At 48.5% G+C, this 230686-nt stretch carries 200 protein-coding genes and 2 pseudogenes (1 of these 202 cut by a window edge); 54 read left to right on the top strand and 148 right to left on the bottom strand.

The annotated features are described in order from the left end of the window. Positions 1-19: 19 nt before the first annotated feature. From glpK to HNR77_RS04225, 3 genes are all read right to left on the bottom strand, one after another. A complete protein-coding gene (gene glpK / locus HNR77_RS04235; RefSeq protein ID WP_184181045.1) occupies positions 20-1507 on the bottom strand; it encodes a glycerol kinase GlpK in 1488 nt (495 codons plus the stop codon). A 26-nt stretch (positions 1508-1533) separates the two neighbouring features. Next, positions 1534-2100, bottom strand: coding sequence for a glycerol-3-phosphate responsive antiterminator (locus HNR77_RS04230; protein ID WP_184181030.1), 567 nt, complete (start codon positions 2098-2100; stop codon positions 1534-1536). Between the two features lie 221 nt (positions 2101-2321). Then, a complete protein-coding gene (locus tag HNR77_RS04225; RefSeq protein ID WP_184181028.1) occupies positions 2322-3089 on the bottom strand; it encodes a GTP cyclohydrolase II in 768 nt (255 codons plus the stop codon). Between the two features lie 443 nt (positions 3090-3532). On the opposite strand from HNR77_RS04225, the gene HNR77_RS04220 reads away from it, so the two are divergent. The 3 genes from HNR77_RS04220 (at position 3533) to HNR77_RS04210 (ending at position 6842) form a co-directional block, all read left to right on the top strand. Further along, entirely contained in the window at positions 3533-4807 is a 1275-nt protein-coding gene (locus tag HNR77_RS04220; RefSeq protein ID WP_184181026.1) for an ABC transporter substrate-binding protein, read from the top strand. Positions 4808-5042: 235 nt separating this feature from the next. After that, on the top strand, positions 5043-5993 hold the full coding sequence (locus HNR77_RS04215) for a carbohydrate ABC transporter permease (RefSeq protein ID WP_397366087.1): 951 nt from the start codon (positions 5043-5045) through the stop codon (positions 5991-5993). Positions 5994-6014: 21 nt separating this feature from the next. Continuing rightward, a complete protein-coding gene (locus HNR77_RS04210) occupies positions 6015-6842 on the top strand; it encodes a carbohydrate ABC transporter permease (protein ID WP_184181024.1) in 828 nt (275 codons plus the stop codon). Between the two features lie 715 nt (positions 6843-7557). On the opposite strand, the gene HNR77_RS04205 is transcribed toward HNR77_RS04210, so the two are convergent. After that, entirely contained in the window at positions 7558-8094 is a 537-nt protein-coding gene (locus tag HNR77_RS04205; protein ID WP_260410286.1) for a hypothetical protein, read from the bottom strand. Between the two features lie 202 nt (positions 8095-8296). On the opposite strand from HNR77_RS04205, the gene HNR77_RS04200 reads away from it, so the two are divergent. The 3 genes from HNR77_RS04200 (at position 8297) to HNR77_RS04190 (ending at position 10520) form a co-directional block, all read left to right on the top strand. Further along, entirely contained in the window at positions 8297-8608 is a 312-nt protein-coding gene (locus tag HNR77_RS04200) for an ArsR/SmtB family transcription factor (protein ID WP_184181022.1), read from the top strand. Beyond that, complete coding sequence (locus HNR77_RS04195; RefSeq protein ID WP_184181020.1) at positions 8608-9444, top strand: hypothetical protein; 837 nt, start codon at positions 8608-8610, stop codon at positions 9442-9444. Before HNR77_RS04200 ends, HNR77_RS04195 begins: the two co-directional genes overlap by 1 nt. 116 nt (positions 9445-9560) lie before the next feature. Continuing rightward, positions 9561-10520, top strand: a complete 960-nt coding sequence (locus HNR77_RS04190) for an MraY family glycosyltransferase (RefSeq protein ID WP_111270670.1) — start codon at positions 9561-9563, stop codon at positions 10518-10520. Positions 10521-10686: 166 nt separating this feature from the next. Here HNR77_RS04190 and HNR77_RS04185 read toward each other — a convergent pair whose 3' ends face one another. The 3 genes from HNR77_RS04185 to HNR77_RS04175 form a co-directional block, all read right to left on the bottom strand. Next, positions 10687-11505 (bottom strand): carbohydrate ABC transporter permease, encoded by an 819-nt coding sequence (locus HNR77_RS04185; protein ID WP_184181018.1) that lies wholly within the window; start codon positions 11503-11505, stop codon positions 10687-10689. Beyond that, on the bottom strand, positions 11505-12398 hold the full coding sequence (locus HNR77_RS04180; protein ID WP_184181303.1) for a carbohydrate ABC transporter permease: 894 nt from the start codon (positions 12396-12398) through the stop codon (positions 11505-11507). Before HNR77_RS04180 ends, HNR77_RS04185 begins: the two co-directional genes overlap by 1 nt. Positions 12399-12634: 236 nt before the next feature. Next, a complete protein-coding gene (locus tag HNR77_RS04175) occupies positions 12635-13978 on the bottom strand; it encodes an ABC transporter substrate-binding protein (protein ID WP_184181016.1) in 1344 nt (447 codons plus the stop codon). Positions 13979-14482: 504 nt separating this feature from the next. Here HNR77_RS04175 and HNR77_RS04170 point away from each other — a divergent pair. Then, a complete protein-coding gene (locus HNR77_RS04170) occupies positions 14483-15505 on the top strand; it encodes a LacI family DNA-binding transcriptional regulator (protein ID WP_184181014.1) in 1023 nt (340 codons plus the stop codon). 553 nt (positions 15506-16058) lie between these two features. On the opposite strand, the gene HNR77_RS04165 is transcribed toward HNR77_RS04170, so the two are convergent. The 5 genes from HNR77_RS04165 to HNR77_RS04145 form a co-directional block, all read right to left on the bottom strand. Continuing rightward, positions 16059-16403: a hypothetical protein gene (locus tag HNR77_RS04165; protein ID WP_184181012.1), complete on the bottom strand. Its 345-nt coding sequence runs from the start codon at positions 16401-16403 to the stop codon at positions 16059-16061. 162 nt (positions 16404-16565) lie between these two features. Further along, the gene (locus HNR77_RS04160; RefSeq protein WP_184181011.1) at positions 16566-18584 is read right to left on the bottom strand and encodes an amino acid ABC transporter ATP-binding/permease protein; all 2019 of its coding nucleotides are present in this window, start codon (positions 18582-18584) and stop codon (positions 16566-16568) included. A gap of 1 nt (position 18585) precedes the next feature. Continuing rightward, complete coding sequence (locus HNR77_RS04155) at positions 18586-20640, bottom strand: ABC transporter ATP-binding protein/permease (protein WP_184181009.1); 2055 nt, start codon at positions 20638-20640, stop codon at positions 18586-18588. Position 20641: 1 nt separating this feature from the next. Beyond that, positions 20642-21697, bottom strand: a complete 1056-nt coding sequence (gene cydB, locus HNR77_RS04150) for a cytochrome d ubiquinol oxidase subunit II (RefSeq protein WP_260410285.1) — start codon at positions 21695-21697, stop codon at positions 20642-20644. After that, the gene (locus HNR77_RS04145) at positions 21642-23057 is read right to left on the bottom strand and encodes a cytochrome ubiquinol oxidase subunit I (protein ID WP_184181007.1); all 1416 of its coding nucleotides are present in this window, start codon (positions 23055-23057) and stop codon (positions 21642-21644) included. Before HNR77_RS04145 ends, cydB begins: the two co-directional genes overlap by 56 nt. 530 nt (positions 23058-23587) lie before the next feature. Between HNR77_RS04145 and HNR77_RS04140 the strand changes: the two genes are divergently transcribed. From HNR77_RS04140 to HNR77_RS04125, 4 genes are read left to right on the top strand one after another with little or no spacing between them, the layout of a single operon-like run. Next, positions 23588-24919 carry a hypothetical protein gene (locus HNR77_RS04140; protein ID WP_184181005.1) on the top strand — a complete coding sequence of 444 codons (1332 nt, stop codon included), beginning with the start codon at positions 23588-23590 and terminating at the stop codon, positions 24917-24919. A 2-nt stretch (positions 24920-24921) separates the two neighbouring features. Beyond that, positions 24922-25845 carry a glycosyltransferase gene (locus HNR77_RS04135; RefSeq protein ID WP_260410284.1) on the top strand — a complete coding sequence of 308 codons (924 nt, stop codon included), beginning with the start codon at positions 24922-24924 and terminating at the stop codon, positions 25843-25845. Between the two features lies 1 nt (position 25846). Next, positions 25847-27262, top strand: coding sequence for a glycosyltransferase family 4 protein (locus HNR77_RS04130; RefSeq protein WP_184181003.1), 1416 nt, complete (start codon positions 25847-25849; stop codon positions 27260-27262). Beyond that, positions 27259-27939 (top strand): class I SAM-dependent methyltransferase, encoded by a 681-nt coding sequence (locus tag HNR77_RS04125; RefSeq protein ID WP_184181001.1) that lies wholly within the window; start codon positions 27259-27261, stop codon positions 27937-27939. Before HNR77_RS04130 ends, HNR77_RS04125 begins: the two co-directional genes overlap by 4 nt. 171 nt (positions 27940-28110) lie before the next feature. Here the strand turns inward: HNR77_RS04125 and HNR77_RS04120 are convergent, their stop codons facing one another. The 6 genes from HNR77_RS04120 to HNR77_RS04095 form a co-directional block, all read right to left on the bottom strand. Further along, on the bottom strand, positions 28111-30183 hold the full coding sequence (locus HNR77_RS04120; RefSeq protein ID WP_184180999.1) for a glycosyltransferase: 2073 nt from the start codon (positions 30181-30183) through the stop codon (positions 28111-28113). A gap of 196 nt (positions 30184-30379) precedes the next feature. Then, positions 30380-32605, bottom strand: a complete 2226-nt coding sequence (locus HNR77_RS04115) for a tetratricopeptide repeat-containing glycosyltransferase family 2 protein (protein ID WP_184180997.1) — start codon at positions 32603-32605, stop codon at positions 30380-30382. After that, entirely contained in the window at positions 32532-34928 is a 2397-nt protein-coding gene (locus tag HNR77_RS04110; RefSeq protein ID WP_184180995.1) for a glycosyltransferase, read from the bottom strand. Before HNR77_RS04110 ends, HNR77_RS04115 begins: the two co-directional genes overlap by 74 nt. An 80-nt stretch (positions 34929-35008) precedes the next feature. Continuing rightward, positions 35009-36172 carry a DUF6385 domain-containing protein gene (locus HNR77_RS30145; protein ID WP_184180993.1) on the bottom strand — a complete coding sequence of 388 codons (1164 nt, stop codon included), beginning with the start codon at positions 36170-36172 and terminating at the stop codon, positions 35009-35011. A gap of 44 nt (positions 36173-36216) precedes the next feature. Continuing rightward, entirely contained in the window at positions 36217-36714 is a 498-nt protein-coding gene (locus tag HNR77_RS04100; protein ID WP_184180991.1) for a DUF6385 domain-containing protein, read from the bottom strand. Positions 36715-36757: 43 nt separating this feature from the next. Next, the gene (locus HNR77_RS04095) at positions 36758-36940 is read right to left on the bottom strand and encodes a hypothetical protein (RefSeq protein ID WP_184180989.1); all 183 of its coding nucleotides are present in this window, start codon (positions 36938-36940) and stop codon (positions 36758-36760) included. Between the two features lie 119 nt (positions 36941-37059). On the opposite strand from HNR77_RS04095, the gene HNR77_RS04090 reads away from it, so the two are divergent. Beyond that, entirely contained in the window at positions 37060-37641 is a 582-nt protein-coding gene (locus tag HNR77_RS04090) for a hypothetical protein (protein ID WP_184180986.1), read from the top strand. A 102-nt stretch (positions 37642-37743) separates the two neighbouring features. Here HNR77_RS04090 and HNR77_RS04085 read toward each other — a convergent pair whose 3' ends face one another. The 21 genes from HNR77_RS04085 to HNR77_RS03985 all read right to left on the bottom strand — a co-directional run bounded on the left by HNR77_RS04085 (position 37744) and on the right by HNR77_RS03985 (position 61869). Next, a complete protein-coding gene (locus HNR77_RS04085) occupies positions 37744-39102 on the bottom strand; it encodes an MFS transporter (protein ID WP_184180985.1) in 1359 nt (452 codons plus the stop codon). Between the two features lie 69 nt (positions 39103-39171). Further along, positions 39172-39336: a hypothetical protein gene (locus HNR77_RS04080; protein WP_184180983.1), complete on the bottom strand. Its 165-nt coding sequence runs from the start codon at positions 39334-39336 to the stop codon at positions 39172-39174. 16 nt (positions 39337-39352) lie between these two features. Further along, on the bottom strand, positions 39353-40351 hold the full coding sequence (locus HNR77_RS04075) for a winged helix-turn-helix domain-containing protein (RefSeq protein WP_184180981.1): 999 nt from the start codon (positions 40349-40351) through the stop codon (positions 39353-39355). A 107-nt stretch (positions 40352-40458) separates the two neighbouring features. Further along, positions 40459-41253 carry an ABC transporter ATP-binding protein gene (locus tag HNR77_RS04070; RefSeq protein ID WP_184180979.1) on the bottom strand — a complete coding sequence of 265 codons (795 nt, stop codon included), beginning with the start codon at positions 41251-41253 and terminating at the stop codon, positions 40459-40461. Position 41254: 1 nt separating this feature from the next. Continuing rightward, a complete protein-coding gene (locus HNR77_RS04065; protein ID WP_397366140.1) occupies positions 41255-42115 on the bottom strand; it encodes an ABC transporter permease in 861 nt (286 codons plus the stop codon). A 194-nt stretch (positions 42116-42309) separates the two neighbouring features. After that, positions 42310-43359: an ABC transporter substrate-binding protein gene (locus HNR77_RS04060; RefSeq protein WP_184180974.1), complete on the bottom strand. Its 1050-nt coding sequence runs from the start codon at positions 43357-43359 to the stop codon at positions 42310-42312. Positions 43360-43716: 357 nt separating this feature from the next. Beyond that, entirely contained in the window at positions 43717-44619 is a 903-nt protein-coding gene (locus HNR77_RS04055; RefSeq protein WP_184180972.1) for an Rpn family recombination-promoting nuclease/putative transposase, read from the bottom strand. A 230-nt stretch (positions 44620-44849) separates the two neighbouring features. Further along, entirely contained in the window at positions 44850-45497 is a 648-nt protein-coding gene (locus HNR77_RS04050; RefSeq protein WP_184180970.1) for a helix-turn-helix transcriptional regulator, read from the bottom strand. A gap of 12 nt (positions 45498-45509) precedes the next feature. Further along, positions 45510-46397, bottom strand: coding sequence for an oxygen-dependent tRNA uridine(34) hydroxylase TrhO (trhO, locus tag HNR77_RS04045; protein WP_111270371.1), 888 nt, complete (start codon positions 46395-46397; stop codon positions 45510-45512). A gap of 254 nt (positions 46398-46651) precedes the next feature. Continuing rightward, entirely contained in the window at positions 46652-47761 is a 1110-nt protein-coding gene (locus HNR77_RS04040; RefSeq protein WP_184180968.1) for a TolB-like translocation protein, read from the bottom strand. 104 nt (positions 47762-47865) lie between these two features. Then, the gene (locus tag HNR77_RS04035; protein ID WP_184180966.1) at positions 47866-49341 is read right to left on the bottom strand and encodes a sensor histidine kinase; all 1476 of its coding nucleotides are present in this window, start codon (positions 49339-49341) and stop codon (positions 47866-47868) included. After that, a complete protein-coding gene (locus HNR77_RS04030; RefSeq protein ID WP_184180964.1) occupies positions 49338-50051 on the bottom strand; it encodes a response regulator transcription factor in 714 nt (237 codons plus the stop codon). The genes HNR77_RS04035 and HNR77_RS04030 overlap by 4 nt, the downstream gene beginning before the upstream one ends. A gap of 373 nt (positions 50052-50424) precedes the next feature. Then, on the bottom strand, positions 50425-51282 hold the full coding sequence (locus HNR77_RS04025) for an Rpn family recombination-promoting nuclease/putative transposase (protein ID WP_184180961.1): 858 nt from the start codon (positions 51280-51282) through the stop codon (positions 50425-50427). A gap of 88 nt (positions 51283-51370) precedes the next feature. Further along, entirely contained in the window at positions 51371-52288 is a 918-nt protein-coding gene (locus tag HNR77_RS04020) for a helix-turn-helix transcriptional regulator (protein WP_184180959.1), read from the bottom strand. A gap of 167 nt (positions 52289-52455) precedes the next feature. Further along, complete coding sequence (locus HNR77_RS04015; protein ID WP_184180957.1) at positions 52456-53865, bottom strand: MATE family efflux transporter; 1410 nt, start codon at positions 53863-53865, stop codon at positions 52456-52458. A 275-nt stretch (positions 53866-54140) separates the two neighbouring features. After that, positions 54141-55028 (bottom strand): carbohydrate ABC transporter permease, encoded by an 888-nt coding sequence (locus HNR77_RS04010; RefSeq protein ID WP_397366073.1) that lies wholly within the window; start codon positions 55026-55028, stop codon positions 54141-54143. Positions 55029-55059: 31 nt separating this feature from the next. After that, positions 55060-55941, bottom strand: a complete 882-nt coding sequence (locus tag HNR77_RS04005; RefSeq protein WP_111270353.1) for a carbohydrate ABC transporter permease — start codon at positions 55939-55941, stop codon at positions 55060-55062. A gap of 85 nt (positions 55942-56026) precedes the next feature. After that, positions 56027-57364: an extracellular solute-binding protein gene (locus HNR77_RS04000; RefSeq protein ID WP_145404668.1), complete on the bottom strand. Its 1338-nt coding sequence runs from the start codon at positions 57362-57364 to the stop codon at positions 56027-56029. A 147-nt stretch (positions 57365-57511) separates the two neighbouring features. Further along, positions 57512-58300, bottom strand: a complete 789-nt coding sequence (locus tag HNR77_RS03995; RefSeq protein WP_184180955.1) for a response regulator — start codon at positions 58298-58300, stop codon at positions 57512-57514. Then, positions 58290-60059: a cache domain-containing sensor histidine kinase gene (locus HNR77_RS03990; RefSeq protein ID WP_311768568.1), complete on the bottom strand. Its 1770-nt coding sequence runs from the start codon at positions 60057-60059 to the stop codon at positions 58290-58292. The genes HNR77_RS03995 and HNR77_RS03990 overlap by 11 nt, the downstream gene beginning before the upstream one ends. A gap of 418 nt (positions 60060-60477) precedes the next feature. Then, entirely contained in the window at positions 60478-61869 is a 1392-nt protein-coding gene (locus HNR77_RS03985; RefSeq protein ID WP_184180951.1) for a hypothetical protein, read from the bottom strand. A 151-nt stretch (positions 61870-62020) separates the two neighbouring features. Between HNR77_RS03985 and HNR77_RS03980 the strand changes: the two genes are divergently transcribed. Then, positions 62021-62686 carry a hypothetical protein gene (locus HNR77_RS03980; protein ID WP_184180949.1) on the top strand — a complete coding sequence of 222 codons (666 nt, stop codon included), beginning with the start codon at positions 62021-62023 and terminating at the stop codon, positions 62684-62686. Between the two features lie 129 nt (positions 62687-62815). Here the strand turns inward: HNR77_RS03980 and lspA are convergent, their stop codons facing one another. After that, positions 62816-63298 carry a signal peptidase II gene (gene lspA, locus HNR77_RS03975; RefSeq protein ID WP_184180947.1) on the bottom strand — a complete coding sequence of 161 codons (483 nt, stop codon included), beginning with the start codon at positions 63296-63298 and terminating at the stop codon, positions 62816-62818. Positions 63299-63457: 159 nt separating this feature from the next. On the opposite strand from lspA, the gene HNR77_RS30140 reads away from it, so the two are divergent. Both HNR77_RS30140 and HNR77_RS30135 read left to right on the top strand, forming a co-directional pair. Further along, positions 63458-63589: a hypothetical protein gene (locus HNR77_RS30140; RefSeq protein ID WP_260410280.1), complete on the top strand. Its 132-nt coding sequence runs from the start codon at positions 63458-63460 to the stop codon at positions 63587-63589. Next, the gene (locus HNR77_RS30135) at positions 63579-63851 is read left to right on the top strand and encodes a heme-binding protein (protein WP_311768567.1); all 273 of its coding nucleotides are present in this window, start codon (positions 63579-63581) and stop codon (positions 63849-63851) included. The genes HNR77_RS30140 and HNR77_RS30135 overlap by 11 nt, the downstream gene beginning before the upstream one ends. A 119-nt stretch (positions 63852-63970) precedes the next feature. Here HNR77_RS30135 and HNR77_RS03965 read toward each other — a convergent pair whose 3' ends face one another. From HNR77_RS03965 to HNR77_RS03915, 11 genes are all read right to left on the bottom strand, one after another. Further along, a complete protein-coding gene (locus tag HNR77_RS03965; protein WP_184180945.1) occupies positions 63971-64918 on the bottom strand; it encodes a nucleoside hydrolase in 948 nt (315 codons plus the stop codon). A gap of 113 nt (positions 64919-65031) precedes the next feature. Further along, on the bottom strand, positions 65032-65436 hold the full coding sequence (locus HNR77_RS03960; RefSeq protein ID WP_184180943.1) for a DUF350 domain-containing protein: 405 nt from the start codon (positions 65434-65436) through the stop codon (positions 65032-65034). Beyond that, positions 65418-66812, bottom strand: a complete 1395-nt coding sequence (locus HNR77_RS03955) for a glutathionylspermidine synthase family protein (protein ID WP_184180941.1) — start codon at positions 66810-66812, stop codon at positions 65418-65420. Before HNR77_RS03955 ends, HNR77_RS03960 begins: the two co-directional genes overlap by 19 nt. 20 nt (positions 66813-66832) lie before the next feature. Next, positions 66833-67225 (bottom strand): hypothetical protein, encoded by a 393-nt coding sequence (locus HNR77_RS30575; protein WP_311768566.1) that lies wholly within the window; start codon positions 67223-67225, stop codon positions 66833-66835. Then, entirely contained in the window at positions 67225-67773 is a 549-nt protein-coding gene (locus tag HNR77_RS03945; RefSeq protein ID WP_260410279.1) for a hypothetical protein, read from the bottom strand. Before HNR77_RS03945 ends, HNR77_RS30575 begins: the two co-directional genes overlap by 1 nt. Positions 67774-68089: 316 nt before the next feature. Beyond that, positions 68090-70204 (bottom strand): ribosomal protection-like ABC-F family protein, encoded by a 2115-nt coding sequence (gene abc-f, locus HNR77_RS03940; RefSeq protein WP_184180939.1) that lies wholly within the window; start codon positions 70202-70204, stop codon positions 68090-68092. A 101-nt stretch (positions 70205-70305) separates the two neighbouring features. Next, on the bottom strand, positions 70306-70467 hold the full coding sequence (locus HNR77_RS03935) for a hypothetical protein (protein ID WP_167433997.1): 162 nt from the start codon (positions 70465-70467) through the stop codon (positions 70306-70308). A 173-nt stretch (positions 70468-70640) separates the two neighbouring features. Then, positions 70641-71108 (bottom strand): hypothetical protein, encoded by a 468-nt coding sequence (locus HNR77_RS03930; RefSeq protein WP_184180937.1) that lies wholly within the window; start codon positions 71106-71108, stop codon positions 70641-70643. A 92-nt stretch (positions 71109-71200) separates the two neighbouring features. After that, on the bottom strand, positions 71201-71485 hold the full coding sequence (locus HNR77_RS03925; protein ID WP_184180935.1) for a hypothetical protein: 285 nt from the start codon (positions 71483-71485) through the stop codon (positions 71201-71203). A gap of 112 nt (positions 71486-71597) precedes the next feature. Further along, the gene (locus HNR77_RS03920) at positions 71598-72596 is read right to left on the bottom strand and encodes a glycosyltransferase (protein ID WP_184180933.1); all 999 of its coding nucleotides are present in this window, start codon (positions 72594-72596) and stop codon (positions 71598-71600) included. A gap of 44 nt (positions 72597-72640) precedes the next feature. After that, positions 72641-73612 carry a phosphotransferase family protein gene (locus HNR77_RS03915; RefSeq protein WP_184180931.1) on the bottom strand — a complete coding sequence of 324 codons (972 nt, stop codon included), beginning with the start codon at positions 73610-73612 and terminating at the stop codon, positions 72641-72643. Positions 73613-73878: 266 nt separating this feature from the next. On the opposite strand from HNR77_RS03915, the gene HNR77_RS03910 reads away from it, so the two are divergent. After that, a complete protein-coding gene (locus tag HNR77_RS03910; protein ID WP_184180929.1) occupies positions 73879-74316 on the top strand; it encodes a hypothetical protein in 438 nt (145 codons plus the stop codon). Positions 74317-74539: 223 nt separating this feature from the next. Here the strand turns inward: HNR77_RS03910 and HNR77_RS03905 are convergent, their stop codons facing one another. The 9 genes from HNR77_RS03905 to HNR77_RS03865 all read right to left on the bottom strand — a co-directional run bounded on the left by HNR77_RS03905 (position 74540) and on the right by HNR77_RS03865 (position 83192). After that, positions 74540-75277, bottom strand: coding sequence for a hypothetical protein (locus HNR77_RS03905; RefSeq protein ID WP_184180927.1), 738 nt, complete (start codon positions 75275-75277; stop codon positions 74540-74542). Then, positions 75274-76470, bottom strand: coding sequence for a WXG100 family type VII secretion target (locus tag HNR77_RS03900; protein WP_184180925.1), 1197 nt, complete (start codon positions 76468-76470; stop codon positions 75274-75276). Before HNR77_RS03900 ends, HNR77_RS03905 begins: the two co-directional genes overlap by 4 nt. A gap of 126 nt (positions 76471-76596) precedes the next feature. Beyond that, a complete protein-coding gene (locus HNR77_RS03895; RefSeq protein ID WP_311768565.1) occupies positions 76597-79380 on the bottom strand; it encodes a DUF5704 domain-containing protein in 2784 nt (927 codons plus the stop codon). A gap of 586 nt (positions 79381-79966) precedes the next feature. Then, positions 79967-81172 (bottom strand): S-layer homology domain-containing protein, encoded by a 1206-nt coding sequence (locus HNR77_RS03890; RefSeq protein WP_184180924.1) that lies wholly within the window; start codon positions 81170-81172, stop codon positions 79967-79969. Between the two features lie 84 nt (positions 81173-81256). Beyond that, positions 81257-81460, bottom strand: coding sequence for a hypothetical protein (locus tag HNR77_RS03885; RefSeq protein WP_244214030.1), 204 nt, complete (start codon positions 81458-81460; stop codon positions 81257-81259). A gap of 118 nt (positions 81461-81578) precedes the next feature. Beyond that, positions 81579-81980 (bottom strand): hypothetical protein, encoded by a 402-nt coding sequence (locus HNR77_RS03880; RefSeq protein WP_184180922.1) that lies wholly within the window; start codon positions 81978-81980, stop codon positions 81579-81581. A gap of 118 nt (positions 81981-82098) precedes the next feature. Then, the gene (locus tag HNR77_RS03875) at positions 82099-82422 is read right to left on the bottom strand and encodes a hypothetical protein (protein WP_184180920.1); all 324 of its coding nucleotides are present in this window, start codon (positions 82420-82422) and stop codon (positions 82099-82101) included. Between the two features lie 118 nt (positions 82423-82540). Next, entirely contained in the window at positions 82541-82783 is a 243-nt protein-coding gene (locus HNR77_RS03870; protein ID WP_184180918.1) for a hypothetical protein, read from the bottom strand. A 109-nt stretch (positions 82784-82892) separates the two neighbouring features. After that, a complete protein-coding gene (locus HNR77_RS03865; RefSeq protein WP_110899743.1) occupies positions 82893-83192 on the bottom strand; it encodes a hypothetical protein in 300 nt (99 codons plus the stop codon). A 58-nt stretch (positions 83193-83250) separates the two neighbouring features. Between HNR77_RS03865 and HNR77_RS03860 the strand changes: the two genes are divergently transcribed. Both HNR77_RS03860 and HNR77_RS03855 read left to right on the top strand, forming a co-directional pair. Next, positions 83251-84660: a Tle-like phospholipase domain-containing protein gene (locus HNR77_RS03860; protein WP_221443678.1), complete on the top strand. Its 1410-nt coding sequence runs from the start codon at positions 83251-83253 to the stop codon at positions 84658-84660. Between the two features lie 17 nt (positions 84661-84677). After that, positions 84678-84950, top strand: a complete 273-nt coding sequence (locus tag HNR77_RS03855; RefSeq protein ID WP_110899741.1) for a hypothetical protein — start codon at positions 84678-84680, stop codon at positions 84948-84950. A gap of 134 nt (positions 84951-85084) precedes the next feature. On the opposite strand, the gene nikE is transcribed toward HNR77_RS03855, so the two are convergent. The 9 genes from nikE to HNR77_RS03810 all read right to left on the bottom strand — a co-directional run bounded on the left by nikE (position 85085) and on the right by HNR77_RS03810 (position 95042). Beyond that, entirely contained in the window at positions 85085-85885 is an 801-nt protein-coding gene (gene nikE, locus HNR77_RS03850) for a nickel import ATP-binding protein NikE (RefSeq protein ID WP_184180914.1), read from the bottom strand. 93 nt (positions 85886-85978) lie between these two features. After that, the gene (locus tag HNR77_RS03845) at positions 85979-86785 is read right to left on the bottom strand and encodes an ABC transporter ATP-binding protein (RefSeq protein ID WP_184180912.1); all 807 of its coding nucleotides are present in this window, start codon (positions 86783-86785) and stop codon (positions 85979-85981) included. Between the two features lie 101 nt (positions 86786-86886). After that, positions 86887-87714, bottom strand: a complete 828-nt coding sequence (gene nikC / locus HNR77_RS03840; RefSeq protein ID WP_397366137.1) for a nickel ABC transporter permease subunit NikC — start codon at positions 87712-87714, stop codon at positions 86887-86889. After that, positions 87714-88658 carry a nickel ABC transporter permease subunit NikB gene (nikB, locus tag HNR77_RS03835; RefSeq protein WP_184180908.1) on the bottom strand — a complete coding sequence of 315 codons (945 nt, stop codon included), beginning with the start codon at positions 88656-88658 and terminating at the stop codon, positions 87714-87716. Before nikB ends, nikC begins: the two co-directional genes overlap by 1 nt. Positions 88659-88743: 85 nt before the next feature. Next, complete coding sequence (gene nikA, locus HNR77_RS03830; RefSeq protein ID WP_184180907.1) at positions 88744-90384, bottom strand: nickel ABC transporter substrate-binding protein; 1641 nt, start codon at positions 90382-90384, stop codon at positions 88744-88746. A gap of 265 nt (positions 90385-90649) precedes the next feature. Next, the gene (locus HNR77_RS03825; protein WP_184180905.1) at positions 90650-91687 is read right to left on the bottom strand and encodes a glycoside hydrolase family 130 protein; all 1038 of its coding nucleotides are present in this window, start codon (positions 91685-91687) and stop codon (positions 90650-90652) included. A gap of 65 nt (positions 91688-91752) precedes the next feature. Then, complete coding sequence (locus HNR77_RS03820) at positions 91753-92592, bottom strand: carbohydrate ABC transporter permease (protein ID WP_184180903.1); 840 nt, start codon at positions 92590-92592, stop codon at positions 91753-91755. Then, positions 92589-93476, bottom strand: a complete 888-nt coding sequence (locus HNR77_RS03815; RefSeq protein WP_184180901.1) for a carbohydrate ABC transporter permease — start codon at positions 93474-93476, stop codon at positions 92589-92591. The genes HNR77_RS03820 and HNR77_RS03815 overlap by 4 nt, the downstream gene beginning before the upstream one ends. A gap of 252 nt (positions 93477-93728) precedes the next feature. After that, the gene (locus HNR77_RS03810) at positions 93729-95042 is read right to left on the bottom strand and encodes an ABC transporter substrate-binding protein (protein ID WP_184180900.1); all 1314 of its coding nucleotides are present in this window, start codon (positions 95040-95042) and stop codon (positions 93729-93731) included. A gap of 248 nt (positions 95043-95290) precedes the next feature. On the opposite strand from HNR77_RS03810, the gene HNR77_RS03805 reads away from it, so the two are divergent. From HNR77_RS03805 to HNR77_RS03795, 3 genes and pseudogenes are all read left to right on the top strand, one after another. Continuing rightward, positions 95291-96463, top strand: coding sequence for an AGE family epimerase/isomerase (locus HNR77_RS03805; protein WP_184181290.1), 1173 nt, complete (start codon positions 95291-95293; stop codon positions 96461-96463). A gap of 2 nt (positions 96464-96465) precedes the next feature. After that, positions 96466-96693, top strand: a pseudogene (locus tag HNR77_RS03800) (glycosidase); the annotation flags it as partial. A 219-nt stretch (positions 96694-96912) separates the two neighbouring features. Beyond that, the gene (locus tag HNR77_RS03795) at positions 96913-97926 is read left to right on the top strand and encodes a LacI family DNA-binding transcriptional regulator (RefSeq protein WP_145404725.1); all 1014 of its coding nucleotides are present in this window, start codon (positions 96913-96915) and stop codon (positions 97924-97926) included. 179 nt (positions 97927-98105) lie between these two features. Here HNR77_RS03795 and HNR77_RS03790 read toward each other — a convergent pair whose 3' ends face one another. Then, the gene (locus HNR77_RS03790; RefSeq protein WP_184180898.1) at positions 98106-99533 is read right to left on the bottom strand and encodes a pectate lyase family protein; all 1428 of its coding nucleotides are present in this window, start codon (positions 99531-99533) and stop codon (positions 98106-98108) included. A 447-nt stretch (positions 99534-99980) separates the two neighbouring features. Here HNR77_RS03790 and HNR77_RS03785 point away from each other — a divergent pair, with 447 nt between their 5' ends. Continuing rightward, entirely contained in the window at positions 99981-101204 is a 1224-nt protein-coding gene (locus HNR77_RS03785) for a Fic family protein (protein ID WP_184180896.1), read from the top strand. Between the two features lie 50 nt (positions 101205-101254). Here HNR77_RS03785 and HNR77_RS03780 read toward each other — a convergent pair whose 3' ends face one another. After that, on the bottom strand, positions 101255-101770 hold the full coding sequence (locus HNR77_RS03780) for a DUF2179 domain-containing protein (RefSeq protein WP_184180894.1): 516 nt from the start codon (positions 101768-101770) through the stop codon (positions 101255-101257). 487 nt (positions 101771-102257) lie between these two features. Between HNR77_RS03780 and HNR77_RS30570 the strand changes: the two genes are divergently transcribed. After that, complete coding sequence (locus tag HNR77_RS30570; RefSeq protein ID WP_397366134.1) at positions 102258-103472, top strand: Leu/Phe/Val dehydrogenase; 1215 nt, start codon at positions 102258-102260, stop codon at positions 103470-103472. Positions 103473-103994: 522 nt separating this feature from the next. Here HNR77_RS30570 and HNR77_RS03770 read toward each other — a convergent pair. The 9 genes and pseudogenes from HNR77_RS03770 to HNR77_RS03730 form a co-directional block, all read right to left on the bottom strand. Next, positions 103995-104378 (bottom strand): annotated as a pseudogene (locus tag HNR77_RS03770) (ATP-binding cassette domain-containing protein); the annotation flags it as partial. Positions 104379-104771: 393 nt separating this feature from the next. After that, the gene (locus tag HNR77_RS03765; protein WP_221443676.1) at positions 104772-106277 is read right to left on the bottom strand and encodes an RICIN domain-containing protein; all 1506 of its coding nucleotides are present in this window, start codon (positions 106275-106277) and stop codon (positions 104772-104774) included. 287 nt (positions 106278-106564) lie between these two features. After that, entirely contained in the window at positions 106565-107212 is a 648-nt protein-coding gene (locus tag HNR77_RS03760; RefSeq protein WP_221443675.1) for a PepSY domain-containing protein, read from the bottom strand. 131 nt (positions 107213-107343) lie between these two features. Continuing rightward, positions 107344-108183: a PepSY domain-containing protein gene (locus tag HNR77_RS03755; RefSeq protein WP_184180888.1), complete on the bottom strand. Its 840-nt coding sequence runs from the start codon at positions 108181-108183 to the stop codon at positions 107344-107346. Between the two features lie 79 nt (positions 108184-108262). Further along, entirely contained in the window at positions 108263-109654 is a 1392-nt protein-coding gene (locus tag HNR77_RS03750; RefSeq protein ID WP_184180886.1) for a sensor histidine kinase, read from the bottom strand. Next, on the bottom strand, positions 109651-110403 hold the full coding sequence (locus HNR77_RS03745; protein ID WP_184180884.1) for a response regulator transcription factor: 753 nt from the start codon (positions 110401-110403) through the stop codon (positions 109651-109653). Before HNR77_RS03745 ends, HNR77_RS03750 begins: the two co-directional genes overlap by 4 nt. Before the next feature lie 54 nt (positions 110404-110457). Further along, positions 110458-111102, bottom strand: a complete 645-nt coding sequence (locus tag HNR77_RS03740) for an SDR family oxidoreductase (protein WP_184180882.1) — start codon at positions 111100-111102, stop codon at positions 110458-110460. Between the two features lie 259 nt (positions 111103-111361). Further along, positions 111362-112543, bottom strand: a complete 1182-nt coding sequence (locus HNR77_RS03735; protein ID WP_111268467.1) for an NAD(P)/FAD-dependent oxidoreductase — start codon at positions 112541-112543, stop codon at positions 111362-111364. A 23-nt stretch (positions 112544-112566) separates the two neighbouring features. Continuing rightward, the gene (locus tag HNR77_RS03730; protein WP_111268468.1) at positions 112567-113013 is read right to left on the bottom strand and encodes a DUF1641 domain-containing protein; all 447 of its coding nucleotides are present in this window, start codon (positions 113011-113013) and stop codon (positions 112567-112569) included. Between the two features lie 750 nt (positions 113014-113763). Between HNR77_RS03730 and HNR77_RS03725 the strand changes: the two genes are divergently transcribed. After that, positions 113764-113940: a CsbD family protein gene (locus HNR77_RS03725; protein ID WP_184180880.1), complete on the top strand. Its 177-nt coding sequence runs from the start codon at positions 113764-113766 to the stop codon at positions 113938-113940. Positions 113941-114131: 191 nt separating this feature from the next. On the opposite strand, the gene HNR77_RS03720 is transcribed toward HNR77_RS03725, so the two are convergent. Continuing rightward, on the bottom strand, positions 114132-115133 hold the full coding sequence (locus HNR77_RS03720) for an NAD-dependent epimerase/dehydratase family protein (protein ID WP_184180877.1): 1002 nt from the start codon (positions 115131-115133) through the stop codon (positions 114132-114134). Positions 115134-115289: 156 nt separating this feature from the next. Between HNR77_RS03720 and HNR77_RS03715 the strand changes: the two genes are divergently transcribed. Then, positions 115290-115820, top strand: coding sequence for a cupin domain-containing protein (locus HNR77_RS03715; RefSeq protein WP_260410270.1), 531 nt, complete (start codon positions 115290-115292; stop codon positions 115818-115820). A gap of 108 nt (positions 115821-115928) precedes the next feature. Here HNR77_RS03715 and HNR77_RS03710 read toward each other — a convergent pair whose 3' ends face one another. From HNR77_RS03710 to HNR77_RS03665, 10 genes are all read right to left on the bottom strand, one after another. Continuing rightward, positions 115929-116588 carry a TVP38/TMEM64 family protein gene (locus tag HNR77_RS03710; RefSeq protein WP_184180875.1) on the bottom strand — a complete coding sequence of 220 codons (660 nt, stop codon included), beginning with the start codon at positions 116586-116588 and terminating at the stop codon, positions 115929-115931. A gap of 287 nt (positions 116589-116875) precedes the next feature. Further along, positions 116876-118036, bottom strand: coding sequence for an HNH endonuclease (locus HNR77_RS30730; RefSeq protein ID WP_397366051.1), 1161 nt, complete (start codon positions 118034-118036; stop codon positions 116876-116878). 44 nt (positions 118037-118080) lie between these two features. Next, positions 118081-118230, bottom strand: a complete 150-nt coding sequence (locus HNR77_RS03700; RefSeq protein WP_184180873.1) for a hypothetical protein — start codon at positions 118228-118230, stop codon at positions 118081-118083. Between the two features lie 39 nt (positions 118231-118269). Next, positions 118270-118428, bottom strand: a complete 159-nt coding sequence (locus HNR77_RS03695) for a hypothetical protein (RefSeq protein ID WP_184180871.1) — start codon at positions 118426-118428, stop codon at positions 118270-118272. Positions 118429-118439: 11 nt separating this feature from the next. After that, on the bottom strand, positions 118440-119615 hold the full coding sequence (locus HNR77_RS03690) for an acyltransferase (protein WP_184180870.1): 1176 nt from the start codon (positions 119613-119615) through the stop codon (positions 118440-118442). 215 nt (positions 119616-119830) lie between these two features. Beyond that, positions 119831-120325 carry a GyrI-like domain-containing protein gene (locus tag HNR77_RS03685; protein WP_184180868.1) on the bottom strand — a complete coding sequence of 165 codons (495 nt, stop codon included), beginning with the start codon at positions 120323-120325 and terminating at the stop codon, positions 119831-119833. A 269-nt stretch (positions 120326-120594) separates the two neighbouring features. Continuing rightward, on the bottom strand, positions 120595-121947 hold the full coding sequence (locus HNR77_RS30565) for a cryptochrome/photolyase family protein (protein WP_184180866.1): 1353 nt from the start codon (positions 121945-121947) through the stop codon (positions 120595-120597). 25 nt (positions 121948-121972) lie between these two features. After that, positions 121973-123136, bottom strand: a complete 1164-nt coding sequence (locus HNR77_RS30560) for a response regulator (RefSeq protein WP_184180864.1) — start codon at positions 123134-123136, stop codon at positions 121973-121975. Positions 123137-123247: 111 nt separating this feature from the next. After that, positions 123248-126364, bottom strand: a complete 3117-nt coding sequence (locus HNR77_RS03670) for an ATP-binding protein (RefSeq protein ID WP_184180862.1) — start codon at positions 126362-126364, stop codon at positions 123248-123250. A gap of 481 nt (positions 126365-126845) precedes the next feature. After that, positions 126846-127262, bottom strand: a complete 417-nt coding sequence (locus HNR77_RS03665; RefSeq protein ID WP_111268476.1) for an SRPBCC family protein — start codon at positions 127260-127262, stop codon at positions 126846-126848. Positions 127263-127607: 345 nt separating this feature from the next. On the opposite strand from HNR77_RS03665, the gene HNR77_RS03660 reads away from it, so the two are divergent. Further along, positions 127608-128375, top strand: a complete 768-nt coding sequence (locus HNR77_RS03660) for a class I SAM-dependent methyltransferase (RefSeq protein WP_260410269.1) — start codon at positions 127608-127610, stop codon at positions 128373-128375. Between the two features lie 724 nt (positions 128376-129099). Here HNR77_RS03660 and HNR77_RS03655 read toward each other — a convergent pair. The 3 genes from HNR77_RS03655 to HNR77_RS03645 all read right to left on the bottom strand — a co-directional run bounded on the left by HNR77_RS03655 (position 129100) and on the right by HNR77_RS03645 (position 131282). After that, the gene (locus HNR77_RS03655; protein WP_184180860.1) at positions 129100-129252 is read right to left on the bottom strand and encodes a hypothetical protein; all 153 of its coding nucleotides are present in this window, start codon (positions 129250-129252) and stop codon (positions 129100-129102) included. Between the two features lie 416 nt (positions 129253-129668). After that, a complete protein-coding gene (locus HNR77_RS03650; RefSeq protein WP_184180858.1) occupies positions 129669-130703 on the bottom strand; it encodes an NADH:flavin oxidoreductase/NADH oxidase in 1035 nt (344 codons plus the stop codon). A gap of 384 nt (positions 130704-131087) precedes the next feature. Continuing rightward, complete coding sequence (locus HNR77_RS03645) at positions 131088-131282, bottom strand: 2-hydroxymuconate tautomerase (protein WP_110899102.1); 195 nt, start codon at positions 131280-131282, stop codon at positions 131088-131090. Positions 131283-131564: 282 nt separating this feature from the next. Between HNR77_RS03645 and pepT the strand changes: the two genes are divergently transcribed. Continuing rightward, the gene (pepT, locus tag HNR77_RS03640) at positions 131565-132803 is read left to right on the top strand and encodes a peptidase T (protein WP_184180856.1); all 1239 of its coding nucleotides are present in this window, start codon (positions 131565-131567) and stop codon (positions 132801-132803) included. 189 nt (positions 132804-132992) lie between these two features. Here pepT and HNR77_RS03635 read toward each other — a convergent pair whose 3' ends face one another. Beyond that, positions 132993-133685, bottom strand: a complete 693-nt coding sequence (locus HNR77_RS03635) for a Crp/Fnr family transcriptional regulator (protein ID WP_184180854.1) — start codon at positions 133683-133685, stop codon at positions 132993-132995. A gap of 289 nt (positions 133686-133974) precedes the next feature. Here HNR77_RS03635 and HNR77_RS30555 point away from each other — a divergent pair, with 289 nt between their 5' ends. Further along, positions 133975-134814, top strand: a complete 840-nt coding sequence (locus HNR77_RS30555; RefSeq protein WP_184181281.1) for a methyl-accepting chemotaxis protein — start codon at positions 133975-133977, stop codon at positions 134812-134814. A gap of 140 nt (positions 134815-134954) precedes the next feature. On the opposite strand, the gene HNR77_RS03625 is transcribed toward HNR77_RS30555, so the two are convergent. Continuing rightward, the gene (locus tag HNR77_RS03625) at positions 134955-136391 is read right to left on the bottom strand and encodes an alanine/glycine:cation symporter family protein (protein WP_184180852.1); all 1437 of its coding nucleotides are present in this window, start codon (positions 136389-136391) and stop codon (positions 134955-134957) included. Positions 136392-136790: 399 nt separating this feature from the next. On the opposite strand from HNR77_RS03625, the gene HNR77_RS03620 reads away from it, so the two are divergent. Then, entirely contained in the window at positions 136791-137720 is a 930-nt protein-coding gene (locus HNR77_RS03620; RefSeq protein ID WP_184181279.1) for a response regulator, read from the top strand. A 252-nt stretch (positions 137721-137972) separates the two neighbouring features. Here HNR77_RS03620 and HNR77_RS03615 read toward each other — a convergent pair whose 3' ends face one another. Further along, positions 137973-138149, bottom strand: a complete 177-nt coding sequence (locus tag HNR77_RS03615; RefSeq protein WP_184180850.1) for an aspartyl-phosphate phosphatase Spo0E family protein — start codon at positions 138147-138149, stop codon at positions 137973-137975. A gap of 363 nt (positions 138150-138512) precedes the next feature. Then, complete coding sequence (locus HNR77_RS30550) at positions 138513-143711, bottom strand: rhamnogalacturonan lyase family protein (RefSeq protein WP_311768564.1); 5199 nt, start codon at positions 143709-143711, stop codon at positions 138513-138515. A gap of 488 nt (positions 143712-144199) precedes the next feature. Here HNR77_RS30550 and HNR77_RS03605 point away from each other — a divergent pair, with 488 nt between their 5' ends. Continuing rightward, complete coding sequence (locus tag HNR77_RS03605; protein ID WP_111273656.1) at positions 144200-144823, top strand: acetate uptake transporter; 624 nt, start codon at positions 144200-144202, stop codon at positions 144821-144823. 249 nt (positions 144824-145072) lie between these two features. Next, on the top strand, positions 145073-145585 hold the full coding sequence (locus tag HNR77_RS03600) for an acyl-CoA thioesterase (protein WP_184181275.1): 513 nt from the start codon (positions 145073-145075) through the stop codon (positions 145583-145585). Positions 145586-145613: 28 nt separating this feature from the next. Here HNR77_RS03600 and HNR77_RS03595 read toward each other — a convergent pair whose 3' ends face one another. After that, positions 145614-146690: an anthranilate phosphoribosyltransferase gene (locus HNR77_RS03595; protein WP_184180848.1), complete on the bottom strand. Its 1077-nt coding sequence runs from the start codon at positions 146688-146690 to the stop codon at positions 145614-145616. Between the two features lie 19 nt (positions 146691-146709). Continuing rightward, a complete protein-coding gene (locus tag HNR77_RS03590) occupies positions 146710-147303 on the bottom strand; it encodes an ANTAR domain-containing response regulator (RefSeq protein WP_184180847.1) in 594 nt (197 codons plus the stop codon). Between the two features lie 601 nt (positions 147304-147904). Between HNR77_RS03590 and nirB the strand changes: the two genes are divergently transcribed. The 3 genes from nirB to cobA all read left to right on the top strand — a co-directional run bounded on the left by nirB (position 147905) and on the right by cobA (position 151542). Beyond that, on the top strand, positions 147905-150346 hold the full coding sequence (gene nirB / locus HNR77_RS03585; protein WP_184180845.1) for a nitrite reductase large subunit NirB: 2442 nt from the start codon (positions 147905-147907) through the stop codon (positions 150344-150346). Between the two features lie 16 nt (positions 150347-150362). After that, positions 150363-150680 carry a nitrite reductase small subunit NirD gene (nirD, locus tag HNR77_RS03580; RefSeq protein ID WP_111273660.1) on the top strand — a complete coding sequence of 106 codons (318 nt, stop codon included), beginning with the start codon at positions 150363-150365 and terminating at the stop codon, positions 150678-150680. Positions 150681-150741: 61 nt separating this feature from the next. Then, positions 150742-151542, top strand: a complete 801-nt coding sequence (gene cobA / locus HNR77_RS03575) for a uroporphyrinogen-III C-methyltransferase (protein ID WP_260410267.1) — start codon at positions 150742-150744, stop codon at positions 151540-151542. Between the two features lie 83 nt (positions 151543-151625). Here the strand turns inward: cobA and HNR77_RS03570 are convergent, their stop codons facing one another. Beyond that, positions 151626-152261: a TetR/AcrR family transcriptional regulator gene (locus HNR77_RS03570; protein ID WP_184180843.1), complete on the bottom strand. Its 636-nt coding sequence runs from the start codon at positions 152259-152261 to the stop codon at positions 151626-151628. A gap of 200 nt (positions 152262-152461) precedes the next feature. On the opposite strand from HNR77_RS03570, the gene HNR77_RS03565 reads away from it, so the two are divergent. Beyond that, positions 152462-153229 carry an SDR family NAD(P)-dependent oxidoreductase gene (locus HNR77_RS03565; RefSeq protein WP_184180841.1) on the top strand — a complete coding sequence of 256 codons (768 nt, stop codon included), beginning with the start codon at positions 152462-152464 and terminating at the stop codon, positions 153227-153229. A 34-nt stretch (positions 153230-153263) separates the two neighbouring features. Next, the gene (locus HNR77_RS03560; RefSeq protein ID WP_184180839.1) at positions 153264-153503 is read left to right on the top strand and encodes a hypothetical protein; all 240 of its coding nucleotides are present in this window, start codon (positions 153264-153266) and stop codon (positions 153501-153503) included. Positions 153504-153959: 456 nt separating this feature from the next. Here HNR77_RS03560 and HNR77_RS03555 read toward each other — a convergent pair whose 3' ends face one another. The 3 genes from HNR77_RS03555 to HNR77_RS03545 all read right to left on the bottom strand — a co-directional run bounded on the left by HNR77_RS03555 (position 153960) and on the right by HNR77_RS03545 (position 156639). After that, positions 153960-154256, bottom strand: coding sequence for a hypothetical protein (locus HNR77_RS03555; RefSeq protein WP_184180837.1), 297 nt, complete (start codon positions 154254-154256; stop codon positions 153960-153962). Positions 154257-154426: 170 nt separating this feature from the next. After that, positions 154427-155962, bottom strand: coding sequence for a sensor histidine kinase (locus tag HNR77_RS03550; protein WP_184180835.1), 1536 nt, complete (start codon positions 155960-155962; stop codon positions 154427-154429). Beyond that, on the bottom strand, positions 155962-156639 hold the full coding sequence (locus tag HNR77_RS03545) for a response regulator transcription factor (RefSeq protein WP_184180833.1): 678 nt from the start codon (positions 156637-156639) through the stop codon (positions 155962-155964). Before HNR77_RS03545 ends, HNR77_RS03550 begins: the two co-directional genes overlap by 1 nt. Before the next feature lie 317 nt (positions 156640-156956). Between HNR77_RS03545 and HNR77_RS03540 the strand changes: the two genes are divergently transcribed. From HNR77_RS03540 to HNR77_RS03525, 4 genes are all read left to right on the top strand, one after another. After that, positions 156957-157790 (top strand): polyphosphate polymerase domain-containing protein, encoded by an 834-nt coding sequence (locus HNR77_RS03540; protein ID WP_184180831.1) that lies wholly within the window; start codon positions 156957-156959, stop codon positions 157788-157790. Next, positions 157783-158463 (top strand): DUF4956 domain-containing protein, encoded by a 681-nt coding sequence (locus tag HNR77_RS03535; protein ID WP_184180829.1) that lies wholly within the window; start codon positions 157783-157785, stop codon positions 158461-158463. Before HNR77_RS03540 ends, HNR77_RS03535 begins: the two co-directional genes overlap by 8 nt. 114 nt (positions 158464-158577) lie before the next feature. Further along, positions 158578-160959, top strand: a complete 2382-nt coding sequence (locus tag HNR77_RS03530) for a carbohydrate-binding domain-containing protein (RefSeq protein WP_260410266.1) — start codon at positions 158578-158580, stop codon at positions 160957-160959. A 614-nt stretch (positions 160960-161573) separates the two neighbouring features. Further along, on the top strand, positions 161574-161828 hold the full coding sequence (locus HNR77_RS03525; RefSeq protein ID WP_184180827.1) for a hypothetical protein: 255 nt from the start codon (positions 161574-161576) through the stop codon (positions 161826-161828). Positions 161829-161925: 97 nt separating this feature from the next. Here HNR77_RS03525 and HNR77_RS03520 read toward each other — a convergent pair whose 3' ends face one another. Further along, a complete protein-coding gene (locus HNR77_RS03520; protein WP_311768563.1) occupies positions 161926-162525 on the bottom strand; it encodes a class I SAM-dependent methyltransferase in 600 nt (199 codons plus the stop codon). A gap of 138 nt (positions 162526-162663) precedes the next feature. Further along, positions 162664-163344 (bottom strand): FHA domain-containing protein, encoded by a 681-nt coding sequence (locus HNR77_RS03515; RefSeq protein WP_184180823.1) that lies wholly within the window; start codon positions 163342-163344, stop codon positions 162664-162666. A 229-nt stretch (positions 163345-163573) separates the two neighbouring features. Here HNR77_RS03515 and HNR77_RS03510 point away from each other — a divergent pair, with 229 nt between their 5' ends. Continuing rightward, positions 163574-163729 (top strand): hypothetical protein, encoded by a 156-nt coding sequence (locus HNR77_RS03510; RefSeq protein WP_184180821.1) that lies wholly within the window; start codon positions 163574-163576, stop codon positions 163727-163729. A gap of 115 nt (positions 163730-163844) precedes the next feature. Beyond that, positions 163845-164276, top strand: coding sequence for a hypothetical protein (locus tag HNR77_RS03505; protein ID WP_184180819.1), 432 nt, complete (start codon positions 163845-163847; stop codon positions 164274-164276). A gap of 155 nt (positions 164277-164431) precedes the next feature. On the opposite strand, the gene HNR77_RS03500 is transcribed toward HNR77_RS03505, so the two are convergent. The 4 genes from HNR77_RS03500 to HNR77_RS03485 form a co-directional block, all read right to left on the bottom strand. Then, complete coding sequence (locus HNR77_RS03500) at positions 164432-167050, bottom strand: DUF2339 domain-containing protein (RefSeq protein WP_184180817.1); 2619 nt, start codon at positions 167048-167050, stop codon at positions 164432-164434. A gap of 286 nt (positions 167051-167336) precedes the next feature. Then, complete coding sequence (locus HNR77_RS03495) at positions 167337-168653, bottom strand: MFS transporter (protein ID WP_184180815.1); 1317 nt, start codon at positions 168651-168653, stop codon at positions 167337-167339. A 292-nt stretch (positions 168654-168945) separates the two neighbouring features. Further along, complete coding sequence (locus HNR77_RS03490) at positions 168946-169590, bottom strand: bifunctional 2-keto-4-hydroxyglutarate aldolase/2-keto-3-deoxy-6-phosphogluconate aldolase (protein WP_184180813.1); 645 nt, start codon at positions 169588-169590, stop codon at positions 168946-168948. Positions 169591-169836: 246 nt separating this feature from the next. After that, the gene (locus tag HNR77_RS03485; RefSeq protein ID WP_184180811.1) at positions 169837-170634 is read right to left on the bottom strand and encodes an IclR family transcriptional regulator; all 798 of its coding nucleotides are present in this window, start codon (positions 170632-170634) and stop codon (positions 169837-169839) included. A 291-nt stretch (positions 170635-170925) separates the two neighbouring features. Here HNR77_RS03485 and HNR77_RS03480 point away from each other — a divergent pair, with 291 nt between their 5' ends. Beyond that, entirely contained in the window at positions 170926-171516 is a 591-nt protein-coding gene (locus tag HNR77_RS03480) for a P-loop nucleotide/nucleoside kinase family protein (protein WP_184180809.1), read from the top strand. Between the two features lie 196 nt (positions 171517-171712). Here the strand turns inward: HNR77_RS03480 and HNR77_RS03475 are convergent, their stop codons facing one another. Continuing rightward, entirely contained in the window at positions 171713-172771 is a 1059-nt protein-coding gene (locus HNR77_RS03475; protein ID WP_184180807.1) for an LCP family protein, read from the bottom strand. A 117-nt stretch (positions 172772-172888) separates the two neighbouring features. Between HNR77_RS03475 and HNR77_RS03470 the strand changes: the two genes are divergently transcribed. Beyond that, complete coding sequence (locus HNR77_RS03470) at positions 172889-173863, top strand: aldo/keto reductase (protein WP_184180805.1); 975 nt, start codon at positions 172889-172891, stop codon at positions 173861-173863. Positions 173864-174027: 164 nt separating this feature from the next. Here the strand turns inward: HNR77_RS03470 and HNR77_RS03465 are convergent, their stop codons facing one another. From HNR77_RS03465 to HNR77_RS03455, 3 genes are all read right to left on the bottom strand, one after another. Beyond that, complete coding sequence (locus HNR77_RS03465; RefSeq protein ID WP_111271249.1) at positions 174028-174489, bottom strand: MarR family winged helix-turn-helix transcriptional regulator; 462 nt, start codon at positions 174487-174489, stop codon at positions 174028-174030. 136 nt (positions 174490-174625) lie between these two features. Next, positions 174626-175303: a TIGR00266 family protein gene (locus HNR77_RS03460; protein WP_184180803.1), complete on the bottom strand. Its 678-nt coding sequence runs from the start codon at positions 175301-175303 to the stop codon at positions 174626-174628. Next, the gene (locus HNR77_RS03455; RefSeq protein WP_184180801.1) at positions 175300-175698 is read right to left on the bottom strand and encodes a winged helix-turn-helix transcriptional regulator; all 399 of its coding nucleotides are present in this window, start codon (positions 175696-175698) and stop codon (positions 175300-175302) included. Before HNR77_RS03455 ends, HNR77_RS03460 begins: the two co-directional genes overlap by 4 nt. Positions 175699-175867: 169 nt before the next feature. Between HNR77_RS03455 and HNR77_RS03450 the strand changes: the two genes are divergently transcribed. Together HNR77_RS03450 and HNR77_RS03445 are read left to right on the top strand one after the other, a co-directional pair. After that, positions 175868-177073, top strand: a complete 1206-nt coding sequence (locus HNR77_RS03450) for an MFS transporter (protein WP_184180799.1) — start codon at positions 175868-175870, stop codon at positions 177071-177073. A 223-nt stretch (positions 177074-177296) separates the two neighbouring features. Continuing rightward, positions 177297-178145: an aldo/keto reductase gene (locus HNR77_RS03445; RefSeq protein WP_184180797.1), complete on the top strand. Its 849-nt coding sequence runs from the start codon at positions 177297-177299 to the stop codon at positions 178143-178145. Between the two features lie 72 nt (positions 178146-178217). Here the strand turns inward: HNR77_RS03445 and HNR77_RS03440 are convergent, their stop codons facing one another. The 9 genes from HNR77_RS03440 to HNR77_RS03400 all read right to left on the bottom strand — a co-directional run bounded on the left by HNR77_RS03440 (position 178218) and on the right by HNR77_RS03400 (position 188877). Continuing rightward, complete coding sequence (locus tag HNR77_RS03440) at positions 178218-178424, bottom strand: aspartyl-phosphate phosphatase Spo0E family protein (protein ID WP_184180795.1); 207 nt, start codon at positions 178422-178424, stop codon at positions 178218-178220. 138 nt (positions 178425-178562) lie between these two features. After that, positions 178563-179888, bottom strand: coding sequence for a helix-turn-helix domain-containing protein (locus tag HNR77_RS03435; RefSeq protein WP_184180793.1), 1326 nt, complete (start codon positions 179886-179888; stop codon positions 178563-178565). A gap of 818 nt (positions 179889-180706) precedes the next feature. Then, entirely contained in the window at positions 180707-181795 is a 1089-nt protein-coding gene (locus HNR77_RS03430; protein WP_184180791.1) for a pectinesterase family protein, read from the bottom strand. Next, complete coding sequence (locus HNR77_RS03425; protein WP_184180789.1) at positions 181792-182904, bottom strand: glycoside hydrolase family 88/105 protein; 1113 nt, start codon at positions 182902-182904, stop codon at positions 181792-181794. The genes HNR77_RS03430 and HNR77_RS03425 overlap by 4 nt, the downstream gene beginning before the upstream one ends. A gap of 224 nt (positions 182905-183128) precedes the next feature. Further along, positions 183129-184097, bottom strand: coding sequence for a LacI family DNA-binding transcriptional regulator (locus HNR77_RS03420; RefSeq protein WP_184180787.1), 969 nt, complete (start codon positions 184095-184097; stop codon positions 183129-183131). A 38-nt stretch (positions 184098-184135) separates the two neighbouring features. Then, entirely contained in the window at positions 184136-185731 is a 1596-nt protein-coding gene (locus tag HNR77_RS03415; RefSeq protein WP_184180786.1) for an extracellular solute-binding protein, read from the bottom strand. A 132-nt stretch (positions 185732-185863) separates the two neighbouring features. Beyond that, the gene (locus HNR77_RS03410) at positions 185864-186745 is read right to left on the bottom strand and encodes a carbohydrate ABC transporter permease (protein WP_184180784.1); all 882 of its coding nucleotides are present in this window, start codon (positions 186743-186745) and stop codon (positions 185864-185866) included. A gap of 28 nt (positions 186746-186773) precedes the next feature. After that, entirely contained in the window at positions 186774-187679 is a 906-nt protein-coding gene (locus HNR77_RS03405; protein ID WP_184181269.1) for an ABC transporter permease, read from the bottom strand. Between the two features lie 508 nt (positions 187680-188187). Beyond that, positions 188188-188877 (bottom strand): hypothetical protein, encoded by a 690-nt coding sequence (locus HNR77_RS03400; RefSeq protein WP_184180782.1) that lies wholly within the window; start codon positions 188875-188877, stop codon positions 188188-188190. 1233 nt (positions 188878-190110) lie between these two features. Between HNR77_RS03400 and HNR77_RS03395 the strand changes: the two genes are divergently transcribed. Then, on the top strand, positions 190111-190902 hold the full coding sequence (locus HNR77_RS03395) for an ABC transporter ATP-binding protein (protein ID WP_184180780.1): 792 nt from the start codon (positions 190111-190113) through the stop codon (positions 190900-190902). Between the two features lie 786 nt (positions 190903-191688). Here the strand turns inward: HNR77_RS03395 and HNR77_RS03390 are convergent. The 6 genes from HNR77_RS03390 to HNR77_RS03365 all read right to left on the bottom strand — a co-directional run bounded on the left by HNR77_RS03390 (position 191689) and on the right by HNR77_RS03365 (position 196647). Continuing rightward, a complete protein-coding gene (locus HNR77_RS03390) occupies positions 191689-192423 on the bottom strand; it encodes a class I SAM-dependent DNA methyltransferase (RefSeq protein WP_184180778.1) in 735 nt (244 codons plus the stop codon). 254 nt (positions 192424-192677) lie between these two features. Beyond that, positions 192678-193973 (bottom strand): glycosyltransferase family 2 protein, encoded by a 1296-nt coding sequence (locus HNR77_RS03385; RefSeq protein ID WP_184180776.1) that lies wholly within the window; start codon positions 193971-193973, stop codon positions 192678-192680. Continuing rightward, complete coding sequence (locus HNR77_RS03380; protein ID WP_184180774.1) at positions 193966-194109, bottom strand: hypothetical protein; 144 nt, start codon at positions 194107-194109, stop codon at positions 193966-193968. Before HNR77_RS03380 ends, HNR77_RS03385 begins: the two co-directional genes overlap by 8 nt. Positions 194110-194128: 19 nt before the next feature. Then, complete coding sequence (locus tag HNR77_RS03375) at positions 194129-195004, bottom strand: diguanylate cyclase domain-containing protein (RefSeq protein ID WP_184180773.1); 876 nt, start codon at positions 195002-195004, stop codon at positions 194129-194131. Between the two features lie 7 nt (positions 195005-195011). Next, positions 195012-196124 (bottom strand): glycosyl hydrolase family 8, encoded by a 1113-nt coding sequence (locus HNR77_RS03370; protein ID WP_184180771.1) that lies wholly within the window; start codon positions 196122-196124, stop codon positions 195012-195014. An 82-nt stretch (positions 196125-196206) separates the two neighbouring features. Next, a complete protein-coding gene (locus HNR77_RS03365) occupies positions 196207-196647 on the bottom strand; it encodes a MarR family winged helix-turn-helix transcriptional regulator (protein WP_184181267.1) in 441 nt (146 codons plus the stop codon). 182 nt (positions 196648-196829) lie between these two features. Here HNR77_RS03365 and HNR77_RS03360 point away from each other — a divergent pair, with 182 nt between their 5' ends. After that, the gene (locus tag HNR77_RS03360) at positions 196830-197270 is read left to right on the top strand and encodes a GNAT family N-acetyltransferase (protein WP_184180769.1); all 441 of its coding nucleotides are present in this window, start codon (positions 196830-196832) and stop codon (positions 197268-197270) included. A gap of 107 nt (positions 197271-197377) precedes the next feature. On the opposite strand, the gene rlmN is transcribed toward HNR77_RS03360, so the two are convergent. The 3 genes from rlmN to greA all read right to left on the bottom strand — a co-directional run bounded on the left by rlmN (position 197378) and on the right by greA (position 200784). Continuing rightward, positions 197378-198502 (bottom strand): dual-specificity RNA methyltransferase RlmN, encoded by a 1125-nt coding sequence (gene rlmN, locus HNR77_RS03355; protein WP_184180767.1) that lies wholly within the window; start codon positions 198500-198502, stop codon positions 197378-197380. A gap of 173 nt (positions 198503-198675) precedes the next feature. After that, positions 198676-200031, bottom strand: coding sequence for a sodium-dependent transporter (locus HNR77_RS03350; RefSeq protein ID WP_184180765.1), 1356 nt, complete (start codon positions 200029-200031; stop codon positions 198676-198678). A gap of 276 nt (positions 200032-200307) precedes the next feature. Continuing rightward, on the bottom strand, positions 200308-200784 hold the full coding sequence (greA, locus tag HNR77_RS03345) for a transcription elongation factor GreA (protein ID WP_184180763.1): 477 nt from the start codon (positions 200782-200784) through the stop codon (positions 200308-200310). 291 nt (positions 200785-201075) lie between these two features. Between greA and HNR77_RS03340 the strand changes: the two genes are divergently transcribed. Beyond that, the gene (locus HNR77_RS03340; protein ID WP_184180761.1) at positions 201076-201948 is read left to right on the top strand and encodes an arylamine N-acetyltransferase family protein; all 873 of its coding nucleotides are present in this window, start codon (positions 201076-201078) and stop codon (positions 201946-201948) included. Positions 201949-202030: 82 nt separating this feature from the next. After that, positions 202031-202735, top strand: coding sequence for a 4'-phosphopantetheinyl transferase family protein (locus HNR77_RS03335; RefSeq protein ID WP_184180759.1), 705 nt, complete (start codon positions 202031-202033; stop codon positions 202733-202735). 153 nt (positions 202736-202888) lie between these two features. On the opposite strand, the gene HNR77_RS03330 is transcribed toward HNR77_RS03335, so the two are convergent. The 11 genes from HNR77_RS03330 to HNR77_RS03280 form a co-directional block, all read right to left on the bottom strand. After that, on the bottom strand, positions 202889-204379 hold the full coding sequence (locus HNR77_RS03330) for an MDR family MFS transporter (protein WP_184180757.1): 1491 nt from the start codon (positions 204377-204379) through the stop codon (positions 202889-202891). After that, positions 204376-204612, bottom strand: coding sequence for an MbtH family protein (locus HNR77_RS03325; protein ID WP_184180755.1), 237 nt, complete (start codon positions 204610-204612; stop codon positions 204376-204378). The genes HNR77_RS03330 and HNR77_RS03325 overlap by 4 nt, the downstream gene beginning before the upstream one ends. Positions 204613-204624: 12 nt before the next feature. Then, complete coding sequence (locus HNR77_RS03320; protein WP_184180753.1) at positions 204625-211863, bottom strand: amino acid adenylation domain-containing protein; 7239 nt, start codon at positions 211861-211863, stop codon at positions 204625-204627. A gap of 14 nt (positions 211864-211877) precedes the next feature. Next, positions 211878-212894: an isochorismatase family protein gene (locus HNR77_RS03315; RefSeq protein ID WP_184180751.1), complete on the bottom strand. Its 1017-nt coding sequence runs from the start codon at positions 212892-212894 to the stop codon at positions 211878-211880. A 93-nt stretch (positions 212895-212987) separates the two neighbouring features. Continuing rightward, positions 212988-214604 carry a (2,3-dihydroxybenzoyl)adenylate synthase gene (locus HNR77_RS03310; RefSeq protein ID WP_184180749.1) on the bottom strand — a complete coding sequence of 539 codons (1617 nt, stop codon included), beginning with the start codon at positions 214602-214604 and terminating at the stop codon, positions 212988-212990. A gap of 3 nt (positions 214605-214607) precedes the next feature. Next, positions 214608-215948: an isochorismate synthase DhbC gene (dhbC, locus tag HNR77_RS03305; RefSeq protein ID WP_184180747.1), complete on the bottom strand. Its 1341-nt coding sequence runs from the start codon at positions 215946-215948 to the stop codon at positions 214608-214610. A gap of 24 nt (positions 215949-215972) precedes the next feature. Further along, positions 215973-216758: a 2,3-dihydro-2,3-dihydroxybenzoate dehydrogenase gene (locus HNR77_RS03300; protein WP_184180745.1), complete on the bottom strand. Its 786-nt coding sequence runs from the start codon at positions 216756-216758 to the stop codon at positions 215973-215975. Between the two features lie 56 nt (positions 216759-216814). Continuing rightward, a complete protein-coding gene (locus tag HNR77_RS03295; RefSeq protein WP_184180743.1) occupies positions 216815-217675 on the bottom strand; it encodes an alpha/beta hydrolase in 861 nt (286 codons plus the stop codon). Between the two features lie 261 nt (positions 217676-217936). Beyond that, positions 217937-218989 carry an ABC transporter substrate-binding protein gene (locus HNR77_RS03290; protein WP_184180741.1) on the bottom strand — a complete coding sequence of 351 codons (1053 nt, stop codon included), beginning with the start codon at positions 218987-218989 and terminating at the stop codon, positions 217937-217939. A 49-nt stretch (positions 218990-219038) separates the two neighbouring features. Beyond that, entirely contained in the window at positions 219039-220253 is a 1215-nt protein-coding gene (locus HNR77_RS03285) for an AraC family transcriptional regulator (RefSeq protein ID WP_184180739.1), read from the bottom strand. 306 nt (positions 220254-220559) lie between these two features. Next, on the bottom strand, positions 220560-221306 hold the full coding sequence (locus tag HNR77_RS03280) for a Bax inhibitor-1/YccA family protein (RefSeq protein WP_184181265.1): 747 nt from the start codon (positions 221304-221306) through the stop codon (positions 220560-220562). 1378 nt (positions 221307-222684) lie between these two features. Here HNR77_RS03280 and pdxR point away from each other — a divergent pair. The 3 genes from pdxR to HNR77_RS03265 all read left to right on the top strand — a co-directional run bounded on the left by pdxR (position 222685) and on the right by HNR77_RS03265 (position 225578). Further along, on the top strand, positions 222685-224136 hold the full coding sequence (pdxR, locus tag HNR77_RS03275; RefSeq protein WP_184180737.1) for a MocR-like pyridoxine biosynthesis transcription factor PdxR: 1452 nt from the start codon (positions 222685-222687) through the stop codon (positions 224134-224136). Positions 224137-224202: 66 nt separating this feature from the next. Next, positions 224203-225123 (top strand): D-alanine--D-alanine ligase, encoded by a 921-nt coding sequence (locus tag HNR77_RS03270; RefSeq protein ID WP_184180735.1) that lies wholly within the window; start codon positions 224203-224205, stop codon positions 225121-225123. Continuing rightward, positions 225120-225578 (top strand): GNAT family N-acetyltransferase, encoded by a 459-nt coding sequence (locus HNR77_RS03265; protein ID WP_184180733.1) that lies wholly within the window; start codon positions 225120-225122, stop codon positions 225576-225578. Before HNR77_RS03270 ends, HNR77_RS03265 begins: the two co-directional genes overlap by 4 nt. 187 nt (positions 225579-225765) lie before the next feature. Here the strand turns inward: HNR77_RS03265 and HNR77_RS03260 are convergent, their stop codons facing one another. The 4 genes from HNR77_RS03260 to HNR77_RS03250 form a co-directional block, all read right to left on the bottom strand. After that, positions 225766-226317 (bottom strand): GNAT family N-acetyltransferase, encoded by a 552-nt coding sequence (locus tag HNR77_RS03260; protein ID WP_184180731.1) that lies wholly within the window; start codon positions 226315-226317, stop codon positions 225766-225768. Between the two features lie 256 nt (positions 226318-226573). Beyond that, the gene (locus HNR77_RS03255) at positions 226574-228058 is read right to left on the bottom strand and encodes a stalk domain-containing protein (RefSeq protein ID WP_184180729.1); all 1485 of its coding nucleotides are present in this window, start codon (positions 228056-228058) and stop codon (positions 226574-226576) included. Between the two features lie 235 nt (positions 228059-228293). Further along, a complete protein-coding gene (locus HNR77_RS30075) occupies positions 228294-228422 on the bottom strand; it encodes a hypothetical protein (RefSeq protein ID WP_260410263.1) in 129 nt (42 codons plus the stop codon). 102 nt (positions 228423-228524) lie between these two features. Then, positions 228525-228992 carry a DUF1877 family protein gene (locus HNR77_RS03250; RefSeq protein WP_184180727.1) on the bottom strand — a complete coding sequence of 156 codons (468 nt, stop codon included), beginning with the start codon at positions 228990-228992 and terminating at the stop codon, positions 228525-228527. A 157-nt stretch (positions 228993-229149) separates the two neighbouring features. Between HNR77_RS03250 and HNR77_RS03245 the strand changes: the two genes are divergently transcribed. Next, positions 229150-229617, top strand: coding sequence for a DUF4385 domain-containing protein (locus tag HNR77_RS03245; protein ID WP_184180725.1), 468 nt, complete (start codon positions 229150-229152; stop codon positions 229615-229617). A gap of 339 nt (positions 229618-229956) precedes the next feature. On the opposite strand, the gene HNR77_RS03240 is transcribed toward HNR77_RS03245, so the two are convergent. Beyond that, positions 229957-230686: the 3' portion of a hypothetical protein gene (locus HNR77_RS03240; RefSeq protein ID WP_184180723.1), read on the bottom strand. The gene runs 461 nt beyond the window's last position; only the last 730 of its 1191 coding nucleotides appear in the window; its start codon lies off the right edge, out of view — the gene reads right to left on this strand; its stop codon occupies positions 229957-229959.

Here is a 230686-nt window from a genome sequence, read left to right as displayed (position 1 = left end):
CCCAACCGTATAACGGGCTTTATTTGAAAGCCATCGCAGCCTTCACCGCTCGCTGCCAGCCGGAATACAACTGCTGCCGCTCATCGTCCCCCATCACCGCTTCGAAGACACGCTCCGTATGATCATGATTGTTCAGTTCATCTGCCCCGGACCAGAAGCCGACCGCCAGACCTGCCAGATACGCTGCCCCAAGTGCTGTCGTTTCGTTCACCGACGGACGCTCCACCGGAATGCCCAGAATGTCGCTTTGGAACTGCATCAGAAAATCATTTGCTGCCGCACCACCGTCCACCCGTAAAGTATGAACCGGATAACCCGAATCCGTCACCATCGCTCCCAGTACATCCTTGGTCTGATAAGCCAGCGCCTCCAGTGCTGCACGGATAAAATGTTCCTTCGTTGTGCCGCGGGTAAGACCAAACACCGCTCCCTTCACATCGCTGTCCCAATACGGACTTCCGAGCCCGACAAAGGCTGGCACCATATAGACTCCATCCGTTGTCGGTACCCGCTTGGCATAGTCTTCGCTATCCTTGGAGGAACGAAGCATGCGCAGACCGTCCCGCAGCCACTGCAAAGCAGACCCTGCCACGAAAATGCTGCCCTCCAGTGCATATTGCACCTTGCCGTCAACCCCCCAGGCAATCGTTGTAATCAGCCCATGGTCGGACTGCACTGGCACTTCTCCCGTGTTCATGAGCATGAAGCACCCGGTGCCATATGTATTTTTCATACTGCCCTTGGTATAACATCTTTGGCCAAAGAGCGCAGCCTGCTGATCCCCTGCCGCCCCTGCAATCGGAACCCGGTGACCGAAAAAGTGGTAATCTATCGTATGTGCATATACTTCCGAGGAGCCACGCACTTCTGGCAGCATCGCTTTAGGGATATCCAGAATCCCCAGCAATTCATCATCCCACTGCAGATCGTAAATGTTGTACATCAGGGTACGCGAGGCGTTGGATACGTCCGTCACATGTGTTCCGCCGCTCAGTTTCCAGATGAGCCAGCTGTCAATCGTGCCAAACAGCAGCTCTCCCCTTTCGGCCCGTTCGCGGGCACCAGGCACATGATCCAGAATCCATTTCACTTTCGTGCCCGAAAAGTATGGATCGATCAGTAGACCTGTTTTCTGATGAAACAGGTGATCAAGCCCTTGCGTTTTCAACTCATCACAGATGGATGCTGTCTGTCTGGACTGCCATACCACCGCATTATAGATTGGTCTGCCCGTTTGCTTATCCCAGACGACCGCTGTTTCCCGTTGATTGGTGATGCCAATCCCTGCAATCTGTGCGGGCTTGATGCCGCTCTCAGCCAGACATGATGCCATGACCGCCAGAATAGAGCTCCAGATTTCGTTGGCGTTCTGCTCCACCCAGCCCGGCTTGGGAAAATACTGCGGAAACTCCTGCTGTGCGATGTGTACAATCTCTCCGCTGTGGTTAAAAAGTATTGCTCGGGAGCTTGTTGTGCCCTGATCCAGGGCCAGAATAAATTTTTCCATACGAAACCCTCCTGTATATACCATAATCATGTAAGCGATTTCTTGAAATGTTTGATCAAATCAGCATTGGATGTTGTTACTGCCGCTGCCCCAACCCCAAGAGCAAGCTCCACCTCTTCCGGTGTACGAATCAAACCGCCTGCAATAATGGGAATGCCCGTTCGCTCGGATACCTCCGCGATAATATGCGGGATCACCCCGGGTAATACCTCGATGTAGTCAGGCTGTGTTTTGGCAAGCAGCTGGTAACTTTTCTCGAGTGCATGTGTGTCCAGCAGAAATACCCGCTGAATGGCCGTAATGCCTTTTTGCTTTGCTTTCTGGATGATGCTGGCCCGTGTAGAGATCAGTCCTGCCGGACGGATATGCTGGCACAGATATTCTGCGGCGTATTCATCATTTTTCAGCCCCTGTACCAGATCGGCATGCAGCAGAATATTTTTCTCGTACCGTCGCGCCTGCTCCATCATGCTCTGAAGCTGTGCAATATGCGTCTCCAACATGACCCCGTAGGTATAAGGGCCTTCGATTATCGCTTCAAACTGCTTCATGCTCTTCGCAGCTGGCAAAATACGCTGTCCCTCAAATGGCACCTTCGTTCCTCCTGCACTTATCAGATTGCCTATATTGTATAATCCGTCACACATCAACGGCAAGCCACTTCGAACACAAATCGGGTAATGACAAAAAGACTGCTAATGCTCCTTTTCATGTGAAAAAGTGCAGTAGCAGCCCACTTATGTCAGGCCTGAGGCCCCTTATTTCGTTTTTCATTTCTCGTTTCATTTCTTTTCATATCAGCTCGTTGATTACATCACGCCTGCGCATGCGGAAGCAGCGTCTCTTCCCCAGCCAAACCGGCACTGTCTGCCAGGTGACCGGAACGGCTTACTTTGGTTTGCAGATATTTCTCGTTGTACGCAGAGCGATCTCCCCACAGCGGAACACGTCCACCGACATTTAGCCCTGCTTCCTGCAAAGCAGCCAGTTTACGAGGGTTGTTCGTGATCAACGTCACCGGAGCCGGGCGAAGCGCACGCAGTACAGCAATCGCATCGTCATAATTACGAGCATCATCGGTGAAGCCGAGCTGCAGGTTCGCATCTACCGTATCCAGACCTTCCTCTTGCAAAATATAAGCCATCGCTTTGCTGAACAGGCCAATGCCACGTCCTTCATGATTCGCAAGATAGAACAGCGCACCTGCGCCATGTGCAGCAATCATCTTCATGGACTGCTCCAGCTGGAAGCCGCAGTCACAGCGCTTGCTGCCGAAAATATCGCCCGTGTGACAGATGCTGTGCATACGGATGAGCGCATCCTGTGCTTCAGCGAAGTCACCATACACCAGCACGCTGGATTGCTGGCGTTCGGCCAGCTCGGCATCTGCGAGGGAAGCGATCAGTTCGCCGCTCTCCATCGCTTTGTCCGATTTCAGCCAGCTGTACCACTGGAATGTGCGTGTCTCTCCATCCAGGTTAACCGGGAGTTTAATCGGTCCCACCAGATATATGAATTCTTTTCCACTCGGAAAAGTCTGAATTTTAGGGGCAAGCAGTTGAATAATATGTGAATTGATCATCGTTCGTTCCTCCTGTTAAGCCATGTTCTTCTCATAATATAGTGCATTCGCAGCCAATGTGATCTTGGATCACTGTTACAGCTGGCTCAGATATAGCAACCTCAAAGCAAACCTTGTATGCCACCCTTTGCATAGCAATGGAACATATCTATATTTTTCTCACCATCATTAGTTACTTAATGTAAGTTAGTTTAGAATAAAAATTATATTGTGTCAAGTAACTTTTATTTTTTTAGTAACTACTGAAATTATGTTACGCAATGGACACATATTTGTGTTTCGTTCTCGGAATATTGGGTATGAGTTTAGAAACTGTTCATACACTATTGTTGTAGTCCAGACAGTCGAGATTCGTGTAGTCCAGACAGTCGAGCTGCCATTGCTGCCTTAAACTTTTCTTGAACACTTCTTGCCTCAAACCTAATGATGAGGGGGTTATGCACATGATCCGCCGAAAAAGAACCTACTGGACAGCCATTATCATGGTCTGTGTCCTGCTGATCAGCGGATGCTCTATCTGGCCGGGACAGGATAATTCAGCGTCCAACAAAAAGGTAACGCTTACATTATGGTATTGGAACCGCTCCATTGATGATAAGCTCATTGCCAAGGCCAAGGAAAAGTTCCCGAATATTGAACTGACTGCGCAGAAGATTGGTGGAGATTTCAAAGCCAAGCTCAAAACCACTCTCGCCGCACGCTCAGGTGAGCCGGACATTGTTGCCCTTAACGACTGGATTATGGAGTTATTCCCAAGTGAAGATCGTTTCTATAATTTGTATGATCTTGGCGCGGGGGAGATCGAGGATCAGTATCTGCCTTGGAAATGGAAGCAGGGTGTGACACCAAGCGGACAGATGATTGGTTTTCCGATGGACACGGGACCGACAGCCCTTTTCTATCGCGCTGATCTTTTCAAACAAGCAGGTCTGCCATCCGAACCGGAGGAGGTTGCGCGTCAGATCAATAACTGGGATGCCTATGCTGCTGCCGGGGAACAGATCAAGGAGAAGCTAGGTGGGAAGGTTTTTCTGACCGACAACATTGGAAGCGTTTACAACCAAGTGCTCTCCCAAGCTGCCGAGCGTTATTTCCGTCCCGATGGCACGTTCATCGGCATGGACTCCCCTGCTGTACGCAAAAGCTGGGATACAGCCGTTGCCTTCAAAGAAAAGGGACTGCTGGCTAATACCGACGGCTGGACACCGGCCTGGAATGCGGCGATGAATAATGGAGAGATCGCCTCCTTCGTTGGCGCGGTCTGGATGAAGCAGGTGCTTCAGGAGGCGGCACCGGATACTTCTGGCCAGTGGCGTGTCACTCGCGCTCCTGGTGGAGACGGAAATAATGGCGGCTCCTTTATCTCCATTTTGAAATCCAGCAAACATCCCAAGGAGGCCTTCGAGCTCATTCGCTGGCTGCAGAGTCCAGAGAATCAGCTGGAGCAATATAAGACGACGAATCTGTTTCCGTCCGCTCCAGGTGTGTTCGATGCACCGGTCATGAAAGAGAAGGAGCCTTTCTTCGGCGGGCAGGCAACGGGACCCGTATTTGCCGAATCGGCACAGCATGTGCCGGATGCCTTTTTTGGCGAACGATATCCATCGGTACACAACATCATTACGCGGCGGCTGAACGATATTGCCAAACAAAATGCCGACCCGCAGCAGGTCTGGCCGGATACCGTGCACCGCGTTGAGCGGGAATTGCAGCGGTAAGGCAGGCGTTATGGTTTTATATGAGGCTGTTGGCAAGTCGTTTCCATGAGGGTCGTTTGGTCTTGATTGGATTTCGCAGCTTCTACTGGTTCGACTGGTTTGGCTGGTTTACTGAATTTCGTGCTTTCACAGGGTTTCGCTGGTTCTACCGGGTTTTGTCGGTTCTACCAGCTTTCGTTTCGCTCCGTTTCGTTTCGTTTGATGTGCTTTCGTTATCCGCAAAGGAGGAATTGATATGGCTGTCACCGAACCTCGCATGTCGCCGGATTCCGGCCCATTCCAGCCCGATCTGGATCGGCAAAAATCACTCTGGGCCCGCATATGGGAGCATCGTGCGCTTTATGCCGCTATCTCGCCTTTTTATATTCTGTTCGCTGTGTTCGGACTGTTTCCCATTGCTTTCTCGCTGTATCTGGCCTTCCACAAATGGGATGGCATCGGCGTAATGACCTATAACGGCTTGAACAATTTCAAATACATGCTCACAGACGCCGAATTCTGGCAAGCGGTGGGCAACACTTTTATGATCTGGATTTATTCGACCATTCCGATGCTCTTTTTTGCACTCATTATTGCATTCTTGCTGCATGCGCCTTTCATCAAGTTTCGCACATTATTCCGGGTCGGTTACTTTCTACCGAACGTCACATCTATTGTGGCGGTGGCAATCATCTTTGGTGCGCTTTTCGCTAGCAATTACGGCTTTCTGAACTATCTGCTGCAATCGGTCGGCCTTCCGGTGGTCGAGTGGCTGAATGCACCATGGGGTATAAAGGTGGCCATATCTTCTATGGTCGTGTGGCGCTGGACGGGATATAACGCCATCATCTATCTGGCCGGATTGCAGAGCATCCCGCAAACTTTGTATGAAGCGGCCCGTATCGACGGCGCATCTGCGGTGCAGTCCTTCTTTCGTATTACGATTCCTATGCTGCGTCCGGTCATCCTGTTCACGGTCATCACCTCCACGATTGGCGGCATGCAGCTGTTCACTGAACCGCAGGTGCTGGTGGGCAATGACGGCGGAGCCGGAGCGGCAGGTATGACGATTGTGCTGTACTTGTACCGCGAATCCTTCATTAACAATTACTTTGGCTACGGTGCTGCTGTTGGATGGGGCATGTTCCTGATCATTGCCCTGTTCTCGATCGTGAACTGGAAGCTTGTTCAAGGCAAATCATCCTGATGTGACAAGGGGGGAGCGCTCATGGCGTCCAAACATCTCAAGTCGCTGGTGCTGTATACCGGCCTGATCGGTGGCATGCTCATATCCATGTTCCCGTTCTACTGGCTGATTGTTATGTCTACGCGGACCACATCCGATATCTACAAGTTTCCGCCCCAGCTCTGGTTCGGTGGTGAACTGTGGAACAATATTACACGGGTGCTGCAGCAGATTGATTTCTGGGGAGCCTTTCTGAATACGTTGTTTGTGTCAGGTGTCGTGACCCTTCTGGTGTTGTTTTTCGATTCACTGGCGGGGTTTGCATTTGCGAAGTTCGATTTTCCGGGTAAAAAATGGCTCTTCGTCCTGCTGCTCGCCACCATGATGGTGCCTTCCCAGCTGTCGCTGGTGCCTTCCTTCGTGCTGATGGCCACGTTCGGGTGGGTGGGTTCCTTCAAAGCCCTTATCATTCCGGGCATGGTTAACGCCTTCGGCATCTTCTGGATTCGCCAGTATGCGACGGAATCCATTCCGAGCGACCTGCTGGATGCCGGGCGAATCGACGGATGTAATTTCTTCCGATTGTATTGGAATGTAGCCTTGCCGATTCTGCGGCCTGCCTTTGCTTTTCTCGGCGCATTCACCTTCATTGGAGTATGGAACGACTACCTGTGGCCGCTGATCGTACTGACAGATGCACGCAAGTATACGCTCCAGATTGCGTTGTCTCAATTAAACGGGCTCTATAACACAGACTATGCCATGGTTATTGCAGGCACATTGCTCGCTGTCATTCCACTCATTATTATGTTCCTGTTCATCAGCCGCCAGTTCATCTCGGACATTGCTGCTGGAGCGGTGAAGGATTAAGTGAGCTGAAGAAGTTAGTGCCGACATGGTGTTGCAGTTTTATCAACGCTATCGACACGCTAACGAATCCCACAAACCTTATTTGAGGGATTTAGCACAACTTTGAAATCTAACGATCACCAGAAGCCTTATTTGTGACTTTTCAGGCTAAAAGCAGCATAAAAAGAGGCTTTTCAGGTAAATAGCGTCTCCTGAGATCGTTAGAATCTGCAAGCTTGCTTTTTTCGCTAAATAGCGTCGCTGGGGATCGTTAGAGTTTGGGTATCATCTGCCGCATCCACTCCGGACTACGCGGATTTACCAACTCATGCCGTTTTACCCATCGAAGTTACAGACAGCAGGCAGTGCAGGTAGGTAGGTAGGTAGGTAGGTGAGCATCCGTAAACAACGCAACTGAAGCAGCGGGCGGCAGCAATGGCCTGCGGAACGGTAATGCCCAGTAAGGGGCAATCCACAGCACAGCAGTAACTACCCAGCATGGCCTGAATGCACAGCGCAACAGGAACTATCAGCCATAGCCGGAACATCTAGCACAGCGCGGCGGTACTACCTAGCACTGGTTATACCCAGTGCTTCGGGAAGTTCCGCAGCAGCAGTGCTGATCCGGCACGGCGCTGAATCTTGCTCTATTAATGAAGGCCCTTCCCATATCAGAGATGGGAAGGGCCTGTTTCATTCGGGCATTTTTTTCACAAAACCCCCATTCAGTGTGCCTCTAGCGCTCGTTCTTATATTTGCTGAATGCGTTCTCGTCTGCCTGTACGTTCTCCAGATACACGATCTGTCCTTCCTCGTTCACACGTGCGATATCGATGCCCGCCTTCGCATACACTGTGCCATCTGCCGCTTGTCCGCATACCGCCCAGTTGGTCTGATAGCTGCCGTCTGGCTGAAGCACCCAGGCATCCCACATATGTTTGATATCCTTGTTGTACTCATAGAAAGCCTTCATAAATCCCTCGAATCCGTTGCGGCTGCTGCCATTCAGTACAATCTCGGCATCCGGCGTAAACAGGGACAGCAGGTCCTGCATCGCCCGTTCGTCTGTGCGGGAAGCATCAAATAAACGGAAATAGTTGTTTAACATCGTAATTGCTGCTGTTTCTAAGGGTGTGTTGGTGGCGGCGTTCGCAGCACGATTTGTGATGTTCGCTTCCGAGCTTTCAGCGTTTGTAGTGTTTGTAGTATTGGTGTTGCTCCGAACGTTGGTATGATTGCGGTTTCCTGTTGTTGCTGTAGCTGTATCTTTCATTGTATTGCCTCCTGTTATTTCATGCTGTCTGTCTTACAACGGCACATCTCATCGTGTAAAAATATACCGCGCTTCATTTTGAATAATTTCGAACTAAATATCACGAAAAGAACTGTATCACACCTTTACACCGAATCGCAATATACAATTCGAAATTATTCGAACATTGAAAGACAATGCCGAATGTGCTACCGTCTATAATATGAGAACTTTAAAAATACCTACTGCTTCGGAGATGAGTCTGACCAAGGTCTGCAATGCACTGGGTGACCCGGTACGTATGAAGATTGCGCATTGTCTGGCGAGCTCGGGCGAGAAAAACTGCTCGGCTTTTGAAGTCGATCATATCTCCAAATCAACGTTGTCCCATCACATCAAACTGCTACGTGAAGCTGGCATTATCCAGCCGCGAATTGAAGGCAAACACCATTTTTATTCACTCAGAAAGGATGAACTCAACACACGTTTTCCAGGTCTGATCGATATGATTCTGCAAACAGGAGGTTTGGACTAATGGACAAAAAAGCAGTCAAAATTTTAATGAACACCTTCTGGAAAAGCGGCTGGAAGTCACCCTGCGGCCCTTTCTCTGGCGAGGAATTTGAATATGCCAAAAGCAAAGGTGTTATGTTCGATCCGATTACCATCACTCATGACGAGATTGTGCAGCGCCTGCACAGCATGCATCAGGAACCTGCACTCAAGGAACAAGTGATCACCGCGTTTCTCCACAGTCTGTCCACCAAAAAAGTTCACTTGCGCAGCGCATTAAGCAGCTGGGCTTTGACCAGAAATATGCCTTTACATACCTTCGGCGAACGTCCGGCTCTACATGCCAACACAAGCGCCTGCGGAGACTGCAACTTTCTCCGTATCCAATCAGATGAAAATTATGTTGATGCCTACCTGAATGTGCTGAATTTTGAACGCTTCAAATGGGGCGGTGTGCGTCACGGCTGGCTGCTTTACTGCCTGATGGATCTCGAACTACTGCTTCAGGAGCGCAGCGACAGTAATAGCTATAACGTTTCCCCATTCGAAGTGACTGCGGAAGATCAAGCGATACTTGCACAGCTGCTGGAGGCTGCACAGACGGGAGACCCGAAAGATAGTGCCCGCTCTCTGGAGAAAAAGTGGAAGGATTGTCTGCCCTCCAGTAAACAGGAGCGCGATGCTCTGCTGGAAATCTGGGCTGCCGCCGGCATTCTGGTTCCAGGAGATACACCGAGGAATCGCAAAGGTGGTTCGCATGACTTTGTTTTCGCGGCAATCTGGCAAGGGGATGATGGTTATCATGCCAGAAACGTGCTTGAATATTTTGGTCCCTATCTGCCACAAACTAGTGACTGAACACCGACCGGAGCCTGCTCCTCAACAGTTTGGTTACAATACTGACATCGACAGATTTCGAGGTAAACTCGTATAATAGGAGGAAATGGGATGATGGGAGTGAACCAAGCGAGTTTATGATATACATACTGGCTTTCATATTGTCTTTTGCTGTCGTGGTTCTGCTGATTCCGCCGCTGGGCCGACTGGCGCACAGGTTGGATTTTGTAGACAAGCCCCGGGAAGATGTGGAGCGCAAGCTGCACAGGCAGCCGATACCACTGACCGCTAGCTACGCGATATTTACCGGATTTTTCCTGACATACATTGCTCTGACAAAAGAACTGACTTGGGAAACGGCTGCACTGGTCGCAGGCGGCATGCTTCTTCTGACGATCGGTACGATTGATGACTGGTACAAAACCAAAGGTAAAGATTTTCCCGCTCTTCCTAAAATGATTATTCAGGTCTCTGCTGCAGTGCTCGTATTCGCTTCTGGCATTGCGTTTACCGGCTTCGTAAATCCATTCAATGCGGAATATGTACTGCTGCCGATCTGGTTGCAATTCATTCTGACGATCCTGTGGATATTCGGTGTAACGACCGTAATTAACTTCTCGGACGGCATGGATGGACTGGCTGGTGGCTTATCTGCAATCTCGGCAATTACGCTGTTTATTGTAGCCATAACGAAGGGACAGACTGATTCTGCACTCATGTCCATCACACTGGTCGGGGTAACACTGGGTTATCTAAAATACAACAAGGCTCCTGCCAAAGTATTTATGGGCGACGCAGGTGCTACGTTCCTTGGCTTTATCCTGGCGGTGATCGCACTTGACGGTGCATTCAAGCAAGCGACGATGCTGTCCATTTTCATTCCGATTCTGGCGCTCGGCGTACCGATCTTCGATAATATTTTCGTTGTGATCAAACGTTTCCTGCAAGGCAAAGCGATCTACCAGGCCGATGCAAGTCAGGCTCATTATCGCCTGCTACGTGCCGGTTTGAACCACAAACAGGTCGTAGCCGTGCTTTATCTGGTCAGCACCTGTCTGTGCCTGTCCTCCATTATTTTGTTGTTAGTGGATATGTAAAAAAAAGCTTGTTCCACCAAGCGGTAAATACTTGCTCGTATGAAACAAATAGAAATACCAAAAGCCACCTTCATGTCCAATGAGGGTGGCTTTCTTGCTTAATACCTGCTCTACCTTTGCTATGGGTATGTGTAATTTTTTCGAACCGTTTAACTTTTGCCAGAACCTACGATTTAACTGCACCAGCCATTGCCCCGCCAACGATGAAGCGCTGCAATGCAACGTACAGCACCACCAGCGGCAGCGTAACAATAAGGATGCCGCACGCCAGCAGCGGCCAGTTATTCATATACTGCCCATAGAAAGTGAACAGCCCTTTCGTTACTGGCTGGTAATTCGGATCAGACAAATAGATCGTCGGCCCGATAATATCGTTCCATACCCCGATCGCTGTCAAAATAATTCCCGTAGCCAGAATCGGCTTCATCAACGGAACGAGGATGGTGAACAGATACCTTGTGTACCCGCATCCGTCCATAGCAGCCGCTTCATCCAGCTCGCGTGATACCGATTTGATATATCCGACAAACATCAGAAACGCAATGCCCGTACCGGTTGTTTTCAGCAAAATATATCCCGTTTGGGTATTATACAGACCCAGTTGATTGATCAATGAGAACTGCGGAATCAGCGGATTCGGCAAATACATCGAGATCAGAAAGAAAATATAGATCAGTGTACTGAACTTCACATATCTGCGCGCAAGCGGAAATGCTGCAAATACGGATAAAATCAACGTCAACAGTGTAGACATGCCTGTATAGAGCACACTGTTCCACATATACTGCGAGAAGCTGCCCTTCGTCCACGCTTCAGCAAAGTTCTCCAGCCGAATGCCTTCCGTAAGTGCTACGGGATTCAGCAAATACTCTGTCTGTGTTTTCATCGACACATTAAACAGATAGAACAGAGGGAAGACGTATAACGCAAGCATCAGCAGCACAATGATGTAGCTGATTGTTCTCGACATTCTGCTCTGCTTCATTACACCTCCACCTCTCTTTTGCGAAGATAGAACAAGGCAACCATAGAGATGGTAAACACAAACAGGAACTGTATCATCGCTACCGCAGAAGCCAGACCATAATCCGCTGTGCCCGTGCCAAACGCTGTTGCATAAACATCAAACGCCAGTGTTGTTGTATTAAACTTGCCGCCTGTGAGGACGTAGATAATGTCAAAGGTTTGTAGTGCGCCGATAATGGACAACAGCATATTCACGGTAAAAGAAGGAGCAATCATCGGGAACGTAATGTTGGTGAAGGCCTTCCATCCCGATGCACCGTCCATATATCCCGCCTCGTACAGATCAGTCGGGATCGTTTGCAGACCCGCAAGAAAGATCGTCATGGAATAGCCCATGTACATCCAGATTTGTACGAAAATAATCAGCTCAAAGGCAATGTTGTAATCTCCGAAAAAGTTGGAGCTGGTGCCAAAGAAATTCAGAATCGACTGCGCCGGCCCGCCGAGCGGATTCGCTACGAGCTGCCAGATCAGTCCAGACACTGTTACTCCCAGCACGACAGGCAAAAAGAATACTGCACGATACAGCTTGTCGCCTCGCAGCTTTTTGTTAATCAGGATTGCCATAAACAGACCTACTGCGTTCTGGATGATGACTACCGCAAACGCAAAATATAAGGATCGCCCGATGGCATCAAGACGATCTCCTGCATTAGAGGCACCAAAGAAGGTTTTATAATTTTCCAAGCCAACAAAGCTCCATGCCTGCCCCCGCACACCTGTCGCATCCGTAAACGAAAACAGCACGGTTACGAGAGAAGGGCCAAAGCCGAATACGACATAAAGCAGCAGTGGAATGCTCAGATACAGATAAGGAATCAGCCTTGCCTTCCCTTTTCCAAACGGATACATCTTCCTCACACCTTTCATCGGGTAAAACTAAAAAACCGGAATAACAGCTTTGCTTGATCGAGGCTGGCCTGAAGGCTCTTACCCCAAGCGCTATTCCGGTTTATGTTATAGCTTGCATCAAGGAAGCAGGACTTCATGTTATTTAAGAAAGACTGAATTTTTGATCATCGTAAGCTGTATGAACAGCTAGATAGATCGCCTGGCTAAATCTTCAAAGGCTGATCACAGATTTGCTATTATTTCGGAGCTGCTGCATCCCAATCCGCTTGTGATTTGCTTGCCAGTTCCTCTGGTGTTGCGATTGGGCCAGCTGGTTTGAGCATCTCTGCATGCACACTGGACTCCGCGATATACTGCCCTACGTTCTGACGGTTAATAAACAGCTGATCCCATGAAAGTTTGAAGTTTTCGAGATATGGCTGGATATCTTTAATAAATTCGCTCGTAATCTGCACATCAGGCTGTGTCGGAAGGAATCCGGCAGCATTGACAAAGTCCGTATAATTATCTTTCTCCGACAACATTTCAAGCCATTTCAATGCATAATCCTTGTTCGGTGATTTATCTACAACCATCCAGGTCATATCGTATTTACCAGCCAAGTCTTTGTTCTTTGCCGCATCGTTGCTGCCCGGAATCGGGAAATAACCAAACTTCAAATCCGGGTTAGCTGCTTGAATCGTCGTTGCATCCCATGTACCATCCGCAATCATCGCCACCTTGCCTGTCGCAAACAAACTTGGCAAGGTACCATAGTCAATCCCCATGAAACCAGGCATTGCACTGTTCATCAACGTTTGAGCCTTCTGCAGCACTTCGATCTGTACCGGATCAGTCAGCTTGGTTTGACCCGTCCACAGACCTTTGATGTAGCTGAGCTGGTCGTCATGTATGGAGGCTTGAAGTCCTTGCACCGCAAGACCAATCGGCCAAACATCTTTACCTGCAAAGCCCAGCGCTTCTACGCCATTATCCTTGAACACTTTGATGACGTTTTGCAGTTCATCCCACGTTGTTGGCACCTGCAGATTGTATTTTGCAAAAAGGTCTTTATTGTAGAACAATCCCGTAAATGCCACTTTACCCATGTTGACACCGTACACTTTGTCGTTGTACGTCATCGCATTTTGCACATCGACCTCATTATAATTTTTGATAAATGCCTGATCCGACAAGTCACTAATCAGCCCAGCATCAATCCATTGCTTCCACATCGGATCAGCCGCACCCTTGGACCAGTCTTGCGGAGCACCCACAAAGCTGGATTTCAGCGGAATGATATCTACATCGCCTGTACTACCTGCGTTCATCCGCGTTTGCATCAGCTGATCATACGTAGCATCCGCCGGAACAGTTGTATACTCCACCTTCACATCGGGGTATTTCTCTTCGAATTTGGCATTGAACTGTTTGATGTAATTGTTGATATTTTCTTGCTGCCAGTGAATGATTTTTAACGTCACTTTTTTGCCGCTATCTGTAGACGCCTTCCCATCCGAATCCGTAGAATTGCTGTTGCATGCAGCAAGCACAAGCAATAAAACGGTTACAAGTGAAATCATTAACATTTTTCTTTTCATACCACTTTCCCCCAACCATTCAAGATTGAATTACAAATTCATGAATACAATAATTTTCCGAATTTACGAAATCAGTTTCGTTAAACACACCCTCATTATGACTTCGCCAGATAAATTTGTAAATAGTTTATTTACTTTTTTTCAATATATTAGAGTAAAACCGCGCCAAATCAAGGGTTTCAGGACTTAAAATCCGATGTTGACAAAACCATTTTTACGAAATACATAAATATCCAAGGGAATTCATGATGCAATTCTCTCTCTTTCTTATCTGAAAAAGAATGCTAGAGATCTCAACAGAGATTATGGATTTACTAAAACACCGCTTTATTTTCGCAGTTTTGAGAATTGAATGTATAAAACAGCTCTATACAGAGCATAATTCATCTCCGTCAACCCTTTACTTTATTGACTCTCTGTTGGTTGTGACATAGAATGTTGGCAGGAATGCGTATGGAGACACAGCCACAATCTACGAAACTAGTTTAGAATTTGAGGGATGATATGAATATTAAAACGATAGCTCGTTTAGCCGGCGTGTCTGTTGCAACGGTATCCAAAATCATTAACAACTACCCTGATATTGGCGATGAGACACGCCAGCGTGTGCTCAAAATTATGGAAGAAACCGGCTACCGCCCCTCCTCTTCCGCCAAAACACTTGCGACCAAGAAATCTCATCTGGTAGGTGTGGTGTTTGCAGGGAAACTGAATGTGGATTTCAGTCACCCGTTCTTTGTAGAGGTCATTAATGCCTTCAAAAAGCAGATCGGGCTGTTAGGATACGATCTGCTCTTCTTTTCCAATGAAAAGTTTCTCGAGCAGGGTGAGGACTATTTGGCAAGATCCAAATATTTTCAAGTGGATGGCTGCATTATTATTGCGGGGGACGAGGTGGAGAGCAGTGTATCCGACCTTGATGCCAGCCCGATTCCATGTATCGGGATTGATATTGAGCTGACTGGACAAAACTCCTGTTACATCATGTCCGATAACGAAAAAATATCGACCAAAGTGGTGGAGCAGTTCTATATGAACGGGTATCGGGATCTTGGATTTATCGGACTCCAGCGTGCCTCCATTGTGATGCAGCAGCGGGAACAAGCCTTTAAACAATCACTAAAGCAGTTTAGTCTCGAAGAGCGGCCCGAATGGCTTGTGTACAGCAAGGATTATGCCGCTACAGATGGTTACGAGGCAGCTAAACAGCTATTATCGGCTGAGGTATTGCCACGTGCTGTATTCGCAGCCACTGACCTGCTTGCCTTCGGTGCTATTCGCGCCTTTAAGGAGGCGGGACTGCGTATACCAGAGGACATCGCGGTTGCTGGATGTGACGACATTGAAGCTTGCCGTTACAGTGATCCGCCGCTAACCACTGTAAAACAGGACACAGACAAAATCGGACGGCTGGCTGCCATGATCCTGTTCGATCTGATGAACAAGCAGATGGATAATCGCTGCATTAAAGTAGAACCCGAGCTTGTGCTACGCCGCTCTTGCGGCACCTTGCCCACGGGTCAGTAAATGCTTGTATGCAGGGCGTGCTGTGCCTGAGGTTGCTCGGTGAGTGTGTTAGGGAGTGGGTGAATGAGTTAGTGAGCGGTTGGCTACAAGCCCCCATGTGCACATTAACGGTGAGTTGGAGGAGAACCTTGGGTTACGCGAGAACAGATGATTAGATGGAGGACATTGAATAAAACACCGAGATTTGATAAATAAATGGATGGCTCAATATAGCAAAAGTTGAACCAGTGCGTGGTCCTAACGATCCCCAGAAAGCTTATTTGCCCGATTTAGGCATCACGAAAATTCTAACGATTCCCAGCGACGCTATTTCCCCCAAAATGCATAATTCAGGGTGATTTTCGGGCAAAAAGACGATAATAGCGTTTCTCAGAATCGTTAGCTTTTGAAATGACCTGAAATGAGCCGAATAGCGTCACCTGAGATCGTTAGCAATATTTTACGCCACATTTTTCTGCAGCTTTGAGACCCAGCAACGGTAGAGCAATCGGGCAGCCAAAAAGCGAACCTACTACACCACAGTTAGTAACGGAATCAGCGGTAGTAACAGCAGTTACGGATCAGAGACAGCAGCAACTACGGCGATGGCTGCGATGACAGCGGCGGCGGCGGTAGCAGTAGCACCACCGAAACCCGAAATCGCAACAAATATAGTTACAGTTATGATTACAGCTATAGTTGCACTCTCTTCAACAACTACACCACGAACAATGCCGCGAACAACCACATCTACACTTACACTTACAACTACAATGACACCATGAACAGCTACTTCTACTTCTACAGCCACAACAGTAACAAATAACAGCACACCAAAAAGCCCAAAGAGGCGAAGCAGGATTGTCCCGCTTCGTCTTTTTGGATTATAGCCTTCTGCTCTATTGATACTTATGGACATGTGCCCACAAAGAGCCAGGGTACATCCTCAAACATACAATGAGGTCAGATGGAATCACATGAATTTCCCGAGAATCAATTCCAGAGAATAACCCCGCAACTTCAACTGTACCTCCCCTGCCCTTCATCCTGCATCCAATGCCGAACGTCTCCGGCAGGCCGACTATTTGGAAGCCGCAGGTGGCAGCGGTGTCTCATGCTGCCGCTCTAGCCAACCGGGGCGGTCCAGCTCAATGAGCCGACGGTAACGCTCTTCCCGAGCCAGCAGCTGTTCGTGAGAACCCTGCATGACGATCTTTCCATTTTCCATAAATACAATTTCGTCCATCTTCTCTGCCCCAATCAGGTGGTGGGTGACCCAGATCAACGTTTTGCCTTGCAGGCTGTCCAGCATCGTGCGCATCAGTTCACGTTCTGTCACAGGGTCCAGCCCCACGGTCGGCTCGTCAAAAATAACAACCGGTGTCTTCCGCAGCAGCACCCGGGCCAGTGCAATCCGCTGACGCTCTCCGCCGGAGAAGCGCAGTCCTGTCTCCAGCATCGGGGTATGATAAGACTGCGGTAACGATTCAATCAGACCAGCCAGGCCGACCTGTGCAGCCACCTGCCGAATCTCCTCATCCGTTGCATCCGGCCTTCCAATCCGCAGATTGTTCGCAACAGTGGTGTCGAAGAGATGCGGACTTTGATTCAGCACCGCTACAACCTCGGTTACACTCTCGCCCAGCATCTCGACAGGCAGATCATTAATCAATACTTGTCCTGATGACGGCGACAGCGCACCCTGGATCAGCTTCAGCAGGGTTGATTTGCCGCCACCGCTGCGACCAAGGATTGCGAGCCGTTTGCCCTGAGGCAAATGCAAGGAAATGTCCTGAAGAGCATATTCCCCTTCTGGGGCATACCGATAGCTCACCTGCTCAATGGCAATATCCGCACGAAGCTTGGGCGGGATTCGCAGCCGAATTCGTCCGTCCGCAGCAGCATTGCTGTCATTCCCGTACCCACGGATCGAACTGGAATGCTGCCCCGTATTCAAACTGGGTTCCCGAGAATCTTGCTGCAGCTCCTTATCCTGCTCGTTATAACCTCCACTATCCTTGCTTCGATCCTGGTTTCTATTTTTGTCTGTATCCTTGTTTCTATTATCTATATCTTTTTTTCCAACCGTATCCGTACCCGTTCCCTCTTGTCCTTCCAGCCTGTTTAACCGCTCCAGTGATTCACGGTAATCCGGCATATGCCCGAGCGCGTCGCCTACAGGCAGCAGTGATTCCGTTAGCGGAAACAGCACCAGTACGAAGGCAGCAATCATGACCGCAGGCAGCTGGGCAGCAGAGGCCGCCTGTCCTGCCCACAAGGTTACCGAAACCACCATTAGCCCGATGACAAACTGTGCAATAAAATCACGCCACCGATTCCAGCGCCGCAATCTGCGGCGAATCTGGTCCGCATGCTCCTCATCCTCTTCCTGCCACTGTACAAACACTGCCGCTCTGCCACTGGCAATCCAGTCTCCAAGCCCAAGCACACCATCGGTGAGACGTGTGTACAGCTTGCTGTTTTCTCTCTTCAGCTGCACACGCCATCTCCAGGTTAATTTCAGGGATATTGCAGGCAGTACCGCCGCGATAAATAACATATATAGCGCCATGCATACGGCAAACATCGGATCAACACTGCCAAAAGCAAGCACAGCCGCACCATAGATTACAAGCGCAGTCACCGCCGGAAATACGGTGCGCAGATAAATATCCTGCAGACGCTCCACGTCATCGGCGAGTGCGCCAAGCACATCACCGGTCTGCATGCGTGAGCGCAAGAACAAGGCCTGCGGCTCCAAAATGCGGTACAGCTTCACCCGCTGATCCGCAAGTACACGCAGGACCGCATCATGTCCCGCCAGCCGTTCGACATAGCGGAACACTGCCCGGAAAATCCCAAAGGCACGTACGCCTACAATAGGAACGTACACCATCAGTATGTTTTCAGGACGCAGCGCAGACTTCGAGATCAGATATCCAGAGGTGAACAGCAGCATCACCGCACAGAGTGCCGCGCATGTGCCCAGTGCAATTGCACCTATAAATCTCCAGCGGTACTGCGCTGTGTACGGAGCGATCCAGCTGTTCGTTGGTTGCTCACTCTGTTCTGTCTCCACTCTTGAATATCCGGATTTCATCTCATATCGCCTCCATCTGCGCCTGAATCATGTGATAATATGCCCCGCGTCTTGCCAGCAGTTCCTGATGTGTGCCCATCTCCGCCACTGTGCCGCCCTCCATGACGATAATGCGATCCATATGCGGCATCCAGTGCAGACGATGTGTCGCCAGAAAAACAAGCTTTCCTTCAAACAGCGGCAGCATGGTCTGCTTCAGCTCATATTCGGTCTCCACGTCCAGATGCGCTGTAGGTTCGTCAAGCAGGAGCACACTGCGTTCACTGAGCAAAGCTCTTGCCAGCGCAACACGCTGCTCCTGGCCGCCGCTGAGCTGTCTGCCCCCCGCCCCAATCTCTTCATGCAGACCGCCTGGCAGCGATGATAACAGCTTCGTCAGTCCTGCTGCCTGAGCAGCCTGGGCTACCTCGGCATCGGATGCCTCCGGCAAGTAGAAACGAATGTTATCTGCAATGGAGCCGCTGAATATATAAGGATGCTGCGGAATAGCCGCCGTCTGGCTTCGCCAGGCATTGAGCAGTTCCGGGGTAAGGTGCCGACCATTAACCAGCACTTGCCCGGCTGTTGGAATCTGGAAACCTGCGAGTACATCAATCAATGTTGATTTTCCGGCTCCGCTGGCGCCAATGATCCCGATTTTGCCTAGGCCCGTCAGTTGAAATGTCACATCCCGAAGAGAATAAGGTCCCTCGGCTTCATGTTGAACCTGAATATCTGTCAGCGCTAATCGGCTGCACTCTCCCCACGAGGACATCGATACCGAAGAATCGGCAGAACACAAGGAGGCTGGAGATGCACCATGCACACCATGATCGGAAGAAGTGGCAGACAGCTTCATCTCATGTTTATCCCGATTAAAGACAACACGCAGTCGTGAAGCAGCAGGAGCCTTTGTCTCTGGCGTATCTGGTGTGCTTGCGGTGTTTGGTTTATCTGATGTATCTGACTTTTCTGTTGTTGTTTCTGATTTATCCAATGTACGTGTTGTGGAGGGGGTATGAAGTATGGCGGACGATAGATGATCAGACACTCTATCACCTGCCCCACCTCTCTCCAGTTCATCCCCATGATGCACTACACCTGCATAGGCTTCCATCTGACGCTGCTCTGCAGCCTTGCCCCGCTCTATCACTTTATTGATTGCTTCCCCGGCTTCCTTGCCATCCAGTGTCGCATGATAATCCGCACCCAGCATACGTACAGGCAGGAAATATTCCGGCGCCAGAATCAGCACCGTCAGGGCGGGGCCAAGCAGCATATTCCCTTCCGTCAGACGCAGCCCGAGACCCACAGCTACCGAAGCAACGGACAGCATGGTGAAGAAATCGAGCGCAAATGAGGACAAAAACGCCATCCGAAGGGTAGACATCGTTGCTTTGCGATACCGCTGACTCACCCGCATAATGGAGCTTTCATGCGTCTTGCTTTGTCCGAGTGTCTTGAGCGTTTCCAGCCCGCGAAGCGTATCTACAAAATGATTTGCCAACGCTTTGTAGGATTTGAACTGTCCGTCTATTTTGCGCTGGGTCGCAAGCCCAATTAGAATCATAAACACAATCAGAATCGGCAGCGTCAGCATCAAAATGATACCGGACATAGTGTCCAGTTTGAACACGTATAACAGGATGATTACAGGTGTAAATCCCGTGCCCAGCATACGCGGTATGAACAGCTCCAGATACGTTTTGTACTGAGCAATCCCCTCACGCGCCAGCGTCACCAGATGTCCTGTGCCTTCGGTTTTGGCGTAACGCGGACCGAACCGAAACCACTGTTCCGTCATCTGTCTGCGCAGGTCCGTTCCCGTTCTCTCCGCATATCGTGTGGTGACAAGCTGCAGCCAGAATGACAGGGCGTAGCGGGCGGCAAAAGCAGCCAGGAACAGCAGCAGCACAGGAACCTGCGATGAGACAGGAGCACCTTCAAACAATGCCGTAATGGCCTGTGCCAGCCATTTGGCCTGCATAATAATGGTCATCGCCTGCAGCAGCACCAGCGCAGAGGCCAGCGCGAGTACCGGCCGGATGCCCGGCAGCTTCATCAGCCCGCGTCCCATGTCAGTACTCCAGGTGGTGCTGTTCGTTCAGACGTTTGCGGAAAATATAATAGCTCCAGATCTGATATCCAAGCACAAACGGCAGCAGGGTGCAGGCAACAATGGTCATTACTTTCAACGAATAAGCACCGGATGCCGCATTATATACGGTCAGGTCAAAAGCCGAACCAAGCGAGCTCACGATGACTCTCGGAAACAGTCCGATAAATACTGATGCAAAGGCAATCGCAATGACTGCACCTGTCATACCGAAAGCCAGGCCTTCACGCTTCTGGCGAATGAAGTACGCAGCAAGAGCGAACGCAACCGCACCAAGCACCACCATAATCCAGAGCGCCCAGCCGCGAACAGCGAACACATCGGTCATCACATAGGTTAATACCGCATACAGGACCAGAACTACAGCCAGCGGAATCATTAACTTCTGTGCGAGATGCAGCGCCCGTTCTCTAAGCTCGCCGACAGTACGCAGGGAAGCAAATAACAGCCCGTGAACCAGGCACAGCAGCGTTACACTCAAGCCGCCTATGACGCTGTAAGGATTGACAATGTCCAGGAATCCGGCATGCATCTGCATCTGCTCGTCAATTGGCAGACCTTTCATCATGGTTGCAAAAACCACTCCGAACAGGAATGGCAGCAGCGCGCTGGCCACCAGAATGATGATGTCCCATGTTTTGCGCCAGCGCTGCTGTTTCATTTTACTGCGGAACTCGAAGGCAACCCCGCGCCCGATGAGCAACAGCAGTACAACAACAAGCGGCAGATAGAACCCGCTGAACAGCGTTGCGTACCAATGCGGGAAAGCCGCAAACATCGCCCCGCCCGCGGTAAGCAACCAAACCTCATTGCCGTCCCAGAATGGACCAATGGAGTTGATCAGCGTACGGCGTTCACGATCGGTTTTGGCAATCAGTCCGGTAGACATGCCTACGCCGAAGTCGAAACCTTCAAGAAAGAAAAATCCGATAAACAACACGGCAATCAGTACAAACCACAGCTCACTTAGTAACAACGGAATACCCCCCATCCATGCCAAACGGATCGGCAGACTCATCATGCTCTTCCGACTTATCAACGGCATACGGTCCTGCTTTGATTTTGCGTACAAACAGATACACCATCACGGCCCCAAGAACGCTATACGCCGCTGTGAAGGCAATCGTAGAGAATAAAATCATTCCTGCGGATACGTTAGGTGATACGCCAGCTTCGGTCGTCATAAATCCAAATACCGTCCATGGCTGTCTGCCGACCTCCGTCATAATCCAGCCTGCTGTATTGGCGATAAACGGCAATGAGATAGCAAATACCATTAAACGCATAAACCATGGTTTGGCTACTTCCAGCTTTTTGCGCCAAGCCAGGTACGTTCCATACACCGCCAGCAGAATCATCAATCCACCCGCAGCGATCATGACACGGAAGCTCCAGAACGTTGTACGTACAGGTGGAATATAATCTCCCGGTCCATACGTCTGCTGATACTCGGCATTCAGTTCCTTCATGCCTTTGACACTGCCCGAGAATTTGCTGTAGGACAGGTAGCTGAGCAGTCCAGGGATTTTGATCTCCCCTGAATTCTCTTGATTCTTCGTATCAATGGAGGCAATAACCGTCCATGGTGCCGGGTCCTCCGTTGTTGTCCATGTGCCTTCACTTGCAGCCATCTTCATCGGCTGTGTTTCCACCAGATACTGCGCCTGGAAGTGCCCTGAGAAAGCCACACCCAGCGAGGAAACGAGACCGATAATAATCGCAATATTGAAGGATCTGCGGAACACTTCCACATCTTGTTTTTTCATCAGCTTGTAGGCACTGATGCCCGTTACCACAAAGGCTCCTGTCATGAGAGCACCGAAGATCGTGTGCGGGAATTCGACGAGAAGCTGACCATTCATAATTAATGCAAAGAAGTCATTCATCTCAGCCCGTCCATTATTCAGCGTGAAGCCGACGGGATGCTGCATAAACGAGTTGGCTGCGAGAATCCACAGCGCCGACAGGAATGTACCGGTGAATACAAGCCAGATACAAGCCAGATGGACTTTTTTGGACAAACGGTCCCAGCCGAATATCCATAAACCGATAAATGTAGATTCCATAAAAAACGCAAGCAACGCTTCAATCGCCAGTGGCGCACCGAAGACGTCGCCGACAAACCGGGAATACTCCGACCAGTTCATGCCAAACTGAAATTCTTGTAAAATACCGGTGACTACGCCGACGGCAAAGTTGATCAGGAACAGCTTGCCCCAGAACTTGGCCATCGTTTTGTAGATTTCCTTCCCCTTGGCAACATACAACGTCTCCATAATCGCAACCAGCAGCACAAGGCCGATGGACAGCGGTACGAAGAAAAAGTGGAAAATCGTTGTAAGTGCGTACTGGATACGCGATAGCATAATCGGATCCATACCTTTACCCCTTCTTTCTGTTCGCTTTAGCAAGATACGTAAGTGGCGTTGAAGCGTTCATCTTCGCTGTCTGTTCTCCAAATACGTTGATGAACGTATTGTGCCAGATTACGCATAACTCACATGTGAGAATTATCACAATACCCACCTCCCCTGCGAAAAAAAGTGACCTTGGTCACACAATAGATAAAATTAAGCCTATTGTTTGGCGGTTCCTGTCGCTTGTTCTGCTGTGTCAGCTGCATCCTTGGTTTGTCTATCACATGCCTTAATGGTTGTAAATCGTCACTTTAATCGTTGTATGTTGCCAATTTAATCGTTGTATATCGTCACCTTAATGGTTGTATGCCGCCACTTTGTTAGTTTGTGTATCCCACATTAAAGGCTGTACGACGCGAGTATTATTGGAAGATGTTCATGTTTGGAGCGGAATCCCCATATGTTAGTGTCAGGCAGTTCACACACATGCGGTATGCTAAAGCACTTTACATAGAAAGTAAGCCTTCTAAATAAAGCGAGGTGAATGAAAGTTGGAACGTTCAGAACCGTTAACAACTACAGATTGCTCGTCCAAACCCGGCTCTACTGCTGCACGGAAGCAGGCTGAACAGGAACTGGCAGCAGAGACGGCCCAGCCAGTCCAATATGTGCTTTTTCCACGCAAAGGGGGCTGGTCATCATTTCCTTATCCTGACATTGCTGCTTTATTTGCAGCCGAACAGGGAACGCTCGCCTACGTCAGCAGCCGCAGCGCCGAGCAAGAGCAGCTTCCTGCATCCATTCAGGTCATTCCCCTGTCAGAAGCCGAGAAGCGCTTGCAGGAGCCAAGGACAGTTGCAGTTGTTGCCCATCCTTATTGGCTGATGGCTGTCGCAGCCATGCGGCCAGAAGTATGTATTGCACTCTTGCCAGAGCCGGTTGGAGATGAAGCTGTATCTCCGCTCTGGGAGAGCAGCATTTCGCGACTGGTCGGTATAGCCGATCTGGTTGGCACCTCTTCGGAAACCCGGTACATGAAGCTGCTCTTTCAAGGCATTCGAGCGGTCTGGCTTGGAGGGGAAGACCCTTCACCTGCAGGTTACATCAATCAAGACAGCCAGAGCATTCCGCTGCGTGATTATGAGCTGTTTTTCTTACATGCACTGAGGCAGGTTCTGGGTGGCATACCAGACAGCATCACATCGCTTCAATGCCGGGTGCGAGCCGACTACTACAGAGAGCTTCGGTCCAAGGCTGGTGCACATGAGACGATCTCCTTCCTCCTGGCGGCTTACGAATATTTACTGGAGGACAATCATGCAGCCGATTCACTGAAAGAAGCCTTCTCTCATGCAGTGATCAATGGGCGGCAGGACTGCATTCAGTCCCACTACCGTTTCCTCTCGGCGATCTATACAAAATCGGGTCAAACCGAGCAGGCTTTGCAGGTGTATGGCATCAGTGCCGGGAACGAGCAGGAACGCCACCATTACGAGCAGTTATGCCGCTGGCTTGAAGCGGGAGAAGAGAAGCTGGTTCAAGCGGAGCTGCTCCGCATCAACGATGACTACGGCAGTGCCATGCGTATTCTTGATGAGCTTGGCGGGGAAACAGCAAGACACTGGAAGTTTCGCATCTATCAGGAAACAGAGCGTGTGGAGCACGCCCTGGCATTGGTTCATGCCAGCGACATTCAGGACGGAGCCAGTCTTCGCGAATATCGGCAATTATCAGGGACAGCAATGGCCCTTCGGGGTGAACGTCACGGGGCGGTGAGGCTGTTTCTGGAAACAGCTGTAGAAAATGAAGATGCTTTGGCTCGAATCCTGGAACTGGAGCTGCTGGATCAAGCCGTGCAGCAGCTGCTTGGGGAGGTGCCTTAATGATGGACCCGAAAAAACGCAGAACCCTTGGGAACAGGCCGCAGGTCGAGCCTCCTGATTCAGAAGTCCAGGACTCGTCAAGTCAGGTCACCTGCCAGATTCATCAGGTTCATCGCGTTGTGAACTCACGGATCGAAGAAGAACCGTATTCTCTGTCATTACAGGACAGGGAGACGGATGCTTTTACACAATCGTATGCTGTTCGAAGGGTACGTAAGAGTCAAAACAACAAGCTGACGGCTATGCTGCAGGTCCGCAACGAACAGGGCCGTTATCTGGAGGAAGTGCTGCATGACCTGAGCGAATTTGTGGATGAGATTGTCATTGTTGATGATGCCAGCACAGACGGAACGCCGGATATATGCAGGTCCTTTCCCAAGGTGGTAAGGCTGGAGGTTCTGGAGAAGCCGCTCTTTGCGGAGGAATGGCGTCTGCGTAATGCGCTGTGGCAAGCAGCCGTCAGTACAGACCCGGACTGGCTGCTCTCGGTTGACGCCGATGAACTGTACAGCAGTGAAGCCAAAAGAGCTATACGAAAGCTTATTAATCAGGACTACGCAGACTGGTTTGCCTTCCGCTTCTACGATATGTGGGGCGGTCGAACCCACTATCGCGAGGATGAGCTCTGGTCCATGCACAAACGCCATACAGCTACCCTTGTCCGTTACATGTCCGGTTATTCCTACTTTTACCCGCAGCAGAACCACCACGTCCCCAGACTGCCCTTATCCTGTACGGTGCTCCCGGGCGTCCATACCGAGCTGAAGGTACAGCATCTCGGCTGGGCTGGAAATCTGGAGGACAGGGTTCGCAAATATTTGCGCTACAAACGTATTGATCCACACGGGGAGTGGGGAAATCTGGCGCAGTACGAGTCCATTCTGGACCCTGAACCAAGGCTTCTCCCATGGAAGGAGGAACCGTAATATGGGCATAGTCAGCATTCTCACCCACAGCTTCACCGATGGGTATAACCGGGAGTTCAGCAGGGTATTCGGAGGCAGGCTGGAGCGTTACATTCTTGATCTGTGCCGCGTCATCCGGGGACTGGGTCACATTCCCGAGGTGCATCAGTTGTCCTATTTCGAAGCGTTCCAGACGAGAACCGAGCAGATTGATGTCTATGGCTACGATTATGACATGAACAATGTGCCTGAAGCCTTTGACCGGATGGCCGCTGCAGCTCGCGGACCGATTATCTACGCAAGCTGTCTTTGGCAGCCCATCCACTACAAACCGGGCAGCCTCGGGATATGTCACGGTATTAATTGGGATCGCCCCGGGCTGCCACTGGATACGAAACGTCAGGTTGCCGAGCATATTCAGCTGGCACTGGATGGACTGGTGCGCATCGTATCCGTAGATTCCCATTTTCAAACCTTCTGCCGGGCAGCCTGTACTTACGTGGATTCAGAACAAATTGTGCTGATTCCCAATGCGGTTGATACCTCTTACTTCATCCCCGCTCCGCCCAGGAGGACACTTGCACAGCAGCATAAGCAAGCATGGCTGGAGATCTGGAAGCAAGACACCACTCTGCAAACCGAAAGTGCGGACTTGATCATTACAGCATCCGAAGATGCAGCTGGAGACAGTCATGCTGAAACTGAGAGCAGTAATTTGCAGGAGAACGGGCCTGTTAATGATCAGCATACGAATCGGATCGGCGATTCCAATGCTCACTTTTCCTATAAAGAAGAAGCTGCCAGGTTAACCGTCCACCCGGAAGTTGAATGCACAGAGGATGAGCCCGCTGCTTCTCGTGCCATCCGTGTTTTGTATCCACGCCGCATCAGCAGCGAGCGCGGTATCATTCCGATGATGCTGGCAGCAGATAAGCTGCTGGGGACCTTTCCCAACGTGGAGATTGAATTTGCCGGAGAGCTGGTGGAGGGCAGCACCGTGGGCAGAGCCTTCCGCTACTGGCAGCGCACACATCCGCATACAGCGCGAATCCTTCAGCATACGTATGATTTCAGAGACATCCGCGACGCGTATCATCAGGCAGATATCGCTGTGATTCCTACGTTATTCTCGGAGGGAACCTCCTACGCTTGTCTGGAAGCAATGAGCTGCGGGCTGCCGGTAATCGCTTCCAATGTAGGCGGGCTTAATGATCTGATTCAGGACGGATTCAACGGACTGCTCGTACCCCCAGGCGAACAGGCACTGACCGCTGCGCTCGTTCGGCTCGTTCAGGATCGCGCTGAGCGAGAACGGCTCGGCATCTATGCACGTGAAACGGCGCTCTCCTATGATCTGTCCATATGGCAGAGCCGATGGAACAGGGTGCTGGAAGCTTTTTTAACGGAAACAGGAATCAAGGAGGGGATTCGGACATGATGGACATACCGCTCACAACGGAAATGATGGAATCAAGGTACATTCGGCAAAGCGACCCGAAGACGGATACGCTGATTTTCCCGCTTCATCCCGCATGGTGGAGCCGCCCTTACGAGTATGAATGGGCACGACAGTTTGCAAGGCCAAACGATGTGGTGCTGGATGCAGCCTGCGGCATATCCCACCCGTTCAAATTCTGGCTCTCCGACCACTGCCGTGAGGTTCACGCGTGTGACTGGGATGAGCGCATTCTGTCAGAAGAGGCGATTCTGCTGGATATTACGGCTGATTTTGGAGAGGAGGCGGCCCGGAGCCTGCCGGATACCTATCTCTCCAGGCTTCATCGCGCTCAGGCCAATCTGGCTCAGCTTCCGTATGCCGCGGGGCAGTTCGACCGTATATTCTGCATCTCTGTGCTGGAGCATCTGGATACGGGCACGATGCTGCGGGCTTTTCGTGAATTCGCACGGGTGCTCAAGCCGGACGGGCAATTAATTGCGACCTTCGATGTGCCTGAGATGCGTCCCGATCTGCTGGAGACCATTATGGCTGTCACCGGACTGACCATTGAGGATAAGCTGAATGTGGAAGAACCGGACGATGCCATCTCCTCCGATATGTATGGTGCGCCTATCCGTTGCTTCCGGGCTGTGATCTGCAAAACGAACAACATATAGCTGGTAGGGAATAACACGAAAAAAGGGAGGCAGGACTGACGGCGTATTTTATAAAACTCAGGCTGAATGGGCAGGGGGAATATCAGTAGCGATAAAAGGACTGCCGGGATGCCCCCGGCATTTTTTCTGCTGTATGGAGGGCAGGTGTCCGGCGGGATGGATACGCCGGAACTACAGGTATACCAGCAGCAAGTTACACTGCTGCCGGTAAGTCGGGGCTTGGGCTGTGCCGGGAGCCGTCAGGCGCAGCAGGGTCTGCAGGCCCGGTGACAGGGACTTCACCGGGCGGCCTTGGGCGGCAGCAGGCCGCGCTGTGATTTGGGCCGCGTACTCGGCCCAATCACGTGCCAGGCTTTGCCGCCCGGCGAGCAGCGCGAGCGTGCCCGCCAGAAGCGCATGCGCCGCAGGCGCGAGGGCGGGCACTTCGTCCGCGAGGGGCTGTTGCGCGCTGCCCGGCGGGCCGCATAGCGCAAGCAGCCCTTCGCGGACGTGCGCGGGCGCGCGCAGCAGCCCGCAGCGGGCCGCAGGCGGGAGCGCTGCGAGCAGCGCCAGCGCGACGCCCGGCGGCTGGGCCTGCAGCAGGCGCAGCCATGCGGGCCAGGCGCCCACGGCGGCAAGCGCCTGCGCAGGCGCAAGCAGCGCGCCCATGCGCGGCGTGGCGCCGGGCTGCTGCAGCCGCGGCAGCTCCTGCCCGCGGGCCGAGGCCGCTGGGCCGCGCATAGCGGTCCTTGCCGTGCCCGCACGCTGCCCCGCGGCCAGCCTCGCGCCCTGCAGCAGCACATCCGCCGCCCGTGCCGCCTCGGGCACCGCTGCCCCCTGGCTTGCCCCCGCAGCGCGCATCGCTCTGCCCGGCCGCTTGTTGCCGAGCGCCCACAGCGCCAGTGCTGCCTCTGGCCCGTGCTGCGCATGTGCGGCCCAAGGCCGCAGGGCTACGCATGCAGCAGCGTCCTCGCCCAGCTGCGCCAGTGCAAGCCCGCGGGCAAGCGGCTGAGCCTGCAGCGCCGGGGCAAGCGCCGCTGCATGGCGCAGCAGCCACTCCGGCCGATGCGCAGCCAGCGCGGCCGTGACCAACGCTTGCCATGCTGCCGGCGGCAAGCACACCCTCTCGGCTGCGCGGGCAATGGCCTGCGGTCGTCCCGTCGCTGCACCGAGCAGTAGCAGCCGCTGCCATGCAGCCACATTGTCCGGCTGCAGGCCTAGCGCCGCTGTATAAGCTGCTTCCGCTTCATTCCAGCGACCGGTCTGCTCATAGGCCATGCCCTCCAGCGTTAACGCACGATAGGTTCCCGCACCCGACACCGAGGTATATCGACCCGCTGTCGATGCGGCCGATTTCGCTTGCTTTAACCAGCCCAGAGCGTTGTCTGCCCGCGCATGATCCAGTTCCAGCACAGCGCCAAGCTCAAGTAGATCAGGAAAATCTCCGTACAAGGGTGCCCATGTCTCCACGACAGCCAGCGCTCTGCCATAGTACCCCAGCTCTCTCCAGGCGTACGCCGTTTTCAACACCACATCCGAATGATATCCACACTCCGGCAGAAGCTGTGCCAGCAGCGGCAGCAAAAGACGAATCGCTTCCTCATACCTGGCCTGCTGAAACCATTCCGCTGCCAGAGCATACAGCAGCTCCTCCCGATCCGGTGTCTGCTGTAAAGCCAGTCGGATCAGCTGCATATTGCGCGCGTTTTTGCCCTTGGCAGCGATAACATCATCCAGATAACCATAATGAACAATCTCTATGTCCGAGTGACCTATCCCGCCCGGTATAAATGCCTGAATCGAAGAAGCTGCTTCCTCATGGATGCGTCCGTGAAAAGCAATCCGGGGATCGTTGCGGAACAAACGACATACCTCATCAGTCACACGCTCTTCACCCAACGTACCCAACAGACTTGTTACCTTTATCCAGTAGCCCCAGACCTCCTGGCTCCCGGCCTCCAGCCATTCGAGCAGTTCAGATTTCGTGCACTCCATCTGTGTCCACACTTCATCTGCATCCAGCACCAGAATCCACGAATAACTCGCAGCTGCAAGTGAGAGATTGCGAGCTTCGCTGAAATCGCCGTTCCATTCCATGTCTATGATTTCTGCACGATATTGTCTGGCAATTGCCCGCGAATCATCTGTCGAGCCTGTATCTACGACAACAATTTCATCTACCTTATCACTTATCGAGCGCAGACAACGGTCCAGACACTTGCCCTCATCCTTTACAATCATGCACAAGCTGATGCCGTTCTTCACCCGCACTCTGCCCTCCCTCCAGCCGCAATCCCGTGCTGCATTTAGACTGATACTGTATTCGGCATCATTCTATTTACCGCTCTCTTGCCACGCCCCTTGGAGTACACACCTTGCATCATGCTTTTTCATCCATCAAAACCGCTAGGACCTGCTCAGTCCTCATCCTCCGTCTGCTCAGTACTTCTGTGCTTCTCTCTTATCCCTCGAACCCGTCTGCTCCCGGCAGCTCCAGGCGAATATGCTGAACGACAGGCCAATACGGATGACGCTGCCTTTTCTCTGCTCCCGCCTGTGCCGTGTCGGACATGAGCTGCGCCAGATGATAATCCGCTGCACTGATCAGCCCTTTCAAGATACAATTCGTGCCAAGCAAGGTATCCGATGCTACCGGAAAAGGCAAACGCACCCCCTCATGCTTCACATTTGCCTTCTCATCCACCTCACCATTCCCTTGGCACTCTTCTTCAACCCCGGCATCCCGTTCCTGAGCCAAAGCTTCTCCCGATCCAGTTCTCATTGTATGATCTGCTTCATTCAGCACCTGCCGTCCCCGCTGAATCAGCTCATGCAGCTCCTGCCGTCTTCCAGACCTTGCGCACCCTTCCAGCAAAAGCCCAAACGCTTGCCAGCCCTCGTACATCCCGGCATGTTCTGTCTGAGACGTGATATGTTCAGGTGCATTCTCTTTATGTGCCTCGTTTCCTTTTGCTGCCGACTTCCACCAGCCTGCCAGCCCTGACTCTTCTTCGGGTAAAACGTTGTGATACCGGCCTGCCTGTGAGCCTTGCCTTAGCCAAAGTGTAAAGGAATCCTGTCCCTCATTCGGCTGCCCCTTCTTATGTTCCTGCCCCTTCTTATGTTCCTGCCCCTCCCTTCCTTGCCTCTCTTTCTGATCTCTCTTACCTCCCTTGCCTTTCTGATCTTTCTGATCTCTCCTACCTTCCTTATCCTCTCTCCCGCCACTTCCTTCTTCTTCCAGCCACTGCAGCCGTTCGAGCCAGCGGGAAGCCAGGGAGGCAAATAAACCTTTTTTTCGTTTCACCGTTTCGAGCTTCAAACGCGCTTTTCTCCAGTCTCCTCCCTGCACATGCAGGAAAGCCTCGGCTACAGACCGCCTCTCTCGCGGCTCTCCAGAAGATACAGGAGGCATCCCCCCAAGCAGCTCGACTGCCGCAGCGTAACAGCCGCTTTGCTCCAGAATGCCCAGCACCTTTGTCAAAGCCTCCTCCGAGTTCATCGCAAAACGTGATGCAATCAGTGCCGGAATCTGTTGCTCCTGTCCGGATACCCGCATGATTCGAAATATGCGATACAGCGGCGGCAGCAGACTCGCTTTTGCACGTACCGCTTCCACATAAGCATCCACGGCTCCCTCAAGATCGGCCTTTCCTTCCAGCAAACGACCCAACGTGTACCATGTCTGATAGGTGCCCATGCCTTCTTCTGTGTGAAAAATAGATGGAGGCGGTCCCTGCCGGACTGCTTCACGAAGCGAAAGCTCAGCCGTATCTGTATCCCCCAAAGCATCCGCACAGATCGCACGATGATGCATCAGGTCCGTGTATTCCGGAAACAGCCGCAACGCCTCATCCACCCGCGCCAGCGCCTCCGACCAGCGGTGCAGATACTCCAGACAGCGAACCTCATATTTGAACAGCAGATGCGCATAGCTGGTTACTGTCGGATCAATCATGTCCCGAGCTTTGCCAAACGATTCGAGCGCCTGCTCCGCTTGACCTGTACGCAAATACTCCACACCGAGATTATAGTGTTGAAACGGTTGATTGGGCTCCTCCATGACCGCCTGCTGCAGCAAACGAACATTGCGGTTCACCTTGTCTTTACGCTCTACAATCACCGTCTGATACCCGTAATGGTGAATCACCATGTCCGTAACATGAAATGCAGCCTCAGGATTCCGCTCACAGATCGCCGCCGCAATCTGCTCATGAATCCGGCCCGTGAACCGATGCTCAGGGGCGTTGCGAAACAGACGCAGCACCGGATTAACCGTCGCTCCCTGCTGGCCCGAACCCGTATAATTGTGGATGTTTAAAAACAATCCGTCGCATCCGCTGACTGCCGTCCAGCTTCTGATCTGCTCCCGCGCTGCTGTATCCAGCGCCTCGTCCGCATCAAGAAACAGAATCCAGTCGCCAGAGGCCCGCTCCAGGCCAGCATTGCGTGCTGCGGCAAAATCATCGCCCCACGCAAATTCAACCACCATCGCGCCATGCTTGTGCGCTATTGCCGCGCTGCGGTCTGACGAGCCAGTGTCTACTACAATGATCTCGTCAACCGCTCCGCGTACACTCTCAAGACAGCGCGGCAGCAGCTCCTCCTCATCCTTAACGATCATACACAGCGATATCCGCTGCGCCTTCTGATGCTGCTGTGTCTGGTGCCGCCGCTCTCCCTGCATGGTGGTTCCTCCTTTCCCTGGCACGATATATCGTCCGCCAAGGCATACCCTCCGCTGTTCGCAGCTGCTGAACCAGGTTCCTCTGCCGGGTCTCGAGCACCGCAGCTTCCGGGGAACGTTCCCGTTCCTGACCAATTAATTCAAGAGCAAGCTTCAAATAACAGACTGCCGCCCCGGCCCGTGCCTGAGTGAAGGCCGAATCATCCTCCAATGCCTGTTCGAACAGCGATAAAGCCTGCTCAATATATCCCTTGGCATACAGCGTTTCCCCCAGCCAAAAAAGTCCCTCTGCATCCAGCTCTCCTTCCGTCATACATTGAATCAGCATATCGGCAGCCAGCATCGTATATCCGTGCCGCACCAGCAAACCAGCATAATCCCTAAGAGTAGTCATCTCTGTTCGCTCTTTGGTGGACATCATACCTGCCAGCCGTTCATGCAGCTGCCGGGCAATAACCAGTTGACCGTTTTGCACGGCACGGGTTACAACCTGATTTGCCGCCAACTCCGCAGCTTCACTCCAATGCAGCAACTGCTCATCTGCTGTTTCCGATCCAGAACTACAGGCAGATGGACTAGGCCTGTACTCCAACAACAAACGATCTGCTACCCTCCACATATCTATTTCCAGTGGAGATGTTCGTGCGAGAAAGGACGCCGATAAACGCTGTCCGCTCGCCCAACAAGCCAGCGCCCAGTCACTTCTTTCATCAGGTCGCAGTGTTATCTGACGGTCCTTTTGAATTTCTGATCCGCTACCCGATAAGTCCGGCATCTGTTCACTGTCACGCTGATTTCGCGCCCCCCAGCTCTCTTCAGCGAGATGCCATGCATCTGTGATACGGTCAGCGCACAGCAACCATTGAATAAGATCACCTGCAGGAATACGAATATGGCAAGCCTGATCATCGACCAAGAGTAGTGCCTGCTTGTATGCTCCACAAGCGGCGAGAGCATAGACAATCGGAAGAGGACTCGCTTCCTCATCGCAAGCATTCGAAGAACTGTTGATATCTCCAGATTGATTAGACTGCTGCTGCTTCTGGCTTAAACGTTTGAACTGCTCCAGCAGTCTTTCTGCAATTTGTTCATCTGAGTGCCCCTGCTGCTGCAGCGTTTCCGCCAGCCCCGTCCATGCTGGTTGATAATTGAACAGGTGCTCCAGTGCCAAAGTGTATAGACGAATCGCCTCTTCCCCAAACCCCCGCTTTTCGGCAAGCTTTGCCATGGATGTATAGGCCCGGTAACTGCCAGATCCCGCTTCGCTGACGTAGACGGGCTCAAACTCACCGTTGTGATCTTTCATCTGATCATATGGTTTGACACTGCAGGTACTTGCCCGTGCATAGCATTGATACGCTCGCTCCTCCAGACCTTGCCGTTCCAAAATCTCGCCATATAACAGATGCAAGTCCGGATATTCAGGATAACGCTGACGTTCAAGGGCGAGCAGTGTATGTGCTTCTTCATAATGCTCCAGCGAACCAAGCACTTTAGCCAGATCCTTCACAAGTGTCGGGCGATAAGGGGCCTGCAAATGCGCAAGCCTTAGTGATTCATGGAATGCATTGACCGCCTGCTCCAGCTCACCCAGCTGGCAGCGTGCTACACCCAGATTGTACAGATGAAACGGCTGACCCGGATGATCTTCCAATTCCTTCTGAATAAGGCGTAAGTTCCGTTTCGGTTTCTCTCCAGAGGCAATCACAGATGCCAGATAACCATCATGTCCCAGACGCAGAGGTGCAAGCGGCTCTATATCACCGAATGTCTCTTCTTCGTTTACATTAGATGAAGCTACAGCCTCGTTAACATCACTTGTATTGCTCCTCGGCATCACAGTACAGTTCTGCTCATGATCATGTGCACGAATCAACTGTTCATGGATACGTCCGGTGAATCGATACCCATGATGTGCACGAAAAAGTCTTACTGGATAGGACATGACTTTGTCCCCCGGCCCTTCACCGAACTGATTTTCTATCGTTATACGCAATCTGGTTATGCTCTTATGGACGTCAGGCAAAAACTTCATTAATTCTTCCAAACCTTCAATCACATACTCGTCAGCATCCAGACAGAGAATCCATTCTGTCGTTGCCAAGGGAAGGCTGATATTTCTGGCTTGAGCAAAATGATCCTCCCAGTGAGCGTGCAGCACCATTGCACCGTAAGCTCTGGCCAGAGCTGGTGTCCGATCGGACGAGCCTGTATCCGTAATAAAGCATTCCAGCTTTTTATGCCTCAAGCTGTTCAGACAGCGCGGCAGGTGTTTCTCTTCATTTTGCACAATCATATGAATGCCAAGTAAACGGTTCTGCATCCACAGTCACCTCCAATACAAAAAAAGGTACATGAGTCCCGTCAAGTGGGCTCCATGTACCTATATGACAGCAAAGCTGGTTATGTGCCTTGTCCATTGAAGAACACGTCAATTGTGCTAGGTGCTCCAATGAGGCTTGAACGATAAGAGAGACGGGTATATTTTAAGAACCGCTGCGGCACCAGAACGTCTACCGAACCGGATAAAATACCGGTTACCGTAGCCACATCCGTATACCAGTTGGTTCCGTTAGCACTGATCTCCACCTGAGCATCTACCCTGTTTATGCCTGGTCCCCTGTTATATACAAAGAAGGAGTAAGTACCGAAGACACTGGTTGTCACAGCAGGGAGCGGTGTAAACGTGTTAGCTGTCGGCGTTGCAATGAGCTGGTTTTCCTGAAAGCTTTTCTGCGAGATGGATGTTACGCTGCTGAGTGTTCCGGCAGTAATGGTTGCTCCTAGCACACTTGTGATCGTTCCGTTCAGTAAATTTGTTAATGTCCCGGCTGTGATGGTAGCCCCAAGTACACTTGTAATGGTTCCGTTCAACAGATTGGTCAGTGTTCCAGCGGTCACCGTGGCACCCAGGACGCTGGTGATCGTTCCATTCAGTAAATTCGTTAAGGTTCCCGCTGTGATGGTCGCTCCGAGCACATTGGTAATCGTACCATTCAATAGATTCGTAAGCGTCCCGGCCGTTACGGTTGCGCCCAGCACACTCGTGATCGTTCCCGCTGTAATCGTGGCTCCGAGTACACTTGTGATCGTTCCGTTCAGCAAGTTTGTTAATGTACCTGCCGTGATGGTCGCTCCGAGCACACTTGTAATCGTACCAGCTGTAATCGTCGCTCCAAGTACACTTGTGATGGTTCCGTCCAGCAAGTTCGTTAATGTTCCCGCTGTAATGGTCGCTCCTAACACATTGGTAATCGTACCATTCAACAGGTTCGTTAATGTCCCTGCAGTCACCGTGGCACCTAACACACTTGTGATCGTTCCCGCTGTAATCGTGGCTCCAAGTACGCTGGTAATTGTACCGTTCAGAATGTTGGTAATTGTGCCCGCATTAATGGTGACTGTAGTCAAACCAGATATGTTGCTGATCGTCCCGTCCAGAATGATGCCTACAACATTTCCACTTGTATCCGTTCTGACGGGTTGGGCAGTGCCCGTACTATCCTGACCAAAAATAAGTGTTCTCAAGTTATCCGGATTCGTATTAAACGTTGTAAAGTTAGGCATGAGCCTCTTCCTCCTCCCTGGACAATCTGGGTAATAAAGCTACCTTACGGCATACGCTGGGCCTGAAAATAAACATCTAGCCGTGTTGGCTCACCGGGCTTCACCGGCAGAATCACAAGCCGGGTATAATGCAAAAAACGCAATGGGACAAGCGCCTTGGTCTGACCTCCCTCGACCACCTCTTGACTATCCACTGCGTAATCTACAGCATTCGGGCTGATCTGAATCTGTACAAGCGCCGGATGTTTCCCCCGATTTACCACACCATAGCTGTACATGCTTAATGTTGAGGTATCCTGCGGCGGAAGTGCAACCTCGCCTCGGGCCGTCTCCGCTCCAGGATAGGTATGCTCTGTAAAACAGGAAGTAGCACCAGGGAGTTTCGTGCGTGAGAAAGCACCCTGCTTGAACCGGGGACGGGTGATCCGGGAGCAGGGGGGCTTCAGCAGTTTCGCGCGGCGAGAACAACGGGATGGGCGGCGACTGACATATTTGGTTGTCTGCTTTGTTTTTTTCTTGCTTTGCTTTGCTGTTCGACTCATCTCGATTTCCCCTTAAACAATGTGCTTAGGCAACCCTTGTTATCTACTCCGGCGGTACCGTTACCGTTGGCACAACGCCAACACCAAGCAATACCTTGCTTGGCAGCTCGAATGCCAGCCTCGTCACAACAAGACAAAATACAGGCACGCTTGGCGGTACCTTTACCAGCCTCATCAGCATTCCGCTAACTGCAGGCATATACTCACTGGATTTAAACGGCTCCATCGTTGTTCCTCCAGGCCAGTCCTTGTCCATCAGCTTGGGTACGGGAAGTCAGGTCGGCTCGATTAATCTGCTATGGTGGGAATTTTAAGGCGAAATTTGTTGAAAAGGGGGTACATATCGTGCCAAACAATAATGTATTTAACCCATTGAATCAACCCGTCTATACATCGAGCACCAACTCGTATACTTCTCCCGGCATCGTTGCCCCGCCTGAAAATAGTGCCGGCAGCACAGGTAATCTGTACACTGCAGGTTCCACCAACTCTACCACCCTCGGGATACTTGGGGGGAGTGTGACAGCAACGCTACAGCTCGCCAATCCAGCAGGCAGTGGAAAGACCATTTATGTTTCACGATTGTCTGGCGGAATTACAGTGGCGCTCAACCTGTTATCCTCATTCAGCGGCACCATGACCCTGAGTGCCAACGGTACCCTTTCCTCCCCCAGCACACTCACTGCAGTCAACAGTAATCTATCCAGCAGCAACACAAGTATTGCTGTAGTTCGCTTCTCAACATCCGCCCCCTCGGGAGTTGCAACCCTTATTGCCATGCCGCTTCAGGCAGGTCCCTTTCAATCCGATGAGTCGGGCAGGTATGTGATCTCTCCAGGGCAGACGATTAATCTGTCCGTTACCGGATCGCTGTCTATAGCTGGACTATTAGCCTGCACAACCTATTTCACCTGGTGGGAAAATTGACTTCTTAATCATCAAGGTTGAACACGCTTGAGATGTACCCAAACCAAAAGCCACCTTCGGATGAGCACCGAAAGTGGCTATTATAATTGTCTCAGGCATACATCACATGCGCTGTGAAACGGCCGATGCCTTGTCTGTTGATGTGCATGTTCTCCCCACATTCCACAGCATGCGCTGAAACATCATTCCGCCAAGACCAATCGCAAGCGTGGCCAAACCGATCATTTGAAAGGTCGAGCTGGGCCCGGCAAAACGAATGATTGCACCCCCTGTCAGCGGCGCAACAACCAACACAACGCTGAATAACGAGTTTTGAATACCAAATACACGTCCTATATAGTCAGGAGAGGTCTCTTTTTGCAGCAAATAATTCATTGTGACCATAAACAGTCCATTCCCGAGACCGGTACACAGGCCCACGACAATGACCCACGCTGTCGATGTATCCGGACCGATCAATCCCAGTGATGCAATTCCGGCGCCAATGAGGAAATATCCCCCGCCAAGGCCCCATCCGTATCCTATTCTTGGCAATCGGTTTAACAGCAGAATGATAACAACAGCTCCTGCCCCAACCGATGAACCGAGCCAGCCAAGCATGGATTCATTCCCTGGCTTGATCTCCCGAAATAAGGTCGCAAATTGATATTCGATCATCAAAATAGACATCAGGCCTAAACAACCAAACACGATGGTATTCCTCACCGTACGGTTGTGGCGTAAATACTTCCAGCCCTGCTGCCACTGCGTGAAGAAGGTCTCCGCTCCCTTCTGATTTTGCTCATCATGCTCAACGGCTACCCCGGCTTCTTTCTTCTCTGAAAAGCGTCGTAAAGGCCAAAGGAATGCACCTGACAGCAAGCGAGCAAACGCATTGATCAGAATGCAGATTTGTGGAGAAAAAAAGGTCAATACAACCGCCCCCAGAAGCGGTCCTGCTATCTTGGCACACTGATTCACAAACCCGTTCAGTGATGAGGCCTGAAACAGCTGCTCCTCGGTTACGATCTGGCGCGTCAACGCCTGCTGGGCAGGAACATGAAATACACTCATCATCGCACGCAGTGCCAGAAGTGGAAGCAGCCATGCCGGACTTGGTGCCAATAAAATACCAACTGTGAGTGCTACGGTGATTCCATCACAAAGCAGCATAATTTTCACCTTATACAGCCTGTCTGCCAGAGCACCAGCCACTGAGCCAAAAAGAATACCCGGTACAGCCATGAAGACCGGGATTAGTGCGATGATCAACGGATCAGCACCCCAGCGGTAAGCCACCATGACCTGCACAGCCAACGTATCGAACCAATCGCCAAAGGTTGCGAGCGCGTAAGCGATAAACAGACGTACAAACCGTAGATTCATCCACAGGCTTTTGGGGGCTTTTGCAGCAGATTCACCAGATGAATCACCTGGTTTAGACGAATCGGATAAGTCGTTTCTTGATGAATTACCTGTCATACATTTACTTCCTCCCTTGATTACAGCGGTTTTGCGAACATGATGTCCTTGACTGTAATCTTAGGAGGCTTATGTCAGAGGAAGATCAGAGGATGTAGATTCAGCAGATAAAAAACGTTGAATTGTATCCACGATCTGCTGCCCATAGATGGAAGCGCCGTATGATTTACGAATCTCCTCATAGATTTGTTGATATTTACTGCGGAGTCTGCCTTCAACTCGATGGTGATCCATATACAGAAGAATTTGATTAGGCTGAATTCAGATAAAGCGGTGCATTGAGTGACATTTTCAATACTTCCAGACCGTCATCCATTCGCAGCTCCGCTTCTCGCACCCGTCCCTGCCGCAGCAGCCAGCAGCCCTCCAGCACCTGAAAACGGCCGATTTCTCGCAGATATGGAGCGTCTTTTAATTGGGTACGCAGAACGGCAATCTGTTCCTCAACAGCCTCACCGCTCCCACCCCACAGTTCAACAGACAATGCGGCAATACTCACCGGTAACTTGAAATAGATTAACTGTTTTGTTTCTATCACCCGATACGTTTCTTCCAGCTGCTTTCTGGCTTCCTGATACTGACCCGTTTCGGCATAGATATCGATGATATTCAGAATCCTCAGTTCCTGGCGATGCTGTGCAGGCAGAACAGATGAATGAATCGCTTGTTTGTATAACACCAGACTTTCCGCAGGTTCAACGAGAGCATGTACATAAATCAGCAGCCAGTACAGACGCTCCTCCATAGGAAACTCCGCTGTGTTCATCAGCCACTCCAGATCTCCCTGTATAAAATGCAGATACAGCTGGTAGTACGGTTCTATTCGTACGCCGAGCGCCTCCTGTTGACGAACCAGCATCTGGATGGAGTTTCCTTGGCCGAACAGATGATATTTGCGAAGCAGTCCATGCACAACCTCCTGCATCTCGGGATCATGGATAGATGGATTTGGGGGCAGCACGGCCCTGTTTTCCCTTAGAGCAAGCCGATAACCATAACCACGGACCGTATCCAGACTGATTTCTTCCCAGCGCTTCAGCTTCTTGCGCAGACGATAGATGTGATCATCTACGGTGCGCTCCACCGGATATTCCAATGGCCATACCCGATCCAGCAGTTGACTGCGTGTAAAGGCCTTGTCTTTGTTTTCATATAGAAAATGCAAAAGCGCAAACTCCTTCGCCAGCAGGCGGATGGAATCCATTCGCTGAGATACCGTATAGCTCCCTTCATCAAATTGCAGAGACATCCTCGTTCCTCCCTTGTGGACCTCTTTCAACATACCATAAAAAAGCCCTTTGCAATAAAGCAAAGAGCCCTGGTTTTCAACAATATATATCGCTCTGACCTCGGTGCTTATCCCAGCACAACACGGTCATCTGCCATCTTCTTACCGCTAATCCGCTCAAATTCCCCAAGCAGTTCAGGTACCGTAAGTGTGCGTTTGCGTTCCTCACTGACATCGAGAATGATGCGTCCCTTATCCATCATGATCAGACGATTGCCGAGACGAATGGCCTGCTCCATATTGTGCGTAACCATGAGTGTGGTAAGTCTCATCTCACGGACAAGTGTCTCTGTCAGCTCGGTGATCAGCTCTGCACGGGCTGGATCAAGTGCCGCGGTGTGCTCATCCAGCAGCAGAATCTGTGGCTGGGTAAAGGTTGCCATCAGCAGACTGAGCGCCTGACGCTCTCCACCAGACAAGAGACCGACCTTGGCATTGGGACGTTTCTCCAGCCCAATCCCAAGCTTCTCCAGCTGTGCATTGAAAATTTCACGTCTGGCGCGTGTCACACCAAAGCCAAGTCCGCGTCCCTTGCCACGTTTGTACGCCATCGCCATGTTCTCTTCGATGGACATATGCGGTGCCGTTCCGGCCATCGGGTCCTGAAAGACCCGGCCAATCCAGCTGCTGCGTTTATGCTCTGGCAAGTTTTTAATCGAACGGTCGTTGATCAGCACATCACCCATATCCGGTTTCATCACACCTGAGATAATGTTCATCAATGTGGATTTTCCGGCTCCGTTACTGCCAATGACCGTCACAAAATCGCCCGGATGCATGGTCAGATTCACACCAACCAGAGCCGTCTTCTCATCGGTTGTGCCCGGATTGAACAGTTTGGTAACTTGTGTAATCTCCAGCATACTACATGCCCCCCTTCGCCTGTTGACCACCCGAGCGCATCAGCTCTTCGGTTCGTTTGCGAGCGAGACTGCGCTGTTTCATGGAACGCTGCATTGTCGGGAATACGAGTGCGATAATAACGATTACGGCGGTGATCAGCTTCAGATCGGATGTATCAAACCACTTCACCTGCAAGGCCAGTGCCACTACAATCCGGTAAATGATTGAACCAACAACTGCCGCCAGCGTCGCCCAGAATACCGTTCTGGCGCCAAGGATTGCTTCACCAATAATGACGGAGGCCAGACCAATGACGATCATACCAATGCCCATGGTAATATCAGCAAACCCGGATTGCTGGGCAATAAATGCCCCCGACAAGGCTACCAGTCCGTTGGACAGACTGACACCAATAATCGTCGATACATCCGTATTCGCGCCAAAGCTGCGAATCATTCGTTTGTTATCCCCTGTGGCACGAAGTGCCAGACCGATATCTGTTTTCATAAACAGATCCAGCATGATTTTAAATACCAGTACCACAATAATAATAATGATCATGACATGCTCGCCCGAGAAAGGTGTTTCTGCACCCATAATCGATTTATTCGGTGCGCCAAGAATACGCATGTTGATCGAATACAAGGCAATCATCATCAGAATACCGGACAATAGTCCGTTAATTTTGCCCTTGGTATGCAGCAGACCCGTGAGGGCTCCAGCGATCATGCCGCCAGCCATTGCTGCCAAGCAGGCCAGCCAAGGAGAGTAATCATTGGAGATCATGACCGCCGCAATAGCGCCCCCTGTGGTAAAACTTCCGTCTACGGTAAGATCGGGAAAATCAAGAATGCGGAACGTAATATACACACCCAGTGCCATCAGTGCATATAGCAGTCCAAGCTCGATTGCCCCTTCAATGGAATTCCAACTTATACTCACACTGCTTCCTCCCTGTCTTTCTCTACCCGAAAAGAATGAGGCGAACCCGCCTGCACGTTCGCCTCGCATCTATCGGAATATTGTCATTCGTTAGATTACCCATCTCTATTACTGAAACAAGTTACCTATCTCTATTATTGAATAATGTTGTTAGCCTGATCTTTTACTTCAGCCTTCATTTCATCTGTAACCGTAATACCTTGAGCTTCAGCTGCTTTCAGGTTCAGGATCAGATCCAGCTTGTCCGGAACGGTAACCTTCATGTCGCCAGGTTTTGTTCCATTTTTCAGGATGTCCGCAGCCATCTCTCCTACTTGGTAGCCATGATCATAATATTTGAAGCCTACTGTTGCAAAAGCTCCCTTCTCAACCGTATCACGGTCACTGGAGAAGAATGGAATCTTGTTGCTGTTCGCCGTCTGAATGATCGTATCTACCGCACTTACAACGGAGTTGTCGAGTGTAATGTAGAACGCATCAACTTTGCCAACCAGCGAGTCGGTTGCTTGTTTAACTTCCGATGTATTGGTCACTGGTGCTTTGACCAGTTTGATGTTGTGTGTTGCCAGAGCATTCTCGGCATTGTTAGCCATAACAACTGCATTCGGTTCACCTTCGTTAATGACCAGTCCTACTGTCTTCACATCCGGCATATATTTGGCGATAAAGTCAGCCAACTGCACGATAGCCTCTGGATTGGTATCTGATGCACCCGTAACATTGCCACCTGGCTTGTCCATGTCACTCACCAGTTTGGCTCCGAGAGGGTCCGTTACAGCTGCAAATAGAAGTGGCTTGTCCTTGACTTGCTGTGCAAGAGCGAGTGCAGATGGAGTCGCAATGCCGAGTACGAGGTCATTCGTGGAATCACCCGCGATTTTCTGGGCAATGGACAGGTTGTTCGTGGAATCCCCCTGTGCATTGTTGTAGTCAATCTTGAGGTTTTTATTCTCTTCAATGCCCGCATCCTTCAGGGCTGCGATGAAACCTTCACGTGTAGCATCCAGCGATGGATGTTCAACAATCTGGGAGATGGCGATCTGATAGGATTTTTCTGCGCTGCCTCCGCCTGTTGTGCTGTCTGCCCCTTTTGACTCCGAGCCTGAACCGCTGTTATTTCCGCAACCTGCCGCTACGATCATCAAAGCAGCCATCATCAGTGACATCCAAAACTTCTTTTTCATCTGTAAAACCCCTCTCCATCTTTTAAAATTTGACCTTCCCCATGCGCTCTAATACGCGTCCCCTCAGGTACAACAGAGCCCCACAAAAACGAACGCTTCAACGCATTGTTGCTTTGATCGACAAAAGCAGACAAATCTAGACTTTGGGCATGCGACTGAAGTCCACGCCTTGTTGCTGTTCTATTGTTTTCCTAATATTAAAGTGCATCCCGGCTTCCGTCAATGGTTGGAACGCTTCCAATTTCAATCGAAAGTAATAATATGATAGATTACTTTACACAGCATCAAAAAAGGCAACTCGTAGAATGTACGAATTGCCTTTCCATTGAATCATGAAGGTGAACTAACCTACTGAGATTATTTATTTTGTTGGATGTTTTTCAGTTCAGAAGAACTCAGACCTGTCGCTTTCATAATAATCTCTTCATCAAGGCCCAGAGCCAGCATATTTTGCGCAATTTTGCGTTTACTCTCAGCTTCACCTTCTTTAATACCTTCTTTAATTCCCTCTTTAAGCCCTTCCTCAAGGCCTTTTTTTAGACCCTCTTCTCGAGCCCCCTCAATCATCGAGGCCTCGTCTCGTAGAAACTTTTGCCGTGCCTCGTATTCCTGACGCGCCTGTTCATCCTGACTTAGAAACTCAAGCACACTCATGGCTTTTTTCAAAGCAGGTTCCAACTCATGCATCATAAACGCCTCCCAGCTAGATTTGGTGATCCCCCTCAAAAATAATAACCAGCGCACTAATCCGTCATCCATCTTGATGTTGTTATCGTTTAATTTAGGGATTTCCATAAAATGAATTTCTAAATCATCTGTTAGCGGTATATTGGTATGATCTTCTTTTAGATGAAAAATGTTGTGATACTGATCGTTAGGAAGCATACTGAAATTTATAATATTGATGGTTACACATTTCTTAAGCTCATTATAACGCTGTCCTTCAAGTAATTGTCCAGAGAATTGCTTACTCCAATAAAACAATGTTCTTTTCTCTAAATCATACTGGTTAAACAACTGCATTTCCACATTAATGAGTTTACCCTTATCTGTTTTTGCATGAATATCCAGTATGGACTGTTTCTCTCTCGGAGTATTCTTGTCCGTATATGGATTCAGTAAAACGATCTCTGTTAAAAGAGATTCTCCTGCATTCTTGAAAGTTTGATTAAGAAAAGCTAAAAGTACATCCTTGTTATCTTCACTTCCGAAGATTCGCTTGAACACATAATCATTTTTGGGATCAAGAAGTTCGTTCATTATTGTTCGCTCCTATGCGCAAATTTAACAATATATATCTGCTAGATGTGGGACAGATATAAAGATGCGATGCACTGGATGTTAAATTAATTATAGCAGGTTTAGTCTAAAATAAATACGTAAATGCGCTTTTAAATTCGTAATTAAGTCATTATAAACACAAAAAAAGACAGTCTCCACAAATAGAGACCATCTCTTTATGTTATATATCAAACGTCCACCCGTCTTATTCAGTTCCCAGATACCTCACGAATCTGATACTTGCACTTCTTGCCGCCATCGGCGTAGCATTCGGTCCGCTCTACATCTGCCTGAAGCAGCGTGCGAAATAGCTCCAGCTCACAGCGGCAAGCCTGTTTATATACACTCGCAACTTGTACGATCGGACAGTTCAGCTCAGTGATGACATAGGTGCCATCCTCTTCTCTGGACGCATCTGCCATATAACCATTGGCATTCTGGATACGTGCCAGTTCCTCCACACGTCCGGCAAGGTCATGGCCTTCCATCTGCGGCAAGCCGCTGCGAAGCAGCTTGTCACGGCGACCCTCGAAGAGAGCATCCACGACACCACTGCCTGCCGTATCAGACAATTCTTCCAGCAGCTCCAGTGTCAGAGAGGAGTACGACTTCGGGAAATAACTGTCCCCGCGATCGGTCAGATGATATACCGAGGATGGGCGGCCTGCGGTTGCCCGGGCTTCTCGCACCTCAATCCAGCCATCCTGCTCCAGCGCTGTCAGATGGCGACGAATCGCCATACCCGTCAGCCCCAGCTCCGCCGTGATCTCGCGGGCCGTCATCGTTCCTTGCTGCTTCAGCATGAACAGAATTCGTTCACGCGTTGTACGTTCTTCTTCACGCTTCACATTCAGCACCTGCTCTCCTGCTTATGCGTGTACGGGCGCTGCCTCCCGGCAAGCATCCGAGCAAAAGCGGTTATGCGTCTCTTCACAAGCCTCGCAGCATACATGCTGCAGGTTGCAGGTCGGACAGTTAATATATCGGTCATGTGTCGTGCCACAGTGATAACAGCTGGCGATGACAATATCCTCATCCGTACGGTTGATCGGCACCGAGATGCGCTCGTCAAATACATAACATTTGCCGTCAAACAGACGTCCCTGCACCTCCGGGTCCTTCCCGTAAGTCACAATTCCACCCTCAAGCTGAGCTACATCCTGGAACCCTTCCTTGATCATAAACCCGGTCAGTTTCTCGCAGCGAATACCGCCCGTGCAGTACGTAATGATCTTTTTGTCCTTCATGTCGCCGAGATTCTCGCGAATCCATTCTGGAAACTCACGGAATGATTCTACATCTGGACGAATGGCTCCACGGAAATGACCAATCTCGTATTCATAGTCGTTGCGACCATCAATGACGATGACATCATCACGCTGTAGATGCTCGTGGAACTCCTTCGGCGAAAGGCGCTTCCCGCTGATCTCGTTCGGATCAAGCTCTTCGTCTACGCGGAACGTCACCAGTTCTGCTTTGTGACGTACAAAGATTTTTTTGAACGCATGCTCTTCCACATCATCAATCTTGAACACCATGTCCTTAAACAGCGGGTTGGCATGCATGTCCTTCATATACTGCTCCGTCTGTTCAGGTGTTCCTGAAACCGTACCGTTGATGCCCTCAGAAGCGATCAGAATACGGCCCTTCACCCCCAGGTCCTTACAGTATTGCAGATGCTCCTGCGTAAACGTCTCGGGGTCTTCAATCTTCACGAACTTATAATATAAAAGCACGCGATACGCGCTGTTACACATGTATATCACCTGTTCCTCTTCCATGTTGTTGGCCGGTTCCTCCGGCGAGCCTCCTACGTTGCGCCCTGGCTTGCAAAAAAAGAAAAGAAACAGCCGCTCGAAACACCGTCTCGAACTGCTGTCCACCATTCGACTATATATTCCTGCATACTAGTTTATCGGAAGCGCAAGGACTTAGTCAATATAAATGTATAGAAAGGCATGAAAGATATGGAACACACCTTCTATGCCGCCACTATCCCTTTATTCGGTCCCTATTCCGAAATTGTAATGATTGAGGTTACAAAGTGCACCTTTTCATTTTCCATCACGGATTGGGATAGCAAAATTTTGTTCCCCTGCGGGCTCCAGGCTAATGCATCAGCCACTTCATCCATATCTGCGGAGAGCTGGAATTGCTCTGCAGATTCCGTGTTGGATACGAACAATCCCTTTTCGTTGCTCTTATCGGATTGAATCGTATAAGCAATCTTGGAGTCGTCGCCTGACCAGCTTGTGCCAAAAATCTGCGTGCCTCTGGCAAGTGTGGCCTTTTCATTGCCTTCCAGATCGGTGAGCACCAGCGCCCGTTTGGTATCCGCTGTTCTTTTTACAATCGCAAGCCTTGTTCCGTCGTTCGAAGGAATGACCCACTCCACGCTTTTGAGCACCTGTCTCACTTCACCTGTCTTTGTGTCATAGGCATTCAGTTGTCCGTCTTCTCCTGTAATGTAATAAATCACGTTGTTTGACACCTTGATGCTGCGCACATTAAAGTTGCCCGTCTCTACCAATACTTTTGTTGTGCCGTCCAGTGCAGCCGAGACCAGCTCTCCTTTCATATTCGAAAAAACGACATGTTCATTGTCCAGCCATGCCCCCTCCTGAATGAATCCATCCTGTTTGCCAGCCGCTATCGCTTCTCCACTTTGCAAGTTCAGTATGAAAGGCCAGCCTGTCGTTTCCTCTGTCTCCCAGTAGAAAAGGTGCTGCCCATCCGGCGAAATCTGCGGCGCTCCCAGATTGACCTCACTCTCTTTGAGCAGTGTATCTGTGCCTTTCGTCAGATCATACATGTACAGGTTATGTGGATACCGTTCCTCCCCTTCGACACTGACGGGTTTCATGGACGTATTTTCTTTATCAGTAACGATGGAGTCCCCGTTTAACCAAGAAATTCCCCGCATATTGGACAGTTTATCTATTTTCTCAAGCTTGAAATTCTGGTATACAGACGTATTGGTGTTGTCTTTCACGGTAATATCCGTAGCTGGTTTCGCACCTTGTGTATTGCCAGATGGCTCTGTTGTGTTTCCACAAGCAACGGTTGTCAGCAGGGCGGCTGCCCCCAGTGCACCAAATACTGCTTTCCTCCAATTTATCATGTCATGGTCCCCCTCGATTTCTAATGTGTATAGACCAATCATAAAGCTGGCATACTTCCAAAGTTATTCAGACTTGTTTCCAACTTGTAAACTTGATCTATATCTTAAATTACAAGTGGGAATATGAGTTGAAATGTTACACCATCTTGATGCTCTTGATCGCTCGGCAGAAGTGTGATTGTCCCGCCCTGCTTCTCAACAAACTGCTTGACGAGGGACAGACCGAGTCCGGTTCCGCCTGTTTTGCGAGCTCGATCCTTGTTGACGGTGTAAAAGGGTTCGAAAATCTTCTCCTGTGCCTCTTCGGGAATTGGCGTACCTGAGTTATAGATGCGAATGACCACCTTTCGCTCGTTCATCCGCAATTCGTTTTCGACCCGGATGATGCCTCCCGGTACGTTATATTTGATTGCATTGTCCAGAAGGTTAATGAAAATATGCATCAGACTCTCCCGGTCACTGTGAATGACCGCAGGCTCCAGATGCAGCTCCATATTTAGTGCAAACTTCTCCACTTTGCCTCGCATTCGCCCGCAAGCATCCTCCAGCAATGCGCCGATCTCCACATCCTCCGCCTGATTCTCGAAATCATACTTTTCAAGTGCAGACAGATGCAGCACCTTCTCTACCATTTCATATAACCGCTCGGTTTCTTTCCCGATGTTATTCGTGGCATCATCCAGCAGCTGGGGATCATCCTTGTACATGTTCAGCAGCTCCACATATGCCTTAATGGAGGTCAGTGGTGTCTTGAACTCATGGCTGATATTGCCGATATATTGTTTCTGCTGCTGCTCCAGTGCCTGCAGCTTCTCAATCGCCTGCTCCAGCTTCTGCTGCTCGGCATGCATCGCCGTAATATTCTGCTGAATGGACGTGCTCATATAATAAATGCCTTGGCCCAGCTCTCCCAGTTCATCCTTACGTTTGACCGGGGATTCGGCAATATAGTTCCCTTCTTGAATGGAGGCCGCTGATTTTTTCAACCGGGTAATCGCTACAGCAAAACGGTTGAAGAATAGATATCCCAGAATGAAGCTGAGAGCAACAACTGCAATGCCTGCCCATATAAACAGCTGAAGGATGCGTGCGTAGAATTCCTGATAACTCTGCACAGAGTATTGAATCCACACCGCACCAATCTGTCCTTCGGGACCATCCAGCGGCGCGGCATAAAGCAGGGTATCCCCTTGCTCATGGTAGGCTATTTTATTTTGTAATGCATAATTCAGTGTTTCCTGTAGAAGTTCGCTTTCACCCGGAGCAAAGGATGCACCTACCTGTTTGCCGCCCATGTCATACAACGCAATAGGCAGCCCCGTCGAGTCGGCAAGAGCCTTCGCCAATCTGCGCCCATTCTGCTGGAGGAACACTTCCGGCTCCAGACGCACCGCCTCTGTATAATACGCTTGGCGAACATTCAGATTAACCAGCCGCGTCTGCTGCGCCAGAATGCCTTCAACCTGTGATTGCTGATTCAGTTCAATCCCTCGCAGCACGAGGGAGCTCAGTACAACTACGGTGAGAATAAGCAGTGCCGCTAGGAATACACTGAACTTCAGCTTGATGCTGACTCTCATAGAGCCCTGCCTGTTTCAGGTGCGGCAGCCTTGTACCCAATGCCGTATACCGTTTGCAGCATTTGCTGGTCGGTATCCCCGATTTTTTTACGCAATCGCTGGATATGAATATCTACCGTCCGTGTGCCGCCCGCGTACTCCATGCCCCATACCCGATCAAGAAGATCATCTCGTGTGTACACCCGTTCCGGATTGGACATCAGAATGGTCAGCAGGTCGAATTCCTTCGGTGTTAAATCCAGCTTCTCTTCACTCACCATCACCGTACGGTGTGCGACATGAATACGCAGTGCCCCGTTCACAATAGCCTGACTTTGAGTATTGTCCTGCGGCGGCTGGCTCTTTTTTTCCACACGACGCATTAGCGCCTTTACGCGAGCCAGAAGCTCGCGGATTTCAAATGGCTTGGTCATATAATCGTCTGCGCCCATTTCAAGACCGACAATTTTATCAACAAGTTCATTTTTGACGGTCAGCAGAATAATGCCGATATCCTCCCGATCCTCCAGCCTGCGGCAGACGCCATATCCATCCAGCTTCGGCATCATGACATCCAGAATCATAACCTGCGGATGAAACGAGGCTACCTTGGCTAAAGCTTCTTCACCATCGTTTGCCGTCTCTACTTCATACCCTTCACGCCGAAGGGCATATGCAATTGCACTGACAATACTGGATTCGTCATCCACAACAAGCACTTTTCTATTCATCGGATTCATCCTCTTCATCTCTGTCATAAGTTATGGGTTTATGTTAACAAGATCGCGAATATTACGCCATGAATCTTTAGTCGTTTCCAGCAATAGGCGAGTATAGTCTAGGGCGTGTCTGAAAACTCTGAAGGAAGCCAATTTTGCTGAATTTTCGTTCCAAGCCAGGAAGTTTTCCGCAGGCGTGCCGGGGCACGTCAAGGGAAACTGACGCAGCAGGGGGCGAAAAGGCGGTAAAAGATGCACTTCAGTAGGTTTCAAGACACGCCCTAATCTGCACGCTGTCCTTTTTCTTTTTATACCCCAAAGACAGCAAAAAGAGCCATTCCACAGATGGATTGGCCCATGTTATTCTGATCCTCAATAAATTAAACTACGGCAGCAAATTCCGGATTTCCTCTTCGGAAAGGCCCGAGGCCTTCGCAATTGCGGACATGTCCACACCAAGGGCTAGCAACTCACGAGCCATTTCTTGTTTGCCTTCCCGTAAGCCTTCCAACCTGCCTTTGGCCGCCCCTTCTGCCCGCGCACCCTCAATCATTGACTTTTCATCGCTCAACGCCTTCATCCGGGCATCATACGCCATGCGGGTGGCAGCATCATGACTCAGAAACTCCAGCGTATCCATTGCTTTCTTTAACATCGGTTCATTCATCGCCAGCACCTCCCAGTTTGATGTGTCGATTCCTTTCAGGAATAACAGCCAATTCACAAGCCCGCCTTGTTCCAGCGGAACAGCGTGCTGCTCCAGCTTCGTTAACTCCATCACATGGATTTCGATGTCGTCCGTCAGACTAATCCCTGTATGGTCTTCCCGCAAATGAAATACATTGTGGTAACGTTCATTATCCAAACAGGAATAATTCAAAATGTTAATAGTTACGCACTTTTTAAGCAAGTTGTAGTTTTCACCTTTTTTAATCTGGTGGAAATACATCTCGCTCCAATAGAACAGCGTGCGCTTCTCCATATGGTACGGGTTGAACAACTGCATCTCAATATTAATGAGCTTGCCCTCCACCGTCTTCGCCTTAATATCCAGAATCGACTGTTTATCCTCTGGACTATCTTTATCCGTGTAAGTGTTAATAACCGTAATCTCCGTCAAGGGAGCTTCGCCAGTTTCAATAAACGTGCTGTTCAGAAAAGCCAACAAAACATCTTTATTTTGCTCACTTCCAAAAATGCGTTTGAACACAAAATCTACCCGTGGATCAAGCAGTTCCGTCACACATCATCAGCTCCATTCTTCACCAGCATTATACCATAATTCCCACCCCTCCTTCTGTTTAAAAATAACCCGCGCACCATTTGATTTCCTATTCCTCAAACGATAGATTTAACGGCTCGTCCGACATCTCATATTCCGTCTCCATATGGGTCACAGGTGTGTTCAGATCCACTTCCTCGAAGCGGAAGCTGTCCACCCATACTTTTCCTTTACCATTCAGGATCACCCCAAACGAAATGACTGCACTCTCTGCCGGTACATCCAGCACAATGCTGTACTGATTCCATGGCTGTGTACCCGTGATCGGCCTGTCGTGCATATTATCAAATTGCAGCACATCATGTACGTGGTTATCCACACGCATCCATAGTCCGCAGAATGCATCCACACGATCGGTTTTGACAAACCCGGACAGCTTCATCCGTTTACCTACATATTTATCTGCCCGGAACTGCTGCATCATCGTCGCAAACTCATTCGGCTCCATCGGTGTAACGGCCTTCAAATACCCAGAAGCCTTCCCTTGATGTACCTCGGCAGGATCAATACCCATCTCATAGTTTTGCGGGTGACTCCCCGTTAACATCCAACCTTTGATTGCCGTTGTAGCATTCATCTCTATTTCTCCTCCTCTGGTTTTTCCAGTGAATAGTTTCAGATCAAATAATTTGCGAAAACGTCCAGGCGGCATGCCATACATCTTGCGAAAGGCACGAGTGAACGCTTCCTGACTTTCAAATCCGCAGGCAAGTGAAATGTCCAAAATACCTGCGTCTGTGGAGCGCAGTGCGATAGACGCCAGACTCATTCGCCGATGTCGAATGTAATCAACCACGGTCATACCCACCTCTTCCCGGAATACCCGGTGATAATGATAAGGGGATAACAATGCCTGCGATGCCACGTCTTCCAGTCCAATCTCTTCATGCAGATGGTTCTCGATGTAGATCAAGCTGTTCTGAATCATCTCCTGATATCGACTCAATTGAGGATGTCCCCCTTCCATATCCTTACTATACGTGTTCACACACGAGCCGTTTTGATCATTTTTGCGAAAAATAAAAAAACAGAGCCAGATCAGGGACAATAACTGTCCCTGACTGGTTCTGCTTAACTCTAAGACTCATTTTACTAATCTACTGTGAACTGGCTTCACGATTACGTGACAGCCCATCAGACCGCCGGAACCGGCTGTGCACCCGTCTCATCCTCATCGTGCTCCACCAGTTCATGCTTCTCCCATGCGCGGCTCTTCCAGCGGAAGTACATAATGACCGCACGTGTCCATTCATCTGCCGCAATGGCAAGCCATACACCTGCGAGTCCCAGATCCAACTGGAATACCAGCAGATATCCAAGAGGCAGACTCATGCACACCATGGAGATCAGCCCCATGTAAACCGGGAACTTCGCATCCCCTGCCGCACGCAGCGAACCGATGATGACAATGTTGCAGGTACGGCCGGTTTCAAGCAACAGACTAAGCAGCAGTACCTGAGCGCCCAGCCGGATAATCTCCGGATTATCTGTGAAAATGCCCATGAGCGGCACGCGGAAAATAATAATGATCACGTCAATCACAATTGTGGCCAGAAGGGCCCATTTTACACTGTCAAAGACACGTTTATACGCATCATCCTTACGGCGCGCACCTACAAGCCTTCCAACAATGATAGACGTTCCCATGCCAATGGCCATACTGAACAGATAAATGTAGCTCGAAATGTTACCTGCATACTGCTTCGTTGCCATCGCTTCTGCACCCAGATAAGTCACGTACAGCGTAAATACGAGCTGGCAAGAGTGATACACCATGGATTCCATCGCAGACGGAATGCCGATTCGCAGTATTTTTCCAATAAAATGTTTGGACAGCTTGATATAATATTCGAAATCTACACGAACCTCACTTACCCGATACAGCAGCCAGAAGAAGATCAGCAGGCAGATGAAACGGCTTCCCACCGTCGAGATCGCTGCCCCTTCTACACCCAGCTTCGGCAGGCCGAAATGTCCAAAGATCAGAGCATAGTTGCCAACAACATGAATGACGTTCATAAACACGGACACATACATCGTTTCCTTGGTATAGCCGTGTGTACGAATCGTTGCAGCCAGCGCATTAATGAGGGCCTGCAGAAAAATTCCGCCCCCGACAATGCTGATATAGGAACGAGCATAATCATAAATTTCACCTTGTATATTTAAAAGCGACAGCAAATGTCCGCCAAACACCAGGAAGATCACACTCAGGATCAATCCAACCGCCAGGTTAAGCGTGATGGCATTGCCTGTAACCTGTGCTGCTTCTGTCAGCTTTTTCGAACCGATATATTGGGCTACAACAATCGCAGCACCATGTCCAATGACTTCGAGTACAAGAATTGCAATCGAGATAATCTGGTTGGCCGCACCCACCCCGGAGACGGCATTATCCGATACAGAACTAAGCATGAGCGTATCTACGCTCCCCATTAACATAAACAAGAAGAGTTCCAGGAATATAGGCCAGGTCAGCCGAATTAATTTCAAATCCTTGGCATCTGAACGGAGGGACTCTTTGGTGGAGGATATTGCTGTCATTTTCTCACCTTTCCAACGTGGGCTTGATTTCATAGGGTATGTTAGCACAGGTGGTTTGAAAATGCAGTAGTTTTACGAAAATAATTGAAAGTTTTTTGAAATTCCAGAAATAGGCATTTTACCGTTTTCATAAAACCTGTCCGGCTACCCCTTTTGCATGACGCTCTGTGACGACTCCAAGACATAACAAAGCCCTTCCACCACGCATGCTGCGTGAATAATGGAAGGGCCTATAATCTGTTACATTTTAAAACAACGAAAGCACTGACAGGCAATCATCCTTTAACCGAACCGGCCGCGATGCCTTCGACAATTCGTTCACTTAGTACCAGGAACGCGATCAGAATAGGCAGAATGCTGATCATCAGCGTAGCACCAATCGCACCCCAATCGGTTGTATACTGTCCAATAAAGTTCTGCACCCCGACCGTCAGCGTTTTATACGTATCTGAGCTAATGAAGGTGTTAACGAAAATAAATTCATTCCAGTCATAGATCATATTAATGATTGCTGTCGTAGCGAGCACGGAAGCGGTCATCGGCAGCACGATCCGGAAGAATATCCGATTGACAGAGCATCCGTCCATCACCGCCGCCTCTTCCACCTCTCTCGGAAGTGCATAATAGAATCCGAGCAGGATCATAATCGTGATCGGCATATTAAATGCAATGTAAGAGAGAATGACCGACAATGGATGGTCTGTGAGATGCAGTTTCAAAAACAGACTGAACAGCGGAATCAGGGTGGAATGCACTGGAATCATCAGTCCCACCATGAATAACCCCAGCACCAGCGAACGTCCCTTCCAGCGCATCCGTGTAATGGCAAACGTTACGAGACTCGCAAACAGCACAGTAAACACGACAGAAACCACTGTAATCCACACACTGTTAAAAAAATACAAGCTGATATTGCCTTCCGTCCATACCTTGACATAGTTCTCCCAACGCGGCGTAGCCGGAAGCGCAAAAGGCGCCATATCGAATACTTCCTGATTATTTTTGAGTGAAAATAACATCAGCCACACTAATGGCAGGATTTGAAGCAAAGCTACCAGGGACAGCAGCACATAGAGCAGAACATATCCTAGTCTTTTCGTCCATACAGGGCTATGACCTGCCTCCGGGCCCATTGGCAGCCGAACAGCTGGTTCCGTCTTCAACGGGATGACCTCCTTTCATTTTGCGTATGCGTCAGGAATATTGAATCGTATCTTTGGAGGCTGTGGCCTTTCGAAGCAGCCAGGTCACGACCAGACAGATCAGTAGCAGGAAGAAACCTACTGCGCTGCCGTACCCAAAGTCAAAACTGCGAAATGCCTGACGATACATGTAGGAGGCCATCACTTCACTGGAGCCATTCGGACCACCATCTGTCATGACATAGATCAGGTCAAAATATTTCAGCGAGCCGACCACAGCCAGCACCACGGTCACCTTGATCACTTCCGTAATCAGCGGCAGCTTGATGCGGAATGCAATCTGCCATGGGTTCGCACCATCAATGCGGGCAGCCTCAATGAGTGATTCCGGAATATTTTTGAGTGCAGCATAATAGATCAAAATATAAAAGCCTGCATACTGCCACAGAATCGGTACGAACAGGGCATACAGCACCAGTGATGGCTCCGCCAGCCAGGCTGGCGGATTGCTGAAACCGATCGCTTCCAGAAACGTGTTCAATACACCGTTACTGGGATGGTAAATTTTGAGCCATAACTGAGCGATCGCAACGGAAGATAACAGCATCGGGATGAGATATATTTTGCGAAAAAAATTGGCGCCCTTGATCTTGCCTGACAGCACCAGCGCAATCATCAAATATCCGATGAGACTCAGCGCAGAGAATAAGGCTAACAAAAAGGTATGATTTGCACTCTGCCAGAACGTGCCATCCTGCAGCAGTGTGGTGTAATTGTCCAGACCGATAAACGTCATTGCCCCGATCCCGTCCCACTGCATCAAACCGTAATATCCGGTAAGCACAATCGGGATGTAGACCAGAACCAGCAGCAAAAGCAGTGCAGGAAGCACATACAGCGCAGCTACCAGACGGTTCGACATGACTTTGTCCAAGACTGGGTCCTCCCTTCGAGCGTTCAAGCATTCAGATGGTGCAGGTGAGGTGTGTATTAGCCATCAGTATAAGCAGCAGGGCACATTAGTTACCCTTGTCGATGGCCGCCTGATGATTCTTCACAAAGTCCTCCGGTGTGACTGCTTTGCCAAACAACGCCTGAATCATATCGAGATGCGCCTGAGCAGCAGCCGGCTTCATCTGCACGTCGGCAAAGAGCGTCAAGCTGCTCGCCTGGTTCAGCTCATTGAGCAGATCAATATAAAGCTGTGGCAGCTGTACGGCAGCGGTATCGACTTTGGTTGCGGGAATGACCCCTGCCTCGGTCACTGAGCTTTCGCCCCATTTTTCCACAAAGTATTGAATAAATTTCTGTGCCTCGTCCTTCACTTTCGAGTTCTGAGCCGCAAACAGGCCTACACCCGGTCCACCGACCCAGCTGTTGATATCACCCTTGCCGCCGTCAATCGTCGGGAATTTGAAAAATCCAACCTTATCCTTGAATTCCTGCGGAATGTCGGGATTCGTTGTGAAGTTCGGCAGTTCCCATGTTCCCATCAGGTACATCGCTGCTTTTTCATTCATAAATTCGGATTTGCCTTCATCATTGGACAAGCCGTTAAATCCTTTGTTGAATGCGTTCATATCCACCAGCTTCTGCACTTCAGCCGCAGCCTGCGTCAGAGCCGGATCGTCAAACTTGCCGGAGCCGTTAATGGCTTTCTCCAGCGCATCCCCGCCTACACGATTAGCCAGATACATATACCAGAGTGAGCCCGTCCAGCGGTCTTTGTTGCCCAGTGCAATCGGCACTTCACCATTGTCGGTCAGCGTCTTCACCACATTCAGGAATTCATCGTAGGTGGCTGGTGGCTGCAAATTGTATTTTGCAAAAATCGCCTTGTTATAATAGATCGGAGAGATGTTCAGCTCGATTGGGAGCGCATACGTTTTCCCGTCAACTGCATAAGCCTCCGTTGTGCCCGCAATAAACTTCTCGCCCAGCGAGCCATTCAACAGCTCATCCAGCGGTGCAAACAGATTACCCTTTACGTAAGGCTCCAGGAAGCCCGCAGCCCAGGTTACACCGACATCAGGAAGTTCATTGGAAGCAGACAGAATCTTCAGCTTGTTCTTGTATTGTTCGTTCTCCAGCACTTCCTGTTTGATCGTCACATTTGGGTTATCGGTCTGATACTGCTGGATAATATCGTTGACCAGCTTGTTCTGTTGTGCTGAACTGCCAGCAGGCCAGAGATGCATGAATTTCAGCGTAACCTTGCCATCTGCACCTTGGTCACCACCACTTGCATTACTGCCGGATTCACTGCCTGTACCAGAACCTGCACTGTTACATCCAGACAAAATGACAGCCAGAATCAGTGTCCATGACAGCAGCATGGCCAGTGTCTTTTTATTCATATTTCCAACCCCCAATAGTGGAATTACGGTTGTTGTAACCGCTTTAATAAAATTGTAGCATGGGCTCTCCCACCTCATAAGGATAGGATGATTTGGTAAAACTCCACTATTTTAAGAGGTTTTTTCTATATCGCGCATATACGCTTACTAACTCTTCTCATTTACGGTATGACGGTATTTGCTTGGACTGATGCCCTCCAGGCTTTTGAACACTTTGATAAAATACTTATCCGTCTGGTAGCCCACTCTCCCGGCAATCTCCGATATAGGCAAGGCAGTCTGCACCAGTAATTCCTTCGCCCGCTGGACACGTTTGCGCATAAGATATTCACTGAAATTCAACCCAACCTGCTCTTTGAACAATACGCTGAAATAACTGGAGTTCAGATGCACGGAGTCGGCAAGCTCCCGCATCGTTATGGGCTCACCCAGATGTGCCTCAATATAGGACAAGGCTTCTCCAATCGGGGTGTTGCCCTGCTGATCCCTCCGCTCCCGGATATCCATCAGCTTGGGATCAACGATTTCTTGCATAGCCTGGATGCGCCGCTGCTGCTCATGAATATGAAGTGCTTTTTCTACCGTCTGGAGCAGTTGCTGCTTCTCAATGGGTTTCAACAAATAATCCACCACGCCCAGTTTGATCGCCTGCTGTGCATACGTGAAGTCCGCATACCCTGACATAATGAGAACCGCAGGTTTACTAGGAAAATGCTGAATCGCTTCCACCAGCGACAAGCCGGAAAATTCCGGCATACGCACATCCGTGATCAGCAGATCAGCAGGCTGGCTCGCGAGCCATTCTCTGGCCTCGACACCGCTAGCCGCTGTCTGTATCCGGTTCTTTCCGGCATACCGTGCCTCCAGCGTTTTACGGATGCCTTCTCTTGTGCGAGGTTCGTCGTCTACAATCAGAATGGTTTTTTCATGAATCATATGCAGCCTCCGTTCCCTTTGGAATATGAAAACGAATTACCGTTCCAGCTCCCGCCTCACTCACTACCACAAGTCTTGCATATTCACCAAGAGGGCTGCCGCCAAAGTACAATTGAAGACGCTGATGGACGTTGACCAGCCCTACACCGGTCCCTCTGCCAGGGGCCAGCGGATCACCACCCTTTAATGCTTGCTGGATCGTCTGAAGACGCTCCGCCTCTATACCTGGCCCATCATCACGGACCTCCACACATACCAGACCTGTGATGGATGACGGATACACGTTGATCTCTATCTTTCCTGGCTTCAGGGTGCTCTCTACACCGTACAACACGGCATTTTCCACCAGCGGCTGAATCAGCAGCTTGGGCATCGGTACCGTGCGCAGCTCTTCACTCAGCCGGATCTCCCACTGCATCCTGTCGCCAAGCCGCATCTGCATAATGTTCAGATACCGTTCTACATGCTCAAGCTCGTCCGCAATTGTCACCCATTCATCCTGATGCGGGCTGGAGATGATATAACGAAACAATCGGGACATCGCGATAACCATTCGAGCCATTTCCTCCTCACCCTTGTCCTCCAGTGACCAATAGAAGGCTTCCAGTGTATTGAACAGAAAATGAGGGTTAATCTGCGATTGCAGCGCCTTCAGCTCTGCCCTGGATTGCATGACTTCCTTGTCATGCACTACCTGTGCCAGCTCATTCTGCCTGTAGACCATCTGGTTATACACCTCGTTCAGCTCATTGATCTCCGAAGTGGAGCTAACCATGAGATTGGGCCTCATCGCCCCCGGCTGCGCTCCCCGCATTGCCCGCATCAAGCGAATCAACGGACGAGTAATCATCGTAGACAGAAAAAAGGACATTACCAGAAAAAGCACAACGCCAATTACACCCGAAACAAATAAAGCCGTTCTGAGGATGGACACCCCTTCAGTCGTTTCCCGCAGCGGAGTCAGCACGGCAAGCGTCCAGCCCGTTAGCTCGGATCGCTGCTTCACCACGATATACGACTCCTTGCCATTCTGAACGACAGATTCACTATCCATCACGGCTTGAGGGTCAAGGTGTACATCCAGATTGGAGGTCACGACCTCTCCGCCGCCGTCCAGCAGCATGATTGAATCCTGAGAGCCGTCTGAACGCTCTGAATCATTGAGTTGAAAAAAACTTCGCTGCATACGCACAACCACATAACCGCCATGCTCAAAAGAACGATCCAGCAAGTTGATTCGCCGAATGGCCAGAAGAATGCTTGGATCATCGGGATCAGAGCCGGCCCATACCAGCCGCCCTTTACCCTCATCGGCTTGAACAATCCAGCCTCGATCCAGCCTGTGACTTAATGAACGGTCATCCATCGGAAATATCCGACTGTAATTCGTCGTGTAAATTTCCATGCTCTGCGCACCATTAATGAAGGATTGATAGCTGCCCGCGATCTGCAGGAGTGCCTGCCGCTGATTAAAGGTGGCCTTCTTTCCCTGCTTCTCCTCATATAACAAACGCTGAAGATAGGTATCATCTGCAACCTGGGCCGTTAAGGAATTGACCTGTGCGATAAGCGCGTCCAGCCTGCCGCTAGCCTGTACGGCGGTCTGTTGGATGTGCTTCTCGGCATTGCTTTTCAGCAAAGACGCTACACGGTCGTATGCCGTAATACCTGCGATGAGCAGAACTACAAGCATCACCATCACAAAACCGCCAAAGATCTGATTGCGAAGTGAGTTAAAAGGTCTGTTTTGCCGCTGCACCTTCCGAAATCCCCTCTTTCTGCATGGTAAAGAAACCACCATCTCACGCCCGTATTCTGGATGACGGGATACACTTGATGCCGGATTCGTCTGTGTATGCTGTTTTAATCATTGAAGCGCTTGCAAAAAAATATTCTTGCTTATGTTGCTTTTCCTCTGATTGAATTCACTTTGTTTAGCGATTAAACTAATCGAATTCAAAATAGCACAGATTAGGATGGGAATCAATAAATTTAAGCGTTCTTTACAAATCAGAATACAAAAAAGAGAGAGAAGCGGAGCGCTTTGTTTGCTCCCTTCCTTCTCTCCCTTTCTAACAAACTCTTTTACATCTAATAATGTAGTAATTAATTATTTTTTTTGATTTGAGTTGACTCAACAATTGTTATCGAAATATCATTTTTATATCAGTGACAAACTAATTAGCGTTGACCCTGTAGTTAACCGGAATTTTCCAATCTAATGTCTCCACTTTTGAACCTAAGAAACTAACGTCAAATTTCCAATTGATATAGGCTGTAGTACTCTCGTTACTTTTTTGTTTAGAATCCCAAGTGGAAACTAGAAGACCTAAATCAAGATAATGACCTGCATCATATAGATATGCTGATTTATCAATTTTATAGGAGTACCCACTCACGTTACCAACCACATTTTGATACATAGTATCATTTACTGTTGTAGTATTTGTTTGATACGAGATACTTGTAAGTACATTATATGCTGATTTTCCAGCAGCATAGTATGGGACATTTTTGGTGAAAAGTCCTATGATAACCGGCCAGTTAGCTTTAATTTCTGAAGTGGATTTTTTATATACTCCACCGATTAATCTGGAAGTAATTACTGTATTCTGCCCCGCTGCGATAGTTCCGAGAGTTTGAGTGCCTCCACTTGTTACTCCGCCTATTTTATAACGTTGCTCAATACCATTAGTAGTATTCCCATTAACTCTTACATGTTCTGCAACTGTTAGTCTGGAAGTCCAATTGGCAGTACCTGCTTTACCAACATCAACGATATTCCCCTCAACTTTAGGACAAAAATAAAATTCTGCTACGTCTACACCAAAAGGGACTTTTGAATAGTAAACATTGGAACATGATTTAATGTAGGGATTAGCTGAAAAAGGGCCAATCTCCTCATTAGTAATTCTATGCGACTCTGCAGGAGCAAGAATTTGTTCAAACCAGTTACCATCTAAAAGGCTATCTGTATACGATCCATCTGTAGTGATTTTAGAAGTATCTATATTCAAATGATTCAACTTCTCTTCAAAGTAGAACATATCTCCTTTTTTATCTTGTAGATATAATTTAATATTGGCTGTGTTTCGTAAATCGGTAGAAATAAGACTTGTGTCGGCCCTATCATTGGTTTTTATCTTAAAATGTAAAACTTTAAAGCTATCATTAATCTCTTTCAAGTCTCCAACATAACTATCAATACCATCGGATTGTTCTCTACTTGAATACAACGTACCATCCAATTGAAGTGGGACAACTCCACCATTGTATCTGACTAGCCCGTTAATATGTACAGTATCGCCATCCAACGTTAAATTATCTATTAATAGTTTAGTCCGATGCACTAACTTCTCTTCAGCGATGTAATTCGAATATTCTTCTGACCCTATGACTCTTTGAATGTTCTCGTTCGAAACCATGTATCCAGGAATAGATGTTGTGGTTTGAGGGATCTCCCCTTTTTCAATAACAGGCTCACTCGAAGCGCTACTAACTCCATTAAAAGATACGACTAGTGTAATAATTAAAGACAGCAAGGTTACATTCTTTAATACCGCTTTCATTTTACAATACCTCCCATTTAACCTTATTTAAGTTATAAATATATTTAAGAATACATATATTGTCAAGGAGTTGAATAAAATGGATATTGCGATTAAGATAAAGTGTATACACAGTTGTACATCAAAGTTGTTCTAAGGAGATCCTTAACTTATGAAAAAAATGAGCAAAAAAAATGGGTTTATCATTTTAACTCTTGCTCTTGCAGCCTCTCTAGTTGCAAATGTTTATGGGTATAATTCAAGTAACGGAAAACTAAAAGACTATTTAAATCAACAATACAGTCAGGTGCTGTCAGATTACGAGAGCAGCATTCTTTCCACTTCAGATTCAATCTTGTCAACTTTGGAGAGCGCTATAGATAAAAAGAAGATCAGTAGAGAAGAACTACTATTCTTATGCAAGAGCTATGAACAGTTAAATCAAAATCAGATTCAATATGCAAACTATGTACTGGTCTATAACTCTCCTGATGGGAAAAAGGCTTTTTCTTTGGACAAGAATGAACCTATTACTCTTAATTATCTTCCTGGTTTTATCTACTTTAATTCAAGTAGAGCTATGTTTGAAAAACTTCTTTTGCAAAGTGAATCTATTTCTGACTTAGTTGTAACTGCTAATTTAGAAAAGAGCCTAAAACTTGCAAATGAAATCGTTCAATTAAACACAGCCATTTATAAAAAATATATCAAAAAAGATTTCGCTCAATTGTCAAACGAGGAGGCAATACTGACCAGGCTACACTTACAAAAAGAGCTGACCACCTCTTCCACAAAACTAGCTGATCTTGATGCAGAAATATCCAAATTAAATAACTAAATTTCTTCTAAAAAAAGTCGCAATAACAAAAAGCCGAAGCAGGATTAACCTCTGCTTCGGCTTTTTGTTACAACTATACATTAGAATATTCTTCACCAATCATTGGTCAATTGGTTTTATCCATCAACGTTACCCTTTAGGCAACGCATTACGCAGACGCTTCTCCCGATATCCTTGGTATACACGAATCAACATGCCGATGATCAGCATCACCACACCGATGTTAATGGCCACATCTGCCAGATTCAATATGCCTCGTCCCGACGGAAACACCAGAAAATCCGTTACCCGTGCATAAACAAACCGATCTATGGCGTTGCCGAGAGCACCGCCGACCATAAAGCCTGCCCCGGCCTGCATCCAGAATCCCCGTATCTCGCCTTTGCGCCGATAATAGAGCATGCCTGCGATAAACAACACAGCGATGACTCCGAATAGACGTGCATTCCCTTGAAACATGCTTCCCGCCATACCGCTATTTTCATAATGCTGCAGCTGCATCCCCGAATCACCAAGCCGCATCACCTCGCCAACCTCCATATACATTCGAACCGCAATTTTGGTACCCTGGTCCACCAGCGTAACCAGCAGTGCGACAAAATAAAACAGCATCGTCCATTCCCTCCTGCCTGCTTTAAGCTGCACTTATAAGTTCAAGCGAAGCGCACCCTCTTACTTTACCACAGTAATTATAGCGCCTCCAAATGAGACAGCCTCGCATCTCTTATAACATCCGATAAAATCCACCATTTGCCGTGGGCAGGTACAAGCATGGCGTGTGTCGAGCAGATGCAGCAGGAAGAACAGGAGTTAGTATGGAACACGTTCAACTCCGAAACAGCGCTACAGCTCGGCCAACATCTGACTCAGGAAGCAGCAACGCTCACAGGCTGTGACCATTGATATTACGCTAAAGGGACATCGTCTGTTTCTTCATGCGATGGAAGGAACTCATCCCGATAATGAAAACTGGATTCGGCGCAAAAACAAAACTCTGGAGAAAGATTACGATCTGCCTGAATCTGATTATGTACTCGCTGGTGGTGCATTTCCGTTGATTTTAAAAGGGGAAGGACAGGTTGGCACCATCACGATATCCGGTCTGCCTGATGAGGAGGACCATGACCTCGTTACTACAGGCATTCGCTCGTTTTTGGGGGCATGACCTTTGTTCATCTGTGTGTTCACTAGGCGTTAAATGCATAAAACCCGCCTTCATGAAGTAATAAGGCGGGTTCAGCATGCTTTTCAACTTTTTCGATCTGCATTGCAATGAAAGATGAGTTACTTAATCGCAGACAGCACATCCAGCAGCATGGACTTGAACTTCGGTCGATCAATCGCCTCACAGACACGTACATTCGGTGCTTTGCCAAAACGTCCGTTAATGTCAACAACGCTGTATCCACGAGTCAGTTCTCCAGCCGCTTCCACATCGACATAATAATGACCGGACTTGGTCATGAGCGACTCATCAGCCGCCACGGCCATCAGCAGTGTATCCGGGTGGGTTGTTCCGTTCAGTTTATGTACGGATTTGTTAAACTGCATAACCACCTTGTTGATTGCCGTGAAAAATTCCGCACCGGATGAGCCCAGCGCTGCAATCTCGGCATGATCATCATCATCCATCACCGAGTATTGGGTACACATCTCCCAGCCAACCATCGTAGTCGGGATGCCTGCATGCAGTACAATTTTGGCCGCTTCAGGGTCCACATAGAAGTTATACTCCGCTGCCGGTGTGATATTGCCCAGCGCATTGTTCGTTCCACCCATAATGTACAGATGGGCAATTTCAGGGATAATCGTTGGATCTTTCTGAATCGCCATCGCAATGTTGGTTAGCGGTGCAATCGCCAGCAGTTCAATCGCCCCCGGGTTTGCATGCACCTTATCAATAATAAAATCAACCGCATGCCCGCTCTCGGGACGCTGATCGGCTTTGGGGAAATGTGCACCGCCCATGCCGTCATCGCCGTGCACATCTTCCACCGTGCGGTGCTGGGCCTGACCATAGGCCATGAGCGGCCGTTCGCAGCCTTTGTATACCGGGACCTTGCCGCCGTGTCCGGCAACCTGTACGGTGTACAGTGCATTTTCAACCTCCTGGTCAAACTGCACGTTGCCGCCAGTAATCGTGATGCCCTCCACCTGAAAGTGATGCAATGCCGTTAGGATCGCAATCGTATCGTCTCCTGCCGTATCCGTATCAATGATGACTCTTCTCATGCTGCCGCGCTCCTTCTTCCACCTAAGATTCGTTCTACATCCGTTGAACAATTATTGTGTACATCAGCAAGTTCATTCAACGGATATATCTATGCAAAACGTCAGGGTTTATTTTACATCAAAAACGTACCGATGACGATGGAAACACCGATGATAATGGATCGAAGCAGCTGTGCCACCGCCATATTACCACGCGAAATTTCCTCACATACCCGCATTTTCGGTGTCAGGAAATCAAATATAATATAAACCAGGCACAGAATAATAATACCCACTGCGGACCACAGCAGCATATCCAGCCACGCATGCGTCGAGAAGGATACCATCCCCACAATAATACACAGCCCCAGCAGCTTGCTGCCCATATACATACCTGCCGCTTCATTGCCTTTTGCAATTTGCTCACTATCGTTATACCGGGTTAATTTGCTGAAAGCAAAGTATCCACACACCAGCACCACCAGCAAAATCCCCATACCTAGCGCTACATTTAACAGGTTTAATCCCAGCTTCTCCATTCCTTCTCCTCCTCATCATTCATCCGTTCACGCACCGATGCTGCGCAATAATAGGCCATGTCACCAGTGACCTTCTCTCCGACCCGCGGCAGCATGCCAGCGAACCGTCCTCCAATTACAAATACACCCGTCAACAGATAACCGCTGTATGGGCCATCCTCCGTCTGAATTGACGCCTGCTCCATTGGCACCAGCTGCTGATATACCTTGGGTTGATTTGCATAATACGCTTCAATCTCTTCATCTGCATCGTCTTTTTCATCTTTATCCAGCGTTGCAGATTGCATCTGAGTTTTCATGTTCATCTCCGTCGTTCCCAGATCCTCTTCCTGATCCAGCAAAAGAGTTCCACGCCCCTCGCGTCCCCAATAGCTCTTGGCTACATAAGGCACAGCGCTCTGCTCAAACGGCGCCGCAGTAAAGTACGTTGGCAGCAGATAGCGTGAAATTACCTGCATCTCAGACTCATCAAAAAGCGTAAACCCGCAGTACTCGGGCGTCTGCTCATTCCGCTCATACAACGACCAGATCGCAGCCATAAAGCCTTTGCTCTGCATCAGCACATGCTGCACCGGATTCATCAGCCCCAGCTGCCCTTCATGTACCAGCTCAATCAATGCAGCACCAATGTTTACACCCGTCGTCTCGTCCCGATCCCCAATCAGATATTCCAGCGGATACAGGCGATATAAGAGACGGATTTCACGTCCATAATGATACAGTCCTTCTCCCGGTACAATCTCAAGCTCCTCAAGCGGTGCATACAGCACATCATATCCGGCTTCACGACAACGCTCCATCAAGTAGGTGGTATTGGTTCGATCCTCAACATGCTCGCCATATGAAGTGAATGTAACCGGCCCCTCCAAACCCTGCTCGGCATAGAACGTTAACCAGGAGCGAAAGCATTCCCGAATGCGCTCATCCATATGAGCTGAAGGTGAAGTCCATGTCTGGTCGGCCGCAAGTCCGATCAGAAGGCTTTCAAGTGCCGCTGATTCGGGTATGCCCGTAGGCGTGTCGGTGTTATTTTCAATACATTTCAAGCCAGCTTCACCTATGATCCAGTCCTGACGAGTAATTCCGCCTGCAACGCTCTCCAACCGTGCTGCCGGAATAAGCCCCGGATGAATGCCAAGCGGTCCCTCCAGAAACGAATCAGGCATATACCGCTGGATAAAACGCATGACTTTACTGTAAATAGCGTCCACAGCCTCGGCTGCAGTACGTAGTTCATTCAGCTCCTCCGGTGTATAAACCGTTAGTGAAGGCACACAATACTGCTTGCCATACATGCGATGATATGGAATCTTCTCTCCGGCTTCCCCTAAGAAAACCTCATCGTGACTGAATGGAAGTGTAAATACGGTTCTCATGCAGCCAACCTCCTTCTTCCTTAACTTCCTGAGCTGCGGAAAAAGCTGCCGAAACCGCTCGATTTGGATTTGGAAGAGCTTTTATACGAGCTGCTGCCGTCCTTGCTTCCGCGATAGGATGATCCGCCGTATCCGCCATAATAGTAATGACCACTGCTGGAATCGTACTCGCATCCTTCATCATACTGAGGATCACATTCGTCATTACTGCCACATCCAGCAAGCACCGCAGGCACGGCAAGCATAAGCGAGAAGGCCACCAGCTTGGCCTTGGAGCCCGGTTTAGAACCTGATGCTGATTTCGAACCTTCTGGAGAAACAGATACAGTCGCTGGCTCAGAGCCGGGCGTAAAATCAGTCCCCGTTCCAGCCTCCTGCATAGATAAAGACCTTTGCACCTCTTCTTTCTTCATTACAGATCCACCTCTTTCACGAAAAACAGCACTTTCTTGCGATCCGTATCCAGCACGGAATACAGAATCTCATACGTCTTGCCCGCCCGAACCATGTAATGATCCAGCAGCTGCTCAGCCAGCTCCATCGTGTAGCCAGCAGACTCCGTAAGCTCCAGTTCCTCAAAGGATCGCCCATTCCACAGCATATACTCCGGGCTGTACATCGAGGACATTTTACACATGCCCAGCGCTGCATCCGCAATAGCAGCACCGTGCCCTTCCGGCATCTGCTGGTCATAAGCTGTCACATAAATAGCGTGCTCACGCCGATCCTGACATTCATTGGACAGATGGGCCCATAATTTGTTTTTCATCAGAGTTGCGTCCACCAGCTTGCGCATGAACAATTCATCCCGCGTAACCGAGGCCTGTTCCAGTACACCGATCTCTGCCTGCTTATCCTCCGACCAGCTGCGATACGTCAATGAATAATAGATTGCTGTCTCCTCCCTCTCTGCGAGCTCGTAGATGAGCCGTTTCAATACACACAAACGTATTAAACGCATGAGGAGGAAAAAAGTTACACTATTCGCTATGACATGTAAAAAGAAACATGGAATTTTCTATCGTATGCTCCAGCCTATGCTCTTACATATATCCAATCCTCCAGCCGCGCTAACGATTGCCACAGACCTTATTCGGCATTTGAAGCAATCTACCGAAACGCCACAAAAAAAGGACTGCCTCACATCCATCCATGCATCCCAAGTACATATCAATGGTGAGACAATCCTATACGTTCTTTAAGTCCTTTTTCTCTAGTTACCCTGACTCATTCATGCTTTTGACGTGCAAACGTTGTGCTGCAACTGTAATTCTGTCTCACATCTCGGCCCATTGAGCCAACAGCTCATCGTACGCCGCGGATAACTGCTCCCGCTCGTTCCACGTTTGCTCCAGAGCTGCCGAATCATGGGCTAACGCCTCAAGCTGCCGATCAAGCTCCTGAATCTGAACTTCTATTCGGGCCATCGTCTGCTCCAATTTTTGTACAGATCCTTGTTGCCCATTTCTGCTGCTGTTTCGGTTGCGACTGCCACTCCTACTGCTACTGCTACTTCCGTTGTCGTTCCCCTGATCCGTTTTCCCCTGCCCAGCATCATGCGCAGTATGAACTTGAAATTGCCCCAGGACAGTCTCTCCGCCTGCACATACGGTCCCCCGTCCGCGGCCTCCTGCTTTCAGTCCAGACTCCTGCGCCGTTCTGCTCCCGTCTGTCCCCTCAGTCCTTCTCCCCGTTTTCAAGCCATTTCCGACTTCGCTTGCTCCCCGATCCCGTGATATATCTTTCGCTCCACGGTTCTGCAGTTCCAGCTTCTTCTCCCGATACGCCTCGTAATCCCCAAGGTACGTTGTCAGCTGACCCTCCTCCAGCTCCCATACTCGGGAAGCAAGGCGATTCACAAAGTAACGATCATGCGAGATCGCAAGCACAGTCCCTTCAAAATCAGCAAGCGAATCCTCCAGCGCCTCTCTTGAAGCAATATCGAGATGGTTGGTCGGCTCATCCAATAAAAGTACATTCGGTTTGCGCTGCACCAGCAACGCCAGCCTCAGACGGGTCCACTCTCCGCCAGACAGCTGTCCGACCGAGCGAAAAACATCTGCACCATAGAACAGATATCGAGCCAATATGCCGCGTGCCTCTCCTTCCTCCACACCTGCTTCCAGACGGAAGTGCTCCAGCACGCTGAGCTTGGGGTTCAACGGCTCCTCCTGTTGTGCGAGATAACCCACATCTACACGTGCACCCCATTCCAGCTTGCCTGCATCCGGCTGCTCCTCACCGAGCAATAGTCTGAACAACGTTGTTTTACCCGAACCGTTGCGGCCGATCAAGGCCGTTTTGTCGCCATATTCCAGCAGAGCAGACACGCCTCGTAAAATATCCCGGTCGCCGTATCGTTTCTCCACATCCTCCAGCACCGCCACACGTTTCCCCGTGCGATCTGTAGGACGCACATCGAAATCTGCATGACGGCGCTCCAGCACAGGCCGCTTCACCTGCTCCATCCGCTCCAGCGCTTTGCGCATGGAGGCCGCACGCCGGAAAAACTTCTCATTGCCTCCAACACGGCCCCATTCCTCCAGCTGGCGAATCGTTTCCTTCATTTTTTTGATAACCTTCTGCTGCTCCTTGAATTCCTCAAACTGCTTCAGCAGCCGCTGTTCCTTCACCTTCATATATTCGGTATATCCACCTGCAGCCGTTTCCGCCTCGCCATCCTCCAACTCCAGCGTGCGTGTCACCACCCGATCCAGGAAATAGCGGTCATGCGAGATGAGAACAACCGTGCCGTTGTATTCACGCAAAAAACCTTCCAGCCACTCCACCCGCTCCAGATCCAGATGGTTGGTCGGCTCATCCAGCAGTAGCAGATCTGGACTCACAATGAGCTGTGAAGCCAGCACCACCCGAGTCTGCTCACCACCGGATAGAGAGCCGAAGCGCCAGCTATAATGAGTCTTCGCAATATCCAGTCCATCCGCAACCTGGTCAATCCGTGCATCCATCTCATAACCGCCTTCGCGCTCGAATCGCTCCTGCAGCGCCGCATACCGTTTGAGCAGACGCTCCAGCTGCTCCGGATCGGCCGCACAGGCCGGATCAGACATCTGCTGCTCCAGTTCCTTCATCTGTGTACGACATGCGATCAGCTCCCGAAATCCAAGTCCCAGTACATCCAGTACAGTATGGTCATCCAGCCCTTCGGGAACTTGAGCTACATATCCGATTTTTGTGTCTTTTTTCAGCATTACCTGGCCTTCATCCGGCTGGCTTAACCGGGCCATGAGACGCATCAAGGTTGTTTTGCCGCTTCCGTTGCGGCCGATGAGGGCAACCTTATCCCCTTCCATAATTTCAAATGTAATGCCGTCCAGCACCAGATGTGCTCCGTGATATTGTTTCAGCTGTTGCGCGCTAATGATCATCATAATAAGGTTCCTCCTATAGTTGGAAGAGCCTGACCGCAACACAAAAAGAGCCGCAGGAGGTTAGCTCCGCGGCCCTTCAGAAAGCAATAAAGCAAATACGCTTATCGTCCGAATGAGGTCAAGGCAGGCATCTTCTCACACATGTTAATTTCCGTATATTCAAAATTGGACAGACTTCTCCCGTTGTTCGGAAAAGTGTGAACAATGCCAGCCATAGCAATCGGCAGCTGGCTAATACGGTTGTTAAGCATGTTGTGATTCACCTGTCTTCACCTCCCTTTGTCATAAGTACTGTTAATATAGCACAGCGGGCTGTTTCTCTGCAACCACCGGATGTACCCATGCCCACGTCGATCATGGAAATCCTTCATCAGCATCCCCAGATTTTTGACTCCCTTTTCCAAAGGGGAAATCCGGTGATAAGCGTATGCTGGAATTACCGCAGACAGGTCATCTTGATATCGACCATATTATGCAGGTTCATCTCAATACGCAGCTCTTCATGTTCATTGATTGCGATTAATGTAGTGCCGTTGACACTTATTTTTTTAATCGGATTCGTATCCTCGAAAAACATACCCCACACTAAACGGTCTTCTGCATCAGTACAGGCAATGAAGCCTTCATTCCCCATAGCCCCGTCCCCGCCAACGATTTTCCCGCCTTGATAATCAACACTTGTCCATGCATCCACCGTCGTCCAGCAATCGGGGTTGTACTTCTCCACACTCTCCATCGTGGTATCACACAGGGGAGAACAATACATGGTTCGCTCTCCGCTGTTCGGATCATCGTATTTACGGATATCTAAAATAATGACCGTTCCATCTGCAAAAGCAATGCAATTCATGCCAGGCAGCTCACGCTGTTCAGCAGACCAGTGTTCCAAAATGATGCTGTTCATCACATGCTCCTTTCCCTTGTGGCAAGCAGCCGCGACCAGTTGCCGCGCAGCTCCACGCGCGCGCAGCGCTTGGCTACATCTCGGCCTGAAGTCTATTGCCTTCCACGCCGCCGCAGCACCAGAGCTGTAATCGCTACGGTAACCAACGTCAGAAGCCCTGATGTACCCAGGGTAAAACCAAGCAGTGCATAGCCAATTCCGTTCCAGCTATCCATATCAATGCTAATCATAATGACAACAGCCCCGCCAAGCAGCGTCAGACATGGCAGGATCGACTGAAGCCACGTCATTCGGCGTCCCTGCAGCCGATACACGACCCATTCGATCAGCAGCTGAACTCCCCACATCCCTAGCGTCCACAAGATGAGTACTTCCATAACGTTCTCCTCCTCACAGATGGAAAGTTCATAACCGTTCAATGCAAAGCCGTATCTAAACTTGATCTCACCCAGAGCACCCGTCCCTGAGGCACAACCATACTACCCCTTCTTACTTCAACCATTCTGCAAAAAAGTTTCGATACCCTTCCTTCATCACGGTTCGCGAAAAGGCACCAAACGCATACTCGCGGTTGTCTTCCGATACACTGCGCGGCGCAGCCGCAGCCATGTTCAGCAGTTCAAACCAGTTATGCTCGTTGCCGGCAAAGGCATGCGTGGACCTTATGTGGCCGTAGCACGGGTGCTCGGGCTTCACGACCATTTTCCCCATCGCCATCGCTTCCGTCAGCGGCATCGCAAACGTATCAAACGCCGAGCAGCTCCAGTACACCTTGGCTGAATTCATCAGCACAAATATCTCATCCTGGGTCAATGCAAACTTCAGCTTGACGTTATGCGGGATGTCATACTTTTTCATACTCTCCTTATAACGCACACCGCCAAACACCATATACACTTCCTTGTCCGGGTTCTGACGGGCATATTCCAGCACCAAGTCGGGACGGCGGTTCGCCTCATCCCGCCCGATCCAGAGCACGCGATTATGCACGACCTGACTCGGATCATAATGGCGATGCGCCAGCTCTTCGTTGAAGCCAATCGGAATGACGTTTACGTCATGCACACCGAAATTGCGCCCCAGCTCTCTTTTCAAAAACTCCGTCTGCACAATCGCTTTATCCACCATCGTATAGAAGGGCTTCATCATCTCATACCCCGTCAGTGCCGGGTCAGGGAAGCTGTGCGGAAACAGCACACTCTTTGGCAGAAACATTTTCAAAAACGTAAATCCCGACACCGTATAGATCACATGCTCGATATGTTGACTATGAATCTGATCCAGCACGATATCATAGTTCACCAGATCCCCCTTCTCATGCTCGTACCCCGGCAGCCAATCGTAACCGCTGACATGCCGCTCCGGCGAAATGAACACGATGTCCACGCCCAGCTCCAGACCGATCTGCTTCAGTCGATCCGCGAACACCCGCGGTCCCTGAGCCTCTGTGAATTGAATTTTACGCATCACCAGTCCAACTTTATGCAAACCTGTCACCCCTTATTTCCATTCTTCACTTGCACATTTCATTTCTAATGCCCGTTCATATGCTCTATGCACTGCCCCAGCGTCGCAGCCGTCTCATGCCATTGATTGCGCAGCTGTTCCTGCGGCCATACACAGTTCGGATTCCTCAGATCACCGTCGATCAGACGCAGCATCCAGAGTGAGAATACAATCGTATAAGCATCGTACCATTTTGCAAAAGAAACCCGTTCAACCTGCACGCCAAGGCTCTCCAGCTTGTCCAGATACACCTTCATGACCCGCGCCCGCAGCTCGGGCGTCATCGTACGAGGGAAGAGCGGATGCGACAGGTCGAGCAGATGGTATACGTCCCATAATGGCGTGTTCAGGTGAGCATGCTCCCAGTCGAGAATAACCAGCCTGCCCTCCACATCTGCCACATTGCCGGGGTGCAGATCACCATGGCACAGCACCAGCGGCAGCACTTCCTCTGCTGTGAGTATCAGCGTGATGAGCCTGTCCCAGTCCGATGCAGACCAGGTCACATGTAGCTTGGATAACAGCTGAGCTGTCGCTGGCCTGTGCCTCTCCAGTTCATGCAGCATATCTCGAATAGAGGGCTTGTGGCCGACTCGCGGCAGTTCTTGCCATGACGTAATGGGCAGCGCATGCCACTCCGCCATGTGGGCAGCAGCAAGCATCAGGGTCGATTCGCATAAGAAGTGCTCCAGCTGGCCCATATCCTCGTAGATCATCCAGCTCTGCTCTGGAGCAGCTTCCTGATTGGAAGCCGCGATGAGCTGCGGATACACCGGAGGTAATTGCGGCATCACATGCTCGTACATCCAGCGTTCACGTCCATACTGGGCAGGATTCGTCAATGGTTTGAAAATATACGTCTGACCGGATTGAGCAGTAAACCGCTCCACATGCCTTCCGTTCAACCCTTGGTATATCTTTTGCCTTCCTATGATCTGCTGTTCATCTAGTATGCCTTCGGAGGTCACCCAGCTCTCTATTTTCCCGCTGTTCTTCATAACTTTACCCTCCCTTCTATCTAACCGTTCCGTACAGGATTTCTATTCATCATACGTTGTGGGTAGGTGGGCTGCAAGTAGTGTTTCTTACCGGGGGCAAAGCCTCGGGCCGAACATGCTCTTGCCATGGACAAAACTCCTCATACAGTTGCATTCGTCTCTTTTCGTCCCCTTTTAAAGATCATGGTATAATTGACGAATAAAGTCTGCGGCTTCTTAATACTTGATAAAATTTATCAACCTGAATATCTACAGGAGGAACGACCATGAGCATTATACTAATGCCTGAAAAAGTAGATTTCCGCGTCTCCACAACCGATCTGAAGGCCACTTATACTGAATCGGGTGGTGTTAATTTACGTATAGATGTGCAAACGCGTGGGGATGTGCCTCTAGATCAATACCGGGAAGTCGAACTCACTTTCGGCACCGTTGCTGAACTGCGCTGCATCACGGTTAATTTCTTCGAGCTACATGCAGGTCAGGTTGAAGGGATCCCTTACACTGAGGATGTACTTCACTTTTGGGAGACAAACGGCTATCCTCCCGATCCCGGCTTTTATAAGGTGATGAATTCACCCATTTTAGACCAAAAAGGGAAGCTATTCGATCCCCGGAATCGGCTTGATCTGAAGCATTACCTTGTCGTTGGGTATGATAGTTATGTAGAAGTGATCGCGTCTTCCTATCAGGTGAATAAATAGTTTAGGAGCTAGAAGCAATTTTCAACAAAACAAATACCCTAAGGCCCCCCTTAGGGTATTATTCGGTATTAAAAGTTTCTTTTATTTTTCATATGCTAGCTTTATATGTTAAATTTAATTAAAATCAGCCATGACGTCGAATATAAAAGAGTTCACCTCTTACATACAACAAGCGAAATACAAAACCACATGTGTGTTTATTCCGCACTATGTAGCCATATCCTTAATCCATATAATCGATGACATTTAATATTGTGTCTCTCAGCGCAACATAGTTCGTTCCTTCATGAGGCAATATTTCATCGTATATTCTAATAAATGATTTTTTCAACTCCGATTCCTCAATCTCATGTATATCACTTTCCATCATTTCTACTAATTCCAGAAAGGCGCTTACTTGCAGAGCAAAGTCAGATTCAACAACTCCTATTCCCTCGTCCATATGAATGTCATCAGAAATAATATGCTTACTAGCATTCTTAAGAACGAACCCAACCATCTCATTATTTTGAAGAACAAAAGAAAAGTTCCCAGTCATATTCACTAAAATTACTCGCTCTAGTTTATCCCATGTCTTCGAGTAAGAAATCATCGTATCCTCTCGAGAATAATATTCTGCTATATGGGATAATTTACTATTAAAATTTTTCTTTTCTGTTAATTTAATTGTTCCATTTTTTTCTTCAATCATTTTTAAATCGATTTTTTTTTTGATAACTTTTATAGGCTCTGCTAGCTTTATAACAGCCCCAGTAAATGACAAATCCTCTTTATTAAATAGAATAGTATCCGCATCAGACCATAACCACTCAAAACTTCCATATGAGGTTTTTTTTAGTTTTTCTACTTCTTTAAAATCTTTCGCCTTACCAATCCAGATAATTTGACTGGATAAGTACCATTTTATCTCTTCATTATAATTGCTTAAGTTATTCTGAATTATCAATTTCATAATTTTCATGGCATAATTTGAGTCGCAGGTGGCATTGTCCCTCCACTAGGAGTAGGAATATTGCCCTTTACTATTGAATCATGTGTAACGGGCATACCACGATCTGTCGGTTTTCCACCAAATATAGCAGCACCACTTTCACCTCGTGCCCCATCTGGTCCATAACTCGTAATTACATTCCCTTTGGAACTGCCCTTGCTCTCAACTATTACCACATTAACCCCTTTCCTATATATTAAGTTTTGAGAATTGTTTCCTGAAACATACACTGCGTCAGGTTTTGATAAAATCTCTAGCTCTTTCTCTTTTCCTAGTCTACCATGATAGTTACTTGCGAATTTAATTTTTCCTTCCTTGGCTTTAGCACTAATATCCATTGCAGATTTAGCCTGTTTCTCAAACCCTTTAGGTACAGCTTTACCATTCCCTACTCCGTTAGTCGCATTGCCCGAATTCTCCCGCTTCGCCTTTGCATCCCGAATCGTCTGCTTCACCTTGTCCAGTGCTGCACTGTTTCCGCGGCCCTTATAGGGACCCTTGCCGTTTTTCATACTTCCCGTAACCATCCCAATCCCGGCTACAATCTGACTCCACTTCAAGGAGGAGATCATCATCTTGGCGTAATCGTCTGTGACAGGCTCTCCTGTAAATGGATTTACTCCTAACTCGAATGCTTCAATCTGTAACTGAATCAGATCCTGTTCCGGGACAGGATTGATCCCTGGCGGTTGCCCCATCTTAGTCACATCGATCTTTCCATGATCTCGTTCGTACGCTTGCAGGGCTGCCTGATCGGTTACGCCCTTTTCATTGACCGGTAACCAAATATGGAACTGGGGATCGTACTTCATCTCATACCCCTTGCCATCATTGCTCTGCGTTGCTTTCAGCCCGATCGACTTCGTCGCTACGTTTCCTGCTACGGCTGCTCCGCTGACTTCATCCGCCTGCTGAAAACGTACGCCGATCTCTCGAAGCTCCCTCGCAATGTGGGCTAAATTCTCCAACGTTTCGATCATCCTAGGCTGATTCTCTTCAAATCGTTCTAGAAACCGCTCTCGTACCATCCCCGACCACATCGATTCCATCCAGCGAATCAAGCGAACGAGTTCCTCGCGAGTATCTTCCATTTGCTCGCGAGTCTCCTCGACCTCTCGTGCCGCTTCAAACAATCGCTCCGGGGTCACTTGTATTCTACTCATCACGTTCTCCATCTGTCCAGGTTCGGACTCTACTTCTTCTTTTGTGAAAACTAACGCGTCTTATACGCGATCTTTTCCTCACCTTGATCCCTGATATCTAATTTAAGAATGTCTTCTCTATCTTGCTTAATGCGGCACCTGTGCACTGAAATCATCCCGGCTGGAACGATCTGCATGGTAAAAGACCACATCTCCATCTCGTAACGTAAACGAGTTGTTATAGCTATCCTGCACCTGACGCTGGAAGCCTTCCAGCAGCCACTGGTTCATCAGCGGAGCATGGATATATTGCAGATGCGGAGCGGCGAGATTGCCTTCCCGAATAGATTCCAGGTTAAAATTCACCACGATGTATCCGTTCTTCAGGAAAATCGGTGATTTAGCATCCAGTCCACCATGCGTTCGCCCATACTCGGCCAGGTTCGTTCCGGCCTGAACCACATAGGGCTCTGCTGGCAAGCTATACTCACCATACCATTGCTGAATCGCCGCATTGGCTCGCAGTACATCTGCGCTGGCTGTGACTGGAATGTTCGTTTTCGGCCCGATAAACGTCCGTAGCTGCTCTGGCATCAGCAGCAGGCTGTATCCACCGACGGGTGTTTTCATCTTCGTAAACGTGTCCCGGTAGTATTCTTGATACGCTTGCTCGCTCATCATCCCCGGGTGTATCTCACCATAGCGATTGTACTTGTACGTTGCGGTATCACGCAGCTGCACGGCAGGCACCTGACGCATCCGATCATTCAGAATGACAAACCGCTTCACCTGATCCTCTGCCGAACCAATGCGGATAAAATTCCGCTGATTGGTCGAGTAGTACAGATCGACTGGGACACGCGTTTTTCCATCCTTGCTCACAAAATCAAAGGTCGGTGTAAGCCGAATGCCATCTCGTGGGCCGAACATATTGCCTTTGGTTTTAAAATCGAATTTAAAATGATACCCCGTCTTAATTGCTACATTCTGATACCCCTGAAGCGGATGGCTTCCGGGACGAATCGGTACGGTAAACTGTGAAAAATTACCGCGCTTGTCCCCATCAATATTCTTTGTGCCTGTCCAGTAGCTAATCCACGTCGGGGCAATGCTTCCCTTGAAGCGGCGGAAGACCAGTTCCCAGTTGTAATCAGCGATATCTGTGATTTCAAAATCGTACAACCTGCCGATCACTTCTACAGATACTTCGTCACTCGCCAGATGATACGTTAGATCGGTATTGGCATCTGGCTGCGCATTACTGCGAGACATGTTTTCGAAATCATCCGGGGCATTCTCGGCAATATTGCGGAACTGTACCTGGTAATCCCCTTCGTCGACCCAAACCGGAAGATAGAAGGTCGTATCCAGGACATACACCGGAACATCAATCCACGTATTCCTCGGATAAAACTGCGTCCGGTCTTCGCTATATACATCAAAAGGGAACCTCACCTGTTTAATCCGATAATATTTGGCATAGTCCCGATTCCCGTACCCCGGATACGAGCCAACATCCAGATGCTGGCCACTGGTAGGCATGCGCACCGTGAATGGACGCTCCAGGATTAGAGCAGAGCGATTCATGTTAGGTACGGTTTTCTGGTTATGCGGCTGATCATCCGATACGAGAGAATAGTTAACGACCGGGGTATGAACTGTGACCGTATTAATCCCCGGAATATCGAACTTTTCCTCTGCATTCCCATCATTAATATTACCGCTCATCAATTCATAGTTAATTTCACCTGTACTTGGCTGATCTTTTTTGTTGACTAGACTATTCGGTATTTCATTATCTGGGCTATACAGCACATCCCTATGAATGACTTCCGGATCTGGTATCTCTCCAGGTCTAGGTGCTGTCTTTTCGACTTTTGGATTATTTATGACTACGGTATTTTTAAACTTCAAGTAATCGTTCTCTACTTGAACCTCGGCTACCGCTTGCTCAGCCAGTGGTTTTAAGTTTTCTGAAGGTGTGGCTGGTTCTGTAGTCGTCCCAGGTACTGTTTGTGACGGTGCAGTAATGCTTGCTGGTACGTTAGGCGCATAGTACCTACCATTTGTGGATGCCGCATAACTAGGGCCACTATAGTCAGCTGGCAATAGCTCTATTTCAGGATTAAGTGCATAGTTTTTCAAGATCGCATTGGTAATTTCATAAACAAGAAGAGAATCAATTTTCCAATAATCGAAATCCCTTTTCACTGTATACGAATATGGAACTGTAACTGGACGGCTCATAGGGATACGTTCCGTTGTTGTTCCACCATTTCCATCAGAAACTGTTTCTTCTCTTGTCCACGTTTTGTTATATGTTTTATTAACAACAACTGTGTACGTACAAGTTCCCTTCATGTTCACGAACTTGCTTTTAAATAAGTAATTCATACTGAACACATTACCGTACAAACTTTCGGATGTTGGTATCCCTTTAAGCACATCAAAGGGTTCGCTGCCGCGTTGATCTGCTTTAATCACTGCGCTGGGATTGGGAGCCATTCTCTCCTTTGTCATTTCACCTGATGGCGACTCCGTACATGCTGCATCTGGTTGGTGTGGTATTTCTATTGGGTTTTCTGTTACTGTGATCGTCACTGATTCATATATGTAATATGGCCCTTCTTCGGAGTTTTTCCATTTGGCGGTAATCACTGCGGTTCCCTCTTGGTGAGCAGTAATCTTTCCCGTCTTTGGTTCCACTGTAACTACCGCATTCCGATTGGATGACCAATCAATCTGATCTGCACGCTTCGAGACGTTTACCCAGTTTCCAAAAGATTCTTGATCATATTGCTTCGTTCGAACCTCTGCTACTAGAGACTTCACATCACCAACTCTCAGCTGCATGTCGTCTCGAACGCGAATCTCTTTGGTTTCTGTTACGTATCCACTAAAGTCGATTAGAAGAGGGGTGTAATATTCCACTTGAAACTTTTTGGCACCATCTGCACGTACACTATACTGATATTTATCAGAAAAAACATTCGGATATCCCGTTTTAGTCTCTAAAATGGCAAATAATTGTCCTCTCTCAAAGCTCGGTTTAGCATTAACCGGATTGTAACTTGGTGCTTCTACATAACTAATGTCATCTATCCCAACTGATTTAACAAATTCTCTCTTAAATCTATTTCCGTTAATGTCTTGTAAAGAAGCAGGAATATAATTAAGAGTATTTATTTTATCTCTTACTGCCTTTTCTTTAGGTACAGCACTATCTCCACTGCTGTGTGTTAAAGTTTCAACTCGATCTCCTTCATTTCGAGTTGCCACCCAAATTTCAGTATCTGTTTGGGTCCAAACTGTTTTAGGTCGAGGTTTAGCTTCCCCAGTAACTTTAACTCTAATTGCCTGCTTCCCTTTTGCCAACCCCGGAGGCGTGACTTCTAAATTCTGATCGGGATACCCGTTGCCAAAATTAGCTTCAGCAAACTCAGGAAGCAAATTAGATATTACTAAAAAAGAAAATAACAAAAAAACAATAGCCAATTTTTTTTTCATAAACTCCTCCTCATTTCATTAAAATGAATGCAAAAGATCCATCGTCCATATTAAACTGGCCACTTGCCTTATTAAGACTTATGTAGTTAACCACCCACATCTTCACACCACTTTTATGTTTAGCAAAGTATTGTGCACTTTCTATATTGGGTAAAGTTTGATATCCAAATTTTTCATCCAATCCATTATCTATCCTAAACCCACCTGTCATATCCATAACACCATTCATATAATGTGCAACACTGAAATCAGTAGCTTTAGGATAAATAGTAATCTCTGAAAACAAAGGAATTACATTTCTACTATTCAAAAATGATTTATCTAATTCATTCACAAATAAAGGTGCATAGATACTTTTTTTCTTGTTCCAGTCACTAACATTAACAGCAAGCAAACGTTGAAACACTAGAGAACCGGCCCCATTACGGAACGTCTTACGCTTACCTGAAATATCTGCTATAGAAGTCTTACCTGTTGTTAAACTAGATACCAATTCAAGATTCGTCTTTTTAATTCCCACCATCCGTAGCTCGTTCAGATCATCAAAGCTGGTTGCGTCTTTTTTCAGCACACCTTCAAGCCTTAACAAGATAGCAGAAGACTCGGCACGTGTTGTCGTTTTCTCCATACCAAACGTTCCATCGGGAAAGCCGTTCATTAAGTTTGTTCCCATCGCAATCGCAAGGTAAGGAAGCTTCGCCTGAGCAATACCTGGTTTAAATGCCTCTTTGACAGGAAGTAACGTTTCTTTTGTTTCAACAAATGCCTTCTTGTACTCATCACTGGACGCCATTAATCCGGAACTCATCCACTTGGCCATTTCTTCCCGAGTGATCGGCGTATTGGGTTTGAATCCGTTCGGGTAATCTTTAGTTTGGATAAAACCTAGCGAAACAGCCCGATCTACCTCCGCCTTACTCCAATGTCCTTCCAAATCCTTAAAGGAATCCGTTGCTCCTGCTTCCGAAAGCGGCAACGCTTTAGCCACACGGGAAATAAGGGACGCAAATTCAGCCCGTGTTACAGATGCATTGGGTTTAAACAGACCGTTACCGTATCCCTTGAAATATCCTTTGGATACAGCCGATTCAATAGCCGATTTTGCCCAGTGATTCGCCTGCACGTCTTTAAAAGTTGTGGCTGCCGAAGCCTGCGAAGAAAGTAATACTGACATGCCTAACACTGCACTCATTATAGGTAACATGATTTTTTTCATTTGTCCCATCCTCCGATGAATTGATTTTTGTTATTTTGAAATCCTTGAATTCACGTTCTCTACATATGTAAAAGCCTATATTAATTATTGGAGCCTTCCTTCTGCTTGCAATACTTTCTTTAATTGTTGACTATACATAAAAGACTCTTTTTGATTGGTCTCATAATTAATAGAAACACTAAATGTTTGTTCTTTGTGACCTTTTACGTAACCATACACAGTCACCCAACTCATTGCCATCTTAGGCATCATCTCTTTTTTCGTAATAGTTACACCCAATTTATACATACTTTTCTTTCAGATACTCTATTGCAATTGACTTCTGCTCTATCTAAAGTTTCTTGATCTTTGAAATGCCTCTAAGTTATTCCTGTGCAACCTCCTAAGACTAACAAGATCACTAGTATCACAGTAATATTCCTCGGACGAAGCATAGTCTTACCTCACTATTAATTTTGTAATTTGTATTTCGGAGAAGTATTTTTTCTCCCTTCTCTAACAGCCACTCTGGTCCGCCAACATACTGCACCTCATACGTGTTGTAATTAATCGCAATGGAAATCCTTTCATTTACATCATTATTAACGTATCCATACAGAACTACATCTGGTCTGACATACTCACCCATAACCTGAGAATCTGTGAATTCTACAGTTACGTCATATACTTTTTTAAAATACTCTACCCCTATAGGGGTTGCTTTTTTAACGATATTACTATTTTTTACGTGATATGTAACTGCGCAGCCACCAACTAATAAAGTGAAAGCTGCAATACCGATTAATATGATCCTCCATCTACGACTCATTTTCTAAACAAATCCTTTGCGTAAGAAATCATTTCTTTTTATCAAGGTCTACAGATAGTCCCATATAGAAAAAGCGGGCTTATAATATTTCTATGTGGATATATTCCTCTTCTGGGAGTTACTCTGGATGTATCAACCCCTTTGGTCCACCCACATTTTCCACTTCATAAGTATTGTAGTTAATCCATATATTAATCGCTTCATTCTCATCACCCTTAACATGTCCGTATAGTACAACCTTTGAGGATACGTAACCAGCAAAAACCTGAGAGTCCGTGAACTCCACGTCAACGTTATACTCTTTTTTAAAATATTCTAATCCTATAGGCGTTGCTTTTTTAACGATATTACTATTTTTCACATGATATGTAACCGCACAACCACCAACTAATAAAGTGAAAGCTACAAAAACGATTAATGTGATCCTCCATCTACGACTCATCTTCTAAACAAATCCTTTGCGTAAGAAATCATTTATCCTTCTCATGATCGACAGGTAGTCCCATATATTAAAACGCGGGCTTCAAATATGGAGAGGTGAATATATTTTCAATGTTAAGTTAATCTGGGTGTATCAGCCACTTCGGCCCACCTGCACGTTCAACCTCATAAGTATTGTAATTAATCGCTATATTAATTGCCTCATTCTCATCACCCTTAATATGTCCGTATAAAATAACCTTTGAAGATACGTAACCAGCAAAAACCTGAGAATCCGTGAACTCCACGTCAACGTTATACTCTTTTTTAAAATATTCTAATCCTATAGGCGTTGCCTTTTTGACGATATTATTATTTTTCACATGATATGTAACTGCACAACCACCTACTAATAAAGTGAAAGCTGCAAAAACGATTAATATGATCCTCCATTTACGACTTATTTTCTATACAAATCCTTTGCGTAAAAAATTATTTCTTTTTCTCAAGATCGACAGGAACACCTGTGTCTTTAACTTCATAATTACGATAATCAATACTAATATAAACCTGGTCTTCCTCCTTACCCACAATGTATCCGTATAATACAACTCTAGTAGTGACATACGCAGCCATGACCTGAGAATCAATAAACTTAACAGACACACCGTAATTATCCATAAAGTATTTTTCACCTATAACCGTAGCTCTTTCTACAATTCTCTTATCGTTAAGGTGATCCTTGATCATTACAAAACTGAAGAAAAGGACAACTACAGACAAAATAATCACTGAGATTTTGAATTTTTTCTTAACTGGAATCTTCCTCCTTGATTACGTTTGGGATAATATGTATGATTTTAATAATAACTCAGATAGGAAGGTAAATACAGTGAATTTCTTAAATGATGAACTTCTACATGCGATGTCCCAAGACTCCTATAATAGGGACATTAGTCCCAAAGACATAAAGTTCAGAGAAAATTGGATACGTGCTAGTTTACCTAATTCTACACTTAATGACACTAATGGCTCTGGATTTGATGCAGTCGTTTATTACAATAAAAAGGATAATCAAGTGGTTATCGGGTACAGAGGAACTGAACCTGATATGTCGTGGGGTAAAGTGCCGGATATTGCAACTGATGGCATTGATGTTGTTGGAGGGCGTTACAAAACCCTTAGGAGTACAATTGAGAAGAATCCTGACATTTTATCAAATCCATCCGTAAAGGATCTTTCAACAAAAGAGCGTTATGAGAACAACCAATTCTATCTAGCCGAAAAACTGTACCGAGAGGTCAAAGAGGCCTATCCTAATGCGGAGATATCTACAACTGGTCACTCGTTGGGTGGCGCACTTGCTCAATATACAGCTGTACATAATAATCTGTCATCCACTACATACAACCCTGCCAGCATTCGAGCCGTTGTCTCAGATGAAATTCTAAAGAAGATTGACGCAGGAGAATACGACAAGAAAAATACAGCTTACGTCAGCCCAGGCGATGGGGTGGGGTCAGGTTTCTCAAGCACTGCAACACGGCATGCAGCGAATACAATTATGATTGATCGTACATATGAAGAAGCCAATAAGCAATATCTCCAATTCAAGGTTCCACTTATATCCAATACAGATGGTTCTTCATTTAATATGTTCACCCCCTTCTGGAAAAACGTCACGTTTACTTCAGTTACAATTCCTTTAGGTGAAGGTTCACCTGGTACAAAAATGTTTGAAAAGATATACAACTCATTTGGCGGAGAAAAGGCGCACGGCTTGGAGAATTTCAAATTTGACGAAAATGGTTTTATCACCAATACACTCTATACCACAGATGGTACGTTAATTGGCGGGAATCCGAGATACACCGAATACTTAAATTCATTACTCGCCAATGAAAAGATGAAGGATACGGTGAATCAACTCATTGAAAAGTACGGTGCGTATCTGGGACCTCTTGGACAGACACTCGCTGCTGGCGCAGGGGTTACCATTCAGCTCTCACTTGAGAACCTTCAACGGGCTGGGCAGAAGATGCAGCAGCATGTCGACGAATTCCAAGCCAGTCTGCCTACAGCAACCAATGCCATTCTTAGACTGATTGAATCAAGTGACAGCCGTTCTCTTGAGCCTATTGTTGATCGTTTGACAAGTGACCTACACAAGTTCAGCCGTTGGTACGAAGAAGAAGTACAAAGCATTGCCAAATATATTAATCAGAAAGCCGAAGATTTCAGGCAAGCCGACGAAGTTTAGAAGGAGCGATAGAGTTTATGTCACGAAGTATAGTTGTCGAGTTAGTTGATCTAATGAATGCAGAGAAAGAAATTAACCTCTTAATGGACATGCTAGAAGCAAACAAACGACATGTACGTTCCATTGATGAGAGCATTGGAGATTGGAAGGGAAAATCATCTGAAGAATTACGAAGAAAGATGGATCGTTTTCAGAACATATTGGGTGATTGGATTGAGGACTTCAAACAGCAACAGATTGAACTTGTTAAATATACATATCGCATGGAGCGTGCCGATCGAGGAAATTAGGAATAGAGATAAGCGAACAGTAGAATATTTCAAAAAAAAGAAAAACTGAGGCCCCTTATCATCAAAAATGAGAGGGGCCTCTTACATTGGAGATTGCATTGGAAGTTATATTAGATCTGATCTGAATTGACATTCTATTCAAACACAATCCGGCCTGACGGATGCTCTGGCAAAATGGAGGATACCAGCTGCTGTACAGCAGGCTGGTCCGAGTCCAAGATAGAATCCGTGGCATCGCCGGTATAGACCAGCCTTCCCTGATCCATCACGGCGATGCTGTCGCAGATTGTCAGTGCGGCACGGATGTCATGGGTGATAAACAGGTAGGATAGCCCATACGATGCTCGCAGCTCTGCCAGCAGGGTCAGAATTTGTGTCTGATGCACCATGTCCAGACTGCTGATCGACTCATCCAGCACAATTAACTTCGGCTTGAGTGCGATGGCTCTGGCGATGTTGACCCGCTGCAGCTGCCCTCCGCTGAACTGATGGGGAAGCTTGCTCGCGTCCTGCGGAGTGAGCCCAACCTGGATCAGCAGCTGTTCAATGGTGCGCTGCTGTTCCTTGGCAGACAGGCGCTCGTAATTATCCAGCGGCTCTCCAATGATCTGCGCTGCTGTCATCATCGGATTCACTGCCGAGTAGCAATCCTGAAAGACGACCTGCAGATCACGACGCAATCGCTGGAGCACCGTTTTATCCGCTCGGTAGATGTCCTGACCTTGGAATAACACCTGACCCTGGCTTGGTCGTTCCAGCCCCAAAATAATCTTGCCCAAGGTGCTCTTGCCTGCCCCGCTCGTTCCGAGCAGTCCAAGACATACGCCTTGTTCAATCGTAAGTGACACATCTGTCAGAACAGGAGGGCGTGATCCCGAACGATCCAACCAGCTCCGCTTGCCATAGCGATGACTTACTTCATGTACTTGTAACATTCGGTTGGTCACCCTCCTTCCTTCGTTTTTATATCACTTATCCAGTTCCCTTTTGCAAAATGACCAGATCTTTTCCTTCCCGTCTGTAGCTGCTCAATGCCTAAGAGCCATACTTGGCCGAGCATTGAGCAGCATCCGTGTATATTCATGCTGCGGATGATCAAACAATTGGTACACGTCTGCCTGCTCGATGATGCGTCCCTTCTGCATGACAGCTACTTCATCTGCCATCTGGGAGATGACGCCTAGATCGTGCGAGATGAGCAGAATAGACGTGCCGTGCTCCTTGCGAAGCCGATCCAGTTCCTTCAGCACATTCAATTGATTCACGACATCCAGTGCTGTGGTGGGCTCGTCGGCAATCACCAAAGCCGGGCGCAGACACATGGAGATGGCAATCATCACCCGCTGCAGCTGACCGCCGCTGAGCTGGAACGGATATCGTTTCATCAGCTTCACCGGATCAGGCAGATTCATATCAGCCAGCGCAGCAATAGCTTGTTCCCGCGCCTCCGCTTTGGACAGCTTCGTATGGGTTCGCAGCGTTTCAATAAACTGCGAACCGATCGTATACACAGGGGTAAAAGCATTCATCGGATTCTGCATAATAAATCCGATATCCTTGCCCCGGATGTGCCGCATCTGCTCATCGGACAAAGTGTCAAGCTCCCGTCCGTTCAGACGAACACTGCCGGATACTTGCATCCTGCGCGGATGAAGCAAACGCAGCAGCGCGTTACATGTCACCGTTTTGCCGCAGCCGCTCTCGCCAACAAGGCCAAAGACCTGACCTTTTTTTAAAGTCAACTGAACAGGGTCCAGTAACGGGACCGATCCCTTTGCTGTCTTGAGCTTGACCTGCAGATCACGAACTTCAAGTACAACCTCCGCCTCGTCCATCGTCACGTTCCCCCTTGTTCAGCTTATCTTCTCTTTGCTAACCAGCCCTTGCTTATATCAGAACTTGCACCTTCTTTGTTCACCTTGGACCAGCCGAACCCTTACTTTCTGGAAACGCCGTAACGGTCGGACAATGCCTCTCCCAAAATGTTAAACGCCATTACAACGAGCAGGATGGCCGCACCCGGATAGATCATCAGTTCCGGATGACTGCGAATATAGCTTGTACCTTCGTGTATCATGGCCCCCCACTCCGCATTTGGCGGCTGAATACCAAGTCCCAGGAAGGACAGTGCCGAGATATCCATAATCGCCCAGCCCATCTCCAGTGTACCCATGACCACGATGGGGCGCTGCACATTCGGAATGATATGTTTGCGAATAATAGTCCAGGTGGAGGACCCGCTGATTCGAGCCGCTGCAATAAAATTCCGTTCCTTCAGGCTGACGACCATGTTGCGGCAAATGCGTGCATAATGCACCCACTGCACCATCATGAGCGCCAGCAGGATCTGCATCAGACCCGGGCCGAAAATTCCCACGATGCCCAGCACCAGCACCAGCTGTGGAAATGCCAGTATGCCTTCACACAGACGCATCAGCACATTGTCAATCCAGCCGCCCAGATAACCGGAGATCGATCCAACGATAAGCCCGATAACCAAAGACGACAGGAAGATCATCGTTGCAAATCCAAGGGAAATCCGCGCTCCATAGAGAAGTCTGGAGAGATTATCCCTTCCCAGATGATCTGTGCCGAGCCAGTGCTCTGCCGACGGATCATTCAGCTTCTGCAGCAGATTGACCTTCACAGGATCATGCGGCGCAATCCATGGAGCCAATAATGCAAGGAGGAAAAAAAGTATGATAATCGCAGAGCAAATCCAGATCATTTTCCGCCCTCGAAACATTGTACGCCATCGGTTCATCAATGCTCTGCCCGTCCTTTCGCTGAAATCCGCGGGTCCATATACAGCTGTACCAGATCAACGATCAGATTACATACGATGAACAGACATGCCGAAATAAAGACATAACATTGGATCACGGGAATATCCCGGTTAAAGATCGCTTCCACAAAATAACGTCCGAAGCCCGGCCACGAAAAAACCTGTTCTACGATAATCGTTCCTGTTAACAGCCTGCCCATGGTCATGCCCATTCCTGTAATAAATGGAGTGATTGCAATTTTGAGCACATGCTTCAGCATGATTACTCGTTCACGTATACCGCGTGTTCTTGCGTACTGCACGTATGCTTCCTGCAATTGTTCCAGAACACTGGTCCGCAGCATACGGGTATAGAGGGCAATCATTACCATGGAAAGCGTTAATGTAGGCAGCACCAGATTCTCCCAAGAGCCTCGCCCTTCGACGGGCAGCCAGTCCAGTTTGACTGCAAAAAAGAAAATAAGCAGATATCCGAGCCAGAACTGCGGAATAGACGCTCCAACATAGGAGATGATCCGGCTGACCATGTCAATCCAGCTATTTTTGTATACCGCCGCCAGAATCCCCAAAGGGATACTCACCAGTGTAGAGAACAGAATGCTCCACAAGGCCAGCTCTGCCGTAGCCGGAAACTTATCCTTGACCTCATCGATAACGGGTTTATTCGTGAGATACGAGGTACCAAAATCCAGCTGGGCTATTCTCTTCAACGTATCCACATACTGAGTGAGCAGAGGCTGATCCAGACCAAATTCATGCCGCTTCTCTGCCAGCAGCTCTGGCGTTGGATAGATATGAGCTGCTGTCAGATATGCCTCGGCCGGATCAACCGGTGAAATATGAATCAGCCCGAAAGTGACAAGTGTAGCAATAAAAACGATAGGAATGATCGCGATCATTCGTTTACCAATATAGCCGATCACCAAACTTCCTCCCCTTTTACCATGCCACACAAGCTCTTGCTGCCTGATGTGTTACGTGTTCATTACATTCTTCAAGATTATGATTTTACGGATTGCTTAACTGCATGCCTACAAATGGATTCTCATCCCGATTCGCCGGGAATACAAATTTAGCAATTTTCTTCTGATATACGGCTGTTTTCTTAATATAAGAAATCGGTACGATAGCCGATTGCTCCTGCAACGTCGTCAGAATGGATGTATACAGTTCCTGACGTTTTTTCTCATCAGTCGAGGACAGTGCGGCATGCACCTCTTCATCCAGTTCCTTTTTCATCGGCAAAGCGCTCAGTGTCTCGGAAATCCCGAACCCGGGGCTTGCCACAACGTTAATGAAGGAATGCGGATCGTACGGTGCCCCGTAATTGTACCAGAAGTACAGGTCAAAATCATTGGCCTTCAGACGTTTGATCTGCACTGTCAATTCAAGCCCGGTAAGGTTTACTTTAACGCCCAGCTCGCTCCATTCGGCCTGAATGGTTTCGCCCATCGCTTTTTGAATCGGATCGGTTTTATCGAAAATCAGTTCAAATTCCAGCTTCTGACCATCCTTCTCACGCACGGTTCCGCCTGCCGGCAGCTTCCAGCCTGCTTCGTCCAGCAACGCTTTGGATTGCTCCACGTTATATTCGATCGGTTTCAGGTCCACATTGGTATATGGATAGTTTTTGGACAACGCTGTATCGGCCGGTTCTTCCAGACCCAGCGTGACGCCTTCCACCATCGCTTTTTTGTTAAAGCCCTGTTGAAGCGCCTTCCGCACTCTTACATCAGACAGCTTCGGATTGGAAGAGTTGAGCAGCAGATCACGTGTACCTACAGGATCAGACAGCTCGCTTACATATTTATCGTTGTCACGAAGCTGCTGGAATGCATCCAGACTGATTACACCTTCACCGTAAATCAAATCCAGATCGCCCTTTTCAAAAGCAAGCACCCGTGTCTCTGCATCAGGAATGATTTTCACGGTAATCTGATCAAACGCTGGTGCCGTTCCCCAGTAATTCGGGTTGCGTTTGAAAACAGCATACTCGTCCTGCTTATAATCAGCCAGCATCCACGGGCCCGTACCTACCGGCTCTTTTATGCCTTTGGACGTATCACCATCATCCGGGAATCCAGCCGCGCCGAGGAAACGGAACGGACGAACAACGGACAAATCCTGAAGTACAGGGTAATAGGGCTCCGTAAGTGTCATGCGGAACGTATGATCATCCACCACCTCGGTTTTATCCAGCACACCGACAATCCCAAGCCAGCTGTGTGTTTTTTTATTTTTCATTACAGCATCAAAATTCTTTTTCACAATTTCCGCATTAAACGGTGTGCCGTCGGAAAATTTCACCCCTTGGCGCAGCTTGAATGTATATACTTTGCCGTCATCCGAGATGGTCCATGACTCAGCCAGTGCCGGCTCCAGCTTACCATCCTTCTGATAACTGACCAGCGGCTCGTAGATCATGGATTGAGCAAACAATTGGGACGGATTGTACGTATGCGGATTCATCGTACCGATATCCCGCGGCCATGACATCGTAATCGACTTGGCTGATGCCGCCTGATCTCCAGATGCGGAGGATGATGCCGAACCGCTCTCTTTATTACTGCAACCCACGATAAATAACAGCAGCAGCAGCAGTGCTGCCACCATCATCAGGGTAGAACGTTTGCGTTGTTGGACTGACATGGACATAAACCCCTTTTCTCTCATTCTTCACTTGGCTATAACAATCGTGATAATGATTCTCATATTCATTAAGAATATGAATCTGCCTGCCTTTTGTCAACAAAAATCGACATAGTATGTATGCCCATTAAATAGCAAAAAAAGCCCGTCCTCCGAGGATTCTCCTGGGAGGCGGGCTTTCCGTGAGAATATAAGCATATTTCCTGCATATATCCTCTGCATTTCAAATCCATACGCTATCTATCTTTCCTATTGCAGAAGCTCATTATCGTTTGCCGTTCTCGCGGTCTCCGGCGATCACTTCATCCGTCTCTTTAACGTAATTGACGATCTCTTCAACCGTTGTGTAGGCTACACCGACATAGGTATCGGCTGCTCCATAATAGATGGCAATGCGTCCCGTATCGGCATCATGCAGAGCTGCGCAAGGGAAAACAACGTTATCCACGAAGCCCTGTTCCTCGTACCATTTCTCCGGCGTCAGCACGAAGTTGGATGAACGGTATTTTACTTTGGAAGGCTCATCGAGATCCAGAATGACCGCACCCATGCTGTAGACAAAACCGTTGCACGTCCCGGTGACACCGTGGTAGAACATCAGCCAGCCCTCGGATGTCTCGATCGGAGCGGGTCCACCGCCAATTTTGACGGATTGCCACCAGCCTTGACCGCCTTTGCTCATCACATGACGATGCTTGCCCCAATACACCAGATCCGGGCTTTCGCTCAGGAAAATGTCTCCGAACGGGGTATGTCCGCTATCGCTTGGTCTGGACAGCATCACATAGTTATCGTTGATTTTGCGTGGAAACAATACGCCATTGCGGTTGAAGGGCAGCATCGGATTTTCAAGACGGACAAATGTTTGGAAATCCTCGGTCTTTGCCAGGCCCAGTGCGGCACCGTAAAAATCGGTACACCAGATGATGTAATAGGTATCCTCCAATTTGACCAGACGCGGATCGTATGCATAGTTCGGCATAAACGGTTCGCCTTGTTCATCTACGAAAGCGATGCGTTCTTCTTCAATCGTCCAGGACAATCCGTCTTCACTGGAGCCCATGTGCAGATGCGGACGGCCATTGACCGTCTCGGCGCGGAAAACACCGATGAATTTCCCCTCGTAAGGGACGACTGCACTGTTAAAAATGCGAGCAACGCCCTTCACCGGGTTGCGTGGAATGACCGGGTTAGCCGAGTGTCTCCACACCGGACCTTCCGTTCCTTCCGGCTTATCCTCCCAAGGTATATTGGGCAAGGCCTCCCCAACGATGTGTACCTTTTTCGTTTCTGCAACAGTCATATCTCATTTCCCCTTTAACAGTGATGTTCACTTCACTTCTTTATTTATTGAATGATTTCACGAGTTTATTTCACGGAGCCTTGTGCGAAGCCGTTATAGATGTATTTCTGAAGCAGCAGGAAGATAATCATGGTTGGAATAATGGCAATCATAATTCCGGCGCTAATGACCTCCCACTGTGATCCGAAGGGACCCTTGAACTTGAACAGGGCAGTGGATATTACCTGTAGATCAGTCTTGGGCATATAAAGGAAAGGCGTGTAGAAGTCGTTGTAGATGTTTACACCTTTGACGATAATGACTGTAACAATCGCCGGTTTCAGCAAAGGCAATATAATTTTCCAGTAGATCGTGAAATACGAAGCACCGTCCAGCATGGCCGATTCGTCAAGCGCACTGGAGATCGAACCGAGAAATTGCAGGAAAATGTACACCGCGATAATATCGGTCCCCAGATACATGACGATGGCTGCCCATCGTGTGTTGAACAGATCGAGTGCGTTAATAATCTGGAAGGTGGCCACTTGTGTCGTTACGCTCGGAATCAGGGTCGCCAGCAAGAAAGCGGCAACCATCATTTTTTTGCCTTTGAACTTGAAGCGATCCAGTACATAGGCAATCATGGAACCTGTTAACGTTGCACCCACGATGGATATAATCAGAATAATAATGGTGTTTTTGAAACCGACGAGCATGTTGCCATCCACAAATGCCTTGGCATAGTTCGCAAAATTAAGCCAGTTCGCTGGTGGAGCAAGCGGACTGCTTGTGGCATATTCAGCATTGGTCTTCAGAGACGCGAACAGGATCACCACAATAGGCAAAAGTGCAATGAACGCCGCCAGAATCAGAGAAGCGTATTTAATTACGCTTGCGATGGTATATTTGAATTGGTTCACGCTCATTCCTCTCCTTTCATGCTGACACGCTGCACAAGCGTCACAAGAATAACGATCAGGAGCAGCACAACAGCCATCGCTGATGCGAGTCCCAGTTTGCCGTATTTAAATGCGAGGTGAACCGTCTGAATGACAAAGGTCATACTGCCGTTGGAACCGTCCGTCATAATATATGGAATATCGAACGCACTGATGGCGCCGCTTATAGCCAGGATCAGGTTGAGCTGCAGAATGCGGGTAATGCTCGGCAGAATAATATGCCGGAATTGCTGCCAGCGGTTGGCGCCGTCAATATCGGAAGCTTCGTATACATCCTTAGGAATGGAAGAAATCGCACCGAGGAAAATGATGAAGTTAAAGCCCATGTATCTCCAAACCGATGCGCCCGCGAGGGATACGTTAATAATATTGGGGTTTCCGAGCCAAAGCTGGGTATACCGGCCGAGTCCAATCGCCTGCATCAGTGTATCAAGCGTACCGTCTGGTTTGAAGAAAAAGAGGAAAATAAACCCGATAGCTACGCCATTCAGCAGGTAAGGAAAAAACAGAATGCCTTTGAAGAAATTTTTGCCCCGGATTTTGAAGCTCAGGATCGTGGCAAAATAGAGGGCCAGGCCCATCTGCACAAAGGTGGCAACGAAATAATACAAGCTGACGATGAACACCTTGAAGTATTCCGGATCACTGAAAATCCGCGTGTAATTCTCAAATCCGACATAATCGAACCTTTTGCTGTATCCGTTCCAATCGGTAAAGCTGTATTTGAACATGTTAATGACAGGCAAATATGCAAACGTAAATAGCAGTGCCAGCGGAATAATCGAGAAGGCACAGATAATAAATATGCGTTGTGCTGAGTAACTCCAGTTTGAAATGCTCAAGTATTTCATGCTCTCCACACCTCCAAGCGGTTCAACCGCCTTGTGTATAAACGCTCCATATTGGATGCGCGGATGTAACCGCGGGGCGGGCCAAGTGAATACCCATGTTTAACAGGTGTCCTTGCCACAGTTAATTCACTGATTTGCTAATGGTTTAAACACCCTCGAACCTGGCCCTGAAACCCGACAATTACCCGCACCCGCATTACATCTGCTTACATCTGCTGCCTACCTCTGCTGTAAGAGCGCTCGTTTTTTCTATTATTTCGTAACCTCTGCGCGGGCCTTTACCCATTTATCATTAAGGTCTTTCATGATGTCATCGTACGATTCACTCCGATTACCGATCGCTGCTTCAATAATGCGTTTCTTGAAGTCAGGCTGCCAGAGACCAATCTCGCCTTCATTATCGATTTTGTCCATCAAGCCCTCTTGCCCCTCTTTAGCCGGAGTCAAAGTAGAGAAGGTTGCATCCTTGTACTGATCCAGAATGGGCGGCAGCTCTGCGTTCTTGTCTGCACTCATGCCTCCACCCTGCTGAGTAGCATAGTTGGATTTTTCCAGAAACCAGTCGATCCACGCTTTCGCCGCAGGTTTGTTCTCGCTGTTCACATTCATGCCGATGTTATAGTCTGCGGACAGCGGCACGATCACATCGCTGGCATTGGTCGGGAATGGTAAGAAACCAATATTGTCCGGTGTGTCTGTCATGCCTTGAATCTGTGTGATTGCCCATGATCCGAGAGCCATCGTTGCAATTTTGCCATTAGCCAGATCCGCCTTGGAGCTTTCCCAGTCTGTTGTTGTTGGATCTTTCTCGATCAGGCCATTTTTGGCTGCATCATAGAGTACTTTATACAGCTCGTAGTGCGGCTTCCCTGGTACAAAGTTTTCATCCGTATTCGGTTGATCCACGTTGACATAATCTACACTTCCGGCAACCGTTGGCAGGTCTGCCTCCCATTGGGTAAGTGCCCAGCCGGATGCATAGTTCGTATAGAGCGGAATCGCCTTGGTGTTGTCTTTTATCTTCTGAAGTGCTGCCAGGAATTGCTCTGGTGTCTTAGGAAGCTCGGTGATCCCCGCATCTTTGAAGACTTGTTTGTTATAAATGATGCCTGAGAATGTGATGACGGTTGGAATGCCGTACACCTGACCATCCACCATCCGCTCTTCAATGGCGGTGTATTTGTCTTTCAGCTCATCGTACGTGCCAAGCGGCTCGAAAAAGTCCGGGATATCGGCGATGGGAACACTTGTTGGAATCATAAGTACGTCGCCATAGTCTTTGGTGCTCATTCGAATTTTCACTTGACCCTCATAATCAGCCAAAGCCTGAAAATTTACTTTAACGTCTGGATACTCCTTGTTGAACTCGGCCGCGTATTCTTTGAATACGGTATCAACAATATCTGTACGTTGCGTCAACACGGTAATTTCTCCCTTGATATCCGCCGGGTCTGTGCTAATCTCTTCGCCCGCCTGCGAAGACCCGCCTCCCGATGAACACGCAGCAAGCAGCGAAGTGATGAGCAGCATCGTCAGCAGCAGGATCCAGCCTTTATTTTTTCTCATTTGTTCCGACCCCTTTCTTGATCACGTTAAGTTATCGTTAAGGTTACGAGTTAGATTTTATTATGGTAGCGCTTACCTGTCAATTGAATTATTTTTTAGTTTCAAAAACCAGTTGAAGATATCCTTCGTTGACATGATAGTTTCATAGAATTATTATTTATTAATAAAGTTAACGATAACCTAAATTCAATCTGAACAATGGATTTTTATTTTGCACGGCTGAAGGAGCGCTCTGAATGACACAAAAGATGGATCAGCTTCAATCGGAAATTGCGGAGCATTGGAAAACAAAAATTTTGCCGTTCTGGTCCAGTCTGAAGGACGAAGACCATGGCGGATTCTATGGCTGGGTGGGCAATGATCTGCAGATCGATCGTCAGGCATCCAAAGGCGGAATTGCCACAGCAAGGCAGCTCTGGTCTTTTGCCGCAGCCTACCGGGTGACCGGTAAGGAAATCTGGCGGGAGCATGCTGAACATGCCTATCGTTTTCTCGCCGATCACGTCATGGACAGAGAACATGGCGGGATGTACTGGATGGTGGATAACCACGGTGAACCGCTGGATACAAGCAAACATGTATATACGCAGGCATTTGGTGTGTATGCGCTCAGCGAGTACTACCGCGCAACCCGTGATACTTCTGCACTGGAGCTTGCGAAAACGCTTTTTGGACTGATCGAGGATAAAGGCCTTAACGCAGCACTGCCCGCTTACAAAGAGCAATTTGATCGGCACTGGATTGAACAGCCTAATGAAATGCTGAGCGAAAACGGAGTTATTGCGGATTATACGATGAATACGCACATCCATGTACTCGAAGCCTACACCACCCTGTACAGGGTGTGGCCGGACCCGCAAGTGAAGGCAGCACTTGAACGCCTGCTCGGGATTCTGTATGAACGGGTATATGACAAAAACACGAAGTTCCTCGGAGTTTTTTTCAACAAAAAGTGGGAGTCCATTATTGATCTGCGCTCGTTTGGACATGACATTGAAGCCAGCTGGCTGATCGATGATGCACTCCATGTGCTCGGGCTTGAACATCACCCGCAATATGCCGCCATGGTCACAGATATTGCCTACAACATCATGAACGTGGCCGTACAGGCGGATGGTTCACTGATGAATGAACAGGAAGGCAACCATGTGGATACTACGCGCATCTGGTGGGTACAGGCGGAAGCCATGGTTGGTTTCTACAACGCCTATCAGCGCACAGGTGATGCCATGTTTCTGGAGAGGGTCAAACGGCTGTGGAGTTATACGCAGGATTACATCGTTGATCCCCGTGCAGGCGGTGAATGGCACTGGGCTGTCGATGAAAATGGTATGCCTGAGCAGCACGAAATAGCCGGTCCGTGGAAATGTCCGTACCATAACAGCCGGTTTTGCATTGAACTTATGGAGAGGATGGGATAAGCATGATACACCCCAAATACCAATCGTTACTCGAACAGCAGGAGCAGCTTTTGTCACGGAAAAATGAGGTGCTTTCTTCCTTCTACAACGGCGTATACCAGCGTTACCGTTATCTGATCATTACATGCCATCACGTGCCTATGCACTGGAGGTTCGATCTGAACCAAACCACGAATCCATATTTCATGGAGCGTCTGGGCATTAACGCAGCACTCAACCCCGGGGCCATCTGTTGCAGAAGCAACTGACCTGACATCAGATTACTGTACCAGGATTCCGGAGACTTTATAATATAGCGAAGCGCCCCGGAATGGCTTTATTCCCATTGGGTTAAGATGTATACTAAAATGGATTGTTATTATGCTGAAAGAAAGCTCTCATCATAATGCCATCACATTGTACTTAAATCGGCTTGAAGGAGGCGACCAAAGCTGAAAAATAATATCACCATGCGGGATATCGCCGACAGGCTCGGGGTCAGCAGTGTGACCGTCTCGAAAGCGTTAAATGACAAAGAAGGCGTCAGTGGCGAATTAAAGGAAAAGATTAAACAACTTGCCGTCCAGATGGGTTATCGCTATAACGCTACAGCCCGTTCAATGAAGGAAGGCTTAACCCATAATGTTGGCGTAATTATCCCGGAACGATTCACGGGGCCAACCCAGTCGTTCTATGTACGTGTGTTTCAGCGCATCACCAAGCATCTCGAGGATCAAGGATACTATGGTATCCTGCATATACTGAATAGTGAGGACGAAGAGGAGCTGGCACTGCCCAAGCTCTACAGTGACAGCAAAGTCGATGGTTTCATTGTCCTTGGACAGATAAGCAAGGCTTATATTGAACTTGTGCAATCCATGGACGTTCCGAAGATGTTTCTCGACTTCTACGATGAGCATGCGGATATTGACTCTGTCGTAACCGACAACTTCTACGCCGCATATGAACTGACAAACTATCTGATTCAGCAGGGGCACCGCAGCATCGCTTATGTGGGCAATCTGTATTCCACCAGCAGCATTCAGGACCGTTTCCTCGGATATTACAAGTCCTTGCTGGAACACCGGATGCCGATGAATCCTGATCTTGTGCTTAATGATCGGGATGATCGGGGAACATTTATCGAGATTGATCTGCCGGAGCAGCTGCCAACGGCATTTGTCTGCAACTGTGACCAAGTCGCTCATCTTCTTGTCCAGAAGCTGACTTCAATGGGGATTCATGTGCCGACTCAGTGCTCGGTTGTCGGATTCGACAACGATATTTATGCCATGCTGTCCGAACCCAAGCTTACCACGGTTGAAGTAGATATCGAACAGATGGCTCGTACAGCGGTTCAGTCCATGCTCAAAAAGATTGATAACCCCAGCCGCAGCTTCGGCCGTGTCCATGTAAAGGGCAACATCATCTATCGTGATTCGGTGAGTGTGGCGCCCGGGTCCAAATCTCAAGTGATGACTTAACGAAACCCTAATAAACTTACATTTTGATGGTGAGGAGCATGAAGCCGCCCGGAATCAGACTTAGGGGCAAGGCAGCATGCATAGAGCAAGTACAATTGAAAGCGAGCGATCCCGGATCATGCTGCGGGGTCGCTCGCTTTTTCGTCTATTTTGTCTTTTGTTCGTACTGTATTGCCCAATTAATAGCTCGTCTTCAGCCAGTTCTCCTTGGACCAGGACAGCTTTCCTGCACCCGCACCATTGGAAGCAGTCAGGCGTGCATTCAGTGTAGATGGATCATCCAGCTGATAGCTGTAAGGAAGTGTGGAGAAGCCGTTCCACGAAAACGGTTTGATTGAAGCCGGAACAGGAGCCAGTGGGCTTCCCGCCGTATCACTGCTGCCGCGGAAGGAGCTTCCATCCAGCGAGTAGATCGTATCTGCTACGCTGATTTTACCTGTGTACGTGGCATTGGTCGGATCCGTCTGATTGTTGCGCACCGGGTACTGCACATCCTTGATCACCGATTTTTCAACCAGCACAGCACCACTTTCAGTGGAAATAGCCCCGTTGCTGGTAATTCCGAATTTGTAACCTTTGGACGCAATAGCCGCTGCCATAGCACTTGTAATACGCGCTTGAGCTGCACGGGCATCTGTGGCATCCATGATGATGTTGTAGGCATGTGCATTGCCGCCCCGCAATCGCGGCATCCGGTCCTGAATGTCTTTATAGACATTATGGTGCAACGTGATGGAGAGATTAGCGTTAGCCGACTCCAGACTGGTCGCACCGACGAGATGCCCTTTTTTCTGCGGTCCAGCGATGGCAATAATATCTTCTTTGCTTAAACCGACCGCACTGCTGCGCAGGTAGTTGTACATTGGGTAGGAAGCCTTGTTTGCTTCCATGTCATTAATCTGGCGGGTAACCCAGCTGTTCGAGCTGCCGTCATCCCCTTTGAAGGTGGACCAAGAGATGGTCACGCCGCTGGTTCCTTTTTTCGAATCCACAAGTCCGTCGTAGGCTTTATTAAAGGTGCAGTGGTCAATCCATATGCCGCTGCTTTCCTCAAGTGTAATGTAATCCCAATCGTTTTTGTCATAGTCTCCTTTGGTGGACTCATCCCACTCCCACAGCTCATCGAACTCCAGATTGCGAATGATGACGTTGGAGCTGCGTTTTACGGAAATGGCAGCGTGTTTGATTTTGGACCCGTTCGCGGAGAAAATGGTCAGGCCATTGAAGCCGTCCACCGTAATTTTGCTGACACCCGTCTGCTTCAATACAGGATGTGTCAGCGCATCGTTATGCTTGGCAAAAGGTGAGGTCTGCGCCGCACTTGGAATCTCGTTCCATCCCAGATTGAGGTCATTCATAATTTCGACGACTTTGACACCGGAGTTCTTTTTTAAAGCCAGCGCCAGGTCGGTTGCATTATACACTTTTTTGTACACAGCCGTGTTGGATTCACTGATCATGCCTCCACCCGTATTGCCTTGAGAAAAGCCGGTCAGATTATAATCTGCATTGCCCGCTGCCTGCACACCTGCAGGTGCGGATAATAAGGCGAATCCCAGTGTAAGGGCCAGAGCCGTGCTGCACAAGCTTCGTACTGTTCTTTTCATCGAATGCATTCCTCCTGATAGGTTAATGTTGTTTTTTTCCTGCCTGTCCCTCTGCGGCATATCATGTCGCAAGTGACATATTCACAATGTAAATGTTGGAAGCGATTACAACAATAATCCTGACATCACATCTGTGCATGAACGCGGGAAAGGTAGAGATTTGTGCCCTAAGCAACCTGGTATCGACCGAAGTTAACTTGTAACTTAGCAAGAAGAAATTTAGCATATACAACTTTTTCGGAATATAATCTCAACTTGATACCTAAACTGTTTAATATTCTGAGAGTATTATTTAAAAGAAGATATCTGTTACATTGTATAATTCACATAATCAATGATAAAATATATAAAAATCCAGCATCTATTTATGAAAATATACATTTTTTTATAAATAAGATTAAAAAAATAATAACCAAATTATAAAAATATATAATAAGGGGTGATTTTATGAGACATATTTATAAGATATATCATGAGAAAAGCAATTCAGAATTAAAAGAGGTATATCAGCAGAGATTTAACTATGATTCAACCGTACAATTAGGGCTACACATCAAACCTATGAGTCAACCTAACAAATATGAACTTTACTATGTTCCTACTAATCAATTATTGAACCTTATTAGTGATATCCATTCCATCTCTAATGAGTTTCAGAAAACTTTTGAGAAGATACCTAAGGTTGCTCAAAACCAATTTATCAATGAATGTTTAGTGGAAGAACTTTATAACACTAACGATTTAGAAGGCATTAGAAGCAGCAGAGAGGAAATTGCAAGGAGTACAAGAGAAATTCAGTTGAAAGTAAACACAAAAAAAAGGTTCGAAAGCATGATCAAATCTTACATGGGCCTCTTAAGCAATGAGATCAAATTCCCAAGAACCCCAGAAGATATAAGAATGATATACGATGACATAACCAATGGAGAAATTGATCCGAAAGAATTACCAGATGGAGATATTTTCAGAAAAGAAACAACTTTTGTCCAAAAAAAATCTGGAAGCGGAAAAATTATTCATCAAGGTATAACACCTGAAAAAGATGTTATTACAGCTATAGAACAACTAATAAACTTCATGAACAATCAAAAGGAAATACCCTTGATGATTAGAGTAGCAATAGGTCATTATTTCTATGGCTATGTCCATCCTTTTTACGATGGTAACGGTAGAACTTCACGTTTTATTAGCAGTTTATATTTATCGGATGTTCTAGGGGAGATATGCACACTTTCTCTTTCGAGAGGATGCAACACCTATAGAACAAAATATCTTGAAGCTTTTGAAATTACAAACAGCATTCGAAGCTGTGGAGAAATGAATTTCTTCATTGAGTGTTTTTTAGAGATTATCCTCAGCACACTTAATCAAATGCATGGAGAATTAAAAGAGAAAAATCAACTACTCAATCTAGCAAACGATAAATTACTAGAAGAACCCCTTCTGAAAGAAAAAGATCTTTTATTTAGAAATACGATGTTTGTTCTTGCGCAAAATCATTTCTTTGACTCGGGAAGTGGTCTAACGATTAAAGACTTGGCAGAAATCTCGGGAAAATCCGAGCTTACTATGAGAAAAATAATCAGTAAGCTTCTAGAGCTCACTCTTATTGAAAAGCGGGGAGAACGACCAGCATACTATAATATCCGTTCAAAATATTTTGAAGAGTAACAATTAAAGTGAAAAGAGCAGGACAGCATATAATGCAGACCTGCTCCATTTTACTTTTTAATCGACCGTGTCCAGAAGCCGCCATGGAACTGCTTCGGCTCGACAGTAATGACAAATGCCTTTGGATCAAGCGCGAGAATGGTCTGGTAGAGCAGCTTCTGGTTTTTGCGTTTCGCCAAAATTTCCATCACCAGACGATCCCCGTCTCTTCCGCTGCCTACCCATGCAGTAACGCCGTACCCTTTGTCCCGTAATGCATTGGCGACATGGCCATCCATCTGATTGCAGATTACTTTGACGGTAACATATCCGAGTGCAATCTTCTCCTCAATCCACGCGCCCAGCAGCACCCCGAGTCCATATCCTACTGCGTAAACAATGAGCGCCTCCGGTTGTTTCAAATAGTTAAGCACGAGATTCAGGCCAAGCACGTAGATCACAATCTCCCCCATGCTAATCAGGGCGGCGATGTATTTCTGGCCTTTCAGCGTCAGAATCATGCGAAGCGTGTAGGCCGATACATATACAATCTGAATCAGAAAAATAAATAACAATATTTTAAGCAAGGTGCATCCCTCTTTCCTGGCCTTTTACGGGAACATCAGGCCCTTTGTTACATGCTGCATGGCGAGCTTTTATTTAGACCTGTTATGGAACGATGTTTATTGGAAAACGTTACTAATCGCTCAGGCAATGGTCTCTATCACCATCATTGGACGTTATGTCGTCTTTTTAAACGGTCTGATCTGAATTTTCAGACCACTGTCCGAACTGACGAAAGCCGGAACTGCCATTATAGAATTGTTTGTAAGGATGTTCAACCCGGCTCAGGTCCCAGGGGCGTATAAGAAGCAGCTTGAATATGCTGTACATAACTACATCCAATATGCGAAAAACGATGAGAATAAAGAATGTTGAGCTATGTTGTTTCAGGAGAACATGTCGTGCCAATGCTCGTCTTTGCAGGAGATAAGCAGAAGATCAGTATGTGTAGTGCGTTGTTGACCGGAGGATCACCTAAAGGAGGCGGTTACCTTGCAGATATGGCGGGAAATGGAGCGGGAGGACATGGAGGAGCTTGTCTTTTGCTACGATCCCTCCAGTGGACTCAGAGCAATTATCGCTATTCACAACACAGCCCTTGGCCCGGCTTTGGGAGGATGCCGCTGCTGGAGCTACACATCCGAAGAGGAAGCCATTCGTGACGCAATTAAGCTGGCCAAAGGCATGACCTACAAAAATGCGATGGCAGGTCTGCCCTACGGCGGCGGTAAAGCAGTCATCTGGGACATAGCAGAAGCTTCGGGAAAGATACAGGCTGGAAGTGGAACAAGTGATCAGGATGATGAGCAGGATCAGGCGGGTGTTGGGATGAATCTACCGGATGAGGGCGGACTCGGGAGGCATGATCAGGGAGCTCATCCGGGCGTTGGGGCGAATCTACCGGATGAGGGCAGGCATTCGGGGAATGCGATGGATGTGCGGGCGCTGCGCTTCCGCGCACTGGGTCGCTGTCTGGAGCGACTGAACGGACGCTTCGTGACAGGTCTGGATCTGGGCACCACGGCGTCAGACATGGACCAGATCCGGGTAGAGACGGCATATGTGACGGATACTACGGGCTCGCTTGGCGCAAAAGATGACTTCACCGCCGACATGACCGCCTATGGCGTGTACATCGGCATTGTCACTTCACTGTGCCATCAGGGCGCAGCCGCTCTGCAGGGCATCTCTGTTGCCGTCCAGGGACTGGGCAAGGTCGGGTATGCCCTGTGCCGTTACCTGCACGCAGCCGGGGCACGGCTGATCGTGGCAGACGTTGTACCGGAACGTGTACAACGTGCCCTTGTGCAGTTCAGCGGCGCCATTTCGGCCGATCCGGCCCGTATTCACGCCGCTGACTGCAAGGTGTTCGCCCCCTGTGCCTTGGGGGGCGTAATAACCCCGGCGACAGCGGAGGAGCTTCGCTGCTCCATTGTCGCCGGGGCGGCGAACAACCAGCTGCACGGTGGACAGCTGGTTGCTCGCCGCATGCAGGCGCGCGGCATCCTGTACGCGCCTGACTATGTGCTGAACGCAGGCGGCATTATTAGCACCGCCTGCGAACTGCAAGGCGCAGGGCCTGACCTGATCCGCCAGAAGGTGGCGGGGATTGCAGGCACGCTCGGCAAGGTATACGCAGAAGCCGCGCGTTCTGGCATCTCCACCCTGGAGGCAGCAGACCGACTGGCTGAAGCCATTCTGAGCACAGGCCAGGCCACCCAGTAAAAGCCAAGTCAAAGCATTTTCAAATCCTATCGCACCACAGTTGAAGCCCCCCAGCTACGGATCACATAAGCGAATACCAGAGGTTAGTGAAAATGCTATTGTGCCGTGCAATATGAGAAATGATTGCTCCCGACCGAATTGTTACTGTATCGCTTCATACACTATAACATTCTCAGGGTAAATTATTAGGCTGATCGGCATTCTAACGAATCCTAGAAGCCTTATTTCGCCCCAAATAGGCTCTTTGAAATTCTAACGATTCGAGGAGACGCTATTTCAGTAAATTAGCCCGTTTTCGCCCTGTTTCAGTCGAGTTTGGGCCAAATAGCGTCGCTGTGAATCGTTAGATTTTAAAAACCCACAAAACTAGACAAATAAGCTCTCTCCGAATCGTTAGCGCATCGGGCAACTGACTGCTCATCATGCACCTACCCAGCGGCGCTTTACTCTTATTACTTGACTTCATATACTTCACTCGACTTCAATCCGCTCGGTCACTTAACTATTCACTTTGCTTAAACCTTCCAGTCCAAAACAATCCATCAACCGCTTCGCCTTATAGTCCGCATCCTCATAAGACAAGCCATATAATTCTCCGATAAACGTCAAATACTCCGCCGGAGTTAACTGTTCGTACAGTTCTGCCACCTCTGGCACATAACCGATTCTCCGCTTATACTCCACATCACCATCTGCGATATTTCTCCCAAAAATACGGACTTCACCAATATATCCCTCAACGAGCCCGAGCAAAATTTTAACGGTGGTACTCTTGCCTGCACCATTCGGCCCGATATAACCAATCATTTCTCCACGTTTGACTTCCAGATCGATGCCATTAAGAACGTAACGCCCGTTATATCTCATACGCAAGCCTTCAATAGACAACACATGCTGTTCAGTCACTTTATCCTCCAACCCCTATCTCTTTCTTCATGTTATAGTAAAGCCTGAGCTTCTGGTGTAGCTTTCTTGCAGAAAATTTTCAAACGAAAGCTCCGCTTTTTCAGTTTTGTCTGTTCGTTAATGTTTAAAAAAACAGTTCAACTTAGCTTATATTGATTTCAATAATAAAACTATTTTACCACTTTTCGGATCAACGGATGGGAATTATGCAAATCATTCGACTGTTGCTCCTCAAACAACAAAGATGATGCTCCTTTTATGTAAGGATACTATCAATAAACAAAAAGCTCTCCCTGACCTTATGGCAGTAGAGAGCTCATGAGCTCATTCTTCATACTGATGAATGAATACATAAATAGTTTCAAGATGCACATGAGGATGATAAAGTGCAGCTTACTGCACCTTCACGATCTGAAATTGCTGATTGGTTCCTCCGTTATCCGACCACTGAATAGCTGCTGCTCCATCTGCCAGAGACTGATCCGAGATGTCGAGTACTTTGCCTGTGCTTCGGTTCTTCAGCTTGTAATAACCGCCGCCAACATGCACAAGCTGCCAGTGCTGGCTTTCCCAGCCGCCATCGCTCCATTGCTCAATGACAGCTCCATCCACGGTGGAGCCATTTTCTACTCCGATCAGTTTGCCGCTGGAGCGGTTCATTATTTTGACGTAACCTCCGCCTGCATCCGTAATCTGCCACTGCTGACTTGTTAATCCGCCGTCTGCCCGCTGCTCCAGGTCAGCTCCGTTGGCTGCGGAACCTCCAATGACGCTCAGCAGCTTATTGCTTTTCCGGCTGATCATCTGATAGGATGCGCTCGGGTCCCATACATCAGGCCCGTTCATACCAGTCACGACCCCGGTTGCCGTATCCATGGTGATGGTGCTGGACCAGTTCATCGCGAGACTTGTTGTACTTGGGAAGGAGAGCGGAAGCCACACATATTTGGAATCTTGTACAGGGCCGCTCCATGCTCCCGCCCAGCGATCTCCCATATAAAGATAGGATGTTGTCTGCGAACCCTCCACTGGAACAACATAAGCAGATTGTGATCCATACGTTGTACTGTCTCCAAAATTACTGAGACCGCTCCAGGTTCCTGTTATACTGGAAGCTGTCGCATATTTAGCCTGATTCGGGCTCCATCCGGTTGCACCTGAAGTGATTAGGAAATAAACTCCGTTCCGCTTGAACAGAGCCGGCGCTTCGCGATACTGTCCCGGCCACAATGTGGTCACAAGAGATTCCACACCCAAAAAATCTGGTGTCAGCTTATAGATGTTCAGGTCGGCATTCACACGTGTCGCCGAAATCAGATAAGCGGTGCCATTGTCGTTATACACGGTCATATCTCTGGAATCATATCCGAGCGGGCGAAAACTGCCTACATAAGTGTAATTGCCGTCTACCGTGCTGGATGTAGCGACCGCCACTTTAGCTTCCCCGTAATCAACACCATTCTCTTTGTGCATCCAAAGGACATACTTTCCTGTTGTACTGTTATAGATAACTTTAGGACGTTCAATGTTGGAAAGGTTCAACTCGGATGCGGAACTGCTGGTAAGCACATCGTTGCGATACTCCCAGTTTTTCAGGTCTGATGAACGATAGACGGATACAGCCTTGAATGTACCATTCCCATTGCGATTCTCACCGAACCAGTAATAATATCCGTTTGCCTTGATCATGCCTCCCCCATGGGCATGAATCACATTTCCATTCGTATCCTTGAACTGCACACCATTGGTTACTTGTACTGGAGCTGCCGATACATCAGAAACCTGGGCAAATAACATGCCTAATGATTGCAGCACGAGTACCAATGCAAGGATATAACACCATAGCCGGGTCAAACGACGTATATCTTTATTCTTTGGTTGATGGCTGTAAACATCCATATAAGATACACCTCCCAATATATAAAGCGCTTACAAAAAAAGAAAAATGATCACATAACTTCTTACGCTCCCTTTGCCTCCAATCATGATGCGATTCAGCCTGTGCACAATAGTACTGTAGTATTCTTCAAATATCACCTCCATAGTTCCAATTGTATCCAAACGCTCTTGGCGCGCATAGTGAACAATTCGCCGATTGATGTACAATCCATCCTTTTAATATAGATGCACTGAAAAAAAGCACTTCATATCGAAGTGCTTCCTGCTATACCCGCTATAGAAAGGCATCAATCCTCATCATCAAAATCCTGATCCACCGACAGCACTTTACCCGTGTTCGCGTCGATGTCTACATCCGCCTCGCCCTGAGCCGTTCTCAGCTCGATCTCATACACATAGCGTCCATGCTCGCGGTCCAGTTCAACCTTTGTCACTTTGCCGCCGCTCACCTGCTTCAATGCGATATCGGAAGCCTGGGCTGCTGTCAGTTTAACCTGATTGGAAACCGCCGTGCTTGAAGAACTGCCTGCTGCCGCACGATTGTCATCATCGTTATCATCATCGTCGTCATTCACAATCGCCAGGATTTTGCCTGTATACGCATCCAGTTGCACATTCACATCAGGACTGCCTTTCCGGTCAATCTCGACTTCATAGAAGGTTTGTCCATTTCTGCGCTCCAGATCGACATCATCAACCTTACCCTCCACTGCTTTCAGAGCGATTTCTTTCGCTTGTGCTATAGTGAGCAGTTTGCCTGTGCTGTTCTGATTCGAAGTAACAGACGGTGTCGTTGAGGTGGCTGCAGACTGCGTAGTAACAGATTGCACTTTCGGAGCTGGCTGTCCATTCATGTTGCCGCTGGCTGCCACGGCCGATCCACCGAGCAGCACCGCTGCGCACAAGCTGCCGATCCATAGTTTATGTTTGTTCATCATCATCATTCATCTCCTCGGTTATGTTCTCGTTCTTGGCTACAGGTATATCGTACCCTGCCCAGATGAGAGCTTGGAGAGAGAAAGATTAGAATTAGATGAGAAAATCAGGTGTTCCTTTATCATATCTGTTAGTCATCGTCTTTGTCCCAAGTCACAGACCGGATGGCACCCGAGATGGCATTGACCTGAACAGTGGCCTCTCGTCCGTCCTCCAGATCAATTTCGACCAGATAATAGGGATTACCGCTGTTTGTGCCACGCAGCTCCACATCGTCCACTTCGCCAGGCACTCTGGACAACGCCTTCTGCTTGGCCTGCTTTTCACTTAGAAACTTCGGCTCACTTGTCGTGCCTCCCGCTTCAGATGAGGGGTCAGCCTTGATTGCTTTGGAGGACAGAACCTCACCTGTATAGGGATCAATCGTCAGCTCCTGACGGCTGTTATCCTTGGCTTTGACCACGGCGGAGTAAACAGGACTGCCCTGCTGTTCCACCAGCTCCAGAGAGACCAGCTGCTCGCCTGCTCTTTGCTTCAAGAGCTCGGACTTCATCTGCTCACGGCTCAACAACGTCTTCTCTTCAACCTGCGGACTTGTCTCCAGCCGCTGGATGGATTGGACTGCCGCTGTCGTAGCATCAACCTGCACATCATATAACCCCGTCTCCGAACGAAGCTGCATCACATAGATGCCGTCCTGCAACGAAGAATGGAGAATCTCTCCCGGATATTGTGCCAGGACAGCTTGTGCTGCCGCATCAGCAGACAACGGCTCACGACCAGGCTCCCACGGCTTCCACCACACAACCGCTACAAGAAGAAGCACCACCGTCAATGCCCCGGTCCCCCACCACAGCAGCCTTCGCAATCCTGTTCGTGTGTTATGACTATGACGAGCATCATTGCTATTCCCTTGCTCCTGTTTCTGCTCACTTCGTGTCATCTCTGGCCGCTGTTCATGTCCAGCCATCCATACTCCCCCTTACATTCTTCCACTGCACTCAAGTTAGATATCGTTCCCCCGATTATAGAAGAGAAGAATGAGAATTTCATGAGAACGGACGGTCAGGGCTGTCTGATTCGGATCGTGGCAAAATAATACAAGCCTCCGTACCCACACCTTCGGTACTGGTTAGTTCAATCTGTGCTTCCACAGCGCCTGCCAGCTCTTTGGCAAGAGATAACCCAAGCCCGGACCCATGAGCACCGCGGCTGCGTGTTCTGGACACATCCACCTGATAGAAACGATCAAATACCTTCGCCAGTTCTTCCTCACGGATACCAATGCCTTTATCCACGATCCGTATTCGGCATCTATCATCCCGAGTTTCCAGCTTAACTTCAATAGCATCCTCACTATATTTCCGCGCATTATCCAGCAAAATAAACAGTATCTGCTTCAGCTTGCTCTCATCGCTGATTGCCCAGATTGAACCCGGAGTATCGGAGTAACACCGCACTTCACGGTGGTACGCTTCACGGAATGCACGGGTGGACGCTGTAGCCAGCTCGGCAATATCCACGGGCTCCAGCTGCACGTTCCATTGCTCCGGCTGCTTTGCCAGCATCAGCAGCTGCTCCGTCATCTCCCGCATGCGTACCGATTCAGACAGAATCGCCTCCACAGCCTCATCGAATACTTCAGGCCGCTCCTTGCCCCGGCGCTTGAGCAGACTGGCGTAGCTTTCGATAATGGTCAGCGGTGTTTTCAGTTCATGCGAAGCATCCGAGACGAAACGCTCCTGCCGTTCAAAGTTCGATTCCAGCAGCTCGATCATACGGTTGAACGTCTGGCCCATCGTATGTAATTCATCCTTTGACTTTTGCTCTAGCGGAAGCCGTTTGAATTGCCCACTGGCTTGAATATCACTCATCGTACGTGTCATCTCCTGAATAGGTCTTGCCATCCGGTTGGCCAGAATACGGCTGGACACCACAGCAGGAATTAACGCAACAATAGTAACGATAACCAGCACAGTACGCAAAGTAGCAAGCCCGCCCTCTGTTTCAGCCACGCTTTGCGTCACCTGTAGATTGACTACTTCTCCATCCGGCCAGATTAGCGGCATCGAGACCCGTACGTAACCGACCTGATCGACCTGTACATACTCCGATTTCGTCTTGTTTTCATACTGATACGGCAGCTTGCTGAGCCGCTCCGATGTTCCGGTTGTCGTTACCGGCGAACTGCTCCCGTCTTCATGTACGATACGAAGCATGCCGTTGACAGGCGCATAGGCCCGCAGCAGATCATCGGGTGGAATCGAGTCAGCAGACTGACGCACCCCTGTCACGATGGACTCCGCCTCCGCTTCCACACGGCGAATCTCGTTATTTATGGATATCCGCTCAAAGACGAGGTATACAGACAGATTCACTGCAATTAACAGCACGGCAAATAAAACCGACGAGTACCCGTAGATTTTACTGCGCAGGCTCATGATTGCTCCTTCAGGACGTATCCTACGCCCCTCACCGTATGTATCAAGGGCGGTGTGAATCCGTTATCCACCTTTTTGCGCACATAACGGATATACACGTCCACCACATTGGTGTCCCCATAATAATCGTATCCCCACACAGACTGCACAATCTGCTCACGACTCAGCACCTGACGCTGGTTGCGCAGCAGATACACCAGCAGATCAAACTCACGGGGGGTAAGCTCGATCGCTTGACCATCCCGAAACACCTCGCGTGTGCCCTCATGAAGCCTCAAGTTCGCAGCTGTCAACCACTCCTCCTGTGCTTCATGCAGCTGACTCGCCATTCCCTGCTCTGCTTCCTGCCCGGAAGCAGCAGCCGTCAACCTTGCAGAGACGGTTGCGGCAAGGCGCAGCGAAGCTCGCACTCTCGCCAGCAGCTCTTCGATCTGAAACGGCTTGGTGATATAGTCATTGGCCCCGAGGTCCAGACCGGACACTTTATCCTCGACGGAATCCTTGGCTGTCAGCATAATAATCGGGACTGCTGCATCTCTGGACCGAATCCGCCGCAATACCTCGATGCCGCTCAGTCCGGGCAGCATAATGTCGAGCAGAATCAGATCCCACTGTCCTTCTGTGTACTTCTCCAGCCCTTCCGTTCCACTTCCTGCCTTTGTGACCTGATATCCTTCATACTGTAATTCCAGTTCAAGCAGCCTTGCAATTTTGGGCTCATCCTCAATGATCAGCACAGCCTCATTCATGCCGCTCCCCCTTTGCCCCGTCATATCGTTCTCCCGTTATCTTACAACATCTATCTATAAATTGCCCAAAGCATCCGATATGGATTGCTCACCTGCTACCAGATCAAAGGCCATGCGATAAGTCTTTTCTTCTTGTAAAGAGGCAGCAATCACACGTGCCACATCTTCACGAGCAATACTGCCCGGCCTCAGATCGGTACCTATAGTCACCTTGCCGGTTCCTGGTTCATTTTTCAACCCCCCGGGACGAATGATAGTGTAGTTCAGTTCACTGGCAAACAGCGCCCGGTCTGCAAAATGCTTTGCCACGTAATAGGGTTTGATCTCTTCCGACCATTTGCTTCGCTGATCTGCCCCATAGGCACTGACCAGAATATATCTGGAAATACCTTGTTTCTCTGCGGCCTCCATCGTTTTCACTGCACCGTCCAGGTCGATGAGCAATGTTTTGTCCGCGCCAGTCGAACCCCCGGAGCCTGCTGTAAACACAATGGCACTCTGATCTTTCATGACCTCGGCAAGCTCATCCACTGTGCCCTCCAGATCACCAATGACTACCTGGGCGCCCATTTTCTTTAATGTGTCTGCCTGCTCGGGTTTACGAATCATAGCCGTGACCTGATGTTTGCCTTCCTGTGCCAGCTGTTCAACGAGATGTTTACCGATTTGTCCGTTTGCTCCAATCACCAGTACATTCATCTTTCATTCTCCTCTCGGGTGTACAAGAGAACGGCATATCGCTCTCCCCCACCTGTTTTTTAATGTTTCCATTGATTGGCCTTCGACATCAAAGCCCCGTTCTATCTTATAAACGAAAGCAGGGGCTTCTAAGCGCAAGAAGCTTGTTCCTCGTATCTATAGTTCTGATTAATATCGGTATGACAGCCCATGTTCATACTCTGATGTGTATACGAAAAAAGGACGCCCGACGGGCGTCCCTTGATGTTTGTGTTATAGATTAATAAGCCAGTGCGAACAAGCCATGGATGTGGGACAGGTAACGGATGTTACTTGCTTCCTTCATCATGGTTGCAGGCAGACCTTTCAGGCGAGTCTGGTTGCCACCGATCATGCCGACAGCGTCCTTGCGACCCAAGCTTCCCAGTGTACCGGAGAATACCGGTGTGAAGGATTCCATTGCTCCACCTTTGAACATTACGCCCAGGTTGTGACCAATGGTTTCACCCATTTGCCAAGCCAGCTGTGCTGTTGGAGGGTATGGACGAGCGCCTTCGCTAGGGAAGACCACTGCGCTGTCACCAGCAACAAACACGTCTTTGTGGGATGTGGATTGCAGAACTTCCGTTACTTTCGCACGGCCGCGATCCACTTCAATTCCGCTGTTTGCAACAACCGCATTACCTTGTACGCCACCCGTCCATACGAGTGTATTCGTAGGGATCGAGCTGCCGTCTTTCAGCAATACTTCGTTTTCTTTCATCTCGGTAATCGCTACGCCAACGATGAAGTTTACACCGCGTTTTTCGAGACTGGATTTTGCACGATCAACCAGCTCTGGCGGGAAACCAGCCAAAATGGAAGGACCTGCTTCTACAGTGTACAGGGAGATATCGTTGAAATCGATACCTTTCTGTTGGCATACGCCTGGCAGAAGGTCCGCGAATTCACCAACAAGCTCGATGCCTGTCAAACCGCCGCCGCCAATAACAAACGTTGCGTCTGCTTTGTTGCCGGATTGTTTGTAAGCATCAAGACGTGCCTCAACGTGTGCACGAATGCGGTTAGCATCGTTCACCGATTTGAGGGTGAAGCTGTACTCTTGCAGACCCGGAATTCCGAAGAATGCTGTTTCGCTGCCCAGAGCAACGACGAGTGCATCATAAGAGTATGTGGAGCCACTGGTCATGAGAACTTTTTTCTCGTCAGGCTTGATTGTATCCACCGTATCGATTTTCAGGTTCACATCTTTACCGCGCAGCAATTTTTCCAGTGGAAGAGCAACTGCCTTCTCAGCAATGCTTCCTGCTGCAAGACGGTGCAGTTCCGTAATAATTTGGTGCGTAGGGTACCGGTTCACAACTGTAATTGTTGCTTCTTCCGGTGTCAGGTATTGACGTGCAGTCAGCGCTGTGAGAAGACCGCCGTAACCTCCGCCCAAGATCAAAATTTGCTTCGACATATCCATCCTCCGTTCTTCTAATCTTAACGTTGCTGTTGCCCACGCTCGTTCAGTATGCTCAGGAAAGATTGAGCAAAACGAAGCGTTTGTTGTACATTTGGATCTTTAAGCATTTTGAGCATAGCGAACAAGCCAACCGAAGCTTGCTCGGTTTGCGCACGGTCATTGGCCTCGATGGCAGCAGAAGCTACCCCTTTGGCTTTTTCTACAACTGGCTTAGCGAATTCACCCATTGCACTCATCGTATCGCTGATCAGCACTTTGTCTGATGCGATGCCTTGTGCAAAGTCATAAGCTTTCGTCATTGCAGTAACCATTTCAGCCAATTTAGGCAGGTTCTCCACCAATACAGTTAAAGACTCCTGTACCTCGGGCTTCATCAGTTGATCCAGCACGTCCAGGGACTGGCGCTCGGATACGTTGGCGCCTTCTGTTACTGGCACCTCTTGTTGAGTAGGCGATTGTGACATAAGAGAAAGTCCTCCTTTACTTTGGGATAGAAGTCCGCGACTTTCATGATGCCTGTCAAGCTGAGCCGAACCACAAATACATCAATACACTAAATGTACCAAATTTCACACATTAGGATAAGCGTAGCCAGAGACCATCCTTACCTATGCATGGTATGTTGGGTCTGTTGCGCACAACAATGTTGACGCACTAAACGACAAGCAGGCCGAAACCGAACTCTATACCCTTATATTACACCTCTTACACATGAACATGAAAAAGAAATTTTTTACACTTGTGAAGATATTGTGAACATTGTAACAAAATCGATTTTTTTGTCAAGGCGTGTAGACATGTCTCAACCGGTCAGGCATCATTTTCTAACGTTCAGGTCTACCACATATGGTGTTAAGACATGATCACAATAAACCATATGTACGAAAAGCACATATGAAAGGTGCATATTGAACGTTTTTTCAGAAAAATTTTCCGAAAACATACCGTCCTTGCAACGAATTTGGTCACTTTGGTTATTATGCGGCGTCAGTCCCGGCCTTATACTTCAGGTGAGAACATCTTACTCATTCAAGTATGAACCTCTTCTGACCAGAATGCAAAAAAACACAAAGCGGGCTTACGTGCGATGTATTTCATCTCTAAGTTACTTGTGTGGGTAAGTGTCTTAGGAGTGCCATTTAAAACTATGGCGTTTAAATGATCTTCAGCCCGGTTAATAAACACTACACCAGACAACGAAGGAGATGTTCGATATGAGTAATTCAACTAGCGATAAAATCAAAGCAGGCGTTAACAAAGCCAAAGGCGAAGTGAAGGACCAGATCGGTAACGCAACGAACAACAAGTCCCTTCAGGCTGAGGGTAAAATGGATAAGGCCAAAGGGGCCGTTCAGGATAAAGTGGCTGATGTGAAAAAACATCACGAATAAGGTACACGGTTTGCACACTCGGAACAATCGCACGCCTATGGCGTAAATGAACGGGTGCCGCGTGTTAAACTGGCCTGACCGTCCCGGTTCTATCCGTTTGGAACTGTTCTGAACTGCGGGGCCCGGTGACGGAGGCGCAAAAAAGCCAAGGAAGGTGTTGAGCGAACCACCCTTCCCTGGCTTTTTTTGTACTAGACCGCTGGCACAGCATATCGCGCCATATCAATGATAAAACTTCTGTTTTCGCGTGTCGTGTGATATTCCCGGCTGAATTGCCTTACCCAATCGGCATGTTCCTGATACCACTGGAACGTTTTCTCCAGACCCTGTTCCAGGGTAATCTCTGGATACCATCCAAATGCTGAACGCAGCTTGCCGGAGTGAACTACCAAACTCGATCCTCTGGATTGCGTTGGCTCCTGCTGCCGAATTTCCATCGCTTCAGCGGAACGAGCCAGCGGCTCCATCAGCATACCGATCTCCTGCATCGTCGTCCCGATCCCGGTAGAAATATTGAACGTTTGTCCATTCTGACCACTGAGCATAATCTGTTCAATTGCGCGCAGTGCATCATCGATATACAGAAAATCGCGTACGGCCGATCCCTGAATATCCAGTGGCAGTCCATCCAGCATACGTCCAAAATTCCGCGGAATAATACGATCAGGCAGCTGCCATGGCCCATAAAGATTGGTGAGGCGGAATATGTTGACCGGAAGCTGATAACATTGAGCATAGGACATGGCCAACGTTTCGCAGGCTACTTTGGAAGCAGAGTAAGGAGAAACGGGACTATATGGGTCTGATTCACGGTAAACTCTGCCCCATTCACCGCCGTACACCTCAACGGATGATGCCAGCAAAAGAGGGATGCCATGATTCAAAGCATATTGCAGGATAGCCTGCGTGCTGAGGGTGTTGTTACGAAATACCTCTGAGGGTTGATGGTACGAATAATCGACGTGAGGCATGGCGGCAAGATGAATGATGTGATCCGTGCCGGACGGCAGTTGAAGGCGATCCTCGGCGAGATTACACTTGATATAAGGCATGTCATGCAGCGGAGAACCGTGAACAAGTCTCTGACAATAGTCATCCTGATCCAGTAAGGTGACTTGATGTCCCTTCTGCATCAAATAGTGTGACAGGTTAAATCCAACGAACCCAGAAGCTCCCGTAATTACAATATTCACTCATGTTCCCCCTATCGAAAAAATGCTGCGAGTACAAGGAAGAAAGTCTATGTATCGAGTATAACCTTAAAATGATACAATTTGTATCATTTTACAGCAATTTTGTTTTTTTATATGTATTGAACTGCTTGTTTATACAGAAGGAGGTTATTGATGATGAGTGAAATGCACAATGTGAATGAAGAGTACAGCGGCATTCAGAGATTTTATTTTCAAGACGACGGTATCATTCCAAACCATCCTCATTATCCCGTTCTATTGTACAAAGGGGTCTGGCTGGCTGAATCACACCTGGCTGAATCACGTCTGAACCAAAATGGGTGGGGAAACAGCTGGGTTAACGGTGTGTACAACTATCATCATTATCACAGCAATGCTCATGAGGCGCTTGCCGTAATTAGCGGGTTTGTCAAATTAACTCTTGGCGGGGAAAAGGGACAGAAGGTGTATCTGGAGAGCGGGGATGTCGTTGTACTTCCTGCGGGAACCGGCCATAAACGTCTGGAGGCCAGCTCCGATTTTCGGATCGCAGGTGCTTATCCGGGTGGCATGAGCTACAACACCAGAACCGGGGTGCAGGGAGAACGTCCAAAAGTGCTGCAGGAAATTAATGAGGTTCCTATACCCGATACTGACCCGGTTTATGGTATAGATGGACCCTTAACCAAGCTGTGGTCAAAGCCTTGATGCTTACTAAAATACAGAAACAGTTGATCTGGAGATTTGGAGTTAGCCCTCTCCCGTTAGTCGAACGCGATAGAAACGCATGGCGCGAGGGCTGCCCTCCAGATCAAGCTATGAAGATATGGAATTTCCTGAGCTCTGATGCAAGGATTGCAGCTCATCCTGATCGGGGTTGAAGCGGGTGAAGTGACGCTCGAGCTTTCGGCTTGCCCAAAGGGAAACGGCAATGAACAGAATTACGCCAATCCAGCGTACCGGGTGTTCAAGGAACTGCTCCACGTTGGAACCGATATAAGTGACAGAGAAAATCATGATGGCTTTGCCAAGACCCACCGCGAGCAGGAAGGATAACAAGCGCATTCGCGCAATGCCTGCGGCAATGTTAATAATGACAAACGGCCCTACCGGGAATATGCTCAGCAGAAAAACATAGCTGAATGCGTTTCTGCGAATCCATACCATACTGCGCTGTACGCGCGGTTTGCGGGCCCATTTTTCCACAAAAGCCGATTTGCCAATCTCCCGTACGATCAGAAATGTGACAGTACAGCCCAGCACCATGCCGATCCATGAGTACAAAAAACCAGCCCATAAGCCGTATACGGCTCCATTGACACCCACGATAAGCAGCGTAGGCAGCGGCGGAACAAAGGACTTCATAAACGTAAGCAAAATGCCTGGCAATGGACCAAGAGAACGGAACTTCTCCAGCCAGAACCGAATATTTTCTTCTGTGATATATGACATAATATCAATTGCTGCCGTTGTCATCCGCATCCATCCAATCTATATCAATCTGTTACAGCTGTTTGAACTACCTCAAGTCATCCTTTTTGTGAATCTTTAATAGCTACCCCACAAGTATAACGTAGATTGGGCTGCCATACCGTTGTCAATTTGAAGAAATCTGATATGCAAGTTGGTTCAAAACATTTACTTGCAAATAGATGAGAATCAGACAATACCAAAAAAGCACACCATGATCATATGATCTCGGTGCACTTTGCTTGTTTGTAAAAGGCGTTGAAATGGCTGCATTTCATCTGCACTATCTAATTTTAATGCGTATCCTCCAGCCCACTCTCCTGCAGTTCAAGCTCCAGCAGCTCCGCCTGATGGGCAGCATTCCATTCTGGAATTCCCGAACGCATGAACTCATCCGCATCCATCGCCGCCTTGGACTGATTACACAGGTTGCAGGCACAGACACAATTAAGCGGTGTCGTATGTCCACCCTTCGCCCGCGGAAGGAGATGGTCAATGGTATCACCATAGGAGCCGCAGAAATAACAGGTATAGTTGTCCCGATCCAGAATAAAACGCTTGAAATCCTTGTTGCTGAACAGACGGCGAATGGTATACCGATTGACCACAACAGCGGCTTTTTCCTTCACCAGGGTGACCGCCAGCTCCATATCCACTTCCTGATGCCAGCGGCGGCCCTTGTCGGTTTTGCCGCGCATGCGCACCATACCCTGCCGGTTGGTCCGAAGCGAAGCCGGATCTTCCGGGTCGATGGCTGCTGGCGGCACATGATGGCGCCGCGGCCTGCCATCCATTCCAGCCGCATGATTTCGGCTGGAATGATGGGTGGCCTCGCGCCCCGGTGCAGCTGGTGGCTGTGCCTTCGCCGCAGCTACAGGGCGCGCAGTTCCCTTGCCGGCGCCGCCACGGGCACTGCTGCGACCGCCGCGGACACGATCCAGCTCCGGCGCAGGAGCATCGGCAGGAGCATGAGCATTTACAGCCTCTACAGGCTTCCGTTTCCGCCGTCTTCGTCTTTTCTTGCGCTGACTGCCTCCGGAAGACATCGCCGCCGCATCCTTTAACTGCTGTGAGGTCTGCTCAGCGAGTGAGGCCTGCACCTCTGAAGCTGTCGACCTTGCTAATGGAGGGGAGTTCAACTCTCCTCCTGGACCCTCGCCCCGCTCGCTCCCTTCAGCAGTACGCAGAGTCTCAGTCGCTTGGGCCTCACGATGCTCAAGCTTGGCAGCATCCATGGCCTGTCCCGGTTGAATATCTCCTGCATGGCGTTCCCGTACACCGTGCTGACGACAGCGGCGGCAGGCCCCGCGTCTGGCTCCGGGACCCGCCTTTTTCCCGGTCCTGCGCCGAAAATCAGACGCAGGCCGCGACTCTCCGCAATACATACATGTCTTGGTTCGCTGCGTTTCTTGTGCTGTCATTCCTTCGCGGGAAGGGGCTGGTCCCGTCTCCATGTTGTCACCTCGGTTCCGAATGTATCCGGTTTCTTTCTATTGTATCACATCTGCTCGCGAACGCCCTCATAGCCATAAGCTTTGTATTCCTCTGAGCTGTACTCGGGAGTCTGCTCACTGCACTCGTGAAGAATGTGCTCTACATATTCCAATATATCCTGCATCGGTTTCCCGCATTGTTCACATCTAGTCATGTTGATCACCTTGATCCTGTCTTTTAAGTTTGCCGTATATTATCGTTCCGCCTTATGATTACCCCTGTATTCAGCAAAAGAAACATTCGTTCCCACGAGAATGACATGAATATCCGGCAATCTCTGGCAGCAGCAAATATAAGAAAAGCCGTCCCTGGCCGCCCGCAGGCTGACCAAAAACGGCTGATCTTCACGCATCATTATAACCTCTAATGCATATCCACTTGTCCCGAATTCTGCTGGGGTACAAGACGCGGTTTCGGTTTGGGCAGATTGCCAAAGATAACCCAGGCATAAGGCAAAAACCTTGCGGCAAGTCCCACCACAATCCACGAAGCGATCAGGGCAATACCGAATCCGCTGGCATACCATAGATGAATTAACCAGGAGACCCCGGTTTGTGGCGGATGCTCACGATAAAATAACAGGAAAAACGGATGAATCAGATAGATGCCAAAGGAGAGCGTACCTAGCCGGTTCAACGGTTTAACAATTAATGCAGGACCATGATGATAGAGCCAGTATGCAATCTGAATAATGACCAGAGCACAGGCAAACGTATGAACATTCCATAATAGCTCGTACCATAACGTGTTATATGTGGCAATCTTCAGCCGGAGCAGATAATAGATATAGACATGCGCCAGCCCGGCCGTAATCCATACAGCCCATAGCAAAATCCATGAAGCAACTCGTCCTTTGGTTGCATTAGCCCTGCTAATGACAAACCACTGCTTGATCTGCGGGAAGTACACTCCCATAAATGCTCCTAACATAAAGTAGGAAAAATAAGAGAAGGCCCAGCTGCCCTTGTTGGGAACTTGAAACCCGTACTTATTACTTACGATGAATGCCCATTGAATGAGCAGCCCGATCGGCACGGACCATTTTACAACAGAAGGATATTTCTTCAGAAGCCAGAGCACCAACGGGAAAATAAGATAAAACTGCATGTTAATAAACACAAAATACAGATGTGTGTAAGCTTTGCCTGTAAACAGTTTCTCAATAAAACTGATCAGCGACTCATTAAAGGGGCGCCCCTGATAATACATATTATGCAATACGATAAAATACATAATAGAGAACAGGAAATACGGCAGCAAAATATAAACAAAGCGCTTTTTGTAAAAATTGCTGACGAGCTTTTTGTCCAGCGGACGGTTGTAATAATTATAAAACAGCACAAAGCTGCTTAGAAAAATAAAGGACGGCGTACCATATTTCATAAAAATATTAATAAAGTTGTACAGCCAGTAGTACCTGGAATCTGTCATTTCCAGCGTAGCATTGGATGTGGAATGCACAAATAGTACACCGATAATCGCTATCGCCCGTACGAGGTTTAACTCCGGGATTCGTTCTCTTTTCAGTGTTTGATTCATGTTAAGAGGGTCTCCTTCATGTATTCGTCAATATGTTAAATATGACGTAGTCCATTAAGCTCTCTATCTATTAAAAGCCATATTGCTTAACATGTGTAGTCCAATTTCTTAATATTTTTTAAATTTTCAAGTGAAATTCACATTATTTGCATGCTTGCGTATGCCAAAAAGACCGCAGTAACGCGGTCTGGGGTTGATTCCGTGATCTTCGGCAATCAGTTCGATTTTTTTTCGTTCACCGGCACCAAAATTATAAATTCCGGCTCGAGATCATAGGGGTCCTGTTCCATCGGATACATTTCATAATGCGTAAGCGCCCCGTTGGAAAGAGCATATCCCTGCTCTTTAATCCATGAATATATCCGGTGATAAGAAGATTCTACCGACTGTCCTTTGAGATGGTTGTACCTCACATAAGCCTGGGAAGGAACATCGATCGCAACCATGCCATCTGGGATAGACTGCAGGGCTGCATCACTAACTTCAACAGCCACATAATGGATAAAGCCACTCTCCGTCATATGATAAGACAACCCCAGTAACTCATCCGGGTGGAGCACATTTTTTATTTCATGAACACGACGTTTGAATTCAGTTTGTATTGCTCTTATGCCTCCTGCTCCGGCTTCAGCAAAGGTCCCCTCCCATTTCAAGCCAATTACAACCCCCGCATCTTTATAGACCAATTCCTCCTGCTGAACGTTTTCCATGCACCTCACCCTTCCTCTGCTTCATGATATACATAGCCAGCCTACAATTTCATTTCCATCGTTGAATCTGTCGGTTCTATTTCTCTTGGATGCTGTCTTAATTCTACACCAAAACAGTTACAAAATCTGTATTATATGCACAATTTAATCATCTAAGTTGAACTAGATTGATCGCAAAAAATCCCCCACCAAAGACAAACAGGGGGATATGAAACACACAGTTAAAAATCGTTTGAATTCATAGGAAGGAAATCCGAGCAGGAGATCATCTACCGGCTCGCCAGAATTTGTTTATAAACATCGATAGCGGCTTGTCTGGAGGTTTTAAGGTCAACGATCGCCTCTTTCCTCGGCTGATGAATATCTTTACTGTGCTCATGCTTTAAATCAGGCAGCCACTTGCGAATGTAATCTCCTTGAGCATCATACTTCTCGGACTGTGTGACGGGATTATTGACACGGAAATAGGGTGCAGCATTCTCGCCCAGCGAGGCGCACCACAGCCAGTTCCCCCGATTCTGAATGTTATCATAATCCTTCAGCTTGCGTCTGAAATATGCTTCACCCAGCGTGAAGGGGCATTGAAGATTTTTGGTCAGAAACATCGCCGTTAGAATACGAAGCCGATTAGGCATATGCCCGGTTTTATTCAGTTCTGTCATAGCCGCATCAATAATCGGGATGCCTGTCTCCGCTTTGCACCAGCGCTCAAAATGAGTATCGTGAAGAGCGGATAGGTCGTATTTTTTTTCATACGTAAAATAATGCTCCTCATAGACCGCCCTGTACAAATAAAAATCACGGAAGCACAGTTGCCTGATCCACTCCTCGGCTTCGCCAGCACGCTGCGCGGCATCAAACATCTTGCGAATGGATACTGCTCCCACCGCAATGTAGGAGCTGAGATGACTCGGCTCATAAGCCTCGAATTCATCCCGATGCTCCCCGTAATCTGCCACTCGTTCGGACAAGAAACGATCCAGCAGCATATGCGGATTTTCCTCTCGATCATCCTGCTCTCCAAAATCTGCCTGGTGCAAATTAGAGGGTACCTTCATTTCATCCGGCCATTCGGGCGAGTAGTCACTGACGTTCACATCTTGAATGGTTACGGACGACGGCGGATTCGGGTATTCATGCATAAACTCCAGCCAGCGCCTGTGAAACGCAGCAAACACTTTATAAGGCTCTGACTTGCCCGTAAATTCAGCGAAAGCTTTCAAATCGATTAACAGATGATCCGTTAGCTGGTTAAAAGGAATTTCACAGGATTCACATACTTTACGCAGCTCTCTGTCTCTATCTATCGCATACGGCGTCATATCCCGATGAACCACTACCTCGCTGATCTTGCCTTTCATATGGCGCAGCACCCATTCAAGCACCTCGGCTGGCTTGCCATAAGCCGTATGTAGCTGCCGCCCTGCCTCTTGATACGTTCTACCCAATGCTGCTGCATGATGCAGGAAATTCACACCGCTGTGGTCCCTCTCCCGGCCATGCCGCAGCAGGAATGGATCATAGATCAACACATGCAGGCTCTCTTCCTCCTGCTCTCGCAAATAATCAAATGCGCTCAGATCATCTGTACGCAGGTCTTTACGGTGTATGAATATTTTCACGCGCCACGCCCCTCCTGCCTGAACACTATCGCTTTGTCAGACTTTGATATAACTTGCTTGTTTCAGGCTCTGGCTGATGACCCAGGTCTTCCTTCAGGACCAGCGTAAATGAATGATAGAGACGCAGTATACCTTGCTGGTCATCCATAGAGGCATACACTTCCATCATCAGTCTGCAGATTTCTTCCGAATATGGCTCACGTTCCTGCAATTCCATCAGCAACTCAATCGCCTGCCCGCCACGTCCCTGCATCATATCCCATCGGGCAATATCCATGACAAGTCCCGTATATTTACGTCGGAGCTCCCTGCTCTTGGCTCTGGACCAATCATAATCATGCTCTTCCAGATAATCACCACGATAGAGCAAGACAATCTGTCTCAGTTCCTGCACATTAGCCGAATTGATGGCAGCATAAGACATTGCCTGCTCAAACTGTTCAACATCGCTCACCAGATTGCCTGTTATTAGACGATAACGGTTCATGTTGTACTCCAGCTTGCCTGTCATGCCCCATTCCTTCAATAATTTGCGAATCTGATATACAGACGTGTGCAGCAGTGTAAGCCCTTTATCCTGAGATAAATCTGCCCAGAGCTTATCAAGCAGAATCTCCTTGCTTACCCACTCCCCGCGATGATGAAACAGAAAAGCAAACAGTTCCTGTGATTTGGTTGTACGCCACTTGTGTTTCTCTGCACTCTGCTCCAGGCTTCTGAAAATATCCAGATGTTTGAAGGTTAGCAGCCCCGGCGCCTTCAAATCCAGCTCCTCCTCATCAGGCTCCGATTCCTGCACTTCTGCCGTAGCGGCAGCTTGATTGTAAAAGGACATGACACCTGCCATGCGGTCTATTGTCTTGGTTAATCTGGTCGGACTGACCGGCTTTAATATATAATCCAGGGCCTGCAGCTCAAATGCCTCCACAGCATGATCTGCATAAGCGGTTACAAATATGACCCGAATGTTCTGATCCAGTTGCTGGATGTATTCGGCTGCTTCCAGTCCATTCATCTCCGGCATGCCAATGTCCAGAAACACCACATCCACACGATGATTGGCCAGAAAATCTAAAGCCTCGCGGCCTGTTGAAAAGCATTGCACAGGATCGATTCTTCCGTCCGACTGAAGCAGACGCTGCAGGTGGAGCTGCGCCGGCTTCTCGTCATCTACAACAATGGCTCTCACCGTTCATCTAACCTCCTGCCATGAGAGATTCAATTCTTATGGATACCGACTATATCGGCATCCGCTTATTCGTATGTTAACCACAATTACCCATAATTCTGATTTGCGTTGTCATGCAAAATGATGAACCTGCTTCAGCGGCAAACGGAACTGGATTTGTGTTCCACTTCCGACATGGCTCTGAATCTCCAGCGCGGTTCCATAGAGCGACATGAGACGGCGATTAATATTATGCAGCCCAACCCCTCCCGGGCCTTCCGTTCGACCTGATTTGACCTGAGCCATACGCTCCGGAGGAATGCCCACACCGTCATCCTGTACCCGAATAATGACATCATCGGACTCCTGGAAAATGTGCAGCCTTACCGTTCCTCCGGCCGCCCTTTCCATAACCCCATGGCGGATTGCGTTCTCCACAAGCGGTTGAATGGTGAGCGGGGGAAGAAACAAGCGGATGTCCGGCTGCACATCATATTTGACGACAAGCCTGTCCTCAAATCTTGCCTGCTCCAGATGTACATAAGATTGAACCAGTTCCAGCTCTTTGTATAGCGGAACCAGCTGCTCCCTGTTCTGAAAGTCAAAGCTTCCTCGCAGATAATGACTCAATTCAATGAGCAGATCGGTTGCCTTGTCCGGGTTAACGGCACAGGTCGCAATAATGACATTCAGCGCATTGTAGAGAAAATGGGGTTTGATCTGCGCCTGAAGAAAAGCCATCTCCGTTCGTATGGCATCCTGCACAGAGCTGCGCATCGCGATCAATGTACGAACCCGCGCCCGCAGTTCACCCGCATCGACCGGCTTGCTCAAAAAGTCGTTGGCTCCCGCCTGAAAACCATGCCGGATATCTTCAGGCAATCCGCGAGCAGTGAGCATCAGGATCGGCAGCTCGGACAAAGATCGGTGCTCGCGCAGCTTCCGGCAGAGCTCCGGCCCGGACATTTTGGGCATCATCCAGTCTGTGATGACCAGGTCTATGGAAGGGTGCTGTTCATATAACTGCAGAGCCTTGAATCCGCTGTCTGCTGCAAGCACCCTGTAACGTTCCGTGGACAATAGGCTAAGAAGCACATGCCGATTCACAGGATCATCATCCACAATGAGAATCGTATGTTCTCCCTCCTGTGTCTGTTCCTGGGATGGGTTCGCATCCAGCATGTCCATCACATCCATTGAAGTCGGGCTTGCTCCATTCTTCAGCTGGGCTGGCAAGTAACGTGCTGGCACCGGGCTCTTCTCTTCCTGCAATAATGGCAGTTTCACAACAGGTAAAGTAAAATGAAAGGTTGACCCAGCGCCTGGTTCCGAATCAACCCAGATTTCCCCTTCACTTAGCTCAACCAGCTTTTTCGTTATACTGAGACCGAGTCCTGTTCCTTCATAGGTCCGTTCCAACGTGCCATTGGTCTGTTCATACGACTGAAAGATATCCTCCAGTCTGTCCGGTGCAATACCGACGCCAGTATCCGCAACAGATATCTTCACCTTGTCGCCTTCAACGGCAGCATACAGCCTGATCTCACCTTGCTCGGTAAACTTGTAGGCATTGCCAAGCAGATTATAGAGGATCTGCCGAAGCCGATCCTCATCTGCCTCTACCAGCGGCAAAGCATCGGGCCAGTGCTGATGCAGCACAATGGGTTTGTCTCCAAACGTAAATCCGGAAACCTCCACTACCGTTCGCGCAACAGATTCCAGATCAACAGGCACGCGTTTTAGTTCAATCTCACTGTTTTTCAATTTCGAAAAATCAAGAATATCGTTCACCAGCAGTGATAAACGTTTGCCCGTTGCTGTAATCATCGACAGATTTCTGGCCTGCTTTGGTGTCACCGCTCCGGTCGAGCCTTCCAGCATAGACTCGGCAATATTAATGATGCCGTGCAGCGGTGTCCTCAGCTCATGAGACGTGTTAGCCATAAATTCATCCTTGAGGCTATCAATCACAAGCAATCGCTCTGACAGAGCCTCCACCTCACGGAAAGACTGCGCAAATCGAATCACAGTGACTACCAGTTGAATCAATACAAATAACAAAAGCTCAAGCAATGCGAGAAAAGCGGTATCCAACGATACAAACGCTCCAATCGTATGCAGCACAACCACCATAATAATGCTCATCATACCTACCAGCGCAAAATGGCTGTCGTTCGTCTGTTTGCGCGCCCAGAGAACCATCGTTCGAATCGCATAGATCATCACAGTGAATGAGATGAGCAGCATGGGCAGTTCAAATGTGGAGAACAGTGCAGGTGGAAGTAAAATACCTACAAGGGTTTGAGCTATCAGCAGAAACATGCCCAGACGCACAAACCACCCATGAACAGCACCCGGAACCAAGGCGGCCAAATACCGAAGCAAAAAATAGTACGAGAATGCCCCGCTAAGAAGTTGAATTCGAAGCATCACATCATGCGTAAGCAGCGGAATAAACATAGCCAGCAGCTTCTCTCCATGCGTGAGGGTATATACAGCTCCCGAGAGGCTGAACAGTCCCAGAAATTTCAGTTCCTGCTCATTGCGCCGCAGCCTGAACAGCAATAAGAAAAACATGGCTGGCAAAATAAAGCCGAGCAGTGTCATCATATCCTTCACCCAGCCCTTCTGCTGGTTGGCAAGAATACAACGTTCATCTCCGAACAGAACGGATGCAATAATGCCTCCCGAAGCATAGCTGTAGTTGGATACCTGTATGATAATGTCAGCTGTATCCCCCTGAATCGATGTAAAGCCTGTATAAGGCAAGTTCTTCTGAATATCCACGCTTCGGGTTTCACCAGGCGTACCCATACCGCCGATCAGATTACCATTGATATAAATGCGATGCGACATCCGTATGTTCTGGGTACGAATTCCATAGCGATTGTTCAGTTGATGTGGAGGAAGCTGTACCTGCAGATGATACGTTGCATATCCTTGAGCTTGTCCCATTGCCGTATTCCATTTGGCAGGCACATGAACGTGCCTTGAAGCAGGCAGTGGCCTGTTCCCCGCTGTACTGGCTTCAAAATCCTCCGGCCCAAGCAGCTGGTTCGGGTAGAAATCCCAGGTCCCGTTAAGCGTAGCAGCCCCTCGCTGGCTGAAATTCCATTGACGCAGATCTATATGCCCATCGGTCACCTGCGGATTATTCCGCTCGCTAATCCATGTCTGGGCGATCCAGGCCAGTGGAAGCAGAACGACGAATATGAAGCTTAATGTCAGCACAATCCAGTTTTTTTTCATCTATGTATTCCTTCCATACTTATCCTAAGAAAGAAAAAGGACTGACTTCAAATAAAGAGTCATTTTTTGTCGATTTATTCCTATAATCCATGTTACACGTTTCTGGTGTCCACGCAAATAGTTCCTCCAATCATTTCAGCCCATTTTTAGCAAAATAAAGCGAATGTCTGCTCCCTGCATTACATGCCACCAGCCAATACAACCAAAAAAGCCCCAGGCTCCTCTCCATCAGATGTAACCGGAGAGAAGCCTGGGGCCTGGATGAGGCAGCCAGAGCGCATACTCAAAATACCCTATTGGCTTTATATTGGGACACTGCCACGCAGGTAAGTCACACTACTTCTGCATTTCACAGATCTGATCTACACCGCTCAGCACTTCGCCAATCTTTCCTACTCAATCTTCTACACTCTTTCTTACCCTATCTTCTTCACTCGCACTTTACCAATTTTCCTTTAACTCTATTCTTCACTACTCCGCATTAACTGACGACTTGTGCAAGCTTCTGCACAAGACCCGCCCAGCCCTGTGCCATCCGTTCGCGAATGATGGCATGGGCCTGTCCGAATTCAGTCAGTTTGTCGGCATCCCAGCCGCTGTGGATCAATGTAAAATGGGTGCCTCCATCTTTTTCGGCAAGCTCGAACGTTAACGTCCAATCCTTCCCCCAGCGAAAGGCCAGCTTCCGCAGCGGCTGCACTTCAACAACCACGCAAGGAGATTGCCCGAACGGCCCCGCTTCCAGCGTGAATTCATAACCTTCGACCGGCTCCAGATTGCTGGGCATGAACCATGACCCCAACCCTTCGGCAGTCGAAACTTTAGGCCATACCTTTTCCACAGATGCTGTCAGTGACAGCTCTTCCTTAATATCCGGCAATGCCGTTGATGATTCCATTTGTTAGCCTCCTTGACGCTATTCTCAAATCCAATCTATACTGGATCTATCTTACATATAAGGGATTCAACCCCTTCGATAGTCTGCTCCGAGAGATCCATTTTCAACCACCATGACTTATGACATAAATTGTGAATCCTTCTCCCGATTGCAGATCTGCCAATCCAGGCATGTCTGAAAACGCTGAACGCAGCCCATTTTGCCGAATTTTCGTTCCAAGCCAGGAAGTTCCCACAGGCGTGCCGGGACACATCAGAGGAAAAGTGACACATTATGGTCGAAAAGCAGAAAAAGATGCATTCAGCAGGTTTTAATACAAGCTCTAATCTTAGGAGGAATTATACATTGTCATTTAGTTATTACGGCCCTTTATGCACCAAAGTTTACGACATAACCAAACCTGTCGGACACTCCCTGGGGGGAGATATTGAGTTTTACCATAATCTGCTGAAGCCTTGTCATGGGCGCATCCTCGAAGCGATGTCAGGTTCAGGGCGTATGCTCATCTCGCTGCTGGAAGCAGGTATGAAGGTAGATGGTGTTGATTATTCAGAAGCTATGCTCCAATCTTGCCGTGATCGATGCGTTGAACGCGGACTGTCTATGCCTGAGTTATTCGCAGCCGATCTGGTGACGTTACAGCTTCCTTATCGCTATGAAATGATCATTATTCCCAGCGGCTCACTGATGCTTGTTCAGGACCGAGATGCTTCCATACAAGTTCTTCAGAACCTATACAATCATCTGGAGCCGGGAGGCAAGCTGGTCTTTGATCTGTTTGTGCCAGACGCAACTCAGTCCGCCTCTAGCGAAACGTCAACTGTACCTTTGACCGATGGTGACACGATAACCGTTGAAGTGAAAACAACCGAAGTTAATCTGCTCCATCAATACCAGACTAAACTGATTCGTTACGAGCAGTGGCATCAGGGCAATCTTGCCAACACCGAGCTGCAGCAGCTTACATTAAGATGGTATGGATTAGAGGAGCTTCGTCTCGTTCTCGAAAAGATAGGTTTCGTGGATATTCAGGTCTACGCTGATTTTAATCCAAGTAAGCTGCCCACACAAGCCGATCAGAAGCTGGTATATGAGGCATCACGACAAGCTTAGATGAAAGGATATACAGCTTTGAAACGATGTAGAGTCAGATAGCTTGGTTGAGGTTTAAATTGGATAGTTTGGTTAGGGTGCAGATGCAGCTTGAAATATTGATACAGAGTATAGATGATACCCTAAATCCAGCGATAGCTATATTTGCCTTAATCCCTTAAACTATCCGTTTAAAATCCATACATATGATCCTACTTATCGCAGCTCCCGACCACTAACGTTCAGTCTACCTAATGCTTCCGAAAAACACTTCTGCAGCCAGATTAAAGGCTCAGGGACAGAAGCTTAAAAAGAGTTAGGCAGACCATAGTTAGTTGATGATTGGTTGGATGATTTGATGATTGATTAGTTAGTTAGTGGATTGAGATTGGGTGAGTGATTGGTTGTGTGGGTCATTTGATTGGTTTGTTGGTTGATTGGATGGACGGGTGGGTGATGAGTGATTAGTTGGGTAGGTGGGTGATTGGATGGGGGACGAGTGAGTGAGGTAGCTGGTTAGCAGGGAGTTATTAACCTGGTTGCTGCTCTAACGCTCCCCACGAACCTTATTTTCCACCAATTGGGACTTTCCGAAATCTAACGATTCCCAGAAAGCTTATTTCGTCAAAAAACCTGAAAAACGACCCTCATTGCAGCAAAATAAGCTAAATAACGTCTCTGTGAATCGTTAGAAATATGAAAGGCTATAAAACGCCTAAATAAGGCTTCTCCAGATCGTTAGCGCTCACCACATCAACTCTAGCAGGTACCCATCACTCATATCAATCACATCATACATATCATTCGTATCATTCACACCGTATCCATCATTCGTATCATTCAAACCATATTTATCATTCATAACATTTACATAATACATATCATTCACATAATACATATCTTTGTATCATTCACACCACATCCACCAGTGGCTCATCCAAAAATAAAATTATCTATCTATGCATACCTGCATACATCCATCCGCACATCCGCACATGCATCCATCCAGAAATCTATACATCTCATTCGTACAGGCTACATCCGTACATTCATCAATGCTCTTCACATAGGGATCATAATAGAGAACAACCGCATCTTCGAAGATAATTTCCGCATTCGAACACGATCGCCGCATTTGAACAACACAAGCGCCACCTTCCAACATGCCCTTACCATTCAACAGCCCTACCTTCAAGCATACTCCTTACCTGGATTGAAAAATGCCGCATTCCCCAGCCTCAGTCCACATTCAACTTCCTTCCAAACTCAAGCCCTTTCGATTTAAGCTCATTCCCTCATCTTTCACTTTCAGACTTAATAACCGCGGGAATACTGCTCGGCAATGGCCGCATGCTCCTTGCTGACACCCAGTTCAAGCGCCGCATGGTTCGCCCAGTACGGGTCACGCAGCATTCCACGGCCGATGGCAACCAGATCAGCATCTTCATTACCGATAACGGCCTGAGCCAGTGCCGCATCCTCCAGCATGCCGACAGCAATGACAGGCACATGCAGCTCTTCACGGAAACGGCGGGCAAACGGAACCTGATACCCCGGGTAGTTTCCAGGTTTACGCTGACCGGATGGCCCTTCTCCACCGGAACTGATGTGGAATATGTCCACGCCTGCTTCTTGATAGGCACGGGCGACCTGGAGCGTATGATCGATGTCGTATCCGCCGTCAGCATATTCTACAGCAGAGATGCGCATGATCAGCGGCATGTCAGCCGGCATTTCTTTTTTCACAGCACGAATGACATCCACGCCAAATCGCGACAACTTCTGTCCATACACATCCTCACGGTGATTCATCAGCGGAGAATGAAATTGGTGAATCAGATAACCATGTGCACCATGAAGCTCGATAGCATCTACGCCAGCCTGAACAGCCCGGCGGACACCAGCTGCAAATTTCTGCACCATTGCCTCCACTTCCTTAGTTGTCAGCGCACGCGGTTCCTTATACGCTTCTCCCGGGAACGTAACAACAGATGGAGCAACTGGCTGCGCAGCATCCTGGGCTTTACGGCCTGCATGAGCAATCTGGATCGCCACTTTGGAGCCATGTGCGTGCATTCCATCTACCAGCTTGGCGAATGCCGGAATGTGATCGTCTGACCATATGCCCAGATCCTGATCCGTAATCCGTCCATCCGGTTCAACATCCGTCATCTCGATGATAATCAGTCCTGTTCCACCAACTGCACGGCTCACATAGTGAACCTGATGCCAGTCATTCGGGATGCCATCCTTTGCCGTAACAGAATATTGGCACATCGGCGCCATAACGACACGGTTATGCAGCTGCAGACTTTTGAATTGATATGGTGAAAATAACTTCTCTGCCATCGTAGTTACAACTCCTGTTCATGTTCTGTATTTTCAGCTTTGTGATCTTGTCACCAAGCCCGGTTCCAGCTCTAACGATTCCCACGAACCTTATTTGTCCCATATAAAGGCTGTCCGAATTCTAACGATTCCCAGAAAGCTTATTTCATCAAAAAACCGGAAAAACGCCCTTCATGGCAGCAAAATAAGCTAAATAACGCTCTGTGAATCGTTAGAAATGAGAAAGGATCAAATAAGCCTAAATAAGACTTCTCCAGATCGTTAGCGCTCGCCATGCTGCATCATTCACACTTTTCACAACATCCGTATCTTTCACAATCTTTGCATCATTCACGCTCGCATTCATTCTCCCATTCACACGGTATACATGAGGTTCGCCTTGGCTCAGTTTGTATCCAGATCAGAGAACATTTTGCCGTTCTTGCCGTAGTTGTCCTTCTCCAGATCCTCTATGAAAATAAAAACCTTGCTCGCTTCCACACCCAACGTCTCACAAGCAACTTCGGTCATTCGTTCGATCAGCTGGCGCTTTTGCTCTTTGGTTTTGCCTTCCAGCACCTTCACTGTAATAAATGGCATCAGATCAACACATCCTTTCTTCATAGCTATTATGAACCTGGGATAGGAAAATTCAAGTACGCACTTTTTTGTGCCCTCCCGCTCATATCCTTTCCTCGCCCCTACACGACAATACAATTATGAATTGCACACCGAGCCTCTCTAACCTGGCAATCATGCGATGAAAAGCAAGCACACCTGATTCCGCAGGCGTAGCACCATTCTCGATATCAGACGCAAACGTGATATGATATGGTTACAGTAGTTACAGTAGATATATTTCCCATAGAGGAGCGATTACTCTTGAAAGACATATTAATTCAAAGACTTAGCACTTACGTGCAGATGGATACGCAATCCGATGAAAATAGTGACTCCTGCCCGTCCACACCTGGACAACTTGCCTTGGGCCGCCTGCTTGTAGAGGAATGCAACTCCATCGGACTGCAGGAAGTGACGATGGATGAGAACGGTTATGTGATGGCTACACTTCCAGCCAATACAGATCAAGAGGTGCCTGCCATCGGTTTTCTGGCCCATCTCGACACCGCCACCGATTTTACAGGTAAAAATGTGAAGCCGCAGGTGATCGAAAACTATGACGGTGAAGATATCGTACTGAACCGGGAAATGGATGTCATTTTGTCCACTAAAGACTTTCCTGAGCTGCGGGATTACAAGGGCCATACCTTAATGACCACTGATGGTACAACGCTGCTGGGTGCAGATAACAAAGCAGGCATTGCCGAGATTATGACCGCCATGGCTTACCTGATCGAGCACCCGGAACTGAAACATGGCAAGATTCGGGTTGCATTTACCCCGGATGAAGAGATTGGCCGAGGACCCCACAAATTTGATGTGGCAGCCTTTGGCGCCAAATATGCCTATACGGTGGACGGCGGGCCGCTCGGTGAACTGGAATACGAGAGTTTCAACGCCGCGGCAGCGAAAATTACGGTGCGAGGTACCAACGTGCATCCTGGAACAGCCAAAGGAAAGATGGTGAACTCGCTCAAAATTGCGATGGAGCTGAACGGACGCCTGCCTGTAGAGGAAGCTCCTGAATCCACAGACGGTTATGACGGCTTCTACCACTTGCTTTCTATGGAAGGTGATGTCGAACTGACAAAGATGCACTACATCATTCGTGATTTTGACCGAGAGAAGTTTGAAGCGCGTAAAACCAACCTGTTAAACATCGCAGATCAGCTAAAAGCCAAGTACGGAGAGAAAAGTATTACCATCGAGCTGAATGATCAGTATTACAACATGCGTGAGAAAATCGAACCGGTTCGCCAGATCGTGGATATTGCTCATAAGGCGATGACACGTCTGAACATCGAACCGGTGATCCACCCGATTCGGGGCGGGACAGATGGCTCCCAGCTTTCCTACATGGGCATGCCCACGCCGAACATTTTCACCGGCGGTGAAAATTACCACGGCAAGTTCGAGTACGTATCGGTAGATAACATGGTGAAAGCAACACAGGTCATCGTTGAGATTGCTCAATTATTCGAGCAGCAAGGGAATATTTGATTCGAGCAGCAAAGGAATTTTTGCTTCGATCGCATCCTCAAGCGTTTTACAGAAGAATACCTCAAAACAAGAACAGGAGCATCCTTTACAGTAAAGGGTGCTCTTTGTTGCATCCGTTATTTAATTTGTTCATGAGTCCAGTCGTTCATTTATGTGACCATTGTTTCCTTCATTCGTGTGCTCAGACATTTATTCGTATATATTGCCGCCCGCTATCTCGCGCAGCTCCTCTACGTTCTGAATAACAATCTTTCGTCTCACTTTGCGAATGATGTCCCGTCCGCACAGGTCCTGAATCACCCGATTGAGATGTCTGTAGCTGGTGCCCAGCAGATCTGCCAGCTCCGTCAGTTTGGAGGTCTGAATCTCTTCAGATGCTGCTGCATCCTGCTCTGTGATGGACAGCAGATAACTGGCAAACCTGCTCTCAACAGGGTAAAGCATGTTCAGGCTCGACAGATTCGAGAACGTGTGCAGCTTGTGTGTCACCTGACTGAGCATAAAATAAAGGAATTTCGGGTTCTCCACGTACGTGTTCTGAATAGCGCGATAGCTGATGGCAAGCAGTAGACTGCGATTGACAGACTGCACCGTATTGTTAGCCTCTTTCCCGTTAACGAGCTCCAGATCACCAACAAGAGCAAGCGGTGTGCTGAACCGAAGCAGCAAAGATTTTCCATTCGGCAGTGTTGTAAAAATTTTGAGCTTGCCTTGAACGAGAAAGTACAGGCGCTCGGGACGCTCCCCTTTTTCACATATCGTCTCACCCTTATCTGCCTCCAGCAAACGCAATTCGGTCATTGCGCTCTCATCCAGCACCTGATCCAATCCATACTGCCTGGCAAGCTTGCGCATCAGCTCAAAGTCCAGAACTTCCTTCATTCAAGCATACCCCCATCATTATCTCAATGATACAAAAATGGACATATGTCCCATAAAATCACTAAAATCGATCCTTAAATTGACACAAACTCAGTTACAATTAGAACAAATATCCAATACCGAAATACTTTTGGAAAATAGCTTGAAAATGATTCTGAAAACAAATCAAAATCTTGTAATCAGACATTCAGGATATCTGAATTTTGTCCGATGAACAATAGAGATTCTATTTAATTTTTCTATTTTAACAATTTCAATATTGAGAGGATGATTCTGTTCCATGAGTTCGATAAACGTCGTTGACGCCTTATTAAAAGTTATGCCTTATATTAGCCAAATTCTCCGGGAGCCGGCAAGCCTCTGCGTATACGATCACGAAAAAGTATTAGACGTTCTGACAACCGATCGATTCGATCTTGGTTTCGAAAAAGGAATGAAACTTCTTGAATCGTTTCAGAACTTTGCCGTTCTGAAAAATGGCAGAGAAGCCACGCTCTCCACACTGCCCAAAGAGATATATGGCATTGAGCTGGATACACTGAACATTCCGATCTTCGATGACCAGCAGAACGTGGTCGCCGTATTCTGTGCATCCTATGACCAGTCCAACCAGAATCAACTGGAGGATATTATACAAGAGAATCAACAAATCAATGCCAATCTCGTCGATATGGTGCAGCACGTCGCTGCTCATGCAGAGGAATTACAGGCCACCAGCGAGCAGATTTTGGAAAACACACGGGTCGCTGTACAGAATTCGTCCCAGATTAACAAGGTTGCCGGGTTCATTCGCGAAATCTCCGAACAAACCAACCTGCTTGGCCTGAATGCTGCAATTGAAGCAGCTCGTGTCGGTGAAGCTGGTGCCGGATTTGGTGTTGTTGCAGCCGAAGTTCGCAAGCTCTCTGTTGATGCAAAACAAGCAACGACCGATATTGATGCCAGCCTGAAGGATGTGCAGCAGGTCATTCAACAGATGTCCGTTGAAGTATCCCAGATCGCAGCCTCTTCGCAGGAACAGGCTACACTCGTTGCATCGTTTACAGATGTCATTGAGAAGCTGAATGATACCGGCGCACGAATGAAAGCTCTGTCCGAGCAGCTGATCAGCTATTCTGTACAAAAGTAATCAAGCCCGAAGCGATATAGGACGCCGGATAATAAAAGGACTTGGGATGCCACGTTTAATGGTACTCCAAGTCCTGTTTTATTCATAAATGATGATTAACTCTTTCTTTTTCTTCATGGAGCGATTAGTCCATTTTTGAATTACCCTATCGCATCAAGCTTTTTATCCCCCATAACCGCTTCTTCCGACTCCCAGCACTCAATCTCGCCCGGAATATGAATGCGATCACGAGTGAAGACAGGATCACGTCCCTCGGACTTCTGCCTCTTGTAATCCTTGAGCGCCTCGAAGGTCACTTTGGAGAGCATCAGAATGGCAATCAGGTTTACTACAACCATCAGTCCCATGAACAGGTCGGCAAGATCCCATACCAGCTGCACCTTCGCAATAGCCCCGAACAACACCATACTGATAACGGCAATACGATACACCCACAGCCAAACTCTGCTCGATTTAATAAACTCAATATTCGTCTCGCCATAGTAATAGTTGCCGATCAACGTACTGAAGGCAAACAGGAAGACCATCACAGCCAGGAAGCCGGAAGCCCATGAACCGATATGAACACTGAGCGCAGCCTGAGTCAGCTCGATTCCGCCCAGATCGGAGTCTTGATATACCCCGGATAACAGAATGATCATGGCTGTACTCGTGCAAATAACCAGGGTATCTGTCAGGACACCAAAAGCCTGAATCAGTCCTTGCTTGACTGGATGAGATGTGTCGGCTGTCGCCGCAGCATTAGGTGCACTACCCATACCGGCCTCATTTGAGAAGAGTCCACGTTTGACTCCGTTCATCAACGCAGCGCCCAGCGTACCGCCAGCCATCTGTTCCATGCCGAAGGCATTTTTGACAATAAGCGCAATGATGGCTGGAACCTCAGTGATATTCACCAGCACGATAAACACAGCCACACCAATATACAATACTGCAAACACAACAACGATATACTCCGACGCTTTCGCTATTCGTTTGACACCACCCATAATAATGCCCGCAAAGACCACAGCCATAATGATGCCTACGGTTAGACGATCGGTGCCAAATGAATTCTGGAACGCTACTGTAATCGTGTTGGACTGCACAGCGTTAAAGACCAAACCGAAGGAAAGGGTGATCAGAATGGCAAACAGGACCCCCATCCATCGTTTACCAAGCCCACGTTCCATATAATACGCAGGTCCTCCGCGGAAACCGCCGTTGTCCTTGATTTTGTAGATTTGAGCGAGCGTGCTCTCGACAAAGCTTGATGCCGACCCGATCATGGCGATAATCCACATCCAGAACACAGCCCCAGGTCCGCCGAGTGCTATAGCCAGTGCAATGCCCGTAATGTTTCCCGTACCTACACGTGCGGCCATACTGATACAGAAGGCCTGAAACGGAGAGATTTTGCCCGGCTCCTTGCTCTTTGGTTCTTTGAGCACCTTGACCATATCACCAATCATGCGGAATTGCATAAATCTCGTTTTGGTTGTGAAGTACACACCACAGACGACCAACAGAATAATTAACAGCTTGGACCAGAGAAAATCATTGAAAAAGACGACAACATCTTGTATTGTTTGCTCCATCGGTACGCCCCTTTTGATGATGTATGATAAAAATAACCGAACATTTGCAACATTTTGCACAATTTCGGAAACAGATTGATGCATGTTACTTATACTACAATTGCATCTACTGAAAACGACAAATACCTACATGATTACTGCACATTTTTTTCAAAAACGATCCTCTCTTATCCAGCCATTGTCATTTAAGCTAACATGTCAGCTTCTATGCAGAAAAGCGGGGAGGAAGTATGATAGAAGTAGCGTTTCACGTGCGTGCTGGAGATACATCGGATGAACCGTGAACCAGCATAAAGGAACATCAAACATGAGATGAATACAGCGGGATATACCGCGTAACCATATAACATCCTATCTCGGGGTCAACGAGAACAAATGGAAGGAAAGGACTTGAAGCTTATGCGTTATTTTATCGTGGACGATGATGCAGGGATTCGTTCGATGCTGACGGACATCATCGAGGATGAAGCATTGGGTGATATTGCCGGAGAAGCCGAGGACGGGGCACATGTGCATGCCGAATTACTGGAGCTGCATAAGGTGGATGTGCTGCTGATTGATCTGCTGATGCCGCAGCAGGACGGGATTGAAACCGTACGTGCGCTCGCAGGGAAATTCAAGGGTAAGATTGTGATGATCTCACAGATTGAGTCCAAACATATGATTGGAGAGGCCTACTCTCTTGGCATTGAGTACTATATTACGAAGCCGATTAACCGGCTGGAGATTCTATCGGTGCTGCGGCTGGTGGAGGAACGCTTGCGAATGCAGCAGTCCATCGCTGACATTCAGCGCACGCTTCAGGGGCTGTCGGGATTGCAAGCTGGCGAGCGCAAGCGGGCGCACGAGCCGGACAAAACGATTGCTACCGCAGGTCATTTCCTGCTGTCCGAGATGGGCATGATCGGCGAAGCTGGAAGCCGCGATCTGCTCGATATGCTGGAATATCTGGAGCTGCTGGAGACGGACGAGCATAAGCTGTCACCGTACACGTTCCCGTCGCTCAAAGACATTTTTCAGAACGTGGCTCAGCGCAAGCTGGGGCAGGATGCAACGGCGGCCGATGTGACCAAAGAAGTGAAGGCTGCGGAGCAGCGGGTCCGCAGGGCGATATTCCAGACACTCAGCCATGTCGTATCGCTTGGGTTGACGGACTACACACACCCCAAATTCGAGAACTACGCCTCCAAATTTTTTGACTTTACCGAGATTCGCAAAAAGATGCTGGAGCTGCAAAACAACGTGGAGCCTTCCTTGTCCCAAACACGCATCAATACGAAAAAGTTCGTGCAGGTGTTATATCTGGAGGCCAAGCGCATGCTTCATTAATTATTAAAAAACAGCTTATCTCAGGGCTCCACAGCCGCAGATAACTGGTTCTCTGATAGACGAAAAAGGGCATGAACGATCCGCCGACAAAATTCACCTCGTGCTTGCTTCGAGGTTAACCCTTTCGGTGATCGTCATGCCCTTCTGTTGGTGTAATCATCCTGTACGACCCAAGCCATACATTTCGATAAGTACTGTATTGTTATTTATATTTATATTTATATTTATATTTATTTCCCATCCGATTCGCTTTCACGTTCGCGTCTGAGTCCGGGATATCCGATTATATTCATTAATTAATTCATCCAGCGCCATTGACTGTCGAATGACATCAGGATGTCCAAGCCCGCCCTTATTGCGCTCTACCAGCTTATGAAGGTTATGCCTGGCCTTTTCTATTTTATTTTTCAAATCCAAACTCATAACCATGGCCCCTGATACCTCCTTCATTTGTGATACATTGTAGTGTTTCCTGTCAATCTGCAACTGGATTAACATATGGCATAGGAGACATGGATGTTTTGTATGCTTCTCCATATTTTGAGAGGGCTGATTCCATTTTAATAGAGATTGGTGAAAAATACCAGATGTAACACAGCCTTGTCACATCTCTCTAATCATCTGTATGTCAAAAATCCGCAGACACATCGCCTCGAAGCATTTTGTGTCGTAATTGTGTATTTTATGAAATAAACAAAAAAGCACCCTTCCAATCTCAGACGCCATAACTTAAACCGACGCTCTTGATATGGAAAGGTGCCCATGCATTACCGTAATAATAGTTGGTCAACGTTATCGGGCAACGCTCACCCGTATCGGTTCACTTGTTGTTTTCCCACTTGCATTGATCCATTCCACCACATATTCGTATTCTCCGATTGCACGATCCTTGATTTCGAACCGGGCTGTCTGTGCATTTGGTGAAGACACCGTGAGCGGCTGGCTATCCACCTCTGTACCATTCTCGTACAACCGATACGATGCTGCATTGGTACCCCACCACATATTCATTGTAATGGTATAGTTCCCATCTCCATCCCAATTGTCATGGGACAGTTCAGGCTTTGAGGGTGCAGCATCTCGAACGATAACCGTGAGCGGCTGACATGCCGTTGTGCCTTTAGCGTTTGTCAGCTCACACGTATACACATACGTACCGTTGGCCCGCCCCTCAATGGAAGTGGAGGCCTTCTGTGCAGCGGGAGTGGATGCGTACAGCTTCTGAGAATCCAGCAATTCTCCGTTCTCATAAAGCTTATACTCCGTAGCATTGTTGCCCCACCACATATTCATCGTAATTGTATAATTCCCGTCACGGAGTCCGTTTCCGTGACCGTGATTGTCGGACAGAACAGGTGTCCCGGGTGCTCCCGCTGCCTGGTCACCTGCTGCAACAGTCACCTCTACAGCAGCTTCGGTGACCAGACCGACACCGTTCACTGCACGAGCTGTGAACATATGCTTGCCCGCAAGCCCGGTTAATGCGATCTCATCACCTTGCTGCACCGTCTCGCCATCCCAGGTCAGCTCCAGACGTGCAATGCCCGATTCAGGATCTTCAGCCTTTACTTTGACCTGAAGCACCTCATCCTCACTCATCTGCTCCGCAGGCATACCTGTAATGACTGGAGGTGTCGTGTCTTTCGGCTCCTGCGGGCCGCCAACATAACGAATGTTCGGCGCTTTTGGCTGCTCCATACCAGCGCCAAGATAGAAGCTCGTATGCGGCGGCTGGTTGTAGGCCACATTTTGCCAAGCCACACCCAAACGATAGACCGGATCATGCATCAATGTACGCAGACGCATCTCCGTCTCATCGGTTGTGGTATAGATACGCAGCTCGGAGCTGTCCTGACTACGCCAGATCACTTCCTCGCGCCAATCGCCAAACAAATCGGCTTGCAGGCTTGGATTGGCCTTGGTGCCATTGTTGGAAGCAGCACCCGCTGCCGTCAGCAGATTAATCGTAGTCTGATTTTCGTAATCCCACTTGTCGATGCGAATGCCGTCCTGCAATTCGCGCAGCAGATCACCATCCCACCAGATGCCAAAGTTCGTGGAAGAAGGAATCTTTGTCGTAATTAACTCTCCCTTGGCACTGTACAGCCCGGTAATCGGGATGTGCTGTTCGTTGGTGATGGTAGCAGCCCACACCTCTGCCCCAGGGTAATCAGGATCAATATCTGCCGCCATGCCGCGTCCAGTATCCATACCCGTAAATACACCCCACAGCACCTCACCTGTAGCTGCATCACGCATCTCCATGCCATATTTCGAGCTTTTGTCCTCATGAACTCCGAATACTTCCAATCCCGGACGGGTCGGGTCAAGATTGCTCAGATGCATCGCGTCTCCATGTCCCAGCCTTGTATTGTAGAGCGGTTTGCCATCATCGTCGATGGCCATGGCTCCAAACGTAATTTCATCCTTGCCATCCCCGTCTACATCCGCAACAGACAGGTTGTGATTCCCTTGACCTGCATAGGAACCGTATCCCTCATCATTCGAGTCAAAACGCCAGACCTGACTGATCTTGCCATCCCGGAAATTGTAGGATGCGAGCACGGTGCGTGTATAATACCCACGGCTGAACATCGCGCTCGGATGCTCCCCGTCCAGATAGGCTACAGCCGCAAGGAAACGGTCTACCCGGTTGCCATATCCGTCACCCCAGGCAGCAACGTCACCGCGCGGCGGATCATAGTTCACCGTATCCAGTGCCGCCCCTGTCTCTCCATCAAATACCGTCAGGAATTCATCACCCAGCAGCACATACCCCGAGCTGTTGCGGTGATCTGCATTTGCATCTCCAATCACCTTACCCTCGCCGTCGATTGTGCCGTCTGCCGTTCGCATCATCAGCTCAGCCCGGCCGTCTTCGTCAAAATCATAGACCAGAAATGGTGAATAATGCGCTCCGGCGCGGATGTTCGGGCCCATGTTAATACGCCAGAGACGGGTTCCATCCAGCTTGTAGGCATCCATGTATACAATGCCCGTAATGCCGGCCTGAGAGTTATCCTTGCCGTTATTAGGGGACCACATCAATACAATTTCGTACTCACCGTCTCCGTCCACATCACCTACACTGGCATCCCCGGCGTAATAGGAATAGGGCTGCCCGTCTTTGGTATAGGCATCAGCAGGTTTCTGCAGCGGGACGGAAAGGTACTGCTCCTGCCAAACACCGAACTCCTTCGTCGCTGGCTTCTCCAGGCCATTTTCCACCGTCATTACACGGTATTTAGAGGTTTCTGTACCCTCCGCATCCGTATAATTCGTGCTGCCCGTTAACGGTTCTGTGTTGAGCTGCACCCCGTCACGATACAGATTAAATGCAATCGAGTCTGTATCCAGGCCAAGCATACGCCAGCCGATGTAGTTGCCGTGTTCCGTTTGCACCGCAACCGGGGCCCGTTCCAAATACTCCATCGCCCGGTTCAGCGTTGTTGCTGCCGGAATTTCAAGCGCACTGGACAGCTCGGATACACCGCCCGCGTTCACTGAGGCAACTTTATAGTAATAGGGAATCGTACTAAGAATGGAAGAGTCCTTATACGACGTTTCCTTGGTACGACCGATCATCTCGTAAGGTCCGTCCTGCTTCTTGGCACGGTAAATCTGGTAAAAACGCGCTCCGGCAACTTCACTCCATGTGAAGGTCACATCATTTTTGTTTATTTCCTGCATGGTCAGGCCGGAAGGCACTTCCGCCTTCGTGACGCTTGGATCAACGGTAGATACACTGAGCGCATTGGACGCCAGCGATTCTGTACCTGTCTGGTCCACAGCCGTCACCGTGTAGACATAGTCCATGCCCAGTTCAACCTGTTGATCTGTATACGTCGGTGTATCCACGGTCGCGAGCAATGCTGGCTTGGCAGCTCCGGCAGATTGACGATAGACCTTATACTGTACGTCTCCTGCAGCTGCATCCCAGGATAACACCGCACGAATCGGGTCGCTATTCAGATCAAGATCATCCAGTTTAAGCTGCGAAGGTGCCATAAACGTTGGTGTAATCTCCAGGCCGTTGAGATGAGCCGTCTGCCCGCTAAACACCAGATTCATCTGACCATCCTGAACCTCAACCTGGTTGATGACTTTTTCAGCTATATTTTGGGCACTTGAGGATACGGTCCCGTAATCCTTCCCCTCGATATTGATGCTGGTCCGAGCCGAGCCAATCCAGTCCCCAATATATGCTTTGACCGAATAACTCCCGTTGGGCAGATCCACCTTGAACTCATAACTACCGCCAAAATAAATAACAAAATCGCGGCGAAGCTCATCCGTGGCATTACCTCGGTCCCGATCTGCCATGTTCGCCGAAGAGGTCAAGCCGTATCCACGCTCTGACGTGTATAACGTGTTCCGATTCACTTCGCTGTACCCCTCTGCAACAGGGGAACCTACCGGGCCAAAGTCATATCGGTACGCAGCCGACTTCGTGGTGAAGCTCACTTCATCTGACGGATCGGATTCGCCGCGACCATTCACTGCTGTTACACGTACCGTATAGGTCTCCCCTTCCGCAAGGCCGGATAAGGTCATCATTGGCACGGTTGCCGTTCCGGCAAGCTTATACGCAGATTCCGGCTCGGTGGATAACTTACGATAGATTTTGTAGATATCCGCCGCATCATCTGCCGTCCACTTCAACACAGCACCCGCATTGCTGATACTGCCCGCCTTCAGACCACTCGGCTTCGCCGGGACCTCAGCTGGCACGTCTGCATCCTTCACCGCGTCTGCCAGAGGAATATCCAGCTCACGCACCGCACCTGCGACCAGTCTGGCGATCTGGATGGCACCATACTCCTGAAAATGCGTATTGTCTGTCGCACCATTAGGGAAAGCCTGATAGATGCCTGGTGCCACATGCAGGAATACGGATAAGGTAGCCTCTGGTCCGATCGAATCATAATATTCAATGCTGAGCCTGCTCAGATCAATCAGAAGCACGTTATTTTCACTTGCCACTTCCTTCGCGGCCTGCACATATTCAGGGAAGGAAACGTTGAATTTGCCTGTACTTGCATTAAAATCCCTGCGCCCCATCGGCGTCACCAGAATTGGCGTAGCCCCCCGCTGCCGCACACCGTCGATGTAGGTTTTCAGATATATCTTATAATCGGCTGGCGAAGCGTAACGTTCAGGCACACTGATCGTGGCATCATTATGCCCGAATTGCACGAACAGGTAGTCTCCCGGACGAATCATTCTCAGAATCTCATCCAGGCGCCCTTGGAAAATAAACGATTTGGAGCTGCGCCCGCCAATGGAATGATTTTTGATCTCCACACTTTCATCAAAAAAGGAAGGAAACATCTGGCCCCAGCCCGCTTGCGGCTCCCAGTAAGGGTTGTAGGTCTGCATCGTGGAATCACCCGCCAGGTACAGGGTAGGCTTGCTTCCAGCTTCACGTTCCGCCTGCTTCGTAATCACCAATGCATTCAGATTCGCTGCCGCACCTGAGAACACGAGATTCATCTGCCCATCTACAAGAGCAAGATCGAAGCTCATCTCCAGATACTCACCTGCAGCCTTGCTGTTCAGCTGTACCTTGTTCATGCTCTCCACATCAATGGCAATCTCTGTAGCTCCGGAAGCATCTCCTGCAATCAGCGAGACTGTGTAATCTCCATTTGGCAGATCCACGTTGAATTGCCCGCCCGTAGCAAACGTTGCAAAATCAGACTTGATCGGATCACTGATTCCACGATCCTGCACTGTCACTTTGGAAACATCCGCGAAGCCATATCCTCGTTCTGAGGTATATGCTGTATCTGCATTTACACCCGTATAACCATCCTCCACCGGGCCTGATCCAAAATCATAGCGATATACAGCCCCCTCTGCAGCAGATGAATCCAATTCCGCCGCGCGCGCTTCGGTTACACCGAACACAGCACCCCACCCCAGACTGGACAAGGTAAACACGAATATAAGCAAAATCAAGCCGAGCTGACGCATCTGTTTGACGATCATCAACACCCATCCCTTCGCTTCTTTATCATGGAATACAAATTAACTTTCCTGAGACACCCTCTCAAAGTAAGCGCTTGCAAAAAAGTCTGGAACTTAATATCTCTTGTATATTTATTCCGCCAACCTGATCCCTGTTTTCCGCTCACTCCCTTCTACCGCAAGCCACAATGCGGTCCGTCAGATCATCAGCATCCGGACATTGGATGTGATTTCCACTCGATACTAACCTTTATCCTCTGGGAATAACATGTAATTTTCCGTCTTTTTTCACCACAAACCCGATATCTTGCATTACCGTTCAACTGACTGTTACAGAAGTAACCGTTTTCGCGTATTTCAGGTAATAAAATCCCTTTCCATAACCGGGGCATTCGGGTACAATAGGGCGATATGTGTGTCCGGGTCCGGCGGATGCCAACATGCAGTTCGAGGATAACCTATGCAGGTCTATCATGCAGATTTGATATTATTGGAGGCTAATCAACACCATGCAAACCGAGTCACAGACTAAAGTCAAAATCATAAACGCCGATCCCAGCGCGATGGGATTATTTGGGCTGGCCATTGTAACTCTTGTCGCCTCGTCCCAGAAGCTTGGCCTTACCGAAGGGCTGAGCTACGCTATCCCATGGGCTATCTTCCTGGGCGCATTTGCTCAATTATTCGCATGTATTCAGGATTCCAAACGCAACAACACATTCGGTACCACCGCTTTTGGCGCGTATGCTTTCTTCTGGTTCGCCATGGGTGCTAACTGGATGATTAAAATGGGGGTGTTCGGCTCCACACTGGCTGAGCAAACGGATGGCAAGCAGCTTGGATTTGCTTTTGCCGGATACCTGATCTTCACCCTGTTCATGACGATCGGCGCTGTTGAAGCGAACAAAGTCCTGCTCATTATTTTCATTCTGATCGACTTCCTGTTCCTGGGTCTGACCTTTGACGCTTTCGGCGTAGCACCGCACATCTTCCACACCATTGCAGCATATGCTGAGATGGCGATTGGCATTGTGTCCCTATACGGTACAGGCGCTTCTGTGCTGAATGCTCACTTTGGTTACACATTCCTGCCGATTGGCAAACCGTCCGGCATCTTCAGACCTAAGGCTTAATATACAGATTCAGCAATAACCGCCTGCGCGCCGGTCCGCGCCCGGCGGTTTTTTCTTGTAACGGAGCCCTGAAACACTTCATTTGAATATACATCTGACCGAAACCTATACTTAGGGAGAGGTACTTTTCAATCTGGCCGTTCCCGCAGCAAGCAAAAAGGCTTCATGTTATGCAACACAGCAGCAGCGACCATACTGCAAGGAGGAAGAACAATGAGAGAGATACCGAAACCTACGGAGATGGATCAAATGGAGAGAAAGTATGTACGTGAAACACGCTGCTTCAAAACCGCCCGGGTATTCCCGACAGATGTCAATAACCATAACACCTTGTTCGGCGGCAAGCTGATGTCCTATATTGATGATATCGCTTCGATTGCCGCATCCAAGCTGTGCCGGGTCAATACGGTTACGGCTTCAACCGACTCTGTCGATTTTCTGTACCCGATTAATCCAACCGATTCGGTAACATTGGAGTCATTCGCTACATGGACGGGACGCAGCTCCATGGAGATTTTTGTGAAGGTGATTCGCGAGGATCTGATGACGGGAGAGAAAAAGATTGCGGCAACTGCTTTTCTGACCTTTGTAGCCCTGGATGAAAATAACCGCAAATTGATCGTGCCCCGGGTTATCCCGGAGACCGAGGAAGAAAGAAAATTGTATGAGACCGCTCCGGATCGGGCGGCCATGCGGAAAAAACGGCGGGAAGAGAGCAAAAAATTCGCTGACTTCCTGACCGTCTCCTATCCGTGGGAATAAACCGTACACCCTGAACTGGACCGTACTCTCATCTGGATGATGCCGGATAGCTCGAGACTGCTCTGCTGTCCGGCAGCTCTCCACCCATAGACACACACCACTGTTGATAAAGACGATATGCAGCCCCGCTGTCCAGAAGCTCCTTCGAAGCGTAGATCCCCTGCTCTATGGAAGGCACTCGCCCCGCAGCATATAGACGGAACCCGGTATTAAGCAGCACCTGGTTCACAAACGTAAGATGCCCATCACCGCGCAGCACCTGCTCTGCCACCTGAACCTGCTTTGCCGCGGTCCAGTCCATCTCCGGTACGGGCATATCCAGCTCGTAGGCAGAAGGGTCTATCAGTTCCAGCTTCATCTCTCCGTCCTCTACGGCATATACACGTGTTGGCCGATCAATATACATATCCTCCGACCCCTCCATGCCTTGAACAACGTAAGCACGTTTGTATTCAAAGCGGGTGAGCAGCTTGGCAATTCGGTCAAGAAACGTATTATGAAACACACCGAATACGAGGTAAGACGACTTATTGTAATCAATCAATTTCTCGGCTGTATTCAGCACCGTTCGGAAACCAAGCTCCTCTCGTAAAGGACGAAGCCTGCGCAGCGGCTCACACCAGTCCTCCGAGGAAACATACATCACCCCTGTACGAAGGGCGGCGCTCCGGACATCTTCCCGGTTCATCCCGCGTGTATCCATTCCTGCTTCTCTTAATAATACTGGCAGCGTAACGCCCCACTTGGGCGGTAAAGGTTCACTGCCATGCAGCGTAACCGGCAGTCCGGCCGCTGCCAGCACAAAGGCTGCGGGATACGTCGCCATAAACGACTTGGTGCGTCCGTCATATGGCCCTGCGCAGTCCAGACCATCCCGAAATACAGGCATTCGAGCCGCACTATTACGACAAGCATGCACAAAGGCCTCCAACTCTTCAACATTCTCCATCTTCATCCGCTCAGCCATCAGAAAAGCCGCCGTCTGGGCAGGAGAGACTTCCTGATTCAAAATTTTCTCGGCTACAGCCAGCGCTTCTGCATAATTCAGATCACGCGAGCCGCGCTTACCGCGCCCAACCTCTCGAAGGATATGAGGCATATCCATAGAGCATTCCCCTCTCTGATTAAGACTGGAGCAGTTGATGAGCCTTTACAATGGCAGTGGCTACATCGACCATCCGTTTGCGCTCATCCATCGCCTTTTTCCGCAGCAGATCGTAGGCTTCCGACTCGGATATTTGCTTCAGATCACACAGAATCGCCTTGGCCATATCGATCCACTTCCGATCCTCAAGCCGGGACTGCAGCTGCTTGCGTTCCTGCTCCCACTGCTTGCGCTCCATGTAACGCCTCGCCGCAAAATGCAGCGTCCAGTGTATATCCGGCCCAGTCATGGACGGTGTAAGTATTCCGTCAAACGAGGTCTCCACTTCACAAGCCTCCACCGAAGAAGAGGCCGTATCCGGAGCGCACCACCAGAGCAGCGGAGTATCCGCTTTCCCCTTTCCCAGGCAGTTTACCCAGTACGCCACATCCGCAAGAGACAGATGCAGTATCGAGGCTTCGGCTTCACGGGCCAGCTTTGCCACCTCTGCTTCACGATCTGTGACCTGGACATGATAACCGTTCGCTCCCAGCACCTTCTCTGGTGTCAAAGGGATCCCACCCGGCGAATCGGCTGCAATGGGTTGTACACGGATGACCAATATGGATCGCATGATAGATCAATCCCTCCCTATATTTATCCACCGTCGGCACATTTTCTATTTAACACATTAACACGAAAAAGCAATTTGCTAAACGAAACGATACACATGTTACGTTACCTAACAAAATATAAGTTCCCCTGATCTGCTCTCGAATCATGCCATGCGATATTCAAACCAGTTCGGCTCTGCTTTTTCATCGCTCGTCGTTCATCATTACAGTTATAGCGTGTGGTTTGAAGCATAAGATTGCTGTGATCACTGCCGTTTATGATCGAAACAGCGGACCCGATATTCCGACTCGGACTTCCAATAAACTCATGTAAACATAATTAACTTCAAATTTCAAATACTTTTTTGTGTTAACTATATTGACATGTATTATGCGGTATTTTATAGTTAACCCATAACAACTCCATAAATTTCGATCACAGTTACAATGGCGTAGCTGGTGGAAACGGCAATGAAGCCTGTTTTGCAATCTCGGATAGTAGGGATGCGTATGTTTATACGCAGTCCTCCGGGGCATGACAGGCTTTTTCGATTTTCCAGGAACGTGTTCGGGCAGGTAAATGTGCAGTATGTAGAAATGGAACCAAGGGGGCTAACCACAATGAGTACAACGAAAAAACTGGTGCTGGTCGGCAATGGCATGGCGGGAATCCGTACCATTGAGCATATTCTGAAGCTTGCTCCACATGTGTATGAGATTACTGTGTTTGGTGCAGAGCCTCATCCAAACTACAATCGGATCATGCTCTCCTCCGTACTGGCTGGCGGAACGTCCATTGAAGATATCGTCATCAACGATTGGAACTGGTACGCAGATAACGGCATTCAGGTCTATCCAGGAGACCCGGTGGTGCAGATTGATTCGGAGCGCAAAGAGGTAGTATCCCGGAATGGTGTGCGCGCAGCCTATGATGAGTTAATTCTGGCGACAGGTTCACAGGCATTCATTCTACCGCTCCCCGGTGCCCAGAAAGAAGGCGTGATCGGTTTCCGTGATATTCAGGACTGTGAAACGATGATGGCGGCATCACAGAAGTATCGCAAGGCTGCTGTCATTGGTGGAGGTCTGCTCGGCCTTGAGGCCGCTCGTGGACTGCTGAATCTGGGTATGGACGTTACCGTCATTCATATCAACGGACATCTGATGGACCGCAATCTCGATCTGCCGGCAGGCTTGATGCTTCAGCGAGAGCTTGAAGCGCAGGGTATGAAGTTTCTTTTGAACAAACATACGGAAGAGATCACGGGCAAAGGCCGGGTCAAAGCCCTTCGTTTCACAGACCAAACAGTGCTTGAAGCTGATCTGGTCGTTATGGCTGTTGGTATCCGTCCTCAGATTGAGCTGGCCCGGAACAGCGGCCTTGAGGTGAACCGCGGTGTCATTGTAGATGATTACATGCGGACCAGTGTGCCAGGCATTTCGGCTGTCGGCGAGTGTGCAGAGCATCGCGGAATTGCATATGGACTCGTAGCTCCGCTGTATGAACAGGGTATGGTGCTCGCCAAACGTCTTGCAGGTGCACCAACAGAAGGATACGAGGGCTCCGTTACCTCGACCAAACTGAAGGTATCGGGGGTTGATGTATTCTCCGCAGGGCAATTCAAGGATTCTCCCGATACACGCAGCATCTGCATTCAGGATGATGTAGATGGAGTATACAAAAAGATGGTCGTGAAGGACGGCCAATTAATTGGCGCCGTATTGTTTGGGGATACAAGCGATGGAGCCTCCCTGTTCTCTCTCATCAAAAGCGGAGAAAATATTAGCGGCCGCGAGAAGGAAATTCTGCTCGGTGTGCCTTCCGGCGGCTCAGGTGCTGGCCCGTCTGCGGCTGAACGTATGGCGGCCATGCCGGATGACGAAATCATCTGCGGCTGTAACGGTGTGACCAAAGCGGCGATCGGTGATGCCGTGCTGAATAAGGGCTGCAATACGGTTGGAGCCATCAAGTCCTGCACCAAGGCGTCGGCCTCCTGCGGGGGCTGCAAACCGATTGTCGAATCGCTGTTGACCCATTATGCAGGCGATAATGTCGGGGAACAGACCAAAGAAGGCATCTGCGGCTGCACCTCGTACGACCGGGATGAGATTGTCGCACAGATCAAGGAGATGGGTCTGAAAACCGTCAAGGAAGTGATGAATGTGCTTGGCTGGGAGGAGCCTGAAGGCTGCTCCAAGTGCCGTCCTTCCCTCAACTACTACCTCGGTATGATCTGGCCGACCGAATACGAGGATGAACGTGCATCCAAATTCACCAATGAGCGTTATCACGCCAACATTCAGAAGGATGGCACATATTCAGTCATTCCGCGCATTTATGGCGGTGTAACTTCTCCGGCAGAACTCATCAAAATCGCAACCGTCGCAGAGAAGTATGACGTGCCGATGGTTAAATTCACAGGCGGACAGCGACTTGATCTGCTTGGCGTACAGAAGGAGAATTTGCCGAAGATATGGGAAGAGCTTGATATGCCCTCCGGGTTCGGATATGGCAAGGCGCTGCGAACCGTCAAGACCTGTGTAGGGAATACGTTCTGCCGCTTCGGTACACAGGATTCCATCGAGATGGGCATACGTCTGGAGAAAAAACTCGATAAAATGGTTGCTCCCGCCAAAGTAAAACTGGCTGTCTCCGGATGCCCGCGGAACTGTGCCGAGGCAACGATCAAGGATCTGGGTGTCGTCGCCATTGACGGAGCATGGGAGCTTCACGTCGGGGGCAACGGTGGTGTGAAGGTTCGCGCAGCCGAGCTGCTGTGTACGGTGAAAACCGATGCCGAGGTGGAGGAGTGGACCTATGCATATCTGCAATATTATAGAGAGAATGCGAGATGGAATGAGAGAACGGCAGCCTGGATTGAACGCGTAGGACTGGATCATGTGAAGCAGGCAGTTGCCGACCGGGAGGTACGTCTTGCACTCGTGGAACGGCTGGAAGTGACACTGGGCCACACGGTTGATCCTTGGAAGGAAATTATTGAAGACGAGAAGTTGCGCAAAAACTTCACTCCGCTGTCCGGCGCAGAACCGGTGGCTCACTAGAAGAGGAGGATCAGCGATGAAGAAATTCCGAATTGGACATCTGGCCGATATTGATGAAAAGGGAGCCCGAACCTTCCTCGTACAGGATACTGAAATTGCGGTTTTCAAACTGAGTGACGGCAGCCTGCACGCTGTCGAGAATCGCTGCCCTCACAAGGGCGGCAAGCTGTCGGAAGGCATGGTATGCGGCACAGCGGTTCACTGCCCGCTGCATGACTGGAAGATTGATCTGCGCAGCGGCAAAGTGCATGAGCCAGACGATGGATGTCTGAATACGTATCCGACTGAAGTGGATGGAAACAGCGGTGACATCTACGTATTGATCGCTGGATAACGAGCTTGGTAAAGGACTGGATAGGTTTATTTACGAAAAGAGAAGAAAGAGGGTGTGCGCTATGAGGCCTGCTGCAGGTGAGAGTATGGTGATGAACCGGGGTATGGTCAGCATTATTGGCGCCGGCCCTGGAGATCCCGAACTGATTACGGTAAAAGCACTGAAACGTATTCAGGCAGCTGATGTCATATTATATGACCGGCTTGTCAGTGATGCCCTGCTTGCTGAAGCTCGGGAATGTGCCCTTTGCATCTACTGCGGCAAAGCTCCGGATCTTCATTCCATGAGTCAGGAGATGATCGGACGTATGCTTGCCTCCCATGCTGCTGAAGGAAAACAAGTGGTTCGTCTCAAGGGCGGTGATCCGTTCATTTTTGGCCGCGGCGGAGAAGAAGCACTTGTCCTGGCTTCCTCCGGTATCCCCTACGAAATCATCCCGGGCATCACCTCGGCAGTAGGGGCTTCCGCCTCCTCACTGATTCCATTGACACATCGTGGAGCAGCATCTTCCTTCGCTTGTGTAACAGGCACTGGCCGTGATGGCCGTGTGTCCGCTGTCCGCTGGGACCTGCTTGCCCATAGCGTAGATACGCTGGTGATCTATATGGGCATCAGCCAGCTGCCGCAGATTCAGCGCGAACTGCTCCTGCATGGTAAAGCCGGGCATACCCCCGCAGCACTTATTGAGCGTGGTACCACATCCGAGGAACGAATTGTTACCGGAACTTTGGCAGAACTGCACACTCTCGCCGTTACGCACCACATTACAAACCCGGCACTGATTATGATTGGCCAATGTGTACTCGTCCGCGAACAGCTGCTTCAGATGCAACTGACAGCGAACGCTTCAATGACAGGTTGATCGACGGAATGTTTGAGGAATTTCCACATACATCTCCTACATTGAACCTCTCGCCTTCTACCTGCCTGTTCCCTGAACAGGAATTAATCCGACAGCATACGCTCGTGCACTGTCCGGCCCTTCTGCCCTGGCTCGATTAGCAGACGGGTCGGTTTGATGTTGATGAGAGCAGTCAGCTGTTCCCCCATATAGTGTGCAGAATATTTAAATCCAACCTCCGCCCAGTGCATAATAACTCCCACCGTTGCCGACACCAGATAACTTAACATAATGTCGTAATTGATCACTTGCTCACTATCTTCGGTTACCAGAATGAATTGTTGGGTCAGGTAACTTCGGAACACATTGTTGATTCTGAGCGCCATATCTCCATGCATCGTCATCAAAGCCCGGAATTGATCCTGATGCGCTTCGATATATTCAAATACCGGCATCGTGGAAGGCAGCAACCCGGTCATGTCCACTTCGGTGAGATTGGAATAAGGTTCCGCATACGCTTGTCCCAACCCTTGCAGGAAATCATCCAGCAGGAATTGCAGCAGCTCCGGTTTGCCGGGAAAATGCAAATAAAAGGTGCCCCGATTATAATCCGCCCGTTCCGTGATATCCCGGATCGTCAGGGCGTCAGCCCCCTTTTCCAATATTAATGAAACTGCCGCAGCGATAATCGCATCCTGCGTTCTTCGTGCTCTACGATCCTGAGGATGTTCAATAATCAACATTTTCGCCCCCTTTGTCTATTATTGTATCCTAAATGAACAACGCTTACATCTATGTTCAATAGCTGACATTTATGCTGTCAATGATTATTGTCACATGTTTATGTATATCTTAACATTAAGACAGGAACTAACAACGACAGGTTTTCATCTTCTAGAGATTACCTGCACATTATATATTATAAGGAGACGATTCAATCATGAGTACATCCTATACACAAACTGCTGTGATTACAGGAGCTGCCGGAGGTATTGGTAAAGAGCTGGCACGCCGCCTGGCTGAACGCAAAATTAATCTGGTGCTGGTGGACTTGAACGAAGAAGCCATCGAGAAAACCATCGCGGAGCTGAATCTCGATAAAGAGCATGTCATTGCGGTGAAAGCTAACGTATCTGACGAAGCGGACGTCAAAAATTATGTGCAAAAAGCAATGGATGCCTTTGGACGCATTGATTATTTTGCCAACAATGCTGGCATTGAAGGACCAACCGGCCTGATCGAAGACCTCAGCGTTGAAGCACTCGACACCGTATACAATGTAAACATTCGCGGGGTATTCCTCGGTCTGCAGAACGTTATTCCTGTGATGAAAAAACAAAAATCCGGTGCGATTCTGAATACCTCTTCCCTGGCAGGTCTGATGGGTGCTCCGGCTGTATCTCCATATATTATGTCCAAACATGCCGTTGTTGGTCTCACTCGTACGGCAGCCAATGAGCTGGCGCCTTTCAATATTCGCGTGAACGCGGTACTGCCAGGCACCATCAATACTCGTATGATGCGCCAGATCGAAGCCAACTCCGGCAACGTGGAAGATTACCAATCGGCTACGGTAGCTGCCATCCCAATGGGTCGTTACGGCGAACCGGAGGAAGTGGCCGCTGTGATGAACTTCCTGCTGTCCGAGGACGCATCGTATGTTACCGCATCTCTCTACACTGTTGATGGAGGTATGATGGGTCAATAATGGTTTAGTTTAAGCAGCAGCGTAGTGGACACGGATGTGGGCGCAGTGCAGGTGGGCTGCACATGGAGACTATGCATGTGGTTATAGTAGCCCGATTTGCAATCGCAGCATCGCATCCTTACGTGTGCGTGTGCGTGTGCGTGTGCGTGTGCGTGTGCGTGTGCGTGTGCGTGTGCGTGTGCGTGTGCGTGTGCGTGTGCGTGTGCGTGTGCGTGTAAAAGTATACAGGCACGGGGAAAATTCGCAACAAAAACTTGCGCGCTGCTGTGTCTGATGTTAAAAGACCTCGATAATCACGATCAAGGGGGAGCTCCCCTTGTGTGGAGTTGAGGTCTTTTCATGTATCGCCCGTTTGTTGTCTTGTTATCTTGCAATCGCTCGATTAGCTTGATTAGCCGGTGCACCCCGCATGTCGCTAACGATTCCCAGAAACCTTATTTACTCCATTCGAGCACATCTCCAATTCTAACGATTCCCAGAAGCGCTATTTCGCCTAAAAGACTGCTTTTCACCCGAAAAACACCCTCAAACTCCAAAATAACGTTTCTCCAGATCGTTACATTTTGGAATGCTCATAAATCACCTAAATAACGTCGCTCAAGACGCTCAAGATCGTTAGAATGCAGAATGCCGCTGAAAACGCAAGACTGAAATAACCAATGACTCAGTTTCTCATACTCCCTGTTATTCTCGAATGCTACTCCTGAACGTCACCTTACTTTTCCCCAGTCTAGTCCACGTACCCTGCGTGGCCCTTGTCCATCAGGTAGTCCATCTCTGCATCCAAAATACTCTCAACGGTCAGCTCGTCAAGCTTCACATCTTTGCGGCTCAAAATGTAATCCGCCAGATCGTCGCCGTCAATATCGACATCTTTGCCTTTTGCATTCTCATGCGCCTTGTTAATGTAAGCTTGCTCATGCTTCAGGACAAGCTCGATGTTAGCCTTGCTCGCTTTCGTTTTGTCCGCGATATATTGCAGCATTTCCTGTTCATTAATGGCTTGGTTGTCTGTCACGTAATTCATCTCCTTGGTTATACATACTGGTGCCATTGTAGCATAGGTTAACCCATTACGTGCAGAAGTTATGCCAAGCCATCTGCATAGGATATAACTAGTAGTTGGATTATACCCAAACTTGAGTGATGAACGAAATACTGGGATGGAACTGCTTTTTTTAACATATCACGTGACTTCTAGGATAATCGCACATAGAATGAAGCGCCCTCGCCTACCACACTTTTGGCGTAAATCTCTCCCTTATGCTGCTCAACGATTGAACGGGCAATCGCCAGCCCCAGACCGTGCCCGCCATGTTTGCGTGCTCTGGAGGAATCCGTGCGATAGAATCGGTCAAAGATACGGTCCAGATGTTCCGGTGCAATGCCCTCCCCCGTATTAAAGACTGTCAACATAACGTCATGATTCATCTTCTGAAGTGTCACATTCACAGATCCCTTGGGGCCGGAATATTTCACAGCATTGTCGAGCAGAATCAGAATAACCTGTTTAATCTGCTCCCGGTTACCATGAACGTTCAGATCGGGCTCAATATTATAATCGAGAGAAATGTTTTTTTCGAAAATAACAGCCTCCATCGGCAAAATAATACTTTCCACCGCATCGCTCATATTAAACGTGGTGTGAATCAGGTTGGAACGTGAATCATCCATCTGAGTCAGATACAGCAGATCATTCGTCAGCCCGGACATGCGCTCGGTTTCAGACTTGATATAATGCAGCCATTTGGCCTGACTTTCGATCGTTTCCTCCTGATTAGCCAGCAGCACATCCGTATTGGTATTAATGATGGCCAGAGGAGTTTTAAGCTCATGTGACGCATCGGCGATAAATTGCTTTTGCTTCTCAAACGCTTCACGAACAGGTGCAATCGAACGATTCGCAAAATAACGGCTAAGGAAATAAATCACAATTAGCATAGCCAGCCCAACCACTGCAAAGGTATAGATCAAATTGGTCAGAATCCCCTGCTGCGCTGTCACATCCATAAACACAATCATATAACCCTCACCGCTTGGATCAACGACATAGGCCCAATCCGTGCCATCAAGTGCAAACTGATCGGTTTTCCGCTCCCCTCCGGTGACGAGACTTCGATCAACCTTCTGCAACGCTTCCTTATAAAAGGTATCTTCCATATCAAACCGCGAGTGCGTGCCCGTAATATTCCACTGATCATCAGTTTGAATCATAAAAGAAACCGACCGGGCCGGAGGTGCATTCAGGTCTCCACCTGGCCCGCGATTCCCACCGAATTCGCCGCCAACCATACCCCCGCTTCCGCCTTTACCGACATAAGATGGCATTGCATCCGATACGGAACCCGTTCCTGAACCAGTACTGGAACCGGATATTTCACCTGAGCCTGATGTTGATCCCGAAGCGCCAGTGCCTGTACCTGTATCCGTTCCTGTATCTGTTCCTGTAGGTGTACTTGTGCCTCTTCCTGTGCTCGTATCAGCATTAGAACCCGCAGCCGAATTAGTCCCCGAGCCCGCGCCACTGCCTTGCCCCTCTCCACGTGGTATCTGTGAACCGCTCGGACTATATGGACTATGATAGAAATCGGAAACCTTATACAGCTCCATGTTCGTTTCTCGCTGCACATTCTGGTACGTAATGGTGTAGATCGTGATAAAGGCCACCAGCATCATGATGGAGATCGAAACCAGATTAACGATCAGGAACCGATTGCGGAGTTTCTTAAACATCAGTCCGTCACCTCAAGTACATAACCCACACCCCGAATCGTATTAATGCGAACAGCTGAATTCAGGAAGGTTAGTTTTTTGCGCAAAAAGGAGATGTAGACCTCCACGTTGTTATACTCTACATCGGAGTCAAATCCCCACAGCTTCTCAATGATCTGCTCCTTGGAGGTGATCGCCTGTTTACGGGTAATCAACAGCTCCAGCAGCTCGTTCTCCTTCAGATTGAGCTTGATCTCTTTGCCCTGCACACTCAGCTTCAGCTGGGTTGTATTCAGCTCTATGTCGCCAAACCTCAGACCATCCTCCGGAATTACTTCCCCTTTGCGTCTCAGGGCCGCCCGAATCCGGGCAAGCAATTCTTCTGTGGCAAACGGCTTTGCAATATAATCATCGGCACCGTAATCGAGTCCAGATACCTTGTCCGAAAGCTCCCCCTTGGCTGTAAGCAAAATGACTGGCGTATGGTTTCCTTCACTACGCAGCGTTTTCAGCACGCTAATGCCATCCATCTCCGGCATCATAATGTCCAGCAGCAACAGGTCATAGATGCCGCTTTGCGCATAATCCAGCCCGGATCTCCCGTCGTGGACCATGTCCACGGAGTAGTTGTTTTTTTTCAAAATCTGCGAGACTGCCTCTGCCAAATGAACCTCATCTTCTGCAATTAAAATTCTCATGATCTATTCATTCCTCTGCTTGAGTTATTGTTCTGCTGAAACTTCTTGTGGCTACATCCAGCACCAATGCCCTGCGTACTCAGGAGCTTCCAGGTGCTCCGTTACGTTCAAGTTTGTATGTTTTTATTCTACCAAGTAAACCTTGAATCAACCTTAATATATTTATCGTGTGCAGCTATAGATGAAGGAAAAGAAATGTTAACGGAATGTAAAATTATTTAAGATTCATTCAAGGTTGCTTCGCTAAGATACAGACATGAAAGCACTACACGATGAACCAAAACATACAAATTCAAACCCGAAAGGAATGAACCATCATGGCGATTGAAGTATTCAACCGATATGAGAGCAAGTACCTGCTGACGGATGAGCAATACGCATACTTCTATAATGATCTGCTCGAATATATGGAACTGGACGCGTACAACAAAAAGCATGAGTACTACTCCATCAGCAACCTGTACTTCGACACACCACAGGATTCACTGATCCGGGCCAGCCTCTCCAAACCCAAATACAAAGAGAAGCTGCGATTACGGGCCTACGGCGTACCTGAACAAAATGCCAAAGTGTATCTGGAGATTAAAAAGAAGGTATTTGGTCTCGTTAATAAACGCAGAACAGCGTTGAAGCTGGATGAAGCCTATGAATTTGTTCGTTCAGGACAGGCACCCGACCTTGCGGATTACATGAATAAACAGGTCGTTGAAGAGATTACATACTTCCTTCGTCTGTATGATCTGGAACCCAAGGTGTATCTGGCCTATGAACGCAAGGCGTTGTTCGATAAAACCAGCCGGGATCTGCGCATCACCTTTGACACCAACATCCGCAGCCGCAGATACGATCTGAAGCTGGAACAAGGAGATTACGGTGAGCCGTTAGTGAAGGATGGTCGCTGGCTTATGGAAGTCAAAGCGGAGAAAACGGTCCCGTTCTGGTTATCACAGCTGCTCTGTAAACACGGGCTGTACCGCACAGGTTTCTCCAAATACGGCAACGAATTCAGACATCTGGTCAGAACGACCAACTTGAACTATCAGACCGAGCGCCCACTGGTGCCAGGAACAGACTTCAACCCTGCTGATCCTGCTGCGGCTGCATCACAAGAAAAATCAATTAGAGAAAGAGAGCGTGTCCTATATGCTTGATTCATTATTTAGCTCCGCCCTGGACGATACAGCATTAAGTTTTAGCAGTTCTGTAATTACCATCGGACTTGCCATTATCCTTGGACTTATCATCAGTCTCACCTACATGAAAACCAATCAAGCCACCTATTCGCAAAGTTTCACCTTAACGATGGTTGTGTTACCCGTTATTGTTGCCATCATCATTCTGCTCATCGGCAGCAATATCGCACGGGCGTTCAGCTTGGCGGGAGCATTCTCCATTATCCGTTTCCGCAGTGCACCTGGTGATCCGAAAGACATTGCTTATGTTCTGTTCACCATGGCATCCGGCCTGGCCTGCGGTGTAGGCGCTTTTGGTTACGCGGTTCTGTTCACCGTTATCCTGTGTGTGCTGATGTTTGTACTCAGCCGATTCAACTTTGGCGGGAAAAAGAGTCAGCAGAAGACATTGAAAGTGACGATTCCTGAAAATCTCAGCTACGAAGAAGCTCTGAATGAAGTATTCCATAAATTCAACATCCCGTTTGATCTGAAAAAAATCAGAACCACCGAGCTCGGCAGTCTGTACGAACTGGTATATAGTGTCACCATTCACGAGAGTGTGAATCAGAAGCAATTCCTTGACGCCATCCGTACACGGAATGGCAATCTGGATATCTCCTTAACGATGAGCCCAACGACAGAATATTAAGCTTTAGTTCACCTGAACCTATTATGATTTAAGAGAGGAACGATTTATATGATGAAGAAAAATTCCCAGAAGAGTAAAAACATAATTACAGGCAGCAAACTTTGGTCCATCGCCATGATTACCAGTTTGCTCGCAGCATGCAGTGCTCCGGCAACGACAAGCAATACAGCCAATGCAGCCGTCTCTACAACAGGCACTACCAAAACGGTATCGGTTAGCGAGTCAACATCCTTGAAATATGCCGATCTGGTTTCTCTGGATGCGGATGATACCAATGTAAGCTGGACTGAAGCAGATTCCACTATGATCAAACTGAATGGTACTTCAGCAACCGTAACAGGTTCGGGTGCGAAGGCCGCTAATGGCTCCGTCACCATCTCGGAAGCAGGGACGTATGTGCTCAGCGGTGAGCTGACAGATGGTCAGATCGTAGTTAATGTCGCCGATAAAGGCATAGTTCATCTCGTGTTAAACGGAGCAACGATCCACGATAATGACAGTGCAGGCATCTACGTTCAAAAGGCTGGCAAAGCGGTGATCACGCTTGAAAAAGGAACCAAAAACGCAGTTTCCGATGGCAAAACCTACGTATACGCAGATAGCAGCACCGATGAGCCGGATGCGGCCATCTTCAGCAAAGCTGACCTTACGTTTAATGGTGCTGGTCAGTTGACCGTCACAGGCAACTATAATGAAGGCATCACCAGCAAGGATGATCTAAAAATCATCAGTGGATCAATCGACGTCAAAGCAGCTGACGATGGCATCAAAGGGAAAGACATGGTTGCGATTCAGGCTGGCACGATTACGATCAAAGCTGAAGGTGACGGCATTAAATCGACCAATGATACGGATACAACCAAAGGATTTGTCGCCATTGCAGATGGAACCTTCAACATTGAGAGCGGCAGTGATGGCATTCAAGCGGAAACTGCACTTGTGACAGACGGCGGTACGTATAATATCGTGACGGCTGGCGGCAGCGCGAATGCACCAGCCAAGGTTGAAGAAGGTCCTGGCGGCGGGTTTGGTGGCGGATTTGGCGGTCGCGGTCCGATGAGTGGCGGTACACCTCCAACCGATATGGGCACACCACCGGATGGCGAACCACCTGCCGATATGCCAGCGATGCCTAATGGCAGCAGTTCGAGCACAGGTACACAGACTGGTACAAACACGACAACGAATGCTGGAAACAAAGCTGCTGCCAACACCAGCAGCGGGACATCAGCCACTTCAACCAAGTCGGCTGCATCCACTTCTTCCAGCGCTACAGCAGGGTCCGATTCCAATGCTGATGCAGACAACGCTACGACCACAACAGAGGAAGAATCCACAAGTGCTAAAGCACTTAAAGCAGGCACAGACCTCACCGTGAATGGTGGAACATACACGATTGATTCCATGGATGATTCCCTGCACAGCAACAGCAATGTTACTGTGAATGACGGAACCTTCACCATTCAATCCGGAGATAACGGCATGCATGCCGATCAGGCACTGACGATTAACGGTGGAACGATCAAAATCACCAAAAGTTATGAAGGACTTGAAGGTTCTATCATCACCTTGAATGACGGAGATGTTGATGTAACGGCTTCAGATGATGGCGTCAATGCAGCCGGTGGTGAGACAGCAACGAGTGACAAAACAGCCAGCACAACGGATAAAGCCGCAAGTGACAGCACTTCTGCTACAGATACAAGCAAAGCAGCCACGGGAGCAACAGCTGCCACTTCGACAACCGGCACGACTGCCCAAGCTACGGATGCTAATCAGCAAAGCCGCGTTCCAGGGGGAATGCCTGGTGAATCATCTGGCAACAACGAGCTTCACATCAACGGCGGCTCCCTCACCGTGAATGCAGGCGGTGACGGTCTGGATGCGAATGGTTCCATTACGATGACAGGCGGAACCGTTATCGTGAACGGCCCAACCAGTAGCGGAAACGGTGCACTGGATTATGATGGAACATTTGTAATCAGTGGTGGAATTCTGGTTGCAGCTGGAAGCTCCGGTATGGCACAAGGCACTTCGGATGCTTCAACACAAAATACACTTGTCATGACCTTCCCTGAAACACAAAAAGCAGGAACACTGGTTCATGTACAGGATAGCAAAGGCAACAATATTCTCACATTTGCACCTGCGAAAGATTATCAAACTGTTGTTGTCAGCTCCCCGGATCTTGAGAAGGATGGTTCTTACGTGATCTACTCCGGTGGAACTTCAACAGGTACGGCAACAGACGGACTCTACACTGGCGGTACGTACAGCGGCGGTACCAAGATCGTAGCGTTCCAATCTACAAGTAACGTAACCTGGGTGAATGAATCAGGCGTAACAACAGCCCGCTCCGGCATGGGTGGCTTCGGAGGCGGTGGACAAGGCGGATTCGGCGGTGGACGGAATCGTTCGCAATCCGGAACATCCACAGGTACAACCGAAACAACGGGTACTACGGGCACATCTGGTACTACAGATTCGGCAAAGTAACTGATGATAAAAACCCGAGCATGTAATAGCTCGCAGTTACGTTGACATGCTCAACTAAAAAACTAGACCTGGAAATCACACAGTACGTGTGAGCTCCGGGTCTGGTTTTATTTTACAGATTAAACACTCGAAGAACATCCTACTCGCCAGTGATACTTAATCCAGTAAACTGCACTCCTCCGGTTCAACCCCTCTCCAGATTGTAACGATCTCCACAAACCTTATATATCCGAAAAATACCCCTTTCAGATTTTAACGATTCCCAGTGATCTTATTTCAGGAAAAAACAACGAAAAACGTGCAAAATGCGGTAGTTATCCCGAAATAGCATCACCAGGAATCGTTAGATTTTCATAATGCATAAATGGATGCCAATAGCGTCACTGGGAATTGTTAGAAATAAATCACTCGAACCTGCTATGTGCCGTGAGATGTGGCATGATCATCATCATGGTTATCCAAGCTGATCGATCTCTCAGAAGGACTTTTTTTATACAAACCCCACTGGTCACTTTGAAGTAATGTAACTAATCCCTGCATCTGGGGTTATTTAAAATGAGAACTATAATGGCATAGCACCATATATAGAGGAAACAAGCATAAGGAGTGATTAGATGAAAGAAAGGTTCTATGAAATTACCGGAATTATATTTGTAATCTTCTCTGGTGTTCTGTATACCTTGGAGCGTTGTGCAAACTGGATCGCAAATGGATTATCAGCACAAGGGTTAGCTTCTTTTTCTGGTAATGGATCTTTGGGTGAGCCATGGGTAGATGTCACAGATAATGCGTTTGTAATCTCGTTTCTCATCATTGGCATTGTTTTATTTTTGTATGGATGGTTCAGGAAAAATATCGGCAAGGGTTAGGCTACAGAGAACCATATTTAAAGCATCACCACGTCAAAACAAGGTTGATTTCATCAAGTCTTGTTATCTATGCTTGTTCTGACGTGGAAACGGCATCTCAAAAAGCATACACATACACCTTGGTTCGCAGTGCATCGCGACAGGTGATGGTGCGCAGCGGCTCTTTGCCCGGCAGTGCAAAACAGACGCTGATCACCCTCGCGCCTGGCGGCAGCTCCCGCTTGAACTTGTCTGCAAGTCGGATCATGGCCCCCGGAAACAGGTAACAGATCACACCGTCGGCATGTGCATAGGAACAAGTGTATATGTTACCGCGAATGAAGCGCAAACGTCCCTTGAACGAATTTCGCTGCCCTCCTCTTCCAGTTTCGATCACAGCTCCAGCACGGTGCAACCCTGTACTAAGCCATGTCATCCATTGCGAAGCCCACAGTGGAATGAGTGAGTTTTCGATGCCAGTCAGTCTTTTGCCTGGACAATGCTTTACGACATCCATGCCAAGGGTTCCCCATCCCGAACCGGCCTCCATAATATCTGCGTAACCCGGTATACGATTGACCTCCTGGATCACCACCTGCCTGACCGGGCGAGATGTAGGCATGGGCGAGATTCCGTTTTTCCAGCTTACAATGACAATGCATATCACTGCGATTAGAGTCAACACGGCAATGAGCCATGGAATATATTGAATAATCATCATGTCCTCATCATAACAAAGGGAAGCTCCGGCGGTCTATGATCGCGCAGAAGCTTCCCTTTGTCCGTATTTTTTTAAAGACTGATCATGATTACCTGCTCGATTCCTTAGCAATTCTGTTTAGAGGCTGCGATGCAGCTATTCGTTCGTCTCACCGACATGAGATTTCATGTAGACCCCTTTTTTGTAGACCGATTTAATTGTAAAATGAATGCCCAGCTTGCGATTCGTGCGGTAGATCAGCGAGTTAATCTCGTCGATGCCCACCGGATCACTCTCCAGCATACTCCGTTCCGGCCACACCTGCGCGATAATCTGCTCCCTCGTGACAAAATGGTCCAGCTCGCTGTACAGCAGCTTGAACAGCTGATACTCCTTCTTGGACAACGGAATCTCATCCTCGTTCACCTGCACTGTCTGCAGATGATCCTGCAAGCGCACTCCCTCACCAAGCAGGTCGGATATACGATATTCTCTCGTCTCTCCAAGATCACCCTCCACCCGAAGCTGGATCAGGCCGTTGACGAGTGTCAGGCTGTCCCCTTCATCAAACGGATATTTCTCATAAGGGACAAGGCGCTGCCCGTTGAGTTCGGTTCCATTTTTGCTATCCAGATCCTCGATCCAGAGCTGTTCCTTCGTGTCATAATGGATGCGGCAGTGCCGCTTCGATATCATCTGATTATAAATGGACAAGTCCAGTTCACTCACACCTGTGTATCGCCCCACGGTAATCGAGCGGCCCTGGCTAACATAAGCGAAGGAACCGTCGCTCTCCTGTCCTGGCGTACGAATGACGATTTTGGCCGTCTCCCGCATGTTATTCCCCACCTTCAACGATCACTCGATCTCTATCTTTTCATTCGGATACTGATAAATTCATCAGATTTGTTCCATTGTTTGCATGCCTGCCATTCCATATAGTGATATACAGGATCACCATAGCCTAGACAAACATTGGTTCTCTATTACTATACCAGACGTTGTGCTTTTTTTCTCATAATGGCCGAACGGATGCTTAGCTTATACAACAAGAGAGGTAATTCCCATGAAGAAAAGAAACATTCTGATCTATGTGCTGCTTGCCTTTGCTTTATCCATCACCTTAACTGTACTGTCTCGCGTTAGTGACGATAGCGGTGTATCACCAAAAGGTACTTCGGCTTCCGAAATCTCATGGCTTCGCATGAACAATCATCCTTAAAGGCGGCAGCCACTCTATTATAAACGCGACTTGGGTACAAAACGTTTCACGAATGTCATCTCTACGGAACATTTCCAATGCATACTCCGTTTACTGAATAACGGGAGGGATCATGTTGAACAAGAATACAATTCATGCCATCACATGTGCTCTTTTGGTTGCATTAATCCTTAGCAGCTGCCAACACTCTGATCTGCCCAAACAAGCCGAGGCGAATAAAACTAAAACAACCAAAGCACTGGAAACGTTCTATCCCGGCGACATAACGAAAATTGATTCGATTGAAATCATGAGCGGCAGTGATGGCTTTACCAAAAAAAACACAGATTCCAGGCTGATTCAGGACTGGATCAAAAAAATAAGGCAATTGAACATCACTCTTGATCCAGAACAGGAAGATACAACTGGAGTTCTGTTCCATGTAACGATGTTCGAGCAGGGGAAGGGTGTTTTCTATATGACACCCACCAATATCAATCATCAGCGGATCGAGCCGCAGGGCGAACTGGCAGACCTGATGACTGAGCTATATCAATCCATTCCCTAGCACTGATGGTGAATGTACAGCAACGAGGGTTAAATTAATAAAGGACTCTGAAATCATTACCATTCCAGAGTCCTTTCACAACGTCGAACAAAGTTACAGCGTCTCGAGCGCAGCGTTGTTCAAACTATACTATGAAAATATGATCCTGTAGAGCCTCAGTCCTGTTCCTCGTCCGGTTTGACTGATGTGTGTGTGCTGGGTTCATTAGATGAATCACCCTTCGCGCCGCTATCCCTCGCCTGAATCTCCTCCATCCGGCTGGACACCTTCTGATACAGATACGAAATACCCAGCAGCAGCAGGCCAAAGCTGAAATACGCAATGATTTTGCTGCCTGCCGTCAACAGACTGACATCGTAAAACACCATTTTGCCTGTGGCAAACAGCGTCAGACCCAGACCGAGGCGCCGGATCATGACGTATTTTCGACGGAACCCGTACGCAATATAGAGAATCGCCAGCACCAGATAGATCAGACTGAACATCAGCCCGATATCGCCCCACTGGAACTGAATGGTCAGGAAAACCGTAATCACACTCAGCAGATAGACCCCCGCAATAACAGGGTACCACTCCACACTTTTGAACTGACCACGGATGCCTGCAATGAGCAGGTCACGCCCGGCGAAGAATACACCCACGTTGAAAATAATCAGCACGATCAGCCCGACAATCTCGGCTGCCGTATGCTGCTCAACCCCCGGCTGCAATGCCGGCATCGTTAAGGTAACAGCCAGTGCAATACAGCATCCGACTGCATGCAGGAACAGGGTGTACCCCTGCAGGAATGCGTCACGAAGCACCTTCACTTTACCCAGCCCATACGCCAGTGCAATCGTCAGCGCCGCAAACATAAGCAGCTTGTAGAACATGTATAACAGGAAGGTCTCATCCACAGCCCTGACATACAATTCATTCGACTCGTAGAGTACGTATAACCATACGTTCACCAGGGTCGCAACCCTGAAGCCTTCCAGGAAACCGCGCTCCCATGGAGCATAATTGATTCTTTGCCCATTTCCCGCAGAAGAGCCGCCCCGCAGCGCCCAAGCATAGTAGAGCGTGATCAGCAATGTGCCAAGCGTAAGACTGGAGTATTTTAACATGAAGTAAGACTGTTCCCCTACAAAGAATAAAGACAGCAGGTCATATTGTACAAAGATAACAATACACAGCAGCACGATGCCCCAGCCCGCACGCTCGACTGCCTTGAATTTTCTGAAATGTCCAAACGTAACAAGCAGCACACCTTCAATCAGCCAGCCCATCGACAGCCATTTCGAACCAAACTGGAACGGAACAAGCAGAATCGTAAAGGTGAGCGACGTAAGGTAGAAGAGTAGAATCGTCTGCTTCTCCTGTGCCATATGTCGCTGAACAAACCTCGCAAGTCCAAGATAGACGAGTGCGAAAATAACAGCAAGCAAGCCCTGTGCATCATTCCAGCCCGCCGTGTCAAGCAATACGTATAGAACAAGACAACTCAAGCTTGTATTCATCGCTAACAAAGCAAAATCCCACCAGGTCAGCTTAACCCGATGTTTAAACGGATACGCCAGCGTAATACCCAGATACAGAGCAAAAGTCACCACAGAATACAGCATACCCACCTGTTCACTCGGCGACAGCCACAGCAGAATCAGCATGGATGGCGCGTGGAACAGAAAGCTGATATAGTGCACCACCGGCCATCTCTGCCCGAATGAAATAAAGACAATAATGCCGTTCAGTAATAACAGGTAGATCATCGCGGTATAGACCGCTGTGCCTTCCAGTCCAAACGTGAACAGGTAAGAGAAGAAGGGCAGATACCCGCCTACCAGACCAAAAGAACAGATCGTCCTCGACTGATACCGCAAGGACAGCAGGACGGACACAGCCGACACCAGCACAGATAAACCCAGACCTGTATACAGCCCGATAATATGCAGCAGGAAATAACTGTAGAATATCGAACCAAACAGCACAGATATGCCGCCGCCGAGCAGTCCCATTGCAAATGTTTTCTGTTTGCGCCGGAACAGCAGCTCACCGCCCACAAGCATCAATATGCCGAGCAGGAAAAAGCCCGCACCCTTCATCTCATCGCTAAACCATGTCGAATACGAATATCGGAAGGCTGCGCCAACCCCCAGAATCAGGAGCAGGATCGCCACCTTGTTAATCCAGCTCAGCCCGATCCGCATCTCCATCCGGTTCTGCTTGATCCGGCGCTGGATCGTCTCTTCGCTCAGTTCCTCCTCTGCCATCTGCTCATAACCATGCTGCATCTGGCCGCGCACAGCCTCGGCTCTCTCCCATACCGCCTGCTTGTGCGATTCGATACGTGCATTCACCTCGGTTGCCAGATAGGCAATCCGCTCCTTCATCTCGGCTGCATCCTCCTGCAGATGCTGGGCAGCCTGATTGAAGAGAGCATTCAGATTGGATTTGGTGCGATGCTCCAAGTAGCTGATTCGGTCGTTATGTACTGCTGTTTTCCCTTGAAAATACGTCTCCATCTTCTCCCGGGATACCCGGATCAGATTCAGCTTCTCGTCCAGCATCTGCTCGGACAACGCCATGCGAAGACGCGCATTCTCCTCTTCCATCTTGCGTGCACGCTGTTCAAGCTGCTGCAGCTTGAGCTTCTGAGCTTCGGTCTGTTCCAGCAGCTGCTCGTTACGCACAATGAGATCATCCGACTGGTATTCTTGCAGCAGCTCCTGATATTCCTTCGCCAGCTGTTTCTGCTGCGCCTGAACCTGCTCAAGCCGATCCTTAAATTCCTTCATGGACTTCCTCCATTGGTTGTCATAAGATGTTTTCCTATATTTTACTATACTTATGTCAAAAATTGAGGTTTTCATGATAACTTTCCACCTGATGCACTTCTGAGCTTGCTACATAAAAAAACACCAGCACTTCAGGTCCGTGATATCACAGATGCCGGAATATGCTGATGCTTGGTTATTGATGCTGTATACGTTGAACTAAAGATTTTACACAACCCACTCCGATGACTGAACAACCTTTCTCTACTATAGAAGGTAGTAGAAAGTAATTTTCCTTATAGCCGTCTTAGTGAGTTGCTTTAGGGATTGGTTTTTTCAAAAATACACCGTAGGACAGAGCACCCAGAAGCAGCAGCCCTGCGCCAAGTAAAAATACATTATTAAAGCTGCCTGTCGTGTCCAGGATGTATCCGGTTACAACGGGAGCAAGCGCCGCACCCAGGAATCCGCCAAAGTTCTGTATTGCACCCAAGGAGGCTACTTGTTCACCCGGAGCAATATCTGCAGCCAGTGTCCATATGACACCTGATGGCAGCTGCGAAGCAAAGTAACCTACAGACAATAAAACGATGCTCACGACCGTACTGTCGATGAACGGGATAGGTGCTACTGACGCCGCAGCCAGAATAGCTCCACCAACGATAGGAACCTTGCGTGAGGTCACTGCATTTACCCCTTTTCGAATGAAAAAGTCCGAGATTAATCCGCCCAGCAGCACGCCGATAATTCCGGCTACGAACGGAATCGATGCAATCCAGCCCGTCTCCTTCAGCGTAAAGCCCTGCTCCTTCTCCAAATAGCTTGGCAGCCATGTCAGGTATACCCAGATCGTAAACATAATACCGAAGTTTCCGATGATCATAAACCAGGTGCTTTTGTGTTTGAACAAAGAACCCCAGTTTGCTTTGGGAGCATCAGCGGTTTTTGCTTTTTCCGTACCTGCGCTCTGTTCAGCTGCAGCCTCCGGCCCTTTGATCAGCTGCTTTTCGGCAAATGTCGGATCACGATACACCTTGAGCCAGATCAGCATAATAATCAGACCAATGACACCGACAAAAATAAACATACCTCTCCACGTCATCGTTAACATTAGAACCGTCAAAAGCGGCGGTGCGATCGCATTCGCAATCTGTGAACCCGTGTTAATAATCGAGGTTGGCAGTCCCCGCTCACTCTTGGCAAACCAGCGCTCGGTTACCTTCAGACCGGAGGTAAAGAAAGGAGATTCAGATACACCCAGCAGCATACGCATCGCGTATAACAGGGAGTACGTATTGGTAAATGCACTCAATATGGTAGCCACAGACCACAGTCCAGACGCCCAGGTAAACATCTTTTTAGGTCCAAACTTGTCCACGAGCCAGCCAGCTGGCAAATTAGCCAATGCATAAGGCCATAAAAAGGCGGATAACAACAAACCCATCTGCGTGGAAGACAGCCCGAATTCTGCTGCTATCGTTGTATTTGCAATGCTTAGATTAGATCTGTCCAAATAGTTTACAACAGCACCCAGAAGCAATAATAAAATGATGCCCCATCTCAAACCTACTTTCGGTGCTTGAGGCACCGAAGCAGGGGATGGCGATGGTTTTAACGTTGCCATGGAAGTCACTCTCCTCAACATATATAAATATTACATTACTCAAATTATATATAATGAATAAATATGGAAATTACAAGCTTGAACAAGCCCTTCTGCTCCCCAGTAAGGGGAAGGTTTTACTGAAGTATACGTTTTCATAACTGGGTAAAAACGCTTTATATCTCTACAGCTGTCCCAACAAACTCCAGACCTTCGTCCCCCTGCTTGCTCACAACGATCAGCTTAGTGCAGCACCCTGATCGCTGTGAACTTCGTTTACACGTGCACGGGTCATCTGATCTGCTTGAGCCAATTAGCGCGCAGCAGCTACAGCCTGCAGAAACTCTTCAGCAGCCTTCGTTACTCGTCCGTAATCACCGGAATCCTTGTGAGCTTTAGTGATATAACTGCCGACACCAACGCCAACACAGCCAGCAGCAAGCCATTCATGCACATTTGCTGGCGTAACTCCACCCGTAGGTGCAATCGCAGCTTGAGGCAGTGGTGCAGACATCGCTTTAACATACTGCGGCCCTACAGCTTCTGCCGGGAACAGCTTCACGATATCCGCTCCCGCTTCAAGCGTCTCTACAATCTCCTTGGCAGTGAACGCCCCGCTGACTGTTACTGCCTGGTAACGGTTAGCCACCTTGATCATATCAGGGTTGAGTTGAGGACTTACCAGCATCTCTGCTCCAGCCAGTATAGCAGCTCGCGCCGTTTCCCCATCGAGAATTGTACCTGCACCGATCAGAATACCTTGGGAAGCATATTTACGTGATAAAACCTTGATCACATCCAGTGCTCCCGGTACACTCATCGTAATTTCGAGTGCCCGGATTCCTCCTGCAATTGCTGCTTCTGCAACGGATAGTGCCTCTTCTTCACTTTCTGATCGAATAATCAGTACAATGCCGGTTTCGGCAATGGTCTTCATGTTCTCCAGCTTACGCCACATATCTGTATCCCCCTTAACTCATATGTCTATATACGTTGGACTACAGCTTTTACACCATCCACTCCGATGACAGAATAACCTTCCAATCGCTGTTATCCCCAGATTTTTTCGATTCCCTTTCCAAAGGGGAAAATCCGGTGATAAAGGCGACCGCTTCGCTTTTTCAGGTTTTTTCTGTCCTCTCCGTTCACGTGTAAATAAATAGTTCAACTTATATAGTTTCTATTAATCTGCACTTCCATAAGCCTACTCTCGTCTTTGCGGATACAAGCGATCACCGCTGTAACCCAGCTGACCGGAGAGCTTCCATGCGGCTTCTTTAACCAGCTTTACAATGCTGGCCTCACGTTCCGGGGTCATGCCGGAATACATGCTAGCCACACTGATTGCAGCCACAGGCTCGTCCCACTGATCGTAAACAGCAGACCCGATGCAGTACATCTCCAGATGATCCTCACGGTCATCAATTGAGTAACCGCGCTCACGAATCTCCTGCATGTCCTGCAAAATATCGGGAATCGTCACTTTGGAGTAGGATGTGCGCGAAGGGATCTCGCCTTCTCCCAAAATCTCCAGCACCTTGCTGGTCGGAAGAGCTGCAAGCAACGCCTTGCCCAGCCCGGTAGTATGCATATACCGGCGGGAGCCCAGCTTGGCTGTTGGCCGCATCACTGAATAACTCTCCGCTTTGTCCAGATATACGATCCGCCCTTTGTCCTCAATGCCAAGAAAGGCCGTGCTGCCTGTCTGACGATTCAACTCCTGAAGCAAAGGCCGGGCCATATGGGGAACGCCCATATTGGACAAATAAGCCATGCCTGTCTCAAACGCCGCAATACCCAGGCGATATGTCTTGAGACGTGCATCGTCCATTTCAATAAACCCTTTGTGCAGCAGGGTCTGCACGAGTTCAAACCCGCTGCTCTTGGGCATGTTCATCTGTTTGCATATTTCATTCAGTGTTAACGGAGCACCACTCTTGGCAAATAAAACGAGTAAATCTGCTACACGCTCCGCAGATTTATTCATGCGAATATTGTCCATGTTATCTCCTTCAAATTCTTCGACGTCGAAGTTCGCATATGTGAACTTATTTCACATCACCGAACGATGCCCTCATTATAGATCAGCCATTCAGAAAATATCAACCGCTTTCTCAAAATTTTTTTCTGAATTCTTTTTCCCCAAAAGGGATTGTTTTTCCGAGAGAAACAGTATAGTCTAAAAGCAAATGTTCACCAACACGAATCAAGTTCGTATATGCGAACCATAAATGTAAAAGTAACATTCATTCTTGATCGATATGATCCTGAAATTCTGTAGGGGGAAGTGCGCATGAAACCTGTACTGATTTTTCTCATTGGCTCCGCTGGCTCGGGTAAATCAACCATTGGCAAGAGGCTAGCTACCGAGCATCACTTTTGTTACTTGGATAAAGATGTTTTGTGTAACACGTTTACGGGCAAACTTCTGGAAACGCAAGGATATTCCCCTCATGATCGTGACGGCAACAGCTATTACCGCGATATCGTGATGGATCTGGAGTACGAAACGTTACTAAACGTGGCCAACGACAATCTGCAACTGGGCAGATCGGTTATTCTGGACGCGCCTTTTGTTGGTTATTTTCATAAAAGCGATTACATTGACGGGTTGGTGTCTAAATACGGGTGGGAACAGGTCATTCCTGTTGTGCTCCGGGTCGATGTAAATATGGACGTGCTTGAACAGCGCTTGCGAAATCGAGGGTTGGAGAGGGACAGATGGAAGCTCGAGCACTGGGATGCTTTTGTGCAAGGAATAAAAGCCAATGTATGTACGTGGGAAAATATACAGCTGATCTCTGTTGATAACAGTTCAGAGGATTTTGATCTGGAACAACTGTCTTCACAGCTGCCCTTAGCTGTAACATCCCTTGGTTCTTAGGATCATAACCTAGACAAAAAATATGGACCCGACACCGGTATGAATACCTATATCCATACCTATCCATACCTCTACCTTACCTATACGACACCAAAAAAAGTACACAGAGAGCAACTGCCCTGCTGTGTACTTTGGTGTTCTATAATCATATATTCAGCAAGACTGCAAAGCCCCGCTGTTCCCCATTACTGTGAATCTAGCTTTTATCTGCTGTATCACTTGTATCTGCTTTGCCGCTTTCATCTGTCGATTCAGGCTCGATGAGCTGTGTTGTATTCGGGTCCAGCCAGCTGGCAATCATACCGCGTACATATTTCAGGTCGTCCTCAGACAGATCGTAGTACCAGGTACCACTGCGCATCGCTCCGTCGCCTTTCAGCATGTAATTGCTGATGGTTGGTGCACTATCCTTCATATATAGAGACTCGGCAAAATTGACGATAAAGTCCGATGTCATATTGGTTGTGAAATTCGATCCGGCAATCTGGATGACGTCTGGAATTTTGGTCAGATTTTTGACCTCCAGCGCACGATTCATGAACGCACTCAGAAATATCCGGTGCCGCATTGTCCGGTTAAAATCGGAATCCTCCCGATAACGTACATATCCCAGTGCCTCTTCGCCGTTATAGATCGGTTTGTTGGCTTGCACGAACAGCTTCTCATGGGCTTTATTTTTGTTCTCAATGTCTTTCGTAATCGGCAGCTCCACGCCACCAACCGCATCAACAATGTCTTTCAAGCCATGAAAGTTAATCGCCGCATAAAAATCTACCTTGTTCTCCAGCAGCTTCTCTACCGTATCCATCGCCATCTTCGCTTCGCCATGAGCATAAGCCGAATTGATCTTGGACTTCACATCACGACCCACGATTTCGGTGTAGGAGTCACGCGGAATGGACAGCAGCAGCACTTTATTATCCTCTGGACGCACGACCGAATAGATGATCGTATCCGAACGGCTTGGCTCGTTATCTCGTTGATCAATGCCCAGCAGCAGCAGTGAAAAAGGTTCTGTATGCTGTACAACAGGAGCCTCTCGATCACCAACACCTTTATAGGATTTGTCCAGCGCTTCCTTTACCGTACCTGCGGCGAACATATTAAAACCCAGCCTGACAAGTTCCTTTTGATAGATAAACCCGAGTCCTCCCAGCACAATCAGTATGCTGAAAGTGATGATCAGAGGTTTCTTCCATTTTTTCTTCGGTTTCTTTGGCTTCCGGCGAGTTAAATGTGCAACACTGTTCTCCATCATATCTCCTTTATAATAGCGGTTTCTTCATTCATTTAACTATATTAATAACACCTTTTCAATAGATTACGTTATAAATCGGCTATACAATATCAGACATAGAAGGAGCGATGAACGATGGAGTATCGACGTTTAGGCAACAGCGGTCTGCGGGTCTCCGCACTGGGACTGGGCACGAATGCATTTGGCAAAAGGGCCGATCAGGCCACCTCTACCCGCATTGTTCATGCAGCGATGGATCAGGGCATCAACTTTATCGACACCGCCAACATCTATGCTGGCACAGAATCAGAACGAATTATCGGAGAGGCCCTTGCCGGGCGTCGTGAAAACGCGGTGCTTGCAACCAAAGCCGGCTTGCCCCGGCATGATGGACCTCATGGTCGCGGCTCCTCGCGCTACCATCTCCAGCAAGAGCTGGAACATAGCCTGCGGCGTCTGCAAACGGATTATGTTGATCTGTACCAGATCCATACCTTTGACCCGCATACCCCGCTGGATGAAACCTTGCGCACACTAGACGACATGATCACGTCCGGCAAAGTGCGCTATATCGGCGCCTCCAACTATGCCGCCTGGGAGCTGATGAAAGCGCTCGGCATCAGTGACATGCGCGGTTATGCACGCTATATCTCCACACAGACCAGCTACTCCCTTGCCGATCGCACACCCGAGAATGAACTCGTTCCCATGTGTCTTGATCAGGGAGTAGGCATTATCCCGTATTTCCCGCTGGCTGGCGGTATTCTCACGGGCAAATATAATGGGCAAGCCAGCGTGCCGGCCGGCTCCAGGGCAGAGACCGATCCGTCCTTTAACCGTTTCCTGTTAGAGCACAACATCAAGCTTAGTGAGCAGGTGAGCACCAGAGCAGAAGCGTACGGCTGCTCTCCAAGCGTGCTGTCCCTGGCCTGGTTGCTGTCACGTCCCGCAGTATCCACGGTTATTGTTGGTGCGACACAGACTGAGCAGCTTGAGCACAATCTGGCCAGCCTGGAATTAAAGCTGCCGCATGAGCTGCTGTCCGAACTGGACCAGCTTAGTGAGGACTTCCGCCACGGCGAGCCGTTTGCAGCTTATCGGCTGGAATAGATGATCATACCAAATAAACCTTCCTGCATTACGGAATCCGTAAACAGGAAGGTTTATTCTTTTTTTCGTCATTTTTCGCCAAAGCTATAAAAAAAATCAAGGCATGAGAAAACGCTGTTACGTTCATTGCAATTGCAGACTAATGATTATCTGAAAGATAACTATTATTGATCGGTTTTATGTCGAATAAATTCCTGCATAATTTCCATGTAGCCATCTTTGCGCTCAGCCAGAAGCTCGAAGAAATTTTTGTCTGATTCTTCAACAAGATTCATGCCCTCGATCGCCAGCCTTGTGCCTTCAGGGGTGGTTGTAATAATATTTGCCCGTGTATCCGTCTGATGACGAGCACGTTTAATATAGCCCCTCTTTTCAAGGGTGCGAAGAACCTGGGAAGTCACGTTAACATCCACATTGGCAAACTGAGCAATCTGAACCTGGGTAACTCCCTTGCCTTCAAAGTCACGCTCATTAAGCCATAAACAAGAATGCAGTAAAATAAATTGCGGCTGTGTCAGCTCAAGCGGTTCCAGCACCCGCCGCACTTCCTTTTGCCACATCGTAGTCACCTGCCATAACAGGTATCCTGGGCTATCTTGCGGATTGGTGTATCGTGAGCTTTTCATTCTTATACCTCCGTGATGTACGATCTTGTGAAGCTGAGATGTGTCTCCATCGTATAACAAGTCTGTTAGTAATAACGCTTCGGAACATACATCCGTTGCATCTTTACCATGTTATATTTTGAAATAATAACCTTATTTATCGTGTAGGAATAAACTGTTTCACCCATTGACCAAATCCTTGTGGATTTCGACTCTGGATTAGAACCGTACCCTCTCCGCGGAAACGGCAGACCAAACCTTCCCCACTGGTTACGCTGGACAACCAGCCTTGGGAAGCTTTTTCAATGCGATATTCCATGTATTGAGGCCATGCCACCAGATGTGCATTGTCCACAATAACCTCTTCGCCAGCAGCCAGATGTATGGGATGGATCGCACCATAAGAGGACAGGAAGACCGTGCCTCGTCCACTGATTTCAACGATAAAGAAGCCTTCTCCGGAAAAAAGACCTTTTTTCAGATTTTGCATTTTGGTGTTCACCTGTATCCCTTCGGTTCCTGCCAGAAATCCATCTTTCTGTACATAAAGAGAATAGGAACCATCCAGTTCAATAGCCTGCACATTGCCCATGGCAGAAGGGGAAAGCAATATCTCGGCAGAGCCTCCCGCTGCTGTTAGCTCTTGGAAGAAAAACTTCTCCCCGCTTAGCATACGCCCGAATCCGGCAAACATGCCGCCTTCCGCTGACCCCTTCAGATCAACCGTCGGAGTCATAGATACCATAGCTCCACTCTCAGCCTTGAAACGTTCCCCGCGCTGCAACTCCACCTTGAGCATAGCAAAAGCGCCATCATATAAAATTTCATACCTCATGGTTCTACCAGCTCCTTGTTATGGTCAGTATCAAAATCGTTGAGTCCGTTATCCTCCAAAACTGCTGATTTGTCGCCATACTCCTTGATGATATGCTGATCCCCCCAATGACAAAGAGCGTTCAGAATCGGCTCCAGACTCCATCCGTATTCACTCAGCTCATACTCTACTTTGGGCGGGACCTGATTGTATACAATTCGGTTGACAATGCCATCATCCTCCAACTCTCTAAGCTGCTGTGTCAGCATCTTCTGGGTAATTGCAGGCATAATTCGCTTCAGATCGCTGGTACGTTTCTTTCCATGTGTCAGGTGACAAAGAATAACACACTTCCATTTGCCGCCAATCACCTCCAGCGTTGCTTCTACCGAAATATTATATTTTTTACGCTCCATCAGCGTCTTCCTCCTTGTTCAATACCTCTATCGGCGTTTAATCCGGCTAGTGTACAGGTACTAAAAAGTACGTAGGGTACTAAAAAGTACGTACTATTCTTTCCGCACCGAATAATTCATAATAGCATTTGCCGATAAGCAAATCTACATGCAAGGAGTTGAGCAAGACATGCATCTTGAAACAAAACGAAGCACATGGGCGCTGCTGGCTCTGGCGATCAGTGCTTTTGCCATTGGTACAACCGAGTTCATCAGTGTGGGACTGTTGCCACTGATTGCGGACGATCTTCACATTACCGTAACTTCAGCGGGTCTGACCGTGACCATATACGCTCTAGGTGTCATGTTCGGTGCTCCGGTACTAACGTCACTGACATCTGCCATATCCCGAAAAACCTTGCTAATGAGCATTATGCTGGTCTTTATCGCAGGTAACACGATCGCTTCACTATCAACCGGGATTACGATGCTGCTCATCGCACGGGTCATATCCGCTCTGGCTCATGGCGTGTTCATGTCCATTGGTTCCACCATAGCAGCAGACCTGGTCCCTGCTGACCGCAGAGCAAGTGCTATTGCGATCATGTTCTCGGGACTGACCATTGCGACGGTAACCGGCGTACCTTTGGGTACATTTATAGGACAGCACTTTGGCTGGCGTACTGCCTTCATTCTGATTGCTGTTGTCGGTATTCTTGCACTTGCAGCCAATCTGCTGCTTGTACCCGCTACCTTAAAGCCCGGGATCCGTACAGCCCTTCGCGATCAGGTGAAGCTGGTGACGAGCGGACAGCTGGTGCTTGCCTTTATTATTACTGCTGTAGGCTACGGAGGCACCTTCGTGGTGTTCACGTATCTGTCTCCGCTATTGCATGATATCAGCGGTTATTCAGACAAAACAGTAGCTTTCATTCTGCTGCTCTACGGCATCGCTATTGCCATCGGCAACATCATTGGCGGCAGGGCTGCCAACCGCCATCCATTAAGGTCACTTCTGTACATGTTCATTGTACAGACCGTCATACTGGGCGTGTTATACTTCACTGCACCCATTAAATCTGCGGCATTACTGACTATTTTCGGCATGGGGCTGCTTGCCTTTATGAATGTGCCAGGTCTGCAAATGGTTGTAGTCACACTCGCAGAACGTTATGCACCACAGGCCAAGGATGTCGCCTCTGCTTTTAATATTGCGGCATTTAATGCAGGCATCGCCATCGGCGCCTATCTTGGCGGTGTGGTGAATGACTCTATTGGTTTGATCCACACCACCTGGGTTGGTGCATTAATGGTGCTCGTTGCGGCAATCCTGACCCTATGGGCCAGATTTCTCGAAGGAAAAGTAACAACAACGGATTCGCTGCAGGCCGGCTGAGTTCAAACGCATCAAGGTCTCAGATAAATCTGCAAAAGCACCTATCTCGTGGTTGTCGAGATAGCCTTTATAACGGGAACCGGTTTCATATGTTTATTTCGACTATATACGTTACTATATACGTTGAATGCTATTTGATCTACTATAGTTTGATTTTGTATCATGAAATTTTAGCAATTTCACTTTAAATGGAAATATTTTAACAATACAAGGAGGATTTATTATGAACACAGCACAGCATCTACAATCTACAACGACATTGCATAACGGGATTCATATGCCTTGGTTTGGTCTGGGTGTCTTCAAGGTCGAAGAGGGGCAAGAACTGATCGAAGCGGTAAAACAAGCCATTAAACACGGGTACCGCAGCATCGATACTGCCGCCATATACGGGAACGAAGCCGGTGTAGGACAGGCTATTGCCGAAGCACTTCAGGAAAATGGACTGAAACGCGAAGACCTGTTCATCACCTCCAAGGTATGGAATGCAGATCTTGGATATGAAGAAACCCTTGCTGCGTTTGATACAACGATGAACAAACTTGGACTGGATGTGCTGGATCTGTATCTGATTCATTGGCCCAAAGCCGGCAAGTACAAAGGTGCTTGGAAAGCGATGGAAGAGCTGTACGCTGCGGGCCGAATCCGGGCCATTGGCGTGAGCAACTTCCAGATTCACCATCTGCAGGATTTGATGCAGGATGCACTGGTTAAACCGATGGTAAACCAGGTCGAGTATCACCCGCGTCTAACGCAGGAAGAGTTAAAGGCATTCTGTGAGCAGCATGGCATTCAGCTTGAAGCCTGGTCACCATTAATGCAGGGGGAACTGCTGGACAACCCGGTACTGACAGAGATCGCTTCATCTAAAAGCAAATCGGTTGCCCAGATTATTCTGCGCTGGGATCTGCAGAATGGCGTAGTGACCATTCCAAAGTCAACCAAAGCGCATCGGATTACCGAGAATGCCGACATCTTCGACTTTGAGCTATCCACGGAAGAGATGCAGCGCATCAGTTCCCTGAACGATAATGTACGTGTAGGTCCAGACCCGGATAACTTTGATTTTTAAATTGTAATGTATAGTAAGGTTCAATCTATATAGGGATACGCTGTTACACCCATATAGCGATACAGTCATGGTTCAACGATCACCCAAAGTCGATTGTTCATCAATCGGCTTTGTTTTTTGTGTTCCATCCGTTTTATTAAACTGGTTAATGAGTTTGTCCAGTATCACTGACTGTTTGATTAATTCAGGATGCAGCAATCCGTCATATTTCTTCGCAATTTCATGCAGGCGGCTCCTGGCCTGTTCAATTTCCAACTGCATAAGCGTGCTTCTTTTCATCAAATTCAGCCCCTCTGTAACATTTTAAAATTTGATGTCAGAATATAGAATAATCTTTTAAAGGCACAAAAAGAGATTCGGAGCTAGAAATACAAAAAAGCAGTCCTATGAAGCATAGAACCATACAACAAGACAAATTTACTTTTTCAACAGTTCCAAATGATCTCTGATTTTTTCAAACATAGCCAAACAGGAGGTCATAATTTTGCTGCTCCCCATGGCTATCGATTGATTTAAGCCTTCTAACATGAGCTCTGTGGCAGAATGGATGTCCTTACTTTCGTTGAAGCGATACACCGCCAGATCTCCTAGAAACTGAACATATCTCTCTTTTATTATCGCCGGTTTATACTCACCAAACTCAGCTTTTTCCGATTGATAAGGTATATACTCCGCAAAACGTTCCAAGATCGCATCAATATTGAAATGATATAGATTTGCGGCTTGGATCATATGCCACAGAGCAGTGAATATCTCAGCTTCGCGGGTTGCTATGTAATTAGCATAATCATGAATAATATGCACTTCTCCTGACATCAGCCGATACAGATACGTGTTTGCAACAGCCCACTCCGAGAATTGCCTTATAATCTGTTGAGCTTGCTCGTCTTTCTCTCGAATCCAGCTTTCCCCGCCATCGTACAAACTCACAAGTTCAAGTGCTCTTTTGTAATCACCACACTTTTCACTTGCTGTAGCTTGAGCCAGATAGGCGTATAAAATATAGTAATAAAGCGGTCTTTCTGTCCCCTTTTCGACTTCTGCCGGACGAACAGAACGGTTGCACCATTCATATTGTATCGTTGCAATTCGTTGCATTTCTACGGCTAATGTATTCACTTTCTCCCACTTATGGGCCGTTCCAAACACATTCATGAGCAACTTCAACGCTTCAAGCTGATAAGTTTCATCAAGTCGATTAACATAGGTTTCAAACTGAGTTGCCGCACGCACATTTTCTTCTATATCTTCTCCCAGATCAATGACAAACAAACGATACTGACATATCGCAAGTCGTTCAGAATGTTGATACTTCTCTGCTTCACATACACCTCTATATAGAATAGCCGCTGCCAAGTGCTTGTTATTTGCAAACAATTCTTCAGCGATATCAAATAATACAGAAACATAAGAAAGATCCTCCAATAAAAGGATCGTGACCTGCCGAATACAATCTAGACGATCAAGATCAGCACAGCGAAATATAAACGGCCGTATACGTCTGATGGAAATTGAAAATGAAAAACATTCTTCAACATAATCATTATAAAAGTAATCTTCGGGGAGCCCCATTCCAGAGATAATCGCTGCGAGTTGATTCATAGATATAGGCCTATTCCCTTGTAATATTCGGCTGAGCGTTCCCGAGTTTATGCCTGATGCCATGGCAAAGTGAGAATGTTTAATCCGGTTGTCCTGTATATGTTTTATCAATTTCTCTCGAATTGAGTTTGTCCAATCCATCATGCTCACCCCACAAATATACAAATAATAGGATGAAAACCTATATATAACGATACTAGTTAAGAATCAATCCATGGTCAACAGCAAGTATCCTCTAACACGTGATATTCAAAAAGAGGGATTGGACACCACCTGGCCTCAACCGACCTCGTTCAATCCAGCCCCTAACCCCCTTCTAACTCTAACGATTCCAGATGAGCTTATTTGGGGCATATTAGGCTGTCTAGAATTCTAACGATCTCCAGAGACCTTATTTATCTGAAAACACCACATAAACGCTGTTTTTCACATCACTTTCTTCAAATAAGGTTTCCTGGGATCGTTAGAAAATAAAAACATGTGATATCGCCTAAATAGCGTTTCTGGAGATCGTTAGAGTTTTGACCACATCAGGAGGACAGAGCATCGGAGAAAAAAATGACTCACAAGCTTCGACAGCAAGCACCAAAAGACTGTGTCTAAATCCGATTCAGAATTTAGGCACAGCCTCTGTTCACTTTTCAAACAGCACCCGATGTAAGAGATCATTTTCAGCCGGAGAGGGAAGCTATATAAGTTGAACTAAAGATTTTACACAATCCCACTCCGATGACAAAACAACCTTCCAATCACTGTTATCAACAGATTTTTTCGATCCCCTTTTCCAAAGGGGGAAATCCGCTGATAAAGGCGAAGCTTATGCTTCTGATGTAGCTTTCTTGGAAAAAGCTTTTAGCTCCGCTTTTTCAGGTTTTTCTTTCCTCTCCGTTCACGTGTAAATGAATAGTTCAACTGATATAGACCCGGCTCCGCTCTCTGGTTCCAGTTTCGGCGCCAGCTTACACAAAGGGCCTCCAGCCATCTTCCCCCGACAGAACGAGGGACAAATCATAATTGGCTGCTTCTTCATCCGTCAGTATCCGTGACCATGGAACACGCCGATCTGCACGCCCGGCTCCAGGCCCGGCACTTTTGTATTCTGCATACTGAACCGTAGCTTCAGCATCTGCTTTATTCCAGTTATGCCAGCCCTCCTGTTTCACATGTGCGCCCATCCAGCAGTTCAGGAAACAGACTTTCGCATCATTCCGCCACGGCCTGCCCAGATACACCGATTGCGGAGGAGCACTGCTGGTCAGATCACAGTCCACGAATACATACCCGTAACGTACATCCGCTGGTGTGGAAGCTGCTGTAATCCAGCCATTCACCTGTCCTTCGGCGACCTCCGCTTCAGTCAGGCGGCTCTTCGTAAAAATCTCGCAGCCCTTGAACACTACCGTCGCCGAGCCAAAAATAAAATCGATATCCCCTTCAATATAACAATTCTCGAAATACTGTCTTAATTTCCGCCGTTCCGCACCGTCACGCGGCCCGCCGAAATAACTGCGGTCCAAGGGCTGCTCGGGCAGCGGCCCGGTGAAGATCGTATCCTGATGGCCGATAAAATGGCAGCGGCGAAACACTGCACGATCTCCATCTACGTACACTGCCAGCGCCTGACCGACATCTTTGCCCGGACCAGCCGAGTTTACAAATGAAATGCCTTCTGCCGTAAAATCATCCGCCCCGATAAACGCTGTATAGGAATAAAATGTATGATACTGGGAGCCGTCCGGGAATCGCTTGAGCGCATGATCATCATATGTGATGATGGTATGCTCCGCTCCCTCACCGATAAGTTGAATACCCGGTTTCTCCACATGCAGCTTCTCATAATACACGCCTGCCTTCACTCGAATCAGAAGACGGCTGCCGCTGCCATCACTGCCATCAGCGTTGTTGTCTGGCAGCGCATCGATAGCATCCTGGATGCTCGAATAATCCCCTGTTCCATCAGAAGCAACAGTGAGGTAAGGGCCGGAGCCCGATGATCCCAATGCCCCCTCCGCCTCCACACCTTCTTCTGCCAAGCGCTGATCCGTCATGGCAACCGCTCCATTTCGATTGCAGCCAGCAGCAACGGGGCCACGCCCATAAAGGAATCGCTTACAACAGCCTCGCTCACATAGTAGCTATAGGAGCCATCCCGGTCCAGACTCAGCCCTGCCCCATGGCATATGCCGTTTAACCGTACACCATCAGCCGTTTCCTCCACCAATCTGGAAGTAAGGCCCTGCCAGCCTTTCTCGGCTGCTGCCCTGAAATGAGGCTCCAGATAACGAAGACGTACACCTTTGGCAAGCGCATATACAAACATGCTTGAACCCGAAGCTTCGAGATAGTTCCCTTTGCGGAAGCCCTGATCCAGTACCTGGAACCACAATCCGCTGTCCTGCTCCTGAACCCGAACCAACGCATTACACATGCGCTCGAAAATGCCAATGATTGTGCCCCGCTTCGGATGGTTCAGCGGGAAATGCTCCACACTGTCCACAATAGCCATGGCATACCAGCCCATCGCCCGGCTCCAGAAGTGCGGCGAACAGCCGGTCACCGAATCGGCCCAGACCTGCTCCTTCGATTCATCCCAGCCATGATACAGCAGCCCGGTACGCGGATCACGTGTCTTTTGTTCAATCAGCAAAATCTGATGAGCCACTTCATCCCATAACTCCGGATGCTGGAACGTCTTTGCATATTGGGAGAGGAAGGGTGAGGACATATACAGCCCATCCAGCCACATCTGGAACGGATAGATTTTTTTATGCCAGAATCCACCTTCTGACGTTCGAGGCTGACCTGCGAGCTGCGCGGCAAGCAGATGTGCTGCTTCGGCATAACGATCATCCACTGCACCGTCGAGTAACGCAAACAGGTTTTTGCCCTGATTAATCTGATCCAGATTATATTCTTCGAGAGAGTACGTACCAATGGAACCGTCCGGCTGCACGTACAAGTCCATATGTCTTTTCATAAAATCAATATACTCGGGCTTGTTATATAATTCTCCCGTGCGCGCCATTGCCATCAACGTCATGCCTTCCACATACGCCCATCGTCCCGAAGGGAACGCATGGAAGCCTTCATCGTTGCACTGCTGCATGATCGTAGCTGCAATTCGCTCTGACCAGGATAACTGCGTCTGTACCTGCATCACGGCACCTCCTGTAATGTTATTTCGCTTGTAAGCAAACACATGAATCATAATGTTTTGGCTGACCTGATGATCGAGCCTTGTACGATGTCCCCGGGTACATCGATCAGATTCACCAAACTAAAATACTGCCAACTTTTTGCCATACAACGCCCAGACTCATCTCATCATAATAAACCGTGCCTCGGCATGTATGACCTGTCCCTAAAATGTTTGTGCAAGCACTACTGCCGGCACGTTGCTGTTGAATTGCGCAGGTTCAGCCTCGGCTGAATGACAACCGGAACCTCAACCTGCTCGTCACGGATCAGAGATACGATCAGCTCTGCGGCCTGAACAGCCAGTTCATCCAGCGGCGGACCGATCGTGGTCAGAGCAACCTCTGCATATTGCATATCGGGCAGATCGTCGTAACCGATAATGGATATATCTCGCGGAACACTATAGCCCGCCTCAAGCAATGCCCGGAGCGCCCCTCGCGTCACAAGGTTGTTCAGGCCAATAAACGCGGTAGGAGATTCAGGGCCGAATGTATAATTTCGGATGGCAAAATATCCATCCTCCCAGGAGGAATGCGCTGGCAGCACATGACTCTCGTCAAAAGCAAGACCTGTGCGCTGCAAGGCTTCCCTGTATCCTTCCAGCTTCACATGCTGCGAGTTGCCGATGAATCCAATCCGGCTATGCCCGAGAGATTTCAGATGCTCCACCGCTTTGAAGAGTCCCTCCTTACGATCAATCTTGATGTAAGGAGAGTTCGGTGCTTCATCTGTACCGAGGACAAAACATGGCATGTTAAGGGTCGCGAACTTTTTCCAAAACACGTCCCGATTGTCCAGCGCATAATCCCACAGAATACAACCGTCCACACGCAGCTGGCTGAATACATCCACCCCGTCGTCGGCCACAACCAGGATCATCTGATATCCCCGCTTCTTCAGCTCGGTATGCAGACTGCCCGATATGTTGGAGAAGAGCGGATTGCTGAGCTCATCGAGCACAAACCCGATGATGTTGCTTCTGCCGGTGGAGAGCTGCCGGGCCAGCATGTTTTTCCGGTATTGATGTTTCTCCGCTACCGCGAGTACCTTCTGCTTGGTCGCCGGTTTGATCCGGGGATCATCATTCAGTGCCTTCGATACCGTGCTGTAGCTCACTCCCGCCAGTTTGGCTATATCTTTAATGGTAATCAAATTGAATCAACACCTCTCATATGCCTGAAACCTATATCCTATTTCTGTGCAGCTTTATAGCGATCATATTGTGCCTGTCTGCCTGCGATCACCTGTTCAACATTCATACTTTTCAGTGTTTCGATATAATTGTCAAACTGATCCAGGCTTGCGTCACCGCTAATAAATTTGAAGTTCATCTCTTCTACATACGTGGTGATGTCAGGCATCGACATGCTCTCTACGCTTGCTTCATCCGGCAGAGCATACACAAACGGGAACGGCTCACGAACATATTTCTCTAATTCTTTATCCAGCTTCGCATGCCAAGGAGCTACGATGGAATCCGCAGAATCGGTGGATTGAATGTTTGGCAGATTGACCGGACCGATCCCGAGCTTCTGGATATATTCATTGTCTTTACCTTTATCCGTAAACTTCTTCTCGCCATTCTCTTCTGTGTAGGTGTCATCCTTGATGCCCCAAGTGTAATAGGTCTGTGCTTCTTCACTGACCGCATAATCCAGGAAGCGGAATGCCAGCTCCGGATTTTTGCTATCCTTACTAATTCCGAAGATGCCGCTGACTGGCGTACGCCCGATGTAGAACTGGTCTCCATGCGGCCCTTTTAATGGCAGAATGCCTTTGATAATTGGCTCTTCCGGCTTGTAATCCTTGAAGAGCGGGCTGTAAACCATCGACATATACCAGCTAAAATTAAACGTTGCCCCGGTTACATCCTGCGAGATCCGTGACGTAACCTGGTCGCTCGTGGTGCTCGCATAGTCCACCCCAAGCAAACCTTCCTTGTACAGACCATTCAAATACGTCAGGTATTCCTTGTAGGCTGGCTCATAATAGCTGAAGTGTACTTTACCTTGATCATCTGCATAGAAATTGTTTGATAGATCAAGTCCAAAGGCCGGACCGAAGGCCATTGGCACAAACTTCGATTCCATGGACAGTGGAATTTCATCCGCTTTGCCGTTGCCGTTCGGATCTTCCGTTTTAAATTTGCGCAGCATCGCTGTAAACTCATCGAGTGTAGTCGGCTCATTTAAGCCCAGCTTTTTCAACCAGCGCTCATTGACCATGAACACAGGCATGTAGTTACGCGTCAGCGTCTGCTGTGGAACATAATACATTTTACCATCTGGCGTTGTTAAACTGGCTTTAACCGATGGCGACTTTTCATATATTTTTTTGAGATTAACGCCGTACTTCTCCACCAGATCATTAATCGGAATAAACAGACCGCTGTTAATGTACTTCATCAATTGATCCTGATCCGGCAGATACACGATATCCGGGAGTCCTGTACCAGCAGCCAGTCTTGGATTAACAGCATCCGCATAGTTTTGAGGAGGGATCAGATCCCAATCCACTTTCACGCCCGCATTGCTCTCGATTTTCTTAACGATAGCGGCGGTAGACAAGTCCACGTTTGTTGTCCATGCATTGGTTGCCAGAATCGACAGCTTCGCATCCGGCTGATCCGTTACAGGTCCTGCACCTGTATAATTGAATGCCGGCTCCGAGCTGGCAGGTGTATTCCCCGCATCCGTTCCTGCGCCTGTTCCCCCGCTGCAACCCGCCAAACTGATCGCGAGTATTGCTGCAATTACACTTTTTCTTCCTGCCCCTTTGACTTTCATCCATCATTCCTCCTTGGTATGGAACCATTTTGAACTCCCTCAAAAACCCTTGAATCCTCCGCATCAACCTCGAACTCCCTGAAAAAAAACGTACTCCCTTTCTTCCTAACGATGCTGCTTGGGTAACAAAATCTATCCTTTCACGGCTCCGAGGGTGATGCCCTTAACGAAGTACCGTTGGATAAACGGGTAGATCATCACGATCGGCAGAATGCTGACCACGATGGATACATAACGAACTTGCAGCGTTGAAACCGCCAGTGCACCGGATGTCATCGTACCGCCCATCTTCTGCATAACCTCTGGCGAGGCCATAATCAGCACCCTTCGCAGGAACATCTGGAGGGGCTGCATATCCTGTTTGCCCAGATACAGCAGGGCCGAGAAAAAGTTGTTCCAGTGGAATACTGCATAATACAGCGTCAGTACGGCCAGCGTAGGTTTGATGATTGGAACAGCAAGACGATACAGCATCGTTAACTCATTCGCACCGTCAATGCTGGCACTTTCAAATATCTCATTCGGAATGCCTTCAAAGGCAGAGCGGCAGATCATGACGTTAAATGTAATCACCAGCACTGGCAGCACCATTACCCAGCGGGTATTGTATAGTCCGAGTGACGTAATCATCATATAGACCGGGATAAGTCCGCCGGAGAAATACATCGTAAAGGCGATGAAAAAGTTCAGCTTGCGCCGCAGGAAAAACTGCTGCCTCGACAATGGAAATGCTGCCAGGCAGGTTGCCACAATATTCAGCAGCGTGCCTACAACGGTGTACCAGACGGTGTTATAGAACGACACCCACAGTTCCTTGTATTGCAGCACCATCTGGTATCCTGAAAGTGTGAAACCGACAGGCCAGAGCACCACTTTTTGCTTGTCGATAGCGTCCACCGAGCTGAAGGAAATGCTGACCACATACAGGAACGGATACAGGGTGACAACAACGGCCAGGATGGTCAGCAGGTAGACAAAGACATAGAACAATCGGTCACTTCTCGATTTTTGCATACAGGCTCTCCTTTGATTCAGTGTGGTTTTACCAGAGTGACATTTTGGTCAGGCGGCGGGTCATGGAATTGGCTGCAAAAACAAGCACAAACGTGATGATGGAGTTGAACAGGCCGACGGCAGTTGCGAAGCCATAGTTCTGGCCCTCGATCCCCATCCGGTATACGTAGGTGGACAGCACGTCCGCTGTTTCATACGTGGCCCCGTTATAGAGCAGATAGACTTTCTCGAAGCCTACACTCATAATGCCGCCGAGCGACAGAAGCAGCAGAATGACAATCGTTGGTTTAATACTTGGAAGTGTTAGATGCCACAGCTCTTGAAATTTGTTCACGCCGTCGATTTTGCCAGAGTCGTACATTTCGGGATCAATGCCCATGATGGCTGCGATGTAGATAATGGAGCTGAAGCCAAAGCTCTGCCAAATGTCGGAACTGGTGAAGATGGTGCGGAACCAGCCGGCGTCCATCATGAAATTTATTTTTTCCATGCCGAGACTTGCGATGAGGGTGTTCACAATACCGTCTGTAGGTGACAAAAAGTTGATAATCATCCCGGCCACCACGACGGTGGAGATAAAGTGAGGAAGATAGGTTACGGTTTGCGCGAAGCGTTTAAAGGTGCGGTTCTTAATCTCTACGATGCAGACTGCAAATAGAATGGGGATGGAGAAACCGAACAAGAGCGGCAGAAAAGCCAGCAAAAAGGTGTTGCGCAGCAGTCGCCAGAAGTAAATCGAGTTCACAAACTGCTCAAACCAGCGCAGGCCCACCCACTCTCCGCTAAACATGCCCTGCCCGGGCATAAAATTACGAAATGCCAACAGCACACCAGGCATCGGCAGATACATAAAGATAACGTAATACAGAAAAATGGGTGAAAACATCAGCAGCAAATACTTATCCCGCCGAATCAGGCTGAACAGCGTAGACATGCGTTTTTTCAACGTAAACACTCCCCTTCATCTCATAATTACAACGTTTGAATTTTTGTTTAAAAATAAAATCCCATCTCTTTTCCCAACGTACACCAACATCTGAGATAGAATTAAAAATCAAGTAATCACTTTGATAAACAAGCATATAATATGCAGTTCAACTTAAAGCGTCGACATTCCACCAAAAATTACAACGTTGTAATTTAACTCTAAATGTATACGCTTACATAAACTTTTTCCCATCTTATCAGAGTCCTCATCGTTTAGCAATATTAAAATTAGTGATCTGTAAAAAATTATGAAGTTAACATTCAATCTGAGTAATCTGTAGTATTGACAAAACCATCTATTATCGCTTCCTTTTAGAGGAGGCTAACCCGAATATAAAAACAACCACTTTTACGACGTCAAGATTTCCATTTGGGAATAACTCTCATGGTTGTAAAGAAAAAAACAGATAGAACCACATATTTCCACCTGTGGTTCTATCTGTTTTTTTAAGAACTTAAAGCCATGCTGTGTAACCAGTATAAGTACCATCACCTTTAATACTAAGTGTGAGCTTGATATTGATAGGCTGTATGTTATTCCCTTCCCAAATATCCCAGCTAAGTTTAACGGTTCCAGTTGCCCAAATACCATCAGGATAACCAGGGTTACTAGTTACACTAAGAGTTTCACTGTCTATTCCCCAAAGGCTATACCATACTTTATCAAAAGTTCCATAAGGAGATCCCTCATTCCATGTGATTTTCGTACCATTTGTTTTATATTTCTGATTAAGTGTATAAACCCACATATTCCCACCAGTCACAACGCTTTCGCCCTTCATCGTAACACTAGCTGTATATTCACCAGCTGCTAAGAAAGGGGAGATTTCACCAGAAACTCTTTTTTGGGCAGTCAAACTTGGGGTAACATTAATACTAACTTCGATTGCACTCCCATCTGCAAATTCATGCCTTGTCACTGGGTTCTCTTCGTTTATTTCGATACCATCTAAGACTTCAGCAATTTTCTCCAGATTGTTTGCATCGAGTTCTTTAATCTCCTTTAGTATCTGAGGATCCTGAATCTTTTGGACACTGTTGCTTACGTTGACATTTGAGGATTTAACCTCATCTGCAAATACAGTAGTACCCAAAGAAAACATCAGTGCTACAGCAACAGTACTACTAATAAATGTTCTTTTCATTTACATTCCCTCCATAGTAATTAATTTATTTTTATAACAAATATTACAATATCATTATCTGCATCATATTTCCATATATATGTGTTAAAATACAAAAAAGGAGGTGGAACAATGAAAAAATTTAGAATATTAGATTATGTTATTGTGTTTTTTATTACATTGATTATTGGAGTAGTTAATATAGTTAAAACAGATGATTACTTTTCTGTAATCGCGCAACTCTTGATGTATGTAGTCATTTTTAGTTTGGTAGTAGGTACAGTTACTAATCTGTTATTTAGATCCTGGACTAAAAGAAATAAAAGTTAACTGTTCATTTAATAATATGTTGCTTGAACTGTAACCCTCTCCACGTGTATACAACAGTGGATACCTGTAGCTGTCCTCAGCGTAAGGTCCAATAAATGATATAAAAAATAGCTTTCATTCTACCTTCCTGTTATATAATTGATTTTTGACTATCTATGCAAATTTTGCATTTAAACGATCAAGGTTAAGAGTACTCATAATGCTAATAGGGCTTAGTTATGATTTGTTCCAGGCAACCGGTTCGCCGGTTGCTCTCCTGCTCTGGATTGATAGTAGTGCAGTTCTCACACTATATACCATCAAAAAACCTAAGCTGAATCCCGCCCAATTGTTACGCCACTCTCTCTTTGGCTCCATAATACATGATTTGTTTTTTGATAAAACAATCTATTATCTCAGTGATGTACTTTCCGTCTATCTAATCTCTTATTTTGTAATATCACTTATCATTATGTATATAAAAGAAGAAGTTGCTTGAAATAATCTCACTTATACCTTAGCTATGCAACTTAATCATTACCATCCCATAAATTACAAAATGATATAATAATTCAATTATGACACTTACATAAATCCCTCTCACTTTAGCATCATGGCATCCTTTGATGACAAATCCGTCTAAGTTGAACTAATCAATTACACAGAAACGGAGAGAAAAAGAAAAAACCTGAAAAAGCGGAACGTTATCACCGGAATATTTCCTAGGAGAAAATGGAATCAAAAAAATCTGTGGATAACAGCGATTGGAAAGTCATTCTGTCATCGGAGTGTACGTGTTAATAATCCTCTGTTCAATTTGAATAAAAATATCCGAGGTGATCAACCCGCTAAAGCCTGACAAGCTATTGAAACTTCCACATTAGGTTCAATACAATAAGATGAGGATCAGGACGAGCGATATTTAACAGAGAGAGGAATAGTCAAATGATGATTGATGTACAGCATGTCACTTGGAAAAGAGGTCCGCTCACGCTGCTGCACGATGTCAGCTGGCGTGTAAACAAGGGCGAACACTGGGCGCTGCTTGGCCTGAACGGCTCTGGCAAAACAACGCTTCTCAACATGATCACTGGCTACCTGTGGCCTACGGAAGGCAGCATCTCGGTGCTCGGCCATGAATATGGCAGTGTGGACCTGAGAGAATTACGGAAGTCCATCGGCTGGGTCAGCTCTTCCCTGCAAGAGAAGCTGTATGCGACCGACCGCACACAATATGTGGTCATCAGCGGCAAACACGCCACAATTGGTTTATATGACAAGCTGGAAGGTGAGGATCTGGAACAGGCCAGGCACTGGATGCAGACACTTGGCTGTGAGCATCTGTGGGACCGCGAATACCGTACCTGCTCTCAAGGGGAGAAGCAGAAGCTGCTCATTGCCCGCGCTCTGATGGCGGACCCGCAGCTGCTTATTCTGGACGAGCCCTGCAATGGACTCGATCTATTCTCCCGTGAGCATCTGCTGCACAGTATTCAGGAGCTGACCGAACGCCCGGATACTCCTTCGCTGATCTATGTAACGCACCATACCGAGGAGATACTTCCTGTTTTCAGGCATAGTCTTCTGCTCAGGCGGGGAGAAGTCTTCGGGAACGGGCTCACGGAGGAGCTGATGACTCAGGATGTGTTAAGTAATTTCTTCGAAGCACCGGTAGAGGTGGATCGGCATGGTGAGCGGGTCTATGTCCGGGCGGCATCGTGCCAAGACCAGAAATAGCAAGCTATATAGCTATACAAATTCTAGCTATACAAATTGAATTACAGAATCGACGGCTTTAGAACCTGACCAATACACAAAATCGGTCCATGATCGTCAAAAAGGACTGTAATGGGGCAGAATACAGCATAGGCAGGCTGCTCAATCAGGGCGTGTCTGAAAACGCTGAAGAAAGCCAATTTTGCCTAATTTTCGTTCCAAGCCAGGAAGTTTCCCGCAGGTGTGCCGGGGCACGTCAAGGGGAAGTGACGTAGCAGGGGGCGAAAAAGGGGGAACGATGCACTTCAGTAGGTTTCAAGACACGCCCTAGGAGGTGGAATTCTAACGATCTCCAGGAAGCTTATTTGCCCTGAATCGGGGGCATCAGAATTCTAACGGTCTCCAGAAACCTTATTCCATTCAAAATCCTGAATCATGCTCATAAACAGGTTGATCTCAGCCGAATAGCGTCTCTGTGAATCGTTAGAATTTTCCAAAGTCCGATTATTCCGAAATAAGGCTTCTCCTGATCGTTAGCGCTCGTAGTGGCAAACTTGCCATGGGAGATGGGCAAATTTTTGGCCAATTACGTCTGGATTGATGAGGACAGAAAAGCCTGAAAAAGCTGACTTTGGGGATAAAAAAATAAACAAAGCCCAAAATCTTATCCACATGTGGATAGTTTTTGGGCTTTTTACTCCTATATGTTGTGTTATCCACGGTTTTCTGTGCAGAACTTTGGTTTAACTGAGTATAACTTAACTCTTGCGATCCTCGCATCCAGCCTTCCCGGCTTCCGGTTTTACTTCAATCCGGTTTACGCGCCGCCAGGAACAGGAATAGCGGGATGCGTTTTCTTCGCTCATAGGTCTCTTCATCCGTGAAGTAGGCACGCTGCGGTGCAGATTCACGCAGCTGCTCCACACGGAATCCGGCCTGCTGCAGCGCAGTATAATAGGATTCTATAGAACGGTGCATTTTCTTCACAGACCCCCCCAGCCACTGCTGCTCCCGATACCCCTCAACGAAATATTGATCCACAACCCAGTTCGTACGCATGCCTAAAGGCTGAAGCGTTGAAGTGATGACTGGATGCTCCACCGAGAAGACAAACAGCCCCTGCTTACGCAGCGTAGCATATACTCTCCGGAACAGGGTGTTCACATCCTCAATATAGTGAATAGCCAATCTTGATATCGCAAGGTCATATGTATCGGCGGGATAAGTCCATTCCTCCAGATAAGAGTGCTCGATTCGGGCATTTAACCCCTTAACCGAGTCGCGGGCAGCTGTGACCATATTGATTGAGCCCTCAACGCCTGTATAGGCCGAGCCCTTGTGCCTTTCTCCCAGCAGCTCTGCGGCAAATCTCGCATCCCCGCAGCCGAGATCCAGAATGCTCTTGCCTGAGGCATCCCCGATCAACTCCAGCATAACCGGCTTCTCCAGTGTATCATTGGCATTGTCCCGTCCTTGGCGGTGTTCCATATACGTCTGAAATACAGCATCATTATCATAAAAATCCGAGCCCTTTTCACTCATCCTTTATCAACCTCCATTCCGTACATTCATGTGACGCTCATTAACACATTCTTTTGCCGCCCATTATCTGTAAAAGTATACCAAATATAACAACCTGCCGCCATGACAAAAAAGACCGCTTACGGATTATTATCCGTAAACAGCCTTAACGCCTGAATGCTTCTATTTTTTGGGCTTTCTGAAAGAAAGCTGCATCGGAAGCATAGGCTTCGCCTTGATCACCGGATTTTCCCCTTCTATAAAGGGGATAGGGTCTATCCAAAGCGTTCCGTTTTGTACCATTTGCTCTCGCGTTTGCGTATTTTGTCCAATAGCAGGTTATAGAAGGCGCGAATCGAGATCAGAATGAACAGCTGCGCATAGGTAAAATACGATACACACGCATAGATGAAATTTCGGGTGTTGCTCTGCCCGATATCCGCTGCCAGCGCCAGATTGATTTGCAGCACATAGATAAAGTACATCAAGGCCCAGCCAATAACCAGATACACATAGGCATCGCCGGCAAACTGGAATGGCGATTGAACCTCCGGTTTGAAGATGGCAATGACCTGGTACACGAGGTTCACCACAAAGATGATGTCCGACACGATAATCGCCAGCATAAACCAGAAATAACTGACCGCATAGTACAGCACCAGCAATTTGTTGCGCCAGCTTGAACGATTAAACAGGTTATGAATGTTATCCAGTACAACCTGATAGTTGCCCTTCGCCCAGCGCTCTCGCTGCTTCATGTATACACGCAGCTGCTCCGGCTCCTGCTGATACGCCTCCGCTTGCGGTGCAAGCGCGACCAGCTGGCCGCGGTTCATAATCTCGAACGACAGAGCCGTATCCTCGGTAATGGCGGTCACATCCCAGCCGCCGATTTCGCGGATAAGCTTGCTTTTGATAATGTAATTCGTGCCCGGAATGGTTCCAAGTTTGAACAGCTCCCACAGTCCTGTGTGGTATACACGCTGGGAAGTTATAATCTCCAGATTGATGCATTTGGAGAGGAAATTTTGCCCGCGGTTACGTGCCTTGTTCCGTCCAAATACGACACCATAGCGTTCAGGGTCTTCCAGGGATTTTTGTGCCAGAAACATGAGTGAATTACGCTCGGGTGCGGCGTCTGCATCAAATATGCAGATCCATTCTCCCGTCGCCAGCCCCAGCCCGTCGTTCAGCGCGCCAGACTTGCCCCCGGTGCCTTTACGCTCGAGAACGGTAACATTGCGATGCACATAACTCGTTTGACCGAGAAAGGTGTGCAGCCGCTCTGCCGTATCATCCGTGCAATTATCCGCAATGACGATGAGCTGGATTTTGTCTTCAGGATAATTCAAACGCAGAATGTGCTCCACGGTTGCCACAATGACAAGCCCTTCGTTATGAGCGGGTACCATCACCGTGACGGTTGGATAATGATCCATATTCTCCGGAATCTGAATACCTCTCTTCTCCTGCTTGCGAATAAAACGAATCGCACCTGCCATAATAACAATCGATTCAAATACAGCAATCCAGATACTGAATATCGACAAGATCAGAATGATGTCAGCCACCCGTTTTCCTCCGATCATACCTGCGGATTACTCTGGAGCGAAAACGAAGCGTCGCGATGGTTAACAGGATCGTAAATACAGCTAAGATGCAGCTGACAGCAATACAGATCGGGATAAACCACGTCATATAATCCATTCGTCCCCGCTCCTTCCTGTTAGATGTATTCTCCAATCAGATCCGTCTCCGTATTACGTTCCAGTGCAGCAAGCACAGCGTCAATATTGTCATACTTGCTGAACTGCTCCTTCTGGAACACGAGTGCACCGGATTTAATTACCGTCTGCAGTTCGTTCCCCCGCTTGTCGAGCACTTCCAGATCCATCACATTTTTTTTGATCCGGCGTGTCAGCATCGGTAAATAATCTGCATTCACCATCGGACACAGAATGACAAACCGGCCGCGGTCTACAAAAAATTTGTAATCCTCATAGCGAATCTGCTTCTGGATCGTCTCAGAAATCTCTAGCAAAAACTGCGCATATCGTACGGAACCAAGCGACTCCATTACAAGCGGCAGAAATTCAATCTTGAACATGGCAATGCAGAATCCATAACAATCTGAATAACGGCGGGCAAGGTTGCTCTGTTTGATTAATGTGTCTCCAAGCGCCTGCTTGTTGCCTAGTGTCGTGTCCAGATCAATCTCGGGATTGTAGTCCTTCATCTGCTCCAGACGTTCAATAATGCGTGCGCTCCGCACCAGCCTTCTCTTGATAACAGCTGAGATCGCCAGGTTCGCCGGGATAAGCAGCCACCACGAAAACACCAGTATATTGGAATCTGCAAACGTCACCAGCCACACAAAATAAATGACCAGATATACAAAACCAAGGACAACCGATACACCAACAGGTAGTAAAAGTCCTAAAGCGAGCGCCGCAAGTGATGCGGTGCTTAAAACGATATGAAGCAGGGTATAGCTCTGATTCATGTACAGATGCAGATACACCAGAAGCTGCTGCAAGATGGCAAGGCCGATCAAAATGGCATATCCCCAGGCAAGACGATGGGTAATCGCGTTATTTTTCATAGGTCCCCTACTTTTTCAGCAAATTATACAAAGCCGTTTCCCCGAGAAGCGGAAACAGGTTATCAAACAGATGTGTGTTTCCATCAAACACATAACCGCCCGGATAACGAGAATCCTGACCCCGCAATGTGATCATATGCTTGTACAGCTGTTTGGCCCAAGCTTCATCACCTGAACGAACAGCAAGCAGCATCGTGAGGCCGTACACCGAAGCTGATTCGTAGTTCACGGCTGGTGTGCGAGTTGTGCGTTCATACTGGCCGGGAAGCTGTCCCCGAGTCTCGAACTCTTTTTTCAGAAAAGCAATAAGCTTGTCAGGTCTGTTCCCTGACTCCATCACATGATTCGCCACGATGAGCTGATCAATCAGATTCACCTTGGTATCGTAGGTATACATCTCGTTCATAACATCAAAGCTCTTCGGATAGAATAGTCCATCATCAGGCATTTTATGCAGTACGCTGAAGTAGCGCTCATAAGCATTCGGTTCCAGCATCTGATGATCTCTCATCGCTTTCAGTGCGAGCAGGTCGATATAGACAAGACTTAACGTATTGGTGGAATGTCTGCCTTCAAAATCGTAAAAATCGACCATGTACCCCCGCTGCTCGGTTCGCTGTGTCAAGGTTCTTGCAAGAGCCGATGCTGTGGCCAGCTTTGCTGCTCTGCCTTGCTCCCAGCGGTCAGCCGCTTGCAGCAGCGCTCCCATAATTCGCAGATCGTCACCCAGCGCATTGGTCGCTACATGAGCCTTGCCCTGCGTATCCAGCTTCCAGGCGATATAGAGGTCAGGCCGGTTCACATAATACGTCTGGAGCTGTGAATAAGCCTTCTGGAACATGGGCTCATCATCCATTGCCAAAGCATACTGCATCCACAGCCCCAGCGATTCTGACAATGCCTCTCTTCCTGCTACGATATCCGCTCTCTCAGACACCGCATCCTTCAGATAGGTAGCCAGTGTACCATTGGGATTCGTCATATGCTCTTCAATAAAGACAGCTGTAGGCGAAACCTTATCCATCACAAACCGCTCCCTCCAAAGCAGTAAAATCGCCACAGACAAGGCGGCAAGCAGCAGTATGTACCATGAGCGTTTATTGCGAAAAATAAATTTCACACCATTCCTCCTGACAGGGATATAAGACAGAGCAGCAGAACCTCTTCTGACAAGAGAAGCAGGTCTTATCCAAAGTGTGCGCTTATTCATGGTGATCCATGTATGAGCGGCGGCCGCCTTTTTTGACAAATTTCCAGTCCACCTCGATGTTATGCCTCATTCTGCGCAAAAGCTGTATCGCTGTCTGAATCTCTTCCTCTGTCAATCCATCCAATGTCACCTGGTCCGAGTGGACGCCTTCTCTGCGAATAAACTCCCATGCTTCCAGCCCTGCCGCTGTTGGATACAGCACCTTATTCTTCTTATTACCCAATGCAGGCTGTTTGACTATGAAACCATCCGATTCGAGCTTGGTGATGGCCCGGGCTGCAGTTGTACGATCCACTTTGATCAGTTCAGCCAGCTGGTTCGGAATAATGCCCGGATTCTCGCAGATGCGGTACAAATACAAATATTGCCCCCGGGACAGATTCAGATGCTGGAATTCAACGTTGCTGATGGAGTCCAGGCAACGAGCAATCATGCCAATCTCACGCAGCACCTCTCTTGGCTCATCAAGTGCAAGTGATTCATTAGGTTCATTCACAGCGCTCACACTCCTATATAAAATTGTTGCATTCGCAACATAATTGATGGTATAACTACACTAGTTTATCACGTTCGCATTCATTGCGATATTACGATCATGCGAAGGAGAATTAATTGATGAATATAACAATTGTCGATGCAGACAGCCAAGACCTGCTTGATGCTTGTTTTGCCATTCGGACTGCGATTTTTGTAGAAGAACAGGGGGTGTCTGCAGCGGATGAATTTGATGAATATGATGCGTTAGGCACGGAAGCGCGCCATATCCTGCTCTATGCGGACGGGGTGCCGGCTGCCTCCTCCAGACTGCGCATCGTCGAACACGTCGCCAAGCTGGAGCGCATCTGTGTCATGCTGGATTACCGCAAGCATGGTCTGGGCCGTGTGTTGATCAACAAGCTGGAGGAAATGGCACTCGCGGACGGACTGAAAAAGGCCAAGCTGCACGCACAAGTACAGGCTTCCGGCTTTTATGAACGTCTGGGCTACGCTCCCGCTTCCGATGTGTTTATGGAGGATGGCATTCCCCATCTGCTGATGACAAAACAGCTGAAATAACGCATAACCAAAAACGCCTCTACCCTCCACTTCATTCAGTGGTAAAGGGATAGAGGCGTTTGACTATTCATATTGATTATGTGGTGTTGCTGTGCTAATTGAAAAGCTTAACCCATAGCCAGACGGCTTGCATCTGTTTTCACATCAGACTTGCCCTCTTCTGCTTTGGCTTCCGCATTGTTCTTCATCTGTTTGCTGCGCAGTTGTCCGCAGGCGGCATCAATGTCTGTACCATGCTCCATACGCACCGTTGAATTAATGTTGTTCTTCTTCAACGTATCATAGAAGCCCAGAATGGATTCCTCGGTGCTCCGCTGATACTGGCTGTGCTCATCCACCGGATTGTACGGAATCAGGTTCACGCTGACCATGCTCTTGCGGCTGGACAGCAGTTCAGCCAGCTCGGCCGCATGCTCCCGCTGATCGTTCACATCCCGAAGCAAAATATATTCAAACATAATGCGTTTGTTTGTTTTTTCCAGATAATAATCGACAGCATCCATCAATTGTTCAATCGGGAAGGCCCGGTTGATCTTCATGATCTGTGTACGCAGCTCATTATTCGGGGCATGCAGGGATATTGCCAGGTTGACTTGCAGACTGCTGTCTGCAAACTCCTTGATTTTGTCCGGCAGACCGCTTGTGGATACCGTGATCCGTTTCGCAGCCAGCGCCAGCCCCTTGCGATCCTTGATCACTTCGATAAAGTTGCTCATATGCTCGAAGTTGTCAAACGGTTCGCCGATGCCCATCACCACAACGTTCGTAACGCGCTCACCTTGTCCAGCCGCATCCAGATGCCGCTGTACATGCATGATCTGCTCCACAATCTCGCCAGCGGAGAGATCACGGCTTTTCTTGATCAGTCCGCTCGCGCAGAAGCTGCAGCCGATGTTGCAGCCGACCTGCGTTGTCACGCAGACGGTCAAGCCGTATTTTTGCCGCATCAGCACCGTTTCAATCAGGTTGCCGTCTTGCAGACGGAGCAGGAATTTCACCGTACCGTCCGAAGACTCCTGCTTCACATGCTCCTGGAGTGAGTTCATTGTAAAATGCTCCGCAAGTACATCCAGACATTCCTGACGCACATCGGACATGCCTGCAAAATCATGCACCCGCTCCTGGTACAGCCACTCCCAGATGCGGGAAGCGCGGGATTTCTTCTGCCCATGCTCGGGCAGCCAGTCACGTAATTGCTCTAATGTTAATCCATATATGGATGATTTAATCATGGTATAAACCTCTTTTCGCAAAAAAGCATATGGCTCATCGGTTGTCTTACCCAAAAAACCTCTACTCTGTATTGTCCCAAAATTAACAGGCGAACACAAGGGCTTTTGCATTTCTTCCAAGAGGTTTTATGCATGGTAAATCTGCGTAACAGCGCGAACACCTCTCACACACGTTAGAAACGAATGATACCAGACGTGTGCAGCAGCACCAGCAGAACAAGAATTGGCGCGACATACCGCAGCATAAACAGCCAGATGCGGAACCAGCGAGAGCTTAGACCGGAAGCCTCCGCAGCCGTTTTCCAGAAGTACCCCGCAAAGATGGTAACCAGCAATCCGCCGACAGGCAGCAAAATATTAGAAGCCATGAAGTCCATCCAGTCAAATACACTCTTCGATCCTATCTTCCACTCTGGCAACAGCCCCAGCGACAGAACGGAGGGCAGTCCCACGATGAACACAGCAAGAGAGATGGTCCATACCGCACGGTTACGGCTCCATGCGAAACGCTCCATGAAATATTTAACGGGAACCTCAAGCAGCGAAACCGCAGACGTGAGCGCCGCAATCGACAGCAAAACAAAGAACAATCCAGCAAACAGGAAACCCAGCGGCATCGCCGAGAACGCAGCAGGCAGTGCAATGAATACCAGGGAAGGCCCCTGATCCGGTGCGATGCCAAACGAGAACGTTGTCGGGAAAATGATCAGACCTGCAATAAAGGCATAGAGCAGGTCTCCCGCACCGACGGCAACCGTTGCTGCGCCGAGGGATTGATTTTTGTCCACATACGAACCATACGTTACAAGAATACCCATGCCCAGCGACAGCGAGAAGAAGGCATGTCCAAGCGCTACCAGTGCCGATTCCGTCGTGAGCCGAGAGAAATCCGGATTCAGGAAAAAGGAAACCCCTGCACCTGAACCCGGCAATGTAATTGCACGAATCATCAGAACGAGCAATAACACCAGCATCGCTGGAATCAGAATTTTGTTAAACTTCTCAATTCCGTTGGAGACACCTTTGGCTACGATCCAGCCTGTGATCAGAACTGCGACCAGTTGCCATACAATTGGCATATAGCCGCCTACAAAAGCGTTAAACTGTCCGGCATAATCTGCGTTGCTAAACAAAGTGCCGCTAAACGAAGTTACAGCATAATGCAGCGTCCAGCCTGCAATAATGACATAGAAGGACAGAATGATAAACGGTGTTAACACTTGCAGCAGCCCTGCTGCGAGCCAGCCTTTATGTCCGCCCGCTTTGATAAAAGCGGTAGCAGCACTGCCACGACCACTGCGTCCAATCGCAAGCTCCGCAAGCAGGACAGGCAGACCGATCAGCAGCAGACAGACGATAAAGAGCAGGAAAAACGCCGCTCCTCCGTTCTCACCTGTAATATATGGGAATTTCCACATGTTACCGAGGCCCACCGAGCTGCCAATAGCCGCCAGAATGAAACCGGCACGTGAGAAACGCTCTCCTTTGCCAGCTTGGTTCGGGTCCAGGTTCGACTTACTCAAATTCATTGTATCTACTCCATCACTTTAAAGTTTTCCCGTAATTATATACTACTCCGTGTGTAAGGTCATGCATAAATCACAATTTGTCGAAAATTTACCATATGGGCTTCATTCCAGTATGCAACAATTAGTTATAGCTTAACCATGAACTTCGCTGGGGAAACCCAAAGGCAGCAACAAAAAAAGAGACGCTCCAGATCGCCGTTATGCAAGGAAAGGCGCTGAAACATCTCCACTTTTTATAGAGTAAGGTGTATGAAAAGTACAGCTATACTGCACAGTTTATATCTTGATCTCCAGCAGTTCGTATTTGATAACACCCATCGGTGCATTAACATGGATCACACTGCCGACCTCTTTGCCCATTAATTCTTTACCAAGTGGGCTCTCATACGAAATTTTATTGTTGGATACATCTGCTTCCGCAGGACCGACCAGTTGATATTCAATCTTTTCCGCAAACTCCAGATCGTTCAGCAGCACGGTTGAGCCGATGCTTACTTTGGTGGAGTCCATATTGTCCGAGCTGATTACTCTTGCCTTGGTCAGCATTTTCTCCAGAATCAGAATGCGGGTCTCCATAAATGCCTGATCATCTTTGGCTGAATGATACTCACTGTTCTCCTTCAGGTCCCCGTAACTGATCGCAAGCTTCAGACGTTCTGCAAGCTCCTTGCGCTTCACCGTTTTCAGTTCCTTCAGTTCTTCCTCCAGCTTTTCCAAGCCTTCCTGTGTCAAAATTACTTCATCATTAGCCATGTTTTCCATCTCCTAATCCTGCTATCTATCTCTATTCTAACCTATATCCACTCCAAACGGTTAACATACCCCGGAAAAAGAAATTAAACTCCCATTGATCGAAATGAGCCCACACCCGAAATATGTATGCGTGCACTATAACCTCTATATTTTACTATTGCTTAAATTGTACCGGTACAATTGGAGTAAACACGTGTGTGCATTTCAGACGTTCACTTATACAATGAATTCAGGGCGCAGCTTTCACGACATTTCACCTGCGACCCATGATATGACTGAGAGGTGATCGAGATGAATGTTACATTGACTCCATCTGAAATACACGCTTATCTGAAACGGATAGGCATTAATACAATCAAGAAGCCCACTTTGGAATTCCTTGCGGAAATGCAGCAGGCACATGTCCACCATCTATCCTGGCAAACGGTCGATATTTTTGCGGGCAGGCCTGCAGGCATCGATCTGAGAGAATCCGTGCAGCTGATCCTGCAAGGACGCAGCGGTTACTGTTTCCATTTAAATGGCGCATTCAGTGTGCTGCTTCAGTCTCTGGGATATACAGTGCACTGGCACCGTGCCGGCGTTCAGCCACATGGGGAACAGCCACGTGTGAACTCGTTCCATCTTGGTCTGTCCGTCTCTTTGCCAGATGCGGACCCGAATGTGGAACGTTGGATTGTGGATGTCGGTCTGGGTGGCATGCCTTTTGAACCGCTTCCTCTTCGTTACGGAACCTATGGTTCCGAGCCGTTTACTTATACATTAATGTCTTCTTTCGTTGTTTCCGGTGGATGGAGACTTGAATACGAGCCTAACGGACCGAGTAAGGGAGTAGACTATGATCCCGAAGAGCTTACCCGTCTCGAAGAGTTTATTCCCAAGCATGAATTCTACAGCCAATCCGTGGATTCGCCTTGGCATAACGCATTTTTGCTCCGTCAAAGAGATACAGACCACAGCTATGAGCTCCGGGGATGTATGCTTCGCACGCATGGCATCGAAGGCATAAGCAAAACGGAAATTCAAACCTATGATGAATGGAAAGACGTACTAGCCAAGCTTTTCTATGAACCGTTGGTGAATTATACGGAGCAGGAACGCCGAGAAATGTGGGAGCGGATACAAGTTGCGAATGAAGAATGGAAACGAACACAACTAGCCTGAAATACTGGGGAAAACGCCAGAAAAGGATAAATATAGAGGAAAGCCTGTCATCCATGCCGAATACAACGTCAGGTGATAAATGATGATAACGATACAAGTACTTCAAGTACCCTCTGTTATACCCGAAGCATACTGGGATCTTTTTCTGTCATCCGTCTCTGAAGAGCGGCGGGTACAGGCTGCACGCTTCATACATCAAGCCGATGCGTATCGCTCTGTGCTGGGTGAGGTATTGACCCGGGTGACGTTAAGTGAATTAACTGGACTGCCAAGGAAGGAGCTTTCTTTTTCACGTAATGCCTACGGAAAGCCCTGTCTTATGCAAGATCCGAAGGTGCAATTCAATGTCTCCCACTCCGGGGACTGGGTTGCTCTAATCTCTGGCGGGACAGATGAACTCGGTGTAGATGTGGAAAAAATAAGTCCGATCGACCTGCAGATCGCAGAGCGCTTCTTCTCTCCACAAGAGAATACGTATCTGGCAGCAATGCCAGCCGATCAACAGTTAAATACCTTCTATCGCCTATGGACGCTAAAGGAGAGCTACATTAAAGCTATAGGCATGGGCTTGTCAATGCCCCTGAACTCCTTCGCCATTCTTCCGAATATTCTGGAGCATGGAGAGCTTGACTGGAGCTGCAAGCAAGATGGGCAAAGCGTTCCGCATCGCTTCTACAGTCACCCTTTGGATGAGCAGCATATGCTCGCCTCCTGTGCTGCCGAAGGAGAGTTGCCAGCCCAGCCTGAGATCGTAACGGTAGAGAGTCTATGTGCAGAGCTTGTCTAAGGAAGGCGCATGCGTAGCCAAAAACTTTGACGGATTAAAAAAGAGGAGCGAGTTCACCCGGTAATAAAACACTCCGGTGATTCGCTCCTTCTTCTGTAATACGATTATCGACAGTATTCATGAAATGCAGCTTGCTCGCTCCATTTACATCCTTCAACGATCCAGCTGCTTTGCCACGGACTCGGACCCTGCCCTTGACCGGGAGGGACTCTTCGCCATAGCCGATGTCCCGCCAATCGGCTTCTTCCGAATTGTAGCCGCTGCGTCCGCATCGCGGATCATCAGAGCGAACCAGAGCCCAATGAACAGAAATGCAGCTGCTCCTAGCAAAGCCAGACGGTATGCTGTCATATTCGGCTCCAGTGTACCTGTCGCAGTCACCGTGGTTGTACCTGCAACCGCCAGAACAGCCGAGAGTATCGCCATGCCGATTGCGGAACCCAGACGATTTTGCACCGTGAACCAGGTCGAAGCCCGTCCCATAGCAGCAGACGGAATCTGAGCGAAGGCCGCAATCTGTACCGCCCCTACGGTCTGTCCCAGAAAGATGCCCACACCGAACAATAAGAAGCGGATGAACCATGGGTTCGTATCCACTGTAATCTGACTAAGGGTAATAAAAATGATTGCCGTACAGATCAATCCCATCGATATGAGCTTGCGGGGGCCCAAACGTGGGTGGCTCCATGGAACAAGCTGTGAAGCTATCATTAATCCGATCGCTTCCGGAAATGTGGTTAGCCCTGTCTCCAGCGCAGAGGCATGCAGCACATGCTGATACATTAACGGAAACACATATAACATGCCCAGCAACCCGGCCGCCCCACATACAGACACCAGACCTGTGTAACGGAAAAGTCGTTGCTTCAGCAGATGCAGATCAAGCAACGGCTGTTTCGCGCGCAGCTCCACCCTAACGAGCAGTGTAAGAAGCAGTATTCCTGTAAGACCCGCCCCCATAATAATTGGCGATGTCCATCCCCGCAGCGGTCCCTGACTTAGCGCATACATCGACAGTGCGAGTCCCGGTGCAGATAATAACCATCCCGGCAGATCCAGTTGACCGGTTCCCTGTTCTCTATGCTCCTTCAGATACAGCATTCCAAAGATCACGGCTGGAATACCTACAGGCAGATTAACATAGAAAATCCAGCGCCACGACAGCTGATCCACAATTAATCCGCTCACAATCGGCCCAAGAGCAGGAGCAAGGGCAATCGGCAGCACCAACATACGAGATACTCTGGCCCGTTCCTGCGGAGGAAAGGCTCGAAATAACATCGCCATGCCTACAGGGGTAAGCAGACCTCCCCCCGCTCCCTGCAAAATACGGAAAAACGTTAGTGTCTCCAGTTGATCAGCTGTAGCACACAGTGCAGAAGATAACGTAAACAGTGCCAGCGCCAACAGGAAGACCCGTTTTGTCCCCCATCGGTCTCCCAGCCATCCCGCCACAGGCAAAAATACAGCCAGGCTGACCAGATACCCTACATTTAAAGTACCCGCAGCCGCTGGAGGAACACCCAGTTCCTCACTGATCGTTCGCAGGGCCACATTCAATACAGTTGCATCCATCGCAACGATAAACATGGCGAGAACATAGACCGTGCCTACAATTTTCTTCGAACCTGACACAAAATTCATCCGTCAGTCTCATGAAGTGACTCCAGTATTCCCGTTTCGCCACATAGACTAAGTGGTCTCATATCAGTCCATTGCTCCGCAATGTAATCCAGACATACACGCCGTTTGGCCTTACCCAGCATCTGGGTCCAGCCTTTCGGAACTTCAATGGATGCGGGCCAAAGCGAATACTGCCCTTCATCATTCTTTAACACCAGATAACTGCTGTCTTCATAGTCAAAAGGGTTGCTCATCCGTTTATCCTCCTATTTATGTTGAATATTACGCTTGTTGTTCAGCATCTCCAGCTTGGCGGCAAGGGTACGGCAGATTTCCTCCAATGGCCCGGGCTGACAAAGGTCTTTGTGACGACAGGCAATATCATGACGCTCCAGATATCCTCCAATAAATGCATTCCACATTTCCGGCTCGATCGGATCAAACCAGTCAGGAATAATGGTGGAGCGGAAGAAGATCAAATCCCCTTCGAATCGGGATGGGGTATAAGCCCCCAGGATGCGAACAGAATTTTCATAGGTTCTCCGCAGCTTCCGGATCGTCTCTTCGCTCAAGCTCGCCAGTGCACTGCCTTCGCTGCGAAGTATTCGCATGGCTGTAGTCATACTCAGCGGCTCATCTCCAATGCTGTCCGGATCGTACCCGCCAAGTGCCAGCAGAGCCGTTAATGCCTCTGCTTCGTCAGGCTCCCCGCGAATGGGAAGATAATGACTCGGATATGCATCCAGCATGGCAAGAAACTCTACTTCCTCTCCTTCGGACTGGAGCTGCACAGCCATCGCCTGGGCAACGTTCCCCCCGAGTGACCAGCCAAGCAAACGATATGGCCCCTCAGGCTGCACAGACCGCAGGTGTTGGATATAATCTGCCGTCATCTCTTCCAGTGTCATTGGAAGTTCCTCATACTCGGCAATGCCCCTTGCCTGCAGCCCGTACAGCGGATACTCCATGCCCAGATGTTTCATTAATCCGGCATAACACCAACTAAGCCCTCCTGCCGGATGAACACAGAATACAGGCAGATGCTGCCCATGCGTCCTAAGCGGCAACAGCACTTGCAACGAGCTGTCACCGGAGTACTCTCCCATCTCCAATCGCTCGGCCAGTCCAGCTACCGTCGCGGATTCGAACAAAATGCCTATGCCTGGCTCTATGCCCATTGCTTCACGGATTCGACTCATCAGGCGCACAGCAAGCAGCGAATGGCCGCCCAATTCGAAAAAACTGTCATCTATGCTTACACTCCGCAAGCCTAATACTTCAGCAAACAAATCACACAGAATTTGCTCCTGCGGGTTACGTGGCGCTCGGCCATCGACCGTTAGCTGTATTTCGGGTGCAGGCAATGCTTTACGATCCAGCTTGCCATTGGGCGTAAGCGGCAGAACCTTCATCACCACAACCGCAGAAGGTACCATGTAATCGGGAAGGCTTGCTGCTGCATGCCTTCGGAGTGCTGCTGTCTCCAGGCCGGCTTCTACATCCGGTGCTGGAACAACGTAAGCGACCAGGCGTTTATCCCCCGGTTGGTCTTCACGAACGATAACGGCCGCCTGCGCGACACCTGAATGTCTTGCCAGTACAGCCTCAATCTCGCCAAGCTCAATGCGGAACCCGCGGATTTTCACCTGCTGATCCGCTCGTCCCAGATAATCAAGCGAACCATCGTGCAGCCGTTTTGCCAAGTCTCCTGTACGATACATTCGTGTGCCTGCCGGGCCATATGGATCGGCAACGAATCGCTCGGCCGTGAGATCAGGCCTTCCCCAGTACCCGCGAGCCAGACCAGCCCCGGCCACATACATCTCTCCGGTTACCCCGTTCGGCACAGGCCTCAGATGATCATCCAGTACATAAACGCGCAGGTCTGGAATAGCACATCCGATCCAGCTGCTTGCCCCCTCTGCCGAGCTGCCTGCGTGCAGCTCCTTGTAACTGACATGAACCGTTGTTTCAGTAATACCGTACATATTGATGAGCCTTGGCGCATGATCTGCATGACGTTCATACCAGTCGTGCAAACGTCCCAGCTCCAGCGCCTCCCCTCCAAAGATCACATAGCGGAGCGCCAATTGCTGTCCCCAGGCCGGATTTTCTCTGTCTGCCTGCATGAGCTGGTAGAACGCAGATGGTGTCTGGTTCAGAACAGTAACTTGTTCCTCCGCAAGCAGCTGCAAAAAGGCTCCAGGCGACCGGCTGATTTCGTGCGGAATGACAACCAATCGTCCGCCGTGCAGCAGCGGCCCCCAAATCTCCCAGACAGAGAAATCAAAAGCATACGAATGGAACAACGTCCACACATCATGCTCGTTAAAATGGAACCAGTGCTGCGTAGCATCCAACAACCGGATGACATTCGCGTGTGGAATCACAACACCTTTCGGTTTCCCGGTCGAACCCGAGGTATAGATCATATATGCCGGGCTCAACGGCGTTACCCGTGCGTTCCGTTCATCGTCTGCGGGATTCCGCTCATCCATTGATTCCAGTTGCCGCAACGTATCCGGATCATCCATGTTAATACATTCAATGCCATCTATCTGCGGCAGTGAAGCATATACCTCTGTATTTGTAATCATCACTTTCGGCTCTGCGTCCGTCAGCATATGTGTTAACCGGTCTGCCGGATAGTTTGGATCAAGTGGCAGATAAGCTGCACCTGTTTTGAGTACAGCGAGAATGGCTACGACCATCTCCACGGAACGAGGCAAGGCCAGTGCCACCATCTGTTCCGCTCCTACACCCTCTGCGAGCAAACGTCTCGCAAGTCGATTTGCCTGTACATTCAGTTCCCTGTAAGTGATACGGTCATTCCCGCAGTGGAGGGCTATCGAACTTGCATGAGCGGCAGCCTGCACTTCGAAACGCTCGGCTATCGTCCATTGTGGAGACTGATCGAATACAGCAGTCCATTCCTTTTCAAGATGCGTGTACTCTGTCGGTGTAACCAGATCGAATCGGCCAATACCGATATCCATCTGCTGCACGGCCTGTTCAAGCAACTGCAACAGCCGAATCACCAGTTCACTAGCAGTCGATTCACGATAGAGGTCTGTACTGTACTCCAGCAGCCCATCTATTCCCGCTGGTTGTCCGTTCTGCTCCCTTTTCTCCGTCAATTCAAACGTCATGTCAAATTTGGATGAACCTACACTCCGGATATGAGCGTCTGCTTCAATGCCTGGCAGATCAAGACAGATGTCCGGCGTATTTTGCAGCACCAGCATCACCTGAAAGAGCGGATGTTTGGCACGAGATCTGGATGGGTTCAGCACTTCTACCAGCCGTTCAAAGGGTACATCCTGATGCTCGTAAGCAGCCAGGTCAGCTTCACGCACGCGAGCAAGCAGCTCTCTGAAGGTAGGGTCACCCGAAGTGTCTGTACGCAGCACCAGCGTATTGATGAACATGCCGACAACATCATCCAGCGCATCGTCACTTCGTCCGGCAATCGGCGTGCCAATCGCAATATCCGTTCCTGCTCCCATTCCGGTAAGTAATGCCGTTAACGCCGCATGAAGAACCATGAAGAGACTAGTCTTATTTTCCTGAGCAATAACCATAAGTTGCTCATGCAGGGGTTGACTGATTGTAAAAGGTATAACGCCCCCTTGGTAGCTGGACACCACTGGACGGGCATAGTCTGCCGGAAATGTGACTTGCTCCGGTATGCCTGCGAGCCGGTCTGTCCAGAACTCGAACTGCCTCGCGATCAGACTGTCCTTATGCTGCTCATCCCCCAGCAGCCTTTGCTGCCACACTGCATAGTCCGCATATTGAATGCGCAGGGGCTCCCAATCGGGTGCCGCCCCACTCAGACGAGCCGTATAAGCTTCAGACAAATCCCGGATGAGCCGTGACAAGGACCAGCCATCCCCTGCAATATGATGAACAAGCAGCAGCAGCGCATATTCATCCGCATCCAGATGGAACAATTCCGCTCGTATGCCTGGCTCTGAACTAAGCTCGAAGCTATAACCCGACGCTTCCGAGAGCAATGCTGGAAGCTCCTCAGCTGAAGTCCGGGTGAATTTCATGTTCAGGTTCACCTCGGCTGCACGAAGAATATGCTGGCTCGCCGCACCCAGGTCTGGTGGATACAATGTGCGCAACGTCTCATGGCGATCAACAACATCCTGCAAGGCATCTCTTAGAGCATCCACATTCAGCTTTCCTGTCAACCGGGCAACCCATGGAATATTGTAGGTCGGATTAGCCCCCTCCAGGCAATAGAGGAACCATAACCGTTGCTGGGCAAAGGAAAGCGGAAGCTGCCCCTCGCGCAAGACAGGCTGAATTACCGGTCTGACGGAATGGGTCTGATCCAGTTTTCTGGCAAGTCCTGCTACTGTCGGCGATTCAAACACCGTTCCGATATTCAGCTCTGCGCCAAATACCTCCCTGACCCGAGCTATAATTCGACCAGCCAGCAGGGAATGCCCGCCCAACTCGAAGAAATCATCATCAATACTTACCTTGGCTACACCCAGAATTTCGGCAAACAGGCTGCATAACATCTCTTCCTGCGGTGTACGAGCCTCCCTCCCGGCTGGATTGGATGCCGTAGACGGGACAGGAAGCTGTTTCCGATCAATTTTTTTGTTCGGAGTCAGCGGCATCTCGGGCAGCAGCATGAAGGCAGAGGGCACCATATAATCCGGCAATGCATCCGCTACACATGCTCTGATATCAGACAGATTGATTTCAGCCTGACATTCTCCAGCCTCAGCCACGATATAAGCGGCTAGACGTGGGTTTCCCGGCTGATCCTCACGTGCGATAACCGTAACCTGTGCCACACCCGGATAACTCGCGATGATCGACTCGATCTCTCCCAGCTCAATGCGGAAACCTCTGATCTTGATCTGATGATCTGCCCGGCCCAAATAATCAATAGAGCCATCCGGCAACCATTGAGCGAGATCACCTGTGCGGTACATCCGACTCCCCGGCTGTCCATAAGGGTTAGCGACAAAGCGTTCTGCCGTCAGATCCGGTCGGCCCAAATATCCCCGCGCAAGTCCCTCTCCTGCAATATACAATTCTCCTGCTACACCCGGAGGCACAGGCTGCATGCTCTGATCCAGTACATAGAGTTGTGTGTTACGTACCGGACCACCAATATTCGGCTTGCCTGATTGACCCGTCCCCAGCGATGCAGCTGTTGAATAGATCGTCGTTTCGGTTGGCCCGTACTGGTTATTGACCTGGCAACCCAACCCTTCCAGTGACAGCTTTAACTCCTCCGTCAGAGCTTCTCCGCCTGTAATTACCGTTAGCCCGTCGAACCTTCCAGGCCGACTCATGACCAGAGACTTCCATAATGTCGGCGTAGCCTGCATAATCGTAGTCTCCTGCTTTCGCATTTTCCCGGCCAGTGCGACCGGATCAAGGATGGTGTCCTTTGGCGCGATATCCAGTCTCGCCCCTGTCGTCAGTGGCAGGAAGATTTCCAGTACGGAGATGTCAAAAGCAATCGTAGTCACCGACAGCCAGCGGTCCTGCGGACCGACCTGCAATCTCGTCTTCATGTCTTCCAGCAGATTGGCTAGTCCCAGATGGGTCACAGCCACACCCTTGGGCTTGCCCGTGGAACCGGAAGTATAGATCAGATAGGCAGGATTGAGCAGAGATGCTTTGCTCGGCAGATCATCACCTTCCGGATTGCTTCCAGACCGACAGCATAGTGCCTGTTCAATATCGGGTTGATTCATGACGAGAATCGGTACACCATACGTCTGCGGAAGATAAGCAAGGTTGTCCATCACTGTCACTACACAAGAAGGTTCGGCATCCTCGATCATGTAGATCAGGCGGTCTTCGGGATAATCAGGGTCAAGCGGCAGATAGGCGGCCCCCGTCTTGTGAACAGCCAGAATCGCGATAACTACGTCCAATGAACGAGGCATCGCAATGCCAACCACCTGCTCCGGTCCTGCCTCATAGACCTGTATCAGTTCATGTGCCAGTTGATTCGCACGTTCATTCAACTCCGCATAGGTCAACGCTTCTCCTTCGAATGTTATGGCAGTCGCATGAGGGGTCCGCCTAACCTGCTGTTCAAATAATGCTGCCGAGTTCCACTCCGCGACGGCATGATTCGTTTGGTTCCATCCCTCCAACACTTGTTTGCGCTCGGCAGGAAGCAGAATGTCCAGTTGTGCAATTGCTTTGTTGGCACATCCTTCTGAAATCATGGAATGCAGGAGCTGTTCATAGCGAAGCCGATGCATACGCAATTCCGATTCGGTATAGATGGAAGGGTTGGCATCCAACGTAATACTCATTCCTCGGCGATGTCCTTGGTCCACAATATGAATGGACAGATCATCTACGGGACCCGTGGACAGATTATGAATCATGCCGCGTGCGCCTGCAAAATTCAATTCATGATGGAAAGGCATCACATTAATCATCGGCCCATACAGACGCCGGTTCTCTCCCAGCAGCTTGAGATCCCGCCGCAGATCCTGATGCCGGTATCGCTGGTGCTTGCGTACAGCCCGAATCTCCATCACGATCTGTCCGATCAACTCAGACAACGCCATCTGCGAATGTACAGTCAATCGCAGTGGAAGCACATTCATGACCATGCCCGGGACACGCAGCGACGCCGAACCCAGACGACACATGACAGGCAAGGCCAAAATCACATCGGTTGACCCTGTCATCCGGTGTACATAGATGGCTGTCGCCGCAACACACAGATCTGACCAGGTCGCACCAAACCTGCTCGCTGCTGCTTGCATCTGCTCCCGCTGGGATGGCGTAATCACTGCACATTGCCGCAGGAACCCCGTTGAAGTCAGCGATGCACGATGACCCAGACTCACAACATCCGGTGCATCTGCATATCGGTTAATCCAGAACTGTTGATCCTCTTCTTGTTCGATAGAGCCTGAGTAGGCATCATCTTCTTCGAGCACAGAAGTGAGCGGGCCAAATGCTGTTGTACCTTGTGCCTTTGCTGTATTCTGTGCTGCACCCTCTCCCTGGATGCTTGCCGAATACAAGCTGGCGACCCTGCGTGTGATCAGGGATACACCATACCCATCAATGGCTATATGGTGGATGCGCTGGTACCAGTAATACCGTTCCTCACTCACCCGGAACAAAGCCTCTGTGAAAAGTAGACCAATCGCCAGATTAACAGGTCGTCTCAGGTCCTGCTTCATCCATTCCAACGCAGCCGCATGAGGATCAGCCTGATCACGGACATCCATGACATGGAATGTCCAATCATTCATGTTGGCGCGCAGCGATTGCCACGGGCCTTGCTCATTTTCGCCATACACCATATTGAGTGATTCGGCTTCCATCACGGTCTGACGTACGCTTTCCTCAAAAAGTCCAGGATGGATCTGCCCCTCAATAACCACATACTCGGCAGTGTTGTACATCGGATTGTCGGGATTTAACTGTTGGGCATACCAGATGCCAGACTGTGCAGAAGACAAAGGCCAAGCTGTGTTCCGACGTTGCGACAACTGCACCGCCCCGCTCAAAAGTAGTCTCCGTTCAGCAGCACTTTCGGTTGGGCGTTATCCAGAATTGCTACCCACGCTGCCAATGTTGGCTGCTCCGCCAGATCGACAAAGGTAACCTCGGCTCCTTCCGCACGAAAACGCTCGGCCAGACTCATCATGCGAATGGAATCCATTCCCCAGCTGTGAACCAGATCATCATGCATTCCAATCGAATCGGGCTGCACTTGCAAAAGATTGGCAATCTGAAGCTGTAATGCTTTCAGCCTTGCTTGATCAACACCTTCTTGTCCAGCTGCACCCGATTGCGCGGACTCTTCTGATTGCTCCTTATCCTCACCTTGACCATTATCACGCGCTTCGGGTGTAACTGCACCTCCAGTTTGGGCTGAGGCTGACGCATTCAGCAACGAAACCGAACGTTCGGTTGTCAGTGTTACCGCACAACGCTCTGCCGCGTACGTCAGCGCCATTCGATGTTTTTCCAACGAAAAATCAGCAACCGCATCGGCAACCAGAAACGCCTGAATGTCACGCATAAATGCTTCGCAGGACGTCATCAGGCATCCGATATGCGCATATATGCCGCAGATAATTAACTGATCCCGACCCTGCTTCTGCATGAACTCAAGCAGTTCCGTCTTCTGAAAGGCGCTGTATCGCCATTTAGTTATGAAGGTGTCCTGTGGAGCGGGAGCAAGGGATTCTACAATTTCTTTTTGTACTGCTCCGCCATCGATGCCCGCACCCCAGAAGTCCAGCTGCAGCCCGCGTTCCTCCGGTGTCTGTCCGCCAGGTTGAGCCGAGTAGACTACAGGAATGCCAAGCTTGTGACACGTTGAACGAAGCTTTGTAATATGATCGATCATCTCCACTACCGGAGAGGCTCCCGGCGTAAATGCATTCATGAAATAGTTCTGCATATCGTGGATCAAAAGTACTGCACGCTTTGCATCCGGTGTCCAGGCAACCTTGTTGACCGGGAGCTCCGATGCTACAGGCATTTCATATGGTTGAATCACTGGAAGTGCCATGAATATCCCTCTTTTCAGCTTTATTTATCAGATCATGTCCAGCCATATCAGTTAACGGATAAAGTACAACGTCATCTCGATTGAAATTTTCTACTAATTTGATGCAGCTTGCTCGGTAGTCAACATCTCCCTTAATGCTTTTTTGCTGACCTTGCCCACTTGGGTCTTCGGAAAAACGTCCACCATCTCAAACCGATCCGGGATTTTATAACTCGCCAGGCCCCGATTTCGCAAAAAGGATTTGATCTCGGCCACCGACAGCGTGTCACCGCTTGGCACAATAAAGGCACAAGATCGTTCACCCAAATATTCATCCGGCATGGATACCAAGGCAGCATCATGAACACCAGGATGGGCCAGCAGATGGTTTTCCACCTCTTCGGCAGCCACTTTATCCCCGCCACGGTTAATCTGATCCTTCGCTCGTCCTTCAACTACGAGATATCCATCAGCCGTCAGGCTCGCAATATCTCCTGTACGATAGAAGCCATCCGTCGTAAACGATCTGGCGTTATGCTCCTCCGCCTTGTAATACCCACGGATGGTATAAGGGCCGCGTGTCAGCAGGTGTCCGGCTTGTCCCTGTTCCACCTCAACATCTTCGTCATCCACAATCCTCACCTCATCATATGGAGACATCGGTCTCCCTTGTGTATGGGTGATGACGTATTCAGAATCATCCAGACGTGTGTAGTTCACCAGCCCTTCAGCCATGCCAAACACCTGCTGCAATGTACAACCAAACACCGGTTTGACACGTGCCGCCGCCTCTGCACTAAACTTGGCTCCTCCGACCTGAAGCACCTGGAGCGACGGAAGACGGATTCCCCGAGCTGCTGCTGCATTCAGCCAGACAAGAGCCAGCGGCGGCACCAGAGCTGTAATGGTTACCTGATGGCGTATAATCAGCGGAAAGGCTTCATCGGGGCTTGATCCCCGTGACAGGACAATCGTACCGCCGGCGTACAACGTGCCCAGAATGCCGGGTGAGCTCATTGGATAGTTATGAGCTACAGGCAGAACTGCCAGATAAACGCTATCTGGATGGAGGCCACATACCTCGACACTTCTCCGCAAGCTGTAGATGTAGTCGTCATGTGTACGGGGAATCATTTTAGGCAATCCGGTGCTTCCACCCGATAATTGCAGGAAAGCTACATCTGAGGATGTTGGCGCATCCGGCAGGCTGATTGGCTCTGCGTAAACATCTTCCAACGCGGTAAAAGGCCCGGCCTCTCCTGTGACGAAAATATGCCGAAGTTCCGGAACCTCGGCCTGTACCTCCTCCGCCAATGTGCGATAGTCAAATCCACCATCGTGATCCGGGATGATATAGGATACAGCCTCGGAGAAACGGGCGAAATATGTGATTTCGCTTTTTCGATGCAAGGGAAGCGCAAAAACAGGCAGTGCACCGATGTGGAATAAAGCAAAACATACCTCAACAAACGCCGTAATATTCGGCAGTTGAACAATGACCCGGTCATGCTTCCGTATCCCCTTGCCATACAAACCGGAAGCTAATCGAGTCACCCGATCATTCAGTTCTGTATACGTGAGCTGGTGCTTACCGCTAATAACGGCTACCCGATTGCCATATAAATCCGCACGCTGGCGAAGCATTTCCCCAAACGTAATTCCTTCCCAGCAACCCGCCTTCCGATAAAGCTCTGCATATTCATCAGGCCAAGCCTGATATCCTGACAGCATGACTCAGTCCTCCTTCCGATTGGACACCGTTGAATCCAAACCCATCGCAAGCAGCATCGTTCTGAACTTGGCATCCGTCTCTGCCAGCTCTGCTTCTGCCGTAGATTCAGCTACAATACCCGCTCCAGCAAACAACTTCACCGTTCTACCTTGCACTTCGGCACATCGAATGGTTACGGCCCACTCGCCATCCCCCTTACTGTCACACCAGCCCACCATTCCTGTGAACAATCCCCTGTCGAACGGCTCTTGTTCCTTAATGACTTCCCGAGCAATCTGTACAGGCGTTCCACAAATAGCAGGTGTCGGGTGCAGTGCCAATGCCAGCTCCATTGATGTAGTAGCAGGGTCCATCAGTTCCCCGTGTATTTCCGTGGATAGATGCCACATTGTGCACGTCTGGATCAGGGAAGGCTCTGCGGGAACGGACAAGTGTTTACATAGAGGCCCCAGCGCCATCACTACCGCCTCAATGACCAAGGCATGCTCATGCCGATCCTTGGCTGAAGCCAGCAACGCCTCTGCTCGGCGACGATCTTCCGCCGGGTCGTCACTGCGTGCGGCCGAACCTGCCAGCGGGTTGACTCTTACGCTGGAGCCATGGCGAGTGACCAACAGTTCAGGGCTTGCTCCAATGAAGGTACGACTGGGTTTATTTTCAACCGGTGTGTATGTTTTATTGGATTGTTTGTACGTTGTTACATGATTTTCAACTTGATCTATATCTCTCATTGGAACAGCAAATGTATAACCGTGCGTATTGTCCTTGAACAAGTTAAGCAGCAACTGGTGCGTGTTTACAACCGTCTGCGAAGTTACCTCCAGCGTACGGGATAACACGACTTTGTGCAGATCGCCCTCGTTCAGATCAACCAATATGTTTTTCACGCTTTGCTTGTACACTGTACCCGCAGGAACCTCAACGACCTCACAACCTGCCGCAGCCGGAAGTTTGGGGATAAATGTACGTGGCTCCGAGGGCAGAGGTGCAGCCCACTGCACTGTCTCTGGCACATATAGCTCGGCAGCAGAGTTGATTGGATCGAAAGGAATTGCCCCCACCACCAGCGGGTTCGATTGACCCGATTGCTTCGCCTGCTCCATGAGCTGTTGAATCCGCTCAATGAACAATCGACACTCTTCTTTATATTTCTGTTCTGTACTCTTGCCATTCACAGTGGATTGAATTGCACTGGCAGTTTCCTTCGCAAACCAACGAATCTGTTCTCCTTGCGCAAGCAAGGTATGCTGTGGTGAAGACCAAAAAAAGGACGTGCCCTCCCGATATTGCTCCAGAAGGTCTATGGCAGAAGTTGCTGCTATAACCATACCCGCTTTTGACATGACTCATCATCTCCTTATCTTGATTCAGACGCCGAGTGTGGCGCCTCCGTCCACACACAGATTATGCATCGTAATATGTCTGGCTTGATCCGATATCAGGAAAATAACAGCATCCGCAATATCGGATGGCAATGCCATTCTGTTCAGCGGAATGCCCAGACGAAAGGTTTGCAGCGAACCCGCAATCACTGCCTCTGCTCCATCCTCCTCCTGCCACAAGGCTCTTTGCATGGGTGTATCCGTTGAACCCGGAGAGACAATGTTGCAGCGAATGTGCTGGTTGGCATACTCCAGCGCCAGACATTTGGTGAACATGGTCGAAGCGGCTTTGGAGGCAGCGTATGCCGACATATGCATTCGCGGAACACTCGCAGCATTCGAACCTACGGTAACCACCGCTCCCGTTTGGCGTTTAGACATATTTCTCACGACCGCACGCGACATGTAAAATACACCATGTGTATTCACGTCAAACGTCCTCGTCCATTCCTCATCCGTCAGCTCACTCACTGGCCCAGCGTGCAGCACACCCGCAGCATTCACGAGAATGCCAATGGGACCCACGTTCTCTTCGATTTGTTGGACTGTATCTTCAACGGCTTGACGATCCGATACATCAGCAACGCAGGCTATGGCCTGATGGCCCTGACTATGCAAATCAGTGACCAGTTGGCTCAGGACAGCCTCCTGTTGATCCACCAGAGCAACGATAGCGCCATACTGTGCAAGCAATCTCGCCACCGCTTCACCAATCCCTTGCGCAGCACCCGTGACCACGGCCACGTTTCCATCGATTCCTGTGTAGCTCACCTCATGTACCTCCTTATGACCCATCGTCTTCTAAAACGTCCTTCATTTCTTGCCTTCTATGACTCCGGACTACAGGCAAAACGCAACGTACGACTAATTAGAAAAGGCAGTACTGAAACATGATTCTCTTCTTCAAACTCGGTATACGTGATGTCTAGCCCTGGCTGCTTCAATGCAGACAAGCGTTCCGTAAGACTCGATGCCTTGTCATTGTTACGGGCCGGATGTTTCTTCTCGTGTTCGCCCATACCAATCCACACCCTGACGTGTACCGGATGCTGCCCCAGCCTTGCAACGAATTCCTGTTCCTCCGCTTGCATGACCTCCTGATTCCAGTGCAGCGAGGGACTGCCCGCGATGTAGTATCGAAAAGCCTCCGGCTTGGTGAACAACGCATGAATTACAAACAAACCGCCAAGCGAGTGTCCAAAGATGGCCTGTCTATCCCGATCAATCTGAAACTGCTGCTCCATATCCGGCTTCAGCTCTTCTTCAATAAACCGCAAGAACTCATCAGCGCCGCCTTGTTCCGGTATAGGTGTACCATCGGGTCTTCGGGTATATTTCGTCGTTGCTTTTGGTGTAAAGTCGTAGTACCGATGAGGAGAAAAGGGAGCCGCGATCGGGTACCCTATACCTACGATGATTGCCGGAATTGCCCCTGTCTTCTCTGGTCTGCGTCCCTGCACACGAACGGCTTCCACCATGGTTCCGAATACGGAATTGGCATCGAGCAAATAAATGACCGGGTAACCGGATGGGGGCGGAGGTTCAACAGGTTTGAATACCATGATCTGATAGTCATGGTGCCCTGTGCGTGATTTCATGGTCCATTGTTCGGCATGAGGAATTTCAACGTTACTGCGTACAATATGCTCAAGGTTACCGGAAGGGGTTAGATCGGGCTGAAACGTCATTACGGATGGGGCCTCCTCGTTGTTCTGTTTATATAAGTTGAAAATTGAACTGCACATTTTATATGAGATTGATTCTCATTACCAATTATAAAAGAGTCGACCCTACTGTCCCATGGACGATATCCAGAAATCATTTTGATTATTTCCATATTTATGTCATATGGCGGTGTTGGCTATCCAACAAAAAACTCCCTCAGTACACACTGGAACCATGGACTATCATCCGGTTCTCGGCACTCATAGGGAGTTTTACTATTCAGATTATTGTGTTAACGCCTTTAACGTATCATCAATGACATGACTATAGGCAATCAGGCCACTACCCAGCCACGGAGCCGACTCGACCGCGTATACATGCCCCGCTTGCACCGCAGGCATGCTTTTCCATACGTTCGTTTCCGTCATTTCCTTCATATTGCCAGCACCTTGTTCCACGGTAAAAATAAAATCAGCATCGATCTCGGGTAATACCTCGGTGGATACGATGGCGCTATTCTCCGTCTCAACCAATGCCGGTTTACCAAGTCCCAGCTGCTCGTATACGACATACCCGCTGAAGTAGTTGCCACCCATCATGCTGATGCCACGCGGGGCAAAACGGATAATGGCTGCTTTCTTGCCTTCGGCTACTTTCGCAAGTTCAGCTTTGGCTGATTCTACCTTCGCATGGTAGGTTTCAATAGCCTTTTCGGCTTCAGCCGTTTTGCCCAGCAGATCACCGATGACCTGCAAAGACTTCTCTACGTCACCCGAAGCATTCGTAAATACGTAGGTTGGTGCAATCTTGGAGTAACTCTCATATACCCCATTCTCCGCATACTGGGCCGTATGCAAAATAATAAAATCCGGATTATACGACATCAGTGCCTCTGGTGAAGGCAAGCCACTGGAGAAATCAAGTGTAGGCACATCACTGAGTTGATCCTGTAAATAGACATGACCTTTTGTACCACTCGCCCATTGGGCTACGGGCTTCACACCAAGAGTCAACAGGGAATCTTCCAGATACGGTGCAAATACTCGTTCTGTATTCGCAGGTACAAGCACATCATGCCCCAAGTCGTCTTTTACAGTTCGGATACCCGTCGTTTCTGGCTCCTGATCTTTCTCTACAGCCGTCTCGGTCGAGGCCGTTGTTAAACTCTCCGTTGCACGCTGCTCCTCCTGAGCCGCTCCGGTATTGTTCTCGGACTCTGCCCCACAGGCGGACAACAGTCCTGTAATCAACACTAGTAAGATTAGGGCTGAAAGCCGGGTGCTGCGGAATTTGTTAACGACAGAACGTTGTTCGCTTCTTTTGAAATCGTGAAACATGTGACATCCCCCTTGATAAACATTCTCATTTAGTTACAAGGATTATATGTCACCTCGCCCGGGAATCACCATGGACGTTATCCAGATATATGTTTGGACAATATCCCGTGAAGATCAGTAAAGCTTCATCCAACATTCGCATCACACCTACAGCTGAATAATCAAACCAGGGGTCACCTGTGATCAGATGAACCTGATATTGACGAATAGCCTTGAGCTGACGCCATGTAACCGAATGCTGCAAGCTGAGCCAGTACGCTCGTGAAGCTGCCTCGGGGCATACCATGACCAGAATTCGATCAGGGTTCATCTCAACGAGCTGCTCCAGCGTTAAAGGAGCATTGGCACTAAGATCAGAGAAGGTATCCAGTTGCAGTGCCCCATACAACACTTCTTCAATACCCGGGTTGCTGTAGAGGTACAAATTCTGCCTGTAGATCCGCACGACGATCACTTTCTCGCGACCCACTTCCTTCTGTACCGATTCGCGCGCATTCTCTGCTCGCTGGTTATACAGGTGTATCCATTGCTCCGCCTGCTCCTCCCTCTCCAGAAATGACCCGATCATGCGCAGCTGTGTTCGCCAATCCGAAGCGTGTTTAGGGACAAAACAACAAGGTGCAATATCAGCCAATCGAGCCTGATCCCGTTCACTAATCTGATCTGTACCTACGATGGCATCAGGACGAATATGAACCAGTCTCTCCACATTGGCCTCAAACCGCCAACTTGTATATGGATCAGTCATTTTCAGGTGAGACTGGATCTCTGTACGGAGTGTATTATAATAATACGCAGTCCATTTGGGGTCGATCGGCGCAGCCACGGGGATGACATTGAGGGCCAGAAGCTGTCCAATCATACTGGAAGAGCAGGTAGCAATCCGTTTTTTGGCGTTTTTTGCATAATCCGATGGAGATACGCCTACCTCCTTTTTAAATTTGCGACTAAAATAGTACTCGTCACTATACCCGACTTTCAGGGCTATATCGCGAAGTTTGTGGTTCGACTCCTTCAGATATCGCTTGGCGCGGTTAATGCGCAGATCCGTCAGGTACTCCATTGCGCTCTGACCGTAAGTTTTCTTGAACAAATCTACGAAATATTTCGGGCTGATGCCTGCCTCCGATGCAAGCTCTGCAATAGATAGCGGCTGGTCGTAGTGTTTGTCCATGTATATTTTAACGTTGGCAAGATTCGTCTTGGGACTGCGGCCGGCAACAGGCAAGTGCGCAGTAAACTGCGAATCATTTTCCAGTAACATGAGGCCACTCCTTTCAAAACTGCTTGATTAACTTGAAATATAGCTACATAATCATTCAGTCACATATTAAAATGATCTAAACGATATTGATAATCATTATCAATAAAGTACCACAACTATTTTCATACCGTCAATCCATATATGGTGAAATATACACAATCTTCGTCGTATTCCTCATATCTAACATCCATTAAAAGTCTGCTTGCCGTCATAAACCATATACGATACGCAAAAAAGCCAACGACGAGAGTTACCACGCGTTGGCTTTCATGAGACTACCTCTTTGAACTATTTTAATAAACCGTGCTAGTCCCGGCTCCGCAGTTTGCTGAGCAGACGAATAATCTCAATGTACAGCCATACCAGAGTTACCATCAGCCCGAACGCACCGTACCACTCCATATACTTGGGCGCGCCCTGTTCGGCACCCCCTTCGATGAAGTCGAAATCCAGCACCAGATTGAGGGCAGCAATAATGACGATGACTACAGAAATACCGATACCGATCAAGCTGTTCTCATGCAGATACGGAATCGTAATGCCAAAGAAACTGAGCACAAAGCTGAGCAGATACATAATCATAATACCGCCAGTTGCTGCAACAACACCCAGTTTGAAGTTTTCTGTCGCTTTGATCAATTTTGTCTTGTACGCTGTCAGGAGTCCGATAAAAACCGCAATCGTTAACAGTGCCGCCTGCAGTGTAATGCCGTTGTACAACGACTCATACGTTGCCGAGAGCGCTCCAAGGAACATCCCCTCTGCTACAGCGTAGACGGGTACAAGATAAGGAGCAACCACCGGTTTGAAAGAGATCACCAGCGCGAGAATAAAGCCAACAATCAACCCGCCATACGCAAGCGGCATCACTTCTTGTCCGTTAAAGAACATCATCCACGTTGCAAATGCACTGCCCAGCAGAATGACCAGCGTAATAAACGCTTTGTTCACTGTGCCGTTAATCGTCATGTACTCCTGATAACGATCCTCCCCATATCCTCTGTTCTCAAATGTGCTGTCTTTAAGTGTAGGGTTACCGCTACGACCGATCAACACAATCACCTCTTCCTATGTATTTGGCAAATCTATAAAACCCAATGTAGGTGCTGCTGCTTTCTGCTTGACGGTTAACAGGTTATCTCGTACTGCTTCATGCCTCCGTACTGCTCAAGGGCCAGTTAATCACTTATTTACACTTTACTCATGCTTACTTCGTTACTTACGTACTAGCTTACTCACCAGCTCACTAACTTGCTCATCAGCTTACTTAACTAAACTCACTCATACATCCGCTTACTTACCTGCTAACTTGCTGATTCACATAATGGCTTTATCATTCCACTTGCAAATGCACTTATTTGCGCATCGAATTACGTATTTGCGCAATAAATTATTTGTTCCCTCAATTCTCACTTACTTCCGCCCATCTTTACATAAATAATTACGTAATTACGCAATGCATTTACCTTCCATGCTCAACAAAGCCTGGCTTATTCATTTACTTATTTGCTTACTCGTAAAGCACCTTATGCACATTATACTTCACTTACATTAAATTGATAATATATGTTTGGCACTTTTATTTTCTTTCCTGCTTCCATCCGGTAACAATCATGACACCTGCCTTTTCGCGCTTTCCCGACAAATAACACCTCGCCCGCAGCAGTTTGAAACAGGCGATTTCCGGCAAAAAAAACAAACTAATCCCTTATTTTATACGTTCTATATACGGTTAGTAGAATCTCCTTTTTCGGATTATCATTCGACACCATTTCACGCTATTTGAAGCACAATTCACGGAATTTTCGCTATTGCGACAAATATTTCAAAAAAAAACTTAACTTCCCTGATTCAAAGTGGTACTATATGGGTAGAGGAAGAATTTGGGCACTAAGACACATGTCTTTATATCCATGTTTGTCTGATATGCTCGAGATTTTTAGTCTTTCTCTACTGAATTCGGTGATGTGCACACGAGAAGAGGACAGTTAGAAAGAAGAAAGAACATTAGCTTTAAAAAAAGTAGCTTGAATAGAAAGTGGATTCACCATCTATACGACCCTAATTAGAGTAAGTAGTGCTGGATAACCAGCCGCTAACAAGATTTCTTTTGACCACTGCATTCCGTTGATCATTCAGAAATCAAAGCAATAATATTTTCATTGTAGCCTGACTATAGCAATTAGATACACCAAATAAATAAACAGTTATTCCCTCAGAGACTAGTCAGAACACGAAACTGTAGCAGGTAGGCAAGCATAGTGTCACAACCTTAGAATTGAACAAGTTCTACCTCCAGCCCGGCATTTGAGCCAGGGCTTTTTCCCGTTTGCGCATGTGACTCAGGCCACCTGAGCTGTGAAACAGAGGTATCGTGGTTCTTTCAGCCGGGTTTATAATATGGGAAGATACCAGAAGAGGGAGTGATGGGATGTATTCCGATCTGAAATTGACGGAGGACCGCCCTGTATATATACAAGTCAAAGATTATTTGAAGCGATTGATGTTAAAAGGCGGCCTGCAGCCCAACCAAAAACTGCCCTCCACCCGTGAGCTGAGTACACTCATGAAGGTCAGCCGCAGTACGATTATACTCGCCTACGCGGAGCTTGAGGATGAGGGGCTGATCTATGCTTTAAAAGGCAAAGGCAATTACGTCAGCACACTCTTGGAAACGCCGAAGGCCGAAGCACACTGGCAGCTGGACTGGAACGCAGAGGTGAGTGAATATGCCATTCGGGCCGAGCAATATGATCTGATGAAGCATGGATCGGGAGCCGAACGCGGGGACATTTCGTTTACCAGCATTGCACCCGATGAGAAGCTGTTTGATCTGCATAATGTGAAGCGGGCGTTCCTGGACCGGATGTCTCTTGAAGGCGAGGTCCTGCTCAATTACGGCTACGCGCAAGGTTACAGGCCACTCATGAAGTATCTGCTGCATTATATGGAGAATAAAGGGGTAGACCTTACCGGCAAGGATATCCTAATCACGAACGGATTCACGGAGGGCTTCGACCTGGTGCTTGGGGCATTGCGCAAAAAAAGCGGTAAAGCGCTCTGTGAGAATCCGACACACCACACAGCGATCAAAAACCTCAGGCTGCATCAGTTTCAGCTAACGGGCATCAACATGGAGCCGGATGGCCTCGACCTGAAGCAGCTGGAACAAGAGCTGGCTGGCAGTGCGTATGATCTGGCATATCTTGTGCCCTCTTACCACAATCCGACCGGAATCGTGACTTCACCTGTCAAACGGACTGAAATTATACGTTTAATGAATGAATATCAGGTCCCGATTATCGAGGATGGATTCAATGAAGAGCTTCGCTATTCCGGCTCTCATGTCTCTCCCCTGATTGCCAGTATGGGCAGCGGCAATAGTCTGGTGTATCTGGGCAGCTTCTCCAAAGTTCTGTTCCCCGGACTGCGTGTGGGCTGGATTATTGCCGATGCAGCGTTAATCGATTATCTGGAGAGCATGAAGCGGGCTCGCAGTATCCATACGTCCACCTTGGATCAATCGCTGCTCTATCAATACCTGAGCAACGGTAATTTCGAGAAGTACCTGAAGCGGGCTCGCATGGAATACAAACGGAAATATGAACTCGTGGTGCACTGCTTGAAGCGGTATTTGCCTATGTGCCAGATTTCCGGGGCGGGCGGCCTGCACCTGTTCGTGCAGTTCCCTCCAGAGATTCAAACCAGAGAACTGCTCGTCGCCTGCAAGGCGAAGGGCGTAACCTTCACACCTGGAGACACGTTCTACCTGGAACCCGGTCAAGGACTCCACACGATGCGGCTTGGCTTCTCCAGAGTTAGCGACGAAAATATACGTAAAGGCATCCGTACGATTGGAGAGACGGCTGCGAGCATGATGTAAAATGATTTAATACAAGCACTCAATAATTTGACTATTTTTTTATACAGAAACGGGGAGGATTTTCACATGAAAGTCGGCGTTATTATGGGCGGTACATCTTCTGAGCGGGACATCTCCCTGCTCACCGGACAGGAGATGGTGGCGAATCTGGACCGAAGCAAATATGAGGTTATGCCCATTGAGCTGAATTCCAAACGGGATTTGATTGACAAATCCGCCGGAATTGATGTTGCTTTACTTGCTCTGCACGGCAAATACGGGGAAGACGGTACGGTACAGGGCACCCTGGAATCCCTTGGTATCCCCTATACTGGATGCGGCGTGCTTGCCAGCAGCGTATGTATGGATAAAGACATGTCCAAGCAGCTTATGCGACAGGCGGGAGTACTCACAGGGGATTGGCTGCAAGTCAATCAGATCCAGGATCTGTCCTCAGCCGCCGTCCAGCATTTGACGTATCCCGTCGTGGTCAAACCAAATTCAGGAGGCTCCAGCATCGGAACACAGATTGTACATGAACCGTCCGCACTTTCCGCGGCGGTAGAGGCTGCTCTGGCGTGGGATGACAGCGTGATGATCGAGCAGTACATTGAGGGTGACGAGATTACCTGCGCTATTGTTGATGGCAAAATGCTGCCTGTCATCTCCATCCGTGCAAATGCCGCCTTTTTCGACTACGCAGCCAAATACGATGATAACGGTGCGGATGAGCAGGTTATTCAGCTGCCTCCCGAACTGCATCAGCGTGTAGAAGCCGCAGCATTGACCTGTTACAAGGTGCTCAAATGCAGTGTCTACGCCAGAGTGGATATGCTCATTCGGGATGGTGTCCCTTATGTGCTTGAGGTGAACACCTTACCGGGTCTTACCCGGAACAGCCTGCTGCCCAAAAGTGCAGCCGCGGCAGGTATTTCTTTTGCCGAATTGTTAGACACCATTATTGATCTGTCCCTGAAGGAACGGTCTGTGGAGGTGTCCCGGGTATGAGTCTGGATATACGTATTCGGCACAGCACGAATCAGGATTTGCAGGATATGGTCATTCTGATGGATCAGTTGGGATATCCCACAACCTATGCGGAGATGCAGGAACGGTATAAGCACATTGAAGCTGATGCCAACTATGCAACACTGGTAGCCGAAATGCGCGGGCGTGTAGTCGGGTTCATTGGCATGCAAACGTCTTATCTCTATGAGAAGAACGGTAGACACTGCCGAATTATGGTTCTGGTAATTCATGAGCATTATCGCGGCCGCGGCATCGGTCGTCAGCTTCTGCAGGCCGCTGAACAGTTGGCAGCTGAGCAGCAGGTAGATTCCATATCGTTAAACAGCAGCAATAGCGCTGAACGTGAAGGTGCGCATGCATTTTATAAAGAGATGGGTTATACCGCGGGCAGCACTGGTTTCAGCAAGCGATCGCAGCAGCTGCAGCACATCTGAGTGATGTAACAATATGTATAAGAGCATACGCATTACAGCAGCACAACAGATTCAATTCAGCATCCTTTCCTTATAAAAATAAACAGCATAAATATGCCCCTCCAAACGTAGATACCGCTTGGAAGGGCATATTTATGTTTATCGTTCGTGTAGTGATCTGAAGGAACCAATCAAGGTTCAATCAAGATTAACTTAATTCAACGGAATCAATAGGTTCTATGCATTCAAAATAATCATAGTCCTCTCCGTCAGAGAGCCGTCTGCGATTCACGTATCGGAAACCGGTATGCTCCAGCACCATGCGGGAGGCAGGATTATATGTTTTTACAATACCTACAATCCGGGTCAACGATGTATGCTCGAACAAATACGTTGTCAGCGCCCTCACCGCTGTTGTGATATACCCTCTATTACGGTAATCCCGTGAGATGGCATAGGCCACCTCTCGGTCTGATGAGTCAAGCATATCGTTCGGAAACACACCACACCAGCCAACCAGCTGCTGACTTTCCTGGTGAACAACCGCCAGCATGATTCGTACATCCTGTGGGTCAAACCGCTCATAACTCTCTACAACGAACTGTAAGAACTCGCTTAATTGCTGCTCCGTCATCTTCCAATCTGGTAACAGGTCCGTAATCTCAGGCTGACGGGTCAAGGCAGCTAGTACCGGTTTGTCTTCCAGGGTAAATGGACGCAGTGTCACTGTACCCGCATTAATCGTGAAGCCATTATTCATATATAACACCTCTGGGGATTTATTTGGTGATGACACGACAAAAAGGAGCACCTCCAATAGAGGCACTCCTGTATCGTTTCATCCGTTCAGATGCAACGCCGAAGCTCCTCGTAACGGTTCAAAAAGGACAGACGTATCCCGTGTTGGTCTAACGGAATTTTACGCCTTGTACTTTTCTACATCATTACGAGAAATCTGGCATGCTCTGAAATCCCCTTTCATGTAACCGATCATGTTCATGTTAAATTATATTATATTACGGGCGATCAATGAAAATCCAGCCTGTATCCTGCTCTTTCTCCACTGTAGCGCCAAGCGATTCCGCCATGAAGCGTAGCGGCACATAGGTTTTGCCGTTTTTGCCAACAAAGGCTGACTCCACCATCGTGACTTCTTGCCCCGCGACCGTTGCCTTTGGAGAGCCTACCGTCAGAACAATCTCATCTCCAGTGATGTCGTCAATTACAACAATCTGGTTAGAGCCCTTGGTCCATTTCACTTCTGCATCCAATTGCTCGGACAGGTAGCGAAGTGGCACAAATGTAGTATTTTTAACCGTAATTGCACCGTATGTTTCATCATCAGGGTAGAGGAACACACTCTTAGTTGTAATTTTCATTTGATTCTTCAGCAATTGATAAACTACAGAGTTGGAGTCAAAGTTGCGAAGCACCTGACCAGGAGTAACCTCCCCTTCCACCAGTTCCAGCACGCCCTGTGGTGCATCCACTGTATCGACTGTAACTGCTCCACCGACATTCCACAGCTCACTATCTGAGCTGATCGTTACTGCGCGTACCGGCAGTTCTTCCGAAGCAGGCACTGCCACTTTTAACGACATATTTTGTTTGCGAATATCCAGCTTGTTATCAAGGAAGAAGTCCATGTTTAATTTGGTTTCCGGACCGAATACGGTCTTGAGCTCAGGGACATCCTTCAGCAGGTTGTTCAGTTCCTGATCATAGTCCACCAGAATACTGTCCAGTCCTTCTTTGATCATACTGTACATTTCTGTCACTGCCTCTTCCTTCGTGGCAGGTACTGCATCGATCAGTGCATCGTCTTCCATGCCTTCCATCCCGCTAAATGTTTCATATACAGGATACAGCACATCATACAAATCACCAATCAGCTGCTTGAGGCCTTGCTCATCCTTGGAGATGCTCGTCAGGAACGGCTTGACCATAGCTAACAGCTCTTCACCGCTGATCTCCATGTGCAGCTTGTTGAGGGAAAGTGTTTCACTGTTAACAGCTTCCTGCACAGGAGTAACCGATATGTTTTTCGGATTGGACAGATGTTTCATGGCAAAAGACAATACCTTTGGAGACAGCTCCTGAAGCTGCTGCTCCATTTCCTCCGTATTGATCGGAAGAAGTGCAGAGGCTCCGCCAAGTTCATCCAGAGATATGTATACCGGTTTCTGAGCTCCGTCTACATCAATGATCATACCCGATTTGTCCATGGACAGGTGGAAAGGCAGTTTCGTTCCTTCCAGACTGAGCGAGCCTTTGATGGAAGCCGTGTTGGTATCCTTCATTTTGGCATGATCAATGTCCAGTGAAATCGAGTTGATCAACTTGATCATGGCCAGATCTTCATCTGATGCAAGTTGTGTATCCGGCTCTATGTTAATATGCATGGATTGTTTGGATTCACCGGATTTAACGCTGGTGCTGTTCGCCATGGCCTTGTCTATATCGACTCCGCCTACGGCCTGACATCCTGTCAGAACAACCATTAATAGGACAAGCGGCACCGCTATCCATTGGTATAATTTTGGTCTCTTAATCGGGATCTCCCCCTTAGCAAAATATGGTTCAATTCATATTATGAGGGCATATATAAACGTTGTAAACGGATACGCAAAAAAATAGGCCAAATAGGCCGGAACTCGTCCGGCCTCATGGTTCTTCTATCCTTCTTATGTCATAACATGCATGCGGAAACATGCTGTTTCATGTAACTTTTTCAGACTATTCCTGCTCCTGCTCTTCTGCTTCCTCTTCATTCTTCACTTCATCGGCCTTCGTCACAGTTGTCTCGAATTGATCCGGCTCATCGTCCTGGATAGCTTTGTTCTCTTCATTCTGGTTCTGTGTCATCGTTATCCCTCTCCTCGGCACAATTTCATCAGGGCACTGCCCTGTGTGTATCTATAACCCGATGGCGAATGCATCAAACATCGTCAGCGATATTCCACCTTTTTAGAAAACATAAAATACAATGCCGTTCCCATTCTCAACAGTCACCTGAAACAAAGCTTGAATCTGATCAATCGTCTGGATCAGCTCTTGAAAAATCTCTTCTTCGTCCCAGCTCTCCATGACAGGGTAGACGCCTTCTGCAAGCATGCTTTTTAGGCTGTATCGTTCCCGTACATCATCAGGAGTCAACTGCTCCAGAGCCATATATGCCTCAAGCACCTGCTTGTGCTTCAGCAGGAACAGATCCATATCATCATATCGTCCCAAATAATGCTCGCTGGCGAGCGGTACGACATATCCCAGCGGCGGCTCTCCGTCCAGCAGGCTCCCGTTTAACGTGAACTGCAGCATCTGCCACGTTTTATCAATATCCAGATCAACCTGACAATCATGCACACTAATCTCACCCGATTGGATGGATTGCACCAATTCATCAGTGACTACAACATATCTGCCCGACATCCCCATAGCGTTATCATCCCTTCTGCACACATTTCCTTCTATTGTTCCCCATTAACCATGCATGTTACATCAGAATCGGGGTAAAAAGGAAAAAGAGCAATAACGACATAGCAGCATCGTTTTTCATGTGAAAAGAACAATTCTTTGGCAAGGAGGAACACGGATGAAAAAATTTGATTATAGTCTCAACTACGAAGAGCTGGATTTGCGCAAGCACCCCGAATTATATACGGTAGGCCGAGGTGAGCAGGGGGTGCTGATGGTGGAGCCGTATAAAAGCGAGATTCTGCCGTACTGGCGGTTCAAAACACCCGAGATTGCAAAGGAATCTTCAAAGAAAATCTATGAGCTTTTTCTAACGTATAAAAAGAACAACGACTTCATTGGCATGGATATGGCCCGCAAATTTTTGCAGATGGGTTACACCCGGGCCAGACGTTACACGAATCATAAGGGGGGACGCAAATATTCGAAGCAGGATGGCTCTGTCCTGCCTTATCAGAATGATCCCGTAAAGGCCGAGTCTGCTGCCATTTTCAAAGCCCAATGGGAAATTGCCAAACAGGATGAGCATTACATCCAGATGAAGAAGCAGCACCGTGAGAAATATGAGTCCGAGACGCCGGATTGATCTGAACACGCTGTACAATGTTACAATCAATGAAACCGGACTCCATTCAATAGGTAGACGTTAATGAACGTAGATAACAATACCTTTACAAACAAATAAGAATTCTCTTTTAGCTGTCCTCAAAGCTATACCTTTAGGGAAAAGAAAAAGAAGCTTATTGATAACTAAGCTTCTTTGAAAACAGCAATTTATTGCGATTATTACTTTAATTTGAATTATACAAATATTTATGGATACCGTCTTGTACCCTGTTGTTGTGCCTCATTTCTGAATAGATAAGACACAGTAAGACAGTTATCAGCACCAGCAAAACAGATACAATTTTTTGAAAATTATTCATTACCAATTATACCCTACGTTAAATGTGTTACTTAGATCAAACATGTGTTGAACGGCACTATGCCATTCAGTGACATGGCTTACTTGTAGTCCTGTGTAAGGATATGCAGAAGCCGCCTTCCAACTGGTGCCAAGTTGAAAGTTATCTGTTGACTGTAGATTCTGTAAGAAATCTGATGTAATTACCCATTTTGCTGTGTCCGTGCTTGTATTTTCTGTGAGATCGATGTTTGGATTACCATCATAAGTGAAAGTCCATTGTAATTCCCACGGATACGTAAATATAACTTCATAAGGACCAGTACTTGTGTCACCAGGGGCAGCATCGTATAAATCGTCTTTTGAGTACATTACATCATGAGTGACAGTTAACTTCTTGGCATCAGTAGAGCCACCAAGTTTTTTGATCCGTATAATATCTTTAATTGCAAAATAATCAAATTTTGTATCTGACTCATTCTTTTCTTTATATAGCAGCCATTGAGTAGTCATTTCCGCGTTATCTTGTCCATAAAGACCACCTACAGTCCTAATATCAGCTGTGTTACTTTTTACAATAGTAGAGAAAGGAGTAATCTGATTTGCTCTTTCTTCGTGATTGACTATTTGATTCAATATGATGGATGCATCCGTTGGTATTTCATTTCCGTTCTCATCCATGTTTTGATAGTTAAGCATGAACAATTTATAGTTTTGATCCTCCAGTGTGTAACCAACAATCTCTTGTTCG

This window comes from Paenibacillus sp. JGP012 (assembly GCF_014203995.1).
Lineage (GTDB): Bacteria > Bacillota > Bacilli > Paenibacillales > Paenibacillaceae > Paenibacillus > Paenibacillus silvae.
This window is presented reverse-complemented; position numbering and strand designations above follow the sequence as displayed.

Coding starts and splice junctions, on each gene's coding strand:
- glpK (WP_184181045.1), bottom strand. CDS start 1,507: ATGGAAAAATTTATTCTGGCCCTGGATCAGGGCACAACAAGCTCCCGA.
- HNR77_RS04225 (WP_184181028.1), bottom strand. CDS start 3,089: ATGATCAATTCACATATTATTCAACTGCTTGCCCCTAAAATTCAGACT.
- HNR77_RS04220 (WP_184181026.1), top strand. CDS start 3,533: ATGATCCGCCGAAAAAGAACCTACTGGACAGCCATTATCATGGTCTGT.
- HNR77_RS04215 (WP_397366087.1), top strand. CDS start 5,043: ATGGCTGTCACCGAACCTCGCATGTCGCCGGATTCCGGCCCATTCCAG.
- HNR77_RS04210 (WP_184181024.1), top strand. CDS start 6,015: ATGGCGTCCAAACATCTCAAGTCGCTGGTGCTGTATACCGGCCTGATC.
- HNR77_RS04205 (WP_260410286.1), bottom strand. CDS start 8,094: ATGAAAGATACAGCTACAGCAACAACAGGAAACCGCAATCATACCAAC.
- HNR77_RS04200 (WP_184181022.1), top strand. CDS start 8,297: ATGAGAACTTTAAAAATACCTACTGCTTCGGAGATGAGTCTGACCAAG.
- HNR77_RS04195 (WP_184181020.1), top strand. CDS start 8,608: ATGGACAAAAAAGCAGTCAAAATTTTAATGAACACCTTCTGGAAAAGC.
- HNR77_RS04190 (WP_111270670.1), top strand. CDS start 9,561: ATGATATACATACTGGCTTTCATATTGTCTTTTGCTGTCGTGGTTCTG.
- HNR77_RS04185 (WP_184181018.1), bottom strand. CDS start 11,505: ATGAAGCAGAGCAGAATGTCGAGAACAATCAGCTACATCATTGTGCTG.
- HNR77_RS04180 (WP_184181303.1), bottom strand. CDS start 12,398: ATGTATCCGTTTGGAAAAGGGAAGGCAAGGCTGATTCCTTATCTGTAT.
- HNR77_RS04175 (WP_184181016.1), bottom strand. CDS start 13,978: ATGAAAAGAAAAATGTTAATGATTTCACTTGTAACCGTTTTATTGCTT.
- HNR77_RS04170 (WP_184181014.1), top strand. CDS start 14,483: ATGAATATTAAAACGATAGCTCGTTTAGCCGGCGTGTCTGTTGCAACG.
- HNR77_RS04165 (WP_184181012.1), bottom strand. CDS start 16,403: ATGTCCATAAGTATCAATAGAGCAGAAGGCTATAATCCAAAAAGACGA.
- HNR77_RS04160 (WP_184181011.1), bottom strand. CDS start 18,584: ATGAAATCCGGATATTCAAGAGTGGAGACAGAACAGAGTGAGCAACCA.
- HNR77_RS04155 (WP_184181009.1), bottom strand. CDS start 20,640: ATGGGACGCGGGCTGATGAAGCTGCCGGGCATCCGGCCGGTACTCGCG.
- cydB (WP_260410285.1), bottom strand. CDS start 21,697: ATGAGTCTGCCGATCCGTTTGGCATGGATGGGGGGTATTCCGTTGTTA.
- HNR77_RS04145 (WP_184181007.1), bottom strand. CDS start 23,057: ATGGATCCGATTATGCTATCGCGTATCCAGTACGCACTTACAACGATT.
- HNR77_RS04135 (WP_260410284.1), top strand. CDS start 24,922: ATGGACCCGAAAAAACGCAGAACCCTTGGGAACAGGCCGCAGGTCGAG.
- HNR77_RS04130 (WP_184181003.1), top strand. CDS start 25,847: ATGGGCATAGTCAGCATTCTCACCCACAGCTTCACCGATGGGTATAAC.
- HNR77_RS04125 (WP_184181001.1), top strand. CDS start 27,259: ATGATGGACATACCGCTCACAACGGAAATGATGGAATCAAGGTACATT.
- HNR77_RS04115 (WP_184180997.1), bottom strand. CDS start 32,605: ATGCAGGGAGAGCGGCGGCACCAGACACAGCAGCATCAGAAGGCGCAG.
- HNR77_RS04110 (WP_184180995.1), bottom strand. CDS start 34,928: ATGCAGAACCGTTTACTTGGCATTCATATGATTGTGCAAAATGAAGAG.
- HNR77_RS30145 (WP_184180993.1), bottom strand. CDS start 36,172: ATGCCTAACTTTACAACGTTTAATACGAATCCGGATAACTTGAGAACA.
- HNR77_RS04100 (WP_184180991.1), bottom strand. CDS start 36,714: ATGAGTCGAACAGCAAAGCAAAGCAAGAAAAAAACAAAGCAGACAACC.
- HNR77_RS04095 (WP_184180989.1), bottom strand. CDS start 36,940: ATGGAGCCGTTTAAATCCAGTGAGTATATGCCTGCAGTTAGCGGAATG.
- HNR77_RS04085 (WP_184180985.1), bottom strand. CDS start 39,102: ATGACAGGTAATTCATCAAGAAACGACTTATCCGATTCGTCTAAACCA.
- HNR77_RS04080 (WP_184180983.1), bottom strand. CDS start 39,336: ATGGATCACCATCGAGTTGAAGGCAGACTCCGCAGTAAATATCAACAA.
- HNR77_RS04075 (WP_184180981.1), bottom strand. CDS start 40,351: ATGTCTCTGCAATTTGATGAAGGGAGCTATACGGTATCTCAGCGAATG.
- HNR77_RS04070 (WP_184180979.1), bottom strand. CDS start 41,253: ATGCTGGAGATTACACAAGTTACCAAACTGTTCAATCCGGGCACAACC.
- HNR77_RS04065 (WP_397366140.1), bottom strand. CDS start 42,115: ATGGCACTGGGTGTGTATATTACGTTCCGCATTCTTGATTTTCCCGAT.
- HNR77_RS04060 (WP_184180974.1), bottom strand. CDS start 43,359: ATGAAAAAGAAGTTTTGGATGTCACTGATGATGGCTGCTTTGATGATC.
- HNR77_RS04055 (WP_184180972.1), bottom strand. CDS start 44,619: ATGAACGAACTTCTTGATCCCAAAAATGATTATGTGTTCAAGCGAATC.
- trhO (WP_111270371.1), bottom strand. CDS start 46,397: ATGTGTAACAGCGCGTATCGCGTGCTTTTATATTATAAGTTCGTGAAG.
- HNR77_RS04040 (WP_184180968.1), bottom strand. CDS start 47,761: ATGATAAATTGGAGGAAAGCAGTATTTGGTGCACTGGGGGCAGCCGCC.
- HNR77_RS04035 (WP_184180966.1), bottom strand. CDS start 49,341: ATGAGAGTCAGCATCAAGCTGAAGTTCAGTGTATTCCTAGCGGCACTG.
- HNR77_RS04030 (WP_184180964.1), bottom strand. CDS start 50,051: ATGAATAGAAAAGTGCTTGTTGTGGATGACGAATCCAGTATTGTCAGT.
- HNR77_RS04020 (WP_184180959.1), bottom strand. CDS start 52,288: ATGGAAGGGGGACATCCTCAATTGAGTCGATATCAGGAGATGATTCAG.
- HNR77_RS04015 (WP_184180957.1), bottom strand. CDS start 53,865: ATGACAGCAATATCCTCCACCAAAGAGTCCCTCCGTTCAGATGCCAAG.
- HNR77_RS04000 (WP_145404668.1), bottom strand. CDS start 57,364: ATGAATAAAAAGACACTGGCCATGCTGCTGTCATGGACACTGATTCTG.
- HNR77_RS03995 (WP_184180955.1), bottom strand. CDS start 58,300: ATGATTCATGAAAAAACCATTCTGATTGTAGACGACGAACCTCGCACA.
- HNR77_RS03985 (WP_184180951.1), bottom strand. CDS start 61,869: ATGAAAGCGGTATTAAAGAATGTAACCTTGCTGTCTTTAATTATTACA.
- HNR77_RS03980 (WP_184180949.1), top strand. CDS start 62,021: ATGAAAAAAATGAGCAAAAAAAATGGGTTTATCATTTTAACTCTTGCT.
- lspA (WP_184180947.1), bottom strand. CDS start 63,298: ATGCTGTTTTATTTTGTCGCACTGCTGGTTACGCTGGTGGACCAGGGT.
- HNR77_RS30140 (WP_260410280.1), top strand. CDS start 63,458: ATGGCGTGTGTCGAGCAGATGCAGCAGGAAGAACAGGAGTTAGTATGG.
- HNR77_RS03965 (WP_184180945.1), bottom strand. CDS start 64,918: ATGAGAAGAGTCATCATTGATACGGATACGGCAGGAGACGATACGATT.
- HNR77_RS03960 (WP_184180943.1), bottom strand. CDS start 65,436: ATGGAGAAGCTGGGATTAAACCTGTTAAATGTAGCGCTAGGTATGGGG.
- HNR77_RS03955 (WP_184180941.1), bottom strand. CDS start 66,812: ATGAGAACCGTATTTACACTTCCATTCAGTCACGATGAGGTTTTCTTA.
- HNR77_RS30575 (WP_311768566.1), bottom strand. CDS start 67,225: ATGAAGAAAGAAGAGGTGCAAAGGTCTTTATCTATGCAGGAGGCTGGA.
- HNR77_RS03945 (WP_260410279.1), bottom strand. CDS start 67,773: ATGCGTTTAATACGTTTGTGTGTATTGAAACGGCTCATCTACGAGCTC.
- abc-f (WP_184180939.1), bottom strand. CDS start 70,204: ATGATGATCATTAGCGCGCAACAGCTGAAACAATATCACGGAGCACAT.
- HNR77_RS03930 (WP_184180937.1), bottom strand. CDS start 71,108: ATGAACAGCATCATTTTGGAACACTGGTCTGCTGAACAGCGTGAGCTG.
- HNR77_RS03925 (WP_184180935.1), bottom strand. CDS start 71,485: ATGGAAGTACTCATCTTGTGGACGCTAGGGATGTGGGGAGTTCAGCTG.
- HNR77_RS03915 (WP_184180931.1), bottom strand. CDS start 73,612: ATGAAGAACAGCGGGAAAATAGAGAGCTGGGTGACCTCCGAAGGCATA.
- HNR77_RS03910 (WP_184180929.1), top strand. CDS start 73,879: ATGAGCATTATACTAATGCCTGAAAAAGTAGATTTCCGCGTCTCCACA.
- HNR77_RS03905 (WP_184180927.1), bottom strand. CDS start 75,277: ATGAAAATTATGAAATTGATAATTCAGAATAACTTAAGCAATTATAAT.
- HNR77_RS03900 (WP_184180925.1), bottom strand. CDS start 76,470: ATGAGTAGAATACAAGTGACCCCGGAGCGATTGTTTGAAGCGGCACGA.
- HNR77_RS03890 (WP_184180924.1), bottom strand. CDS start 81,172: ATGAAAAAAATCATGTTACCTATAATGAGTGCAGTGTTAGGCATGTCA.
- HNR77_RS03885 (WP_244214030.1), bottom strand. CDS start 81,460: ATGTATAAATTGGGTGTAACTATTACGAAAAAAGAGATGATGCCTAAG.
- HNR77_RS03880 (WP_184180922.1), bottom strand. CDS start 81,980: ATGAGTCGTAGATGGAGGATCATATTAATCGGTATTGCAGCTTTCACT.
- HNR77_RS03875 (WP_184180920.1), bottom strand. CDS start 82,422: ATGAGTCGTAGATGGAGGATCACATTAATCGTTTTTGTAGCTTTCACT.
- HNR77_RS03860 (WP_221443678.1), top strand. CDS start 83,251: ATGTATGATTTTAATAATAACTCAGATAGGAAGGTAAATACAGTGAAT.
- HNR77_RS03855 (WP_110899741.1), top strand. CDS start 84,678: ATGTCACGAAGTATAGTTGTCGAGTTAGTTGATCTAATGAATGCAGAG.
- nikE (WP_184180914.1), bottom strand. CDS start 85,885: ATGTTACAAGTACATGAAGTAAGTCATCGCTATGGCAAGCGGAGCTGG.
- HNR77_RS03845 (WP_184180912.1), bottom strand. CDS start 86,785: ATGGACGAGGCGGAGGTTGTACTTGAAGTTCGTGATCTGCAGGTCAAG.
- nikC (WP_397366137.1), bottom strand. CDS start 87,714: ATGAACCGATGGCGTACAATGTTTCGAGGGCGGAAAATGATCTGGATT.
- nikA (WP_184180907.1), bottom strand. CDS start 90,384: ATGTCAGTCCAACAACGCAAACGTTCTACCCTGATGATGGTGGCAGCA.
- HNR77_RS03825 (WP_184180905.1), bottom strand. CDS start 91,687: ATGACTGTTGCAGAAACGAAAAAGGTACACATCGTTGGGGAGGCCTTG.
- HNR77_RS03820 (WP_184180903.1), bottom strand. CDS start 92,592: ATGAGCGTGAACCAATTCAAATATACCATCGCAAGCGTAATTAAATAC.
- HNR77_RS03815 (WP_184180901.1), bottom strand. CDS start 93,476: ATGAAATACTTGAGCATTTCAAACTGGAGTTACTCAGCACAACGCATA.
- HNR77_RS03810 (WP_184180900.1), bottom strand. CDS start 95,042: ATGAGAAAAAATAAAGGCTGGATCCTGCTGCTGACGATGCTGCTCATC.
- HNR77_RS03805 (WP_184181290.1), top strand. CDS start 95,291: ATGGATCAGCTTCAATCGGAAATTGCGGAGCATTGGAAAACAAAAATT.
- HNR77_RS03795 (WP_145404725.1), top strand. CDS start 96,913: ATGCGGGATATCGCCGACAGGCTCGGGGTCAGCAGTGTGACCGTCTCG.
- HNR77_RS03790 (WP_184180898.1), bottom strand. CDS start 99,533: ATGAAAAGAACAGTACGAAGCTTGTGCAGCACGGCTCTGGCCCTTACA.
- HNR77_RS03785 (WP_184180896.1), top strand. CDS start 99,981: ATGAGACATATTTATAAGATATATCATGAGAAAAGCAATTCAGAATTA.
- HNR77_RS30570 (WP_397366134.1), top strand. CDS start 102,258: ATGGAGCGGGAGGACATGGAGGAGCTTGTCTTTTGCTACGATCCCTCC.
- HNR77_RS03765 (WP_221443676.1), bottom strand. CDS start 106,277: ATGGATGTTTACAGCCATCAACCAAAGAATAAAGATATACGTCGTTTG.
- HNR77_RS03760 (WP_221443675.1), bottom strand. CDS start 107,212: ATGAACAAACATAAACTATGGATCGGCAGCTTGTGCGCAGCGGTGCTG.
- HNR77_RS03755 (WP_184180888.1), bottom strand. CDS start 108,183: ATGGCTGGACATGAACAGCGGCCAGAGATGACACGAAGTGAGCAGAAA.
- HNR77_RS03750 (WP_184180886.1), bottom strand. CDS start 109,654: ATGAGCCTGCGCAGTAAAATCTACGGGTACTCGTCGGTTTTATTTGCC.
- HNR77_RS03745 (WP_184180884.1), bottom strand. CDS start 110,403: ATGAATGAGGCTGTGCTGATCATTGAGGATGAGCCCAAAATTGCAAGG.
- HNR77_RS03740 (WP_184180882.1), bottom strand. CDS start 111,102: ATGAATGTACTGGTGATTGGAGCAAACGGACAAATCGGTAAACATCTC.
- HNR77_RS03735 (WP_111268467.1), bottom strand. CDS start 112,543: ATGTCGAAGCAAATTTTGATCTTGGGCGGAGGTTACGGCGGTCTTCTC.
- HNR77_RS03730 (WP_111268468.1), bottom strand. CDS start 113,013: ATGTCACAATCGCCTACTCAACAAGAGGTGCCAGTAACAGAAGGCGCC.
- HNR77_RS03725 (WP_184180880.1), top strand. CDS start 113,764: ATGAGTAATTCAACTAGCGATAAAATCAAAGCAGGCGTTAACAAAGCC.
- HNR77_RS03715 (WP_260410270.1), top strand. CDS start 115,290: ATGAGTGAAATGCACAATGTGAATGAAGAGTACAGCGGCATTCAGAGA.
- HNR77_RS03710 (WP_184180875.1), bottom strand. CDS start 116,588: ATGACAACGGCAGCAATTGATATTATGTCATATATCACAGAAGAAAAT.
- HNR77_RS30730 (WP_397366051.1), bottom strand. CDS start 118,036: ATGGAGACGGGACCAGCCCCTTCCCGCGAAGGAATGACAGCACAAGAA.
- HNR77_RS03700 (WP_184180873.1), bottom strand. CDS start 118,230: ATGACTAGATGTGAACAATGCGGGAAACCGATGCAGGATATATTGGAA.
- HNR77_RS03695 (WP_184180871.1), bottom strand. CDS start 118,428: ATGCGTGAAGATCAGCCGTTTTTGGTCAGCCTGCGGGCGGCCAGGGAC.
- HNR77_RS03690 (WP_184180870.1), bottom strand. CDS start 119,615: ATGAATCAAACACTGAAAAGAGAACGAATCCCGGAGTTAAACCTCGTA.
- HNR77_RS03685 (WP_184180868.1), bottom strand. CDS start 120,325: ATGGAAAACGTTCAGCAGGAGGAATTGGTCTATAAAGATGCGGGGGTT.
- HNR77_RS03670 (WP_184180862.1), bottom strand. CDS start 126,364: ATGAAAAAAAACTGGATTGTGCTGACATTAAGCTTCATATTCGTCGTT.
- HNR77_RS03665 (WP_111268476.1), bottom strand. CDS start 127,262: ATGGAATCATCAACGGCATTGCCGGATATTAAGGAAGAGCTGTCACTG.
- HNR77_RS03655 (WP_184180860.1), bottom strand. CDS start 129,252: ATGTATTATGTGAATGATATGTATTATGTAAATGTTATGAATGATAAA.
- HNR77_RS03650 (WP_184180858.1), bottom strand. CDS start 130,703: ATGGCAGAGAAGTTATTTTCACCATATCAATTCAAAAGTCTGCAGCTG.
- HNR77_RS03645 (WP_110899102.1), bottom strand. CDS start 131,282: ATGCCATTTATTACAGTGAAGGTGCTGGAAGGCAAAACCAAAGAGCAA.
- HNR77_RS03635 (WP_184180854.1), bottom strand. CDS start 133,685: ATGAAGGAAGTTCTGGACTTTGAGCTGATGCGCAAGCTTGCCAGGCAG.
- HNR77_RS03625 (WP_184180852.1), bottom strand. CDS start 136,391: ATGGAGCAAACAATACAAGATGTTGTCGTCTTTTTCAATGATTTTCTC.
- HNR77_RS03620 (WP_184181279.1), top strand. CDS start 136,791: ATGCGTTATTTTATCGTGGACGATGATGCAGGGATTCGTTCGATGCTG.
- HNR77_RS03615 (WP_184180850.1), bottom strand. CDS start 138,149: ATGGTTATGAGTTTGGATTTGAAAAATAAAATAGAAAAGGCCAGGCAT.
- HNR77_RS30550 (WP_311768564.1), bottom strand. CDS start 143,711: ATGATCGTCAAACAGATGCGTCAGCTCGGCTTGATTTTGCTTATATTC.
- HNR77_RS03605 (WP_111273656.1), top strand. CDS start 144,200: ATGCAAACCGAGTCACAGACTAAAGTCAAAATCATAAACGCCGATCCC.
- HNR77_RS03600 (WP_184181275.1), top strand. CDS start 145,073: ATGGAGAGAAAGTATGTACGTGAAACACGCTGCTTCAAAACCGCCCGG.
- HNR77_RS03595 (WP_184180848.1), bottom strand. CDS start 146,690: ATGGATATGCCTCATATCCTTCGAGAGGTTGGGCGCGGTAAGCGCGGC.
- HNR77_RS03590 (WP_184180847.1), bottom strand. CDS start 147,303: ATGCGATCCATATTGGTCATCCGTGTACAACCCATTGCAGCCGATTCG.
- nirB (WP_184180845.1), top strand. CDS start 147,905: ATGAGTACAACGAAAAAACTGGTGCTGGTCGGCAATGGCATGGCGGGA.
- nirD (WP_111273660.1), top strand. CDS start 150,363: ATGAAGAAATTCCGAATTGGACATCTGGCCGATATTGATGAAAAGGGA.
- cobA (WP_260410267.1), top strand. CDS start 150,742: ATGAGGCCTGCTGCAGGTGAGAGTATGGTGATGAACCGGGGTATGGTC.
- HNR77_RS03565 (WP_184180841.1), top strand. CDS start 152,462: ATGAGTACATCCTATACACAAACTGCTGTGATTACAGGAGCTGCCGGA.
- HNR77_RS03560 (WP_184180839.1), top strand. CDS start 153,264: ATGTGGGCGCAGTGCAGGTGGGCTGCACATGGAGACTATGCATGTGGT.
- HNR77_RS03555 (WP_184180837.1), bottom strand. CDS start 154,256: ATGAATTACGTGACAGACAACCAAGCCATTAATGAACAGGAAATGCTG.
- HNR77_RS03550 (WP_184180835.1), bottom strand. CDS start 155,962: ATGTTTAAGAAACTCCGCAATCGGTTCCTGATCGTTAATCTGGTTTCG.
- HNR77_RS03545 (WP_184180833.1), bottom strand. CDS start 156,639: ATGAGAATTTTAATTGCAGAAGATGAGGTTCATTTGGCAGAGGCAGTC.
- HNR77_RS03540 (WP_184180831.1), top strand. CDS start 156,957: ATGGCGATTGAAGTATTCAACCGATATGAGAGCAAGTACCTGCTGACG.
- HNR77_RS03535 (WP_184180829.1), top strand. CDS start 157,783: ATGCTTGATTCATTATTTAGCTCCGCCCTGGACGATACAGCATTAAGT.
- HNR77_RS03530 (WP_260410266.1), top strand. CDS start 158,578: ATGATTACCAGTTTGCTCGCAGCATGCAGTGCTCCGGCAACGACAAGC.
- HNR77_RS03525 (WP_184180827.1), top strand. CDS start 161,574: ATGAAAGAAAGGTTCTATGAAATTACCGGAATTATATTTGTAATCTTC.
- HNR77_RS03520 (WP_311768563.1), bottom strand. CDS start 162,525: ATGATTATTCAATATATTCCATGGCTCATTGCCGTGTTGACTCTAATC.
- HNR77_RS03515 (WP_184180823.1), bottom strand. CDS start 163,344: ATGCGGGAGACGGCCAAAATCGTCATTCGTACGCCAGGACAGGAGAGC.
- HNR77_RS03510 (WP_184180821.1), top strand. CDS start 163,574: ATGAAGAAAAGAAACATTCTGATCTATGTGCTGCTTGCCTTTGCTTTA.
- HNR77_RS03500 (WP_184180817.1), bottom strand. CDS start 167,050: ATGAAGGAATTTAAGGATCGGCTTGAGCAGGTTCAGGCGCAGCAGAAA.
- HNR77_RS03495 (WP_184180815.1), bottom strand. CDS start 168,653: ATGGCAACGTTAAAACCATCGCCATCCCCTGCTTCGGTGCCTCAAGCA.
- HNR77_RS03490 (WP_184180813.1), bottom strand. CDS start 169,590: ATGTGGCGTAAGCTGGAGAACATGAAGACCATTGCCGAAACCGGCATT.
- HNR77_RS03485 (WP_184180811.1), bottom strand. CDS start 170,634: ATGGACAATATTCGCATGAATAAATCTGCGGAGCGTGTAGCAGATTTA.
- HNR77_RS03480 (WP_184180809.1), top strand. CDS start 170,926: ATGAAACCTGTACTGATTTTTCTCATTGGCTCCGCTGGCTCGGGTAAA.
- HNR77_RS03475 (WP_184180807.1), bottom strand. CDS start 172,771: ATGGAGAACAGTGTTGCACATTTAACTCGCCGGAAGCCAAAGAAACCG.
- HNR77_RS03470 (WP_184180805.1), top strand. CDS start 172,889: ATGGAGTATCGACGTTTAGGCAACAGCGGTCTGCGGGTCTCCGCACTG.
- HNR77_RS03465 (WP_111271249.1), bottom strand. CDS start 174,489: ATGAAAAGCTCACGATACACCAATCCGCAAGATAGCCCAGGATACCTG.
- HNR77_RS03460 (WP_184180803.1), bottom strand. CDS start 175,303: ATGAGGTATGAAATTTTATATGATGGCGCTTTTGCTATGCTCAAGGTG.
- HNR77_RS03455 (WP_184180801.1), bottom strand. CDS start 175,698: ATGGAGCGTAAAAAATATAATATTTCGGTAGAAGCAACGCTGGAGGTG.
- HNR77_RS03450 (WP_184180799.1), top strand. CDS start 175,868: ATGCATCTTGAAACAAAACGAAGCACATGGGCGCTGCTGGCTCTGGCG.
- HNR77_RS03445 (WP_184180797.1), top strand. CDS start 177,297: ATGAACACAGCACAGCATCTACAATCTACAACGACATTGCATAACGGG.
- HNR77_RS03440 (WP_184180795.1), bottom strand. CDS start 178,424: ATGAAAAGAAGCACGCTTATGCAGTTGGAAATTGAACAGGCCAGGAGC.
- HNR77_RS03435 (WP_184180793.1), bottom strand. CDS start 179,888: ATGGATTGGACAAACTCAATTCGAGAGAAATTGATAAAACATATACAG.
- HNR77_RS03430 (WP_184180791.1), bottom strand. CDS start 181,795: ATGACGGATCAGCGCTTGGCAGAAGAAGGTGTGGAGGCGGAGGGGGCA.
- HNR77_RS03425 (WP_184180789.1), bottom strand. CDS start 182,904: ATGCAGGTACAGACGCAGTTATCCTGGTCAGAGCGAATTGCAGCTACG.
- HNR77_RS03415 (WP_184180786.1), bottom strand. CDS start 185,731: ATGAAAGTCAAAGGGGCAGGAAGAAAAAGTGTAATTGCAGCAATACTC.
- HNR77_RS03410 (WP_184180784.1), bottom strand. CDS start 186,745: ATGCAAAAATCGAGAAGTGACCGATTGTTCTATGTCTTTGTCTACCTG.
- HNR77_RS03405 (WP_184181269.1), bottom strand. CDS start 187,679: ATGTCTACGCTGTTCAGCCTGATTCGGCGGGATAAGTATTTGCTGCTG.
- HNR77_RS03400 (WP_184180782.1), bottom strand. CDS start 188,877: ATGAAAAGAACATTTATTAGTAGTACTGTTGCTGTAGCACTGATGTTT.
- HNR77_RS03395 (WP_184180780.1), top strand. CDS start 190,111: ATGATGATTGATGTACAGCATGTCACTTGGAAAAGAGGTCCGCTCACG.
- HNR77_RS03390 (WP_184180778.1), bottom strand. CDS start 192,423: ATGAGTGAAAAGGGCTCGGATTTTTATGATAATGATGCTGTATTTCAG.
- HNR77_RS03380 (WP_184180774.1), bottom strand. CDS start 194,109: ATGGATTATATGACGTGGTTTATCCCGATCTGTATTGCTGTCAGCTGC.
- HNR77_RS03375 (WP_184180773.1), bottom strand. CDS start 195,004: ATGAAAAATAACGCGATTACCCATCGTCTTGCCTGGGGATATGCCATT.
- HNR77_RS03365 (WP_184181267.1), bottom strand. CDS start 196,647: ATGATTGCTCGTTGCCTGGACTCCATCAGCAACGTTGAATTCCAGCAT.
- HNR77_RS03360 (WP_184180769.1), top strand. CDS start 196,830: ATGAATATAACAATTGTCGATGCAGACAGCCAAGACCTGCTTGATGCT.
- rlmN (WP_184180767.1), bottom strand. CDS start 198,502: ATGATTAAATCATCCATATATGGATTAACATTAGAGCAATTACGTGAC.
- HNR77_RS03350 (WP_184180765.1), bottom strand. CDS start 200,031: ATGAATTTGAGTAAGTCGAACCTGGACCCGAACCAAGCTGGCAAAGGA.
- greA (WP_184180763.1), bottom strand. CDS start 200,784: ATGGCTAATGATGAAGTAATTTTGACACAGGAAGGCTTGGAAAAGCTG.
- HNR77_RS03340 (WP_184180761.1), top strand. CDS start 201,076: ATGAATGTTACATTGACTCCATCTGAAATACACGCTTATCTGAAACGG.
- HNR77_RS03335 (WP_184180759.1), top strand. CDS start 202,031: ATGATAACGATACAAGTACTTCAAGTACCCTCTGTTATACCCGAAGCA.
- HNR77_RS03330 (WP_184180757.1), bottom strand. CDS start 204,379: ATGAATTTTGTGTCAGGTTCGAAGAAAATTGTAGGCACGGTCTATGTT.
- HNR77_RS03325 (WP_184180755.1), bottom strand. CDS start 204,612: ATGAGCAACCCTTTTGACTATGAAGACAGCAGTTATCTGGTGTTAAAG.
- HNR77_RS03315 (WP_184180751.1), bottom strand. CDS start 212,894: ATGGCACTTCCAGTGATTCAACCATATGAAATGCCTGTAGCATCGGAG.
- HNR77_RS03310 (WP_184180749.1), bottom strand. CDS start 214,604: ATGCTGTCAGGATATCAGGCTTGGCCTGATGAATATGCAGAGCTTTAT.
- dhbC (WP_184180747.1), bottom strand. CDS start 215,948: ATGTCAAAAGCGGGTATGGTTATAGCAGCAACTTCTGCCATAGACCTT.
- HNR77_RS03295 (WP_184180743.1), bottom strand. CDS start 217,675: ATGACGTTTCAGCCCGATCTAACCCCTTCCGGTAACCTTGAGCATATT.
- HNR77_RS03290 (WP_184180741.1), bottom strand. CDS start 218,989: ATGTTTCACGATTTCAAAAGAAGCGAACAACGTTCTGTCGTTAACAAA.
- HNR77_RS03285 (WP_184180739.1), bottom strand. CDS start 220,253: ATGTTACTGGAAAATGATTCGCAGTTTACTGCGCACTTGCCTGTTGCC.
- pdxR (WP_184180737.1), top strand. CDS start 222,685: ATGTATTCCGATCTGAAATTGACGGAGGACCGCCCTGTATATATACAA.
- HNR77_RS03270 (WP_184180735.1), top strand. CDS start 224,203: ATGAAAGTCGGCGTTATTATGGGCGGTACATCTTCTGAGCGGGACATC.
- HNR77_RS03265 (WP_184180733.1), top strand. CDS start 225,120: ATGAGTCTGGATATACGTATTCGGCACAGCACGAATCAGGATTTGCAG.
- HNR77_RS03260 (WP_184180731.1), bottom strand. CDS start 226,317: ATGAATAATGGCTTCACGATTAATGCGGGTACAGTGACACTGCGTCCA.
- HNR77_RS03255 (WP_184180729.1), bottom strand. CDS start 228,058: ATGGTTGTTCTGACAGGATGTCAGGCCGTAGGCGGAGTCGATATAGAC.
- HNR77_RS30075 (WP_260410263.1), bottom strand. CDS start 228,422: ATGACACAGAACCAGAATGAAGAGAACAAAGCTATCCAGGACGATGAG.
- HNR77_RS03250 (WP_184180727.1), bottom strand. CDS start 228,992: ATGGGGATGTCGGGCAGATATGTTGTAGTCACTGATGAATTGGTGCAA.
- HNR77_RS03245 (WP_184180725.1), top strand. CDS start 229,150: ATGAAAAAATTTGATTATAGTCTCAACTACGAAGAGCTGGATTTGCGC.